This is a genomic window from Paraburkholderia caffeinilytica (genome assembly GCF_051027425.1).
In the GTDB taxonomy this organism is placed as follows: domain Bacteria; phylum Pseudomonadota; class Gammaproteobacteria; order Burkholderiales; family Burkholderiaceae; genus Paraburkholderia; species Paraburkholderia caffeinilytica_A.
Genome location: NZ_CP186553.1, coordinates 2,006,129 through 2,236,814, shown reverse-complemented (window position 1 = coordinate 2,236,814; position 230,686 = coordinate 2,006,129). Strand labels below are relative to the sequence as shown.

Sequence of the window (230,686 nt, the reverse complement as noted above, 5' to 3'; positions counted from 1 at the left end):
TGAGCGGCGCGCAGATCCTGCCGCCGTCGCGCAGCAGCCTGGTCGAACATTTCTTTGAAGCTTCGCCGACGTGGGCGCATGTCAATGCGTTGACCGGCGCCTGTCTGCATCGCGCGATCGAAGGGTGGAGCGAACCGCGCCGCCTGCGCGTGCTCGAACTCGATTCGCCCTTGAGCGACGTGCTTCAACCGCTCGCGATTCACGTGCCGGTATCGCGTTGCGACTACACGATTGCAGGCACGCATGAGCAGTTGAGCGGCTTCGACGCGAGCGAGCATCCGTCCATCCGTATCGCGAACATCGAGTTCGGCGATGCGCCGCGTCTGTCTGGAATCGACGCCGGCGAGCGTTACGACATCGTCGTGGCAAGCCACGTGCTGGCCGCACAGACCGAACCGCGCGCGCTGCTCGCGGCGCTGCGCGGCTGGCTTGCGCCGGGCGCGCTGGTGGTGATCGCGGAGCCGCGCAATAGCCGCTTCGCCGATATCGTGTTCGATCTCGACGCGGACGCCGCGCACGCCAACGCGCGCCGCGCGGCATGGCTGTCGCCGGTGGCGTTGACGAAACACCTCGAAGAAGCCGGCTTCGAACAGATCGCACGGCATACGGAACAGGGCCTGGATCTCGAAGGCGCACCGACGCTGATCGTCGCGCGCGAGCCGCGTATGGGCGTGTCGGCCGGCAACGTGAGCGAAGCGCAGACGCCGTCAGCGCATTGGTCCTTGCTGGTCGCAACGGAAACCGCGGTCGATGCGACTTTGGCCGCTGCCTTGCAGGCCGCCGGCCATACGACGTCGAGCAGCACGCTTACGGCATTGCGTCATGACATGAGCAAGCTGCAAGCGCCGGCAGGGCGTCCACATCACGTCGTATTCATCGCGCCGGATCACGCGCTCTCCGCCGATGCGGACGGCGCGGAAGTCATGCGCGTGCAGCAGCAAACCACGCTCGCGTTGGCGCAACTGGTGCGGGACCTCGCCGCTGTTGCCGGCGTGATGCAGCCGCAATTGTGGATCGTGACGCGCGGCGGTGCGCCGGTCGCCACCCCATTCGCCGATGCCGCGACGCTGCGCCCTGAGCAAGCGGCGATGTGGGGGCTTGGCCGTGTGCTGGCCAATGAACATCCGGAATTGGCGTGCCGTTTGATCGACCTGTCTCCGGCGTGCCGCGATGCAGGCGCCGAGTTGGCGCGTGAACTGCTTTCGTCCGACGGTGAAGAAGAAGTGCTGCTCACGTCGCACGGCCGCTACGTGCCGCGCATGTTGCCGGCGGCGAGTGCCGCATTGCGCAGCGGATCCGCCGCGGTACGTCCGCAAAACGAAGCCGCGGTGCTCGGTTTCGCCTCGCCAGGTTCGTTGCGCAATCTCGAGTGGTTCGCGCTCGCGCAACACGAACTCGCCGCCGATGAAGTCGAAATCGAGCCGGTCGCGACCGGGCTCAATTTCCGCGACGTGATGTACGCGATGGGTTTGCTGTCCGACGAGGCTGTCGAAAACGGTTTTGCCGGCGCGACGATCGGCATGGAACTGTCGGGGCGCGTCGTGCGCGTTGGCCGTAACGTGCGGCGTTTCGCGCCGGGCGACGCGGTACTCGGTTTCGCGCCGGCGTCCTTCTCGAGCCATGTACGTACGAAGGCCGAGGCCATCGCGCGCAAGCCCGAGCGTCTCACGTTCGAAGAAGCGGCCACGGTGCCGACCACGTTCTTCACGGCGTACTACGCGCTGTGCGAGTTGGCGCGGCTGCGCCGCGGCGAACGCGTGCTGGTGCATGGCGCGGCGGGCGGCGTGGGGATCGCGGCGATCCAGCTCGCGCGCCACCTGGGCGCGGAAGTTTTCGCGACCGCCGGCAGCCGCGAGAAGCGTGAATTCGTGCGCCTGCTCGGCGCCGACCACGTGTTCGATTCGCGAAGCCTTGCATTTGCGGATGAAATCCGCGAGCGCACGCAAGGTGCGGGCGTCGATATCGTGCTCAATTCGCTGGCCGGTGAGGCGATGGTGCGCAGCATTGACACGCTGCGTCCGTTCGGCCGCTTCCTCGAACTCGGCAAGCGCGACTTCTACGAGAACAGCCGTATTGGCCTGCGGCCGTTCCGCAACAACATCAGCTATTTCGGCATCGATGCCGACCAGTTGATGAGCGCCTTGCCGGACCTGACCGCGCGTCTGTTCGAAGAGGTCATGCAACTGTTTGCGGATGGCGTGCTGCATCCGTTGCCGTATCGCGCGTTCCCGGCCGAACGCGTCGAGGAAGCATTCCGGCACATGCAGCAGGCGCGTCAGATCGGCAAGATTCTCGTGACCTATCCGGCCGGCACGCCGAGTCCGTCGCGTGCAACGGATGGCGCGGAAGCGCTGCAACTCGATCCGAAAGCGGCGTATCTGATCGTCGGCGGCACGGGTGGACTCGGCTTCGCCACCGCGCGCTGGATGAGATCGTGCGGCGCACGCCATCTCACGCTCGCGAGCCGTTCGGGCACGCTCGCACCGGAACTCGCCGCGGAAGCCGCGCGTTGGCGCGAAGAAAATGGCACACAGGTACACACGGCAGCCTGCGACGTCACCGACGCAACCGCGCTCGACACGCTGCTCGCCGACATCGCCACGCGCGGCGCGCCGCTCAAGGGCGTGCTGCATTCGGCGATGGTGATCGACGACGGCCTCGTGCGCAATCTCGACGACGCGCGTTTCGCCGCAGTGCTCGCGCCGAAGCTGGCGGGTGCCTGGAACCTGCATCGCGCCACGCGTGGCACGAAACTCGACTTCTTCGTGGTCTATTCATCGGCGACGACTTTCCTCGGCAATCCGGGACAGTCGAGCTATGTGGCGGCCAATACCTTCCTCGAAGCGCTGGTTGCGCAACGCCGCGCGGCCGGTTTGCCGGGTACCTACATGGCGTGGGGCCCGTTGGACGACGTCGGCTTCCTCGCACGTAACGCGGAGACCCGCGAAGCGCTGCAGGCACGCATCGGCGGCCTGTCGATCACGTCGGCCGAAGCGCTCGCGGCGCTGGAACGCGCGATCGTCGAGATGAACGTGGGTGAAGCCGTGGTGCGGCTCGACTGGCAAGCGCTTTCGCTAGGCATGCCGGCCGCGCGCGCCCGTCGCTACACGGACATGCATGCGCGCGGCAGTCACGAGCCGGCACGTCAGGGCGGCGCGCAGATGCGTGACCAGATTCTCGGACTGCCCTTCGCGGATGCGTTGCAACTGGTCGCGGAAACCTTGCAGGCCCAGATCGCGCGCATTCTGCACATGTCGCCGGAAAAAATCGAAACCGGCCGCTCGATTCTCGACATGGGCATGGATTCGCTGATGGGCATGGAACTCGGCATGGCTGTCGAAGAGAGCTTCCAGGTCAAGCTGTCGATCATGACGATGGCCGAAGGCGCAACGGTGCATTCGCTGGCGCAGCGGATCGTCGAATCGATCCAGACGCAGAACGAGACGGCGGAACCGAACGGCGCCGCGGCTCAGGTGGCGACGTTCGTCGCGCAACATGCGATCGATGTCGACACGCATGCGCTGGCCGACGTTGCCGATGCGTTGTCGGGGCAACCCGGCACGGCAACGCCGCTCCCGGCACAAGCCGCGACGGAGCTCGTCTGATGAACGTGCCCGCAGGTTGGAGCCGCAGCGAAGGAACGCTCGCGCGACCGCTGGCGTTAAGCGGTCACGGCCTGCATACCGGGCGGCGCGTGAACGTGCGAATTCTCCCCGGCGACACCGATAGTCCGCGCGGCATCGTGTTCCGGCGGATGCAGGGCGCCGGCGTGCTGGCCGAGTTCGCGGTGAGCCCGGCGTTGCGGCGCGGCCAGCCGCTTTGCACGATGCTCGAAAGCACCGATGGCATCCGTGTGCGTACCGTCGAGCATCTGCTGGCGTCGCTGCTGACCTGCGAAATCGATCGCGCGACCGTCGAACTGGATGCCGAAGAAGTACCGATTCTGGACGGCAGCGCACAGCCGTGGATCGACGCGATCCGAGTCTGCGGACGCACCGAATTGCCACATGCCAAGCGCTTTATTCGTGTGCTGCGTGTGCTGAAAATTGCCGACGGCGAGGGCACACGTGACGAACGCAGTATCTCGATCGAGCCGTCGGCCGCCTATGAAATGGCCGTGCGCAACGATCTGAAAGGCTTCGGCGCATTGCGCTGGGACGGCGCGGTCACGCCGACGAGTTTTGCCGAAGAAATCGCACCGTCGCGTTCATATGGACGGGTCAAATGGGCGATCCCCGCGATTCTCGCTGGCTACGTGCGCGGCATGCCGATTCTGCGGGGCGCGCGCCTGTCGTGCACCGCTGCGATCGTCGGCAATCGTGTGCTGGGCGGCATGCGTGTGCCCGATGAATTTGTGCGACACCGCGTGCTGGATCTGGTCGGCGACATGGCGATGGCCGGCGCGCCCTTGCTCGGCCGCGTCACCGCATTGCGGCCAAGCCATGAAATGAATTACCGGCTGGTTGCCCAACTGCTCGCCACGCGCGACGCGTGGGAATGGGCTGAATTTCCGGCTTGATATCGACATCAGGCCAGCACCTCACAGGGTTATCTGAACAGCATGGGATTGGGTGATCACATCCGCCAGCAACTCGCCGCGAAGGCGTTGATGCGGCAACTGGAACGCGTCTCCGAAGAGGCGCAGACGCCGGGCGCGCCGTTGCCCAGCGGCGGCACGCGCGCAGCGCAGGACGCCTCGCGCGCCGCGCTGTGCAGCTTCGAGACCATGCCGGGTTATCAGCAGGTCGAAATCATGCGGCAGATGGGCGAGAAGCTGCAGGTCCAGTCGCCGTTTTTCCGCGTGCACGAAGGTATTGCGGGCGCGACCACGCAGATCGGCGGCGCGGAGTATCTGAACTACGCGAATTACAACTATCTCGGTCTTGCCGGCGATCCACTCGTTTCCGCGCGCGCGAAAGCGGCGATCGATCTCTACGGCACGTCGGCATCGGCAAGCCGGATGGTGGCGGGCGAACGGCCCGTGCAGCGCGAACTCGAAGCGGCACTCGCCGAGGTGTACGAGGTGGACGATTGCGTCGTGTTCGTGAGCGGCCATGCCACCAACGTGACGGTGATCGGTTCGCTGTTCGGTCCCGGCGATCTGATCGTGCACGACTCGCTCGCGCACAACAGCATCGTGCAAGGCGCGCAATTGAGCGGCGCGAAACGGCTGGGTTTTCCGCACAACGACTGGCAGGCGCTCGACGCGTTGCTCACGCGCGTGCGGCACGATTACCGGCGTGTGCTGATCGTGATCGAAGGCCTGTACAGCATGGACGGGGATATTCCCGATCTGGCGCAGTTCGTCGACATCAAGCGCCGGCATGCCGCGTTTCTGATGGTCGATGAAGCGCACTCGCTCGGTGTGCTCGGTGAACGGGGCAAGGGCGTTCGCGAGCATTGCGGCGTGGCGAGCGGCGATGTCGATATCTGGATGGGCACGCTCAGCAAAACATTGGCGGGATGCGGCGGGTTTATTGCCGGCTCGCAGGCGCTGATCGATATCCTGCGACACCTCGCGCCGGGCTTTCTGTATAGCGTAGGCCTTGCTCCGGCATTGGCGGCAGCGTCGCTGGCCGCGCTGGAAAGGCTGATTGCCGAACCGGAGCGAGTGGCGCTGCTGCGCGCGCGTGGCAAACAGTTTCTCGACGAAGCGCGGGCCGCCGGTCTCGACACCGGCAAAAGCGCGGGCTATGCGGTCGTGCCGATCATTACCGGCAGCACCCTGAAGGCGGCGCAATGGGCCAACGCGATGTTCACGGAAGGCATCAACGTACAGCCGATTTTCTATCCCGCTGTGGAAGAAAAGGCGGCACGTTTGCGGTTTTTTATCTGTTCGACGCATGAGCCGGAACAGATCAGTCGAACCATTGCGGCGCTCAAGCGCCTGCCTCGTTAGAGAGGAATACCCGTCATGTACGCCGTTCAATCAGAGCGCGCTCGCGCGTTGCAGCAAGGCCGGGAATCGGGTGAGTTGCAACTGCGTCCCGCGCGAGCGGAAGACGCCGAAGCGTGCGCGCCGTTGATCTTCGCTTCGGGTGTGCGTGAGTTCGGGTTCTTTCTTGGCGAATCTGACACGCGGTGTATCGAGTTTCTGGAATTCGCCTTCACGTCGAAACACGGCCGTTTCTCCTATCGGCGGCACCACGTCGCCGTGACGGGCAACGGCAAGGTGGTGGCGGTGCTGGCCATGCATGACGGCCGGAACATCTGGTTTGACGATCCGCATGTCGCGCTGATGCTGCTGATGTTTTTCGGCGTGCGCCGCACGGTTGCCATGCTGTTGCGCGGGTTGGTGCTGGAGAGTGAATTGCCTGCACCCAAGTCGTCGCAGACACTGATCGCACATTGCGCGACCGCTGAACAGATGCGGAGTACCGGTGTGTTCAGCACGCTATTTACCAGCGTGCTGCGCGCGGGGCTGATGCATGACGAACCGGATCGGCAGGTCGTACTGGACGTACTTGTCAGCAACCGGCGCGCATACGAGTTGTATCAACGCCTCGGCTTTGTCGAACTGCCACGCCGCGCGCCAGTTTCGCGCCGTTTACCGCATGAACTGGAATCGGTGCGAATGCAGCTTATGCGCCGGACTTGAATGAGAGCAGAGGGAATCGGCTCGCGCAAATTCAAACAATACCTAGAGAGGAAAAAGACCATGCATATTCATCCAGTAATTCTTTGCGGTGGGAGCGGTACCCGGCTGTGGCCGATGTCGCGCGGCGGATATCCGAAGCAATATCTCAAGCTGACGGGCGAAAACACTCTGGTTCAGCAAACCGCGCTGCGCCTGAACGGTATCGCCGACATTGCATCGCCGATCGTCGTGACGAACAATGAACAGCGCTTTCTGGTTGCCGAGCAGTTGCGCCAGGTCGATGTCGTGTCGTCGGCGATCGTGCTCGAGCCCGCCAGCCGCAACACGGCGCCGGCTATCGCGGTCGCGGCCTTGCTCGCATTGCGCGAAAGCCCGGACTCGTTGCTGCTCGTTCTGCCGTCCGATCACGTGATCACCGGCGAAGCGGCTTTCGTCAAAGCGGCCGAAGCAGCGGCCCAGATCGCCAAAGACGGCTACCTGGTGACGTTCGGTATCACGCCGACCGAACCGCATACCGGTTACGGCTACATTCGTTCGGGTACGAGTCTTGTGGAAGGCGAACCGACCTTCGCGGTCGATTCGTTCGTCGAGAAGCCGGATGCGGCGACCGCGCAGCGTTTCCTTGACGATGGCAGCTACTACTGGAATAGCGGCATGTTCATGCTGAAGGCGTCCACCTACATGGAAGAGCTGCGCCGCTACGAACCTGAAATCGCGAAGCAGGCGGAGCTTTCGCTGGAGGGGGCGCAGCGCGACAACGATTTCGTGCGCCTTGAAGCAGAAACGTTCTCGGCCTCTCCCAACATCTCGGTCGATCATGCCGTGATGGAGAAAACGAAGCGCGCCGCCGTGGTCGCGGTTGCGGATCTCGGCTGGAACGACATCGGGTCGTGGACTGCGCTGGCTGACATTGCGGAGCGCGATGCGCAGGGCAATGCGCTGCTCGGCGACGTGCTGACCGATGCCGTGACCAATTCGTACATCCGCGCCGAGCACCGGCTGGTTGCCGCGATCGGGCTGGATAACGTGGTTATCGTCGAGACGGCTGATGCGGTGCTCGTGGCGCATCGTGACCAGGCGCAAGACGTCAAAAAGATCGTTGCGCAGTTGAATGCGATGGGACGTCACGAGTCGGTCACGCACCGCCGCGTGGTGCGGCCGTGGGGCTCGTATGAAGGCATCGACAGCGGCGACCGGTTCCAGGTCAAGCGCATCGTCGTCAGCCCCGGCGCGCAACTGAGCTTGCAGATGCATCATCATCGCGCGGAGCATTGGATTGTCGTGAAGGGTACCGCGCTCGTTACCAATGGCGATAACGAGATCATCCTGACGGAAAATCAATCGACGTATATTCCGCTTGGCGTGACGCATCGGTTGCTGAATCCGGGCAAGATTCCGCTCGAGTTGATTGAAGTGCAGTCGGGTGCCTATCTTGGCGAGGACGATATCGTGCGCTTTGAAGATACGTATGGGCGTGTGGCGAAGGCTTAAGCGTAATCGCTGACTACACGTAGTGCACACGGCAACGAGATCGTTGCCGTGTGCCGATCGGCTTTTGCTCAGACGGTGCCTTAAAGCGGCACCACCACCGGCTCAGGGTGCGAAGGCGACTTCCCGTATGGGAAATGGACCGGCTCACAGCCCCAATGAATCGGCGGACACTCCCAGCCGCGCCGAATGACAATGGGCGGCATCAATTCGCCGGGGCAAGCCGGCGGTGCTTCCCGGGTGAGGCAGGCGGTGCCGCCGTGGACGGCTTGCGAAGCCGCGCGATCGAGTTCGTCGACGCGAGGCAGATCTTTGAGGACGAGTGCTTTCATGGTGGATCTCCGGCAAAGTTGGATTGACAGTGAGCTTGGGTATCGCCGCGCTCACTGGGTCCCGTTGCACACACCATGCCATCCGCCGCAAAGCGGCATGCCGCCCCTATGCGCTGATCTGGCGGCCGCAAGGTGGTTGAGATCGACCGACTTGCCGGCGCCAGAATGTCGGTGCGCTGCCAACAGTTACGCTCGTTGCGAGCATTCCCTTGGCCGACTGGAATTCCAGGCACAATAGGCAAACCCGCGCCGCTCGCGCGCGATTCGCCGATTCCGGTTAGCAAAAAGACCAACCGCCTCGCGATGGGATATCGCGTACCGATCGATCCTGCATTCGAATAACGGCGTGCCCTCAGCCCTGCACGCCACGCCATCCGGCGAGCAACGCGGGCAATTCGGCCATGTCCCGGAACACATGAACCGCACCCGCGCCGTGCAATGCGGTGGCGCTGCTGTGGCTCAGTTCTTTCGGGCAATAGCCGAACACGGTAGCGCCGGCGGCCACCCCCGCCGTCACGCCCGTGACGGTATCGTCCACGACGGCGCATCGTTGCGGTTCGATGCCGACCCCCGCGGCCGCGGCGAGGTAGACATCGGGATACGGCTTGTTGCGCGGCATTTCGTGGCCGCTGAAGATGCGTCCGTCGAAGCAGTCGAGGATCCCGGCCTTCACCAGTTGTAACTCGACTTTGATGCGATCGGCACCCGACGCGACCGCAATACGCCCGTTAAGCGTCGCGTAAAGCGCGCGCACGGCTGACGCCGCGCCGTCAATCGCCACCAGCTCGCGATCGAGCGCCTCGTTACGGCGCGCGCGAAACTGCATGAGCCAATCCGCCGTAATCGCGAAGCCGGTGCGTGCTTCGATGAGCGCGGCTTCATCCCTGACGGCCTTGCCGACAAAAATGAGCATGGCTTCTTCAACGGTCAATTGCCAGCCCAGCTCACCGAGCATTTCGGTCAGCACGCGATTGGTGATGGGTTCGGAGTCGACGAGCACGCCGTCGCAGTCGAAAAGTACGGCGTCGAAAGGGAAATCGGACATCAGGCAGGGTACGGATAGAGGTCGCGGAACCGGCAAGGATACCTCACCGGCTCGCGCGACGCTGCGCAAAGGCTATGCACCCACCCCCTGCGGGCGCTCAGGACCCTGAAACCTTATACCCGTCACTCAGCGTTTTCATAAACGCAATGATGTCCTGGATATCCTGATCCGTCATGGCCGGCTGATCACCGAACTTGCGGTCGAACGGCGCATCGGCGACGTCGACATTGGCATGATACTGAGCCGGTAGATCGTTGTACTTCTGTACCTTGCCGGACGCATCGCGCGGATAGATTTTCTCAGGCGCCGTATTGCGCAGGTTGTAGAAGTCCATGACCTGCTTGAGGTCGTGGTACACGCCGTTGTGGAAGAACACCTTACGCTCGGCAACATTGCGCAAGGTCGGCGTCAGGAACATGCCGCAGTACTGCGTTTCCTTCTTCATGTCGTCGCGGAACGGGCCGCACACGCCCATATCGAAGAACTTCGGATCCTTGTTGGCCGGAATGGCCGGATTACGCGGCACGCCAAGCGCCTCGTATTGCGTATCGGTAAAGACCGGCGGCAAGCCATCCTTGCTAGGCTGACTCAAATGGCAACCCGCGCAGTTGGCCTTGTCCTTGTCGTTGAACAACTGCAAACCGTGCAACTCGGCATGCGTCAAACGCGCTTTACCTTCGAGCCAGTAATCGTACTTGCTGGTAAAGGCATGAAACGACTGATCCTCGGTCTGATACCGTCCCACCGCGAACATGGCCTCCGAGATCAACAGGCTCGGATTGTTGAGAATGCCCGGCCCGAAGATCTGTTTGAACTGGTCGACATACTTCGTTTGCAGCAGCTTGTGCGCGACATCGGCTTCCGTCGCATTGGCCATCTCCACCGGATTCGTCAGCGGACCGATCGCCTGGATTTGCAGCGTATCGGCGCGGCCGTCCCAGAACAGTCCGCCTTGCGGCACCATCGCCGGAGCGGCGGGCGCGGCAAGTGCCGTTTTCTGCGCGCGTTGCACGCCGGCTGCCTGTGAAGCCAGTTGCGTCAAATCGACAGGCACATCGGTATCGCCCTGATCCGGCCCGATGCTGAACGGCGCCTGGCGGTACAGATACGCCAGCGACGGCGGCGGCCGATAGCCGGCCTGATTCATGTGCGGTCCGCCGAGTTGAACCGGAAACGCGTTATCCGGCGCGTACGAATGCTGTGCCGAATGGCACGAGGCACACGACTGCGTGCCCGAGGCCGATAACGTCTGGTCGAAGAAAATCTGTTTGCCGAGCAGCGCAACCGCGCTCAGCGGGGCGTCTTGCGGACGCATCAAATGAACCGGATTAGGATTCGCGCCGGTGATTTCTTCGACGATCGCGCCGACTGCGGGCGGCATCCGTTCCGGGTAGACGAGCGCGTACGCGCAGGCCACTAGGAGTGCGAGCACGATGCCGGCAGCGCTCCACGCGAGCAGCCTGAGCCACGAGCGGCGGGTAATGACGGGACCCGGTTCACCGCCGGCGGGCAGATGCGAGGGCAGGGCAGCGTCTGAAGAATGATTCATGGCGATGGTGACTAGTAATTCGATCAGGTGCGATCAAAAAGCAAATCGAGCCAGCACGTTTGCACTGGCTCGACGCCTGACTACAGCTTGATGTGTGTCCTGTTCTTCCCCGCGCCGCGCTTCGTCACGCCATGCACGAACAGCGTTCGTGCATGGCGTGACGTGAAGCGTACCGAAGGGCAGCCCGCACACGTGCGGGGATCAGCTGGCCGGCGGCGCCGACAGCTTCGTACCCAGGTTTTCATCCAGATACAGCGCCGGGTTGTTGCCCGAGCCCGTGAAGTTGAACATGTTCATGATGCTGCCTGCGTTTGCATCGAATGAGCCATTGCCAAGGCGTTGACCGCCAAGCCAGTTGTCCTCGATGAACTTGACCACGGACGCCTGGGTGATCGGCGTATCGTCGACGAAGTTGACCTTCGCCCACGGCGACACCACGATAAACGGCGTACGCGTACCCGGGCCGCAACGGCCGTTCACTGCGCCGCCATTCACGCCCTGCGGTTGCACCGCGCCCGTTGCCGTACACGCGCCCGTACCGCTCAGGTTGTCGCTGCCGGCGATCGTCGCGCCGCCGGCGGACTGCGCCGTGGTCGAATCGAACGACGAGCTCGTCGGCGCCTTGTAGCGGTGATCGTACCAACCGTCCGAATCGTCATAGGCGATGATCACGGCGGTGTTCTTCCAGTCAGGCTGTTGCTGCAGGAAGTTGATCACCTTCGTGACGAAGGCCTGCTCGTCGATCGGGTCCGAATTGCCCGGGTGGCCGTCGCCGATTGCCGGCGCCTTCAGGAAGTTCACCGACGGATAGTTGCCCGCCTTCACCGCGGCGAAGAAGTCGTCGGTGTCGTACTGGTGGTGAACCGGCGTTGCGGTGTTGTCGAGCGGATCGGTCGCGCCGATCACAGCCGTCGACGTCGGACGTGTGTGCTTCAGGTTGGCCGTCGTCGCGTAGTACTGGAACCATGCGTGATGCTGCACGTAGTCAGCCTTGGTCGCGTTCAGGACTTGCGAGAACGTCGAGCGTGCGCAACCGGTTGTGCCGTTGGTATTGGTCGTCGTCAGGTTGAAGCCGCCCATGAAGCCGCCCCACGTCAGACCCTTCGCGTTGAGCAGGTCGCCGATGTTCTTGTTGTTCGACGACATTGCGCCCGTCACCGTGCTGCCCGCCGCGATCGTGCAGACGTCGCCGGTCGGGTCCAGGTCGCCGATCATCGTGAAGCCGCCGGTCGAATCCGGAATCGCGTTGGCCGAGGTTCCGCCCGTCACCACGACGCCGTTGTTCTGGCCCGAGACCACTTCGATTGCACCCGGCGTCGACGGACCGTACGTGTCCGTGTACGCGTTCTGGTTCAGCGCGAAGTTCTGCGCGTAGTTCCACATTGCCGTGACCGTGTTGCCGTCGAAGTAACCGAGCACCTGGCCCTTCGTGGCGAACGCGCCGGTGCTGCCGGCAATCGTCGAACCTGCCGCCGTGAACAGCGGGAACGAGTCCATCGCGCCGTTGTTATACGCAAGCTGTTCCGCGGCATAGGCGTGGTTCTGGCTCGACGTATTGGCCTGCGAACGATCGAGACGGAACGGCAGCAGATCGGCTGCCGGCAGGCCGAGGCCCGCGATCGTCACGCTGCCGACCGTGCGGCCTGCCGTATTCGGCGAGGTCGCGAGCGCGTTCGGGTTCGCGGTGATCAGGTTGTTGGTGCTGAGGTTGTTGACCGTCGGCGTGCCTGCGGCTGCCGTGAATTGCGGCTCGCCAACCGGATTGCTCGCTTGCGGGTAGGTCGCGAAGTAGTGGTCGAACGAGACGTTCTCGCCGAAGATCACCACCACGTGTTTGATCGGTGTGGCCGTCGTGACGGCGTCCTGCGCCGACACCGTGGCTACCGGTGTCGATGCAGCCGCCGGCGTCGATGCCGTCGAGTTCACGCTATTGTTTCCGCAAGCTGCGAGCGCAAGCATCGCAGCAAATGGGATGGGTAAGAGGGTTCTACGGAACATGTGACTGGCTCCAGATTCGACTTCGCCGTTCAGCGTTTCCAGTAATGCACGTGTGGAGGTTCGCTGGGGATATTGTTAGAAATACAGCTAGTGGTCTTACCGCAAGAAACTGGGCGCATTGAAACATCCGCTGATTAAGATTTGAGGGCGCGAACATTACGCTGCCTATCGGTCACCATTCAGTTGAATAACACTTTCTGTCGTTAGCCTTTCGTTTGCCGGCGATGCGAAGGCCGTTTTGTTGGCTAATTATTTGCATGCGGTAACACGTTTTTCCCATGCCGCTCACAGCGACGGATTTGTCCGGCTGCTGCGTTCAAGAAGAAACGGAGCTGCTCACGGATTCAACTCTTATGAAAGAAAGCAACCTGATGTGGAGCCGCGAGCCTTGAGCGAACGCGATCCCGATGCGGAACTGCTGGCGGGGGTTGCCAGGCAAGACCCGGCTGCCGTCCGCTCGCTCGTCGCGCGCAAGTTGCCGCGTCTGCTCGCGCTCGCCACGCGCATGCTGGGCGATCGCATGGAAGCCGAAGACGTGGCGCAGGAGGTCTTCGTGCGGATCTGGAAACAGGCTTCACGCTGGCGGGAAGGCGAGGCGAAGGTCGATACGTGGGTGCATCGCGTGGCGCTCAATCTTTGCTATGACCGCTTGCGCGGCCGCCGCGAATTCCCTGACGACAATCTGCCCGACGAAATCGACCCCGCCGCATTACCCGACGCCACGCTCGAAGCGCGCGCCCAGAACGAGCGTGTTCGCGAGGCGCTCGCCGCCTTACCGGCACGACAGCGCGAGGCGCTGGTGCTCAATTACTACCAGGAGATGTCGAACATCGACGCCGCCGCCCTGATGGGCATCACGGTCGATGCACTGGAAAGTCTGCTGGCACGTGCGCGCCGCAATCTGCGCGCCCAACTGGCCGGCAGCGGCCTTAGCAAGGACAAGTCATGACGCCTGAAAGATTTCATCAAATCGTCGAAGCCTACGGTGCCGATCCGCGCCGCTGGCCGCAACAGGAACGCGCAGCCGCAAAGACCTGGGCCGCAGTGCATCGTGTCGAGGCCGATGCGGTGCTGGCGGCCGCGGCCGGTATCGACGCGTTGCTGGCGGCCGATAAGGTCGATCCGCCGGGCGCGGCGTTGCAGCAGCGCATTATCGCCAGCGCGCCGGTACGGCAACCGGCCGCGCCGCGCCGGCGCTTGTGGTGGTCGGGCGCGGCGGTGGCCGGTGTGGGATTGCTCGGTGGCGTTGCCGGAGCGCTTGCCATGTCGTTCTTCGTGTTGACGGAGACGGCTCCGCAAGTGCACGAGTCCTCTTATTTAACTTCGAGTTTCGGTGGGTCGTCCGCCGATTGGAGCGGCGAATGAACGGCCGGTCATGGAAAATCGTGCTGGTGGCTTCGCTGGTGCTCAACGTGTTTCTGCTGGGTGCGATTGCCGGCGGTGCTTATCAATGGTTCGCGGCACATGGCGCGATGACGCCCGTGCTGGCGCGGCAGCACACGGAACTGCGCTTTGCCGCCGAAACGCTGTCGGCCGAGCGTCAAAAGGCCTTTATCGACGGTTTGAAGAATGCGCGCCGTGAGGGCAAGGAGTTTGCCCGCGAGGGGCGTGAAGGACGTCACGACGTATTGCGTCTGCTTGCCGCGCCGCAGTTCGATCGCGCGGCGCTGGACGCCGCGCTGGCCCGCACGCGTCAAGCCGATAGCAGCCTGCGTGCGCAAGTGGAGGGCAGTGTGGCGGATTTTGCGGCTACGCTGTCGCCCGAGGAGCGCGTCGAATTCGCCGACAGCCTGAAGCTGCGCGGTCAATGGCGTGAACCGCAACCGGCCGCCAATGCGAAAAAACCGCCGCAACCGGCCGCGTCTTTGCCGACCGCGAGTGAGGCTTCGGGTGGAGCCTCAGGTACAACGTCGGGTACAACTTCAGGTGCCGCTTCGGGGGGATAAAAATTTCTGAGCGGGCGCGACGGATTTCATCGTGGCGCTCGTTTAAAGAAATATCCAACGCCGAAGAGGACGGTATGGCTACCTCACCGAACATGAATGCCGCGGCGATTGCACTGAATCGTTTCGGCCTTGGTGCCCGTGCCGACGACACGCCGCCCGCCGACCCGAAGGGCTGGCTGCTCGCGCAGTTCGAGCAGTATCAGCCGCGGCCCGCCGCATGGGCGAACCAGCCTGATTCTGTGGCGCTGTCCACGGAACTGGTGCAGCAGCGCATGCAGCTGAATCAGCTCAACCGGCAGGATCAGCAGAATCAGCGGAACGCCGGCGAAAGCGCAGGCGCCAATCAGGCGAGTGTGCAGGCCAACGGGCAAATCACCGCACAAGCCAACGCACAAGCCAACGGGCAAGCCACAACAGAAACCACCGCCCAGCTTGCTAAGCAAGCCGAACGAAAAGCACTGCGCGGTGAAGTGCTCGACATGTACCGTTCCTCGGTGAACGCACGGGTCGCAAGCGCACTGACCACGCAGACGCCTTTCATCGAGCGGCTGGTTCATTTCTGGGCGAACCATTTCGCGGTGTCTACGGAAAAGCCCGGCGTGGCGGCACTGGCCGGTTCATTCGAAGCGGAAGCAATCCGCCCGCACGTGCTGGGCCGTTTTGAAGACATGCTGGTCGCGGTGGAGCGGCATCCGGCCATGCAGTTGTTTCTCGATCAGACGCGCTCGGTCGGACCCGACAGCATGGCGGCCATGCGCGCCGCGCAGCGCAATCCGAACGTCAAGCGTGGTCTGAATGAAAATCTGGCGCGCGAAATCATGGAGCTGCATACGCTCGGCGTACGCAGCGGCTATAACCAGGACGACGTCACCGAATTCGCCCGCGCATTGACCGGCTGGAGTCTGGCCGGCAATCCTGCCAATCCTGCGAATCTTGTTAACCCTGGCAATCCGAACAATCCAGGCAATCTGCTTCGGCAGGGTGTGCCGCCGAACGCCGCGCCAGGCACTTTCGTGTTTCGCACCGCACTGCATGAGCCGGGCTCGCGAACCATCATGGGGCGCCGCTATGACCAGCCAGGAGAAGAGCAGGCGCTGGCGATTCTGCACGACCTCGCGAGCGCGCCCGCAACGGCACAGCACATCGGCGGCAAACTCGCCCGTCACTTCGTCGCGGACAATCCGCCGCCGGACGTGAGCGAGCGGCTCGCGAACGCGTTCGCGCGCAGCGGCGGCGATCTGCCGACCGTCTACCGGACCTTGCTCGATATGCCGCAAGCGTGGTCGCCAGTCGCCGTGAAGTTCAAGACGCCGTGGGAATGGACTATTTCTTCGATGCGCGGGCTCGGCTGGCAGGACGTAGACAACCTGCAAACCGCGCCCATTCTGACGCAGCTCGGTCAGCCGGTGTGGCGCCCGGGCTCGCCTGCCGGCTACGACGACATTGCCGCGAGCTGGGCGGCGCCCGATGCGCTCGTGCGCCGGGTCGAAGTGGCGCAGCGCTTCGCCTCGCGCGTCGGCGACCGGCTCGATGCGCGCTCGCTCGGCCAGACCTTGCTGGCCGGCTCGCTCAGTGCGCCGACGGCCACGGCTGTGTCACGTGCCGAAAGCGCGTCCACGGCGATTGCGCTGCTGCTGGTCTCGCCGGATTTTCAACGGAGATAAACGCCATGTTTTCACGCCGCAAATTTCTGAGCGTCGCCGCTGCGGGTGCGGGCGCGATTCTCGTGTCGCCGCAGATCGCTTTTGCCAGCGTCGCAACCGACCGCCGTTTCGTGTTCGTGATCCAGCGCGGCGCGGCCGACGGCCTGAACATCGTCGTGCCGTACGCCGAACCCGCCTACGCGACACTGCGCGGCGCGCTCGCGATCGACCCATCCAAAGCGACCCGGCTCGACGGAACCTTTGCGCTGCATCCTTCGCTCACACAGATCGCGGCGATGTATGCGGACCGTCAGGCGCTATTCGTCCATGCGGTGGCGTCGCCGTATCGCGACCGCTCGCACTTCGACGGGCAGAACGTGCTGGAGACCGGCGGCACGTCGCCGTATCAGATGAAGGACGGCTGGTTGAACCGGCTCGCCGCATCGATGCCCACCACGCGCGAGAACGCGATCGCCTTCGCGCCGACCGTGCCGATGGCGCTGCGCGGCAAGGCGGCGGTGACGTCGTACGCGCCCTCGGGGTTGCCGCAGGCGCCTGACGATCTGCTCGAGCGGGTCGCGCAACTGTACGACCAGGATGCGCAATTGCGGCCGCTGTGGGAGTCGGCCATGACCGCACGCGGGCTCGCGGGCGACGCCGGTGCGCGTCAGGACCCGGCAAGCCTCGGCAAGCTCGCCGCGGGCTTTATGTCACGCGACGACGGTCCGCGTATTGCGATGATCGAAACCGGCGGCTGGGACACGCATACCGCGCAGAACGCGCGCCTCGCCAATCAGTTGAAAGCGCTCGACACGATGCTCGCGGCGTTGCGTGACGGCATGGGGCCGTTGTGGAGCAAGACCACGGTGGTGGTGGCCACCGAGTTCGGCAGAACCGCCGCCGCCAACGGCACGGGAGGCACCGACCACGGCACCGGTTCGGTGGCGATGGTGCTGGGTGGATCGGTGGCGGGCGGGCGTGTGCTCGCCGATTGGCCCGGCCTGAAACCGGGCGACCTTTACGAAGCGCGCGACCTCAAACCGACCCTGTCGCTGGATGCCTTGATCGCCGGTGTCGCGAGCGAAAGTCTCGGACTCGATCCGCAGCGCACGGCTGGCTCGCTATTTGGCCAGACCGCGGGCATGCGGCCGATCACCGGGCTCGTACGTGCGTAACTTGATAATCACCAGGGAGAGCAAATGAAAATCAGATCGACTATTCACGCCGTATCGCTTGCAGGTCTTTGTACCGCGTTGTTGTCAGCCTGCGTTGTCGAACCGGCGCGGCCACCGCAGCCCGCGCCGCTCGTCGAGGTGGTGCCGGCCGCGCCGGCGCCGGGCTATCACTGGGTGAAAGGCCACTATCGCTGGGAAGGCAATCACTGGGCGTGGGTGCCGGGACACTGGGCAGGCTGATCGTGGCGCCGTACGTGCTATCGGCTGGTTACGAATTGAGTATGTAATACGTCAATGTCGGCATCGGCTGCGAGCAATCGCGTCCGGGTGAGCGTTTCAAATACCGGGACGATATCAAGGCGATGGGCAGCGCCGCAGATTGGCGCTTGCGGCGCTGCCCATCGCAACCTGTTGTCGTTCGTCAATCGCGCGATGCGATTAACCTCCACCGCCTTGCGTGCCGAGCGTCAGCTTGTTGTTCACCGACTTTACGCCGGCAACACCTTTCGCCACTTCCTCCGCTTGCGGAATCTGCGCACCATCAGGCACCGATCCAGTCAAGGTCACCGCGCCGCCGCGGGCCCGGACGAACACGTTCGACACATCAAAACCCTGTGCTTTCGCCAAAGCCTTGCGTACGGTCAGACCCAGCTTGCGGTCCGAGCTCTTCATCGCCTTCGTATTCGTAGCCGGCGCCGCCATGGTGCCCGACGCCATGGCGTCGCTCGATTGGGCATAAGCACTGGACGCAGTCGCTACACACAATGCGATACCGAGTGCCTTCAATAGATTGACTGTTTTCACGTTTTCTCCATTCCTCGAAAAGTTGATTTCGCATCGTTGCATGCAAAAAACACGCGCCTGCCAGCACTTTTCCGCTCGCATGGAGTTCCCTGTCTTGTAGAAGAGTGACGTTGCGAAGCTCCCAGCGCGCTTAAACAATACTCCAGCAAACGAACCAGCGTTGAAAAAACTGACCTGGTCGCCCGGTGCACGATTCGCCTATCATGACGGCTTCGATCATCAAAGGCGCACCGCAGATGTCCGACGGCGTACAGCAACAACTCCACGAACCACGCGCGAATGCCGCTGCATCGTCGATCGATTATGGCCTGTGGGCACTGACCTTCAGCTACGTGCTCAGTCAGTTTTTCCGTAGTTATATCGCCGTGATCTCCACCCAGTTGATCGGCGATTTTCATTTCTCGCCGCAAATGTTTGGCTGGTTCGCGGGCTCGTTTTTTCTCGTGTTCGCCATCGCGCAACTGCCGGTCGGCCTCATGTTCGATCGCTACGGCGTGCGCGGGCCGACCGCGCTTTTGATGGGCATCGGCGGCGCGTGCGCCGGCATTCTCTCGATGACGACCAGCGCAACCGTGGCGCTCGTCGCGCAAGCCGGCATTGGACTCGGTTGCGCGCCCATCTTCATGGGGCTGCTCAATTACGTGCTGCATTCCGGCCACGGCACGCGCAACGTGCGCGCCGTCACGACGGCGAGTGCGATCGGCATGGCGGGCGCACTGCTGGCCGCGTTTCCACTGAGCCGGGCAACGGCCAGCTTCGGTTGGCGTCCGGTCATGGTCACGGCTGCGCTCGCCATGCTATGCGCGACGCTTGGCGTCGTATGCTTCGTGCGCCGGCGCGATGCCGCCGCGCATGAACAAAGTCTCGCTGCATTGCAACACACGGCAAACACAGTAAAACGGCGCACCGGTCTCTGGACCTTGATGCCGGCTTGTCTTGCGCTCTCGGTTGGCAGCACGTTCCGAACGTCGTGGGGTGGGCCGTATCTCGCTGACGTATACGGCTTCGATGTGATCGCGCGCGGCAATGCCATGACCGTCACCAGCGTAATCGCGATCGCCGCGTCCTTCTGCATTCCTGTGGCCGTGAGGTTCTGCGCGCCCAAGCTGATTTCGCTGCTGTGGCTGATCGCCGGCGTACTGGCGGCACTGGTGCTCGCGGTCAGCCCGGACGGCAACTGGCTGGTCAGCGTCGCGTTGATCTGCGTGCTGTTCTCGGTCGGCTCGATCCATCCGCTTGTGATGTCGCAAGCGCGCGCCATCATTGCGCCACGGCGGCTCGGGCTCGGTTTGGGCCTGCTCAACAGCCTCGTTTTTCTCGGTATTGCGCTGACCAGCAGTTGTTTCGGCTGGATCGCGGGGGCGGCAAAACAGGCGCATCTATCGAATGCCGGGATCTACTCGGCGCTCTTCGCCGTGACCGTCGTGCCGCTTGCGGCCGGCGCCGTGGTTTATTTTTTTAGCCCGGTGGTCGCCGCGTCGAGAGAAAAAATCTGAGCCGTTGCTTGAGTGGTGTTGCGTAAGCCCGTGTCGAACTTCAGGGCGAATATGTCGTCACCCGGTGTCCGCACCGATTTCGTGCACGTCGTTACTCCGGACTATAATTCCGCAGCCCGGCCCACCCTCGATCCGAGGCTAGGGTGTGTCCTTCAGATGGTGCCGTTTCGCGGGAGCGCGTTTCATTTTGAGTAAAACCCATCACAACCCGATCGATAATCCGGTCGACATCCCGAACGCCGGCGAAGCGCTAAAACCCGCTGCGTCCGCGAAAACCAATCTGGTCCTCGCGAGCCGGACCGCGCACGAGGCACACAAAGACGACCGGCATTTCGTCACGGCGCTCGCGCGTGGGCTCGAGGTGCTGGCGTGTTTTCGCTCGGGCGACAAATCGTTGAGCAATCAGGAACTCGCACTGCGTTGCAAGTTGCCGAAATCGACGGTATCGCGCCTGACGCATACGCTCACACTGCTCGGCTATCTGATTCATTTGAAAGAGAGCGGTAAATACCGGCTTGGCACGGCTTCGCTCGCGCTAGGCAGCGCGATGCTGGCGCGGCTCGATGTGCGCAAGATTGCCCGGCCCGTGATGCAGGAACTGGCCGACGTATCCGGTGCAACCGTGTCGCTGGGAACGCGCGACCGGCTCTCGATGATCTATGTGGAGAATTGCCGGAGCTCGGTTGCGCTCACGCTGACGCTGGAAGTGGGTTCGCGTATTCCTGTCGCCACGTCGGCGATTGGCCGCGCGTGGCTCGCGGCGATTCCTGAGCATGACCGCCTTAGCTTCATGGAGCAGGTACGTGAACTTGATCACGTCGCGTGGCCGAAAACCCGGCGCGGCATTGAGAAGGCGCTTGAAGATTACAGCACGCTCGGCGTCACGACTTCATTCGGCGACTGGCAGAAAGACGTGAATGGTATCGCGCGTGCTTTTCAACCGGGCGGTGAACTGCCGATCATGGCGATCAATGTGGGCGGCCCTTCTTTCAAGCTCTCGAAGGAATTCCTGCTCGAAGAAGTGCGGCCCCGGTTGATCGACGTGGTGACGCAACTGGAAAGCGCGTTGTCGCATTGAGCGGTGTTGAGCGGCATCCGGCTACACGGATGCCGCGTTCGGCTGAATCGCAGCACGGCACGGCACTCAGAACCACTGAGGCGCCATGCTGAGCGTCGTATCGTCGAGACCGCGCAGCGTGGCAAGCATGAGCGAAACGCGCGGCAATTCCCAACGGAAGAACCACTGGCACGCATGCAGCTTGCCGCGATAGAAGTCACTATCGGCTGCGCTTTTCGCATCGGGTAACGCAGCGCTTGCGACGATCGCCTGCCGTAGCCATGTCCACGCAATCACGATATGGCCGAATGCTTCGAGAAAGGCATTCGCGTTGGCGAGCCCGCGTTCGCTTTCGCGCGCCAGCGTGGGCAATAACGATTCGACCGTGCCGGTCAACTCGCTCCATGCCTTGCTGAGTGAATCGGCATGCGCTTGCAGCGCCGGGTGAACTCGCGCCGATTCAACACTGCGCTGTATTTCGCGCTCCAGTTGCTTGAGCGCAGCGCCTTGTTTCATGACTACTTTGCGACCCAGCAGATCGATTGCCTGGATGCCGTGCGTGCCTTCGTGAATCATGTTCAGGCGATTGTCGCGGTAGAACTGCTCGACCGGATATTCGCGGGTGTAGCCGTAACCGCCGTGAATCTGGATCGCCAGACTATTCGCTTCGAGGCACCACTGCGACGGCCACGATTTCACCACCGGTGTCAGCAGATCGAGCAACAAGCCCGCTTCGGCGCGCGCCGTATCGCTCTCGCCGGTGTTCTGTTCGTCGACGAGGCGCGCCGCATACAGACACAGCGCGTAGGCGCCTTCCACGTAGGCCTTTTGTGCGAGCAGCATGCGGCGCACGTCGGCATGTTCGATCAACGGCAATTGCGGATCGAGCGGGTTCTTGTTATCCGGACGGCGTCCTTGCGGCCGCTCGCGTGCGTAATCGAGCGACGCCAGATAGCCGCGATAGCCGAGCATGACCGCACCGAGGCCTACGCCGATGCGTGCCTCGTTCATCATGTGGAACATGTAAGCGAGGCCGTTATGCGGTTCTCCCACCAGTTCGCCGATACATTCGCCGCGCTCGCCAAACGACAGCATTGTCGAGGTCGTGCCGCGCCAACCCATCTTGTGAATCAGCCCTGCGAGCGCGACGTCGTTGCGGTCGCCGAGGCTGCCGTCGTCATTCACGTGAAACTTCGGCACCGTGAAGAGCGAGATGCCTTTGACGCCTGGCGGCCCGCCTGGAATACGCGCCAGCACCAGGTGGACGATGTTCTCGCTCAGCTCGTGATCGCCGCCCGAAATGAAAATCTTGTTGCCGCGGATCGAATAGGTGCCGTCTTCGTTGGGCGTGGCACTGGTGACGAGATCCGAGAGGCTCGAACCCGCTTGCGGTTCGGTCAGCGCCATGGTGCCGAACGCGCGCCCCTCGAATAACGCCTGCAGATACTTGCGTTTCTGTGCGGCACTGCCGAAACGTTCGATCACGTTGGCATTCGCCGTGGTCAGCATCACGTAAGACGAGGTGGCGATGTTGGCGCTCTTGAAGAGCGACAGGCACGCAAAGGAAATCACCGAGGGCAACTGCATGCCGCCCCATTCGTAGTCTTTGCCCGCCGCAAGGAAACCGGCCGAGCGGAACGCGTCGAGCGCTTCCTTGATCTCCGCGGGCATCGTGACGCGTTGACCGTCGAATTGCGGTTCGTGTTCGTCCGAGAGGCGGTTGTGCGGCGCGAATTTTTCCGCTGCGACCGCATGAGCCGTTTCGAGCGCCGCGTTGAAAGTCTCGCGGCTATGGTCGGCGTGGCGCGCGCGCTGCGTGAGCGTCTCGGCCTCGAGCACTTCAAACAGCTGGAATTCCAGATCACGCGAGTTGATGATCAGCGCATCTTGCATGGGAGAAGCCCCGTCTAAAGGTGAGCCGCTATGCAGAACAGCTACGCAACAAGCACAAAAACGCATGAGTTCGCACTCGTGCGGCCCGATTGAGAAGCGCGGCATTCGGGTAAGTCCCGATGAGCCGTCCACCGGCGATGCGTGTCAGTTTAAATCAAAAGTGAATGAGCGTGCTTTTATTTACACGCCGAATTTCGGCACGTATGATGGTCACAGAATCTGGAACATAAGTCTGCATTGCAGAACAACCTGGAGGAGCGTCGTAATGTCTGTGAAAGACCTGTTTCAACTGGACGGCAAGGTTGCACTGATCACAGGAGGTTCTCGCGGACTCGGCCTGCAAATGGCCGAGGCGCTGGGCGAAATGGGCTGCCGCGTGGCGATCACGGCGCGCAAGGCCGACGAACTCGCCGAGGCGAAATCGCATCTGCAAAGCCGGGGTATCGAGGTGCAGACGGTAGTCAACGATCTGCAGCGCTTCGAAGGTATTCCGGGTTTGGTGGATGAAGTGCTCGGCCTGCATGGCAGCATCGACATTCTCGTGAACAACGCCGGCGCGACATGGGGCGCACCCGCCGAAGACTATCCCGACGAAGCGTGGCACAAGGTGATGAACCTGAACGTCAACGCGCCGTTTTTCGTCGCGCGCGAAGTCGGCAAGCGCAGCATGATTCCGCGCCGTGCGGGCAAGATCATCAATATCGCTTCGGTAGCGGGCCTGAAGGGTTCGCCGCCCGGCATGAACACGATTGCGTACAACACGTCCAAGGCCGCAGCAATCAACTTTACGCGGGCGCTCGCGGCGGAGTGGGGCAAGTACAACATCAACGTCAACGTGATTTGCCCGGGCTTTTTCCCGTCGAAGATGTCGGCGGGTTTGCTCGACAAACTCGAAGACACCGTCATCTCACGCACGCCTTTGCAGCGTCTGGGCGGTGACGAGGATCTCAAAGGCCCAATCGTGTTCCTTGCGAGTGAGGCGTCGCGTCATATCACCGGGCAGTATTTCGCGGTGGATGGTGGCTCGATCATCGTCTGATTGATTTACCGACTGGTTTCGAGGCGCGGCGCGAGAGGCCAGCGGCGCTGCGCTTACGTATAGAACGGCTTTGCATGCGATCAGAGTAACGAGCTTTGCATGGGATCGGAGTAACGCGCTAAAGCGCGAACTCCGATCGACAGCTAAAGCGCGAACGCTCATCGACATGTTATGCATGGGACTGGAGACACTGCATGGATTTTCAGCACTCGGATAAGGTCAAGAGTTTGCAGCAGCGCCTGAACGCTTTCATGGACGAGTACGTCTATCCAGCCGAGGCGATCTTCGAAGCGCAGATGGACGCGGCGCGCGAAGCCGGTAACCGGTGGCAGCCCGCACCGGTGATCGAGGAACTGAAAGAGAAAGCGAAGGCCGTAGGCCTGTGGAACCTCTTCCTGCCCGAGTCGAAATACGGTGCGGGGCTCACCAACCTGGAATACGCACCGCTGTGCGAAATCATGGGGCGCTCGCATATCGGCGCGGAGCCGTTCAATTGCTCGGCGCCGGACACGGGCAACATGGAAACGCTGGTGCGTTACGCCACGCCCGAGCAGCAACAACAATGGCTGCTGCCGTTGCTCGACGGCACGATCCGTTCGGCATTCGCGATGACCGAGCCGGAAGTGGCGTCGTCGGATGCCACCAATATTGAAGCGCGCATTGAACGCGACGGCGACGAATACATTCTGAACGGCCGCAAATGGTGGACTTCCGGCGCGAACGATCCGCGCTGCAAGGTGCTGATCTTCATGGGCAAGTCCAATCCGGATCATACGAACCGGCATCAGCAGCAGTCGATGATTCTGGTGCCCAAGGACACGCCTGGCGTCAAAGTGCTGCGTCATCTGCCCGTATTCGGCTATGACGATGCGCCACACGGTCACGCCGAAATCTCATTTGAAAACGTGCGTGTGCCGGCCAGCAACATGCTGCTCGGCGAGGGCCGCGGCTTCGAGATCGCGCAAGGGCGGCTCGGACCGGGCCGCATCCATCATTGCATGCGCCTGATCGGGCGCGCCGAGCGCGCACTCGAAGCGATGTGCCGCCGCTCGCTGGAGCGCGTGGCGTTTGGCCGGCCGATTGCCGATCAGGGTGTCACGCGTGAGCGGATAGCGAATGCCCGCATCATGATCGACCAGACGCGTTTTCTGGTCCTGAACGCGGCGCACAAGATGGATACGGTCGGCAATAAAGACGCGCGCCAGGAAATCGCCATGATCAAGGTGGCGGCGCCGAGCATGGCATGCCAGGTGATCGACTGGGCAATGCAGGTGCATGGCGGCGGCGCGGTCAGCGACGACTTCGGCCTCGCGCGCGCGTATGCGAGTTCGCGCACGCTGCGTTTCGCCGATGGCCCCGATGAAGTGCATCGCAATGCCATCGCGAAGATGGAGCTTGGGCGTCACCTCGGGCGTTTATAAAGCCCTGAGTCCGTCGACTCCCTTGACTCATTAGCCAGCCGTATCCGCCACGCGGCGGATGTGAACGAAGCGCGCACCTCAAGTGTGAAACGCGCACAGACAGTAAAGCAGGAGACGCTGATGAACGAACGCCATCACCCGCATTGGCCGCCGCAAGTGCCTCTGCATCTAACGCTGCCCGAAACCAACATTTTCTATAACGCCGAGGTGTCGGCGGCGCGCTTTCCCAACAAGCCGTTCATCGTCTTCTACGACACACCGGTCACGTTCGGAGAGTTCAAGGACGAAGCCGAGCGCATCGCGGGATTCCTTCAGCAGGAGTGCCACGTCAAGGCGGGCGACCGCGTGCTGCTTTACATGCAGAACAGCCCGCAATGGATCATCGCTTACTACGGGATCTTGCGCGCGAACGCCGTGGTGGTGCCGATCAATCCGATGAACATGAGCGCCGAGCTGGTTCATTACGTCGAAGACAGCGGCGCGACCACGATCATCGCACCGCAATGCCTGTTCGCGAACGTCGAGCCGCTGATCGGCAGCGGGCCTGGTCGGGGCATCGAGCATGCAATCGTCGCGACGTATAGCGATTACGTGACGCGGCCATCGCCGATTCCCGTGCCGGAATTCGTGGCGGCGCCGCGCAAGACCTTCGATATCCCCGGCGTCACGTCCTGGCGCGAGGTAATCGAGCGGTGTATCGCGCCGGGTCCGCTCACCACCGGTCCGGACGACCTGTGCGTGATGCCGTACACGTCCGGCACCACCGGCAAGCCGAAGGGGTGCATGCATACGCACCGCAGCGTGATGAGCACGCTGCTCGGCGGTTGCGTGTGGTTCTCGGCGCCGTCGGACGGTGTGTATCTATCGATTTTGCCGTTCTTTCACGTGACGGGCATGCAAGGCGGCATGAACAGCGCGGTCTTCTCGGGCGCCACGATCGTCGTGTTGCCGCGCTGGGATCGGGAAGCGGCGGCGCAATGCATGCAGAAATATCGCGTGACCGCGTGGCAGTCGATCACGGCGATGATGGTCGACTTTCTCTCGAATCCGAAGCTCGGCGAATACGATCTTTCGAGTCTGACGGGGGCGCGCGGCGGTGGCGCGGCGATGCCGGATGCCATTGCCAGAAAGCTCAAATCGCTGACGGGGCTCGATTATGTCGAAGGCTACGGCATGTCCGAGACGATTGCCGGTACGCACATCAATCCGCCGCATCGGCCGAAACCGCAATGCCTGGGTATTCCGGTGTTCGATGTTGACTCGCGCGTGATCGATCCGGTCACGTTGCAGGAACTCCCGCAAGGCGAAACGGGCGAGATCGTCGTGAACGCGCCGCAAGTGATGCAAGGCTACTGGCGCAATCCGAAGGGCACCGAAGAAGCGTTTATCCAACTCGACGGCAAGCGTTTTCTGCGTACCGGCGACCTCGGCCATATCGACGAGGACGGGTATTTCTTCATGACCGACCGCCTCAAACGCATGATCAATGCGTCGGGCTACAAAGTCTGGCCCGCGGAAGTCGAGGCGCTCATGTACCGGAATCCGGCGATTCAGGAGGTGTGCGTGATCGGCGTGAAGGACGCGAAGCGCGGCGAAACCGTGAAGGCGCTGGTGGTGCCCGCGGCTGCGCACGCCGGCACGATCACCGAGCAGGACATCATCGACTGGTCGCATGAGCAGATGGCGGCTTACAAGGCGCCGCGTATCGTCGAGTTCGTGACGTCGCTGCCGAAGTCGGGCAGCGGCAAGATTCTGTGGCGCAAATTGCAGGAAGAGGATGCGGCGCGCACGGCGGCGGCCGATGAGAGCAACGGTACCCGGGGAGGCTGACAACAATGGGCTGGCTCGAAGCGTTACTGGACGAACCGTTCGTCTGCATCACCGACACGCTCCGCCGTTTCGCCAAAGAACGTGGCGAACACGCGGCGTTGATCTGTGACGGCGAGGTTGTGACTTACGCCGCGCTGGACGCGCGAGTCGATCGCTTTGCCGCCGCATCGCAGCGCGACGGCATCAAGCCTTGCGATGCGATTGCGTTGTGCGCGGCAGCCTCGGTGGAATACGCGGTGGCGTTTCTCGGCGGCCTGCGGGCAGGGGCGGCGGTTGCGCCACTCGCGCCGTCGTCGAGTGCGGCGAGTCTTGTCAGCATGATCGGCAACTCGGGCGCGCGGCTGTTGTTTCTCGATGCAGACGTCAAGCGTTTGCTCGAACCGGTGGCCGCGGAGATTAGCGCAACCCCCGTGGCGTTAGACGCGCACGCAGGCAGCACCACGCTCGAAGCGTGGCTCGCACCGAATGGCGCTGTGCCTGAAGCGGTCACGATCGATCCGGCGTGGCCTTTCAACATCATCTATTCGTCTGGCACCACGGGCACGCCGAAAGGCATCGTGCAATCGCACGGCATGCGTTGGGCCTACGCGGTGCGCAGTATTCTGCGCGGCTACGGCCCCGACGCCACGACGCTGATTTCCACGCCCTTGTATTCGAACACAACGCTCGTGAGTTTCATGCCGACGCTGACCTTCGGCGGCACCATCGTGTTGATGCCGAAGTTCGACGCCACACGGTATCTCGAGCTTGCGCAACAGTATCGTGTCACGCATACGATGCTGGTGCCGGTCCAGTATCAGCGTCTGATGGCGCACCCGGACTTCGACCGTTACGACCTGACCAGTTTCCAGGCCAAGTTCTGCACGAGCGCACCGTTCGCCGCGAGCGTGAAGGCCGACGTGGTGCGCCGCTGGCCGGGCAAGCTCACCGAGTACTACGGCATGACCGAAGGCGGCGGCTCGTGCCAGTTGGAAGCCGACCAATTCCCCACCAAGCTGCATACGGTCGGCCAACCGATGGAAGGTCACGATATCCGTTTGATCGACGAACTCGGCAACGAGGTGGCACCAGGCGAGGTGGGCGAAATAGTCGGCCATTCTCCCGCGATGATGACCGGCTACTACCGCCAGCCAGATAAGACGGCCGAGGCGGAGTGGTACGACCCGAGCGGCAAGCGCTTCATCCGCACGGGCGATATGGGCCGCTTCGATGCCGACGGGTTTTTGACGCTGCTCGATCGCAAGAAGGACATGATTATTTCGGGCGGCTTCAACGTCTATCCGAGCGATCTCGAGGCTGAACTGTGCTTGCATCCGGACGTCGCGGATGTGGCCGTGGTGGGCGCGCAATCTGAGCAGTGGGGCGAGACGCCGGTTGCGTTCGTGGTGCGCCGACCGCTTGCCCAGATCGACGCCGACACGCTACTCGCCTGGGTCAACGCGCGGCTCGGCAAGATGCAGCGACTTTCCGCGCTGACCTTCATGGAGGCGTTGCCGCGCAGCCCGATCGGCAAGGTATTGAAACGCGAATTGCGCGAGCAGTTTTATCCCGCTAAGCGTTGACTCGGTGTAAAGACGCTTCAGCACGCTTGAATACACTAACTTGCAATGGGACAAGGCATGGACAAATTTGAAGGCAAGGTTGCGGTAATCACCGGCGCCGGCTCCGGATTCGGCCGTGAATTTGCACGGCTCGGCACGAAGCTCGGCATGCGTCTCGTACTCGCCGACGTCCAACAGGACGCACTCGACGAAACCTTCGCCGAGGTCAGCGCAGCCGGTGCGCAGGCTATCGCGCGCCGCGTCGATGTTGCGAAAGGCGAGGAAATCGACGCGCTCGCTCGCGTCACGCTCGATACCTACGGCAGCGTGAATCTGGTCTTCAACAACGCAGGTGTAGGCGGCAGCGGCGGCCTCATATGGGAGAACACCGAACGCGACTGGCAATGGCTGCTCGGCGTCAACCTGTGGGGCGTGATTCATGGCGTGCGGGTTTTCACGCCGCTCATGCTCGAGGCCGCCAAACGCGATCCGGGTTATCGCGGCTACATCGTCAATACGGCTTCGATGGCGGGCATGCTCAATCCGCCGATGATGGGGCCGTACAACGTATCGAAACACGCGGTGGTGTCGCTGACCGAGTCGCTGTATCAGGATCTTTCGCTGGTCACGCAACAGGTGGCGTGCTCCGTGCTGTGCCCGTATTTCGTGCCGACGGGTATCGCGAAGGCGCACCGCAACCGTCCGTCCGAGCTGGATAACGATACGCCGCCGACCTTGTCGCAACGTGTATCGCGTGCAATGAGCGAGAAGGCCGTGAGTTCGGGGAAGGTGAGCGCTGAACAGGTCGCGGGGATGGTGTTCGATGCGATTCGCGACGAGCAGTTCTATATCTTTTCACATCCGCATGCGCTGGCCGCCGTGAAAACGCGTGCCGAGGATATCGTGACGCCGCGCAATCCGACCGATCCGTTTGCGGAGCGGCCTGAGGTGCGTACGCAGATTATCGAGGCGTTGAAGGGGTAGTGGCGAGCCGACAGGGAGAACGGCACGGTTAGCACGAACTCCCGCCATAAACGGCCGGGTTATAAAAAACGGCAGCATCATGCGCAAGTCGGCAATTTTGCGCAGCGCAGCGCCGCTGTCGTACTTCAACTGCCTCCGGTAAACGCCCGAGGTTCCATAAACGTGTGCCGGAAATACTCGCGCACCGCATGCATCGCCGGACTCAATTCGGCATTTCTGCGCCAGGCGAGACCCACGCTCATCGGCGGCACCGGGTCGCGCAGCAGCATGGTCTCGATGCGCCTGCCTTCCAGCGACCACGGGCGATACACCATATCCGACAGGATCGCCACGCCGCTTCCATTTGCCACCATGCTGCGCACCGCTTCAACGGACGACGTGCGGAGCTTCACGTTCGGCCGGTACGGCGTCTCGTTCCAGTAGCGCAGGGCTGTAAATGCCGCTTCGTCGACGGTCAACATCACGAACGGTTCGGCGGCAACATCGGCGAGCGTGACGTTCTCACGCTTTAACAGGGGATGTTGCGCGCACAACCACAGCCGCCGAACCGAATGAATGACCGGCTCGAGTACCAGTTCCGGATTCGCAACGTTCGACGTGAGCAGCACCGCCATGTCATATCGGTCCGCGATCAGGCCTTCTTCGATGGACTCCCGGTTCAACTCGTGCAGTTGAATGGTGAGCCGCGGATAGAGCGTGTTCAGGCGCAGCAGATGATGCGGCAGAAAATAGCCGAGCACGGTGTAGCTTGCGGCAAGCGTCAGCGTGCCCGTGAGTGTGCTTTCGAGGTTCGGAATACGCATGGCCTCATCCACCGACGACAGGATCGTGTACGCCTGATTGAGGAAGCGCCGCCCGGTGTTGGTCAACGTCATGCCGGAGGCGGTACGCATAAATAGCTGGGTACCGAGGCTGTCTTCCAGCTCCTTGATGGCATTGGTCACGGCCGACTGCGAAATCGTCAGTTGAATTGCCGCCTGTGAAATCTGACCGAGTTCAGCGGTGGCGACAAAGTATTTCAGCTGCCGGAGCGTCAAAGCCATGAGGTTCACCTGAAAAAATGATATTGCTCTGCGCAATATCTTACCCTCCACAGGCCATCAGAAACGGCTCGGGCTCCGTCAGCTTTAACTGGTGGGCTTCACGCCCGATTTTCTTCATCTGCGTTCGCGCGGAAGCCATCGAAAAAACAGATAACGTGCCATATAAAAATAGAACTATTTTGGCGACCGGCGAGCGGATAACGTTCTTCTGAGCCGGTCTGGCGAGCATCTTTCAAGCCGACCGGGCTGCTTAACCCAGGAGAGATTGAGGATGAAAAAGCACAGCGTCGACTTGAATTCCGACATGGGGGAAGGTTTTGGCTCATGGAAGATCGGTGACGGCGTCGACGAGGAAATCATGCCCCTCATCAGCTCGGCCAACATCGCGACGGGGTTTCATGCGGGAGACCCGAACATCATGGCGCGCACGGTGCAACTCGCGAAACAGGCCGGTGTCGGGATTGGCGCACACCCTGGATTCCGCGACCTGGTGGGCTTCGGACGCCGCAATATTGCCGAGACGCCCCAGGCGCTCGTCAACGACATCGTGTTCCAGCTTGGTGCGCTGCGCGAATTCGCCCGCCTTTACAACGTCAGCGTTCAGCACGTGAAGCCTCACGGAGCGCTCTACATGCTCGCCGCACGCGATGAAGATCTGTCGCGCCTGCTGATCGCAACGCTTCAGACGCTGGACCCGACACTGCTGCTGTATTGCATGGAAGCGTCGGTGACCTACCGGATCGCGCGCGAGCTAGGTCAGCCGGTGATCCGCGAGTTCTACGCCGACCGCGACTACGATCGCAGCGGCTCGATCGTCTTTACCCGGCGCGTCGGACGGCTCGATCCGGCGCAGGTGGCGGCGAAGGTGGTGCGCGCATGCGTGGAAGGACGGGTTGCCACAGTCGACGGTGAAGACATCGATATCGATTTCGACTCGGTCTGCATTCATAGCGACACGCCGGGCGCACTTAAGCTCGTCGAGGCCACGCGTGCCGCACTGGTCAATCACGATATTCGTGTGGCAGCCCCGTTATATCCGATCGCAGGCTAATTCCCGTTACCCCAAAAGACATGAGGAGCATCCCGATGGCACTACACGATATTGTCAGCCCGCTGCCCGGCACTTTCTATCGGCGCGCATCGCCAGACGCCGCGCCCTACGTCGAAGCAGGCGGATCCGTCGAAAGCGGTGCAGTGGTTGGGCTCGTCGAGGTGATGAAGCAGTTCAGCGATGTCGAAACGGACGTGGCAGGCCGCGTCACCGAAATTCTTGTCGACGACGGCGAGCCGGTCGACGCAGGACAGGTCTTGATGCGGATCGAAGGGTGAAACCGATGAACATGTCGAACAAGGACGCTGCCTCGCAGACGTTCTATCAGCCGAAGCGAATCCGCACGGTACTGGTCGCCAATCGCGGCGAAATTGCCGTGCGCGTGATCCGCGCGGCACACGAACTGGGTATGCGGGCAGTCGCGGTGGTCAGCGACGCCGATCGCGACAGCCTTGCCGCGCGGATGGCCGACGAGGCCATTCACATCGGCTCCGCGCATGCGGCGAAAAGCTACCTGAACCCCGCGGCCATTCTCGCGGCGGCACGGCAGTGTGGGGCGGATGCGATTCATCCGGGATACGGCTTCCTTTCCGAAAACGCGGAATTCGCCGCGCAGGTCGAGAGCGCCGGGATAATCTTTGTCGGCCCTTCGTCGAGTGTCATTGCGACCATGGGCGACAAGGCAAAAGCGCGGGAAACCGCGCAGCGCGCCGACGTATCGACGGTTCCGGGCAGCAACGGCGTTGTTCTGTCGCTCGACGAAGCACGCGGCATTGCAGCGAGAATTGGCTACCCTGTGATGATCAAGGCAGCAGCCGGCGGCGGTGGCCGCGGGATCCGGGTGGCGCATGATGCCGCGCAACTCGACGCCGAGTTACCTCTTGCGCAACGCGAGGCCCAGGCGGCGTTCGGCAACGGTGGCGTATATCTCGAACGATTCATTGCGCGCGCCCGGCATATCGAAGTGCAAGTGCTCGGCGACGGCAGCGACGTTGTCCATCTGTTCGAGCGCGAGTGCTCGTTGCAACGGCGTCGCCAGAAAATTATGGAGGAGGCGCCGTCACCCTCGCTCACACCGGCGCTGCGCGAGGCGCTGTGTGCATCCGCAACGCGGCTTGCGAGGCAGGTGGGCTATCGCAGCGCCGGAACGCTGGAATACCTGTTCGATGACACACGCGACGAGTTCTACTTCATTGAAATGAATACACGCATTCAGGTCGAGCATCCGGTGACCGAGGCTATCACCGGAATCGATCTGGTGCGCGAGACACTGCGTATCGCCGACGGCGAACCGTTACGTTTCAGGCAGAGTGACATCGTAATGCGCGGCGCCGCGCTGGAGTGCCGGATCAACGCGGAAGACCCCGAGCAGGATTTTCGTCCGAACCCTGGCCGCATCGACGAACTGGTCTGGCCGACGGGCCCAGGCGTGCGCATCGATTCGATGCTCTATCAGGGTTACACCGTCCCGCCGTTCTACGACTCCTTGCTCGCCAAGCTGATTGTCCTCGACGAAAGCCGGCCTGCAGCGCTCGCCCGGCTCAAGCGGGCGTTGAGCGAGCTGCACATTGCGGGTATCAGGACTACCGCAACGCTGCACCGCGCGTTGCTTGAAGACGACGACATTCGCGCCGGGCGCTACCACACCAACTATCTGGAAGCATGGGTAACAGACTGGCGCGCCAGACAGGTAGCGCTCGCAGCCGGAAATGAGGAGGCGGCATGACGATCCGATATACATTCGGCGGCGACGAGTTCATCTTCGTGGAGATCAGCGAAGACATGTCGCTCGAAGCGTTCTTCACGGGTACCGCGATCACACGCGAACTGCAACGCCGCAAGGTGAACGGCGTGACCGAAATCTGCCCGGCCAACGCGTCTTTTCAGGTTCGATACGATCCCGACGTGATCGAGCCGGACGCGCTTCTCGCGCTGCTCAAGCAGATTGAAGCGGAGGTCGCCGGCGCGACGGAGCTGGACCTCGCGACACGCATCGTCGAGATACCCGTGCTTTATAACGATCCCTGGACGCACGAGACCCTGATGCGTTTCCGCGAGCGCCATCAGGACCCGGCTTCAACCGACCTGGAATACGCAGCACGGGTCAACGGAAAGAAGGACGTCGATGAATTCATCGACGCGCACGCCGGTTCTCCGTGGTTTGTCTCCATGGTGGGCTTCGTTGCCGGCTTGCCCTTTATGTTCCAGATGGTCGAGCGCGCCCGTCAGTTGCAGGTGCCGAAATATCTGCGGCCTCGCACCGACACCCCAAAACTGACGGTGGGTCACGGCGGTTGCTTCGGCTGCATTTATTCGGTGCGTGGCGCCGGGGGCTATCAGATGTTTGGCGTGACGCCCGCACCGATTTTCGATCCTGCCCAGCGCCTGGATTATCTGCGCGACTTCATGGTGTTCTTCCGCCCCGGCGACATCGTCAAGTTCAAGCCGGTCGATCGGGAGACGTATGACAAAGCCGTGGCCGCCGTCGACGCGGGGACTTTTTCATTGCGTGTGCGCGAGGTGAATTTCTCGCTCGGCGCTTTCTTGCGCGACCCCGAAGCCTATAACCGCTCGTTGATCGAGGTGCTCAATGCCGACTAACTTGCTCCACGCTATCGAGGTCGTTAAACCCGGACTGGCGACATCGGTGCAGGATACCGGCCGGCAAGGGTACTACCATGTCGGTATCCCGCCTTCCGGCGCACTGGATCAGTACGCATTGCGCGCGGCCAATCTTCTGGTTGGCAACCTCGAAAGTGCGGCCGCACTCGAGTGCACGCTGCTCGGCCCGCAACTTCTGTTTCATGTGGACACGCTGATTGCGGTGACGGGCGCTGAAATGCAGCCCAAAATCGACGGTGTGTCGCAGGCATGCAATGTCGCTCTGCGAATCAAGGCAGGCAGTACGCTCACGTTCGACTATGTGAAAGGCGGCGCGCGAGCCTGCCTTGCGGTGGCAGGCGGCATTGACGTACCGATGGTGCTCGGAAGCCGCTCTACTTATACGCTCGGAGCGTTCGGCGGACATGAAGGGCGGCGTCTGCAGAAGGGCGACCGGCTCGGAATCGGGCATGCCCGAGGGCCCGCCCGTGAGGGCAGGGAATTGCCCGAGAACCTGCGTACGCCGCTTGCTCGCGAAGTCGAATTGCGTGTGCTGCCGGGTCTCTACCATCACCGCCTGACGGACGAGTCGGCCCGCACGTTTTTCGACGATACGTGGACCGTTGCCCCTGAAGCGGACCGCATCGGTTATCGCTACAAGCAGGGCCGGCCACTCAAGTTTCGCGAGCGCGAACAGCCGTTCGGCGCGGGCTCCGATCCCTCAAACATCGTCGACGCCTGCTATCCGATCGGCTCGATCCAGGTCCCGGCCGGGCTCGAGCCGATCATCCTGCATCGCGATGCTGTCTCTGGCGGCGGCTACGCCACGATCGGCACGGTCATCAGCGCCGACATGGACCTGATCGGGCAAATGCAGCCGAACCATCAGGCGCACTTCGTGCCCGTCACCATGACCCAGGCGCTCGCGGGCCGCCGCGACGCACAACTGCGGCTCGCACGGCTGCGCGACGTACTGCTGCTCTAGCGAACCCGCAGCGCATGCGCGGACCGGCCGAATCAAATGCCGGCCGCGTGCCTCCCGATTGCATTTTCGCGAATCCGTTCGTGCGGCGCCATGCGCCGCGCGCGGGCGCGTGCATTCATTTTCCGCCGTACCGGTTGTCTTTCTTATACACGCCTCCATGGTGCCGCACATCCGGTTGCCATGACGGCGTCACTCTCAAACTTGCAGATGTATTGAGGAGCACGATCATGGCCAATCTGGCACAGGAATCCGCTGAGGGCGATCTCGATCTATCGACTGTTGCCATACCGGAGAACGCCCGCATGCCGGCGTTTTCGCTCACGATGGCGTGGTGGGCGGTTTGCAGCGCGGTGTTCTACATTGTGGTCGGCGCAACGCTTGCCCTCAACTACGGTGCGCGCAACGCGTTGATCGGCATGGCGCTTTCGGTGGTGTCGTACGGTCTTGTCAACGCCGTGATCAGCCGCTACGCGGTTCGCACCGGATTGTCCGTTGCGCTGTTTTCACGGGTCTTGTTCGGCAGCGCGGGCGCCGCGCTCGCCACGCTGATCTTCTTCGCGACTGCGATCTATTACGCGGTATTTGAAGGATCCGTGATCGCCGTCGCGGCGCACAACCTGTTTCCCGCGCTCGACTACCGATGGGCCGCGCTGATCGTGGTTTGCTACAGCGTGCCGCTCGTGTTCGGCAGTGTGCAGCACTGGCTCGACAAGTTCAACGGCGTGCTGCTGCCGTTCTATCTGCTGGGACTGGTCGCGGCCGTCGTGCTGGCGACTCATGAATATGGCTACAACGCGGCGTGGCTCGACTTCGGCCCGAAAGGCAACGTGCCGGCCAATGGCTGGTGGAGTTGTTTTGTCTATTACATGGGCGTCTGGGTGCTGATGATGTTCACTTTCGACTACGCCCGCTTCGGCCGCAAGCAGGACGCCGAATATCATGGCCGCTTCAACTTCGGCATGCCTTTTTATCTGGTCACATTTCTGCTGAATGGCGCGGTCGGCATCTATCTGGTCAGTACGATTTCCGATCTCGGCACGCTCTCGGAGGTGTCCGTCGTGCTGGCGCTGCTCAAGCTGATGGGGATCTGGGGCCTCATGTTCGTGTGGGTCACGCAGTCGCGTATCAACACGGCGAATTACTATCTCGCCGCCATTAACATGCAGGCGTTCTTTCAGAAAGCGATCGGCCTGCGCGCGCCGAAGTTCGTGTGGGCGCTGGTTGTCGGCGCGGTTGTTTATGCTCTGATGATGGCCGACGTATTTTCGAAAATCCTGCAGGCGCTGGCGTATCAGGGGATCTTCGTGGTCGCGTGGGTCGGCGTGGCGCTCGCACACATTCTTTCAGCACGCTACGGCGAACTGATCGGCAACGAAATCGAATGCCGCGATTCGCACGTGCCTGCATTCAATCCGGGCGGACTGACCGCATGGTTTGCAGGCACGTTTGCGGGCCTTGTGTTGATGAATGTGCCGGGACCGGTGCAGTCGTTCTCCGCACCGGCGAGCTTTGTCGTTTCCTGGCTTGTCTATCGTGGCATGCTTGCTTCGGCTAAGCGAACATGGTTCGTGCGTGGCTAACCATCACTTCGCCGCTGTCAACGAACTCAGCGCGGCCGACTTCAACTGGCCGCCCTGAACCACCGCCGCAATCGGATTGCCGATCACGAAGCCACCGTGATCGTCGACGCCGGTCACACTTTGCGGATTCGCCTGCGGCGGTAGCGCTTTCACAGCCTTATCGAACTGATTGCGGATCGCCGTGGCGTCGCTGACGCTACCGGCCAGCTTCATCGCGAGTGCCGTTGCGTAGACCGCGGTGTAGTTCAGCGATACCTCCTGGCTCGGGTCCCGCCCGCCATGGGTCTTGCGGAAGCGTTCCACAAACATTTTGGCGTTCGGCGTGTCGTCGTTGGCCAACGGCAATACGCCGATTGCACCGTTCAGCGCCGCATAACCGCCGGTGACCTTGGCCACTTCGTCGAGCTTGGCCTGATCCATCACGATAAAGCCGCCCTTGAAGCCGAGCTCGCGCGCCTGCTGCGCAATCAGGCCGGTCGGCTCGGACGGGCCGCCGATAAACATCACATCGGGCTTGGCCGCCAGTACGCGGCTCACACCGCTGTAGAAATCGGTGGCACGGTTATACGACATGGCATTGTCCGCGACGATTGTGCCGCCTGCTGCTTCCCACGCGGGTTTGAATGCCGCAACCCAGACCTTGCCGTAGTCGGTATCCGTGGCGGCGAGCGCAACCTTCTTGCCGTACGTCGCCATTTCGTACTTGATGAAGGAATTCAGATACGACGTGAACGCGGGCGGAATACGCACGGTGAGTTTGTTGCCGCGCTCGCTGATCTGCGGCACGCTGGTGTACGAGAGCAGCAGCAATTTCTGTTGCTCGTTGCTGGTCTGCACCGCAAAGCCGCCGCCCGAATGCGGCACGAGCACCACGGCGGCCTGTTGTTCCTGCGCGAGACGGCGTGCGTTGATCGCGGTTTCGGCGGGGTTGTACTTGTCGTCGAGCGGCACGATTTCGAATTTGATCTTCTTGCCGGCTACTTCTATGCCGGCCTGATTGACGTCGGCGGCGGCCATCTGCATGCCTTCGAGCACTTCCTGACCGTACTTCGCCGCGCCGCCGCTCAACGGACCCGAGTAGCCGATATGCACCACCTGCTGCGCCATCGCGGCGCCCGAGCCCAGGAGCGCGGTCGTAGCGACTGCCGCATACAGGCCGGCCCGTCCGCACAAGCGTTTGATCGTCATACGTGTCTCCTTTGATTTATAAAATGTGCCCGTACTCAAGGTCTCGTTGCACGGGCCGTGCATCAAACGCGTTCAGCCGCCGACGTAAGCGCGCCGGATCGCTTCGTTGTTCATCAGGCTCGCGTGATCGCCCTCGAGCACGATGCGGCCGTTTTCGATGACATAGGCACGGTGCGCGATCTTCAATGCCGCGAACGCGTTCTGTTCGGCGAGCAGTACGGTCGTGCCCGCGCGATTGATCTGCTGGATCACCTCGAACACCTGCTTGACGACCAGCGGTGCAAGACCGAGCGACGGTTCGTCGAGCAGCAGCACCTTGGGCCGAGCCATCATCGCGCGGCCGATTGCCACCATCTGCTGTTGCCCGCCGGATAGCGAGCCGGCCGGATGGTCCTTGCGTTCCGCGAGAAGCGGGAAGAGCGAGAACACCTGGTCGAGATTGCGCTGATTGCCGGCTTTGTCGCCGCGATGCACGTAGGCGCCGAGCGTGAGGTTCTTCAGCACCGACATGCCCGGAAACAGCTTGCGGCCTTCGGGGCACTGAATCACGCCGCTGCGCACGATCTGCGCCGGCGTCATGCCAAGCAGCTCGCGTGTGCCAAGCCGCAGGCTGCCGCTTGCGGCGCGGCGCAAACCGCTCGTGGCGAGAAAGATCGAACTCTTGCCTGCGCCGTTGGCGCCGAGCAGCACCACCAGTTCGCCGTCGTCCGCGTGGAGATTGATGCCGTCCAGTGCGCGAAAACTGCCGTAATCGAGCGCGACGTTTTCAAACTTCAGCATGCTCGCTCCCAAGATAGGCGTCGATCACGGCCGGGTTCGCGCGAATCTCGGCGGGTGTGCCTTCAGCAATTTTCTTGCCGTAGTTCAGCACCATGATGCGATCGGCGAGCTTCATGATCATGTTCATCTTGTGTTCGACAAGGCACACGGTTATGCCGTGCCTGACCAGCTTGCGGATCAGTTCGGCGAGGCCCTCGGTCTCTTCGGGATTCACGCCGCCCGCGGGTTCGTCGAGCAACATCAGGCTCGGTTCGGTGGCAAGCGCGAGCGCCACGGCCGCGCGTTTGCGCTCTTCCTGCGAGATGTCGCCGGCCATCCGTTCCGCCATCGCCGACAAGCCGACGAAGTCCAACGCCTCGCGCGCCTTCTCGCGGCAGATGCGTTCTTCCTGCCTGAGCCGCGCTGAATGCGTCAGCACGTCCCAGAGCCCCGAGCGCGTGCGCAGCCGGTGGCCGACGATCAGGTTGTCGAGCACGCTGGCCCGGTCGAACAGCGCGGTGGATTGAAACGTGCGCGCGACACCGAGGCGCGCCATCTGATCGGCGCCCAGCTTCGTCACGTCCTGGCCTTTGAAGACGATGCGCCCCGAGCTCGGCGGATGAGTGCCGCTGATCAGATTGAAGAAGGTGGTTTTGCCCGCGCCGTTCGGCCCGATGATCGCGTTGATCTTGCCGGCTTCGATATGCGTGCTGACGTCGTCCACCGCGATGAGGCCGCCGAAGCGTTTGCTGAGCGAGTCGATTTCAAGCATGACGGTCTCCGCGCGTGGGCTGCGATTGACGCGCGACGATGCCGTTTTTCGGCAGGGTAAGTTTCGCGCGCCGGCTCTTTCTCGCCATATACAAACCGACGATACCGTTCGGCAGAAAGATGACCAGCAGAATCAGGATCGGACCGAACACGACGAAACGGTACTCCTGCAGAAATTGCAGATACTGTGTGAGCCATGGAATAGCGAGCGCGCCGAGCAAGGGGCCGGCGAGGGTGCCGATGCCGCCCACCAGCATGTACATCGTCATGTCGAAGGTATGCTCGACGGCGGCCAGGTCCGGTGCGAGAAAGCGCACGGAGCCCGCATAAAGACCGCCCGCGAGCCCTGCATAGACGACCGACAGGACAAAGGCCAGCACCTTGTTGCGCATCAGGTTGATGCCGAGCGACTGCGCGAGGCCGTCGCTATTGCGGATCGCCATGAAGGTCCGGCCGAGCAGCGAGTTGACGATGCGATGCATCAGCCACACGCCGAGCACCAGAAACGCGAACACCAGGTAATAGAGTGGCCGCGGATTTTCAAACGAGACGATGCCGAAACCCGAAGGCGCCGGAATGCCGACAATGTCCGTGACGCCGTGCGTCAGGCTGTCCCATTTCTCGATCACGAGAAACATGATGTAGCCGACGCATAGCGTGAAAATCGAAAAGTAGTGGCCACGCAGACGCAGCGACACGAGGCCGACCAGCGCGCCCAGTATCGCGACGACAACACCCGAGGCAATAAACGCGAACCAGAACGGCACCTGATGATCGACCGTGAGAATGCCCACCGTGTACGCGCCCACGGCCATGAAACTGCTGTGCGCGAGGTTGAACTGTCCCGTATAGCCGGTGATCAGATTCAGCCCGACGGTGGCCAACGCGAAGATGTAGGCGGTGGACATCACGGTGAGCATGTAGTCGTTGCCGGCCAGAAACGGAAACACGAGACCGAGCACGAACAGCAGCGTCCACCCCAGCTTGCCCTCGAATAATTTCATGACTGATCTCACGATGCACGCAGTTCCCGGGTGAACAGCCCTTGAGGACGAACCGACAGAATCACCACCAGCAGCACGAAGGCGATGATGTCCTTGTAATCGGTCGAGATATAGAAGGCGCCGAAGCTCTCCGCCATGCCGATGATCAGCCCGCCCACGATCGCGCCCGGCACGCTGCCCATGCCGCCGAGAATGATGATCACGAAGGCCTTCAGGATCACCAGTTGCCCCATGGCCGGATAGACGAGGTTGATCGGCGCGTACAGCGTGGCCGCCACGGCGGCGAGCAGGCCCGAGATGCCGAAGGTCAGCATCGTCACCTTGTTGGCGTCGATGCCCATTAGCGAGGCGCCTTCGCGGTCCTGCGCCATCGCGATGATGCTAGAGCCGACCACCGTGTATTTAAGGAAGAGTTGCAACAGCACCACCAGCGTGAACGCGGCGCCGATGATCAGCAGGCGCTGCAACGGTGCGGTCACGCCACCCAGTTCGATGATGCCGGCGTAGGGCGTGGCCATGCGATGAAAGTCCGCCCCCCAGATCGCTTGCGCGCCGGCTTCGAGAAACAGTAGAAGGCCGATCGCGGCGATCATCGGATGCAATTCGGAGGATTTGCGCAGCGGATGAAACACCAGCCGCTCCGCGAGAATCGCGAGCACCGCGACCGCGACGCCGGAGCCGATCATGGCGAGCCAGTAGTTCAAGCCGAGCCGGCTCATCAGGTAGAACGAGACGAACGCGCCGACCATGTAGAACGCGCCGTGAGCGAAATTCGGCACCGCCAGAATGCCGTAGACCAGCGTGAGTCCGAGTGCGACGAGGCTGTAGATGCCGCCCAGCGTCAAGCCGTTGAGAAACTGCTGCAAAAACATATCCACGCTTTCACACCCTCCAACGGGGGCGCGCTATGCAATTGTCACCCGTGCTTCCGGGGACGCTTCGCCGCACGCCTGACTACGGACGGGACAACGGCCGCTGCCTGAATCCGGCGACTGTTATCGACGGTTTGAAACGCGCACGCATCGGCGGCAAACTACAAACAGCGATGTGCGGTGGCGCGAGAGAAATTTGGCACGGGCGTTCACTTTTCGTCAACAGGTTTTTCCATTTGCATGTTCTGCATTGCAGATTATTAGGGAAGTCACTTAGATCGCTCGCGCGCCAGGCACGCACGTTTGATACCTGATGTGCCAATCACGGAAGAGCCGCACTGTTGCTTGCATTCAGCATAGATCGAAAACTTGTCGATCACGTACGCAAGCCATGTCGGTGAAAATGGAAAGTCGGCTTGACTTCGCTTTGTACGCCCCAGTATTCTGCAATGCAGAAATTAATCCGCTGCTCACGCGCTCGATACATCCCGGCGCGCGTGCTTCGCCACGCGGCCGTCAATACGACGTTCCCCGCTTTCTCAAGGTGCCCCGCCCATGAACTCCGCACTCGAAATTCCTAGCGTTCGTCAGATGGTGTCGCCTGAGGAGTGGCAGGCGCGCGTCGACCTTGCCGCCGCGTACCGGCTGGTGGCTTTGTTCGGTTGGGACGATCTGGTGTTCACACATATTTCGGCACGTGTGCCGGGGCACGAGCACCAGTTTCTGATCAACCCATACGGCCTGTTCTTCGAAGAAATCACCGCGTCGAGTCTGGTCAAAGTGGACCATGAGGGCCACCCCGTCATGCCGACACCGTTCGACGTGAATCCTGCCGGCTTCGTGATTCATAGCGCCGTGCATGAAGCGCGGCCCAGCGTGAATTGCGTGTTGCATACGCATACGGCCTATGGCGTCGCCGTCGCGGCTCAACAGGAGGGCTTGCTGCCGTTGTCGCAGCAATCGGGCTTCGTGTTGACGAACCTCGCCTATCACGACTATGAAGGCGTCGCGCTGCGCGACGCGGAAAAGGCGAGGCTGGTCAGCGATCTCGGTAACGCCAATTACATGATGCTGCGCAATCATGGCTTGCTGACCTGCGGACGTACCGTCGCCGAAGCGTTTCAGGCCATGTATCTGTTCGAAACGTCATGTCGTATCCAGATTCTCGCGCAAGCAGGCGGCAAGCTGATCGACGTGCCGCAGTCGATCATCGAGACGATGGGCGAACAGGCGCGTCAGGTCAGCAAAGGCAAGGGCGCCGATCTGGTGTGGCCAGGCCTGCTGCGTCGGTTGACGCGGCGTAATCCCGGCTACGATCAGTAGCGCCGCTATTTCACATGATCCGGCGCACCGCTCGCGCGGCACGCCGGCATCTCGCGTTCCGCACCCGCTAGAACATGTGCCGGATGCCGACGTTCACGCCGGCCGAGGTACCGGTGACTTCGTTCAGCGCGTTGTTGACGGACAGGCCGGTGTGCATGGAACCGTGGTTCGTGACGAAACCGCCTTGCCCATACACGACGGTGGCCTTCGACAGCGAATACTCAACCCCGGCAGACGCGAGTATCGAATTGTTCGACGAGTTGTTTCCATCGCGCGTAACCCACACGCCCGCGTCGACGTTCAGCGCCGGTGTGATGCGATAACTGGCGCCGCCTGAATAGACGCGATCGTTGAACGAACCTGCCACCTTGTACTGTACGTACGAGGCCTTCAGGGTCAGGCTGTTGAACACGTAGCTGGCGCCGATTGCGCGGCCGTCGAACTCGACTACGCTCGGAATCGCGATCGAGGCAGCGCTGCCGCCGGCGTTGCCGCTATAGAGCGCGGCGTCGACCGTCAGCGAACCGAGGTGATAGCGCAGGCTCGCCGAGTATTGACGGCCTGCCTGAAAATTTCCGGCTGTGCCGCCCAGGGCCATCATCGCGCTGGCTTGCAGGCCGGCGATTTCCGGCGACGTGTACGAAATGCCGTTCGGGTTGAACAGGCCGGTCACGTAGACGTTATTGAGGTAGGTGATGAGGCCGCTGCCGAAGTACGACATCTCGCGCGGATCGAAGTCGTATACCGCGAGGAAGAAGGGCGAGAATTGCAAACCGGCCTTGACCGTACCGTAGCGGCTGTCGATGCCGACCCACGCCTGCCGCCCGAATTGATTGCCGTTCGAATTGCTGAGCGCGCCATTGGCAACGCTGATACCGCTTTCGAGTTCGAAGATCGCACGCATGCTGCCGCCGAGATCTTCAGCGCCACGCATGCCGAAGCGCGAACCGGAGAGACCGCTGTCGGTGAACGAGTATTGATGGCCCGCGTTCTGGCCGGTCGTCGAGTTAAGTGTTTTGCTGGTGTAAAGAAGGGAGGCGTCGACGATACCGTACAGCGTGACGCTGCTTTGCGCATGCGCGTACTGGGCGGCGCCCAATGCACACATACCCGCTAATCCGAGAATGGCTCCTACCCGATTGCGATGACTTGCCGGCATGCTTCGTGTCTCCTTGTTTATTGAAATCAATCGAACTGGCGAAGTAATGCGGGTGCTGCAAGATTCTGGCGATCCGTTGCGCGATACGATTTCAATGGGCGATAACGTGCCTTCGCAATCTGATAAGGGATGCGAAATAGTGACTTCGTTGGTGTGCGCCTTGGGTCCGGTTGCCTGCTGGGTTGTCTCCTGATCGCTGGGCGGCTGGGCGCTGCTATGGGCTCATTGATCGCGTGCTTGCGCACAGGATGCAGGCGCAATTTGGCACGACCGTTCGTTCTGTGTCAACGGGGGAAATCGCTCGTTTGGACTGCAATGCAGGCCAAAATAGGGAAAACACCTGGCGTTAACAGCGTGCTTGATTTGTGCCGTAAGGCTTTGTAATTCAAGGGGGTTAGCGGAGTTATCCGGTTTGAATTGGCGAACGGGTGTTTGATGATGGCGTTCTGCATTGCAGAACTTCGGGGTGCCGTCTCAACGTGCCCCAAGCGTTTCTATCAACATGTCGACGAATGCTTTGACCCGCGCCGTCATTTGCAACTGTTGCGGGTACACCGCGTAAATATCGGCACCCGGCGTGCGGTATTCCGGCAGTACGTGAATCAGGCGGCCGTCGGCGAGGTACTCCGCGATATCCCATTCCGCCCGCATCAGAATGCCGTGGCCGTCGAGTGCCCACTTCACTGCGATCTCGCCGTCGTTAGTCGTGAGGTTGCCGCGCACGCGTACCGTTTCGGTCTTTTCGGTTGCGCCGCGTCCGCTGGTCAGACGCCATAGTCCGTAGCCATCGCCACCCTGACGAATGCCGATGCAATTGTGTTGCGATAGTTCTGCCGGACTGCGCGGTGCGCGCCGTTTGGCGAAGTATGCAGGCGAGGCGCAAAGCAGCCGCCGATTGGACGCGACTCGCCGCGCGATCACACGCGCATCCGGCGGTTCGCCGAAGCGCACGCAGACGTCGAAGGCGTCGTCGCTGATGGGCGGCGGGTCGACGGAGAGTTGCAACTGCACGTCCACCTCGGGAAAGCGCCGCACAAACCGGGAAATCAGCGGCGCCACGTGACTGCGGCCGAAACCCAGCGTCGCGTTCACGCGCAGCAGCCCTTTCGGCACCGCTTGCGAGCCGCCGAGCAACTGCGCCAGGTCGTCCATTTCGCTCAGGATGCGCCGTGCGCGTGTCAGATAAAGCTCGCCCTCCGGCGTGAGGCTCATGCGCCGCGTCGTGCGGTTGACGAGCGACACGCCCGCGCGCGATTCCATCTGCGACAGATGCTTGCTCACGGCCGCGGTGCTCAAACCGAGTTCGCGCGCGGCCGCCGTCAGGCTGCCACTGGCGGCGAGTGTGGAGAAGAAGGCGAGGTCGTCCGGTTGTATCGACGAGGTCATGTTGAGTGGGGTTGAGTGAGCCAATAAGCAACCCGGAGCAACCCGGCAAGTCGCTCATTATTAACTGTAGGTTAAAGATGCTTTGAGTCTAGCAGCGTTTTCACGAACGGTCCTCGTTCTAGGATGCAGCCATACGTTCAAACTCATGGAGACGCCAGTGAAGACCTATCAGATCGCAACCATTCCCGGCGACGGCATCGGCAAGGAAGTCGTGCCTGCCGGCCAACGGGTTCTCGAAGCCATCGCCGCGCGAAGCGACGCCTTCAGATTCGAGTTCGAGAATTTCGATTGGGGCGGCGATTTTTACCGTCAGCACGGTGTGATGATGCCGGCCGACGGCCTGGATGCCATCCGTCACAAGGATGCGATTCTGTTCGGCTCCGCGGGCGATCCGCACATTCCCGATCACGTGACGCTCTGGGGTTTGCGCCTGAAGATCTGTCAGGGCTTCGATCAGTACGCGAACGTGCGTCCCACCCGCATCCTTCCCGGCATCGACGCACCGTTAAAGCGCTGCGGGCCGAAGGACCTTGACTGGGTGATCGTTCGCGAGAACTCCGAGGGTGAGTACTCCGGCGTTGGCGGGCGCGCGCATCAGGGTCATCCGATCGAGGTGGCCACGGACGTTTCGATGATGACCCGCGCGGGCGTCGAGCGCATTCTCCGTTTCGCGTTCCGGCTCGCACAGTCGCGGCCGCGCAAGTTGCTGACGGTGATCACCAAGAGCAATGCGCAACGCCATGCCATGGTCATGTGGGACGAGATTGCGCTTGAAGTCTCGAAAGAGTTTCCCGACGTCGCATGGGACAAGGAGCTTGTCGACGCTGCAACCGCCCGCATGGTCAATCGTCCCGCAACGCTCGATACGATCGTCGCCACCAACCTTCATGCGGACATTCTCAGCGATCTGGCCGCGGCACTGGCCGGCAGCCTCGGCATTGCGCCGACTGCGAATCTCGATCCCGAGCGCCGCTATCCCTCGATGTTCGAGCCGATTCACGGCTCGGCGTTCGACATCATGGGCAAGGGTCTCGCCAATCCGGTCGGCACGTTCTGGTCCGTTGTGATGATGCTCGAGCATCTCGGCGAGAAAGCCGCCGCGCGCCAATTGATGAATGCGATCGAGCGCATTACGGTTGACCCGGCGTTGCACACGGGCGACCTCGGCGGCACAGCCACGACCGTCCAGGTGACCGATGCCGTTTGCGCGATCCTCGCAGCGGAACCGGTGGCGGAGTTCAAAGCGGCTTGACGCGTAATACGCCGCGGGCGATATACCGCGCGTAATACCCAGGCGACACAAGCGACACAAGCGACACAAGCGCCGCAAACGACACAAACGCCGCAACCGTGTACGTCACACAAAAACATAACGCCCGGACGAACACGTCACGGGCGATTTGAAGAATGGAGACTGGCATGGCCAATGAATTGCAAGCCCGGGTGGTTCGCAAGCTGACGTGGCGCATTTTGCCCTTCGTCATGCTGCTTTACTTTGTCAGCTTTCTCGATCGAGTGAACGTCGGCTTCGCCGCGCTGACGATGAACAAGGACCTCGGACTCTCGCCGACCATGTTCGGGCTGGGCGGCGGCATTTTCTTTCTCGGGTACTTTCTATTCGAAGTGCCTTCGAACCTGATTCTGAACAAGGTCGGGGCGCGCATCTGGATCGCACGCGTGATGGTGACGTGGGGACTGGTGTCGGCGGCTTCCGCGTTTGTCGTCGGACCGAACTCGTTCTATACGCTGCGTTTTCTGCTCGGTGTGGCCGAAGCCGGTTTCTTTCCCGGCATCATTCTTTATCTCAGCCAGTGGTTTCCCGCACGGCAGCGCGCGGTTGCGGCGGCTGCATTCATGGCGGCCGCACCGTTGTCGACGGCAATCGGCTCGCCCATTTCAGGTGCCATCATGCAGATGCCGGCGCTGTTCGGATTGAAAGACTGGCAATGGCTCTTCATCATCGAAGCGATTCCTGCCGTCGTGCTCGGGTTCGTGGTGTTGAAAGCGCTCACCGATTCGCCAGAAAAAGCGACATGGCTCGCCGCGGATGAAAAAGCGTGGCTCATCGCGACCTTGCGCGAAGAACGCGCGGGACGCGAATCGCAGGCAGGGCATGCGGCCGGTGCGCTCGCGGCACTGCGCGACCCGCGCGTATGGATCATGTCGATGATTTACTTCGGCACGTCGGCGGGTCTTTATACGCTCGGGTTGTGGGCGCCGCTGATCATTCGTCAATTCGGTTTTAGCGCGCTTGGCACCGGTGCGTTGAATGCGATTCCCAGCGTGCTGGCTGTGATCGGCATGGTGATGTGGGCTCGCCATTCGGACCGCACTGGCGAACGCACGTGGCACGTGGTGATTCCGTGCGTTGCGGCGGGTATCGGACTCGCATGGGCGGGTTCTGCGGACACGATCGTTGCGGTGGTGCTGGCCTTGATTCTCGTGAACGTGGGCATTAGCGCGGCCAAGGCGCCGTTGTGGGCCATGCCGAGTACTTTTCTCTCGGGCGCCGGCGCGGCGGCCGGTATTGCGATGATCAACTCGATCGGCAACCTTGGCGGCTTTGTCGGCCCGTTTGCGATTGGCTGGCTGAAGAGCGTGACGGGTGGCTATGCTGCCGGGCTTTATGTGGTGGCGGCGAGTCTCGCGGTATCGGCCATGCTCGCGTTGGCTGTCGGCCGGCGAGGATATCGGGCGGCGCCGGCGCCGCAATGATCTCGCCGGTTTCCCGGTCGGTTGTCTGATTGACGACGTGCCCCGCTCCCGTGCCGCTTCTTATCCACTGACCTGCTGCGAGTGATGGACAGCAAGGGGACGGCGCGAACGTGCGGGGCATCGTCGCGCGTATTCAATGGTTGTACGTTCGCGAGTTCTTGCCCGTGAAATGCATCGACGAGGATTGCGAAAAGCTTGTGGCAGGCGCGCCGTAACCCGAGCTGTCGCCGGATGTTGTGCGTGAAGGCTGCCGATACTGCGTACCCGGCTGATTGTTCTGCGTGTCGTGCATCGAGACGGCGGGTGCAGATGTTGTGTCGTTCATCGGCGGGTTCATCTGCTGGGCAAACGACAAGGCCGGGATGGCGAGGATCGAAGCAACGAGCATGATGTGTTTGAGTGCTTTCACTGTGGTTCTCCAAAAGAGTGATGGTGCCGCGCCGGTCATTTCGGCCGATGCGTGTCCACAGAGTAAGCAGCTTTGCTTAGCTTCTCCTTAGCTGATCACAAACAATTTTATTCTGTATTTCGAAGCGCGAAGAATACGAATCATTTGTGCGCTGAGGAGGTCATGCATAAGCATGTCTTAAGAGATCAAGAAGTTCCATGAGTACGGCCGCTTGCAAAAGCGGCTTTTTTTTTGCCTCGAAAACTTACCCACTTAAGCGTCCCTTAAGTGGTGAACAAGTAGTTTCCATCGAGTGGGCGAGAAGGAGAAGTCCAGCGATTCGTTCAACAAAATAAATTCTTTCAAGGTGTGCCTGCACTTCGCAACGTCATTCGATTGACATTTCCAGCCGTTAAAGTGAAACCGCCGGTTTATACGGTTTTGGTTTTTACTGTACAGGTGTGATAGAGGGATGTCGTTTCCTTGACGAAGAAAAGATATATTTAATCAGGACACCTTTAAAATGAAAAAGACTTCCATTGCTTTGATGATTTCGGCTGTATTGGTGCTTTCAGCGTGTGGCGGAGGCGTGAGTAATCCGAACGCGGCGGCGGCAGTGGCAGCGGCAACGCCGGTTCCCAACACGGCAACCGCCACCGGTTATTCGCTGGCTGTATTCGCAAAAGCACCTTCAACCACGCAAAGGCCGGATTCGATCGTGCAGATGGGTTCCAGCATATTCATCGGGTATCAGAACGCCGGGGAAGTGAAGGACGGCTCGGTGCCCGGCATCACCAACCAGGTCGTGCAGTACGATCTGAACGGAAACGCTCAGAAAACCTTTACGGTACCGGGCCACGTGGACGGCCTGATGGCGCGCAGCGACACGAACACGCTATGGGCAATGGCGAATGAAGACGGCAATCCCGAGTTGACTATCATCGACCTGGCCACGGGCGCTCAGAAGACCTATCAGGCTACGGTCAATCCCACCTTGCACGGCGGCGGCTACGACGACATGCAACTCATCAACGGTGTCGTGTACGTGAGTGCTTCGGCGCCCACGACTCCGGGCGTGGGCCCGACCGTCGTTGCGCTCACGCTGAATGCCAACGGTTCCACCTTCGACGTGACGCCGGTGCTGGCCGGCAACGCCCAGGCGATCGACGTGACGCCATCCATAGGCGGCGCAGCGAACCCGACGTTCAATCAGCCGGTGACGTTGACCCTGACCGATCCGGATTCCCTGGCCATCGACCCGTCGGGGAAGCTTGTGCTGGATAGCCAGGCGGACGGCAAACTCGTGTTCATCAGCAATCCTGGACCCGCCCAGAGCGTCAGTGTCCTGACGCTCACGCTGTACAGCGATAAGGATGGTCCGGTCTACCCAGTGGACGATACGCGTTTTGTCCCGGCGCCAGGCTCGACGGGAAAGACATTCATGCTGTTTACCGATGCTTACAACACGACGTATCGCGTCGATGCGCCGTTCAGGCAGGGCGACGCGTACAGCGCGGGCCAGGGGCAGGTGATGCAACTGGACGTGAAGTCGGGCCACCTCACGCCCGTCGTGGCGGGTATCGGCAGTGCCTCCGCGCTGCAGGATCCGCACGGTATGCTCTTCGTCGCTCAGTAAGGTAGCCCGCAAGGCTCGCCTCAGTGAGTTCAGTGAGTTTTCTGAGGCGGCCGGCGGCACAACGGGTCCGTTGCCGGTAGGCCCTTACCGCCGCCTCATGTCTCAATCCTCATCCCAGCCGTGACGCTCGTGCCATTCGCGCTCGTGCTCTTCATGCTCATGGTGGCGCCACTGCCGTTCGCGCCATTCCTGCCGCTCGTGCCACTCACGGGCACGCCAATCGTCGCCGTAGCCATATTCCACGACGGGCGCGGGCGCGTAGACGACCGGCGGAGGCGCGATATAGGCCGGTTGCGCGGGCACGAAAACCGGCCCGGGAATGCCAATGCCGATGCCTACGTCGACGTGGGCGGAAGCGATTGTGGAAACCATCAATATCGCGCCGCCGAGAATCGCTGATAATAGGTTCTTGCGCATTTTTTCGTGTCGCCTGGCGGTTGCAGGCGATGATAGTGAAGATGGTGCGCAGTGTAGGCAGAGCCGCGGTTCGCAGGTGCAAGAGGGATGCTAGATTGGTAACACGGAGTAACGCTGCGCAGCCTTAAGGTTGCCATAATGATTCACGTGCACCATAAACCGGCTAGACCTCCGGTTTCTCCCCGCTGCATCCAAACCAGCGATGCTGTTTTCGTCACGAACCGGCAATCAATAGCCCGGTCGTGCCATGTCAAATCTTGCCGGCTGATATCCACGTTTGATCGGGGAATGCAATGGGTTTTTCTGCTGAAGCTTGGGCGCTCGCGCGCCTGTGGTGCATGTACCCGGTGCTGGGCGGCATTGCGATCTGGTATTTTTCGCGGGCGGACCGTCTGCTGCAGGCTGTTCGCGCACGAAATTGAGCATCGACTCATTGATCGTCGGGTGCTCCGACGGGTGCGCAACGGCGCCCGTTGAGCGCAACTGCGCGCTTGCTGCGCTGCGGCAAGTGCGGCTTTCACTGCCCTGACATAGCTGTTTTCTCCGCCAAACCGCATTCACTTGCTCTGGCGCGACACGCCCGGTTGCCCCCCACATCGCCCCGAAAAGCCTTATCCAGCAAGGGTTTGCCGACCGTCTGGCGGCGTCCGCGCGACAACGGTGTCGCATTTCCACATGTGGTTGTCGCAAATAGTCGGCTAGGCGTACTTTTTTCTGGCAACTATGTATGCACAGCGCGGACGGACGTCCGCCACCGCAGCAACTGTCTTGCATGGGACCGCAGTAGGAGCTTTGCATGGGCCCGGAGTAAGCGCTAAAGCGCCAACTCCGGCCGACAGCTAAAGCGCTAACTGCAGTCGACAGCTTTGCATGGGACCGGAGTAAGTGCTGAAGCGCTAACTCCGGTCGACAGCTTTGCATGGGACTGCAGTAAGCGCTAAAGCGCTAACTGCAGTCGACAAAGGAGAGCATTCAATGAATTCCCCCAAGGTCGTGGTTGAAGGGCTGTGCAAAGTGTTCGGCACCAACCCGAAACAGGCGATCGGCATGCTGGCAGGCGGCGCCACGAAAGAGGAAGTGTTCGCGCGCACCGGTCAGATAGTCGGCGTCCATAACGTATCGTTCGAAGTCAAGGAAGGCGAGATCTTCGTGCTGATGGGCCTCTCGGGCTCCGGCAAGTCGACGCTGATTCGCCTGATCAATCGTCTCGTCGAGCCGACGGCCGGCAAAGTGCTGATCGACGGCCGCGACGTGGCCAGCGTGCCGCGCGCGGAATTGACGGCGCTGCGCCGCAAGGACATGAGCATGGTGTTCCAGTCCTTCGCGCTGATGCCGCAGCGCACGGTGCTGTCCAACGCGGCGTTCGGGCTGGAAGTGGCGGGCGTCGGCAAGAAGGAGCGCGAGAAGCGCGCCATGACCGTGCTCGAACAGGTCGGTCTCGCGCCGTTTGCGGAAAAGCTGCCGGCCCAACTGTCCGGCGGCATGCAGCAACGCGTGGGGCTGGCGCGGGCGCTGGCGGTCAACCCGTCGCTGATGATCATGGACGAAGCGTTCTCCGCGCTCGATCCGCTCAAACGCAAGGAAATGCAGAACGTGCTGCTCGATCTGCAACGCGAGCAGCAGCGCACCATCCTGTTCGTCTCGCACGATCTGGAAGAAGCGATGCGCATCGGCACCCGGATCGCGATCATGGAAGGCGGCAAGGTCGTCCAGGTCGGCACGCCGCAGCAGATCATCACCAATCCCGCCGACGACTACGTGCGCGCGTTCTTCGAAGGCATCGACACCAGCCGCTATCTGACGGCCGGCGACCTGATGCAGACGGACGCCGTGCCGCTCATGCAGCACTCGCCGCAGATCGATGCCTCGAGCGTGGCCGCGACGCTCAACGGCAGCGCCGAATACGCGTTCGTGCTCGACGGCGAGCGCAAGATCCGCGGCTTCGTGTGCCGCGACGCGATGGGCAGCGCATCGCCGCAGCTCAATCATATCGAATGCATCCGCCGCACCACGCCTCTGGACGACGTCGTCGAACGCGTGGTGGCGAGCCGCGCGCCGCTGCCGGTCGTCGAAGCGGACGGCTCCTATTGCGGTTCGGTCAACAAGACGAACGTGCTGAACGTTCTCACGCGCCATCGAGGTTCCCATGTCTGAAGTCATTCCACTTGGCGCCTGGGTCGATCACGGCGTTCACTACCTGCTCGACCACGACGCAAAAACCTTCGATTCCATCGGCAAGGTCATCGAGAGTTTTGCCGCGCTGATCGAACATGGCCTGCAAGCGGTGCCGATGTGGGCGCTGATGGCATTCTTCGTGGGTGTCGGTTTGTGGCGGGTGGGCTGGCGTTTCGCACTGTTCACCTTGCTGGCGATGCTGCTGATCTACGGCACCGGCTTCTGGGATCAGATGGTGATCACGCTCGGCCTCACGCTCTCGTCGACCTTGATCAGCCTGCTGCTCGGCGTGCCGCTCGGCATCTGGACCGCAAAGAGCCGCACCGTCGAAACGATCGTGCGCCCCGTGCTCGATCTGATGCAGACCATGCCGGCGTTCGTCTACCTGATTCCGGCGGCGATGCTGTTCGGTCTCGGCCGCGTGCCGGGGATCCTCTCCACGGTGATCTTCGCCATGCCGCCTGCTGTGCGCCTCACGTCGCTCGGCATCAAGCACGTGAATCGCGAAATCGTCGAAGCAGGGCAGGCGTTCGGTTGCACGCCCCTGCAGTTGCTCTACAAGGTGCAGTTTCCGAACGCGCTGCCGTCGATCATGACCGGCGTGAACCAGACCATCATGATGGCGCTTTCGATGGTGATCATCGCCTCGATGGTAGGCGCGGGCGGTCTCGGCAACGACGTGCTCGCAAGTATTCAGCGGCTCGATATCGGGCTCGGTTTCGAAAGTGGACTTTCAGTGGTGATGCTCGCGATCATTCTCGACCGCATCACGGAAAGCTTTGGCCGCACGCCGGGCACGGCGCGGGCACCCTTGCTGTCGGGTCTGCGCAGTGTCATGAAGGTGCGCAGGGCGCCGGCGGCGCAGCACGGCTGAGCCGCCTATGAAGCGCGACGCGATCTCTCCTGTCGAGGTTCAATCCGATTCGCCGCTGTCCAGACTCGCACACTTCGGCTTTCTGACGCTGCCGAATTTTTCGATGATCGCCTTCACGAGCGCGGTCGAAGTGCTGCGCATGGCAAATTACGTGGGCCGCGCGCAGCACTACACGTGGTCGGTGATTACGCCGGACGGCGAGCCGGCGCGAGCGAGCAACGGCATCACCGTGAAGCCGACCACGACGTTGGCCGAAGCGGGCATGCCGGATGTGCTGATCGTCTGCGCCGGCTGGCACGTGCGCGACTACGTGGACGATACGATCATTGCCTTGCTGCGGGAGGTCGCGTTGAAAGGTATTCCGCTTGGCGGCATTTGCACGGGACCGTATGCGTTGCTGGCGGCAAATCTGCTCGACGGGTATCGCTGTACCGTGCATTGGGAAGACATGTCGCCGTTGCACAAGAGTTATCCGCACGTGCGTTTTGCCGATGAACTGTTCGTGATCGACCGTGACCGGATGACTTGCACCGGCGGCACCGCGCCGCTCGATCTGATGCTGAACCTGGTCGGCATGCGCCTGGGGCACGCGGTCGCGGCGCAAGTGTCCGAGCAGTTCATCGTCGAACGGATTCGCGGCTCGACCGATTACCAGCATATTCCCGTCGACGCGCGGGTCGGTTTCTCGCGAGCGGAACTGATCGAAGTGGTGCGCCTGATGGAAGCGAATATCGAAGAACCGTTGTCGCTCGATGAACTCGCGCGGCTCGTGCATCTGTCGCAGCGTCATTTGCAGCGCATGTTCAAGATGTTTCTGAGCGTGTCGCCAACGCACTATTACCTGACGCTGCGTTTGCGCCGGGCGCGTGAACTGCTGCGCAATACGGATGCGTCGATCGCGCGGGTAACGGCTGTGTGCGGCTTTCATTCGCCGTGTCATTTCAGCAAGGCTTACCGCGCGCAGTTCGGTCATGCGCCGAGCGTCGAGCGGCGGCTTTCGGCGTAGAAGAATCGGCGCAGACGAGTCGGCGTTAAAGAGTTGATGTTAATGAAGTCCGCGTAAAAAACCGCACCTGAAAATCCTTTTAATAAAACCAGTCAAGCATCAATCACCCTAAGGGAACGCCATGAAACTTCTGTTGGCTGCGTCGTTGTGCGCGCTGTCGGTGTCGTCTGTCCTTGCTGCGGAACCGGCCACTTGCCGGGACGTCCGGTTTGCCGATGTCGGCTGGACCGATATCGCGGCGACTACCGGTCTTGCCTCGACGGTGCTCGAAGGGCTCGGCTACAAGCCGACCAAGACCATCGCCTCGGTGCCGATCACCTTCGCGGGTGTGAAGAGCAAGCAGATCGACGTATTCCTCGGCTACTGGTCGCCGACCATGGATCCGATGATCGATCCGTTCAAAAAGGCCGGCCAGCTTACCGTGCTGCCCACGCCGAATCTGACCGGCGCGAAATACACGCTGGCCGTGCCGGACTACGCGTATCAGGCGGGTATCAAAACCTTCACCGACATTGCGAAGAACTACGACAAGCTCGACGGCAAGATCTATGGCATCGAACCGGGTAACGACGGCAATGCGTTGATCAAGAAAATGATCGACAGCAACCAGTACGGCCTTGGCAAGTTCAAGCTGGTGGAGTCGAGCGAGGCGGGCATGCTGGTCGAAGTAAATCGCGCGGTTCGCGACAAGAAACCGATCGTGTTTCTCGGCTGGGAACCGCATCCGATGAACGTGCAGATGAAGATCGATTATCTGTCCGGTGGCGACGACGTGTTCGGCCCGAACTACGGTGAGGCGAAAGTGCTGACCGTTGTTCCGAGCGATTACTCGACGCGTTGCCCGAATGTCGCGAAGCTGGTGTCGAACCTGCAATTCACGACGGATATCGAGAATCACGTGATGCTGCCGATCATGAACAAGACGGATCCGAACAAGGCCGCGAAGGATTGGCTGAAGGCGAATCCTGGTGTGCTCGACAAGTGGCTGGCGGGCGTGAAGACGTTTGACGGCAAGGATGGGTTGCCGGCTGTGAAGGCTTATGTAGCGGGTAAGTGACGCTTGAGAGTTCGGGCTTTCGCGCCGCTGTGGCGGCGCGAAAGCGGGGCTGCAAGACCTGACCTATCAATTCAGCGCTGCAAAATCCGGACGGCAAACGCCGCGCTCAGATCGCCTGAGCCCGCCCCGGAAAAGTCTCGTCATATCCACCGCTATCTTCCGCTTCGGCTGCCGTACCGCGTTGCTCGCGGTACATCATCGGCGGCAGGCCGAACTGCTTGCGGAATTCGCGTCCCAGATGCGAGGCATCGGAAAAGCCGCAGCTCGACGCGATATCCGCCACTGTCTTATCCGAACTCGTCAGCAGCCAGGCGGCGGTGCGCAAACGCACCTGCTTCGCGTATGCCTGCGGTGCCTTACCGGTTTGCGCCTTGAAGAGCCGCTCGAGCTGACGTGGCGACAAATCGAGTTTGCGCGCCAGTTCATCGAGCGATAACGATCGCCCCACATGCTGCTCCATCAGCAAGATTGCGCGCTTCACCTTCGGATGCGCAGCGGGCGCCAGTCCCGGTGGATGCGGCTGCGGCGCATTACCCTTCTGCATATCGTCCACCAGCAGAATCCGCAGCGCCTTCTGCACCGTGGCCGTTTCAAAGTGGCGCAGCAGAATCGCGGCCGCCACGTCGATCGACGCTCGTCCACCCGAGCACGTAATGCGGCGACGGTCGATCACAAACAGGCGGTCCGCCACCAGCGCTTCCTCATTGACCGCCGGAAAGCGCTCGATGAAATCCCAGTAGTGAAACCAGCTCACGCAGATGCGGTGGCCGTCCAGCACGCCTGCGCGCATCAGCGAAAACACGCCGGTGCACATGCCGACGAGCGTTGCATCGGTGGCAGCCGCGCGGCGGATGAACGCCAGCGTCGCTTCGTTCGCGGCGGGGCCGGAATGCAGCAGGCCGCCTACCACGACGACGTAATCGAACGGCTCGGCGTTGTCGAACGTTTCCCACGGCGTGATCTGGATGCCGCAACTCGCGCGCACCGGAGCGAGGGTTTCCCCTATCACGCTCCACGAACAGCGCACGGGTTTGCTGAAGTCGCCTTCATCCGCGGACAGGCGCAGCAGGTCGACGAAACCCGAGAACGCCGTCAGCGTGAAATTCGGCAGCAGGATGATGCCGAAGCGGATGCGCTGCTTCGAGGGGCCGTCGATCGATTGAAGGGAAAGCGGTTCAGCGGAATTCATGCATGCAGCCAGCAAGGGAAAAGGTTGATTCAAGCATAGCACCGGGGATGGCGGCCGCTTCATCAGGCCAATGATCAATGAGCGGGCCATTCATTGGGGGCCGTTCAGCCGTGGCATCAGCATCGCCAGCCGCAACCCCCGCGCCTGTCGCAAATGCGTCAGAACTCATCGCAAATCCGCCGCCACGCTTGGCCGGCGGCCCCGCTTGACGCCACTATCCCACTGTCATGCCGTTTTTATTCTATCGGTTCAATTTGACGTGCGGTGCAATAGGGGCTAGTTCAAGCCAAACCCGGCACCATGCATCGCAACGTATAAGGCACGTCATGAACGTCAGCGTCTTCGATCTGTTCAAGATCGGCATCGGTCCTTCCAGCTCGCACACCGTCGGGCCGATGATCGCTGCGTGCCGCTTCGCCTCGCATATCGAAGACGCCAATCTGCTGGGCTTCGTGCGCCGCGTCAAGGTCGAACTGTTCGGTTCGCTCGGCGCGACCGGCAAGGGGCACGGCACGGACAAGGCGGTGCTGCTCGGTCTCGAAGGCAATCTGCCGGATCTGATCGATCCGGACGTGATCGAACCGCGTCTGCAATCGATCCGCGAAACGAAGCAACTGGTGCTGCTCGGCAAGCATCCGGTCAAATTCGACGAGCGCGAACACCTCGGCTTTTTTCGCAAGCTGATGCCGGGCGCACCGGGTTCCAGCGTTGTGCATCCGAACGGCATGCGTTTTCAGGCCTTCGACGAGAACGGCCAACTGCTGGTGGAGAAAGAGTATTACTCGATCGGCGGCGGCTTCGTGATCAATCGCGAAGGCGACCGCGTCAATGGTTTGCGCGCCGGCGCGGACGTGCCGTTTCCGTTTCGCACCGGCGACGATCTGATGCGCGTCTGCCGCGAAACGGGTTTGTCGATCGCAGAGGTCACGCTGCGCAACGAATGCGCGTCGCGCTCCGAACAGGACGTGCGCGAGGGCTTGCTGACGATCTGGCGCGTCATGTCCGCCTGCGTCGAACGTGGCTGCAAGGTACGCGGCGAGTTGCCTGGTCCGATGCACGTAAAGCGGCGCGCTGCCGATCTGAGCGCGCAATTGCGTTCGCGTTCGGAAGAGTCGCTGCGCGATCCGCTGTCGATGCTCGACTGGGTCAATCTCTACGCCATGGCCGTGAACGAAGAAAACGCCGCGGGCGGGCGCGTCGTCACGGCGCCGACCAACGGCGCGGCCGGCGTGATTCCGGCGGTGCTGCATTACTACGTGAAGTTCATGCATGCGTCGAACGACGAGGGCATCGTCACCTTCCTGCTGACGGCCGCGGCGATCGGCATCATCTACAAGGAAACCGCCTCGATCTCGGGCGCCGAAGTGGGCTGCCAGGGCGAGGTGGGGGTTGCGTGCTCGATGGCCGCCGCGGCGCTCGCCGCCGTGATGGGCGGCACGCCGACGCAAGTGGAAAACGCCGCCGAAATCGGCATGGAACACAACCTCGGCATGACCTGCGATCCGGTCGGCGGTCTCGTGCAGATTCCCTGCATCGAACGCAATGCGATGGGCGCGATCAAGGCGCTGAACGCCGCACGCATGGCGATGAAGGGCGACGGCCAGCACTACGTGTCGCTCGACAACGTGATCAAGACGATGCGCGAAACCGGCGCGGACATGAAGACCAAATACAAGGAGACGTCGCGCGGCGGCCTCGCCGTGAACGTCATCGAGTGTTGAACAAGTTAAGAATCAAAGAGTAACAACAGGATCCAAAGGACCAACAATGAGCCGCTATTCGATATTCAGCCTGTTGCGCAACGGGATGTCGTATCACGAGAACTGGGAGCGTCAGTGGAAGAGCCCGGAGCCCAAGCGTGAGTACGACGTCGTGATCGTCGGCGGCGGCGGGCATGGTCTCGCCACTGCCTATTACCTCGCGAAAGAGCATGGCGTGCGCAATATCGCCGTGCTGGAGAAGGGCTGGATCGGCGGCGGCAATACCGCGCGCAATACGACCATCGTGCGCTCGAATTATCTGTGGGACGAATCGGCCGCGCTCTATGAGAAAGCAATGAAGCTGTGGGAAGGTCTGTCGCAGGACCTCAACTACAACGTGATGTTCAGTCAGCGCGGCGTGATGAACCTCGCGCATACGTTGCAGGATGTGCGCGATACCGAGCGTCGTGTGAATGCAAATCGCCTGAACGGTGTGGATGCGGAATTTCTCACGCCGGAGCAGATCAAGGAAATCGAGCCGACCATCAATCTGAACAGCCGCTATCCGGTGCTCGGCGCTTCGATTCAACGCCGTGGCGGTGTGGCACGACACGATGCAGTGGCGTGGGGTTTCGCGCGCGGAGCGGATCAGCATGGCGTCGACATCGTGCAGAACTGCCAGGTCACGGGGATTCGCCGCGACGGCAGCCAGGTGATCGGCGTGGATACCACCAAGGGTTTCATCAAGGCGAAGAAGGTCGCGGTGGTCGCGGCGGGCAATACGTCCACGCTCGCGGACATGGCCGGCATCCGTTTGCCTTTGGAGAGCCATCCGTTGCAGGCATTGGTCTCCGAGCCGATCAAACCGGTCGTCAATACGGTGGTGATGTCGAACGCGGTGCACGCGTACATCAGCCAGTCCGACAAGGGCGATCTGGTGATCGGCGCGGGTGTCGATCAATACACGGGCTTCGGCCAACGCGGCAGTTTCCAGATTATCGAAGGCACGCTCGAAGCGATTGTCGAAATGTTCCCGGTGTTCTCGCGGGTGCGGATGAATCGCCAGTGGGGCGGCATCGTCGACGTGTCGCCGGATGCGTGCCCGATCATCAGCAAGACCGATGTGAAAGGGCTTTATTTCAACTGCGGTTGGGGCACGGGTGGCTTCAAGGCGACGCCGGGTTCGGGCTGGGCGTATGCGCACACGATCGCGAAGGACGAGCCGCATCCGCTGAACGCGCCGTTCTCGTTGGACCGTTTTTACACCGGCCATTTGATCGACGAGCACGGCGCTGCCGCTGTTGCCCACTAACGCTTTCCACGGAAAAACCAGATGCTGCTGATCGAATGCCCATGGTGCGGGCCACGCGCCGAAACCGAATTTTCTTGTGGCGGCGAAGCGGATATTGCACGTCCGCTCGACACCGACAAGCTCACCGACAAGGAATGGGGCGACTACCTGTTCATGCGCAAGAATCCGCGCGGCGTGCACCGTGAGCAATGGCTGCACACGCAAGGATGCCGCCGCTGGTTCAAGGCGCAGCGCGACACGGTGAGCTACGAGATCCAGGGCTACGAGACGTTCGAACGTCCGTTGCTCGCACTGGATAGCAACGAAGCTAACGCACAAGACAAGGCACACGAGGGTAAGGCACCATGAGCCAGAAAGACCGACTCCCCAGCGGCGGGCGCATCAACCGCGCAATCGTACTGAATTTCACGTTCAACGGCCGCAAGTTTCAGGGCTATCAGGGCGACACGCTCGCGTCAGCGCTGCTCGCGAACGGTGAGCACTTCGTGGCGCGCAGCTGGAAGTACCACCGGCCGCGCGGCATCGTGACGGCGGGTGTGGAAGAGCCGAATGCAGTCGTGCAACTCGAAACCGGCGCGTACACGGTGCCGAACGCGCGTGCGACCGAAGTGGAGTTGTACCAGGGGCTCGTCGCGACCAGTGTGAACGCGAAGCCGAGCATCGAGAAAGACCGCATGGCCGTCAACCAGAAGTTTGCGCGCTTCATCCCGGCGGGCTTCTACTACAAGACCTTCATGTGGCCACGCAAGTTCTGGCCGAAGTATGAAGAAGTAATCCGTGACGCGGCCGGCCTCGGCAAGGCGCCCGAGCAAACCGATGCGGACCGCTACGACAAGTGTTTTGCGCATTGCGACGTGCTGGTGGTCGGCGGTGGCCCGACGGGTCTGGCGGCGGCGCATGCGGCGGCATTGTCGGGCGCGCGCGTGACGCTGATCGACGATCAGCCGGAACTCGGCGGCTCGCTGTTGTCGTGCCGCGCAGAGATCGACGGCAAACCGGCGCTGCAATGGGTCCACAAGATCGAGGACGAACTGCGGCAGATGCCCGACGTGAAGATCTTGAGCCGCAGCACGGCTTTCGGTTACCAGGACCATAACCTTGTCACCGTCACGCAGCGGCTCACCGAGCATCTGCCGGTGTCGCAGAGAAAGGGCACACGCGAGCTGATGTGGAAGATTCGCGCGAAACGCGTGATTCTCGCAACCGGCGCGCATGAGCGGCCGATCGTGTTCGGCAACAACGATCTGCCGGGCGTGATGCTGGCTTCGGCGGTGTCGACGTACCTGCATCGCTATGCAGTGTTGCCCGGACGCAATGCCGTGGTGTTCACGAACAACGACGACGGTTATCAATGCGCGCTCGATCTGAAAGCCGCGGGCGCCCAGGTGACGGTTGTCGATCCGCGGGCGGGGGAATCGAAGGGTACGCTGCCCGCGCTCGCCCGGCGCTACGGCGTCAAGGTGATGAACGGTGTGGCCGTTACGGCCGCGCACGGCAAACTTCGCGTGTCGTCGGTCGACGTAGCGTCGTATTCGAAAGGACAGGTCGGTGCGAAGCAGAGCGAGTTGCCCTGCGATCTGCTCGCCATGTCCGGCGGCTGGAGCCCCGTGCTGCACCTGTTCGCGCAATCGGGCGGCAAGGCGCACTGGCATGACGACAAGGCCTGCTTCGTGCCGGGCAAGGCGATGCAGGCCGAGACGAGCATCGGCGCGTGTGCCGGCGACTTCACGCTGGGACAGGGCATCCGTTTCGCGGTCGACGCCGGGGTCGAGGCGGCGCGTGCGGCCGGCTACATCGTTACCCGGCCGACTCCGGTGCAGGTGACGGAGATTACCGAAACGAAGATGCAACCGCTGTGGCTCGTCGGTGGCCGCGAACTCGCCACGCGCGGGCCGAAGCAGTTCGTCGATTTCCAGAACGACGTCTCAGCGGCCGATATTTTCCTCGCGGCGCGCGAAGGCTTCGAATCCGTCGAACACGTAAAGCGTTATACGGCGATGGGCTTCGGCACCGATCAGGGCAAGCTCGGCAACATCAACGGCATGGCGATTCTCGCGCAGGCGCTCGGCAAGACGATTCCCGAAACAGGCACGACGACGTTCCGTCCGAACTACACGCCGGTGACGTTCGGCACGTTTGCCGGCCGTGAGCTGGGTGAGTTTCTCGATCCGGTGCGCAAGACGGCGGTGCACGAATGGCATGTGGAAAACGGCGCGGCATTCGAGGACGTCGGCAACTGGAAGCGCCCCTGGTATTTCGCGAAGCCGGGCGAGGATATGCACGCCGCTGTCGCGCGTGAGTCGCTGGCGGTGCGCACGCGCGTCGGCATTCTCGATGCTTCGACGCTCGGCAAGATCGACATTCAAGGCCCTGATTCGGCGAAGCTGCTGAACTGGGTCTATACGAATCCGTGGAGCAAGCTGGAAGTCGGCAAGTGCCGTTATGGCCTGATGCTCGACGAAAACGGCATGATTTTCGACGACGGCGTGACCGTGCGTCTCGCCGACCAGCACTACATGATGACGACCACCACGGGCGGCGCGGCACGCGTGCTCACGTGGCTCGAACGCTGGCTGCAAACCGAGTGGCCGGACATGCGCGTGCGGCTCGCTTCCGTGACGGATCACTGGGCCACGTTCGCCGTGGTCGGTCCGAACAGCCGCAAGGTCTTGCAGAAGGTGTGCCACGACATCGACTTTGCGAATGCGGCGTTCCCGTTCATGAGTTATCGCGAAGGCACCGTGGCAGGCGCGGCGTCGCGCGTCATGCGGATCAGCTTCTCGGGCGAGCTCGCCTATGAAGTGAACGTGCCCGCGAACGTAGGGCGCGCGGTGTGGGAAGCGCTAATGGCCGCGGGCGCGGAATACGACATCACGCCGTATGGCACGGAAACCATGCACGTGCTGCGTGCGGAGAAGGGCTACATCATCGTCGGTCAGGATACGGACGGCTCGATGACACCGTACGACCTCGGCATGGGCGGGCTGGTCGCGAAGTCGAAAGACTTTCTCGGCAAGCGTTCATTGACGCGAACGGACACCGCGAAAGCAGGGCGCAAGCAACTGGTCGGGCTGCTCGCGGACGATCCGTCGTTCGTGATTCCCGAAGGCTCGCAGATCGTCGCCGGACCGTTCCAGGGCGACACCGCGCCGATGCTCGGCCACGTCACGTCGAGCTATTACAGCCCGATTCTGAAGCGCTCGATTGCGATGGCGGTGGTGAAGGGCGGTCTCGACAAGATCGGCGAAACGGTCACGATTCCGCTCGCGAGCGGCAAGCAGATTGCAGCCAAGGTCACCAGTTCGGTGTTCTACGACAGCGAAGGAGCACGTCAACATGTGGAATGAAACGAGAGGTACGGTGTCGGCGGTGGATCGCGCTGTCAGCAAGCAAACGGGCGTGTGGCAGGAGTCGCCGCTGGTGGGGACGGATGCATTGCTGAAGAAGCATCAGGCGACGGCCTCGGCGGCGTTCCGCTTGAGCGAGCGGCCGTTTCTGGAGCTGGTAAACGTGCGCGGCGATACACGCGATGCCGCGTTCATGAAGGCCATGGAGAGTGTGATCGGCTGCCGTCCGCCGGAGAAAGCGAACACCGTCGCCCGAGGTAATGGCTACGACATGTTGTGGCTCGGGCCGGACGAATGGCTGGTGCGCTCCGCTACGGCGCACGACGCAACCCGCACCGCGCCGTTGCAGGCGAAGCTCGGCGCGGCATTTGCGGGCGTGTTCGCGTCGGCGGTGGATATCGGCAGCGGCTATACGGTGCTCGAAATCGACGGCACGCGTACGCGTGAAGTGCTGGCGCGCGGTTGCCCGCTCGATCTGCACCCCAAGCTGTTCGGCGAAGGGCAGTGCGCACAGAGCCACTACTTCAAGGCATCCATGACGTTGTTGCCCACGGGGGCGGACAGTTTCGATATCGTCGTGCGCCGCAGTTTTGCGGACTACTTCGTCAAGATGATGCTCGACGCGGCCGAGCCGCTGATGTCGTGACATGCGGCGAGCGGTGTCCTGCTGAGGCACCGCTCGCGGCTTTCCCGGCCGCCGACTGACATGACGTCGACCCGTCTAGCCACCGCGCGCCTCACCGAACGCGCGTGCCATCAAGGCGATGCCCATGCCGCGCTAGCGCTGCTCGATCAGAGCATTGTGTTGCGGCACCGGCGCATCGCGCTGATCCGCTATCTCCTCGCGCAGCAACTCGGCGCGCCGCTTCAACCGCGGCATCACGAATACGTTGAAAAAATAGCCGCCCGTTTGAGTGCGGATGCGCTCGCGCGTATTGCCGGCGCCGCGCGTGCGCGGTTGCGATCATAAGTTACTAGAAATAAGGCGCCGAAATAAGGCCCCCGAACGGCCGGAACGACGACTCCGTTCCATCCCCATGACGTATTTCTTCTATGTGGCGGATTTATGTCGGCGTCTACTGAATTGCACTGACCGGAACGTCCACGCGGCACCCGTCGCACACGCCACATCAACAAGGGAATGACATGTCTACCGCTTTTCAGACTCGCGCGAGCGCAGCCGCCAGACTCGAGCGACTGCCGTTCTCCGGATATCACCGGACCATTTTCATCATCATCGCGCTCGCGTTCTTTTTCGACTCGATCGATCTCGGCACGATGACCTTCGTGCTCGGCTCGATCAAGAGCGAATTTCATCTGTCGACCGCGACGGCGGGACTGGTCGCGAGCGCGAGCTTCTTCGGCATGGTGATCGGCGCGGCCGTTGCCGGATTGCTGGCCGATCGCTTCGGACGGCGCCCTGTGTTTCAGTGGAGCATGGTGTTGTGGGGGCTCGCATCGTATCTCTGTTCGACCGCGCAGAGTGTCGAGGCGCTGATTTTCTATCGCGTGCTGCTGGGCATCGGTATGGGCATGGAATTTCCGATTGCGCAGGCGCTGTTGTCCGAATTCGTGCCGGCAGCGTCACGCGGACGTTTGATCGCACTGATGGACGGCTTCTGGCCGCTCGGGTTCATCACGGCGGGCGTGGTGTCGTATTTCGTCTTGCCCGCGTTCGGGTGGCGCACGGAGTTCGCGTTGCTGGCGATTCCCTCCGTGTTCGTGCTGATCGTGCGTCGCGTCGTGCCGGAATCGCCGCGCTGGCTGGAACATCGCGGACGCCTCGCCGAAGCGGACACGATTCTCGCCGAAGTCGAAGTGAAGGTGATGAAGGCGGCCGGCCTGAGCCAGTTGCCGGCGCCGGTGATGCTGCAGGAACCGCCGGCCGCGAAAGGCGCGGGTGCGTTCCGCGAGATCTGGAGCATCGCGTATCGACGCCGCACGATCATGGTGTGGACGCTGTGGTTTTTCGCATTGCTCGGATTTTATGGGTTGACGTCGTGGCTCGGCGCGTTGATGCAGCAAGCGGGCTTTGCGGTGACGAAATCGGTGCTGTATACCGTGCTGATTTCGCTCGGCGGGATTCCGGGATTCGTCTGCGCAGCGTGGCTCATCGAACGTTGGGGACGCAAGCCGACCTGTATCGCGTCGCTGGCCGGCAGCGCGGTGATGGCCTATGTCTACGGACAAACCGCGCTGCACGCACAAACGCCGACGCTGTTGATCTGCGCCGGACTCGCCATGCAGTTCTTTATGTTTGCGATGTGGGCGGCGCTGTACACCTACACCCCTGAACTTTATGGCACGGGAGCACGGGCTACAGGGTCAGGCTTTGCCTCGGCGATTGGCCGCGTGGGTTCGTTGATCGGCCCGTACGTGGTGGGTGTCGTGCTGCCGGTGTTCGGCCAGGGTGGTGTGTTTTCGCTTGGCGCGATGTGTTTCGTGATCGCGGCCGCGGCGGTGTGGATCATGGGGATCGAGACGCGTGGGCTGGCGCTGGAGACTTTGGTGTCCGAGGCGGTTGAATCGGACGCGCATGGGGCGTTGAGTCCTGCGCGTGAATGAGTGCTTGCTGGGCACGAAGAAAAAGGCCGCGACTGGTTCGCGGCCTTAAGCGTCCTTCTACTGCTGCTGTGCCGGAAAAGACCCACGCTAGAGGATCGGCTGATCGAGCGGCATGCTCGGCGTGTCAGTTTTTTTTGCTGCGCTCAGATAGTGAATGAATTCATCTGTCGGAGCGCACGCTTACCATTCCGAGCGCAATTCCTTCTGACGTTCGAGGCTAGCGGATTCTTTGTCCGTCCGCACTCCGAAAACGTCGGCCTTGATTTCCCGCTTCCGCGAAGCCGCGCCATTCGCCACAAAGTAAGGCGTCTCTACCCGCGCCAGCGCTGCCCGCCCACGAATCCGATCCGCGATCTTCTCCGCAAGCATGATCGTCGGCGCGTTCAGATTGCCTGTTGTGATCAGCGGCATGATCGATGCGTCGACCACGCGCAGTGCTTCCATGCCGTGCACGCGCCCTTCGTTATCCACCACAGCCATATCGTCATAGCCCATCTTGCACGAGCACGATGGATGAAACGCGGTTTCCGCACGCATCCGCACGAAAGAGTCGAGTTGCTCGTCCGTGGTCAACTCCGCGCCCGGATTCAGCTCTCGGCCGCGATAGCGATCCAAAGCCGGCTGGCGCATGATCTCGCGCGTAATGCGGATGCCGTCACGGAATTCGCGCCAGTCGAGCGGATCGGCCATGTAGTTGAACAGGATGCTCGGATGCGCGCCCGGATCGCGCGACGTGAGCTTCACACGGCCACGGCTCGGCGAACGCATCGAACCGACATGCGCCTGAAAGCCGTGCATTTTGATGGCGTTAGACCCGTTGTAGTTAATCGCGACGGGCAGGAAGTGATACTGGATGTTGGGCCACAGATCATCGTCGCGGGTGCGGATGAAACCGCCCGCTTCGAACTGGTTGCTTGCACCAATGCCCGTGCCGTTAAGCATCCATTCAAGTCCGATGGCAGGTTGATTCCACCATTGCAACGCCGGATACAACGAGACCGGCTCCTTGCATTCGTACTGGATATACATCTCCAGATGGTCCTGCAGATTTTCGCCCACACCCGGCAGATCGTGCACGAGCGGCACGTCGAGTTCACGCAACCACGTCGAGCGGCCGACGCCTGAGCGTTGCAGCAATTGCGGCGAAGCAATCGCGCCACTGCACACCAGCACTTCACGGCGTGCATGCACAGTCACCGCGTTGCCATGATGCAGATACGCGACGCCAATCGCGCGCTTGCCCGAGAACAGCACGCGATCGGTCACGGCATGCGTGACGATGGTCAGATTCGGGCGGCTCTTCGCGCGATCCAGATAGCCGCGCGCGGTGCTGGCGCGCCGGCCGTTCGCCGTGACTGTGCGATCCATCGGACCGAAGCCTTCCTGCTGATAGCCGTTCAGGTCGTCGGTACGCGGGAAGCCTGCCTGGACGCCGGCCTCGACCATCGCGGCGAACAAGGGATTGTTGCCGGGCTTGCTCGTTGTCACATGCACCGGGCCGTCGCCGCCGTGATACGCGTTGGCGCCCACATCGCGCGTTTCAGCTTTGCGGAAGTAGGGCAGGCAATCCAGATAGGTCCAGTTTTCCAGCCCTTGACGCGTTGCCCAGCCGTCGTAATCGAGCGCATTGCCGCGGATGTAGCACATGCCGTTGATCAGCGACGACCCGCCGAGCCCCTTGCCACGTCCGCATTCCATGCGGCGGTTGTTCATATGCGGCTCGGGATCGGTTTCGTACGCCCAGTTATATCGCCGCCCCTGCAACGGATAGGCGAGTGCCGCCGGCATCTGCGTGCGGAAATCGAAACGGTAGTCGGGGCCGCCTGCTTCGAGAAGCAGCACGGTCACGTCCGCGTCTTCGGTCAGACGCGAGGCGAGCACGTTGCCCGCCGAACCGGCGCCGACGATGATGTAGTCGTATTCGTTCGAAGCCATCGCCGCTTCTCCTTAGAACACGGGTTGATACGGGCCGAGCTCGACCTGCACGGATTTGATGCGCGTGTAGTGTTCGAGCGTGGTGATGCCGTTTTCCCGGCCGACGCCCGATTGCTTGTAGCCGCCCACTGGCATTTCCGCGGGCGACTCGCCCCAGGTGTTGATCCAGCAGATACCCGCTTCGAGCCGATGAATCACACGATGCGCACGCGCCAGGTTCTCGGTCACGACACCCGCGGCGAGACCGTAGGCGGTGTGGTTGGCACGCGAGATCGCTTCGTCTTCGTCGTCGAACACGAGGATGCTCATTACGGGGCCGAAGATTTCTTCGCGCACGATACGCATATCGTCATGGCAAGCGGTGAAAACCGTTGGCTCGACATACTGGCCGTTGCCGAAGTGGCCTTCCGTTAGCCGCTTGCCACCGGCAACGAGCCGCGCGCCTTCCTGCACACCGCTTTCGATGTAGCCGAGCACTTTCTGCAATTGCGCGGCGCTGACCAGCGGACCGAAGTTGGTGTCGGCATCAGTCGGTGCACCGACGCGGATCCGCTTGACACGTTCCAGCACCAGCGCTTCGAACCGTTCCAGCACGCTACGCTGCACGAATACGCGGGTGCCGTTGGTGCAGACCTGACCGGAGCTGAAGAAGTTGGCGCTCATCGCGATGTCGGCGGCGCGTTCGAGGTTGGCATCGTCGAAGACGAGCAGGGGGGACTTGCCGCCCAGTTCCATCGTCACTTCTTTCAGTGACGAGGCGCCTGCGAGCGACATCACTTTCTTGCCCGTTTCCACGCCGCCCGTAAACGAAATCTTCTCGATGTCCGGATGGGCGGCAAGCATCGCTCCGACGCGTCCGTCGCCTTGTACGACGTTGAACACGCCAGCCGGTACACCGGCTTCGGTATAAATCTCAGCGAGTTTCAGCGCGGACAGTGGCGTGATTTCGCTCGGCTTGAAGATCATCGCATTGCCGGCCGCCAACGCGGGTGCCGATTTCCAGCACGCGATCTGGATCGGGTAATTCCACGCGCCGATACCTGCGCACACGCCTAGCGGTTCGCGCCGCGTATAAACAAACGACGAAGGCCGCAACGGAATCTGCTGCCCCTCGATAGCGGTGGCCAGCCCCGCGTAGTACTCGATCACGTCCGCGCCAGTGACGATATCGACAGCGCGGGTCTCCGCAATCGCCTTGCCGGTGTCGCGTGTTTCGAGCGCGGCGAGTTCGTTGTTGCGTTCCCGCAAGATATCGACCGCGCGGCGCAGAATGCGCGAGCGTTGCATTGCGGTGAGCGCGGCCCATTCGCGTTGACCGTCACGCGCGGATTGCACCGCGCGATCGACGTCGGCCGCCGAAGCCTGCTGAACCGTTGCGAGGGTTTCGCCGGTGGCGGGGTCGAGCGTATCGAAGGTCTCGCCACTGGTCGCGTCGACGTAGGCGCCACCTATATAAAGGCGTTGCGTTGCGAATACCGCCATGACTTGCTCCTTTTCTGTAAATGTCGCCGGTCTAGGTGCGTGCTTCCAGCACCAGATCGATGTATTCGTTCGCGACGCGCAGTGCGGCCTTGGTATCGAAGGGCTCACCGGACAAGGCGCCGCGCAGCCACAGTCCGTCGATCAGCGCCGCGAGACCGCCAGCCGCTCGGCGCGCCGCCGGACGCGGCAGCGCTTTCGAAAAATCCGCGCACAGATTCGAGTTCAGGCGGCGCGTGTTCACGTGCTGAAGCCGCCGGAATTGCGGCTTGTGCATGCTTTCGGACCAGAACGCGAGCCACGTTTTCATCACCGGGCCGCTGGTCTGCTCGGCGTCGAAATTCGCCGCGACGACTGCGCGGAGTTTCGAGCGCGGGTCCGCCTTCGCCGCCCGGCGCCTGCGTGACGTGGCTTGCCACAGATCGCGCAATACGTGGCGCATGGTGGCTTCCAGCAAACCGTCCTTGTCGCCGAAATAGTGACTGACGATGCCGGTGGAAATGCTCGCGCGCTGCGCCACCGTGGCGAGCGTGGCACCGGATAGACCGGCCTGGTCGATGGTCAGCAGCGTGGCGTCGATCAACTGTGCGCGGCGGATTTCGCGCATTCCAAGTTTGGGCATGGTGCCAGTGGCGGCAGGCGCAGGCAGGCCGCCCAAGTATTCGATGGGCTATGTTAGGTTTTTTATATTGAACGGTCAATCAATAAAAAACGGGTTGTATCGGCGCGGACAAGAGTTGCGCCTGGCGTGTCGGTTCCAGTCAAACCCGTGTCGTGTTCGGTACATGTCCTTTGTTTCAACGGGCGCTACGCTGGTTGAACGGCGCATCGGGCAACAACCATGCAGAGCCAGATGCGCCGCTCACGAGACATGGAGACAGACAAATGAGCAGCAATCGCGGCGTCGTGTATTTAGGGCAGGGCAAGGTGGAAGTGCAGTCGATCGACTATCCGAAGATGGTCGATCCGCGTGGCCGGTCGATCGGTCACGGCGTAATCCTGAAGGTGGTCAGCACGAATATTTGCGGTTCCGATCAGCATATGGTGCGCGGCCGCACGACCGCCGAAGTCGGCCTCGTGCTCGGCCACGAGATCACCGGCGAGGTGATCGAGATCGGCCGTGACGTTGAAACGCTCAAGATCGGCGACCTCGTGTCGGTGCCGTTCAACGTGGCCTGCGGACGCTGCCCGACCTGCAAGGCGCAGCACACCGGCGTGTGCCTGAACGTGAATCCGTCGCGCGCGGGCGGCGCTTATGGCTACGTCGACATGGGCGGCTGGATCGGCGGTCAGGCCGAGTACGTGCTGGTGCCGTACGCCGATTTCAATCTGCTGAAATTCCCCGACCGCGCTCAGGCGATGTCGAAAATCCGCGACCTCACGTGCTTGTCCGACATTCTGCCGACCGGTTATCACGGCGCGGTGATGGCGGGCGTGAAGCCCGGCGCTACCGTCTATATCGCCGGTGCGGGGCCGGTGGGAATGGCGGCCGCCGCTTCCGCGCGGCTGTTGGGCGCGGCCTGTACGATCGTCGGCGATATGAATGAGGCGCGTCTTGCGCATGCTCGCAAGATGGGTTTCCAGACCATCGACCTGTCGAAAGACGCCACGCTCGGCGAGCAGATCGAACAGATTCTAGGCAAGCCCGAAGTGGATTGCGCGGTGGACTGCGTCGGCTTCGAGGCGCACGGCCACGGCAGCAGCGGCTCGCATGAGGAAGCGCCGGCCACGGTGCTCAATTCGCTGATGGAGATCACCCGTGCCGCGGGCGCGATCGGCATTCCGGGCCTGTACGTGACGGACGATCCGGGCGCCACCGATGCCGCCGCCCGCAAAGGCAGCCTGAGCATACGCTTCGGTCTCGGCTGGGCCAAGTCGCACTCGTTCCATACCGGGCAAACGCCGGTGATGAAATACAACCACAATCTGATGCAGGCGATCCTGTGGGACCGGTTGCCGATTGCGGACATCGTGAACGTGACCGTCGTATCGCTCGACCAGGCGCCTGACGGCTACCGGCAGTTCGATGGCGGCGCGCCGAAGAAGTTTGTGATCGATCCGCACGGGCTGTTGAAAGCGGCTTGAGGCACAGCATGGCACGGGCGGGATGGTTTCTCGATCTCGCCCGAGACTGACCGCTGAGCGCTGAACGACATCACCAAAACATAACGCGTTGAATGGGAAACCGTTCAACGCGTTATGTTTTCAGGCAGTAACGTGTAGGCGAGGCGAGGCGAGCGGGTCGGATCAAGCGGCCATGACAGGCACAGCGGCCAGCGAGGGCGCCTGCTTGCGCCGTTCGCGCGTGGGCGCGGTGCCGAACGCATCGCGATAGCTCTTCGAAAAATGACAAGCCGACTGGAAGCCGCAAGCCATCGTGATATGCATGATCGACATGTCGGTCTGCAGCAGCAATTCGCGCGCGCGCCGCAAGCGCAGTGTCAGATAGTAGTGCGTCGGCGTCATGCCGAGATGTTCGCGGAACAGCCGCTGCAACTGCCGTTGCGACATGCCGGCGAGCCGCGCGAGTTCTTCGCGTGAAAGCGGCTCTTCGATATTGTTCTCCATCAGCGCGATCACTTCGAAGAGCGACTTGTTGGCCGAACCGAGCCGCGCCACCAGGGGCATTTTCTGTTGTGCGCTCGTATCGCGCACATGTTCGACGATGAACTGCTCCGCGATCTGCGTGACCCGCGCCGTGCCGACACGCGGCGCGATCAGGTTGAGCATCATGTCGAGCGGCGCGACGCCGCCTGTGCACGTGACGCGATCGCGATCGATCACGAACAGTTCTTTCAGAAAGCGCGTATCGGGAAACTCTTCCTTGAGCGCCGACATGTTCTCCCAATGAATCGCACACGCATAACCGGCCAGCAAGCCGGCACGCGCCAGCGCATAGGTGCCGGTGCACAGACTGCCGAGCACGCTGCCCGTGCGGGCGAAACGGCGCAGGGCGGACAGATGGGCGGGCGTGGTGGCGCGCTGTACATCGATACCGCCGACCACGAACACGATATCCGGCTGACCGACGCTTTCAACCGGGCTGGTGTCGACCGAGAGGCCGTTGCTCGCCGTCACCGGACCGCCTTCGGGGCTCACGATCGACCAGCGGTAAAGCGTTTGTCCTGTCAGGTAGTTCGCCATGCGGAGAACTTCGATCGCGTTGCTGAAGGCAATCATCGTGAAGTTCGGAACCGGCATGAATGCGAAATGCGACAGCGACGCCGTGCGATCGGTGGACATGGGAGGAATGATTCCTTCGAATCTGTAATGTCACGTCGCCGTGGGGAGCGGCAACTCCTGCAATTTTGAGGACTAGCGCAACTACCGTGCCATCAGGCTAAACCCTCGGTTGCGCATGAATAAAGCCGGGTAGCAAAAACAAATGGCACCAGAACGGCACCGCTGGCGTTCATGCGCGCACCCGAACTGCGCACAACGATCAGCTGCAGTGCAGCAAAAGCGCGAACGCGCGGACGACCGTTCGAAATCCGCTTTCGCCGACTTGTCGAAAAAGGACGCGGATGGCGGAAAAGGCAAAGAACACGTCTGAATTCGTAAATTGACGCGCGGGGCGAAAGTCAAGAATAGACGCAATGCAGACCGGTAGCGGCAGGGTTTCAAGGCTCGCTTTATAGGCCACTTTGAAGCCCCTTTGAAGCCCGCTTCACAGCAGCTTCCGGCCCTCCGCCAACCACCCCACGGACCTTCCATGTCGAACCCGAATCCTTTCTTCGAAGAATCGCTGGCCACGCGTGACGCGGCGGTGCGCGGCGCCATTTTGAAAGAGCTGGAGCGCCAGCAGTCGCAAGTCGAATTGATCGCGTCGGAAAACATCGTGTCGCGCGCGGTGCTCGACGCGCAGGGCTCGGTGCTGACCAACAAGTACGCGGAAGGGTATCCGGGCAAGCGCTATTACGGCGGGTGTGAATACGCCGACGTGATCGAAACGCTGGCGCTCGATCGCATCAAGCAGATCTTCAATGCGAAATTTGCCAACGTGCAGCCGCATTCCGGCGCGCAGGCGAACGGCGCCGTGATGCTGGCGCTGGTGAAACCGGGCGACACGGTACTCGGCATGTCGCTCGACGCAGGCGGCCACCTGACCCACGGCGCCAAGCCGGCGATGTCGGGTAAGTGGTTCAACGCGGTGCAATACGGCGTGAATCGCGACACGATGCTGATCGATTACGAGCAGATCGAGGAACTCGCGCAGCAACACAAACCAACACTGCTGATCGCCGGTTTCTCGGCGTATCCGCGTGCGCTGGATTTCGCACGGCTGCGCAAGATCGCCGACGGCGTGGGTGCGAAGCTGATGGTGGATATGGCGCACATTGCCGGGATTATCGCGGCGGGGCGTCATCAGAATCCGGTCGAGCATGCGCACGTTGTTACGTCGACCACGCACAAGACGTTGCGCGGTCCGCGCGGCGGCTTTGTACTGACCAACGACGAAGACATCGCCAAGAAGATCAACTCAGCCGTGTTCCCGGGCTTGCAGGGCGGCCCGCTGATGCATGTGATCGCCGGCAAGGCGGTGGCGTTCGGCGAGGCGCTGCAACCGGGCTTCAAGACCTACATCGACAACGTACTCGCCAACGCACAGGCGCTCGGCGAAGTGCTGAAAGCGGGTGGCGTGGATCTGGTGACGGGCGGCACGGACAACCATCTGCTGCTGGTCGATCTGCGCCCTAAGGGCCTCAAAGGCAATCAGGTCGAGCAGGCGCTGGAACGCGCGGGCATCACCTGCAATAAGAACGGCATTCCTTTCGACACCGAGAAGCCGACGGTCACCTCCGGCGTTCGCCTCGGCACGCCGGCGGGCACGACACGCGGCTTCGGCGTGAGCGAATTCCGCGAAGTCGGGCGGCTGATCGTCGAGGTGCTCGATGCGCTGCGTGATCACCCGGAAGGCCATGCCGCAACCGAACAACGCGTGCGCCGCGAGATTTTCGCGCTGTGCGAACGCTTTCCCATCTACTAAGCACGCCTGGAGCAAACGATGAGCACTCTGCACGACAACAGCATCATCATCGACGGTCTGAACATTTCGAAGTTCGAGCGCTCGGTGTTCGAAGACATGCGCAAGGGCGGCGTCACCGCGGTGAACTGCACGGTGTCCGTCTGGGAAAGCTTCCAGAAGACCGTCGACAACATCGCCGAGATGAAGCAACAGATCCGCGAATATGGCGAGATCCTCACGCTCGTGCGCACCACGGACGACATCTTCCGCGCGAAGAAAGAGAACAAGACCGGCATCATTTTCGGCTTCCAGAACGCGCATGCGTTCGAAGACAACCTCGGTTATATCGAGGCCTTCAAGGACCTCGGCGTGAACGTGGTCCAGCTTTGCTACAACACGCAGAATCTGGTCGGCACGGGCTGCTATGAGCGCGACGGCGGTCTGTCGGGCTATGGCCGTGAAGTGATTCAGGAGATGAACCGCGTCGGCATCATGGTCGATCTCTCGCATGTGGGCGGCAAGACCTCGTCCGAAGCGATTGCCGCGTCGAACAAGCCGGTGTGTTACTCGCATTGCTGTCCGTCGGGGTTGAAAGAGCACCCGCGCAACAAGAGCGACGAGCAACTGAAAGAGATTGCGGACGCAGGCGGTTTCGTCGGCGTGACGATGTTCGCGCCGTTCCTCAAGCGCGGTCCGGACGCAACCATCGAAGACTATATCGAAGCGATCGAATACGTGGTGAACCTGATCGGCGAAGACCAGGTCGGCATTGGCACGGACTTCACGCAAGGCTATAGCACGGAGTTCTTCGACTGGATCACGCACGACAAGGGCCGCTATCGCCAACTGACGAACTTCGGCAAGGTGGTGAATCCGGAGGGCATTCGCACGATCGGCGAGTTTCCGAACCTGACGGCCGCGATGGAACGCGCCGGTTGGAGCGAAACGCGCATCAAGAAGATCATGGGCGAAAACTGGGTACGTGTGTTCGGCGAAGTGTGGAAGGTCTGATTCCCCACTCACTGAAACCGAACCTGAATCTATAAAAACGGAGTCCCACATGCAACCCCAACTGCCTATCGACGTCGATCCGAATACCGGCGTCTGGACCACCGACGCGTTGCCGATGCTTTACGTGCCGCGTCACTTCTTCACGAACAATCACACCGCTGTTGAAGAAGCGCTCGGCATCGACACGTATGCCGAGATTCTCTACAAAGCCGGCTACAAGTCAGCGTATTTCTGGTGCGATAAGGAAGCGAAACAGCACGGTATTGCCGGCATGGCGGTGTTCGAGCATTACCTGAACCGCCTCTCGCAACGTGGTTGGGGGCTCTTCACGATCACGGAAGCCGATCCGTCCAGCTCGCGTGCCCGCATTGAATTGCATCACTCGTCGTTCGTGCTTGCGCAACCGGGGAAGGTTGGCAAGCTTTGCTACATGTTCGCCGGCTGGTTCGCGGGCGCGATGGACTGGGTCAACGACACGGCGCCGGACGGACAGCGCAAGGGTCCGCCGTCCCATTCGAAGGAAGCGCGCTGCGCGGCTGAAGGCCACGATCACTGCGTGTTCGAAGTCTCGCCGCTCGCGTCGTAAAAACGCACAAAGCCTATCCATTCCGAGGTCGATCGCGATGCGTTACCCGAACCTTTTCAAGCCTCTCACGCTGAACAAACTGACGTTGCGCAACCGCATTGTCAGCACCGCGCACGCGGAGGTGTATGCGGAACCGGGTGGTTTGCCCGGCGACCGTTATATCCGTTACTACGAAGAGAAGGCCAAGGGCGGCGTCGGCCTCGCCGTGTGCGGCGGCTCGAGCCCGGTATCGATCGACAGTCCGCAAGGCTGGTGGAAGTCGGTGAATCTCTCGACCGACAAGATCATCGATCCGCTCGCGCGACTCGCCGAAGCGATGCATCAGCACGGCGCGAAGATCATGATTCAGGCTACGCACATGGGCCGCCGTTCGGCGTTTCATGGCGAGCACTGGCCGCATCTGATGTCGCCTTCGGGCGTGCGTGAGCCGGTGCACCGCGGCAATGCGAAGATCATCGAAGTGGAAGAGATTCGGCGGATCATCTCGGACTTTGCGGCCGCCGCGAAGCGCGTGAAAGATGCCGGCATGGACGGCATCGAAATTTCAGCGGCGCACCAGCATCTGATCGATCAGTTCTGGAGCCCGCGCACCAATTTCCGCACCGACGAATGGGGCGGTTCGCTCGAAAACCGCCTGCGTTTCGGCACGGAAGTGCTGAAGGCCGTGCGCGAAGCGGTGGGCGCGGATTTCTGCGTCGGTCTGCGCATGTGCGGCGACGAATTCCATGAAGACGGGCTCGATCACGAACAGTTGAAAGAGATCGCTCAGGCAATGAGCGAGTCCGGCCTGATCGATTACCTCGGCGTGATCGGTTCCGGTGCGGATACGCACAACACGCTGGCGAACTGCATGCCGCCCATGGCGCTGCCGCCCGAGCCGTTCGTGCATCTCGCGGCCGGCATCAAGTCGGTGGTGAAACTGCCCGTTATGCACGCGCAAAGCATTCGCGATGCGGGCCAGGCAGAACGTCTGCTCGCGAGCGGCATGGTCGATCTGGTCGGCATGACGCGCGCGCAGATCGCCGATCCGCATATGGTCATCAAGATCCGCGACGGTCGCGAAGACGAGATCAAGCAATGCGTCGGCGCGAACTATTGCATCGACCGCCAGTACAACGGGCTCGACGTGCTGTGCGTGCAGAACGCCGCGACGTCGCGTGAAGAAACCATGCCGCACGTGATCGCGAAGACGCGTGGGCCGAAGCGCAAGGTGGTCGTGATCGGTGCAGGTCCGGCCGGACTGGAAGCGGCGCGCGTAGCGAAGTCGCGCGGTCATGACGTGGTGCTGTTCGAGAAGAACGATTACGTCGGCGGGCAGATCATGCTGGCCGCCAAAGCGCCGCAGCGCGAGCAGATGGCAGGCATCGTGCGCTGGTTCGATATGGAAACGAAACGCCTCGGCGTCGATCGGCGTCTCGGTGTCGCCGCCGACGAAAAAACCATCATGGCCGAGAAGCCGGACATTGTTGTGCTGGCCACGGGCGGTTCGTCGTTCACGTCGCAAGTGGCAGCGTGGGGTGTCGAAGAAGGGCTCGCGGTCAGTTCATGGGACGTGCTGTCGGGCAAGGTCGAACCAGGCAAGAACGTGCTGGTTTACGACGGCGTCAGCACGCATGCCGGTGCGGGTGTGGCCGATTTCATGTCGAGCCGCGGCTCGAACGTCGAGATCGTGACACCTGACGTGAAAGTGGCCGACGACGTAGGCGGCACCACGTTCCCGATCTTCTATCGCCGTCTCTATGCACAAGGCGTGGTCCATACGCCGAACTACTGGCTCGACAAGGTCTATGAGGAAGACGGCAAGAAGATCGCCGTGATCCGCAACGAGTACACCGAAGAGCAGGAAGAACGCGCGGTCGATCAGGTGGTGATCGAAAACGGCAGCACGCCGAACGACGAACTCTACTGGAAGCTCAAGCCTGAGTCGTTGAATCGTGGTCAGGTGGACGTGCACAAGCTGTTCGCTTCCGAGCCGCAACCGTCGTTGAGCGAAGAACTCGGTAACGGCCGCTTCCTGCTGTTCCGCGTCGGCGACTGCATTTCCATGCACAACATTCACGGCGCGATCTACGACGCGCTGCGCCTTTGCAAGGATTTCTGACGATGAGCCCCGTGTTTGTCATCACCGTCCTGCTGTGGTTGTCGGTGGCGGGTCTTGCGTTCGCGCTCGCCAAACGCGCTGCCTACTGGCGTGAAGGCCGCGCCACGGCGGCGGGTGCGTACGGCTGGGCCAATCTGCTGTCGATTCCAAAGCGCTATTTCGTCGACCTGCACCATGTGGTTGCACGCGACCCGTACATCGCGAAGACACACGTGGCGACTGCGGGCGGAGCGATCCTCGCGATGGCGCTGGTGTTCGTCAACTACGGCCTCGCCATCTACTCGCCGTGGCTCGACAAGCTGATCTTTCTCGCGGCACTGGTGATGCTGGTCGGCGCGGTGTTCGTCTGGCGCCGGCGGCATGGTGCGAAGGCGGTGCCCGCACGGCTCTCGCGCGGGCCCTGGGATCATCTGCCGCTGCTGCTTGGCTCGTTCGCGCTCGGTTTGGCGCTGTTCATCGCATTGCCGGCTGCTGCGATGTCGGGTGCGCTGGCGATCATCGTCGCGTTGCTGATCGCGGTGGGCGCGTTCACGATGACGTTCGGCGCGGCACGCGGCGGTCCGATGAAGCATGCACTCGCCGGTCTGTTGCACCTTGCGTTTCATCCGCGTCAGGAGCGGTTTGCCGGGCACAACGACAATGACGTCGTACCGCCGACCGCGCTGAAGGCGCCGCTGCTCGACGCGAAAGAATACGGTGTCGGCAAGCCGGTGGAGTTTCGCTGGAACCAGTTGCTGAGCTTCGACGCCTGCGTGCAATGCGGCAAGTGCGAGGCGGCGTGCCCCGCGTTTGCCGCCGGGCAGCCGCTCAATCCGAAGAAGCTGATTCAGGATCTGGTCACGGGCATGGTGGGTGGCACGGACGAGGCTTATGCCGGCAGCCCGACGCCGGGCATTCCGGTCGGCAAGCATAGCGGTGCGCCGGGCAAGCCGCTCGTGTCGAGCCTGATCGAAGCGGACACGCTGTGGTCGTGCACCACCTGCCGCGCCTGTGTGCAGGAATGCCCGATGCTGATCGAACACGTCGACGCGATCGTGGATATGCGCCGCAACCAGACGCTGGTTGAAGGCACGGTGCCGGGTAAAGGTCCGATCACGCTCGCCAATCTGCGTGAGACTGGCAGTTCGAACGGTTACGACATCGGTGCGCGTTACGACTGGGCAGTGGATTTGCAGGTTCAGGTTGCGCAACCGGGACGTCCGGTGGACGTACTGTTGATCGCCGGTGAAGGTGCGTTCGACATGCGCTATCAGCGTACGTTGCGCGCACTGATCAAGGTCCTGAATCGGGCCGGGATCGACTACGCGGTGCTCGGTGGCGTCGAAACCGATACCGGCGATACAGCACGGCGTCTCGGCGACGAAGCGACCTTCCAGCAACTCGCACAACGGCTGATCGGCACGCTGTCGCAGTACTCGTTCGGCAAGATCGTGACCGCCGATCCGCACGTGCTGCACAGCCTGCGCAACGAATATCGCGCGCTCGGCGGCTTTTACGAGGTCCAGCATCATACGGCGCTGATCGAAGAACTGGTGTCGAGCGGCAAGCTGTCGCCAAAGGCCGTCGCCGCATTTGCGGACCGCAAGATCACCTATCACGATCCGTGCTATCTGGGCCGCTATAACGGTGAAACGGAAGCGCCGCGCCGTTTGCTGAAATCCATCGGTATCAAGGTGGTCGAGATGGAACGCAATGGCATGCGTGGACGTTGCTGCGGCGGTGGCGGCGGTGCACCGTTGACCGATATTCCCGGGAAAAAACGCATTCCGGATATCCGTATCGACGACGCCCGCGCGATCAACGCGGAGATCGTCGCGGTGGGCTGCCCGAATTGCACGGCGATGCTTGAAGGCGTGGTCGGCCCGCGTCCGGAAGTACTGGACGTTGCCGAACTGGTTGCAGCGGCGCTGGAGTAACGCCATGAACAATCTCAAACGAATCGATCCGCGCCGGCCGTTCACCATCACGGCCGAAGGGCTCAAGCGCATCACGCTCGGTATGACGGGCGTGGCCGGCTCGATGGAACTTGCCGCGCATGGCTCGACGGCGTCGGCGCATCGCGAGCAAGTGAAACCGCGCCGCACGACCGCGACGCCGCAACGTGTACTACTGGTGGCCGCCCACGCGGACCGCGGCGCGCTGGACGATCACGCGCGCCAGACGCTGGCCGCCGCCGCGCTGATCGCGGACGCGACAACTGAAGTCGTACTGCTCGTATTTGGTGAGTTCAGCGGCGACGCCGCCGCACTCGGCGCCGACAAGCTGATCGAGTTGCCGATGTTCGACCGCCGCGTTTTCGCGCCGCTGGACGAATTGAACGCACTGGCCGCATGCATCGCAGCCTATGCACCGGCGCACGTTTTCCTGCCCGACAACGCTACCGGCGACGGTGACCTCGGCCGCCGTTATGCGGCAGCCGCGAATGCAAGCGTCGCGACGCACGTGGTCGAGATCGACGCGGCTCATGTCGCAGCTTATATTCAGACGAATACGGCGTTCGCCGCGCGAGCGCTGCCGGAGGTCGTTCTGCTGGCAGCGAACGCGGTCGATCCGAAATTGCCGTTTGTCGGCGCGGGTGAGCGGGTGGTGTGGCGCTTCGATGGCGAACCGGCTTCGTCCAAAGGCATCGTGCGCGATCTGGGCATCGAGGAAATCGACGCCGCCCAGCTCGCGCTCGAGGAAGCGGATTTCATCGTCTCGGCAGGCAATGGCGTGAGCGATGTGCCCGCGTTCGAGCGTCTTGCGGCGACGTTAGGCGCTGCGATCGGCGCAAGCCGTGTTGCTGTGGACGACGGCAAGTTCACCCGCGACAAGCAGATCGGCGCCACCGGCAAGACTGTCGAAGCGAGCGTCTATATCGCGTTCGGCATTTCCGGCGCGGTTCAGCATCTGCAGGGCATCAAGGATTGCCGGCACGTGATCGCCGTGAATCTCGACGCCAGCGCGCCGATTGCCAAGCGAGCGAACTTGACCGTCGTCGCCGACGCCGAGGAAACGATCGCGGCGCTGAACGAAGCCGCGGCGGCCGCGCGTTCGGCACGCGGTACCGGTGCTGCATTATTGAATTCGACGGCTGTTGTGGAAGGAGCGCTTGCATGAAAATCGCCGTACTGGTTTCCGTGGGGCGGCACCCGGTGAGCGGCACGGCGCGTTACAGCCGTAACGACGCCGCCGCGCTGACAATCGCGCTCTCGCTCGCCAAAAAGCATGGCGCGACGCTCGACGTGCTGCACGCGGGCGATCCGTCGAATCCGGCGCTCACGGAATATCTTGCGCTAGGCGCGCGCACTGTCGAAGTGCTCGAGGTGTCCGCGACGCCTGAATTGCAAGGCGACGCGATAGCGCCGCTCGCCGCGCGTCTGCGCGGTTACGACCTCGTATTGACCGGCACCCGCGCGGAAGGCGCCTTCGATAGCGGCATGCTGCCGTATCGCGTCGCCAGTGCGCTGGACATGCCGCTGGTCGGCGCCGCAGTCGATCTGACGCTGCGCGATGGCTGCGCGGAAGTCCGGCAATTTATGCCGAAGGGTTTGCGCCGCCGTGTCGAAGTGCAGTTGCCGGCTTTGATCGCCGTGCATCCCATGGCCAATGCGGCCCCGAGCTACGCCTATGCAAGGCTGCGCGAGGGCACGATCCGTCCGGTCGCGGCGCAATCACCTGGCAACCTCGACGATCTCGCCTGGACGACCCGTCCCGCGACCGCCAAACCGGTGCGTCTCGCCGCCGCCGAAAAGCGCTCCGGCCACGCCCGCATGCTCTCGGCGACGACGACCGAAAGCCGCGGCGGCAGCGTCGTAATTGAAGGGAGTTCCGTCGAAAAAGCACAAGTGATCCTCGCGTATTTGCGCGAGCATCAACTCGTGGATTACTGATTTCCGGTTCGGGCGAGCATGCGACCAGGAGGGCCTGGCGCAGCGCCAGACGTGACATGCAACGGAGCACACAATGAAAGTTTCGGCAGACGTTCGCGCAATGATCGAACGCCGCAAAAAGAATCACACGCTGGAAGCGCCGTTTTATACGGGCGACGAGATTTTCGCGCTCGATATGGAGGCGATTTTCCGCAAGCACTGGATTCAGGTCGCGGTGGAACCGGATGTACCTGAGCCGGGCGACTACATCACAGTGGAAATCGGTAACGATTCGATCCTGATCGTACGCGACGACGACATGCAGGTGCGGGCGTTCCATAACGTCTGCCGCCATCGTGGCGCGCGTTTGTGCAATACGGACAAGGGTTCGCTCGGCAATATCGTGTGCCCGTATCACAGTTGGACCTACAACCTGAACGGCGACCTGATGTTCGCCGAGCATATGGGCGAGCAGTTCGACCGCTGCAAGCACAGCCTGAAAGCGGTGCACCTCCAGAATCTCGCCGGTCTGATCTTTATCTGTCTCGCGGACGAACCGCCGGCCGACTTCGCCGTGTTGCGCGCCGCGATGGAGCCGTATCTGTTGCCGCACGATCTCGCCGGCTGCAAGGTCGCGGCATCGATCGACATCATCGAAGAGGGCAACTGGAAGCTCACGATGGAGAACAATCGCGAGTGCTATCACTGCGTCGCGAACCATCCCGAGTTGACGATTTCGCTCTATGAATACGGTTTTGGTTATCAACGCACGCCTGCCAATGAGGAAGGCATGGCGGCGTTCGAGGAGACCGTGGCGCGCCGCACCGCGCAATGGGAGGCGATGAAACTGCCGTCCGCGGAAATCGACCGTCTGGCCGATATGGTCACGGGTTTCCGCACGCAACGCCTGCCGCTCGATCGCGATGGCGAATCGCAGACCATGGATGCAAAGGTCGCCTCGAAGAAGCTGCTCGGCGGTTTCGAGCAGGCCGATCTCGGCGGTCTCTCGTTCTGGACTCAGCCGAATTCGTGGCATCACTTCATGAGCGACCATATCGTCAGCTTTTCGGTGATCCCGTTGTCGGCGGGAAAAACGCTGGTTCGCACAAAGTGGCTCGTTCACAAGGATGCACGCGAAGGCATCGATTACGACGTGAGCAATCTCACGGCCGTGTGGCGCGCGACCAATGATCAGGACCGTGCGCTTGTGGAGTATTCGCAACGCGGCGCGACCAGCAGCGCCTATGAGCCGGGCCCGTATTCGCCGTTCACGGAAGGTCTCGTCGAGAAGTTCTGCGAGTGGTACATCGGCCGTATTGCGGAGTACAGCAATGCGCCCCAAACCCATGATGCCGGCGATGCACCGGTTTCGCACGGCGAAAAAGTCGTGTCTTTCATGCGCTGAGCGCGATACCGCAACCAGGAGCGGGAGAAAATGATGATGCGCGATCAGGCGATGTTTCGGCTAAGCCCCGAGGCGGATCCAAACCTCGAGACTTCAAGCCGTGTCACGCAGCCGCGTTTCTGGGAGGCATTGCCGGCGCGCTGGAACAGCGATACCGACGAGACGCTGGTGTGCTGCCAGGTTCGTCAGGAAACGCATGACGTCAAGAGTTTTTTCTTTCGCGCGCCTTCCGGGCGGGCGTTCGTGTTCGAACCGGGGCAGTTCATCACGCTGGAGCTGGAGATCGACGGCGAGGCGGTAAATCGCTGCTATACGATATCTTCGCCGCCCACGCGTCCGCACACCATCTCCATCACCGTGAAGCGTGTGCCGGACGGCAAGGTGTCGAACTGGCTGCACGACAATCTGCACGCGGGTACGCAGGTTCGCGTGCTGGGGCCGGCCGGCGAGTTCACCTGTGCGCGGCATCCGGCGCGCAAGTTTCTGTTCCTGTCGGCAGGCTCGGGCGTTACGCCGCTGATGTCGATGAGCCGCGCACATCATGAGCTCGGCGAGGACAGCGATATCGTGTTCGTGCACAGCGCCCGCACGCCGGACGACATCATCTTCGCGCGCGAGCTCGATCTGATTGCATCGAATCAGAGTAATTTTCGCACCGCGTTTGTTTGTGAACGGCTTGGTGCGCGGACCAATTGGCCCGGCGTCACCGGCTTTCTGAGCTTGCCCCTGCTTAAGCTCATCGCGCCGGATTTTCTCGATCGCGAGATTTTCACCTGCGGTCCTGCGCCTTATATGCAGGCCGTCCGCAATCTGCTGGATGAGGGCGGCTTCGACCGTAGCCATTATCACGAGGAAAGCTTCTCGTTCGAGACGATCGGCGAGGTGGCCGCGCAATTGACGACCGCGCATGTCGCGGATGCGTTGCAAGCGCCGACAGCCACTGCCGAGAGCTTTGCCGAAGCGCGTGAACAGGCGGCCGGTTTCACGCCCGCGCAGGTGCCGTTCGAAACGGACACAACGTTCAAGGTGAGCTTCGCCAAAAGCAATCGGGAGATCGAATGCGGCAGCGGCCAGCATGTACTCGACGCGGCGAAAAAAGCCGGTGTGCGACTTCCTGCGTCGTGCACGCAAGGCATGTGCGGCACCTGCAAGGTGAAATTGGTGTCGGGTGAAGTCGCCATGAAACACGCCGGCGGCATTCGTCAGCGCGAAATCGATCAGGGCATGGTGCTGCTGTGTTGCAGCAAGCCGTTGAGTGACCTCGTGGTCGATAAGTAAGACAAGAGCGGGGGCGGGATTACGACCAGGACTCGCAGTCGAAGTCGCCTGCGGACAACTGGATGTCGGAAAACGACGCTACCCGGCAATTCTGGTTGGCGATTCTAAATGCTCAATGGGTAGTTTGGACGGCGAACGGGAGAACGGCGATGAGACTGGTCAAAAAGATACTGATATTGAGCGCGATGAGCGCGGCGCTGGCGGCGAGCAGCGTGGGTGTGTCGGCCGATACCAAGCCGACGATCAAGATTGGTTACGTGGAAGGCTGGGACGACAGCGTGGCAACGTCGAACGTTGCCGCACGTGTGATCGAAAAGCGCCTCGGCTATCAGGTGCAACTCGTGCCGGTCGCGGCCGGCGTGATGTGGCAAGGCGTGGCGCGTGGCGACCTCGACGCGACGCTGTCCGCATGGCTGCCGATTACGCATGGCGCGTACTGGAACAACTTCAAGGATAAAGTTGTCGACCTGGGTCCCAACTTCAACGATGCGAAGATCGGTCTGATCGTGCCGGATAACGCCGACGTGAAGAGCGTGGGCGATCTGGAAGCGAAGAAGACGGAATTCGGCTCGCGCATTGTCGGTATCGATGCCGGCGCGGGCGTGATGCAGAAAACCAGCGAAGCGATCAAGGCATACGGGCTCGATTATCAGCTGATGCCGAGTTCGGGCAGCGCGATGACGGCGGAACTGGCGCGTTCGGAAGCGGCAAGCAAGCCGATCATCGTAACGGGCTGGAAGCCGCACTGGATGTTCGCGAAGTACAAGCTCAAATTCCTCGACGATCCGAAGAAAGTGTTCGGCGAAGCGGAGCACGTGGATAGTGTCGTGAATCCTGAACTGGAGAAGAAGGCGCCGCCGGTGGTTGCGTTCCTCAAGAAGTTCCAATGGAAGCCGGGCGAGATCGACAGCGTGATGCTGGCGACGCAAAACGGCGAGAAGCCGACAGCGGCCGCCGATGCGTGGATCAGCGCGCATGGAGACCGTGTGGATAGCTGGGTGAAGTGACTTCGTGCTTCACCAGAATGAGCGTTGCCGCTTCTGATGAGCGGCAACTTCTACAAAAAACGCCGCTATTTCAGCGGCGTTTTTTTATTGCAGCACGACAGTCCTGTCGCCGTTGATGAATACACGTCGTTCGATAAACGCTTTCACGGCTCGCGCAAGCGTGATGCACTCGACGTCGCGCCCCGTCGCAAGCAGCCGCTCCGGGCTGTATGAGTGATCGACGCGCTCCACGACCTGCTCGATGATCGGACCTTCGTCGAGGTCGTCGGTGACGAAATGCGCGGTTGCGCCGATCAGTTTCACGCCGCGCGCGTGCGCCTGGTGATAAGGCTTTGCGCCTTTGAAGCCAGGCAGAAACGAATGATGAATATTGATCGCGCGGGCCGCGAGCGCACGGCTGGTCTCGCCCGACAGAATCTGCATGTAGCGCGCAAGAATCATCAACTCAGCGCCGGATGTTTCGAACAGGTCGAGCAAACGCGCTTCCTGTTGAGGTTTGGTATCGGCGCTGATCGGCAGATGATGGAACGGCAAGCCGTGCTGCTGCGCGAGCGGTTCGAAATCGCGATGGTTCGAACCGATGCCCACGATATCCATTTTCAACTCGCCCATGCGCCAGCGGAACAGCAGATCGGCGAGACAGTGTTCGAGTTTCGACACCATGATCAGCACCTTCGGCCGCATGCCGACGTCATGTATGGCCCATGTCATCTGGAAGCGTTCGGCGATCGATTCGAATTCGCGTTTCAGTGCCGCGATATGCAGGGTTTCGTTGGTGTCGACACCATGAAACACGCAACGCACGAAGAAACGCTCGCTGAGGTCGTCGTCGAAAACGGTCAGTTCGTCGATATAGCAATGGTGCCGGTCGAGAAAGCCGACGACGGCGGCGACCTGGCCCGCCGCGCTCGGACACGCGACAGTGAGAACCAGTTGATCGGGACGGGAATCGGCAGACATGCACTCTCCACTTGAGGCGATAGGGCAACGCCGCGGGACGCGGCATGCATCATCGCAGTAGAGCAAATCAGCGGTGCGCGGGGATAGAAGCTAAACGCCGTCGCAATGGAACGGGAACGTCAGGTGAGGTTGGGGCGGGGTGGCGCGCCCCAGGCACAAATCAATCTCAGGCGTGGGCAGGCGCCGCGTGCAACTCCAGACCGAGGGCGCGGATCACCTTGATGATCGTCGCGAAGCTGGGATTGCCATCTTCGGACAGCGCCTTATACAGACCCTCGCGAGAGATTCCGGTGTCGCGGGCGAGCTGCGCCATGCCACGCGCACGCGCGATTACACCCAACGCATGCGCGAGGAATGCAGGGTCGTCACCGCCTTCAAGCAGACAGGCCTCGAAGTATTCAGCCATATCCGTTTCGGTCTTCAGGTGTTCGGCCGAATTCCACTGCCGGGTTTTGATCTTCTCCATAGTTCACTCCGATTCAAGGTTCGCCAGCATCTTGTGTGCGGCTTTGATATCTGCGGGTTGAGTCGACTTGTCTCCACCACACAGCAGGATCACCAGAACTGCGCCGCGCTGTACGTAGTAGACGCGATAGCCGGGACCGTGATCGATCCGCAGTTCGGTAATCGGCGCGCCTGCGGAATTCGTGTCACCGGGGTTGCCCATCGCCAGACGGTCGATGCGGGCCTGAATGCGACGCTTGGCGATCCGGTCTTTCAAGCCATCGAACCAGGCGTCAAATGTCTCTGTGGTGCGGATATTCAACATTCAAAAAGTGTAATCCATGGATTACACTTTTGTCAACTGGGGTTCACGGCTCATCCGCACTTTTCTGAGGCGATTCCGTCATTCGACGTCGAGCCCACATTCTCCGAGCAACCATTGGCGGAATGCGCTGACCGCCGGAGTCGCCGCGCGCTGCGTGACGAGCAGATAGCCGCGCTCGGTGACCACGGGCGTATCGAACGGTTCGACGAGTTGCCCTGTGGCGAGCAATTCGTCGACCAGCGGCGCCCAGCCGAGCGCGACGCCCTGGCCCATGATCGCTGCGTGGGCCACGAGCGTAAAGCTGTTGAACGTGATGCCCCGATGCGCGGCGGGTGCATCGAGACCCTGCGCCGTGAACCAGTCGGCCCATGACAGCCAGCGGGCCGGCTGCGTTGGCTCGAGATGCAGCAGCGGCAAGCTCGTCAAATCGGACGGCGTACGCAACTGCGGATGCGCTACAAGAAACGCCGGACTGCACACCGGGGTGACGCGCTCGGGAAATAGTTTGAGCGCGCCTCGCGCGGTCCAGTCCGCATTCTCATCGCCGAACGCAATCACAATGTCCGCCTGATCGTGCGACGGTTCGAACACGTTTTGCGACGTGATGATCTTGACGTCGACGTCCGGCATGAGCGCCTTGAATTGCGACAGGCGCGGCATCAGCCAATAGGTTGCGAAACCGAAGTCGGTGGAGAGCGTGAGGGTTTGCGGCGTGCGCCGCGCGCGGATCTCGGCGGTGGCGAGGCGGATGGTGTCGAGGGCGTGGCGCACCGCTTCGAAGAGACGTACGCCGTCTTCCGTTAGCGTGACGCCGCGATGCCCGCGCTCGAACAGCGGTGCGCCGAGCGCTTCTTCGAGTTGCACCACGCGCTGGCTGACAGCCGGTTGCGTCGAACCCAGTTCGCGTGCAGCCGCGGTGAAGCTCGCGAGACGCGCGGCGGATTCGAACATCGCCAACGCCTGCATTGGCGGTAACCGATCCTGCCTCGACATAAGGCCCCCTTATAGGCGTATAACGATTTGCCGTCTTCACAGCCGCGAATTGACCGGCAATAGTGGTGTCATGCGGACCCGGCGCGCCGGCTGCTCCGCTTGCAACGACCCCCGCACCCCTATTTGCGATTCTATTCGAGGCTCGCTCCAATGCATGACACGAAACAGAATATCCTTATTCTGATGGCCGACCAGATGACACCGTTTGCGCTTGCCGCATACGGGCATCGTTTAACGAAAACGCCCAATCTCGATCGCCTTGCGAAGCAGGGGGTGGTATTCGACTCGGCGTATTGCGCCAGCCCGCTATGTGCACCGTCGCGGTTTTCGTTTTTGTCGGGCAAATTGCCGTCGGCGATTGGCGCTTATGACAATGCAGCAGAATTTCCGTCGCAAACACTGACGTTCGCACACTATCTTCGCGCTGAAGGGTATCGCACGATCCTGTCCGGCAAAATGCATTTCTGCGGCGCCGACCAACTGCATGGTTTCGAAGAACGGCTCACCACCGATATCTATCCCGCCGATTTTGGCTGGACGCCGAACTGGGACGATTTCGAAACGCGGCCCACGTGGTACCACAACATGAGCTCGGTGATCGACGCAGGCCCCTGCGTGCGCACGAACCAGCTCGACTTCGACGATGAAGTGACGTTTACCACTCGCCAGAAGCTCTTCGATATCGCGCGTGAGCGGCATGCCGGCAAAGACGCCAGGCCGTTCTGTATGATCGCCTCGTTGACGCATCCGCACGACCCGTACGCGATTCCGCAAAAGTACTGGGACATGTATGCGAACGAAGACATCGAGATGCCCGCGCATCGCGACTCATTCGATGAAGCCGATCCGCATTCGAAGCGCTTGCGGCATGTGTGCGAAACCGACCGCACGCCGCCCACCGACCAGCAGATCCGCAACGCACGGCGCGCTTATTACGGCGCGATCTCTTACGTCGACGACCAGTTCGGTGCGATCCTCGATGCGCTCGAACAGTCCGGGCTCGCAAAAGACACCGTTATCGTGGTGACGTCCGATCATGGCGAGATGCTTGGCGAGCGCGGGCTTTGGTACAAGATGACTTTCTTTGAAGGCGGTTGCCGCGTGCCGCTGATCGTGCATGCACCGCAGCAGTTCGACGCGCACCGTGTGCATGAGTCGGTCTCGCATCTCGATCTGCTGCCCACGCTGGTGGAAATGGCGCGCGGCGAACAGCCGGCTGTCTGGCCGGATTCACTCGACGGTCAAAGTCTTGTGCCGCATCTGAAAGGCACTCACGGCGGTCACGACGAAGCGATCGGCGAATATCTCGCGGAAGGCGCTATAGCGCCGATTGTGATGCTGCGACGCGGACGCTTCAAGTTCATTCACGCGCCAGCCGATCCTGACCAGCTCTATGACGTGGCAGCGGATCCGCTGGAACGCGAGAACCTCGCAGCGCGTGCTGAATACGCATCGCAGGTCGCATCGTTTCGTGAAGAGATCGCACGGCGCTGGGACCTCACCGCACTGCACAACGAAGTGCTGAAAAGCCAGCGTCGCCGTCACTTCCATTTCGAGGCCACGACACAAGGCGCGGTCGCGTCATGGGACTGGCAACCGCATGTCGATGCGAGCCAGCGCTACATGCGCAATCACATCGATCTCGACACGCTCGAAGCGATGGCACGTTTTCCCGCTGTGACGCGTTGAGATCTCCGCTTACGATTCATCCCACCTACAGGAAGCCGACATGATGAAAAAGCTCTTCAAACAGGCTGTATCCGGCGTCGCGTTGCTGTGCGCGGCGACCACCTTTGCCGCGGCTGCCGAACCGCAGTCCTGTACGCAGGTCAACATGGCGGGGCCGGGCTGGACCGACATCGACGCCACCAATGCAATGACGGGCGTGCTGCTGAAGGCGCTTGGCTACCATCAGAATGTCTCGAACCTGTCGGTGCCGATTACCTATCAAGGCCTGAAGAAAGGGCAGATCGACGTGTTTCTCGGCAACTGGATGCCGGCGCAAGCACCGGTCGTCAAGCCGTTCGAGGATGAAAAATCGATCGAGGTCGTGCATCCGAATCTGAGCAACGCGAAGTTCACGCTTGCGGTGCCTGACTATGTGGCGGCCGCGGGCGTGCATTCATTCACCGACCTCGCGAAAAATGCCGACAAGTTCGACAGCAAGATCTATGGCATCGAGCCAGGGGCGCCGGCCAATCAGAACATCAAAAAGATGGTCGACGACAAGGCCTTCGGGCTCGGCAGCTGGAAGCTGGTCGAATCGAGTGAAACCGGCATGCTCACGCAGGTCGAGCGCGCGGTGCGTGAGAAGAAATGGATCGTGTTCCTGGCGTGGGAACCGCACCTGATGAACACGAAGTTCAAGCTGACCTACCTCGACGGCGGCGACAAATACTTCGGGCCGAACTACGGCGGCGCCACGGTCAATACCGTTGCGCGCAGCGGCTACGCCGAGCAATGTCCGAATGTCGGCCGCCTGTTCAGGCAACTCACGTTTAATGTCGATCTGGAAAACGGCGTGATCACTGAAGTACTGGAAAAGAAAACCGGCGTCGATGCGGCTGCCACCGAAGCACTCAAGCGCCACCCCGAATTGTTGAAGTCATGGCTCGATGGCGTGAACACCGCCAGCGGCGGCAACGGCTTGCAAGCGGTTCAAACCGCACTCGGCGTGAAATAAGCCCCGCAATCCTGGCTTCGAGGTCGCTACTCGACAGATTCATGTCGCATCCGGTCGAATCCTCATAAATCTGGACCCTTATTCTTGTTCCGTCGATGCAGGCATGCCAGATGATCGTATGCAGTGCCGATAGCTTCAATCAGCTTAGTCAGCATTAGTCGGCTTGGTCTGCGCGAGTGAGCTTCAATTCGTTTCAATCAGTCTCAGCCGGTTTCGAACTGCCCGTCATGCGAGAAGCGCCGCGCGTTGGAAGAGCGCGCGCGGCAGGGATCGCTTTATCCAACGAAATACGCAGGCAAAGAGCAGGGGAGAATTAGATGAAGAAGAAAAATGCCGTTAGTCTTTCGGGACTCGCCCTCGCGGCAAGCGCAGTATGCGTGCCGACGGCGGCCCATGCACAAAGCAGCGTCACCCTGTACGGGATTCTGGACGCAGGCATCACCTATGTGAACAATGCCGGCGGTGCACATCAGTTCAAATTCGACGACGGCATTTCGTACGGCAACCGGATCGGCTTCAAAGGCGTGGAAGATCTCGGCGGCGGTATGCAAGCGGTGTTTGTACTCGAATCGGGTTTTCACCTGGGTAACGGGCAATTGGGATTCGGCGGTGCTGAATTCGGACGCCAGGCTTATGTAGGGATCAAGAACTCGTGGGGGACTTTCTCGTTCGGTAATCAACTCGATATGACTGAAGAGTTCGTTTTTCTGTACAACATCTCCGCGTGGGCGAGCGGCTACGCAATTCACCAGGGCGACTTCGACCGGATGAACGGCGACCGTCTGCCGAACTCGGTGAAGTTCCTGTCGAACGATTTTTCCGGCTTTACTTTTGGCGGCATGTACTCGTTCGGCAATACTGCCGGCGACTTCCATGAGAAGAGCGCTTGGAGCGTGGGTGCGCATTACGACCACGGTCCGTTCAACATGGGCGTGGCGTATACGCAGTTGAACAATCCGTTCGGCATCTATGCGTTCGACCCGTACGCGATGCTCGGCACGCGCACCTTCCTCGGCCAGCCGACCGTTTCTGTCGATGCAACCACCGGCGCCGTGACCGATCTGTATAGCTCGTCGGCATTCCCGGTGGACAAGCAAGGTGCGTTTGCGATCGGCGCCGCCTATACGATCGGCAACCTGATGCTCACAGGCGATTTCACCTACACGACGATCAAGGGCTTTGGTGAGACCTCGCACATGCAGGTTTATGAAGCGGGCGCCTCGTATAACTTCACGCCCGCGTTGTCGCTCTACGGTGGTTATCAGCACACGAACTTCGAAGGCAATCACTGGAATCAGGGCTCGCTCGGCTTGCACTACCTGTTGTCCAAGCGTACCGATGTCTATATTTCCGGCGACTATCTGCGTGCGTCGGATGGCGTGAATGCGGTGATCGGCTACAGCTTCACGCCGTCGTCGTCGAATACGCAGTCCGATGTGCGGATCGGCATGCGGCATTCGTTCTAGTCTCCAGTCTATTGACGCGGGCGGCGCTCCGGGTACGGGAGCCGCTCGCGTTCATCACGCCGTTCAATATCCTCCTGTAAGTTTGGCAAGACATTCCATTCGCTCCGCCACTCGCTTACATCAAGTTCCTCAAGTCTCAAATCCTTACAGAAAATTCCCCGGCGTCTGAAAACAATACGCTAGGTATATCCCTACATTAAATTCAGGAAATCCGTACAACGGGTTTACTGAAGCAGTCAAAGCGCATAGCCGTATACCGAAGTATTCACCCGGGATATCGGCACTCTCGCTTTGAGTTTTGCCGAGTCAAACCCGGGTGCCACTTTTGAGCGGGCGCGAGATGGGTAATTTTTTTCAGACAATCAGGTTCAAGATCATTCTCGCGTTTGGTCTGTGCGTGATCTTCATGGCTGCGATCGGCCTGTTTGGAATACTGGGGCTCTCCAGAGTCAATGCAAATGTGACTAACGGGTACACCGGCAACACCGTCCCGATTGCCGATCTGTCGGAGCTACGCGAGGCCGTTTCAGATATTCGCCTTCAGTTGCGGCGAATCCAGGTGTATCGCGATCAGGAAAAAACAAAGCTGTCGATTGATAGAATTCACCGTGACGAGGCGCGCATCAGTCAGGTATGGAACCACTATTATCCGAGCGGCGTTTCCGATGCAAAGGAGCTCGAGATTGCGGAAAGGATCAAGACCAATTTGCAGTTAATGCTGGGCACGAGTGACCAGGCGGTGGCTGCGTTCACTGCCGGCAACTACGACGCGGCGACGCCCCTGGTCGATGCGACAGCCACACACGGCGATGTTTTGGCAGCGGCGTTATATGAAGACGCGACGCTGAATCTGGCTCAGGCTCAGGAATTTGTCATCGACAGCGGTGCGACGTTCAGGACGACCCTTTGGATCGCGATTGCGCTTCTTGTCGCCGGTATTGTGGTTGCTATCGGCATCTCGCTTTATCTGCTGCGTGCGATCTCGCGTCCGCTCAACAAGGCTGTTGAGATAGCGAACCATATCGCGGACGGCGAGCTTGAGAATCAGGTCGTAGTGGATTCGCAAGGTGAGTTCGGTCAGCTTCTCGAAGCACTCAGAACCATGGACGGCAAGCTTACCGATACGGTCCGCGGAATCAAAACGTCAACCGAGTCCGTTACTGTCGCGTCGCGCGAAATCGCAAGCGGCAACCTGGATCTGTCTGCGCGCACCGAGGAACAGGCGGCGTCGCTTGAAGAAACCGCTGCCAGCATGACGCAGTTGACCGAGACGGTGAAGCAGAACGCCGACAATGCCCGGCAGGCGAATGCGCTGGCGACCAGCGCGACGGATATGGCCGACACCGGTAACGACTCGGTTCAGGCCATGGTCGGAACCATCGAGCAGATCAGCGGCAGTTCAAGCAAGATTTCCGAAATCACCGGCGTCATTGAAGGCATTGCTTTTCAGACCAACATCCTTGCGCTGAACGCAGCGGTCGAAGCCGCACGCGCCGGCGAACAGGGGCGAGGCTTCGCTGTGGTTGCCAGCGAGGTGCGAAGCCTGGCTCAGCGCTCTGCCGCCGCGGCCAAGGAAATCAAGGAACTGATCAGCTCGTCCGTGACGATGATTCAGGGTGGCGCGAAGCAGGCAACAGAAGTCAGCGCCACCATGGGGCGGGTCAAGCAGGCCATCAAACAGGTCTCGGATATCGTCGGTGAAATTGCTGCTGCGTCTGAAGAGCAGAGCCGTGGCATTGAGCAGGTGAATCAGGCCGTCGGTCAGATGGACGCAGTGACCCAGCAGAATGCGGCATTGGTTGAACAGGCCGCAGCGGCGGCGCAGTCGCTCGAGGAACAGGCGACAAGGCTGAAAGACGCCGTTTCTGTGTTCAGGGTCGCGCATACCGTTGGGGCGCTCACCGCTGCGTCGGGAAAGTTAACGCCGGCGCTCGAACTGCATTAGCACAACAATACGACCTGTCCCCGTTCGCGATTGCCCCTGCTCCGATAGCGCTCAGTGAGCTCACGTCGAGGGGGCCGCCTCCGTTTGTGAATGCGTCCCCTCGCGTTCGAGCCATGAGCGGAACAGCGCGACCACGTCATCTGCGGACCTTCCATCCGGAACGTAAGTGCAATAGCTCCGGGACGGTAGACGAGGGCCGGCGAACGGCGCGACAAGCCGGCCGGCGGCAAGGTCGTCTGATACAAGCGCAGTCGGTCCCATCGCGATGCCTATGCCGTCGATGGCAGCCTGCAACGTCAGATAGAAGTGATCGAAGGTGAGGGTGGCAGCCGGCCGGAGTGCAGAAATCTGTGCGCTCCCCAGCCAGTCCGGCCAGAGTCGCGGCAGACTCGATGTGTGCAGCAACGTATGCTGATGAAGATCGTCTGGCATCCTAAGCGGCAGTTTCTGCAACAGTGCCGGGCTGCAGACCGGGAGTCTCTCTTCGGACAGAAAAGGCCGCATCGAATAGCCATAGAACGTGTCCGGACCGCCCCGGATGATGACGTCATAGATATCTTTCAGACTCTCCACCGGCTCGTTCGACGTCTCCACCTTGACGTCCACGTCGGGATGCTCGACACGAAATTTCGCCAGTCTCGGCACCAGCCAGCGCAACGTGAACGTTGCGGGCGCGTTCACGGACAGTGTCCGGGAGAGCGTTGCAGGGACGCCATATCGGGCGGTTGCCTGCGAGAGCTGCTCGAACACGGGGCCGATTTCCTCCAGGTAGGCCTTCGCCGCGGCAGTGAGCACCACGCGGCGGTTGTGCCGTTCAAATAGCGGAGCGCCCAGCCACTCCTCGAGCAGCCGCACGTGCTGGCTCACCGCACCGTGAGTCACGTGCAATTCCGTGGCGGCTTCCTTGAAACTGCCTAGCCGGCCTGCGGCCTCGAAGGCACGTAATGCATTGAGTGGAGGCAGTACCCGTTTCATTCGAAATAGTTTATCTAACGCGAAATGGCAATTTATCTGGTTTGTTAGCGCGCCACAAGATAGATATCCTTCTTGCTGCACTCTTTCTCCAGGACCCGCATGCTCAGCTATACCGGCGGTTTCGTCCTCCTCGCCGCGCTGCTCCACGCGAGCTGGAACGCGATGCTGCACGGCAACGGCGACCGCTTGCTGTCCATGACGTGGATGAGCATCGCCATCGCGGCGGTCTCCACGGTCGTGATTCTGTTCGCACCGTTACCGGCCGGCGCGGCCTGGCCGTACATCGTCGCATCGGGGCTCGTGCATATCGTCTACAACGTGACGCTCGTGCGGTCGTACCGCCGCAACGATCTGGCGCAGGCCTATCCGATCGCGCGCGGTTCGTCGCCGCTGCTCGTCACACTCGGCGCGGCGCTCTTCGCGCGTGAGGCGATTGGCCCGTTGCACGTGCTCGGGATCGCGATGATATCGGGGGGCATCATCGCGATCGCGCTGGAGAGGGGCCACTTGTCGCGTGCGGGTTTGCTGGCTGCGCTGACGACCGGCGTAACCATTGCCATCTATACCGTGATCGACGGCATCGGCGTGCGTTTATCCGGTGGCGAGGCGCTCGCCTATACCGCGTGGATGTTCCTGTTCTATTGGCTGATGCCGGTGTTGTTCGTTGCAACGCGTGGGCTCGCGGCGCTGTGGATGCCGGTAAAGGCGGCGCCAATGGCAATCGGCTCATCGCTCGTCGGCGGCCTCGTGTCGATCGCGGCGTACGGCATCGTGATATGGGCGCTGCAGTCGGGCGCGATGGGTGCGGTATCGGCGTTGCGCGAAACCAGCGTGGTGTTCGCGGTGCTGATCGGGCGTGGATTTCTGCGAGAAACGGTTAGTGGAAAACGCTGGCTCGCGTGCGTGATCGTCGCGGGTGGGGCGGTTTGTTTGGGGCTTTGACGTTGCCCGACAGGATGGATTCGTTATGAATTTTCTCAAGGAATATATATATGCCAAGGACTCCAGACAGTGTCCCGCAGGCGCCACTCATTCTGATAACCGGTGGCGGCCGCGGCGTAGGCGCGGCGACTGCGCGGCTCGCTGCTGCACAAGGTTACGATGTGGCGATCAGCTTCGTCTCCAACGAGTCAGCCGCCCTCGCGGTGGCGGCCGATGTAGAAGCTGTTGGGCGCCGCGCTCTGCCCGTGCGCGCAGATAGCGCGGATCCAGAGCAGGTCGCCCGGCTATTCGCCGCGATCGACCACGAGTTCGGCCGGATCGATGTACTGGTGAACAACGCCGCGGTACTTGCGCCGCAGTCCCGGTTAGAGGATCTCGAATTCGAGCGGATGCGGCGTATCTTCGCGGTCAACTCGATCGGCCCTATCCTCTGTGCGCAGCAAGCGGTGAAGCGCATGTCGTATCGTCACAATGGACGGGGCGGCTCCGTGATCAACATCTCATCGGCGTCGGCCCGGCTCGGCAGTCCAAACGAATATGTCGACTACGCTGCATCGAAGGGCGCTCTTGAGACATTCACTACCGGCTTCGCCAAGGAGGTCGCACGGGATGGGATACGCGTCAACTGCATTCGCCCTGGACACATCTACACGGACATGCATGCTAGCGGTGGAGAGCCAGGGCGGGTGGACCGCGTCAAAGACTCGATCCCCATGGGAAGAGGTGGTCAACCAGAAGAGGTTGCGCGGGCGATCCTATGGCTGGCAAGCGCCGAGGCTTCCTTCATCACCGGCACGTTCCTCGATGTCACTGGCGGGAAGTGAGTAGCAGGGTGTGGCGCGGGGCCTTTGCCTCGGCGACGCGCCACCCCAAGTGCCGGCTTTCCGCGTACGCGACGGTATGCCGGGCGCTCCGCCATCACTGCCTGGTAGCCGGCATCCGCCGCTCCTTGCCTGCCGCCTTTCCCCAATACCCTCAACCACAAGATATCTGCGCCGTTTACATCACGACGAAGGGAGGTTTGGTCATTTGATTGGATATTTGACGGTTTACGTTATATTATTTACTCAATTCCATGAGGTACCGTCATGTCCGACTCCCTGACCGATGAAGCACGCCTCGCCGGCGAAATCGACCGGCTGAAGGCCGAATTCCCCAAAACCCGCGAGCTGTATCGCGAGGTCTGCGCGCTGCTGTTCTTCCGCTTCGGCATTACGCCGACCGCGAACCGGCTGTATCAGTTGGTGAAGCGCGGCAGTATGAGTACGCCGACTCAGGTGCTCGGCGAGTTCTGGGTTGAGTTGCGCGAGAAGAGCAGGGTGCGGATCGAACATCCCGATTTGCCGGCAGAGTTGCAGGCGGCAGCCGGGGAGTTGATCGCGGCGCTGTGGACGAAGTCCGCGGCATCGGCGCAAGCGGCGCTCGAGACGCTGCGCAATGACGCCGAGGCGGAAAAGTTGAGCGCGCGCCACGAAGTAACGTCATTACAGGGGGAACTCGCGCGGACCGAAACGGCGCTTGAGCAGCGCACCGGCGCGTTGCTGGCGGCACAGGTGCGAATTCAGGAACTCGAACAGGCGCAGGCTGCAGCGGAGGCGACGCGTCAGTCGCTCGAGACTGAACTCGCGCGTCAGCAGGACGAGATCGGCGCGCGTGACCGGGCACTGGTGCAGGCGAGGACGGATTTTTCGAGTGAGCTCGACAAACTGCGGAGTAGCGCCGAGCTTGCGGAAGAGCGTTTGCGCGCGGCCGAGAAGCGGGCGTTACTTGAGATCGAGCACGAGCGGGTTGCGAGTACGCGATCCAAAAATGAACTTGAGGCAGCCGCGCGTCGGGCGGAGCAACGTGAAAATCGACACCGGGAGGAAATCCAGGCGTTGCAGGTCCAGCTTGGCGACGCGCGTCATCAAGCCGGTGTCATGGAGGGAAGTCTGGTGGCGCTTCGCGATTCGAACGCCGGATACGTCGCGGAACTCAGCGTATTAAGGTCGCAGTTGGCAACCGCCAGGACGCATCAGGCGAGCACAAAAAAGCGCGCGCAATCTTCGGTTGAGGCTAGTCAGCCTCGCCACGTCACAGCCAAGGCCGGGACGAAGAAGCGAGCAGCATCCTGAGGCTGTAACGTCGGTCTGTGGGCTGGTCGATTTCTGCGTGAGCCTTTTATTCGAGGTGATCGGGATCGCGGGGTTTGCCGAAGATCCTGCTGCAAAACCAGATGAACAGACGCATGGCAAAACCTGAAAAAGACCCCGCGAAGCGGGTTAAACACATGTTACGGCGCGAGGATCGCTCCGAACCGTCGAGAGAGAAACGTCCGCCTTGCGCGGACGTTTTCTATGGTGCTGTCGAATGTTCCGGGCAGCTTGGCGGGCCGCACTTTATCAGCAACGATTCCAGAATCGGGGGTAATGCGTGGGATGGTAAGGATTGGACGCGTAGTCAGGCGGGAGAGCGGGTATCCAAGGATTTTGTTTAATTTGACATAAGATAAATTATCAACAATTTTAACAGAGCACGCTGCTATAATCGCAGCGACTTCAACCGGGTTCCAGCTTGCCGGTTTCCCCAAGATAATTTCTGTCCCGGGCGCGATCATCGGCGCTCACTGATCAAACGCATGACCAAAGATCCGGATACTCCCGTGTGGGCGAGCGCGCGCGGCAGCGCGCGGTGGTCAGCGTCAATCGCGAACTGGTCACACTGTATTGGCAGATTGGCCGCGACATTCTTGACAGGCAGCAGAAACAAGGCTGGGGTGCGGGCGTTGTCGACCGGCTCGCGCGCGATCTCAAGGCGGCATTCCCCGACATGCGCGGCTTCTCGCCACGCAACCTCAAGTACATGCGTGCGCTCGCGCAAGCCTTCCCGCAGCCGGAATTTGTGCAACAACCTGTTGCACAATTACCGTGGTCGCACGTAGTGACGCTGCTCGACAAGCTGGACGACACTGCCCAGCGGCTCTGGTATGCGGAAAAATCGCTTGAACACGGCTGGTCGCGCAGTGTGCTGACCATGCAGATTGAAACGACCGCCCATGCGCGTGTGGGCAAGGCCGTGACGAATTTTGCCGAGCGTCTGCCGCCAGCGCAATCCGATCTCGCGCGCGACGCGCTCAAGGATCCCTATATCTTCGACTTCCTCGCCCTGACTGAGAGCGCACAGGAGCGTGACATCGAGCATGCGCTCACCCAGCACATCACGCGTTTCCTGCTCGAACTGGGTGCCGGGTTCGCCTTCGTAGGGCGTCAGTACCGGCTGGAGGTAGGCGGTGACGAGTTTTTCATCGATCTACTTTTCTACCACCTGAAGCTGCGCTGCTATGTCGTTGTCGAACTGAAAACGACGCCGTTCAAACCCGAGTACGCAGGCCAGTTGAACTTCTACCTTTCGGCGATCGACGCGCAGGTCAAGGCGCAGGAAGACCAGCCGACCATCGGTCTGCTGCTGTGCAAGGAAAAGAACAGGCTCGTGGCGGAATATGCGTTGCGCGGCGTAGCCAAGCCGATGGGTGTGGCCGAGTACCAGCTCATGCGCGAGGTACCGGAGTCACTGGAGACGGACTTGCCCACCATCGACCAGATTGAGGCGGAACTACGTCCCGATCTTCCGGACGCAGCCACGTAGTATCTGTTGGTTAGCGCCCCGCCCTCTGAATTTGCGCCGCGAGATTGCCTGCGATGAACTCGAGGCGTGGGACTCGCGGTGGTGGCCGAAGGTGTCGAGACGCGCGAGCTGGCCGACTGGCTCGCCGCCATCGGCTGCGACATGGGGCAAGGCTCTCTATGGTCCAGCGCGGTTCCTCCGCACACGCTCCTCGAGATGAAAACGCACGCGCGCGAGTCTGCGCCGACGGTCGTGCAACTGCACAACCGTCGGGTCAATGAACGAGTGATGCTGGAAGTTCAGTCCAACCCGGCTACCGGATCGACACGGCCCCGAAGTTCACGCGGCCAAACGGGCTGACGCGATAGCCATCGACATTCGGACGCGTGATCGCGGCCACCAGTGGATGCACCAGCGGAATCCAGAGCGCCTGATCATGCGCGATCTTCACGGCGCGGTCGTAATCCTGCGCGCGAATCGACGCGGTGCTGGTCGCCTTCCCGCTTGCGATCGATGCATCCAGCGACGCATCGCAGTAACGCTGGAAGTTGGTGCCGCCCTTCACCGCGTCGCACGAAAATAGCGGCGACAGAAAGTTGTCGGGGTCGCCGTTGTCGCCGGCCCAGCCCATAAACAGCAGATCGTATTGCCCCTGCTTGATTTCATGAAGCAGCTCGCCCCACTCCAGGGTCTTGATCCGCGCGTCGATCCCTATCCTGGTGAGGTCGGCCTGAAGCAGTTCCGCACCCACCTTCGGATTGGGATTGAGCGTGCTGCCGGTCGAGCGGGTCCAGATCGTCAGGCTCAGTCCGTTCGCCATGCCGGCCTGAGCCAGCAGCTTTTTCGCGAGCGCGGGATCGTACGTATAGCCGGTCTTCGCCTCCGTGCCGCTGGGATACGGATCCGTCGCGGGGATTGCGCTGGTGCCGAACAACGTCTTCACGTACGTATCGCGATCGAAGGCCAGGTTGATCGCGCGGCGCACGGTCGGGCTATCGAGACCATGACGTTGCGTATTGAGCGCGACGAACGCCGTCATGAAACCGGGCACGTCGAGCACCTTCAATGACGGATCCTTGCGCGCCGATGCAAGGTCGTCCGGTTTCGGTGCGAGCGCGATATCGCATTCGCCGGCCTTGACCCGTTGCGCGCGCACAGTCGGATCGGGCGTAATCGCGTAGATCAGTCCGTCGACCTTGGGTTTCGGTCCCCAGTAGTCCGGGTTCACCGTGTAGCGGATCGTTGCGTCCGGGCGATAGCTCTTCAGAACGAACGGGCCCGTCGATACCGGTTTGGCATTCAGGTCCGCGATCGCGTTGGTCTTCAGCAGTTGCGCAAGATATTCGCTTGAATATATCGAGGCGAAACTCATCGTCAGGATCGGCAGCAAGGTGGCGTCCGGATGATTGAGAACGATGCGAACCGTCAGCGGATCGACCTTGTCGACCGATTTGATCAGCTTCGTGAGCTGCATCGACTGCACGTTCGGCATCACCACCGTCGGCAACGCCTTGCGCCATGCGTTGTCCGGATTGAGCATCCGGTCGAACGTGGCAATCACGTCGTCGGCATCGAACGTCCGGGTCGGCTTGAAGTAATCAGTCGTCTGGAAATGGACGTTGGGACGCAGATGGAACGTGTAGACGTCGCCGGACCGGTTGACGTCCCAGCTCTGCGCGAGCGCCGGCTGCACCGTGCCGGTGGCATCGTCATAGGTGACGAGTCCGTTGAAGATGACGTCGGCGGACGCATTCGTGATGGTCAGCGTGCTATAACGCACCGGGTCGAATCCTTCCGGACTGGCTTCGGTGCAGACGACCAAAGGCTTCGCAAATGCACTCGCGAGCGGTAAAAGCATGAGCCACGCTATAGCGGAAAATCGCAATTTCATTGGATGTTTCTCGTTTGACTTGATCCCGCCGCGACGCGCGTGCGGCGGACGAGGTCCGGCACAGGTTCAATCGGGATATCAGAAGTTGTGGGCGATACCGACGCGCACGTTGGCCTGCGTCTGTGTGCTCGACGGGGTGAATGCATAGCCGATCACCGCATTCACGCCGCTCGATGCGCGGAGGTAACCCGCTGACGTGTAGATCCGTGTGCTCTTCGAGAGACTCTCGTAGAGACCGATCGACAGTTCGTTCCAGTGATGATGCTCGAAGGTCGTGTACTGGTAGCCCGAGCGGAGCGCCAGCGCAGGCGAAAGCTGATACGCGCCGCCCGTTTCGTATACGTGCATGAAAGACGATACGGTTCCATCGGCCGACGTGATTTTGGTCAGCGTCGTGTTGACCTTGATCGTGAGTTTGTCGAAGCTGTAGCTCGCACCGATTCCACCGGTGTCGAGGTGGCTCACCGTCAACCCGGTGCTTGAATAGAGCGAGGTGAGCTGGCCGGTCGAACTGCTGACTGCGGCGGTCCTGGTGCCGAGAAACGACGAGAGGCCCAGCGCGTCGTATGGATCGATCGTCGTGCTGTTCAACTGCGAGTATGCCGCTGCCGCGCTGAACGCGCCCGCCGAGTAAAGCACGCCTGCGCTCCATGCAGAGCCGGTGTGGAAACTGCCGGCCGTATTGCTGAACGAATACATTGCGCCCGCGCTCAGGCCGTTGAAACTCTTGCTCGCGAATTTGACTGAGTTGATCATCGTGTCGCCGCTCATGCGATCGAGGTCACCTAGGTGAATCGCGTAGCCGTCGCCGTCCTGGCTGATGTTGTAGCGCGACGTATAGTCGTTGATGAAGTCGTATTGCCTGCCGAGCGTCAGCGTGCCGAGCCAGTTGCTCAAGCCCACCAGGGCGGTTTTGCCGAACATGTAGCCGCTGCTGGGCTTCGAGCTGCCATCGGTCACACGAAAGCCGGAGCGAAGGTCGAATACGGCCTGTGTGCCACCACCGAGGTCTTCCGTGCCGCGCAACCCCCAGTAATTGCTATACACAACACCGCTGTCCATTTTGTATTGGTGCTGGCCGCCGGTGTCCGTTATATAGCTCACTCCGTTGTCCATCCGACCATAGAGCGTCACGCTGTTGTCCGCTCGCGCCGCCGATGTTGCCAGCATCGCAGTCGTTCCCAAAACCCCAAACCCGAGAATGAATCTTGATTTCATGTGCCGTATTTTTAGTGTGAATTCCATAGAAGCCGGACCGGAACCCATGTGATGCGGCAAGGCGCTGCACATCGAGTCCCGAGCGGCATTCCCGCTCGTCGGGGAACGGAATCACTGTATCGCGCGGCAAGTAGAAGAAAAAACTAAAACCCTTCGTTTGGTTCGATCAATTTGAAATAACGTTCTATTTTGGTTGGTGATTAGGAAAGGTAGCATTCGTTTTATGTCTCGAATGCGCTAGTTAATTCTTACCACCGATTACATAACTTTACCCATGTGCCAACTCCTTGCTCTCAGCTGTGCTGAGCCGACCGATGTGACCTTTTCATTCACGGGATTTGCAGCGCGAGGCGGTCTGACCGATCACCATGTGGATGGATGGGGAATCGCGTTTTATGAGGAACGGGCATGCCGTTTATTCATCGACGACAAGCCTGCCTGCCGTTCGCCCATGGCCGAATTCGTGAAGCGTTATCCGATCAAATCGCGCAATGTCATTGCGCACATCCGGAAGGCTACCCAAGGCGGCGCGAGTGCCGAGAATTGCCATCCGTTCATGCGCGAACATAACGGGCAGCAATGGGTATTCGCACATAACGGCGATTTGCGGGAGCGGAACTGGTGGGTGCCGGGTCCTTATGCCCCGGTGGGAACAACCGACAGTGAAATGGCCTTCTGCACGATCATGAATGTGATCCATGAGCACGGTGTCGATCGGGAGACCACGCCGGACGCGTTGTTCGACGTCGTCGAGGCCATGACTCGCAACCTGAATCGCTATGGAATTTTCAACTTCCTGCTGTCGAACGGACAGTCGCAGTTTGCCTACTGCTCCACGAGACTGGCCTATGTGACGCGCCGCTGGCCGTTCTCAAGCGCGAGACTCGTCGACGCCGATATGTCGGTCGACTTCTCCGCTTATGCGACCTCGAAAGACTGCACGGCCGTGATCGCGACGACACCGCTCACCGATGAAGCATGGATCACGTGTCAGCCGGGCGATCTGCTCATGTTTCGGGACGGCCTTCTGGTCAGACGCGCATACGTCCCAGTACCGGACGAGGTGCTTGCTGCCGCGCGGTATGCACCGTCCGAGGCATCGGGCGCACCGGTCTACTAACCCCCCGCCCCCGAATACGCAGCCTTCAGCGCGGCGACATCGAACTTCGTCATCTTCATCATCGCCGCGGCAACACGCCCGGCCTTTACTGGATCCGGGTCGGCCATCATCGCGATGAGATCGTTTGGAACGATCTGCCACGAGACGCCGAAGCGGTCTTTCAACCAGCCGCATTCCTCGGTCGAGCCGCCGCCCTTGAGAAACGCATCCCAATAGCGGTCAAGTTCTGCCTGATCGCTACAGTTGACCATCAGGGAGATCGCGTGATTGAACGGGTCGAGTCGCCCGGCGCTCATGGCGATGAAGGGCTGCCCAAAGAGAACAAACTCGACGACTTTGGTGGAGCCGGCGCTCGGCACCGCCGTGACCCGAACGACGCGCGAGTCCGGGAAGATGCCCGTATAGAAAGCGGCGGCCTCCTCGGCTTCGTTCGAGTACCAGAGGAATGGCGTGATCTTTTGAATCGTCATGGCAAATCTCCTGTCAGTTCTGGCTGAATGCGGCAGCAAGCCACATGCATGCCGACATTGAGACGACGAAGAAAGACTATCAAAATCGACACGCCGGGAAGAAAAATTAGTGTGCCCTCGCCCTCAATTACGTCCGGCTGAGCGTTCGATACAACTCGTTGGCGCGATTCAGATGCGCGCGCATCGCTTCGGCCGCGCCGTCGCCATCATGTTTCGCGATCGCGTCGACGATTCGCTGATGCTCCGACAACGTCAATTCTTCGGCGCCCGGCGCGCGCACCAGCGGGCGGTAGTATTCGCCCGCCCAGCGAAACAGCGATTCGACAATCGACGGGAAAATAGGATTGCCGCTGATCAGCGCGATCTCGCGATGAAACGCCATATCCCGCTCGATAAACTCCTCGAGATTGACCATCGAAGCGCGGTGCCGGGCAACACTGAGTTGCAATCGGGCGACGTCTTCCTCTGTAGCGCGCTCCGCCGCCATGCGCGCGGTGCCCGTCTCGAGAAAGACTCGCGCCTCTTTCAGGTGAATCAGCATGTCCGGATGGCTGCGCAGCAGATGCATCGCGCCGCCGGCGATCTGCGCGATCAGCCGGTCCGCGGTCGGCACGACCACCCTCGCGCGCTCGCCGTGGACGATCTCGACGATGCCCGAGCGCTCCAGCGTTTGCAGCGCCTCGCGGATCGCCGGCCTGCCGACACCGTATATTTCCATCAACTCCCGTTCCGACGGAAGCTGGGCGCCGGGCGCAATTTCACCCGAGCGAATGCGCTCCATGAGTCGATCGACAACTTCCTGATACAGCTTCCGGCGCTGAATGATCTCAGCCATGACATATCCGCGTAGAACCAAGTGGTGTAATGACCTTACCACGGACTACCCAGCAGATGGAAGCGTACCAGGCCGGCGGTGTCCGTGACACGGCCGGACCGATGGCCGCGGCGCAACCGCCAGCTGTTTCGACATGCATCCATGCCGCATCCGCACGTCATGCCGCGGACACGCGCCCTTCCCTCACTGCGCCGAAGAACGATGCTTCGCCCAGTTGACCGCCTTTCAGCACGATTTGCAGACCGTCGCGCCGCGGTTCGGCCGACCACGCGCGACACAGCGGAGCGCCAGGCGCAAGCCCGGCCACGACGCTCAACGCGTCGATACCGAGCGTGCTCGCCACTTCGCCCGAACTGTCGCCGCCCGCAACCACTATGCGCGCCAGATCGACGCGATCGAGCAACCGCCGCATCACCTCGGCCAAGGCGCGCCCGACCTTGCGCGCCGCGTCGTGGCGCGTCAGCCCCGCTGACGAGGCGATAGCATCGAAGCCGGTGACCGCCGGGTCGTCGGGTCCTTCGGCGCTATACACGATCGCGCTTATCCCGCGAGTCAACGCCTGCTCGGCCGCCGTCACGACGCGCTCGATCTCCGCGTCGCCATCGCGCGGGTCGAGCGCCCTGCGCAAATCCAGGCGTTCCGCGTGAAAACCATGCGCGCGTGCCCAGCCAATCTGCGCGGCCGTCACGGGCGAACAACTGCCGCTGACTGCTGCAATCGTCTGAACGGGTTCGGCGACCGGTAGCGACGGCGTCGGCGGTATCAGGCCGCACGCTCGCCAGTACGCCGCAAGCGCGTATTGCAGACCCGACGACGACGCCGTAAAAATCCCCTCGCCGCGATGCGCCCAGATCAGACGGCCCGCTGCCGCGAGCGTCTCTTCATCGAGCACGTCGATCAGCGCGACCGGCGTGTCGGCCGCGCTCAGCGCGCGAACCCGAGTGTCGACGTCGCCGTTGCGAAGCTGGATCATATCGATCAGTTCGATGCGGCGCGCGGTCTGCCGCGCGAGATGCACGCGAAGATCGGACTCGCTCATCGGCGTGACCGGATGCCGCGACATCGTCGGGTGCCGGTCGAGCCGGTAGCCGACACCGTCCACCGCGGCGAACAGATTGCCGAACATCTGATAACGCTTCAGGCGTGGCGCGCCGACCACCATCGGCGACCAGCTTCCGGGCATCTGCTTCACGCCGATGTCGATCGCGCGGCCGATCGATCCGACCTCGGGCGACGAATCAAATGTCGAGCAAACCTTGTATTGCAGGATCGACGCGCCGAGCGCGCCAAGACTCGCGAAAGCCGCCGGCAGTTCGTCGTCCATCCAGGCGTTGGAACGCCCACGTGACGAGCCGGCCATGCCCACGCATCGAACCTCGGGAAAACGCGCCAGCAACTCGCGTGTGGGCTTTTGCAGACAGAGCACGGTCGGCACGCCAGCGGCCGACATGGCTTCCATCGCGTCGGTCGATCCCGTGAAATCGTCGCCGTAATAGGCGAGCAGCAGCCCATCGGGCCACGCCGTCTCGCCTTCGCGCGTCCCGTTCATTTCCAGAACTCCAGCGCGGCGTTCAGTGCGGGATGCCGTGCCGCATGCTGTTTCAGCGGCACGCCTTCGATGGCCGCGACCCATGCCTCGCGCAACGCCTCGACGCCCGCCGCCACGCCGCCGGGATGCCCGAAAATGCCGCCGCCGGCTGTATGAATCAGATCGGCACAGCCGATCGCGGCATACGTGTCCGCGGCCTGGAGGCCGGTCTGTCCCGAACTGAAGACGGGCATCGCCGGCATCGGCGCGCCGGGCATTACCGGCGCGAGTACCGCGCGCGCGGCGGCGATCACGCTGTCGTCGGGTTCGCTGAACTTGTTGCGCAGGCCGTTCACATGCAAATGGTCGGCGCCGGCAAGACGCCAGATCATTTGCCACGGCGCGTAGTCCCAGCCGAGCTCAGGACAGCGCGACAGATACCCCCAGCCGGCGCGATGCGCGTGAATCGGCAATTGCGAATGGCGGCGCAGCTCATGCATGCCGACGAGGCCGACGGAGTTCAGCACCGCCATCACGCACGTTCCGCCCTCGGCCAGCACGAGATCGTGGCGACGGCGCATCTGATCGAGGTCGCCGGTCAGATTGAACGCGACCATCGCCTTCTTGCCGGTGCGATCCGCCTCCTGGTTGACCACGCGCATGACCGCCCGCACGCGCTCGTCGAACGGACAATGCGGGCCGTCCGCCTGCAACTCGTCGTCCTTGATGAAGTCGATGCCGCCCGCAACCAGTTCGCGCACCTGTTGCGCGGTTTCTTCGGCCGACAACCCGACGCTCGGTTTGATGATCGTGCCGATCAACGGGCCGTGGCTCACGCCGCTCAGCCGCCGCGTGCCTTCGATACCGAACGCCGGCCCCGGATAGGCCGCCGCGAACGACGGCGGCAATTGGAGCCCCGTCAGACGAAGCCCCGACACCTGGCGCAATTCGAACAGATTGCCGGCAATCGTGGACATCAGATTCGGTAACGACGGACCGATGTTCTCGATCGGCCACGACAGTTCGAGCGTGCAGCGCGTGTACCTGTCCGACACGATTCCGCCAGCCAGGCTCGGCGCGCCGGCTGTCTCCAGCACGGTGAGGCGCTCGACGCGCGCGCCCGAACGGGCCTTCAGTTCCGGCGTCTCGTTAGGCAGTGCGACGAAGGTGCCGCTCGACTGCTCGCCGGCGATCACGTCGGCGGCGCGTTGAGGATCATCGCCCGTTTCGAGCCAGTAAGTGGCGTGGATACGTTCGCTCACGATATAAGTCCCTGTTCAGAAATCTGCATGAAAGCGTGACGCTGCGGCCTGTCAGGTAATCCGGCGAATGCTCTCGGCGATCTCCGCGTGATCGAACACGTTCTTCCAGTCGTCGCGCATCAGCCGCGGCTTGCCGAATTCGATCGCCTTATTGCAGGCATCGGAGAACGCGCCGGGAATTTCGTTGAAGATCACCGCGCTCAGGATGTTCATGTGGCCAAGCAGAAAGTCGCGCGCGGCTTCTTTCGGCACGCCTCGTTTCACGGTCTCGTCCATCGCTTCGCGCATCACGTACAGCAGCGTCGCGCAGATCGTTTCCGACAGGCCGGGTTCGAGCAGCGCCATCTGGTCGACACTCAATCGATACGAGCGAAGAATCGGCGCGTAGATCACCTTCGCCACGTCTTCACCGAGATCGAACGCGGCTTCCGGACCTTGCATCAGCGCGCTGGTGATCGACTGTTTTGCATAGGCGCCGCCGAAGAAATCGCGACGTGCCTTGGGATCGGCGTCGTCGTTGAAAATCAGCGGATGGCACGGATGCGCAACGAAGTACGTCAGGTCGTCGCGCTTGGGCAGATGGCCGGCGAACGGCGCGGCGGCGTCGAGCGTCATCACCATCGTGCCGGCCGGCAGCTTCGGTGCAATCTCGTGACTGAGCTTGCCGATCAGCGTGTCAGGCACGGCGAGAATCACCACCTGAGCGCCGTCGAGCGCCGCATCGGTCGATACGCACTCGACGTTCAATTCGTCCTTGAGGCGCTTCTGCCCTGCTTCGCTCACTTCGACGTGGGCGACGCGGTAGTCCGACTTCAGCAGGTTGCTGGTGAGGCGAAAGCCCATCTTTCCGCCCGCGCCGAACAGTGCGATTTTTTCTTTCATGGTGCGACCTCCTTACATGGATTCATTGAAATGCGTGACGACTAGCTCGAATGCGATTGCGGTCCGAGCGCGACGGGTGCAACGCCGTCGCCGGGTTTCGGCAACCGCGCGCTGCTGCAGAACGCGAAAGCGAGTCCCGCGCTCACCAGCATCAGTGCACCGACGACAAACATGGGCGCGTGATAGGAGCCCGTGGCGTCCTTGACGGCGCCCGTGAGATACGGCGCGACGAAACCGGCGAGATTGCCGATGGTGTTGATCAGCGCGATGCCCGCGGCGGCAGCGGCGCCGGACAGAAAACGCGCGGGCAGTGCCCAGAAGTTCGGCAGCGCGGAAAAGATCGCGCAAGCGGTCACGGTGATCACCGCGACGGTGGCCGCGGGCGATTGCATGTACAGCGCGACCGGGATGCTCGCCGCGCCGATCAGCGCCGGCACGCCGATGTGCCAGGCGCGCACGCTGTGTTTCGTCGCGTTGCGGCTCCAGAGGAACAGCGCGAGCGCGGCGGGCAGATACGGAATCGCCGTGATCAAACCTTTCTGGAACACGTTGAAGTGCGTGCCGAACTGGCCTTCGAAGCCGCCGATGATCGTCGGCAGGAAAAATGCCAGCGCGTAGAGACCGTAGATCAGGCCGAAGTACATCAGCGCGAACATCCAGACGCGGCCGCTTTTGAGCGCGGCAAACGCATGCATCGAGTGCGATGCGGACGCGTTGGCGCGGCTGCGCTCCTCCGCTTCGAGTTCGGCGGTGAGCCAGGTTTTCTCGGCGGGTGTCAGCCAGCGCGCCTGCGACGGACGGTCAGCCAGATAGAACCACGCCACGACGCCGATCACGATGGCCGGCACCGCGACGCCGAAGAACATCACCCGCCAGCCCGCGAGTCCAAACAGGCCGTGCGCTTCGATCAGCAAGGCGGCGACGGGCGCGCCGATCACAATCGTCAGCGGCTGCGCCAGGTAGAAGAGCGCGAGGATATGGCTGCGATATCGCGAAGGCACCCACATGCTGAGGAACAGGATCGCGCCCGGGAAAAAGCCCGCCTCGGTCACGCCGAGCAGGAACCGCAACGTGTACAGGCCGGGAACGCTGCTGACCCACGTGAACAGCAGCGCGACGATCCCCCACGACACCATGATCCGCGCCAGCCAGCGACGGGCGCCGAACTTGTGCAAGGCGAGATTGCTCGGGATCTCCAGCACGATGTAGCCGATGAAAAACACGCCGGCTGCGAGCCCGAACTGCGCGGCGCTCAGGCCGAGATCCTTCGTCATGCCGTTCGGACCGGCGAACGAGATCGCTGTACGGTCCAGAAAATTGATGAAGAACATCAACGCCACGAACGGCACCAGCCGCATCGACACCTTGCGTATGGCCGATCGTTCGATGGGATCCACAGGTACGGTTTGCATCTCACACCCTCCAATCAGACCATGTCTCTGTCAGTATCTCTCAGTACACATCACTCATGTGATAAACTGGTGTGATGAGTAGACCATGATGCTCAAAGTTTAGACACTGGGGTATTCACCAAGCACGATTCACTGGCAAAAGCGGCTATCGACCGTCGCGCCACCCTGCGTTGCCGCGTGGGTGCCGACGGCCGCTCACGACGATCGTCGAGTTTCGTATGACGAGAAGTCGCGCCCGAAAGGCGTCGGCCCGGAAGCGATCTGGACGCAGGCAAATGGATTGAGCACGAAACTGTCGCGTCCGGGGCTTATGCGATCCGCCGGCACGTGCCCTGCACGCGCCTTCCCGGCCGACGATTCGTCGAGCGTCGCAAGGCTCATGTCGCCAGGAATGTTTCCGCGGCCGGGATTCAGCCGAACCGTGCGTTTTTCAGGCGTCAGGTTGGCGACGATCAGGCGCAGGCGTCCTTCGGTGTCGCTCGCCGCGAAACACGCAACGTCCCGAGGATTTTCAGCGCGGCATGGCAGCCGGTTCAGACCGGCCATCCGCGCCAGTGCCGCTGCGATATGAAACGCCGGATAGCGCGACGGATCCGCCGCGCCGTCGCCCGATCCACCGACCAGGCCGCGCGGTCCTGTCAGCGCGCCGAGGGTCAGGCATTCGAGCGAGGCGCCTTGCAGCGCCATCGCATAACCCGCAAGCCAGGCCGCGCCAAACAGACTGCACTGACGTGGATCGTCGCCGGCCATCGCCACACGCTCGCCTCGCGGATTGGGCATGACACGCGAACCATACGGGTTCTGCCGCATGCCGATCGATACGGGGCCGATTGCATACGGCCGCGCGCCGATCAACGCGCGGCACGAGCGCGTGATATGCGGGATGGCCTCCAGCGTTTCCAGCACGCTGCGATCGTCGGCCGCGTGAACGATGGGACAGGTTGCGTGCGTGACCCAGTCGACCCTCTCCAGTGGCGGCCGCTTCCGATTGAGTTCGGTGAAGTAGCTCAGCATCCCGCCGCCCAGACGCAAATCGGGAAACACCCGTCGAGCCGCGCGATAAACCTCGTCGGGCGGCGGGCATGGCGGACTGATGCTCCCCGGCGGGTTCGACTGCCGGTGCACGGACGGACTCACGACGATGCCGGTCAACGCGAGCTCCGCCGCTCGAATGTGTGCCGCGATCTCCTGCAATTCCTGTTCGGGCGCGGCGACGCCCGGCAGCGCGCATTCGAGCACCGCCGCGATTCCGGCGCGGCGCTGCAATTGTGCGAAACGGTCGAGTTCCGCCTGACCATGACCCGCGACCGGATCGAAGTGCAGCGTCAGTTGCTGCGGCGCGAGTTCGGCCAGCAACGGCAGATTCGCAAGTGCCGCGGCGATTTCATCGGGTGCAATCGCGACGCCGAGAGCGGGCATGGCTTCGTCCATGCCGTGCAGGTCGAGCAGGACTTCACATTCTCGATCCGACACGGCCGGTAACGCGGGCGATGGCTCCCGCACGGCTTCGATCTCAAGACGCACCGACTGCTCGTGTGCCGAGCCCGCTTCCATCGTGTAGGGCCACGGCAGTTCAAGCGGCCGCGAATACGTCTTGAACGACGCGTCCGACCAGTTGCGCTGGTCCTCCATTTCGAACACGTCACCCGTGAAGACGCAGCGCACATTCAGGCCCGACGCATGCGAGTGCCCGATCGTCCGGATGTCCTTGAACGGTTGCCACGGATCGATCAACGCGGGAAACGATGACTCGTCGACCGTGCCGTCGCTATGCTCGACGTGCGCCGCCGCGCCCGCCACGCCGTCGATCGGATGCAGAACCACGAAGCCGCAGCGCGCGGCAAGAAAATCCGTTTGCGCTGTCGCGCGTGCGCGGAATTCGAGGGCGCCGTCAGCATCGCAATCGATCGCAACGGCGTAGTCCAGCACATGGCCGTCGGGATTCGTGCATTCGGCGGAGTAGGAGACGTGCAGGCCGTGAGCATGCGGCGCAATTTCGATGCCGCGTATCACCGGCCGGCAGGTGCCCCAATCCCGGTCGCGTACAAGGTAAGCAATCGCCCGGATGACTTCGATGCCCCGATAACGGATATCGCGCAATGCGCCGTCGACGAACAGCGCGGACCAGGGGCCGGCCGTCAGCGTCTGCCCTTGCGTTTCGATCTGCGAGGTGCCGTAATACACGTGCGAAAGTGAGGTCTCACGGCTATTCATCGTGACACCGCGTTCAGCGAGCTGATCGTGTCCGTCGCCACCTCTTCATCGAGCGACTTCAGCGTCACCGTTCGACCTTCGCGCGCGGAAAGATAAGTGGCTTCGACCAGGGCGAGCGTCTTCAGATTGTCGTGGCCGCTCGTCGCCGGTTCGCATCCAGTGCGAAGACATTCGATCCAGTGCCGCTGAATGTTCAGAACGCTGCCCTGAATGGCCTCCCAGGGCGCGGACGCCCATGCCGATGGCGGCGGCGCCACGGTTTCCGTGCGCGTGCCGTCACGGTTGTGTATTTCCAGCCGATAATCCGCCGACAGTCGCAGCGTGCCGTCCGTGCCATCCACTTCGATCAACGTCTGCGGAAACAGCTCCTGCGCGCGCCGCGACGCATAGCTGCAATCCACCACGCTCGTCGCACCGGACTCATGGCTCAGCAGGATCGTCGCGACGTCTTCACCGGCGATTGCAGCGTTCACCCTTGAGGTGGTCGCACTGAGACGCTCGACGTCGCCGAACAGGAACCGTGCGATATCGAGGATATGAATGCCAAGATCCTCGACGATAAAGCGCTCGTTTTTCGCGAGATACGGCTGTCCGCTGAACACGTCGAACGCTGAACGAAACGACACCCTGCCCCAGAACGGCGCGCCGATCAGACCGTCCTGAAGCGCGCGGCCCACCGCCAGAACGGCAGGCTGCCAGCGAAAGTTCTCATGGACCATGAGCGGCACGCCCGCTCGATCGCACGCAGCGACCATCGCGCGTGCATCGGCCAGCGTCAGCGCGAACGGTTTCTGGCAGATCGTCGCAACGCCTGCATGCGCGGCCATCTCGACGAGCGGGCGGTGGCTCGGCGCCGTCGTGGCGATGTCGACGAAATCCAGCACCTCGGCGTTCAACATCGCCGCTGCGTCCGTGTACAGGCGTTCGATGCCGAACGCCTGACCGGTCGCCCGCAAGCGCTCGCTATCCGCATCGCACAGCGCGACGATTTCGGCGGCATCGAGGTCCTGCCAGGCATGCAGATGGTTCCGCGAGAAGAATCCGCATCCGATCAAACCGCCCCTGAAACGCTTCGCGCCTGCGTTCGTTGCGTTCATCGCTCACGCTCCCGTCGTCGCGGCCTGCTTCTGCAAGGCGAAGCGCTGCTGTACGCGCCGCTGGATCTGGTCGACGACCACTGCCGCCACGATCACCACGCCCTTGATGACCGTTTGCCAGAACGAACTGACGCCCATCATCACGAGTCCGTCGGACAGAATGCCGATCACGAATGCGCCGATGATCGTGCCGCCGATCTTGCCCCGGCCTCCCGACATCGACGTTCCGCCCAGCACGGCCGCAGCGATCGCATTGAGTTCGAACGTCTCGCCGCTCAGCGGATGCGACGCAACCAGTTCGGACGAGATGATCAGTCCGACGATCGCCGCGCAAAAGCCCGAGAACATATAGACGAACATTTTCACGCGATTGACCCGCACGCCCGAGAGTTGCGCCGCGCGCTCGTTGCTGCCGATCGCATAGATCTGCCGCCCAAGCGGTGTGCGTGCCGCAAGATAGGCCGCGAATACGCCGACCACGACCAGCAGCCAGACTGTCAAAGGAATGCCGAGAACGGACGCGCTGCCGAGGATCGGAAAACCCGTCGTGCCGTAATCCGGATTGCCGGTCAGGTTAGGAAACGTTTCACCGCCCGAGGACAGCAGCGCCGCGCCACGCGCGATATACAGCGTACCGAGCGTGGCGATGAACGGCGCAACGTTGAGGCGGGTGATCAGCAGACCGTTCAGCGCGCCAACCGCGACACCCGACAGCAACGCAACGCCGATCACCTCGGGCACGCTGAGGTAAAGGGTGTAGCTGCTGCCGATCGGAATGCCGTTCAGAATCAAACCGCCTGCCACCATCCCCGAAAGACCGACAATCGAGCCGACCGACAGATCGATGCCGCCGGCCACGATGACGAACGTCATGCCGATCGCGAGAAACGCGTTGAGCGCAACGTGGCGCGACATGATCAGCATGTTCTCGATGCTGAGAAAGTTATGCGCCGCGAACGAAAAGAAAATAACCACCGCGAAGAGCGCGATGAACGTCCGCAGCTTGAGTAAAACCAGAAGCGGTGCCTCTCCGAAATTTGTACCGGGTGAAGCGGTTTTTATGGCAATGGTCATGAATGCGTCTCCATTAATACGGTCAGGCCGGCGTGCGTCGCGCGATACATGCATGTATCGACATGCATCGCGGGACGTCAGGCGGCGGCGAGTTGTCCGGCTCCATGCGTGTCCACCCGGTGTCCAATCGCCGATGCCGCGACAAGCGCATCCTGCGTCGCCTCGGCTGCATCGAATTCGGCCGTAATACGGCCGTTCGACATCACGAGAATGCGATCGGACAGCGCCATCACTTCTTCGAGATCGGACGTGACGAACAGGATGCCGAGCCCTTTGACGGCGAGGTCCCGCATCACCTTGAAGATGTCCGCCTTCGCACCCACGTCGATGCCGCGGCTTGGCTCGTCCATCAGCAAAACCTTAGGCGCCGTCATCAAGGCACGGGCGATGATCACCTTTTGCTGGTTACCGCCGGAGAGCGAGCTGACAGGCAGATACGAGTCGGCCACCTTGATCGCCAGATCCCGGATGAAACGCGTAATGGCGCTTTGCTCACGCTGGCGCTGGATGTGAAAACCGCGCGCGAAATCGGCGAGGCTCGACAGCGTCATATTGCTGCCGATGGATAGAATCGGCAGCAATGCATCGGCTTTGCGGTCTTCGGGGATCAACGCAAGACCGCCGGCTACGCGCTGTGCAATCGCCTTGCCGTTCAGCGTTTTTCCGTCCAGCACGACGTCGCCTGTCGCATGCGGATGGCAGCCGAGAATGCATTCGAACAGCTCGGAACGCCCTGCTCCCATCAGCCCGTAGATGCCGACAATCTCGCCCGCGTGCAGCGACAATGACACGTGGTCCACCAGCAAACCCGCTCCCTTGCGCGGCAGCGACACGTCACGCACGGTCAGTACTTCGCCGCCTCGTTCGTGTCCGATCGGGCGGGAAAAATCTTTCGTCTCACGTCCCACCATCTGTCGCACGATCCACGGCACGTCCACCTGGTCCATCGGTTGATGGCCGGTGATACGGCCGTCGCGCAGCACCGTGATGTAGTCGCCGATACGAATCAGTTCTTCGAGCCGATGCGAGATATAGACGATGGCAACACCTTGCGACTTCAGATCCGCGATCACCTGAAACAGCACCTCGACCTCCGCCGCGCTTAGCGCGGATGTCGGTTCGTCGAGGATCAGGATGCGTGCGTCGTGAGCCAGCGCCTTGGCGATTTCGACCAACTGTTGCTGTCCAATGCGCAGTTCCTCGACCAGCGTATCCGGGCTGACATCGAGTTCGAGCCGCTTCAGCAACTCGCGCACTTTGCGCCGCTGCGCGCCGGCGTCGATATCGATGCGGCCACGTGTGATTTCGTGCGCAATGAAGACGTTTTCGGCAATCGACAGATTCGGGAACAGATTCAGCTCCTGAAACACGATGCCGATGCCGTGCCGCAACGCCTCCGAACTGCTCGTCAGTTCAATGGGCCGGCCATCGAGCAGCAAGCGCCCCGTGCTGGGTTGCTCCGCCCCGGCGATGATTTTCATCATCGTGGATTTTCCCGCGCCGTTCTCGCCTACCAGCACGTTGACAGCGCCGCGCCGCACGCTGAAGTTCACGTCTTTCAACGCGACGGTGCCCGGGTACACCTTCGTCACGCCTTCCACCTGAAGGATGACGTCGTTCATGACGTCCCCGGCGGCGCCGTTTTTCGCAAGACTTTCGCTCATGGCTTGCCCCCGAGCGCGACCGCTAGCGGAACGACTTCCGGCTGGTCGCTGGAGCTGTCATAGGAGAACGCGCCGGTCACCGTAATCGTCTGCCCGTTGAGCTTGTTGCGCGGCAATGTTTCCATCACATGGGCCACGGCATAGGCATTGAGCGCGGTGCCGAATCTGGCGTACTCGATCTGATTGCGGAAATCCGCGAACGAGACGAAGTCGAGCGAATCGCGCAAGGTCGTGCCCAGCACCGTCGGCCCGATGTCGACGATAACGTCGGCCTTACCATCGCCGGTGGTATCGACGCCGACCGTACCCTGACTCGAATCGGTGTCGACCGACACGATCGTGCCATGCACTTTGGCCGGGAAATTCCACGGCGCGCCGTCGTCCTTGCCGCGATAGCCGTATTTCTTGCCGGCCGCGTCGGGGTCGATCTTGATCGCGTCCATCAGCACCTTGATATCGGTTGCGCGCTTCTCGACATCGGGTACCACTTTCGTGCTCCACATCGAAGCGACCATCGCGTTCGGATCGTAGCCCGCCGATGCATACGCATCGCGTGGCCCTTTGGCCGCCTGGGGGTCGTTCTTGACGAGTTTGCAACCGGACAGCGCGCAGCTCGCGACCAGCAGGACGGCCGCGCATACAGAAGCTCTCATGAATGTCCTCGCTTTACGCCGGATGAGAACCTGGAGGCATTCCGCCTCCAGGGGCCTGTCTTTAGCGCAGCGCAAACATATCGAGCTTGCCGGCGTTCGCCTTGGTAATCAGCGAGCAGTTGATCAACTGCTTTTCAGGCTTGCCGGTCGAACCGGTCTTCATATATTTGTCGGCCTGGTCTACGGCTTCGGTTGCGGCCAGCGCGGCCGGTTGCATGACCGTGGCCCGGATGTCGTTGCGCATGATTGCATCGCGGACGTCGTTGCTGCCGTCGAAGCCGACCACGATCACGTCGTTGCGTTTCGCGGCCTTCAGTGCCGCCGATACCCCCATGGCCATCGTATCGTTGCCCGCGATCACACCTTTGATATCGGGGTGGCTCTGCAGAATGGTCTCCATCACGCTGAACGCTTCAGTCTGACTCCAGTTGGCCGATTGCCGCTCGACCATCTTCATGTTCGGGAACTGATCGATCACGTCGTGATACCCCTTTGAACGGATACCCGCATTGATGTCCGCTTCACGCCCAACGAGTTCGACGTAGTTACCCTTCTCGCCGAGCGCCTTGACGAATGCGCGGCCGCCAAGCTGCGCGCCCTGATAGTTGTTCGACACGATTTGCGAAACGGCGATACCCGTCGCATTGATTTCACGGTCGATCAGGAACGACGGAATACCCGCCGCCTTCGCCTTGCGCACCGCGGCGATCGATGCCTCGGAGCCCGCGTTGTCGAGAATGATGGCCTTGGCGCCGCGTGCGATGGCGGTGTCGACCAGATTCGATTGCTTGTTCGCGTCGTCGTCATGTACGAGGACGATCGTGTCGTAGCCCAGCGCCTTGGCGCGCGCATTCGCCGTATCCGCTTCGGCCTTGAAGAACGGATTGTCGTGCGAGGGCGTAATGATGGCGATCAGGTTGGCTGCCTCAGCAGCCCCCGCCGCGGTGAAAAGGGTGATCGTGGCTGCCGCCAGCGCGAGCCAGTGTTTTGAGGCCTTCATCGTTTGTCTCCTGTGTAAACGTCTGTGCACTGCAAAACCAGTGGCGCGGGACGAGGCGCGTTTCTTGTTCTAGTCGCGCTCGTCACTTATAGCGTCATGATGTCATCATACCAGTTGATTTTCGCTGTGGAAGGACGATTTGGTCAGGGTTTTCTCTAGACGGCAGTCGCACGAGGTACTTGCGGGCGAGCTATTCACAATGCATTCCCACCTTACATTTTGACATGTTATGATGCGAATCATTCTCATTTACAGAAGCGTCGCATCCATCGATCTGACGCGCACGGCAGGCCATGGCGGCAAACGAATCGGCCCTGCATCACGAGATGCAGGTGCTCTACAGCAATCATCACGGCTGGCTTCACGCATGGCTGCGTAAGAAGCTCGGCTGCGCGCATCGTGCCGCCGATCTCGCGCACGATACGTTCGTGCGTCTGCTCGCCCGCGATGAGCCGCTTGGCCTGCAAGAGCCGCGTGCGTTCCTGACCACGGTCGCGCAACGCGTGATCGCCAACTACTGGCGCCGCGAGCAGATCGAGCGTGCTTACGTGGAAGCCCTGGCGCTCGTGCCTGAAAGTTTCGCGCCCTCGCCTGAAGAACGCGCGCTGCTGCTGGAAGCGCTGTGTGAAATCGACAGTCTGCTGGAGCGGCTGCCGGTCGCCGTCAAGCGTGCCTTTCTGCTGGCCCAGCTCGACGGCTTGAGCCACGCCGAGATTGCCGCACAACTGAAGCTTTCCATCTCGACCGTGAAACGCCACCTCGTTCGCGCCGGCGCGCAGTGTTTCTTCGCGCTGAACGCAGCCTGACGGATGGCCGGATGAACGCGAGCGCGAGACCCGATATTCCGCAACACATCGCCCTGCGCGCCGTGGAGTGGTGGATGGAACTGCAATCCGGCGAAAACACGCGCGCGCAGCAACTCGCGCTGACGCGCTGGCGTGCCGAGCATCCCGATCACGAACGCGCCTGGCAACACATCTGCACTGTCAGCAGCCGCTTCAGGGGCCTCGCCGAAGCAAGCCCGGGAAACGCTGGCGCAAGTGGCGCGTCGGTCGCACGCGCTGCGCTGACGCGTACCGGCACGGCAAGGCGCCGCGCGAGCGTCAAGGTGCTCGCAAGCCTGCTGTTCGCCGGCGGCGCGACATGGATTGCCGGCGAACACGTGCCGTGGCGCGCATGGAGCGCCGATACGCGCACCGCGCTCGGCGAGCGCCGCACCGTGACGCTCGCCGACGGCACCCGCATGACGCTGAACACCGACAGCGCGGTGGATATCCGCTTCAGTGGCACCGAGCGGCGCGTGCGCCTGATCAAAGGCGAAATCATGATCGCCACCGGTCACGGTCATGGTGACGGCGAGCGGCGGCCGTTCATTGTCGAGACCGCGCAAGGCAGTTTGCAGCCGCTCGGCACACGTTTCGCCGTCAGACAGCAAAGCGCGCTGTGCCGTCTCGATGTGTTCGAGGGCGCCGTGCGGATCAGCCCGTTCGATGCGCCCGGCCTCGCACCGGTTATCCGTGCCGGTCAACGCGCCCGATTTACGCGCGACGACGTCAGCGCGATCGAGCCCATCACCGAGAACGACGCCGCATGGACGGACGGTCTGATCGTCGCGAGCAGCATGCGGCTCGGCGATTTTGTGAGCGAGCTCGACCGCTATCGCGCGGGGCATCTGAGTTGCGATCCCTCAGTGGCGGGCTTGCGGCTTTCGGGTACCTACCCGCTCGCGGATACCGATCGCGTGCTGGGCACCATCGTGAAGACCTTGCCCGTCGAGGTCGTATTTATCACGCGCTACTGGGGCACTGTGCGTGCGGCTCGTTCCTGAACGCAGTGCGCGCCAGCGGCGCTGAATTTTTTTCGTTTGTTGTGAGCTGTTTTCGAATCTCGCGTGACAAGGGAGATGAGAGCAACACATCGTCTACCTTCCAGCGAGCTTTGAACATGGGACAGTATCGAAAGACCAGTGCCGTTACCGGTACCGGTAAAAGCGGCAGCCGCGGTCGCGGCACTCGTGGCGCGTTGCGCGCGCGGCAGCCGGCACACTTCGCGCGGCATCTCGCAGCGGCTGCGCTGATCTCGGCGGGACTGCCATGCAACGTGGCGCTGGCAGCCGATGCGCCGTCCGCCGCGGCGGCGTCGGCGCGCAAGAGCTACGACATTCCGGCCGGCCCGCTCGAAGCGGCGCTCAATCGCTTCGGGCGCGAGAGCGGGCTGCTGCTGTCGTTCCCCGCGGCACTGACGGCTGGGCGTACGAGCGAAGGCCTGCATGGTGACTACGACGTGCAGCAAGGCTTCGATCGAATCCTGCGCGGAACGGGGCTCGTCGCGGTGCAACAGTCCAACGGTAGTTACACGCTCGTGCAACATGCCGAATCTGCAGCGGACGGCAGCAGCACGGAGGGCGCCACCCTCCCCGCCGTGACCGTCAGCTCGACCATGGTGAAAGCCGGCAGTTACCGGCCGCCCGTCGATGCAGTGGTGACGCGTTCGGATACGCCGGTGCTGGACACGGCCCAGGCCGTCAACATCGTGCCGGCCCAGGTATTGCACGACCAGCGTCCGCGCAATCTGGACGACGCGCTCGCGAACGTGAGCGGCATCGTGCAAGGCAATACGCTGGCCGGTACGCAGGACACCTTGCTCAAGCGAGGTTTTGGCGGCAATCGCGACGGCTCGATCATGCACAACGGCATGCCGCTCGTGCAGGGACGCGCGCTGAACGCGGCCGCCGACAGCGTCGAAGTGCTCAAAGGTCCGACTTCGTTGTTATACGGGATCATGGACCCGGGCGGCGTGGTCAACGTGGTGAGCAAGCAGCCCTTGCTGCAACCCTATCACGCGATCTCCGTGCTCGGCTCGACCTATGGACACGGCCGCAATGGAGCCGGCGCGACGCTCGACACGACCGGCCCGATCGGTGATTCCGGCCTCGCCTACCGGCTGGTTGTCGATCAGACCGACGAGCAATATTGGCGCAACTTCGGCGAACATCGCGAGACGCTCGTGGCGCCCTCGCTCGCGTGGTACGGACGCGATACCCAGGTCGTGGTGTCGTACGAATATCGCAAGTTTCTCTATCCGTTTGACCGCGGCACGGCGCTCGACCCGAAGACCAACAAACCGCTCGCCATTTCGAGCCGCGAACGTCTCGACGAACCGTCCAACGAAATGGACGGCGAATCGAACCTCGCGCAGATCAGCGTCGACCATCAGATCAACGCCAACTGGAAGGCGCATTTCGGCTACAGCTATAACCGCGAGACCTACGACGCGGGCCAGTTGCGCGTGCAAGGCATTAACAGCACCACCGGCGCCGTGTCGCGCAGCAACGATGCCACGCACGGTGCGCTCAGTACGGACAGCTACGCGATCGCCTATGTGGACGGCCATTTCGACATTGCCGGTTTGCGCAACGATCTGCAGGTCGGTGTCGACGACGAATACCGCCGCATCTATCGCAAGGACCTGCTGCGCCAGGCCACGAAATATTCGTTTAACTATTTCAATCCGGTCTACGGTCTGGAAAGTCCGTCGACCACCGTATCGGCAAGCGACAGCGACCAGACCGACACGCTACACGACCGCTCGCTGTTCTTCCAGGACAGTTTGCATCTCACCGACAAGTGGATTCTGATCGGCGGCGCGCGGTTCCTGAGCTACAACCAGATTGCGGGAAAGGGCCGGCCGTTCGTCGTCAACACGGACATCAACGGCACGAAATGGCTGCCGCGCGCGGGCGTGGTTTACAAATGGACCGACACCGTGTCGCTGTACGGCAGCTATACGCAGTCGCTCAAACCGACCTCCACGATCGCACCGCTCGCCTCCGGCGTGGTGATCGACTCATCGGTACAGCCTGAGGAAGCGACCTCCTGGGAACTCGGCGCCAAGGTAGCGATGCCGGCCGGCCTGACCGGCACGCTGGCGATCTTCAATATCGACAAGAAGAACGTGCTGGTGCAGCAGTACAACGACACCACCAAGCAGACCGACTGGCGCACGGCCGGCAAGGCGCGTTCGCGCGGCGTCGAGCTCGACGTAGCCGGTCAGATCGGCCAGCACTGGAGCGTGATAGCGAGCTACGCGTACATCGACGCGAAGACCACTGAGGATCCGCTCTATGCCGGCAAGCGCCTGTGGAACGCGCCGCAGAACACGGCATCGCTCGCGGCGGTGTACGACTTCGGCACGATCTTCGGCGGCGACCAACTGCGCGTTGGCGCCGGCGCGCATTACGTCGGCGTACGCCCGGGCGATTCGGCCAACAGCTTCACGCTGCCCGCCTACACCGTCGCCGACGCCTTCGCCACGTACGACACCAAACTCGGCAACCGGCACCTGTCGTTCCAGCTCAACGTGAAGAACCTGTTCAACAAGACCTACTACCCGTCGAGCGTGAACAAATACTTCGTATCGGTCGGCGACGCGCGTCAGGTTTCCTTGCTGTCGACACTCGAGTTCTAAGTCATACCGAATCACACGAATCACACGAATCACACGAGATACACGAGATACACGAGATACACGAGATACACGAGATACACGAGATACACGAGATACACGCCCTCAACTGATCAACACGGGACGGAAATCGTCATGAAGCGTCAAAATCAAGGCTCAGAAAACGAAAAGAGTTCAGCACCCGCACCGAAGCGCCGCACATTCCTGACCGCGGCAGCGGGCCTCGGCGCGCTGCTGGCTGTCACGACACCGGCTGCGCGCGCCGCATCGACCGCGCCACGCGCCGGCAAAAAAGTCGTCATGGTTGTGCAACTGAGCGGACCGAACCTGGCTGTCGACCAGAAGATCGCGGCCCATCTGGACGCACGCGGTTACAGCGTGCGGATGCTGGATCAGGCACAACCACCCGAGGCGATTGGCGACGCCGATCTCGTGATCATTTCATCGACGGTCTCATCCAAACAGGTGGCAGCCGGCTGGCGCTATTTGCCCAAACCGTTGCTGACATGGGAAAACGATTTACTTGACGACTTCGCGATGACGGGCAAGCGCCACGACGTCGATTTTGGCGAAGCGGAGAAAGAGCGTTACCTCTGGCTGGTCAACGCCCCCCACCCGATCGCGGCTGGCTTACCCGCAGGCGTAACAAACGTATATGGAAAGCAGGCAGCGATGAGCTGGGGCAAACCAGGGCTTGGCGCAACGACGATTGCGACCTTGTACGGCCAACCGGAAAAGGCGGCGATTTTCGCATACGAGAAAGGCGCCACGATGGATTACGAATCGCTGGCACCGGCCCGACGCGTGATGTTCTTCCTGAACAACGACACATTCGGGAACCTCTCCCCGGCGGGAAACAGCTTATTCGACGCCGCCGTAGACTGGACGGCAGGAGCAAGCTGAGAAAAAATCAGACGGAGACACGGAGACACGGAGACACGGAGACACGGAGACACGACAACGCGGCAATACGACAACGCACCCACCGCGACAAGCAGAGCGCTGACAAGAAAACACAACAACAGGCTGCGCGTTGCGCAAACCCGTGCATGAAATACCCTTCGGCGCGCGCAGCGCCGCCGGAGGTATGACTGCTTGGTCACAAACGCGGAGTGTGCGAGAACACAGATTCCAGATGCACCACTACCGCGACTGTGCGGGGGACCCGCTTAAGAGTTAGCGGTGTGAGCCGCTTTCTTTTGCCTACTTTTCTTTGCGGCATGCAAAGAAAAGTAGGTGCCTGCCCCGCACAGGGGCGAACACCAATATACCGACAAGAATTCAAGGAAAGGCCAAAAAAACAGACCAAGAACAAATCAAGAAAAGGCCAAAAATCCAGACCAAGAAAAGACCAAAACCCAAGCAAACCCCAACGCCGTAGGCAAACCACACCACCAGCATCAATCAGAAGAAGACGGAGACGAGGACGAGGACGAGGACGAAGCCGCAGCCGTCTTCGCGGCCCCCTCCCCCCCATGCTGAATCGCATAAATCTCCCGATTCCGCGCAATCTCTCTCGCCGAAGGCGGATAGTCACTATTCGAAGTCGGCACAACCCCTTGAGCCTGGGCTTGCTGCAACTGCGCGATGACATCGGCGCGCGTCAACCCTGACGGATTAGATTGAGCAAAGGCATTAGCGCCAAACGGCAGACTAAGCGCAGCAACAGCAATAGCGGTAAGCAGTTTCATGATGTTTCTCCGATGAGGATGATGACGACGATGACGAGTAAGAAACGAGTGGCCTGAACCACGCTTTCTATTCTTGTCATTTCACCTGTCGGAGCACTGACCTGAAGATTACCGTTTTGTTATCTCCGCACCGCGCCGCACTTGAACCCAAACCCAACCCCAACCCCCAGATAACAGAACGGTAATGTAGCGGACCACAGCCCGTAAGGGCCAACCCTCCACACTCCTGACTCACGAAGAAGCCCGCGCCCCGCGCCACCCGGCGCATCAAAAACCGCCCGCTTCCCTCTGCCTCTCTTCAGGAAACCGTCATGTGGATCGTCAAGCTCGCGCTGCGCCGCCCATATACATTCGTGGTTCTCGCGGTGTTGATCTTTATCGTTGGCCCGCTCGCGATACTGCGCACGCCCACCGATATCTTTCCGAACATCGACATCCCGGTGGTCAGCATCGTCTGGACGTATAACGGCTTTTCCGCCCAGGACATGGCCAATCGCATCACCTCGAACTACGAGCGCGCGCTGACCTCCGACGTCGACGATATCGAGCACATCGAGTCGCAATCGCTGAACGGCGTCTCCGTAGTGAAGATCTTTTTCCACCCGGGCGCGGACATCAATCGCGCGATTGCCGAGGCGGCTTCCAATTCCGCATCGATCCTGCGCGTGCTGCCGCCTGGTACGCTGCCGCCGAACATCATCACGTATAACGCGTCGACGGTGCCGATCCTGCAACTCGGCCTTTCCAGCGACACGCTGTCCGAACAGCAGCTCTACGACCTCGGCAACAGCCAGATCCGCACGCAACTGGCGACGGTGCAAGGCGCCTCGGTGCCGCTGCCGTTCGGCGGCAAGGTTCGCCAGATCATGGTCGATATCGATCCGCGCGCACTCCAGGCCAAAGGTCTTTCCCCGCTCGACGTGGTCAACGCCGTCAACGCGCAGAACCTGATTCTGCCGGGCGGCACCGCCAAGATCGGCACGAAGGAATACAACGTGCAGATGAACGGCAGCACCGGCACGGTGGCCGCGCTGAACAACCTGCCGATCAAGACGGTAGCCGGCGGCGTGGTGTATGTGCGCGACGTGGCCCATGTGCGCGACGGTTACGCGCCGCAAACCAACATCGTGCGCAGCGACGGCAAACGCGCCGCGCTCCTCACCATCGAAAAATCCGGCAGCACGTCCACCTTGACCATCATCCAGCAGGTCAAGGCGATGCTGCCGCATATCGCAGCCGGTTTGCCGAGCGCGCTGCATATCACCGCGCTGTCGGATCAATCGGTGTTCGTGAAGTCGGCGGTAGTGGGCGTGGCGCGCGAGGCCGTGATCGCCGCTGCCCTGACTGCGCTGATGATCCTGCTGTTTCTCGGCAGCTGGCGCGCCACGCTGATCATTGCGGTGTCGATTCCGCTCGCGGTGCTGACGTCACTGATCGCGCTGTCCGCGCTCGGCCAGACCATCAACATCATGACGCTCGGCGGCCTCGCGCTCGCCGTGGGGATTCTCGTCGACGATGCCACCGTCGCGATCGAAAACATCACACACCATCTGGAAAACGGCGAGCCGCTGCACGACGCGATTCTGAACGGCTCGGGCGAAATCGCGGTGCCGACTTTTGTTTCGACCCTGTCGATCTGCATCGTGTTCGTGCCGATGTTCCTGCTTTCCGGCGTGGCGCGCTATCTGTTCGTGCCGCTCGCCGAAGCCGTGGTATTCGCGATGATCGCGTCGTACTTCTTCTCGCGTACGCTGGTGCCGACGCTCGCGATGTACCTGATGCGCGCGCGCAGCAACACACCGGTCACGGGCAATGGCCCGATTGCACGGCTGATCCGCTTCCAGGCTGCCTTTGAACATCGCTTCGAACGCTTGCGCGAAGGCTATCGCGGCGTGCTTGCCCGAGCAATTGCGAGTCCACGCCGTTTCATCGTCATTTTCCTCGCGCTGTGTATCGGCTCGCTCGCGCTGGTGCCATTCTCCGGCCGCGACTTCTTCCCTGCTGTCGATACCGGCGAAATTCGCCTGCATCTGCGTGCGCCGACCGGCACCCGTATCGAAGATACCGCACGCATCACCGATGAAGTCGAAGCCAAAGTGCGCAGCGTGATCCCGAAGCAGGAACTCGCGGCGATGCTCGACAACATCGGCGTGCCGGTGAGCGGCATCAACTTGACCTACGATTCGTCCGACCCGATCGGCCCCGAAGACGCCGACGTGATGATCACGCTCGCAGCCGGACACAAGCCCACTGCCGCCTATGTGGCGACGCTGCGCACCACGCTCGCGAAAGATTTCCCCGGCGTCACGTTTGCCTTCCTGCCCGCCGATATCGTCAGCCAGATTCTCAACTTCGGCCTGCCGGCGCCGATCGATATCCAGATCGTGGGCAACAAGCTCGCCGCCAATCGCGTGGTGGCGAACCGCTTGCTCGCTCAACTGCGCGGTGTGCGCGGCCTCGTCGATGCGCGCATCCAGCAACCGGGCGACGAACCCGCGATCAACGTGAACGTCGACCGTACGCGGGCAATTCAGGCGGGTCTGTTGCAACGCGACGTGTCGCAGAACCTGCTGATCGCGCTGTCGGGCAGCTCGCAGACTACGCCGAATTTCTGGCTCGATCCGAGCAACGGCGTCAGCTATCCGTTGATGGCGATGATGCCGCAATACGACATCAATTCATTGCAGGCGCTGGCGAATATCCCAGTCGCGCAGAGCGGCAGCGCGGGAGCCGGCGCAACGAACGCGTCCACTGCTGGCAACGGCAACGGCCCCGCTCCACAGAACCTGCTTGGCGCGATGAGCACGCTGACGCGCGCCACCCAGCAAGCCGTCGTCTCGCATTACAACGTGCAGCCGGTGCTCGATATTTTCGCGTCGGCGCAAGGGCGCGACCTCGGGGGCGTGGCGGCCGACGTGAACCGGCTCGTCGATCAGATCCGGCCGCAATTGCCGCCGGGCGCGTCGATCGTGGTGCGCGGCCAGGTGCAGGCGATGCACGACTCGTTCAGCGGTCTCGCAAGCGGCCTCGTGTTCGCGATCGGCCTCGTCTATCTGCTGATGGTCGTCAATTTTCAATCGTGGCTCGATCCGTTCATCATCATCAGCGGCCTGCCGGGCTCGCTCGCGGGCATCGCGTGGATGCTGTTCAGCACGGGCACGACCCTGAGCGTGTCGGCACTGACCGGCACCATTCTGTGTATTGGCATTGCCACGGCCAACAGCATTCTTGTGATCAACACCGCGCGTGAATTCCACCACGGCGGCAAGCCGCCGCTGCAGGCCGCGCTCGAAGCAGGTTTCAGCCGCTTCCGTCCCGTGCTGATGACCGCGCTCGCCATGCTGATCGGCATGCTGCCGATGGCGCTCGGCCTCGGCGACGGCGGCGAACAGAACGCGCCGCTTGGCCGCGCCGTGATCGGTGGCCTCGCGCTCGGCACGGTGTCGACCTTGCTGTTCGTTCCGGTCGTCTACGGGATGGTGCATGCGTGGCTCGACAAACGCCGCGCGGCTCGCACCGCCGCACAGGAATCCCGCGTTCCCGCCCGCACACTTTGACTCCGACGAGAACTAGCTCATGAACAATCCATCACTTCCGCCGGACCTCGGCGATAGATCTGAACCGGCTGTCGAGGCCGATCAAGCCACCGAGGCTGCCAAGGTCGACGAAGCGGTCAACGCCTCCGACACTGCGCATTCAACTGAGACTGTGCATGCCGCTCCATCCGCTCAGCCCGCGGGCGACAAGGCAGACCATCCGCACGCCGCTACAGCAACCACCCGCTCCGCCGACACTGCCGGAATCGCACGCTCGGCCGACACGAGTGCAAGCCAGAAACCACGCCGCCCCGTGTGGCCGTTCGCCTTGGCCGGCCTCGCAGCAGCCTTACTGATCGTCGGCATCGTGCCGCGTCTGCACGCCAGCGCCGCGCTGACGCAACAGACGCAAGCGCAAAGCATGCTCAGCGTTTCAGTAGTCACGCCACGCCCCGCGCCGGCCGTCAACGAGTTGCTGCTGCCTGGCGCGGTGACGCCGTTCGCCGAAGCATCGATCTATGCGCGCACAAGCGGCTACCTGGCGCACTGGAACACCGATATCGGTGCCAAGGTGAAAAGCGGCCAGACACTCGCCACGATCGACGCCCCCGATCTGGACGCCCAACTGCGCCAGGCCCGCGCCGACGAAGCTACCGCGCAAGCCAACTTCGACTTCGCGAAGACCACCGCGCAGCGCTGGCAGGAGATGCTGAAAACCCAATCGGTCGCGCAACAGGATGCGGATACGAAGGTCAGCGACATGGAAGCGCGCCGCGCGATGCTGGCGTCGGCGCAGGCCAACGTCGCGCATCTGGCCGAGCTGGTGTCGTACGAGAAAATCACCGCGCCGTTCGACGGCACGATCACCGTGCGCAACGTCGATGTCGGGTCACTGGTAACGGCGGGCGGTACGCCCGGCACGCCGGGTATGTCGGGCGAACTGTTTCATATCCAGCAGACCGGCGTGCTGCGCGTGTTCGTCGACGTGCCGCAGAACGACGCGCCCTACGTCACGCCCAATACCGGCGTGTATCTGAGCGCGCAGCAATATCCCGGGCGGCAGATCGCAGCCAGGGTGGCGCGCACAACCGGCTCGATCGATCCGACGAGCCGCACGTTGCGCGTGGAGATCGACGTCGATAACAAGGACGGTGCGTTGATGCCCGGCGCCTATGTGCAGGTGCATCTGCAGTTGCAGTCGACCACCCCCGCGCTCGATCTGCCGGTCAGCGCCCTGCTTTTCCGGCCGGATGGCGTGACGGTCGCCGTGGTCGACGGCAACGGCCGTGCGGTGCTCAAGACGGTGCACATCGGCCGCGATTTCGGCACGCATGTGGAGATCACCACGGGCCTCGCGGCCACCGACCGCGTGATCGACAACCCCGGCGATTCGCTAAGCACCGGTCAGGCCGTGCAGATCGCGCCGGCCGCACACGGCTGAGCGCCTGTCATCGAAAGGAATTGCCGATGTTCACACTGCCTCCTTCGCGCTCCTTGCTGCGCCGTTCCATTGCCGCCACGCTGATCGGCGCGCTGCTGAGCGCCTGCTCGACATTGCCGCCGTACCAGCGCCCCACCGCAGATATCCCCGCGCAATACGCAGGCGCGTCGCCCGGCTGGGCTCAAGCCGCCCCCGCCGACACCGTGCCGCGCGGCCCATGGTGGACGATCTTCAACGATCCGGTGCTGAATCAACTCGAAGCGCGCGTCGACGTCTCGAACCAGACCGTGCGCAAGGCGGTTGCTCAAGTGCAGCAAGCGCGTTCGATGGTGGATTATCAGCGTGCCGGTTTCTTCCCGACCATCACCGCAGGTGCTGCGCAGCAGCGCTTCCGGACCTCGCAGAACGTCGAAGGGAAATCGCTCGCGGGCAAAACCGTGCCGGATTATTCAGCGGGCGTGTCCGCGAGTTGGGAGCCGGATCTGTTCGGCCGCGTAAGCGATAGCGTGACCGGTGCGAAGGCCGATGCTGAGGCGAGCGAAGCGGACCTCGAAGCCGTGCGTCTTTCCATGAGCGCCGACCTCGCCGTCGACTATTTCTCCCTGCGCTCGCTCGACACGCAAAAGAAGCTGCTCGACGACAGCGTGACCGCCTACGCCGCCGCCTTGAAACTCCTGCAGCAGCAACTGAAAGACGGCGCTATCGATGCCTCCGCGGTCGCTCAGGCCACCACCCAACTCGAAGCGACGCGCACGCAAGATACCGACATCGATGTCACGCGCGCGCAGATGCAGCACGCGATTGCGACGCTGGTCGGCGAGCCGGCTTCGACCTTCACGCTGCCGCCGGATGGCTCCGCTGCGACGCCGCCGGCGATTCCCGTCGGCGTGCCGTCGCAACTGCTCGAACGGCGTCCCGACATCGCGGCCGCCGAGCGGCGCGTGGCGTCGGCGAATGCGCAGATCGGCGAGGCGCATGCAGCGTTTTTCCCGGACCTGGTGCTGTCTGCGAGCGCGGGGCTGGAAAGCACCTTCTTCGCGCCGTGGCTCAGTGCGCCGAGTCTGTTCTGGTCGCTCGGTCCGCAGCTTGTCGGCACGTTGTTCGACGGCGGCAAGCGTACGGCCAGCCTGCATGGCGCGACGGCGCAGTACGACGGCGCGGTGGCGGATTACAGGCAATCGGTGCTGGTGGCCTTCCAGCAGGTCGAGGACAACCTGTCCGCCCTGCATTCGCTCGCCGACGAAGCCGCCAGCCAGCAGCGCGCAACCACGGCCGCGGATCTGTCGTTGCGACTCACCACAAACCGCTTCAACGCGGGCGCAGTGAGTTATCTCGACGTGGTGACGGCGCAGACGATTGCGTTGACGAACCAGCGCACGGCAGATCAGATTGCCGCGCGGCAGTTGGAGTCGAGTGTGTTGCTGTTGAAGGCGCTGGGCGGGACGTGGGAGGGTCAAGGCGACCGCGCCGCGCAGTCGGCCACTCAATCAACCGCTCAGTCAACCGTTCAATCGGCCACTCAGTCAACCGCTCTTTCAACCGCTAAACCCGCCGGAACGTAAGGACGAAGCGCGTACTCCGCGCGTCGCTCTCGGCATGCACCGTGCCGCCATGCAATTCCATGATCGTGCGGACGATGGCCAGCCCAAGCCCCGTCGAACCGGTGGACCCTTGCGACGAGCCGGATGAAGGCAAGGAACTGCGCGACGGATCGATTCGATAGAAACGGTCGAAGATCCGTTCGAGATGCTCGGCGGCGATCGGCTGCCCCTGGTTCGACACGGTGACGCGCACCTCGCCGGCCGATGCGCGGGCATCCAGCGCGATCTCGCCGCCGCGCGGCGTATAGCGGATTGCATTGGCGAGCAGATTGCTGACGGCACGGCGAAACAGTTCAAGATCCGCCGTCAGGGTCGCAGCACCCGTCACCTGCACCTTGACGTTTGCGTCGTCGGCGATTCCTTCGAAGTATTCGGCAATCCGCGTCAATTCCTGCACGGCATCGAACTCGCGCATGTGTTTGACGAACTGCGGATGTTCGGCGCGCGCGAGAAACAGCACGTTTTCGATCATGCGCGACAGGCGATCGCACTCTTCGAGATTCGACGCGAGCAGCGACTCGTACTCGTCAATGGAACGCGGCCGGGCGAGCGCGACTTCGGCGGCGCCGCGCATGTTGCCAAGCGGCGTGCGCATATCGTGCGCGAGGTCGGCGGTGAAACGCGAGAGCCGCTGAAAGCCGTGATCGACGCGTTCAAGCATGGCATTCAGCGATGCCACCAGGGCTTCGAGTTCGCCCGGCACACGCGCCACGGTGATGCGCGTATTCAGACGGTTGACCGTGACGCGCCCCGCACTCGCCGCGATATCGCGCAACGGCCGCATAGCCGCGCGAATCAGCAGATAGCTCAGCAGCATCGCGAGGATCACGCCGGCCGCAACGGCGATTTCGAGCTTGTCGCGATAGCGGTCGAGCAGTCGCCAGCGGTCGTTCATGTTGCGCGCGATCAGCAGGGTCGCCGTGTCGCCGTCACGCAGCCGCGCGTCCGCGAGAATGCCGCGAATCGGCACGCCATTGCGGCCGGTCCAGGCGCCGATATCCGCGTCGGTAATGCGCGCCGCAGCGGGAATGCGTGTGAGCGGCGGCAACGCGGCGATCGTCTCGACGCCGCCGGCTTCGGCGGTTTCGCCGGCATCGCTGGGATCGCTGGGATCGCTTGCCGCATCGAGTGCCGCGGAAGCAGCAGGCGCATGTGATGCGGTAGACGCCGTGCCACCTGCCGTGCCGGCTGGCGCCGGGAATGTCTCTCCGGCGTTGTGTTCGATCGCCATGCGTCCATCCGGACTGAACACCTCCATCGACATCGCTTCATTGCCGAACACGGTGCTGGCCAACCGTTCGCTATGTTCGCGGATGCCTTTCGAGGTATCGAGTTCCTCCGCGAGCCGCCGTGCGTGGCGTGCGGCGAGCACGATGTCGAGATCGTCCTGCGCCTTGATCTGCTTCTCCAGCGCAAGGTACAGAAAACTCCCGACGAGCACGAAAACCGCGAGCGTGGTGACGCCGAATGCAAGCGCGAGCGTCGCGGCGAGCGAACGGCCGCGCATCAGGCGGCGTCCTTCAATTCGAGCACATAGCCGACGCCGCGCACCGTATGAATCAGCTTGACGGGAAAGTTATCGTCGATCTTGGTGCGCAGCCGGCGGATCGCGACTTCGACGACATTGGTGTCGCTGTCGAAATTCATATCCCACACATAGGATGCGATCTGCGTGCGGCTCAGCACTTCGCCCTGACGGCGCGCCAGCAATTGCAGCAGCGAAAACTCGCGCGGCGTGAGATCGATACGCGTGCCACCGCGTTTCACGCGCCGCCGGTTGACGTCCATTTCCAGATCGCCCACCTTGATCAGCTCGCTTTCGCGCGGCGGGCCACGGCGCGCCAGCGTACGCACCCGGGCCAGCAATTCGACGAAGGCGAAGGGCTTGACCAGGTAATCGTCCGCGCCGAGTTCAAGGCCGCGCACGCGGTCGTCGACGTCGTCGCGAGCCGTGAGGAACAGCACCGGCGTGGTCCGCGTGCTGCGCAAGGTCTTGACGATGGTCCAGCCGTCCATGCCGGGCAGCATTACGTCGAGCACGATCACGTCATATTCTTCTTCCTGCGCGAGGATCAGTCCTTGTGGACCGTCGTTCGCGACGTCGACCGCGTAGCCGGATTCTTCGAGGCCTTTCTTCAGATAAGCCGCTGTTTTGAGCTCGTCCTCGATCACCAGGATTCGCATGGGGAGTGCTCCGCTGTGCTTGATTCTCAAATCATACCGGCAAGCGGGGCGTGTGATGATTACGATCCGGTAATGTCGGCGGCGAACAGTGGCCATCCTGGCCCGCTCGCAGAAAGGCCACGTTTAAGCCGCCGCCGTACCGTTGAACATCGACATCCTCTCCAGCATCCAGCGCAGCAACTCATCTGCGGCGGTGGCCAGCGGCCGGCCGGCTCGCACCAGTATCCGGGCCTTCGCTGAGGCAAACAGCGGATGCTCGATCGGCAACGCAACGAGTTCGCCCGCCGCGATTTCGTGCATCGCCGCGAAGCTGCCGATCAGCGTCGCCCCGTTGCCCTTCTTGACGAAGCATTTCAACACCGTAAGCGAATTGGTGGTGAGCGTCGCGCGGATCTGCACGTTTTCGGCGAAGGCGAGCATCTGCACGGCCTGCCCGAGACCGAACGCCGGCGGCATCAGCGCGAGCGGACACTGGAGCATCTCGTCGACGCTGACCGGCCCGCCGCGCACCGCCAGTGGATGCCCGGCGTGCACGAGCAGCACCACGGGCTGCGGCGAGGTTGCCCGGTACTCGATATGCGAGTCGCTCGGCGGGTTATACGCGAGCCCGATATGAGCATGACCTTCGACGACTTCGCTCACCACGTCGTTGACCGGCAGCGTGTCGACCGTGATGTCGAGCTTCGGATAGCGGGCGCAGAAGTCGGTCAGCACCTCGTCCATCAGGCCGTCGATATAGCCCTCACTGATCGCCAGCCTGACATGCCCCTGCTGCAGCCCATGGAGCGCCTGTAAGCGCTGTTCGAACTGCTCCTGCTGCGCCTGGCAGCCGCGCCAGAATTCGATCAGATGCTGCGCCGCCTCGGTGGGCGAAACGCCGCGCGCCTGGCGCTCGAACAGCGGCGCGCCGATCTCCTCCTCCAGCAGCCTGATTTGCCGTGTGATCACCGAAGCCGCCGTGTTCAGCCGGTCTGCCGCGCCGCGAATCGAGCCGTGCGCGAGTACTTCATGGAAATAGCGCAAGCGGCGCTGGTTGATTTCCCGCATCGTCTGGTTCCTTTGCTTTTGCCTTTGACGGCGCGCATTGCTCATTCGCGATGTCGTTGAACGTTGCCTAATGAGCAACATTACTTCACTTTAGTTGCTCTTGCTATCCAGTTATTGGTTGCCGACTATCGCCCCGGTACCCCATCAAGAGAAATCGCAACACAGCCGTCACGTAGTCGTTTCCTATCCGCCGTTCGCAACCGTTCCCCTGGAGGCTGTCCGTGTCCGCTATTCCATCGAATCCGAGTGCCGACGAGGCAACGGCGCTTTACAGCCGGCTCAACTGGCGTTTGTTGCCGTTCCTGCTCATCTGCTATCTGTTTGCATGCCTCGACCGGCTCAACATCGGCTTCGCGAAACTGCAGATGCAAAGCGATCTGGGTTTTTCCGATGCGGTCTATGGCGTCGGCGCGGGCATCTTCTTTCTCGGCTACGTGCTGTTCGAAGTGCCGAGCAATCTGCTGCTGCCGAAAGTGGGTGCACGCAAGACGATCAGCCGCATTCTGGTGCTGTGGGGCCTCACGTCCGCGTCGATGCTATTCGTCCACAACGTGCCGATGTTTTACGGCCTGCGCTTTCTGCTCGGCGTATTCGAAGCCGGCTTCGCGCCCGGGATGATCTTTTACCTGACCTACTGGTACGGCGAAGCGCGCATGGCGCGCGCGATCGCGACCGTGATGATCGCCGGGCCGCTCAGCGGCGTGGTGGGCGGCCCGCTGTCGACGTGGGTTATGACGGCCTTTGCGGGCGCCTACGGACTCGCCGGCTGGCAATGGATGTTTCTGGTCGAAGGACTGCCGTGCATCGTGCTCGGTGTGGTCGCGTGGTTCTTTCTGGTCGATCGCCCCGCCGACGCGAAGTGGCTCTCCGCCGACGACAAGCGCGTGCTCGACAGTGGGCTGGGCGCACCGCCCGCGGCGCATCACTCGTTTGGCCAGATTGCCCGCGATCCACGCGTGTACCTGATGGCGATCGCGTATTTCTGCGTGATCTGCGGCATCTATACGGTCAACTTCTGGCTGCCGACCATTCTCAAGGCCGACGGCGTGACCGACACGATGCAGATCGGCCTTTATTCGACGATTCCCTACATGGCCGCGGTGATCGGCATGTATCTCGGAGGACGCAGTTCGGATCGCCACGGCGAACGGCGTTGGCACAGCGCGGCGCCGGCGCTCATCGGTGCGGCGGCGCTGGCCGTCGCGACGCTTGCGAACGGACATCTCGTGTTGTCGCTGCTTTTCATGACGGTCGCCACGGCGATGATGTGGGTCTCCTACACCGTCTTCTGGGCCATTCCGTCCGCTTATCTGAAAGGCGATTCGGCTGCCGGCGGCATTGCGCTGATCAACACCATCGGCCTGTTGGGCGGCTTTCTGAGCCCTACGATCATCGGTTGGGCCAAGACGGCGACGGGCAGCCTGCAAGCCGGCCTGTACGTGATGGTCGGGCTGCTTGCGCTTGGGGCAATTCTGCTGCTCGTGAACCGCCTGCCTGCACCGGGCGCCGTGCAGGCTCGCCGGGTCTGACATGCCGGTTCGCGTGACTCAACGAGCTGACTCAATGAGCTGACTCAGCGACCAAACTGAGTCACCGATCTGCGTGACCAGCCTGAATGAACCGACTCAACGGACATGCCGGCGCGCCCGTGTGCGCCGGCTTCTTCAACGGAGAACATTAACTTGGCATTCAAGATCCTGATTGCTGGCTTCCAGCACGAGACCAATACCTTTGCGCCGTCGCCCGCGACCTACGACAGCTTCGTGCGCGGTGAGGGCCACCCGGCCATGACGCACGGCGACGCCGTGCTCGCGCTGCGCGACGTCAATCTGCCGATCGGCGGCTTTATCCGTGCGAGCGAGCAGCACGGACATACGTTGATGCCGGTGATCTGGACCGCCGCCAGCCCATCCGCGCAAGTCACCGAAGACGCCTACGAGCGGATTGCCGGCGAGATCGTCGCGGCAGCCGGCGCAGGCGGTTTCGATGCCATCTATCTCGACCTGCACGGCGCGATGGTCGCGCAGCATGTGGACGACGGCGAAGGCGAACTGCTCGCGCGGTTGCGGGCGAAAGTCGGTGCGTCCGTGCCGATCGTCGCCTCGCTCGACCTTCATGCGAACGTGACCGAGCGCATGCTCGCAAGCGCGGATGCGTTGGTCGCCTACCGTACCTATCCGCACGTTGACATGGCGGCGACAGGGGCACGGGCCGAGCGCCTGCTCGCGCGTTTGCTGGACAAGCACAAGCCGCTCGTGCGCGCCGCGCGCCGCTTGCCGTTTCTGATCCCGATCAACGGCATGTGCACGCTGCTCGAACCGGCTCGCTCGCTGTACGGGACACTCGGCGCGCTGGAAAAAGATCAGGTCGTCTCGCTGTCGTTCGCGCCAGGCTTTCCGGCTGCCGATTTTCCCGAGTGCGGCCCGGTTATCTGGGGCTACGGCGACAACGCGACTGCGGCGCGCACAGCCGTCGACGCACTCTACGACACCATGTTGCGCGACGAGTCCTTATGGGCCGTGCCGTTTCTATCCCCCGAAGCTGCCGTCGTCGAGGCGATACGCCTGAGCGCCACGGCGCAGAAACCCGTGGTGATTGCGGACACGCAGGACAATCCCGGCGCGGGTGCAGATTCGAACACGACCGGCATGCTGCGCGCGTTGCTGGCCGGAGGCGCACAAGATGCCGCACTCGGCCTGATCTGGGATCCGGAAGCGGCCGCGCAAGCACACGCGGCGGGTGTGGGCGCCACGCTCGCGTTGGCGCTCGGCGGCCGCTCGAACGTACCGGGCGACACGCCGTTTGCGGGACGCTTCGAGGTCGTGGCGCTGTCCGATGGCCGTTGCCGCTACGACGGGCCGATGATGCACGGCATGCAGGTGAATCTCGGACCCGTCGCCTGCCTGAAAATCGGCGGCGTGCGGATTGCGGTGAGTTCGACCAAGGCGCAGATGCTCGACCGCAATCTGTATCGGGTCGCGGGCATCGAACCGGAGCAGATGAAAATACTCGTGAACAAGAGCTCGGTGCATTTTCGGGCCGACTTCGAACCGATTGCGCACGCCGTGCTGGTCGCCAAGGCGCCGGGTCCGATGACCGCGGATCCGGGCGACTTGCCATGGACGCGGCTCACGCCCGGCATCCGCACGCGACCGATGGGCGCGCCGTTCGCCGGCTAGGTCCAGCTACACAGGCCGAGTGCGCCGGCCACCTTCACTCGACGTTATCCGCCACGTCCACCATCCGGATCATATGGGGTTTGACGGCATCGTCTTCCTCATCGACGGCGGCCGTGGGCGGATGAATCAGCGCTTCGAGCCGCGCCTTGGTAGCAAGAAATTCCGCCGACGTGACTTGCGAATAATCGCGCGGACGCGGCACCGGCACCTCGATCAATTCCTGCACCTCGCCGGGATTGGCTTTCAGCACCAGAATGCGGTCGGCGAGAAAAATCGCTTCGTCGAGATCGTGCGTGATGAACAGCACGGTGACGTCGATGTTGCGCCAGATATCGAGCAAATGCGTTTGCATCTTCGCGCGCGTCTGCGCATCGAGCGCGCCGAACGGCTCGTCCATCAACAGAATACGCGGCCGGTTCGCGAGCGCGCGCGCGATCGCCACGCGCTGCTTCATGCCGCCGGACAATTGATGAGGATACGCATTGGCGAACTTCGTCAGGCCGACCAGATCGAGCCACTGCAGCGCCTCGCGTTCGGCGTGCAGGCTGCTGTGGCCGTTCATCTTCAAGCCGAACATGACGTTTTTCTTGACCGTCAGCCATGGAAACAGCGTGTAGCCCTGAAACACCATGCCGCGATCGGCGCCGGGCCCCTCCACCGGCTTGCCGTCGAGCAGCACGCTGCCGCTCGTCTGCCGCTCGAGGCCCGCGAGAATGCGGATCAAGGTGGACTTGCCGCAGCCCGACGGTCCGATGACGCAGACGAACTCGCGCCGGTGCGTCTTGAAGCTGATGCCGTTCAGCGCGGTGCACTCTCCGTGCGCGCCTTGAAAACGCTTGCCGAGATCGCGAACTTCCAGGATCACTTCGCGCGACTTCAGACGGTCGAAACGCTCGCGCACCGCCTCGGACTGGATAAGGTACGACGGAATCGGTTGCGGATTTAACATGATGGAATCCTTTGAATGCGGTGCGGTGGGCTGCCATGAGCCGTGGTATGAACCAGGCCGCTACGCTTTGAGCGTACGGTCCCACGGAAACAGCTTGCGGCCGAGCCAGGCCAGCACGAGGTCGGTGCCCAGCCCGATGATCCCGATCATCATGATCGCCGCGTAGACGTTGTCGAAATGCTCATAGCGAGCCTGCTGCGTGATGTACCACGTGATGCCGGAGCTGGTGCCGACCAGTTCCGCCACGATCAGATAGGTCCACGCCCAGCCGAGCAGAATGCGCTGATCGCGGTACAGGTCCGGCAGGATGCCGGGAATCACCACATGGCTGAGCAGCTTGAGCTTCTTCGTGCCGAGTGTCATCGCGGCTTCGAAGAGGCCGTACTCCAGCTTGCGCGTGGTGTTCGCCACGATCAGCACCTGCTGGAACAGCGTGCCGATCACGATAATGGCGATCTTGGGGCCGTCGTAAATGCCGAGGATCGCCACCATCAGCGCGCCGAACGCGGGCGCCGGCAAGTAGCGGAAGAACTCGAAAAACGGCTCCTGCAGCCGCGCAATCGCACTATACGTACCGCACACAATGCCGATCGGCACGCCGATCAATGACGACAGCACAAAGCCCCAGAAGATCACCTGAATGCTATGCCACAGGCTTTGATGCAACCATACGCCGTCGCGCGATGCGGGCGGTGTCGTGAACGCGGTGTAGAACGCGCGCAGGACTTCGTGCGGCGCGGGCAGGTACACCGGATTGACCGGCTCGCCCGTCGGCAAGGGGGTGTGGTTCGCCCGCGCGTGGCTCAGTTCGTCGGCGAAAACGGCCTTGTCGAGCCGCATGCCCGGCTGGAAATAATCGACGCTGCCTGGGCTGTCGATCAGCACCTGCGGATGCCAGACAAACGGCACATAGCTGACGATGCACCACACGAGCAGCGGCAGCAGGAACGAGCCGGCGCCCAGCAGCCACTTGCCGCGCACCGAGAGTTCGCGGCGCACCGCGAACCAGTCGCTTCGGTTAATGACCGTCATGGGATTCTCCGAGGCAAAGTTCGGTTGTGTCACGGTCGCCGCCTGTGTTCTCCGCAGCGTTTGTGGACCTTGCACCCGCCGACGCCAGGCTCTGCTCGCATGCCGCTTCGCCGAGCCACGCGCGCGCCAGATCGAGCAGCATCAGATCCTCGTGCGCGCGACCGACGAAGGTCACGCCGAACGGCAAGCCAGCATGCACACCGCTCGCGCAGATACCCGCCGGTACGGCAAGCGCCGACAGGTCGAGCAGATTGACGAAGTTCGTGTAGTAGCCGAAGCGCGAGTTGACGCGAATCGGGTCCGCCTCCAGTTGATCGACCGTGGCGGTCGTGGCCGAGGTGGGCGTGACGATCGCATCGATCTGCTGCCACACCTGACCGGCCTGCATGCGCAGGACGGCAAGGCGATCGAAGGCGGCGAACACATCCGCCGCGCTCCAACGCGCGGCGCCGCCAATGATCTCGCGGATCACCGGATGCAACGCGTCCGGCTGCGTTTCGACGAACTCGCGGAGCGCGGCGAGCCGCTCCGCAACCCACGGTCCCTCGTATAACAGCCGTGCGGTGACCAGGAACGGCTCGAAGTCGATCTCGATCAGTTCGGCGCCGGCTTCACGCAAGCGTGTCAGGGCGGCGTCGAAGGCCAGCGCGTACGAGGTGTCGCCGAAAAATTCGAGCTGCTGCGCGCGCGGCACGCCGAAGCGCACGCCGTGCAGCGATGGTTGTGAAGCAGACGCTGTCATCGGATCAAGTGCATGCGACGGCGACTGCAGCAACGCGTGCGGTTGCGCCTGCACCGGCGGCTCAAACACCCGCGCGTACGGGTCCGCTTCCGCGACGCCGCGCGCCACCTCGAACACGCGCTGTGCATCGTTCGCCGAGCGCGCGAAGATCGACACACAATCGAGCGACTTGCAGGCCGGCACCACGCCGAGCGTACTCAGCACGCCCTTGGTCGGCTTGAGTCCGATCAGGCCATGAAACGCAGCCGGCACGCGACCCGAGCCGGCCGTGTCGGTGCCCAGCGCAAATGCCGCGAGGCCGAGCGCAACCGACACCGCCGAACCGGAGCTGGAGCCCCCGGACGCATAACGCGGATCGAGCGCATTGCGGCAGGCGCCATGCGGCGAACGCTGTCCGGACAAGCCGGTGGCGAACTGGTCGAGATTGGTCTTGCCGACAGGAATCGCACCGGCTGCAATCAGACGTTGCACGACCGCCGCGCTTTGGCTCGGCGTGTAGGCATAGGCCGGACACGCGGCCGTCGTCGGAATACCGGCCAGATCGATGTTGTCCTTGATCGCGAACGGAATGCCGTAGAGCGGCAGCGCGTCGATCTCGCGGCCCGCGAGTGCATCGACGTAGCGCATCATCTCGTCGCGGCTCAACGGACGAATCCACGCGTGATGGGGATCGTCTCCCGAGGTATGCGCAGCAATCGCTTCGACCACCTGCGCCGGCGTGAGGCTGCCATCGCGGTAGCGCGCCTGCAGCGCTGCAATCGACATCGATTCGAACAGATCGTCGTGTTGTTTCATTTGCACGTAGCCTCCTCTGTGGCGCCGGCGGCAACGCCTGCACCCGACACCCGCAGCACCATCAACCGCTGACCCGCGACAACGGCCGCGCCGGCCGCACAATCGATCGTTTCGATCACGCCGTCTTCCGCGACGGCGACGGACACTTCCATCTTCATCGATTCCACGATCGCCACCACCTGCCCTTCGCTGACGCGCTCGCCTTCGCTAACGAGCAGTTTCCAGACGCTGCCCGACACATCGGCGACGATGCTCTGCTGGCCGGCCGCCAGCGCGTCGTCCGCCCCGTTGCCGGCAGCCGGACCCGCGTCGCTGCCCGGTTCGCCGACGTACTCCGCGTGGCCGGCTGCAGCCCAGCGTTCTCGCTCCTCGTCGAAAGCCGCCTGCTGCGCGTTCTTGAATCGGGCAATCGATTCGGCTTCGTCCTGCAGGAAGCGGTTGTAGGCGCCGAGGTCGAACACCGACTCCTCGATTTTCAGACTCGCGCGGCCCGCGACGAAGTCGGCGCGCAACTCGGCGAGCTCGGTTTCGCTCACTTCGTAGAAACGGATCTCGTCGAAAAACCGCAGCAGCCACGGTTTGCCGGCTTCGAATTCACGCGTGGTGCGATAGCGGTTCCACATCTGCACGGTGCGGCCGACAAACTGATAGCCGCCCGGCCCTTCCATGCCGTACACGCACAGATAAGCGCCGCCGATCCCCACCGCGTTTTCCGGCGTCCACGTGCGCGCCGGGTTGTATTTGGTGGTGACGAGCCGGTGGCGCGGATCGAGCGGCGTCGCCACCGGCGCGCCGAGATAGACGTCGCCGAGACCCATCACCAGATAGCGGGCATCGAACACGATGCGCTTCACCTCGTCGATGCTATCGAGGCCGTTGATCCGGCGAATGAACTCGATATTGCTCGGACACCAAGGCGCATCGGGCCGCACCGATTGCATATAGCGTTCGATTGCGATCCGCGTCGACGGGTCGTCCCATGACAGCGGCAGATGCACGATACGGTTCGGCACGCGCATGGCGTCGACGGCGGGCAATTCGCGCTCGGCGTGTTGAAGATGCGCCAGCAAGATATCGAGCGGCAGCGTGCGCGGGTCGAAGTGCACCTGCAGCGAACGGATGCCCGGTGTGAGATCGACAATGCCGGGCAGCCGGTGGGCGTCGAGCCAGTTCATCAACGCATGCACGCGAAAGCGCAGGTTCAGGTCGAGCATGAGCGGACCATATTCGACCAGCACGTTCTGATCGCCCGAACGGCGGTAGACCACGCCTGTGCCCTCGCCTGCCGATGAATCGCTGTAGAGAACGCAATCGTGAGCATCGAGATTCGCGCTCGCCGAGGAGCTGGCAGATGCCTTCAGCGACGGTTGTGCGCTTACAGGCTCGAAGCGAACCGTATCCCCCGGCCGCAATTGCCCCAGCTTCCACAACTCGTCGCTCACCACGGTCACCGGACAGACGAAACCGCCGAGGCTCGGACCGTCCGGACCGAGAATGACCGGCATGTCGCCGGTGAAATCGACCGCGCCGACCGCATACGCATTGTCGTGAATATTCGACGGATGCAGCCCCGCCTCGCCGCCGTCCGTGCGCGCCCATTGCGGCTTCGGGCCGATCAGCCGGACGCCGGTGCGGCTGGAGTTGTAGTGGACCGCCCAGCGCGTGCCGTACAGCATGGCGATGTCGTCGGGCGTGAAAAAATCCGGCGCGCCGTGCGGGCCGTCGAGCACGCCAAGGCTCCAGTCGTGTGTCAGCACCGGCACGCGCGCGGGATCGAGTTGCGCGCCGGCTTCGCCGCGGCCGGCTTCCGCGGCGAGATGCAGCACGTCCCCCTTGCGCAGGGCGCGCCCGGCGTGGCCGCCGAACTGACCTAGCGTGAAGGTCGCCTTGCTGCCGAGATAGTCCGGCACCTGCAGGCCGCCCTTGAGCGCGAGGCACGCGCGCATGCCGGCGCCGGTCACGCCGCCGAGCTTGAGCACGGAACCTGCCGCCGCGCGCGTGACCTGCCAGAGCGCGACCGGCTGGCCGTCGAGCGTAGCGGCCAGCGGCGCGCCGCCCAGCACGAACAGCGTCGCGGTGTTGAAGCGCAGCGTCGCGCCGACCATCGCGCATTCGAGCCCGGCCGCGTCGGCCGGATTGCCGAGGAGCTCGTTGGCGAGCCGGAACGACAGATCGTCCATCGGGCCGGACGGCGGTACGCCGATGTCCCAGTAACCGACTCGCCCAGGCGTCTGCTGCACGGTGGTCTGCACGCCGCCGTCGAGCACGTCGATGGTGTGCGGCGCGAATACGAAGCGCGTGAGGAAGGCGGTCGTTTGCTCACCCCGCGCGAAAGTCGCCGAACCGGCGATGGCGCGCAGATAGTCGAGGTTCGTCTCGATGCCGTACAACTGGGTTTGCGCCAGCGCGGCACGCAAGCTGGCGAGCGCGGCATCGCGGGTTGCGCCTTTGACGATGATCTTCGCGAGTAGCGGGTCGTAGAACGCGCTGACTTCGGTGCCGGCATCGACCCAGGTGTCCACGCGTGCGTCGGCGGCGAAAGCCACGTGCGTCAGCACGCCCGCGCTCGGCTGAAACTGCTTGTGCGGATCTTCCGCGTACAGGCGGACCTGGATGCTCGCGCCGGTGGATGTGGGAATCAGCGTGTCGAGCGGTGCAAGCTCGCCCTCTGCCTGACGAATCATCCATTCGACCAGATCGACGCCCGTCACCTCCTCCGTGACGCAATGCTCCACCTGCAACCGCGTGTTCACTTCGAGGAAATAGAAGCGGCGCGTGTCGGCGTCGAATACGAATTCGACGGTGCCGGCGGATGCGTAATTCACGGCCTGAGCGAGGCGCACGGCGCTCGCGTGCAGTGCCGTGCGTTCCGCTTGCGACAGACCCGGCGCGGGTGTCTCCTCGATCACTTTCTGATTACGCCGCTGCACCGAGCAGTCGCGTTCGCCGAGCGCAATCACGCCGCCGCGGCCGTCGCCGAAAATCTGCACTTCGATGTGGCGCGCGTTCTCGACGAACTTCTCGATGTAGACGCCCGCGTTCGCGAAGTTGGCCTCGCCGAGCCGCGCGACCGATGCGAACACGCTTTCCAGTTGCGCCGCGTCGCGGCACAGCGACATGCCGATGCCGCCACCGCCCGCGGTGCTTTTCAGCATCACCGGATAACCGATCGATTCGGCCTCGCTTAAAGCAGCCGACACATCCGGCAGCAGGCCCGTACCCGGCAGCAAGGCGACGTCGTTGGCTTGCGCGATTTCACGGGCCGTGTGTTTCAGGCCGAACTCGCGCATCTGCTCGGGGCGCGGCCCTATGAAGCGGATGCCCGCGTCTTCGCAGGCCTGCGCGAAAGCGGCATTTTCCGAGAGAAAACCGTAACCGGGATGCACGGCTTTCGCACCGGTCGCGCGCGCCGCCTCGAGAATCGCCGCGCTATTCAGATAGCTGCCGGCTGCCACCGCCGGGCCGATACAGATCGCTTCGTCGGCCAGCATCACATGCATGGCGTGGCGATCGGCTTCCGAATAGACCGCAACCGAAGCAATGCCGAGGCGTTTGAGTGTGCGTATCACGCGGCAGGCAATTTCACCGCGATTGGCAATCAGGACTTTATCGAATCTCATTGGGCATCCCAGATGGTCAGCCGTACGGGCGTCGGGTTGTAGCCGTTGCATGGATTGTTCAACTGGGGGCAGTTCGAGATCAGCACCGTGACGTCCATTTCGGCACGCATTTCGACGTATTTGCCCGGTGCCGAGATGCCGTCTTCGAAGGTCAGTTTGCCGAGCGGCGTGACCGGCACGTTCATGAAGAAGTTGATATTGCTGACGATGTCGCGTTTGCCCAGTTGCGTGCCCACGCCGCACGTGCAGTGCGTAATCGCATGCAGGAAGCTGTCGCGGCAGCTATGCATGTAGCGTTTATCGAGCGCGTAGCGGACCGTGTTGCTTTCGGCCGCACAAGCGCCGCCGAGCGTATCGTGGCGTCCGCACGTATCCGCCACGATGGTCAGCATCGGTTTACCGAGGTTCGACATCAGCGTGCTGCCGGCGGACAGATAGAGATTGCGTTGCGCGCGGATCGTGTCCTGCGCGCTATAGCGTTCGAGCGGATCGGCGCTGTTATAGAACAGCGTATCGACGGCCTGATTGCCTTCCAGGTCGAGAATGCGGAACAGTTGTCCGCGCTTCACTTCATGCAGCCACGGCTCGCCGGACGGCAGCGTGAGGTCGTAGACCGCATGACGGAGATCGAGTGTGCTTTCGACGATAGGCATCGCGGGTCTCCCTAAACGAACAGACGATCGGTGTTGACGAAGCCACGCTCGTTCTCAGGACAGGCTGAGCGGCAGGGATCGTCGGCCGGTACCGAGGCATCGGCGGCATACGCGCGATACGCCATCAGCCTGACCGGCTTCGGTTGATATTCGGATGAAGGGTTCAGTGGATGCGGTGCGCTGGAAAACGCGGCGAGCGTATCCATTTCGAAGCGCAGATCGAACGCCGCGCCGGCTTTCGAATGACCGGTCACGAAGTCGAGCGAACCGTCCTCGCCGATATCGAGTTTGCTGAAAAAGTTGATGTTGGCAACCAGATCGCGTGCGCCCAGGCCGTGCTTGGCCAGTTCGAGCAGCAGGCTGTCGCGGCCGTTGCGGATCATCGCATTGCGATGTTGTTGATAGCGGGCCACGCCGTACCGGCTCGCGAACAGATCGGCATCGCCAAGACCGCCGAGCGGATCGTGCCAGCCGAGTGTGTCGGCGGTGATCGAGGCCATCACGCGGCCCATATCCGAGTAGAGCACGTGGTCGCGCGTCAGATGCGCGGTGTGCTGCGCCTTCAGCGTATCGGCCATGTTGTAGCGTTCGAGCGGTTCGTCGTGGCGATAGAACACGGCGGCCAGATTGGCGCCGCCTTCGAAATCGACGACGCGCAGCGCCATGCCACGGCGCAGCACGCCGGACCAGTGAGTGCCGGCGGGAATCACCGTTTCCCACAACACGTGCGGGATCGGTGTGAGATCGACTGGGGATTGCGTCGACATGGAGGCTCCAGGTATCGGTTGGGAAAAAGCATGAGAGGGCGATTGACCGACATCGCGACCTCCCGGGCTTTTATCCCTCCGTGGAGCCTCGCCGGCGCCTTGAAAGAAGGTGAACGGCAAGACCGGATTGCTCTCGGACCAGACATCGTGCGTGCTTTAAAGCGCTTTTAAAAAGCCTTTAAAGCGGTACGACCGGAACCCTAGCGATCCTGAAGATGATGCAAATTACTTCGCACCTCTCGCTGCATGGCTAAGCGAGTTGCGTGCCAGCGTGATGGCAACGAGGCCGTCAGCGCAAGACGGCAAGGGATTGCATGCGGTCAGCGGCGCGCCGCGATGGCCGGCGCCTGATCCGATTGATGGCGAATGCAGCACGCCCGCGGGCGAATCGGCACCAACTGGATGCGCGGCGCACCATGATTGGGCCGTGTGTTCACGCGTTGTACGCGCCATAGGGGCGCTGCACGATGGCACGATGCGTGCGAGTTGTAGCGTCATACTCATCACGTTCATTATCCCGCCATGCTCACGCTTGCCACGCTTCGCCGCACGCTCCATACCCTGATGTCGGCGCGTTTCATCGAATTGCAAAAGCAACGGCGCCGCTCGTAAAAGGCACGGCGAACGCGCGCCTTCACTGAACCTCGCCCTGCTCGGCACTCGCATAACGCGCCTGTTGTCCAAAACTCGCCAATCCTTTCGACCCATCCGGCAACACCAGTTCACCGCGCTCGATACGCTGCTTCAGATAGGTAAAGCTCTGCGCCGTCTGGGCGAACAGATGATCGCCGGCCGATACCGGCGGGTATTTCGCCAGCGCCTCGGGTGTCGCGAATTGCGGCAGCGGCGCGACCACCGTGCGGTAGTCGCAGGCGAAGAAAAGCGGAAACGAATAGCGCTCTTCCCTCACCTTGCGCACGCGATGTGACGTGGCGACGTAGGTGCCGCCTGTCCACACTTCCAACATGTCGCCGATGTTCACGACGAACGCGTTGTCGACCGGCGGCGCGTCGATCCACTCACCGTTGCCGTTCATCACTTCGAGGCCTGGGGCGGTTGGCAGCAGGATCGTGAAGCACTCGTAGTCGGTATGCGCGCCGATGCCCGGTCGGTCTTCCGCGGATGGGTCGAGCGGATAGTGAATCAGGCGCAACTGGCTCGGCGGCTTCTGCAAATAGCGCTCGAAATGCGTCTCCGGCAAGCCTAGCGCGAGCGAGAAGCCTCGGAACAACGCGCGGCCGAGCGTAAACGCCGCATCGTAATAGCCCCCGACCGCTTCACGAAAACCCGGCTGTTCGGGCCATCTATTCGGTCCGAGCATCGGCGTGCCGGCTTTGACGTCGGGGTCGTCGAGCGGCAGGTCCCGGCCCGTATCGAATGCTTCTTTCCTGTCGCGCTTGCCGCTCGCGAAGACCTCTTCGCCTTCGGGCACATAGCCCCGATGTGCGGTCGATTTGCCGATGTAGTAGCGCATCTTCCAGTCGTCGGGACTGGCGAAGAACCGCTTTGCCTGTTCGATTAGCGCAGCTTGCTGTGCGCGCGAAATCTGATGGCCGGTGACGTAGAAAAAGCCTGCGTCACGCGCTGCGCGGTCGAGTTCGCGGGCAGTTGCAAGACGCTGGTCCGGGTCGTCGCTAAAGAGACCGCCGACGTCGACGATGGGCAGGCGGTCGAAACTCGTATGGGTTTGGCTCATGAGATTGACCTATACGTGCTGCGGATCAATGGGCGATTGGGCCGGCGAACGCATGTGCGTTTGCATGTGCATTTGCGGATCGATTGGCTGCCCGTCACTCCCTTCACGTCCGGCAAGAAACGCCGCGAAATGACGCCGCTCTTCACGCCCCATCCACGTGTTGATGTCCCACAGATCCGCTACGGGCGCATTCGTGAAAGGCAGCGTATGCAGATAGCCATCGGGGCCGAACTCCGGTGTCATTGTCGTGGTCGTGTAGCCCTTTTCGATTTGCGCGCTCCACAGCGCCTCCCAGATCCGTTGATGAGAAGCGAGGCAGTCCGCGTACTCGGGCGCAGCCGGATGCGGAACCTGTGGACCTTGCGGATAGCCTACGCGTCCGTGCAGATGATGCGCATGGGGCGCCAATTCGAGGATCGTGTCCCATTCGCTGTCGAGCAGACGTTCGCACACCGCTACCCAATGGCTGAAGTCGCATGTCAGTTTGAGCGATGGCACCGCACGCGCGACATCGCGGGTCATCCACGGGTTGTAAAACGAGCGGCCGCGATGCGTTTCGAAGCTGCAGATCACCGCGTGCCTGTCGGCGACCTCCACCGCACGGGCGAAGAAATCCACCTGTGTGGCCGCCGGCCACGCATCGCAGCCCGCCATCACGTTGAAGAAACGTGGCTTGAGCGGCTTACCCCACACGATCTTTTCCTCGAGGTCGCGCAGATGATCCGCCGGCGTTGCAGACCGTTGCGGAACATAGCTGCCCGCCGTGGTGATCTCGGCGATGAAGGCAAGGCGTTCGTCGGCAATGGCCTGCGCAAAAGCGTCACGCTCGGCCCCACCCACCGGAACCGGCGCTTCGATTCCGTCAAAGCCGGCGGCGCGCACCTGTGGCGCGGCATCATGCGGACCGCCGTCGAATCCCCAGAACGTCTTGAACAGCTCGAATTTCATCGCCCCTCCAAATTACATGCAAAATTGCATGTAATAGTACACGTGAAATTCTCTCGCCAATAAGATATCCTGGGGACGCGACGCATAATTCCGGCGCGCCCGATTTCTGGCTCAATTAGCACTTAAACTGTGCACCCCTCCTCCTCGTGGTGAATCGATGAAGAAAAAACTTGCGCGTCACAAGGGGCAATCCGTTGCACGCGCCATTCTCGACATGGACTGGCAGTGGTCCGCGCATTTCGGCGACCTGGGGCTGAACGACCTTAATTACAGCGATCTGTTTTGCCGGATGTGGGTGGATGCGGAACGCAACTTCGCCAAGACGGCGCTCTACGATTTCATGCCTGGCGTGAGCCGCCGCACAGCGGTTCGCTACGTGCAGGCGTTGATCGACGCAGGCTGGCTGCTGGAGACGAGTTCCGAAGAAGACCGCCGCATCAAACAGATCAGCCTCGCGGCATCGATCGAAGAGCGCCTCGAACAGTTTCTCGCTTACGTGCATCAACGTTTTGCCGCACTGGATTAACGTTTTGGAGTCATGTTTGCGTTGAAGCATTGGCATAACAGCATCTGGCGATCTCACTCAATCCGGCTGGCATATTTCTAGCTAGATTAAGCGCCGAGAGGTGCGGCAGCGTCGCATCTTAGGGATGCTAGGGTTCCGATTCGCAAGAATGTCTGGTCCGAGAGCAGCCCGGTGCACCGGTTCGTTCGATACGGGTTCAACACGGATATCAACTCGAAAGCGAACGGCGGTTGCACTACACGGCGGGACAAAAGCCCGGGAGATTGGCGATAGCGATGCCTATCGTGCCTCTCCGTGGCCGGCGTTTGTCTCCCGCAGTTTTCGCGCAGTGTCCGCACCATTCGGATTCTCGCGGGAACCGGTCATGTTGTTTTATCGCGCAGTCGCCGCGCGATCCAACTCAACAATCGCAATTGACCGGTCTCCTGGAGAAAACGATGAAACGCTTCGAATCCACCCGTACGCCCCTCACCCCATTGAACCGCATTGCCTCGTCGTGCCGTGTGCGCCGCATGCGTGGCGCGCTGGCCGGCGTTGCCGCCGCGCTTGCTATCGGTTTCGCCGGTTTCGGCGCCACCCCCGCACAGGCGGCCGCGCCCCTCGCGATCGGCTACAGCGACTGGCCCGGCTTCGTCGCCTTTCAGATTGCCATCGACAAAGGCTGGTTCAAGGAGGCCGGCGTGGATGTCAATTTCCAGTGGTTCGACTACTCGGCCTCACTCGACGCATTCTCCGCGGGCAAGCTTGACGCAGTCGGCGCAACCAACGGCGATGCGTTGGTCACCGGCGCAAGCGGCGCCAAAAACGTCATGATTCTGCTGACCGACTACTCGAGCGGCAACGACATGATCGTGGCCAAGCCGCCGATTCGCACAGTGGATGGACTCAAGGGCAAAAAGGTCGGTGTGGAGATGGGTCTGGTCGATCACCTGCTGCTGGACACGGCGCTCGAAAAGCACGCGCTCAAGGAATCGGACATCACGCTCGTCAATGCGAAGACGAATGAGTTGCCGCAGGTGCTGGCGTCATCCAACGACGTTGCCGCGGTCGGCGCATGGCAGCCGAACGCGGGCGAGGCGCTCAAGCGTGTGCCGGGCTCACGTCCGATCTTCACCTCGGCCGACGCGCCGGGCCTGATCTACGACGCGATCACGGTCAATCCGGTCAGCCTGCAGTCGCGCAAAGCCGATTGGGCCAAGGTGATCAAGGTCTGGTATCGCTGCGTGGCCTACATCAACGATCCGAAGACGCAACCCGATGCCGTGAAGATCATGTCCGCGCGCGTCGGTCTGACGCCCGCCCAGTACCTGCCGTTGCTGAAAGGCACCCATTTGCTCGACGCAGCGGCGGCCAGAAAGGCCTTCGTCAAGGGTGACGGGCTGGACTCGGTGTACGGTTCGAGCCTGAACGCGGACAAGTTCAACGTGCGCAACGCGGTCTACAAACAGGCTCAGAACGTGAATGCCTACCTTGACCCGGCGTTGACCAATGCGCCGTAAGGACCACGCCGTGAGCCGGCTGCGCGGCCTTCTGGCGCGGCAACTGCGGTGCTCCAACCGGACACGGTAATATGAGCGGCAGCATGCGCTGCCGCTTAACTCACACGATTCGTTGTGGCGCGGGCGCACTGCCACAAGGAGGCAATCGTGTATCACAACCGGTCTTGCTATCGCGCCCTGCTCGCGCTGGCGCCTTTGCTGGTGTTCGCGCTGCTGGCCCAGCCGCGGCTCGCATCCGCCAGCGAGGACGGCGCCAACGGCAGCGCGGAAGCCGCAGGCCAGCGTGCCCGCTTTGCCCAGGAGTTCTGTGGCGACTCCGCGCAGGACGTGACGGCGTACAAGGAAAAGCTCAGAAAGGTGCTCACCGAAGCCAGCCAGTTCGACACCCGCTGGCAGGCGGGCTGGCAGCGCGGGGACAGCGATGCGATCCAGATGCGGTCGCTGCAACTCAGTTCCCCGGAGGAATTCGCGGTGCGGGTCAAAGGCAACTGCGAACGCATCAAGTGGCAAGCCGACAATCTGCTTCGGGTACGCCCGCCCAAATAGCCGTCCTCCCGAAACTGTTATTCTTCCCTCTCTCCCGACCGTCAACTGGTCGCCTGCCGCCTCCGGGCGGCATTTCCAATGCGGCGCGCTCACGCGTCCGGCATCAGCGAGACAGGAATTTGCATGTTCGGTTTTCTGCGTGGCTATTTTTCCAACGACCTGGCAATCGACCTCGGCACGTCGAACACGCTCATCTACATGCGTGGCAAGGGCATCGTGCTGGACGAACCTTCGGTGGTCTCGATCCGTCAGGAAGGCGGCCCCAACGGCAAGAAAATCATTCTGGCCGTCGGCAAGGAAGCAAAACAGATGCTCGGCAAGGTGCCGGGCAATATCGAGGCGATCCGCCCGATGAAGGACGGCGTGATCGCCGACTTCAACATCACCCAGCAGATGATCAAGCGTTTCATCCAGATGGCGCACGAGTCGCGGATGTTCGCGCCGTCGCCGCGCATCATCATCTGCGTGCCGTGCGGGTCGACTCAGGTCGAACGGCGCGCAATCAAGGAAGCCGCGCATAGCGCGGGCGCCTCCCAGGTCTATCTGATCGAGGAGCCGATGGCGGCGGCCACCGGTTCGGGCTTGCCCGTCTCCGAGGCGACTGGCTCGATGGTGGTCGACATCGGCGGCGGCACCACGGAGGTGGGGGTGATCTCGCTCGGCGGCGTCGTTTATAAAGGCTCGGTGCGCGTGGGCGGCGACAAGTTCGACGATGCGATCGTCAACTATATCCGCCGCAACTACGGCATGCTGATCGGCGAGCAAACCGCCGAGGCGATCAAGAAAGAAATCGGCTCCGCGTTCCCGGGCTCCGAAGTCAAGGAGATGGAAGTCAAAGGCCGCAATATGTCGGAGGGGATTCCGCGCAGCTTCACGGTGTCCAGCAACGAGGTTCTCGAAGCCCTCACCGATCCGCTGAATCAGATCGTCTCGGCGGTGAAGATCGCGCTGGAACAGACGCCGCCGGAACTCGGCGCTGACATTGCCGAGCGCGGCATCATGCTGGCGGGCGGCGGCGCCTTGCTGCGCGATCTGGACCGTCTGCTCGCCGAAGAAACCGGCCTGCCGGTGTTCGTCGCCGAGGCGCCGCTGACCTGCGTGGTGCGCGGCTCGGGCATGGCGCTAGAGCGGATGGATAAGTTCGGCGGAGCTTTTTCGTACGAATGACGGCGGCGTGGCAACCGCTTCGCCACGCCTTGCGTCACACGTCACTCGTTTCGCTGCACTGTCAGTTCGTCGGCAGCTTCAGGTCTCTCAGGTTCTTCACGATACAAACGGCAACTTGCTATCGCGTGCAGCGGCCAACATGGACAACGTGATCTTGCGCACTTCCAGCTTGCTCTGCGTGATATGCGCGCGCAACAGGATGGTCGCTTCAGTCAGCCGGTTGCGTTCGATCAGATTCAGCATGGTCGAATGTTCGTCGTAGGTGGCGTTCGTGCGGTGCGGTTTCAGAAAGTCCAGCCGCCGCACAATGCGGATGCGCTCGGTCACTTCGTTGTGCACGCGCAGCATCTCCGCATTGCCGGTCGCCGCGACCAGTTGACGGTGGAAGTTCTCGTCCATGCCGAACATCTTCGCGGGATCGCTCTCGCGCAATTCCGGTTCGACGCACCAGATCGCCTTCAATGCCTCGACGGCCGCGTGCGCGACGTCGCCGCCTGTCCCTAGCCGCTCCACGGCGGCCACTTCCAGCACGATGCGCAGATCGTAGAGCTGATCGAGCTGGTCGAAGTCGATCGGCGAAACTTTCCAGCCGCGCCGGAAGCCGACTTCCAGATAGCCCTCGCGTTGCAGACGAAACAGGCCGTCGCGCATCGGTGTGCGCGACACGCCGTAGTGCTGCGCGATGCCGTTCTCCGAAAAACGGTCGCCGGGAAACAGGCGGAAGCTGAAGATATCGTTCTTCAGTTGCTGGTACACCTGCTCGGCAAGCGGATTGGCCGCGGCCGGCCCGGCAGGCATGCCGGGTGCTCCGAGTGTTCCTGGTGTTCCAGGCTCGGCGGGTGTTTCGATCAGATTCGTCGGATCGTCGTTCATTGAGGCCACATTCCCTTTTTCTTATTATCGTCGGTTCATGGCATGGCGATAAGGCTGACGTGCGCCGCAACGATTTTCCAGCCGTCGGCGGGACCGAGCCTGGCCCACGTCTGCATCTGACGGCCGATCAACGGCGTTGCATCGCTGGTGAATTCGGTGCTGACGGTAGCGAAGTCGGTGCCGAACGTTGTGATCACGGTTCGATGCAGCGTACGCGACCTGGGCACCGGCTCACAGGTCTCGCGCCACGCGCGGATCGCTTCGCCGCCATGCTGGATTTCGGCGATGCCGTAGCGAACCGTTTCCGGCGTGTGCCAGAAAAGCGCGTTCATCGCCGCGACGTCGTTGTCGACCAGCGCCCGCTCGTACTCGACAAACGCCGCCTGAACCTGGGCTACCACGTCGGGTTGATTTACTTCCATGCGGGGAACACCTCGTCGTCGAGTTTCGTCAATGAAGAAAACGGCGCGGTCCAGCCGACAATGCCGCCTTGCGATCGCACCATGTCGAGGGTGGCCTGTTTGAAGGCGGGGAAATAGCTGGCGGTGGCGTCTTCGATCAGCAGACTGTCGTAGCCGCGGTCGTTGGCTTCGCGCATCGAGGTTTGCACGCAGACCTCAGTGGTCACGCCCGCGAACACGAGATGCGTAATGCCGCGCATCGCGAGCTCTTCGCCGAGCCGGGTGGCGTAGAACGCGCCCTTGCCGGGTTTGTCGATCACGAGTTCACCGGCAAGCGGCGCGAGCGGCTCGACGATCGCATTGCCGGGCTCGCCGCGAATCAGGATGCGCCCCATCGGCCCGGCATCGCCGATGCGGGCATTCGGCGCACCTCTCAGGCGCTTCGCCGCCGGGCAGTCGGACAGATCCGCCGCATGTGACTCCCGTGTGTGCACGACGAGCCATTGATGTCTGCGCGCGAACGCCAGCAACGCCGCTACAGTCGGCACGATCCCGGCCAGCAGCGCGACGTCGTTACCTAGCGATTCGCCGAAGCCGCCCGGCTCGATGAAATCGCGTTGCATGTCGATCACGATCAGCGCGGTTTGTGTAGGCTTAAAGGTGAACGGACCGGGTTGGGCGTCGATAGTCAGCGAGGTTGACTGGATCATTCGATGGCTTCCTTCAATTTTTCGGCGGCTGCGGCGTGATGCGCCGGGGTCTCGCTGTGCCCCGCCATATGCTGACCCAGCACGGTCCGATCCGCGCGTGCCGCCGGTGTCTCGAACACCAGTGCGCCCTCCGCGATCACCGTGATGCGGTCCGCCAGTTCGAGCAATTCGTCGAGGTCCTCGCTGACCAGCAGCACCGCCGCGCCTGCATCGCGCGCGGCCATCAAACGGGCATGGATATCCGCGACCGAGGCAAAATCCAGACCGAACACGGGATTCGCGACGATCAGCACATCCACGGGCTGCCCAAGTTCGCGCGCCAGCACGGCGCGCTGCACGTTGCCGCCCGACAGCGTGCCGATCGTCCGTTCGGGCAGCGGTGGGCGCACATTGAACTCGTCGATCAGTTGCGCGGCACGCTCACGCATTGCACGCCGGTCGAGCCACCATCCGCCGCGCCGCAACGGCTCCCGATCGAAGTCGCGCAGCGCGAGGTTCTGCGCCACGCTCATCGACGCGACGCAGGCGTTCTTCAACGGCTCCTCGGGAATCGCGAACACGCGCCGCTGGGTCATCTCTTCGCGGGTTGCATGATAGGGCCTGCCCGCCACCTGCATATCGCCCGCTTTGACACGGCGTTGACCGACCAGCGCTTCCACCAGCTCCTTCTGTCCATTGCCGGAAACACCGGCCAGTCCGAGGATTTCGCCCGCGCGCACGGACAGCGTGGCGTGCCTGACTGCTGTGTGGCCGCGATCGTCTTCGACAGAAACGTCGTGCAGTGCGAGACGCACTGGCGCGCTGTCGTCGACGGGTTTGCGCGGCATGCGTTCCATGGTCACCGCCGCCATCACCGGCGCTTCGTCTTGCAAGGGGATTGGCTTCGAGGCGCCCTCCAACGGAACTTCCTTCGGGGCAGGCGTGGCGGCCGTACCCATCATCCATGCGGCGAGTTCGTCGCGGCTGGTGTCGGCAACCGCACTCGTGCCGACTTGCCTGCCCTTGCGCAACACGGTGACGTCGTCGGCATAGGCCATCACTTCGCGGAACTTGTGCGTGATCATCAGCACGGTCAACTCACCGCGCGAGGTCAGCTTGCGCATCAGGCCGAGCACTTCGTCCGCTTCCTGCGGCGTCAGCACCGAGGTGGGTTCGTCGAGAATCAGAAAGCGCTGCTGCAAATAAAGCTGCTTCAGGATTTCGAGTTTCTGCTTTTCACCGGCGGCGAGCATGGCCACCGGCGCGTCGAGCGGCAAACGAAACGGCATGCGCTGCATGAACGCGGCAAGCGCGGCGCGCTCGCTCTTCCAGTCGATTTTCCACGCCATCTGGCCGCGTGCGAGCAGCAGGTTTTCTTCGACCGACAGGCCGGACGCCAGCGTGAAATGCTGATACACCATGCCGATGCCGAGCGTCTGTGCATCGCGTGGCGAGGCGATCCGGACCTCATGGGCATCGGCGACGATCTGTCCGTCGTCGAGCACGCCGTAGCCGACCAGCCCCTTCACGAGCGTGCTCTTGCCCGCGCCGTTCTCGCCGAGCAGCGCGTGAATGGTGCCGGCAGTGACCTTGATCGAGACGCTATCCAACGCGCGAAACGCGCCGAACGACTTGCTCGCGTTCAGCACTTCCACACCCAATGCCCTCGGCGCCGTGGTCATGGTTTATCTGCCGGAAGTGGCCAGCGCCGCAGCCGGCGCCGCCGTGGTGGCGAGTAGCGTGGCCCGCAGTGCGTGCGAATCCGACACCGTGCCGAACACGCCGCCTTGCATGGTGATCATGTGCAACGCGGCGTCGTGATTGCCCTTGTCGGTCGCGCCGCAGCAATCGGCCAGCACCGTGCATTCGAAGCCGCGGTCGTTGGCTTCGCGCATTGTCGTGTGGACGCAGACGTCGGTGGTGATGCCGGTCAACACCAGATTGACGATGCCGCGCGTGCGCAGGATCAGTTCGAGATCCGTCGCGCAGAAGGAGCCCTTGCCGGGTTTGTCGATAATGATCTCGCCAGGCAGCGGTTTCAGTTCATCGATGATTTCCCAACCTGGTTCGCCGCGTACGAGAATCTTGCCGCAGGGGCCGTCGTCGCCGATTCCTACGCCGTTGGTCCCCGCACGGCGGCTGCGCCAACGCTTGTTCGCCGGGAGGTCGGAGAGGTCCGGCCGATGCCCTTCGCGCGTGTGAATGATCGTGAAGCCCAGCTCGCGCATCGGCTTCAGCACGCTGTTGATCGGCTCGATCGGCGCGCGCGTCAGCGACAGGTCGTAGCCCATTTTGTCGACATAGCCGCCATGGCCGCAGAAATCGGTCTGCATGTCGATGATCACGAGCGCCGTGTTGTCCGGGCGCAGGTTGCCGTCGTAGGGCCACGGATAGGGTTTCGCTTCGATGAATCGGTTCATGATGGTGAGATCCTTGTGGGGTCCTTGTTCTGTCCTTGATGGCTCGCAGGGCACACGGCAGGTCGAGGCCGGCTGGTCGGGTTCGGGCTCGAACCAGGCGGCTTGCGCTCTGCGCGTCAGCGGTTCAGATTCGGCGGCCCAGATTCAGCGGGTCAAACTCAACTCTCCCGGCGCGCCGGCCAGCGTGCGATCCGGACGGCAATTGACGATCATGATCGCGAGCGTCAGCACATACGGCGCGGCGTTGTAGAGGTAATAGCCGCTCGTCACGCCGATCGCCTGCAGCGCCGGCCCGAGCGCGCCCGCCGCGCCGAACAGCAACGCAGCCCATAAACAGCGCAACGGCTGCCAGCGCGCGAAAATCACCAGTGCGACCGCCATCAACCCTTGTCCGCTGGAGAGCCCTTCGTTCCAGCTCCCCGGATAAACCAGCGACAGATACGCACCGCCGATGCCCGCGAACACACCACCCACCGCCGTCGCGGCGATGCGCACACGCGTGAGCGGATAGCCCATCGCGCGCGCCGTTTCAGCGTGATCGCCGACGAGCCGCAGCACCATGCCCCAGCGCGTATTGCGCAAACCCCATTGCAGAACGAAGGCCAGCGCTACGCCGATCACGAACAGCAGATTGATATGCAGCGCGTTATGCAATTGCGGCGACGAGGTCCACGTGCCGAGGTCGATGAACGGCAGCATCGGCGCCTGCGGTTCGATAAACGGCTTGCCGAGATAGAACGCGAGCCCGGTACCGAGCAGCATCAGCGCGATGCCGAACGCAATGTCCGACACGCGCGGCAACGAGCACACGAGGCCGTGCAGACAGCCGAGCAGCAAACCCACGAAGCCGGCCGCGAGCACGCCGGCCCACGGCGAGCCGCTCAGGAAAGCGCCGGCATAGCCGCTCATCGCGCCGGACACGAGGATGCCTTCGAGGCCGAGATCCACGCGGCCGCCTTTCTCGGTCAGACATTCGCCGAGACTGACGAACAGATACGGCGTGCTGACCCGGATCGCACCGGCGAACAGCGACAGCAACAAGATCACGATGGGCGAGTGCATATCAGGCATGGGTCTGCTCCAGTCGCACGGGAAGATCGGCAAGCGCCGCGGCCTGCAATTTGACGCGCCATGCGGCGATGCGCCCGCCGAGCGCTTCCCACGCCAGCAAATTGGCGAACAGCAGACCTTGCAGAACGAGCGTGGTGGCGTCGGGCAGATCGAGCCGCCGTTGCAGTAACGAGCCGCTCGCTTCGATGCCGCCGATCATCAGCGCGCACGCGATGATCGCGAGCGGATTCTGACGCGCGGCGAAGGCGACCAGGATGCCCGCATAGCCATAGCCCGCCAGCAAAGATGCATTCGCGCTGCCCTGCACGGCCGCCACTTCGAACATGCCGCCCAGTCCCGCGGCGGCGCCACCCAATACGCACGCGGCAAGCGCAAGCAGATTGACCGGCAGGCCGACCAGACGCGCCGCGCGATGGCTGCCGCCCACCACGCGCATCGCGAAACCCTTGGTGCTGAACTTCACGAACACCCACGCCGCGATGCACGTGACGACGCCCCAGAACAGTCCCCAGTGCGTGTCGAGTCCGGGGATCGAACCGATCATCATCGCGTCGGGCACGGGATAGGTAGACGGCTTGTTCAGGCTGGCGGGATCGCGCAGCGGCCCTTCCACCAGATGCTTGAAAAGCGCGATCGCGATATACGACATCAGCAGGCTGCTGATCGTCTCGTTGACCCCGCGCCATTGCCGCAACGCGCCGACCGCGCCGATCCAGATGCCGCCGGCCAGCATGCCGGCCACCGCCATCAACGGCGTGGCGACGAGCCAGGGCGTGCCGTTCGGCAGCATCTGCGGGACGATCGCCGCGCACATGCCGCCCAGCGCGAGCGCGCCCTCGCCGCCGATCACGATCAACCCGACCTGGGCGGGCAGCGCGACGCAGAGCGCCGTCAGCATCAGCGGCGACGCGCGCAGCAAGGTGCTCTGCCATGCGAACGACGAGCCGAATGCGCCCTCGAAAATCAGCCCGATCGCATCGAACGCCGGCTGTCCCTGCACCAGCAGGAACAGCGAGAACAGCAGCAACGTGCCGAGCACCGCCGACGCGGTCGGCAGCGCGGGCAAGAGCGACAGCATCACTCTCGCGGTGGGGGCATTGGGACGCATCACGGCTCCTTCGCTCATAGAAACGCAAGCAGACACGCAGCCGTCGTCAGATCTGACCGACGACGCCCGCCACCAGGTAGTTCATGCTTTCGAGCGTGTAGTCGGTCTGCACATGGCTCGCACCCGAGGCGATCGCCGTGCCGCCCTTGTTGTCCTTCATCGGGCCTTTGAAGATCACGAAATTGCCCGCCACCATGCTGCTTCTGATCGAGTCGGCGTTCTGCTTCGCCTGCGCGGTGACTTTCGCGCCGTACGGCGACATCTTCACGAAGCCCTCTTTCAACCCGCCGCGCAGCACATTGGGTTGCGCCGTGCCGGCCTGGGCGCCGCTCACCAGTTGCTTATAAGGCGTCGCCCAATCCCATTCCGCGCCGGTCAGATAGCCCTTCGGCGCGAGCGCCGCCTGGCTCGCGTGGTAACCGCAACTCATCGCGCCGCGCTTTTCCGCTGTTTCGACGACCACCTTCGGACCGTCGACGTGACAGGTCAGCACGTCGCAGCCCTGGTCGATCAGACTGTTGGTGGCTTCCGCTTCCTTGACGGGCATCGACCAGTCGCCGGTGAAAATCACCTGTGTGGTGATCGACGGATCGACGGACTGCGCGCCGAGCGTGAACGAATTGATGTTGCGCAGCACTTGCGGAATCGGTTTGGCGGCGACGAAGCCGAGCTTTTTGCTCTTCGTCATATGGCCCGCGATCACGCCGTTCAGGTACTGGCATTCGTCGATATAGCCGAAGTAGCTGGTGATGTTCGACGGGTTGCCCTGCTTCCACAATCCGCCGCAATGGGCGAAACGCACCTTCGGATATTTGGCCGCCATCTTCAGGACATGCGGATCGAAGTAACCGAACGAGGTCGCGAAAATCAGCGTCGCGCCGTCCTGTTCGATCATCGCTTCCATGGTCTTCTGCACGGCGATGGTTTCAGGCACGTTCTCCTCTTCCACCACCTTCACGTCGGGCATCTTCTTGATGACGGCAGCGGCCGTTGCCTGAGCCTGGTTGTAGCCGTAGTCGCTGCGCGCGCCGACGTAGATCACGCCGACCGTTGTCTTCGGCGCGGCAAACACCGACTGGATCGGCAGGATATTGCCGAGCGTCAACAGGCTGGCGCTCTTGATGAAATTGCGGCGGCTGGTCATGGTGTCCAATTCCTGGTTGGGGTTAGTGAGCGTTGGCCTTCAGTTGACATTCAGGCTGTCGAGATAGGCGATCCAGCCGCCAAACGAGGTGATGTCGGTTGCGCCGCTGTCTGCGTCGACCGCCGACGGCTCGCAGATGAAACCTTTCACGGTGAGGCCGTTGTCGAGTTGCAGCGTGCCGATGCCGAGCGGCGCGGGCACGTCGGCGACGAATTTGCCGAAGGTGCGCAGCGGGACTTCCCAGACTTCGACGGCGATGCGCTGGCCGGTTGATCCGGCCGTGCGTACGAGGCCAGGTTTGGGCGGCTGCGTGTTGGCGAGTGCGTAAAGCGTGTAGCCGGGCACGGTATGGGTTGCTTCGATAAACCGCGCGCCGGCTTCCTGCAATTGCCAGTTCAACGGCTGTCCGCGCAGATGCGCGCCGACCACGGCAAGCGCGACGGTCGGCTCGTGAAACGGAAGCGGTTCGAGCGGGTTCGTCGCGGCGGCTTTGGTTTCGACTTTGGTTTCGACTTTGGCTTCGGTTTGGGTTTCTGTTTCGGGCACGGCAGATGTTCCGCTGCGGGTCTCAACTGCACTCGCGAACAGCGCCTGAATGCGCTGGCCCAATTCGGCGAGACGGCGGTCCGCACCGCTCGGCGCGATCAGCGTGACGCCGGCCGGCAGACCGTCATCGCGGCGCCGACACGGCACAGCCAGCGCGCACAGATCGAGCAGATTGACGAAGTTCGTATAGCAGCCAAGCTGGCTGTTCAACTCGACGGGATTAGCCTGCACGTCTGCGATCAACGGATGCGTCGGCGTGGTCGGAACGATCAGGATGTCGATCGTCTCGAAGAGCTGTTCGGCGTGGCGCTTCAGGTCGGCTAGTGCGTACTGGCCGTTGAACGCGTCGGCGGCACTGTAGCGGTCCGCTTTGCCGATCACCCCGGCGACGACCGGATCGATCGCTTCGTGATGCGTCTCGAAGAAGCTGCCGAGCGCGGCGCGCCGTTCGGCCACCCAGGGGCCGTCGTAGAGCAGCGCAGAGGTCGCGCTGAGCGGCTTGAAGTCGATCGGCAAGGGGCTGAGGTGCAGATGTGTCGAGAGCGCATCGAGCGACGTGGAGAACGCCTGGCTTGCCGCTGCGTCGCCGTGGAACTCGAGGTGGTCCGGCACGCCGATCCGTGGCGCGCCGCGCAGCAGACCGAGACTCGGCACCTTGCGTGAAAAGCCGTCGAGGGAATCGAAGCAGGCGATTTCGCCGAGCACGCGCCATGCATCGTCGACGTCGTGCGCGAACACCGAGATCGTGTCGAGGCTACGGCACGCCGGCACGACACCGCGTTTGCTGACCAGTCCCAGCGACGGCTTCAAGCCGACGAGTCCGTTGAAGCCCGCCGGCACGCGCCCCGATCCGGCCGTGTCGGTGCCGAGCGAAAAAGCCACGCAACCCGCGGCAACGGCAACCGCTGAACCGGAACTCGAACCTCCGGATACACGCTGCGCAAACTCAGCGTTACGCACCGCGCCATACGGCGAACGCGTGCCGACAAGGCCGGTTGCGAACTGATCGAGATTGGTCTTGCCGATCAGGATTGCACCGGCGTCGATGAGACGCTGCACGGCGAACGCGGACGTGTCCGGCGTGTAGCTGAAGGGCTCGCACGCGGCAGTGGTCGGCAGGCCGGCGACGTCGATGTTGTCCTTGACCGCGAATGGCACGCCGAACAACGGCATCCGCTCGAACACGGCGGCGCCCTGCTCTTCGTAAAGCGCTTCGAGCGCGCTGGCGCGTGCCTGCACGTCCGCGGCGGGCACACGCAAGATCCAGACTTCCGGCCGGTCGATTTCGTCGATACGCGCAAACGTCGACGCCACAGTTTGCCGTGGCGTCAGACGTTTGTCGGCATAGGCCTGAAGCAGACCTCGGACCGTCAGTGGTGAAGAAATAGGCACCTGTTTTTCCTTGAGTTCAATCTTGAATACAAGTTTGAACTCAAATTAGCAGGAGCTATGCCAAGTGTGTTTCGGATTTGCCGGAACGGTCGGTCATCCTTGTCAGGATTGGGTTTGCGGTGATTCGCAGGGTGCCCGGCCAGTGGTTTTCGCGGCAGGTTGCTCAACGCCTGATGGTGCGGCGCTCCCCAACTCGGGGCTTGCACGCCCCGCATTCGCGCCCGCTCTCCACCCTTCGAGCTCACCCCGCCAGGCAGAAAAAATGCTGAAGGCAACCTGCCGCAAATCGCGCTCCCTTTCAGCGACAAAATCAATCTCCCACTCTCACTGTCGATCATCGGCGCGCGCGGCAGCGATCGCGCGTTGCTTGCCCTCGTACGCGATCTATACTCGCGGCACACCTCAGCGAATCTTCGGTAGCGGAGCATCGATGCACAATCTGAAACTCGCCAGCAGCACCGGCGGCATGGTCACCAGCCCGCACGCAATAGCCAGCGCCGCGGGCCTCGACGTATTGCGCGCGGGCGGCAACGCGATCGAAGCCGCGATCGCCATCGGTGCGGCGCTGTGCGTGACGTATCCGCATTTCACGGGACTCGGCGGCGACGCGTTCTGGGTCATCGGCGATCGGCAAGGGATGTTGCGCACGGTATCGGGCATCGGCCAGGCCGCGGCGCGACTGCCGGCGTTCAGCGGCGCGATTCCCCTGCGCGGCGCAGCGTCTGCGATTACCACGGCCGCCACCGTCGATACGTGGAATCAGGCTTATACAATCAGCCGGACATCGTGGGGTGGCCGGCAATCGTGGGCATCGCTATTCGATCGTGCGCTCGACTATGCAGCGGATGGATTTCCGGTCACCCCTTCGCAGCACTTCTGGCAATCTCTGCGCGCGAATGAATTGCGCTCATTGCCCGGCTTTGCCGCGACTTTCGCGCCGCAGGGCCGTATTCCCGCTATCGCCGAACGCTTTGTGCAGCCCGCGCTGGCGAAGAGCATCGAGCGGATTGCCCGCTTCGGCGCGCACGAATTTTATCAAGGCGAGCTGGCGGAGCGAATCGCACGCGGTTTGCGCGAGGCCGGCTCACCGCTGACGTCGAGCGACCTGGCGCGAACGCAAGCGCGCGATGAAATGCCATTGCGGGTCGCTTATCGTGGCGGCGAACTGGTCAGCATGCGACCGCCGACTCAAGGCGTGACGACGCTGCAGATCATGGGCATCCTCGAGCGTTTCGATATCGCGCGGATTGCCGAAGGCAGCGCCGATTACTACCATTTGCTGGTGGAGGCCGTGAAATGCGCGTTCGTGGATCGCGACCGCTTCGTGTCCGATCCTGAGTTCAATGCCGTGCCGGTCGACGACATGCTGTCGCCTGTTACGCTCGATGCGCATGCGCGCTCGATCGATCTGCGTGAAGCGCGTGCCTGGCCTCATGTATTCCGCCCGGGCGACACGGTGTTTATCGGCGCAACGGATAGCGAAGGCCGCAGCGCCAGCGTTCTGCAAACGGTTTACTTCGATTGGGGAAGCGGCGTGGTGGCGGGCGATACGGGCATTCTGTGGCACAACCGCGGCGCGTCGTTCAGCACGAATCCCCTGCATCACAACGCGGTGCAACCCGGTAAGCGGCCGTTCCATACGCTCAACCCCGGTATGTATCTGAAGGATGGCCGGCCCCACCTGCTGTTCGGCACGCAAGGCGCCGACGGTCAGCCGCAAACGCTGGCCGCGATACTCACACGCCTGATCGACTACGGGATGGACCCGCTCACTGCCCTCGCCCGTCCGCGTTTTCTGCTGGGCAAGACCTTCTCCGACACGCGCGACGCCTTGAAGCTCGAAGAAGACGCCGGCGCCGACGTGTTCACGGCGCTTGCCGCGCGTGGGCATGAAGTGAGCGCCATCCCGGCGCAGAGTCCTTTAGCGGGGCATCCTGGCGTGATCCGCATCGAAGCGAATGGCTTGGCTTCAGGCGCTCATGATCCGCGCAGTGATGGTCGTGCGCTCGGGGTTTAACGCTGGCTCGCGATCGGCTCGTAGCGTTGTTATCCGACGGTCGCTCCGAAGTCGATTGCCACGCCCACGCGGGCCTAAGTTTGAGTGGCGTAGCTGGTGATGCCGAGCAACTGGCCGAGGCTTTTCTCGCCGCGCATCCGCGACGTTTCGATCCGCTCCTGGATATCGCGAAGATGGGCTTCCATGTGGGCCATCGCGCCCGCTGCGTCGCGTGCCTCGATGCAATCGACGATCAACGCATGCTCCGCGTGTTCGCATGGCGCATGCCCCGGCGGCTCGTACACGCCGACAATTAGCGAGCAGCGCGAAACCAGTTCCTTCAGATAATTTTGCAGAATCGAGTTGCCTGCGAGCGCGGCGATGCGCATATGAAAACTGCTGGCGAGCGTGGCCCACGAAGGCTGGTCGAAGCGATGCATCGCCTCGTGTTCGCTCGCCAACTGCTGGCGCAGGGCTTTGATGTCCTTCGCACTCGCACGCTGCACGGCCAGCTCGACCAGCATGCGTTCGACTGAGCGCCGCGCTTCGAAGATCTCGCGGGTTTCTTCCGGCGTCGGCTCTGCAATCACCGCCCCCTTGTTCGGTCGCAGCACGACGATGCCGTCGTAAGCGAGCTTCTCCAGCACGCGCCGCGCGGCCGCGCGGCCCACGCCGAACAGTTGACACAATTCGGGTTCCGGCAGCTTCGTGCCGGGCGTCAAACGATGATTCAACACGCCGTCGAAGATCGCCTGATAGATGCGCGCGTCGGCATCCGCTTCTTCCTTCGGGGTTTTTCTGGCGGTGGCCGCGCCGGCTTTCGGGCTCATGCTCATGCGGCCTCTGGGCGCAGCAAGCCGTCCCGCTCCAATGTATCCATGTGACGCGCGATTGCACCAGGTGTTGTCACCCACACCTCGCTTTTCGCTCGCGCCGCCGCGATATGGTTGAGCGCGCGGCGCAAATGCCGCAGTCTGTACGGCTGCCCCACCAGATAAGGATGCAGCGCGATGCCCATCACGAGCGCCTGGGGTTGCGTGCCGCGATTGGCCTGTTCGAGCATCTCGTCGAACTGGTCGACGATCATGTCGGCGAACGCGCGGCCGTCCATATGGCGGCCCACCATCATCGGTAGATCGTTGAGTTCCTGCGGGTACGGAATCGACCATAGCGGGCCGCCTCGCGTGGCCATGCGTACCGGGCGATCGTCGTGACACCAGTTCAGCGTGTAGCGATACCCGGTCTCCGCCAGCAGATCGGGCGTCAGGTGCGATTCGGAGATCCATGGCGAGAGCCAGCCCGCCGGCGGCGTGCCGGATGTTTCGGCGATACGTTCGCGGCAATGCAGAAGCAGTTCGCGTTCGCCGTTTTCGTCGAGGTCGCTCTGCCGATGCGCATTGGTGTGCCCGTGGCCGATCAGTTCGTCGCCACGCGCCACGCAGGCCGCGATCAATTCCGGGCAATGATCGTAGAGCGCGGTATTGATGAGCGTGCCCGCAGGCATGTCCAGTTGATCGAACAGTTCGATGCAGCGCCACGCACCCACGCGGTTACCGTATTCGCGCCAGCTATGGTTCAGCACATCCGGCTGCGGCGAAATCGGGCCGAGTGCGGCGCCGAGTCCCTCGCCGAACGCAAAGTGTTCGATGTTGAAGCCCAGGTAGACCGCGAGTCCGCTATCGCCGGGCCAGCGGAAGGCGTCGCTGTCCGTGATCGGGCGATACGAAAAGCGGCCATGGGTGGTGATCGATTGACGGGCGCGGTTCTCTGCTGCGGGCATGTTCCGTGTGTCGTTCATATAAAGAAACCGTGGATGACGCAAAGCGGCGCGTCGTGCCCCGCATGAACCGAGTTGGCCGGATCATGCCCCGGGACGGAACGAAGACGCACCGCGATCGCGCAGAAAATGCTCTTTGATCGCTGACGATCGACGCTACGGATCGTTTGCAATATGTGAGCCAACTCGTCGACGTTAAGTACACCGGCGCGTTTGCAATCGGCGAGCATCGCGATGTGCCGGATGGCACATGTCTTGCATTTGGATGATTTCGCATAGGCATCGCAAGTGACTTTGCGTGCGCCCGCTCTTTGCCGTTCACGAGGACACTTCCTTCATGATTCAGTCTGCTTCAACGGTGCTCGAAACCAAAGCCGCCGATATTGAACTGGTGCACGTGTCCAAGCAATACGGCGATTCGCTTGCCGTCGACGCCATCGATCTGCGCATTGCCGGCGGTCAGTATTGCTGCCTGCTCGGGCCGTCGGGATGCGGCAAGACCTCGACCTTGCGCATGATCGCCGGGCATGAATCCGTTACCGAAGGCGACATTCTGATCGCGGGCCGCAACGTCACGCGTGCGGAACCCGCGGCCCGCGGCACGGCCATGGTGTTTCAGAACTACGCGCTGTTCCCGCATCTGAGCGCGCTTGATAACGTCGCGTTCAGCCTGAAGATGCGCGGCATCGCGAAGGATGTGCGCCGCAAGCGCGCCGGCGAACTGCTGGAACTGGTCGCGATGTCCGCCTATGCCGAACGCAAACCCGCTCAGCTGTCAGGCGGCCAGCAGCAGCGCGTCGCGCTCGCGCGCGCGTTGCTGAATCAACCCGGCTGTCTATTGCTCGACGAACCGCTGTCCGCGCTCGACCCCTTTCTGCGCGTGCAGATGCGCGCCGAACTCAAGCGTTGGCAGAAAGAACTCGGCATTACGTTCGTGCACGTCACGCACTCGCAGGAAGAAGCGATGGCGCTGGCCGATCTGGTGGTCGTCATGAGCCACGGTCGGATCGAACAAAGCGGCACGCCACACGAAGTATTCAACCGTCCGCGCACCGAATTCGTCGCGCGTTTCCTCGGCGGTCACAACGTATTCAATGCGAACGGCCGCGCGTTTACCGTGCGGGCCGATCATCTGCGGGTGGTGCCGCACGGCGTCACGCCCGTCCAGACGGCAACCGGCGAGACCGGCCTGACCCGGATCGGCGGCGTGCCTTGCAAGGTGCGCGAGGCGGAATACCAGGGCACCCATTTGCGTATGACGCTCGATCCGCTCGACGGCTCGCCCGAACTGATCTCGCTGGTCAGCGACAGCGACTACGACTCGGCGCGCCTCGGCCCCGATGCGCGCGTGGTGGTCTGGTGGAACGAGCAGGACGCGCATCCGCTGGCGGCCTGACCGGCTGCGCGGCATGGCGCGACACGGCAGCGAAGAGAACGTCTGACCAGGAAAACCGAACGTCAACTGAGGAGAAAGCAATGAGTGAAGCGAACGAGAGCCCGGCAACGGCCGCATCCGACCTGACGGAAAAAGGCCTGTCGCGCCGCACGTTCATCAAGGGCGCCGTGGCGGCGGCCGGTATTGCCGGTTTTCCGTACGTGCATGCGCAGGAGAAGATCACGCTGCGCTATCTCGGCACGGCGGTGAATCAGAGTGCCGACATCGCGAAGAAATTCAAGGAAGATACCGGCATCGACATCCAGTACGTGCCGGTAACGACCGACGACGTGGCCAAGCGCATCATCACGCAGCCCAACTCGTTCGACATTGTCGACACCGAATACTTCGCGCTCAAGAAACTGATTCCGGCCGGCACGCTCGCGGGCATGGACGCGAAGCGCATCAAACTCGCCGACAAGATCACGCCGGTGCTGACCCGCGGCGAAGTGAACGGCAAGAAGATCGGCGACCAGGGCACCGCGCCGAAGAAAGTGATGTTCCTGACCGGCCCGCGCTCCACCGAATTCTCGGCAACGCCGACCGAATGGATGACGCTGATCCCGACTACGTACAACGCGGACACGCTCGGTATTCGCCCCGATCTCATCAAACGCCCGATCGACAGTTGGGCCGAACTGCTCAACCCGCAGTTCAAGGGCAAAGCGGCGCTATTGAACATTCCAGCGATCGGCATTATGGATTCGGCGATGGCGATCGAGGCAATGGGTCACATGAAATACGGCGACAAAGGCAACATGACCAAGGCCGAGATCGACCAGACCATCAAGATCCTGATCGAAGCCAAGCGCGGTGGCCAGTTCCGCGCGTTCTGGAAGGACTTCAACGAAAGCGTGAACCTGATGGCCTCGGGCGAAGTGGTGATCCAGTCGATGTGGTCGCCGGCCGTGACCAAAGTGCGCACTATGGGCATCGCCTGCAAATTCCAGCCGCTCAAGGAGGGCTATCGCTCGTGGGCCTCGGGTTTCGGCTTTCCGCGCTCGCTGCAGGGCAAGAAGCTCGACGCCGCGTACGAGTTCGTCAACTGGTTCCAGGACGGTTGGGCGGGTGCTTACCTGATGCGCCAGGGCTATTACTCGGGCGTGCTTGAGACCGCGAAAACGCACATGCAGCCGTACGAATGGGACTACTGGATCGAAGGCAAGGCGGCCACGCAGGACATCAAGGCGCCCGATGGCCAGTTGCTCGAAAAAGCCGGCACGGTGCGCGACGGCGGCTCCTACAACCAGCGAATGGGTGCGATTGCCTGCTGGAATGCGGTGATGGACGAGAACATCTACATGGTTCAGAAGTGGAACGAGTTCATCGCGGCTTGATCCTGATCTTGACTCTGACCGACGCAGTTGCATGAGAGGCTGCCGGTGTACGACACGCCGGCAGTTTCTCGATGACGCGCTCATTTCGCAGCGCCGTGTTTCTCCAGATAACCGCCCATGGCAACGATCGAGCTTTCCTCTCACGCACAGGACGAACCCGTCAAACACCGGCGCGCGCCGGCCTGGCTGCAGGCCACGCCGCTTTCGCTGACGTTCCTGCTGTTTTTCATCGTGCCGTTGGTTATCACGTTGATTGTCAGCTTCTGGGACTTCAACGAATACCAGATCATCCCGGCCTTCACGCTGAAAAACTACGCGGCGATTTTCAACGGCTGTTCGTCGATGACGGACGTCTGCGTAACCTTCAAGACGTATTGGTCGACGCTCAAGTTCTGCGCGATCGTGTGGGCCGTGACTTTGCTGCTGGGTTTTTCGATCGCCTACTTCCTCGCGTTCCACGTGCGCACGACGAGTATGCAGACGGTCCTGTTCCTTGTCTGCACGATTCCGTTCTGGACCTCGAACGTGATCCGCATGATCTCGTGGATGCCGCTGCTCGGCCGTAACGGCCTCGTCAATCAGGCGCTGCTGGGCGTGCATCTGATCGATCAGCCGCTCGAATGGCTGCTGTATTCGAACTTCTCGGTCGTGCTGGCGTTCGTGCATCTCTATACGTTCTTCATGATCGTGCCGATTTTCAACGCGATGATGCGTATCGACCGCTCGTTGCTCGAAGCCGCGCGCGATGCCGGCGCAAGCGGCTGGCAGGTGATTCGCGACGTGGTGTTGCCGCTGTCGAAGACCGGCATCGTCATCGGCTCGATCTTTGTCATCACGATCGTGATGGGCGATTTTCTGACCGTCGGCGTGATGGGCGGCCAGCAGATCGCATCGGTCGGCAAGATCATTCAGGTGCAGACCGGCTACCTGCAATTTCCCGCAGCGGCGGCCAACGCGATCATTCTGCTGGCGGTGGTGCTGATGATCGTGTGGGGTTTGACGCGGGTGGTCGACATCCGCAAGGAGCTGTAAAGATGCCGGGGACTCGCCTCAAACATCGGGAACATCGCCCGGCCAGCTTTTACTGGCTCGCGCTGCTGTTCGGCCTGTTCGTTCTGTTTTTATACGGACCGGTGATTACGATTTTTATTCTTTCGTTTCAGGGCCCCGAGGGCGGATTGACGTTTCCGATGCGCGGCGTGTCGCTGCACTGGTTTGCCGTGCTGCGAGACGGCGTGGGCGACGTCGACATCTGGGCGGCATTCGGCCGGTCCGTGCGGCTCGCGTTGGCGGTGACTGTTCTGACCGTTCTGTTCTCCGTGGCGGCCGGGTTGGCGTTTCGCCGACGGTTTCGCGGGGATACGGCGGTGTTTTATGTGTCGGTCGCCAGTCTGATCATGCCGTCCATTATCGTTTCGCTTGGGGTCGGGTTGACGTTCCGGCTGCTCGATAACGGAGTGAAGTATCTTGCTTCCGCGTGGGGGTATCAGTCTTTTGCCGATACTTATACGACGTCGATGGGTTTGTTCACCTCGGCGCTGGGCGCGCATCTGACGTGGACGTTGCCGTTTGGTTTGCTCGTGATGTTTGCGGTTTTCAATCGCTTTAATCCTGCTTATGAGGAGGCTTCGCGGGACCTGGGCGCCACGCCGTGGCAGAGTTTCCGGCATGTTGTTTTGCCGATTATCGGACCTTCGGTGGTTGGCGTCGCCATGTTCGGGTTCACGCTTTCATGGGATGAGATTGCTCGTACCTCGCAGGCGATCGGGGATCAGAATACGTTGCCGCTTGAGTTGCAAGGGTTGACTACTTCGGTGACTACGCCGGTGATTTATGCGTTGGGGACGATGACTACGGTTTTGTCGCTTGCTGTTGTGGGGGTTTGTTTGTTCGCGGTGCGGGGGTGGAGGCGGTGAGGGTTCTTTTTGCCTTTGGCGGTGGTCGTTTTTTGAATTGTTATTGGGTTGTTAGTGTTTGACACCTGTGGTGGAGCTGGGTTTTTTGGCCTTTCCTTGTTATGTTTGCCTGTGCGGCGCTTATTGTCTGGTCGCCTGCGGTGTTGGCCTTTTCTTGTCTGGTTGCCTGCGGCGTTGGCCTTTCCTTGAATTGATATTGGTTTATTAGCGTCGCCCCTGTGCGGGGCAGGCACCTACTTTTCTTTGCCTGCTGCAAAGAAAAGTAGGCAAAAGAAAGCAGCTCACCCCGCTAACTCCTAAGCGGGTCCCCCGCACAGCCACGGTAGTGGTGCATCTGGAATCTGTGCCCTCGCACATTCGACGTTCGTGACAAGGCCGTCATTCTTCCGGCGACGCTGCGCGCGCCGAAGCCCACCGCATGGAACCGATCGCTACGTTTTCGTACTCGCGCTTCGCTCAGTATCGTGGCTCGCCAATGGCATTGGCACACCTCAAGAACCCATCTCCACGTTCTCGCATGCGTGCTCCATTTGATGCTCCACCGAGGCAAAGCCGATGGTCCCCACCGCGCCTAAACGAAGCCGATAGTCCCCCAAGCAATTCCGTCGTCGCCAAGGCGCAGCCGATGGCCCCACCGCGCGCAAACGAAGCCACTGGTTTCCCATGCAATTCCTTCGTCGCCGAGGCAAAGCCGATGGTCCCCACCGCGCCCAAACGAAACCGCTGGTCTCCCAAGCAATTCCGTCGTCGCCGAGGCGCAGCCGATGGCCCCACCGCGCGCAAACGAAGCCACTGGTTTCCCATGCAATTCCTTCGTCGCCGAGGCAAAGCCGATGGTCCCCACCGCGCCCAAACGAAGCCGCTGGTCTCCCAAGCAATCCCGTCGGCGCCGAGGCGCAGCCGATCGCCCCACCGCGCGTAAACGAAACCGTTGGTTTCCCAAGCAATTCCGTCGTTGCCGAGGCGAAGCCGACGGCCCCATCGCGCGCAAACGAAGCCTCCAGGTTTCCCTGGCGGGCCCGTCCGCGACGCACGTAGTGCGGAGTGGGAGCGGATGAGTGCTTTGTCACTCACGCCGAATGTGCGAGAACACGGATTCCAGATGCACCACTACCGTGGCTGTGCGGGGGACCCGCTTATAAGCTGGCGGTTTGAGCTGCTTTCTTTTGCCTACTTTTCTTTGCAGCAGGCAAAGAAAAGTAGGTGCCTGCCCCGCACAGGGGCGACGCTAATAAACCAATAAGAAAACAAGGAAAGGCCAAAGAATCGAGCCCCACCACAGGTGGCGACCGCCAATAATCCAATAACAAAACAAGAAAGGCCAAAGAACCCAGCTCCACCACAAAGGCGAACGCCAATAAACCAATAACAATTCAAGAAAAGACCAAAACCCCCAACCCCACCACAGGTGGCGAACACCACCCCCTAAGACCAATTTCATCAATAGATATAAATAGAAATTGGAACGCACACCAACACTATCCTTCATCATCCAAAGTTTGATGCGAATTTGAACAACACGCTTCCCGTGGAGATTTCTGCACCATGTCGACACTCCCTCCCCGCTTCGGCATCTGGGCGCTGGTTCACGGCAGCCGCGCCGCGCTGCAGGACCCCGATGAGCCGTACGACGCGTCGTGGGCAAGAAACAAAGCCCTCGTGCTCGAAGCCGAGCGGCTCGGTTACGACTCCGTGCTGGTCGCGCAGCACACGATCAACCCGCACAACCCCGAGTTCGATCAGCTCGAAGCATGGACCGCGTCGGCCGCGCTAGCGGCACTGACCGAACGCATCGAGATCATCGCCGCGATCAAGCCGTATCTGTATCACCCGGTGGTGCTGGCAAAGATGGCGCAGCAGATCGAACACATCAGCGGTGGGCGTTTTGCGATCAATCTCGTCAACGCATGGAATCGGCCGGAGCTGGAGCGCGCCGGTATCGGCTTCGCGGAGCATGACGCGCGTTACGCCTATGGGCGCGAGTGGATTACGGTGGTCGATTCTTTGCTGCGTGGCGAACGCACACATTTTCGCGGCGAGCATTTCAATGTGGATGACTATTTATTGCGCCCCGATGACCCGTTTCGCAGCCGTCCGCGCATCTACGTCGGCGGGGAATCGGAACCGGCGCGGGGACTGGTCGCGGACAAAGGCGACGTGTGGTTCATCAACGGCCAGCCGCTGGACGAGGTCAAGGCATTGATCGCGGATGTCTCGGCCCGCAAGCGCCCCGCGGCGCACGAGCCGTTGCGCTTCGGTTTGTCGGCGTTCGTTATTGCTCGCGAAACGGATGAGGCCGCGGATCGGCACCTTGAGCATCTCTTTGCACTGGCTTCGAAAGATGCCCCGTTGCGTGAGCAACAGAAGCCGAACATCGACCCGAAGGCGGTGATGTTCCAGACCTTCGCGCGAACACCGCGGGTCGGCTCGAACGGTGGCACGGCAGCCGGACTGGTCGGCAGCTATGACACGGTCGCAGAGCGGATCGCCGGCTTCCATCGTGCAGGGATCGAATTGTTCATGCTGCAATTCCAGCCGTTCGAAACCGACATGCGCATTTTTGCCGAGGAAGTCATTCCGCGCGTACGCCGTCTGCTCGAATGATCGGAGAAGGTTCTGCAGCGTTCAGTTCGTGGCGCTCATGTGGCACAGTATCGTCAAGCGCATGCGCTACGCTTGCGAAACTGAACAGCCCCGACGAGCGATATGAAGAACCTGACTGCGTACGAGCCCCCGGTCGACGAAGACCAGCTTCTGCTGAAATGGATCCGGCGCGCGCGTGAATCCCAGATGAGCCACTACGACATGGCCGACCTTCTCTCGGCGCGAGACCGCGGCGTCGGCTGGCTGGTCACCGTATTGACCGCTTTTGTGGGCACGGCCGTGTTTGCGTCGCTGAGTTCGGCCACCGTCTCGCCGGCGCTCAGGATCGCCTTGGGCTTCGTGAGCGTTGCCGCTGCGGTCTCCGCCGCGCTGCAAACGTTCCTCCGATACGCGGAGCGTGCGGAAAAGCATCGTGCAGCGGGCGCGCGCTATGGCGCCGTGCGGCGCAGGCTCGAAGCGATCTTCGCAGGTGACGCGGATGCCCGCGACGGCCACTATCTCACCGCCATCCGCGACGAACTCGACCGGCTCGCTGAAGATTCGCCCAACGTGCCGCCACGCGTTTTTTATCGCACCCAGCGAACCCTGTCCAACGAACCGCGGCGAAGCCGCGATGCCTGAGCGAGCGGCCAGCCCATTGGCCGTTGAAAAATGCGGGGGCGTCGTAAATGTTCTGTGTCATTTGTAAAGAGCATTAACTGTCATTGAGGCAACGCGGCCGCATGTTGTATAAGCGGGGAAATGCTACGGCGTGCCATTTCCCCCATACTATTTCGCTTGCCGGACAGCTCTGTCACGGTTTCCTGCAATGCGGCGAAAGGTTCGCACAGCCCCTTCCTCAAGCCGCTTAAGCGTCATTTAAGTTCGCTGCCTGCACAATGCACGCTGGTGAGAATACCCCTGTTCCCGGACATGTTTTTCCGTCAGGCATTTGAAATACGGTATTCCCACCCGGTCCGCCAGTATTCACATTTTCCGGGTCTTTCCCTTTGCCCGACTATGGTATTGTCCGACCTGCGCTGTAAAGCGCATTGCCACACTCAATCGGGAAGCATAATCGCTCCCTAAAAAAAAGATTATGGAAGTCCAAAACGCCCGTCGCTGGGCACCAAGGGGAACACGCGTCTGGCTCGGCGCGGCCGCCGCATTGGCGATCGCCAGCGGAGTGCGCATGTTGCTCCATCCGCTTATCGGACCGATCATGCCGGGCACTGCGTTCTGTATCGCGGCGTCGCTGGTCGAATATTTTTGCGGGCTGGCCCCGGCGCTTACGGTCATGCTGCTCGGCCTGGGTATTGCGGACTATCTGTTCGTCCCGCCCTACGCAACCATCGCCGTATTCGATCGCGCCGACCTGGTCCTGCTGATCTCGTATCCGTTGGTGACGCTGTTCGTCATCATGCTGATCGAGCGTCTGCGCCGCGCGCAGTTTCGAGCGGAACTGATCGCATCGGTTGCGCAGTCGCGCTATGAAATGCTGCTGCGTCACGACAACGAACGCATGCTCGCACGCCGTGCCGTCGACGAAACGCATCGGCTGCTGCGCCATCTTTCGCATCACCACAGAACCTTCATTTTCATTCAGGCGCTCGAGCGCAACGCACTGCAACCCGCGGACGACCTCAAACCGCAAGGCGTGCTGCCGCGTCTGCCTAACGAAATCGCGCCCGGCCCGCGCTTTACCGATGTCGATCCTGAGGACATCCAGCGGCTCAGCAAAGCACTGTGGCCCGGCAGTCATCGCGTGCGCCTGAAAAGCGGCGACGGCGTCTCGAAGCTGACCGAATGCGTGTGCGAGCGGTTCACTACCCATGCCGGCGAGTTTCTCGTGCTGCGGATCGGGACCTGATCCATGAGCCAACCAACGAGTCTCCTCTTACCCGGCGACGACCATGCCGTGCTGATGCTGCACGGCCTGTCGAGCTCGCCGCTCGAATTACGCTTTCTCGCACGCTATCTGAACGCCGAGGGCTTCACGGCTTGCGCGCCGGTCCTGCCAGGCTATAGCGCAGGCTCGGAAGAAGCGGCGATGGAAGTATGGCTCGAGGCCGCCGTGCGCGAGTACGACGCGCTGGCCGCGCGCTTTGCACGTGTCTCGATCTGTGGGCTGTCGATCGGTGCGGCATTGGCGCTGGCGCTGGCGCATCGCCGTCCCGCGGCGCAGTCGCTCGTGTTGTTGTCGCTGACGCTCTCATACGACGGCTGGGCAATTCCCTGGTATCGCTTCCTGCTCAACTGGGCGTACTTCACGCCGATGCGCAAACGCTGGCGTTATCGCGAGGAAGCGCCGTTCGGACTGCGCAACGAAGCGCTCAGAGCGAAGATCGCCCGCGCGATGCAGCGCAGCGACTTCAGCGAAGTCGGGCCGTCCACGATCTCGTTGCCCGCCTTGCATCAGGCGAGCCGCCTCGCCGCGAGCGTGCGCACGCAGGTGCGCGACATCAAGACCGATTGCCTGATTGTCCATGCGATCGACGATGAAACGTCGAGCCCCCGCAATGCTCTTTTTGTCGCCGGGAATATCGGCGCGGCCTTTTTACGCACAATCTGGCTGGATGATTCGTACCACATGATTACGTCGGACAACGAGCGCGAAATCGTCGCGCGCGAAACCGCGCTATTTTTGCGCGAGAGCGAAGCTGCCCACAGCGGCGACGAGAGCGGCAAACAACAGGTCGTCTCGAAGGCTTTGGCGCGACGCCTCCGGCAACTCGCGGCGCTGGGCAAGGAGCGCGCATGACGATGCGTACGGCGCCCAGTTTCGGCAAACCGGCGAGCGTGTCGCTGCGTACCCCAGTCAGATTCGGCAGACCCGCACACCTGTCGCTGCTGCTCGCCGCTGCGCTGGGCCTTTGCACCGCGCGTGCCGCGTATGCGGACGACGCAAGTCCGAACGCGACGGCCGACACGAGCACGGACGCGGCCACCGACAGCAAATGGAAAATTGGCGTGGGCCCTGGCGTGGTCATCACGCCCAGCTACCCGGGATCGCGGCAGTTGAAGGTATTCCCCTTCCCTGCGCTGGACATTTCATACGACGACCGGATTTTCTCGCAGGGTCCTGACGTGCTTGGCGTCAATGTGCTGCGCGGTCCGGCCTATCACGTGGGCGCCGCTTTCAGTTTCGATTTCCAGACGCGCAAGGAGTCCGACGATTCACGCTTGCATGGGCTTGGCAACGTCGATGGCGGACCGAAACTGAAGCTCTTCGCCGACTACACGTGGTGGGCGTTTACCGGTTCGGTGGCGCTGTACCAGGATATCGCCGGGCACCATCAGGGGACGACGATCAGTACGGATTTCGTGGCGTCGGCGCCGGTTGGCGGCTGGTTGTTCTCGGTGGGCCCTGGGTTCACGTGGGCGAACGGGACGTATACGCGGACGTTCTTCGGCGTCTCGGAACAGCAGAGCGCGGCCTCGGGATTGCCCACGTATAACACCAGTGCCGGTGTGCGGGACATCCATATGAACGCCATGGTGACGTATGACTTTTCAAAGCACTGGAATGGCTCGGTTTCCGCTACTTTCGGACGACTGGAGCACGACGCGGCGAATAGCCCGATTGCCGAAAAAAGGTTCGAACTCAATACGCTCGCTTCGGTGAACTACAAGTTCTAGTTTTTGGCTTTTTGCGCGCTCATGGCGCTCACATCGCTCATGGCGCGCAAAAAGCCGGCAGCGTTTCAGTCTTCCGTGCCAGGCTCGTCGACTTCGATTCCCAACTCGGCGGCCATGCGCCGCACCACCGCCTGAAGCCGGCTCAGTTCATCGGCAAGCCGCTTCTGTTCAGCTTTTACCGCCTCGAACGCCGACAGCGGCACAACCTCGTCTTCTCCGCCTGCAGGTGCAAGCTCGCTTGCGCTGACTTCGCCGCATAGCAGATGCATCCAGCGATTCTCGCGCTCGCCAGGCGTCCGGGCCAGCTTCACGACTCGCGACGGGTTCCCGCCAGCCAGTTCATCGAGAAACGCCTCCACCGACGAAATATCGGCAAACCCATGCAAGCGCGCGCTGTTCAATCGCAACTCGGCCGCGGTCTGCGGGCCGCGCAGCAACAAGGTAGTCAGTAACGCAGCCGACTGACTCGGCAATCCCAACACGCGGTTCATGTTGTGCTCGAAGCGCGGCACACGGCTGCTGCTGCCCTCCATTACCAGGCTCAGGCGCTTCAATCCGTCGACGGCGGTCAGCACCTCCGCCTCGGTCGCGTTCATCACCGGCGCACGGCCGGTTTTCTGGTTGCAGCCCAGGGTCAGCGCGTTCAGGGACAGTGGATAGCTGTCCGGCACCGTGTGCTGCTTTTCGACGAGCACGCCGAGTACGCGCCCTTCAAGCAAGGTCAAAGCACGGAGAGAGGAACGGGAAACAGCGTCGGGCGTGGAGTTCATAGAGAGGATGTCGCGACATGCGCCGCCAGGTCTCGCGGATGGTGTGCCATACCGTTGCACAGCCGGGCGGCAGGTTTTAGTTTGTGGGCCCTATGATAAACGCCCCAGCCTCTTGCGGTGTATGAATCTCCGGCGACGCTCCGGGGCGAGCGATGCTGCCTGGCACGTCCAGTGTTGCAACAAGAAACCCTCCCCGGCGCCACTTAACCGCTCATCCGCTCGCACGTCCCGGCAGTCCGCTCGCTTTCGCGCCAATGCATTTTTGTTTCGTTGACGACTTTCCATATTCGAGATAATTTCCCGAATATGGAAAACACAATCACCGACGACAATGCCATCGACCGCCGCATCGCCCAGCGTCTGCGAGGGCTGCGCGCCGAGCGCAACTGGTCGCTCGACGATCTGGCGAAGCGCAGCAACGTCAGCCGCGCCACCCTGTCACGCCTCGAAAACGCTGCCGTGAGTCCCACGGCGAGCGTGCTGGGCAAACTTTGCGTCGCCTACGGCCTGCCGATGTCGCGCCTCATGCACATGGTCGAAGAAGACTTCGCGCCGCTGGTGCCGCGCGAAGCGCAGACGGTCTGGACCGACGCGAGCGTCGGCTTCCGGCGCCGCTCGGTGTCGCCGCCGGCGCAAGCGCTGAGCGGCGAGGCGCTGGAGTGCGAACTGGATGCCGGCGTGCGTATCAGTTACGACGCATCGCCGAGAGCCGGACTCGAACATCATCTGATCCTGCTCGAAGGGCAATTGCAGATCACAGTGGACGGCCGAAGCCACGATCTGCATCCCGGCGACTGTCTGCGCTATCAGTTGTTCGGCCCCAGCGCTTTCGTCACGCCCGCGCACAGCGCGGCGCGCTACATCCTCTTTATCGTCTGAATGCGAGCCAACATGAGCGCGATCACCATCACGACCTTTTCCGCCGACGACCTCGTCCGCCATCTGCCCGAATTCGGCGCGCTGCTGCGTGCCTGCGTCCATGATGGCGCGAGCGTCGGATTTGTATTGCCGTATAGCGTTGAGGAGAGTGAGGCGTTCTGGAGCAGCAAAGTGCTGCCGTCGCTGCGCGAGGGCGCGCTCGTGCTGTTCGTCGCGCATCATGGCGAGTCGATCGCCGGCACCGTGCAACTGGACTACGACATGATGCCGAACCAGCGTCATCGCGCGGAGGTGCGCAAGCTGCTGGTTCACCCCGCGTTTCGTCGCCAGGGTATCGCCCGAGCGCTGATGGTGGGACTGGAACATCGTGCGCACCAATTGCAGCGCAGCTTGCTGACGCTCGATACGCGCACAGGCGACAAGGCCGAGCCGCTCTATACCGCACTGGGTTATCAAACGGCCGGCACGATCCCGCAGTTTTGCCGCGACACGTTGGAGGAGCGGCTTGATTCGGCCACCATCATGTACAAGGCGCTCTGAGCCCAAGGTGAGCGATACGCCCTCAGAAAGCCCGCAATACGGACTCAGGCGACACCTCGAGCTGCGCTTTAGCGGCGCGAATCGAACGCGATCCGCACGGCCAGACCAGCAAGCACGGTGCCCATCAGCCACCGTTGCACTTGCAACCATACCGGCCGCCCGGCGAGAAACCCGGCGATCGAGCCCGCCGTGCTGGCAATCAGCGCGTTGATCGTGACGGCGATGACGATTTGCACGCAACCCAGCGCGATCGACTGCGTGAGCACGCTGCCGTGCGCCGGTGAAATGAATTGCGGCAGCAGCGACAGATACATCACCGCGATCTTCGGATTCGCGAGGTTGGTGACGAGACCCATGGTGAACAACTTGCGGCTGCTGTCGTGCGGCAGGTCGCGCACCTGGAACGGCGAGCGGCCGCCCGGCTTGACCGCTTGCCACGCCAGATACAGCAGATAAAGCGCGCCGCCGAAACGCAATGCGTCGTACGCGTACGGCACCGTCAACAGCAGCGCGGTGATGCCGAACGCCGCGCAAAACATGTAGAACACGTAGCCGAGCGCGACCCCGCCAAGCGACACCAGCCCGGCACGCCGCCCCTGGCAGAGCGATCGCGAGATCAGATAAATCATGTTCGGGCCGGGTGTGAGCACCATGCCGAGCGAGACCAGGGCAAAGGCGAGCAGCGTTGTGACAGCGGGCACGGCGGTCTCTCCTGTGTGTTGAAAATCGAAGTCAGGCAGTGCCGCTAAATATAGCCGATGTCGCCAATTCAAGCCTTAAACCCATACTTGAAAAATTCTAATAGACCGTTGAATGATGTTCATCGCGTCTGACTGCGTATCGCTTCACGGTTCACTCTCCAGCTCAGAAACCGGGCCGCGTAGCCACGCGTTCATGATGCGGCTGTTGAAATCGCCGTCACGTGAATGGGGTTTTTCAGCGTGATTTGCGCCGCTTTCCATCCGGCCAATGGCGCGCTGCATCGCAAGAAACACTTGCGGTGAAATTTATTGCCCGGTATCGTCATGCCGTTCTGCAACGCAGCGCGGGAGAGATCGTCAGAAGATTGTGACGACGCCGACGGAGCAACCGCCCCGGAAACTCTCAGGCAAAAGGACCGCGCAGCTGGAACATCTGGAGAGCGGCGCCATGCGCGCCCACCGAAGGGGATTCCCTGCATACGGCCTGCATTGCGCTCGTATGCTCACGGGAAGAAACTCTCAGGTACATGGACAGATGGGGCATCGACGCCGGTTTCGACACGAAATCGACACCGGTGATGCTCAACTACTCTGGACCATGTCATGTCACGAATCGCCATTATCGGCGCCGGCATTACCGGCGTCACGACTGCGCACGCCCTCGCGCAACGCGGCCACCACGTCACCGTGTTCGAACGTCATCGCTATGCGGCGATGGAGACCTCGTTCGCCAACGGCGGCCAGTTGTCCGCCAGCAATGCCGAAGTCTGGAACAGCGCGGCTACCGTGATGAAAGGCTTGCGTTGGATGCTCACGCGCGACGCCCCGTTGCTGCTCAATCCGATGCCCACGTGGCACAAGTATTCGTGGATGGGCGAATTTCTGCGGCAGATTCCGCACTATCGCGCGAACACCGTCGAAACGGTGCGGCTCGCGATTGCGGCGCGCGAACATCTGTTTTCGATTGCCGAACGCGAAGGGATCGACTTCGATCTGGAACGGCGCGGCATTTTGCACATCTATAAAACGCGCAAGGAATTCGATGCGGCCAGCAAGGTGAATGCGTTGCTGCGCGAAGGCGGCCTCGACCGCAATCCGGTGACCGCGAGCGAGTTGCACGCGATCGAGCCGACGATAAAGGGCGATTTTTTCGGTGGTTTTTTTACGCCTTCCGATTCGACCGGCGATATTCACAAGTTCACGCGCGGCCTCGCAGATGCCTGCGTGCGGCACGGCGTCGAATTTCACTACGACGCCGAGATCACGGCGATCGAACAGCCGGCAGAGGGACGCTTTTCGCTGACGGTCAATCTCGAGGGCGAGTCACAACGCTTTGCCTTCGAGCGGATCGTCGTGTGCGCCGGCGTGAAGAGCCGCGATTTTGCGGCGCTGCTGGGCGATCACGTGAACGTCTATCCGGTGAAGGGTTATTCGATCACCGTGTGCCTCGACGACGAGGTGAGTCAGCAGCGCGCGCCGTGGGTGAGTCTGCTCGACGATAGCGCGAAGATCGTGACGAGCCGGCTGGGCGTAGATCGGTTCCGGGTTGCCGGGACGGCGGAGATCAACGGCTTTAACCGCGATATCCGCTCGGACCGGATCGCTCCGCTGGTGGACTGGACCCGGCAGTATTTCCCCGAGGTGTCGACCGCGCGCGTAATTCCATGGGCGGGCTTGCGGCCGATGTTGCCGAGTATGCTGCCGAAGGTGGGGCGCGGCAAACGACGCGGCGTTTTTTATAACACCGGGCATGGGCATTTGGGGTGGACGTTGTCGGCGGCTACGGCGCAAGTTGTGGCCGAGGCCGTTCAATAAAGCCTGTTTAAAGCCTGTTTAAAGCCTGTTTAAAGCCTGTTTGCCAGCGCCACGCTCAAACGCGTGGCGCAACCCGAGCGCATTTTCACTCTTTCAGATCGACGGTTCTCGCGCCCAGGTCCACGCGCCGCCGCGCACCGGTCAGGCGCGATCCAGCAAGCTCTTTAGCAGATCCGCGCCCTTCTTTCCTTTGGCCGCGTCGATCCAGAGGCGGTCGATCATTTTGCGGTACATGGTCACCGCGTCCGGCGCGATCGTGATGGTCGCGATACCCGTTCGGATATTGGGCAACTCGCCGAGGCGGAACGGAGATGTTGCGACATACGTCTTATCCTGGACTCCAAAGATCTGGAAGGTCTCGCTCGGCATGTTGTCACTGACAATGCCGATATGAATGCCTTCGACGTCGCGCTCGAGCATCTCGACGATGCGCATGACTTCCCGGCGCGCGGCGAGCTTGCGTTCGAGCTGCACGCCCGGCGGCAGGCCGAGGTGGCCCACCAGCCCGTGATGCAGGAACTGTTCGATCTGACGCAGGCCGATCAGGCTCGTCACGTTGGGACGCGCCTGTTTGAATGCCGCCTTACGTTCGGCGAGGATGGCCGTGACGCGGCTCAGCATCTGCTGCCACGATGCGTCGTTCAACGATGACGGAATGCTTTCGTCGAGCATCTGCTTGAGCCAGCCGTCGTATTCGTCGGAGGTCAGCAGGAAGGAGAACGGGTCGAAATGGGCAACGATGCGCGCCGAACGGCTTTCCAGTTGACGCATCCGCTCGAAGTAACTGACCGCCGAGTCGTGATACTCCACTTCCACGCCGAGCAGATTGGCGAGCGATACGCCGAACAGCGCCGCGAGACGCTCTAGCGTGTCGACCTTGACGATCTCACCGCGTTCGAGCTTGTAGACCGCGGCGCGCGAGATGTTCAGCCGGTCCGCAACATCTTCGCTGCGCAGCTCGGCCGCCATCCGGTAGGCACGCAGACGTTCGCCGATGCTCTGATAATCGAAGCATGCCCCGCGCGGGCGTTTTTTCCGTGTACTGGACGATGTCACTCTAGAGGCCTCTGACGTTTGCGCAAGTGTACCGCGAGCCGTAGCCGATCACGTCCCTTCCCGCTTCCAGTTCATCGACAACGAATTGCTTTGTCTATTTTTTTGGATAGTGTATTTTAACTCGGACGGCATCGCGTAAGGATGCACGAGGTAGCTTTCGCACCATAATGACTGGCAGAACGTCCTCGATGAAGGGGATAGCGTATGCCTCGGCTGTTTAAATAAAAAGACAGGCGATCTCGGCACGACGTTCACCGGTGTGCCGGGACTCTACAGCCAGAGCACGGTTCAGTATGACGTCAGGATCGTCAAGCTTTACGCAACGTCCAAGACCGCTCGCCGATCGGCAATTTCCACGGCAACACCGCGCAGACGGGCGTAAGCGTACCGATCGGCGCCGGCATGCGTACTCGTTTCTGATGCAACTGCGCATTCGTATCCATCTTTCAATCAATGCTTGCATTCTCCGATTCGCACCGGTAGTCTAAATATTTAGACAAGAAGCGACAAAAATGGATCTTGCGATCGCCAACGCATGGCTCGCCCAGGACATAGTCGGTTTTTCGATATCCATCGCTTTGCGGAACGTTGCCGGGACCCGTCGTTGTCCGGCGGGCATGACGCGGCTGCACTGGTTCTGCCCGCGCACACAAGTCCAGACGTTCCGGGTGTAAACGCCCGCTATTACCTGAGAAAGAGGAGAACCATGCTTGACCACGCAACCAACGAATTGCTCACGCGCGTCGGACCCAATACACCGTGCGGCGGCTATTTGCCGATGAGTTGCGAGCCCGATCCGACCTTTCGGCAAAGCCGCGAATTCTCCGACATTTTCGACGACTCGCATCTCGAGTACGAAATCCCGCAATCTCACCCGCGATGAGCAGTTGAGCGAATCCGCTCCCGGTCATTTATCACGCGAGGCAAAACGTTTGAACACGAGAAACAGAATTGCGCCGACATTGCTGGCGGTGGGGCTGGCGGCGATCGTGCTGCTGGGTTGGCGAGGACTGTTGTCGGCGCAGGATACCCGGATCGTCGCCATTGTTTTTACGTGCATCGTGCTGTGGGCGACGTCGCTGGTCGGCGGTCTGCTGGTGTCGCTGCTGTTCTTTTTTCTGGCCGCGACGCTGACCTCGGTACCGACTCAGGAGATATTCTCCGGCTTCGCATCCAGCGCATTCTGGCTGGTGTTCAGCGGCTCCGCGATCGGCTTCGCGCTGAAGGAAAGCGGCTTGAGCGAACGCATCGGCATGGCGCTCGCGCGCCGCATCGGCGGCTCGTATCTGAAAGCTCTGCTCGCCTTCGCGGTGCTGAGCTTTCTGCTGTCGCTGGTGATGCCGTCCACGTTCGGCCGCGTCGCGATCCTGATTCCGATCGCCATGGGCTATTGCGACGTGGTGCGCCTCGGCGAATCCGCCAACGGACGGCGCGGTATTCTGCTGCTCGTGATCGTCGGCTCGTATGAACTGGCCTCGGCCGTGCTGCCGGCGAATCTGCCGAACGTGATCATGGCGGGGATTCTCGAACAGACGCACGGTATGCATCTGCGTTTCTCGGAGTACCTGCTGTACTTCTTTCCGGCCGGCGTGCTCGTGCGCGGCGCGATTCTCGTGTATGCATCGCACTGGCTGTTCGCGGACACGGTCGACGAAGTGGCGATACCAGCGGCAAAGGTACGCATGAGCACGCGCGAACTGCATGCCGTTGTGCTGCTCACGATCACGCTGCTGTTCTGGTTCACCGATTCGATCCACCACATTGCGCCGGGCTGGGTCGGACTCGGCTTCACGCTCGCATACTTCCTGACCTCGCCCGCGGAGCTGCTCACGCGCTTCACCGCGACGGTCAAGATGGATCTGTTGTGGTTTATCGCCGCGATCATCGGCTTGACCGCGCTCGTCAATCATCTCGGCGTGCGCATTCCGGACGGCCTCGCGCTGGCCTCGCTGCGCGATAGCCCCTTCGGCGCTTATCTGGTGTTGAGCGCGATGTCGATCGCGCTGTGCTTCGCGGTGACCTCGAACGCCGAACCCGCCCTGTTCGTGCCGGTCGTTTCGCGGGTGCTGGCGCAGAGCGTTCATCTGAAAGCGGGACTGTTATCGCAAGTGATGGGCTACGGCACCACTTTCCTGCCCTATCAGTCGCCGCCGATCGTCTTCGGCAATGAACTGGCGCGGCTCGACCGGCGCGCGGCCGTCAAGTATTGCCTCGTGACGGCGGCGCTCGGCCTGCTGCTGGTATTGCCGGTCAATGCCTTGTGGTGGCGGCTCATCGGGCTTCTGTAACCACGGTATCTGCAAACTCACTCGATACTCAATTCTCGGCGGCATGCCCGACCACCAGGATGCCTTTTAGAGCCCGGCGGATAAGGCGCGTAATGATTGTGTCATGTCATGCGTGTCGCGCTGCCAGGGTGAGCGTCTGGCGCTGGATATCTGGGCATGGCTCTCACAACAGGGGTGTTGACGCGCGGAATTGGACAGGCAGGCATTCGGCACGATCCGCACCTGCCTCGCCAGGCTGTGCAAACAGAACCGCTGAGGGTCGCCAGGCGGAAATCTGCTAGTGTTGGTCAATCGCGGCCCACTCTCGAGGGAATCGCTGTGACCAGACACCGCTCCGGTACGCGCAGCCACGCAAGCACGCATCTCACCGATGAACAGATCGCCGCGGAAGCGACGAAGCGCCTCGCCTGGGATGCTGCTGTGCCCCGAAACGCCGTGCAAGTCAAAGTCTCGCGCGGACGCATCACCCTGCTCGGCATTTTTCCCTGCGACCAGCAACGAATCGCTGCACTCGAAGACGTCGCCCGTCTGTTCGGTGTCGCCGGCGTTTCCGATCGCACCAGGATCAAAGCAAAATAGCATCGGGCCGCCAGCTATTCATTCGCTGGTGTTCAGCTAAAACCGCTCTACTCCTGTTTCTTCCCCTCCCGTTGCAGCGGACGGTAGCGCGATTTGCCGGCGTTGGGGTCATTGCGCGCGTCATCCTGTTCGCGTTGCCCGGCGCGCCAAAGACTGCCGGTCTTGCGCTAGACTTTAAGCGAGCATTAAGTGAATGCGACTAAGCTCGCCATGCTAAATGCGCGACGGCGGACCGCATCTGGCGCGTCCTGTCCCGTTCGCCCATCATCTGAACGGCCATCATGTCGACATCCAGCCGCCTCAAAGCGCCTCTGATTCTCGTTCTTTCGCTCGTGCTGTTGTGCGCCGGCGTCGCCGTTCTGGTGGGCGTGTTCGGTTTGCTGGTAACGGTGCTCGGCAAGCTGTAGTCCTGTGGTCCGCTACTCGGCGGGCACCGGCGCAGCAAAATGTGTATCCTGATCGATCTTCCCCGTGCCGCCCTGGTGGCCAGGATTATTGCAAGGAGATTGCATTGACGGACCACGCTGAACCTCCCACGCCCGCCAAGCCGGAGATCGATCCGGCCCTGGTCGAACTGGCGCATGAAGTTTTCGATCTCGCACGACGCGGCGACGCGACCATGCTCGCCGCGGTAATCGAAAAAGGCGTGCCGCCGAATTTACGCAACGATAAGGGTGACAGTCTCGTCATGCTGGCGAGCTATCACGGTCACGTAGATGCGGTACGCACGCTGCTCGAGCACGGGGCCGACCCGGATCTGCGCAACGACAATGGACAGACACCCATTGCGGGCGCTGCTTTCAAAGGTTTCAATGCTGTCATCGAAACCTTGCTTGCACACGGTGCCGATGTCGAAGGCGCGTCGCCCGATGGCCGCACCGCGTTGATGATCGCGGCGATGTTCAACCGCACGGAAATCGTCGACCTGTTGATCAGGCACGGTGCGAATCCGCAAGCGCGAGACGCGAGCGGCGTTACTCCGCTGGATGCCGCCAACAGAATGGGCGCGACGGATACGCCCGCGCAATTGAAGAAGGCGAGTTCGTAGCTGGCCGCGACTGTGTAGCGTGCTGGCCGCAGCTACACAGTCACTCGGCTTCATCAATGTCGTTGCGAACGCTGTGCACCTCCGCCGCGTACTTCGAGAGAGACGACACGCACACGCAACGCTGCCAAACCGCGGAAGGCACAAAGCCTATTAGGCCCCGCCCACAGTGCCCCCGCTAAGCAAACCATCCAGATCGATCTCGGCCAGCTCGCCAATCCTCTCAACCGTCACATCCGCCGGCGGATTACTTGCAATCTCCTTGGGATCGAAAGCGTAATGCCCCTGGCGAGGAAAAACCGTCGTCAGTCTTTCGCCCCAACTCTTCTTCATGGCCGTCAGGATCCGCAACTTGTCGTCCACCATCACATAGTGACGGGCCGGATAACACTCCATCACCTGATCGAGCATGAGCTCCTTATGGATGTAAATCAGAACCCGCCCTTCGACCTCGTCCCATAGGCCCGAGCGTGCAATCTTCCTTGGCTGGAACACCACGTCTCCGTCGGACAAAATCACCGCCGGCCCTCGCTGCGACACGTGCCGGATCGCATCCAGTGCGCCCGGATAAAGCCGGTTCGCAAACGGATACTCGATCAGAAACGACGACATCAGCAACAAGCCCGTGTCGCGCGGATGCTCCTGCCGGTACCGCTGCAACGCGCCCAGGTAATCGGCATAGCCCAGCTCGGCCCGCAGGTCTTCAAAGATTTGCCAGTACCGTGTGCTGTTCTGTTCGCCGAACTGCCGCATCATGTGCGCGCGTAAATCCACCAGCACATGATCGTTGTCCAGCAACGTGTTATCGCAATCGAACAGAAACACAACCTCGTGAGGCGTGGTGTTAGCGGCTTGCATGACGGCCTCCGTGAGTTAGTTCTTGCGTCCGTCGGCGGGCGTGGCCGCTTTCTCGACGTGACCGCCGAAGTCGTGCCGCATGGCCGACAACACCCGGTTCGCAAAATCCGCGTCGCCCCGCGAGCTGAAACGCGCGAACAGCGCCGCGCTCAGCACCGGCGTCGGTACGCCTTCGTCGATCGCGGCCGCCACCGTCCAGCGCCCTTCGCCCGAATCCGAGACGCGCCCGGCGTAGCTTTGCAGATCGGCGTCGCTGACGAGCGATCCGGCGATCAGGTCCAGCAGCCACGAACCGATCACGCTGCCGCGTCGCCATACCTCGGTGACTTCGGCGAGATTCAACTCGTACTGATACAGCTCGGGACGGCGCAGCGGCGACGTTTCGGCATCGGCTTCGCGTGCATGCTTGCCGGCGTCGGCGTGGTGCAGAATGTTCAGGCCCTCGGCATACGCGGCCATCATTCCGTATTCGATGCCGTTGTGGACCATCTTCACAAAATGCCCCGCGCCCTGCGGACCGCAATGCAGGAAGCCTTGATCGGCCGTGCTGGCGCCGGCCGTGCGGCCCGGCGTGGCGGGCACGGAACCCACGCCCGGCGCGAGCGTCGAGAAAATCGGTTCGAGCCGCTTCACGACCTCGGCCTCGCCACCGATCATCAGACAGTAGCCGCGCTCGCGTCCCGCGACGCCGCCGCTCGTGCCGACGTCCACATAGTGCAACTGACGTTTGGCCAGATCGGCGCCGCGCCGAATGTCGTCGTGGTAATAGGAGTTGCCGCCGTCGATCACGATGTCGCCGGGTTCCAGCAGGGGCACCAGGTTCTCAAGCGTTTTGTCGACCACCGCCGCGGGCACCATCAGCCACACCGCGCGCGGTTTTTGCAGTTGCGCGACCAGGTCCTCGAGCGAGGTTGCGCCTGCTACGCCTTCCTGTTTCAGCTTGTCCACCGCGGCCGGCTGCACGTCGTAAGCGATGCATTGCTGACCGCCTTTCGTCAGGCGCCGCACCATGTCCGCGCCCATGCGTCCCAATCCAATCATGCCTAGCTGCATATCTCGCTCCGGAAAGTGTCTCGTTGCGCTGCCCGATCTGAGTCGACGTATTGCGGCCACGCCGCGTACTTAGCTGGCGGCGAGTGGCTTTCATGACTGTAGTTGTTAGTTGCCGGCGTTGTGTTCACGCGATCCGGTGGATATACGGTAGCAGCCCCGGATCGCCCGTGCAGTGAATCGTGCATTCCCCGCCTGCATCGAATGACGCATCGAATGACGCATCAACCGACAATACGCTTCTTTGCAGAGGTTTTGAATTGCAGGCCCTAGCGCCGCCGCGCCTGAAACTTCCCGTATTGCGTGCGCGCGAAACGCTGCACGGCGCGCCACATCAGCGGATAGCGATAACCCGGCACGGCGAACAACACCAGCGCGCACAGCGCCAGCAAACCGCAGAACAGGAACGTGCCGCGAAAGCTGAATGCCTCCACCAGCAAACCCGATAGCACGCCGGAGAGAATCGAGCCGACCCGCGCCGCATTGAAGAACAGCGCAGTCGCGCGGCCGGGCGACTGCGGCATCAGATCCTGCACGTAAGTCATGCCGAGGCACGAGGTCACCGCGACCACGAACGCGTTGAGTATCTGCATCGGAATCAGTACGTGGACGCTCCCCGCCAGCGACATCGCGACGAAATACACGGCGTGAACCGCGGCGCAGGCCGCCAGCCAGTTAGGCTTGTGCAGCGTCGACGACTTCGCGCCGAGCGCGAGCATCATCGGAATCTCCATCAAGGCGCCGAGGCCGAGCATGACCGACACGTCCAGATGCGTGCCGTTCAGGCCGTGCACGATGTAGAGCGGCAACACGATCATGGTGGCGTTCGCGGCCAGACCGAGCAAGGTGAGCGCGGCCACGGCACGGCGGATGTCGTTCGGTGAGGCGACCTCCGGCAGGTCCTCGTGCGCCTCTTCGCCGGGCGCGGTCAGCGGCGGCACGGTGATCGAAGCCGATGGTTCCGAGGCCGTGTCTTCCACCGTGTGATCGCCCAGATGACCTTGCGGCTCCCGCATCCGCCAGACGATGGTTGCGCAGGCCGCGAAACTGGCCGCCGCGAACAGGAAGAGCCCATAGAAGCCGGCGCCCGCGAGCACCAGCGCGCCCACCGACGGACCGAACACCCACGCCGCCGAGAGGATCGTCCGCAACGTGGCGCTGGCGAACGCGCGCTCCGCGGGATCGGGCACCGGCAGCGCCGCGCGGCTGAACGAGAACACCATCGAAATGGCCGAGCCGCCCGCGCCGATAAACACAATCCCGACCGCCAGCAACAGGCGGTAGTCACGCACCACGCATAAACAGAGATAGCCGAGCGCGGCGGCTACGAGTGCCGCCAGCAACAAGGGCCGATGCCGGCCGCTCGCATCGCTCCAACGGCCGGCGAAGGTGCTGGCGAGCACCCCGCTGGCGGCGATCAGCGTCATGAATATGCCGAGCTTGAGGGGCGTCATGCCGGCGCGCTCGACGCCGAACAGCGACAGATACGGAGCGGTGAACGACATCGCCACGCCGAGCATGAGGGTGGCGGCGGCCAAAGGCTTGAAGCCAGGGATGCGCAGCAGGTCGAAAAAACGGGAGGTTTTCAACACGGGGTGGCGGTGGGTCAGGGAAAGCGAGCCCGCGGCGCGATGTGCGCCGCGGACATCGTGGCCGGAACAACTGGGGCATTATCGGCCTGGCTTGCAGGCGCGTAAACCCGCAATCCTGCATCCCAAATTTGTGTTGCGGGGTGTTGCAGACGAACTGACGGCATGGACGGCGTTACTTGCTGTCCGTTGCGCGCATTTTCTGCGCTTGCGCTTTGTAATCGTAGGTCGGATAAAACTCGGTGCGATAGCCGCCCCACGCCGTCGTCTCGATGGCCCGGTTGACTTCACGCAGACGGCTGGCCGGCACTCGCAGCGTGACCACCTGGCCGATACCCATCATCACGTACCACGACACGACCTCGATGCCCGGCGGCGGAAAGGTCTTGAAGAATCCTTGCGCGCGCAACTGGTCGTTGATTTTCGGCAGCGGCTTCGACTCGTCATGGCGCAGGAAGATGGTAAGCAGGAAGGTGTCGTCAGGCGCGGCAGCCGACGCTGCGGCAGGCATGGCCGCTTGTGCGCCTGCCGCGACCGGCGTGCCAGGCGTGGGCGCGGCATCGGCTGCGGGATCTGCGCTATGGGCAAGCGGCGCGATGCAGAGCGACGCGACGAGTGCCGCGCCGAGCAGGCCACGACGCAGCATGGCAGCAGGCGCGGCGGGCAAGGCGGACGTGCTTATGGCGATTGCAATTGGCATCGAATGCCTCCATGACGGCGGGGGAAGACCCGGCGACGTGCTTCAGCGGACTTGCTTAGAGGGATGTTCACGCGCGGCCTGAGGATCAGCAATATCCGCTCCCGCCAGACTGCCCTCGCCCGCCGGCTGCACGACGACATATCCTTGCTTTTCGAGCGTCCAGCGGTGCCACTGGTTGCCATAGACACCACAGGCAACACCGAACAGCACGGACAGCACCAGTCCGATCGTGCCGATCGTTTCACCCCATAAGCCCGAGAAAAACAGCAGCGTATTGACCGCCAGCATGATGAAGGTGGCAAACCACATCCTCTTCGACATGGCCCAGACGAAGCCCAACAGCAATGCGCCCCAGCTAAAACCGGTGGCGACCGCGACCGTTTCGTCCTTACCGGGGTACCGAAGGTAGATCCTTTCTGCCATGTTCTTTCCTGAATACGATGACGCCGCTAGAGCGAATCATGACGTTTAACATGTCACGCTTGCAAGAACATGCGTTTGTGTGAAATTTACGCGACGACCCAAGCATCGGCAGCATCAATGCGACATGTCAAATTTTAGTTGCTTTGCTAATCATCTTGCGGTTCAATAGCGCCTATGTTCGATCATTGCCTTTACTTCAATTCATCCGCACTGGCGCGGCTTGCCGAGCGCGAATGGGGTGTCGTGTATGCCGAATTCGGGCTGACGCCCCCGCAAGGTTTCGTGCTGCGTGTCGTGCTGGCTACGCCCGGTTGCCTGAGCAGCCAGGTGGCGGATCTGCTGGGCATTGCCCGCCCCACTGCGACGCGGCTAATCGATAACCTGAGCGACAAGGGGCTGGTGGAGCGCCGCCAGGGCGAAACCGACGGCCGCGAATGGCGGGTGCATGCCACACGGGCCGGCAAGGCGCTTGAGCGGCCTATCAACGAAGCCAGCGCGCAAATTGCGAAAAACCTGCGCGCCAGGATCGGGCCGGAGTTGTTCGAAGCAGCCGTTGCCTCGATGCATGGCGTGCGAAAAGCGCTTGGATAAGGCACTTTTTTTTAATCCAATAGTTGTCTTGCTAATTATATAAAGAGAGGATCGAATGGACCATCTGGCGAGTCGGCGCAGCGCGGCAACCCGCAGCGGCACGAGACGATTTTCAGGCGGCGCGCGGGTCTCGGCAAACTGGATTTTCGGCGCTGCGATCGGCTTGTCGCTTTGTATCCTGCTGGGCATCGCGATTGCTTGCGCACCGGCTGCCGTGCGCAGCAACAACGAGCGCTGCCTGCAAGCGCTGGCGGATGAGCAGCACGTGAGTGTCGAAGATTTTTTCCAGAACCCCGCCAAACAGGATGTTTTGGCGCTGGCAGTCGAGCAATGCGCGCGATGACCGGTTTGCCCCACGTTCCGGGCGCGGGCCTGGGGTAAGACCATGAGTCAGTGGGCACACCCGAACGCGGGAACGTCCCCTGCCCCCGTCACTGACGATCTCCACCATAGCTGCTACTCTTTTGCTTAGTCCGTGCGCGGCCGGGCCCTCGTAAGGGAAAACCGCTGCCTGCGCAGGTAAAAAAAGCACCGGAGCACCCATGGCAAGCGCAAAACCCTATTCCTCCCACGCCCCCTCCCGAGCCGAGATCGACGCCCTGGCGGGCGCCACGGTCATCGAATTCGGCACGGACTGGTGCGGCTTCTGCCAAGGCGCGCAAGCGTCGATTACCCAGGCCTTCGAACCTCATGCCGACGTCCGGCATCTGAAGATCGAAGACGGTCCGGGCCGCCCGCTTGGCCGCTCCTTCAAGGTCAAACTCTGGCCCACCCTGGTGTTCATGCGCGACGGCGCGGAAGTCGCGCGCATCGTCCGCCCGACTGGCCCTGCAGCCATAGCCGAGGCCTTCGCTTCGCTCTGACTGGCGCGGCGCGCGAACACCTGCACGATTTCATCCGCAAACCGGATTAAATGGAGCACACCTCATGGACACCCGTAGCGAGCTGCAAGCCACCGTCAAGGCGATGGTCCAACCCGGCAAAGGCCTTCTCGCCGCCGACGAAAGCGGTCCGACCATCGCCAAACGCTTCAAGACGATCGGCCTCGAATCCAGCGAGGAAAACCGCCGCGCCTATCGCAACCTGCTGCTTACCACGCCGGGCCTCGGCGAGTTCGTGAGCGGCGTGATCCTTTACGAAGAAACACTCGGGCAGAAAGCGGACGACGGCACGCCTTTTCCGCAACTCGCCGCCAGAAACGGCGTGGTGCCCGGCATCAAGGTGGACCTCGGCAAGATTCCGCTTGCGCTCGCCCCGGGTGACGAAATCACCGAAGGTCTCGACGGCCTCGCCAAACGGTTCGTCGACTATAAGCGGCAAGGCGCGCGTTTCGCCAAATGGCGCGCGGTGTACAACATCACGGCGAGTTTGCCGAGCCGCCTCGCCATCGAAGCCAATGCCGACTCGCTGGCGCGCTATGCGGCGATCTCGCAGGAAGCGGGCATTGTGCCGATCGTCGAACCGGAAGTGCTGATGGACGGTAACCACACCATTGCACGCTCTGCGGAAGTGACCGAGGCCGTGTTGCACGAAGTGTTTAACGCGCTGCACCGGCATCACGTCGTGCTCGAACATATTCTGCTGAAGCCGAGCATGGTGCTGGCGGGCGCTGAACATGCGCAGCAGTCGTCGACTTCGGATATCGCGGCCCACACCGTGCGGATACTCAAACGCACGGTGCCGTCGGCGGTGCCGGGGATCGTGTTCCTGTCCGGCGGACAAACGCCGGAGGAAGCAACGGCCAACCTCGATGCCATGAATCGCCTTGGGCCGCTGCCGTGGAATCTGAGCTTCTCGTATGGCCGCGCGTTGCAGGAGCCGCCGCTGCAAGCGTGGCAGGGGCAAGCGGGCAACGTTAAAAGCGCGCAGGAGGCGTTGCTCAAACGCGCTCGCCTGAATAGCGCGGCGGCGCTCGGCAAGTACGACGCAGCGCAGGAAAAGGGCTAGCCTGTAGCACAGATCGGTTCGAGCACGCCGCCACTTTTCGGTAAGCGTGATCCCTGTCGAACAGGCTTCGAACGAAGTTGTCGCGCGGGAAGATCACCCGCGACTGAACGAGTCGTAATGGCGCCAGTGGTGGCGACGGCGCGCGCAATCCTGTCGAGTAACGCCGGCAGCGAAACCGGCTTGCCGAGATCGCCTTACGGTTCGCAAACCACCAGTGCGTGCAGTTCGTCGATATTGAAGGGTTTGGCGAGAATGGCGACGCCGAGCCGACGTGCCCGTTCGAGTTCGTCGGCGTAGCCGGTCATCAGCGCGATCTTCTGCGCGGGCCACGCGCTGCGCACCTTCTCCGCGAGGTCGATGCCGCTGAGCCTGCCCGGCATCTGGATGTCCGACAGCACGAGTTCGAACTTTGCCCCGCCGCTCAGCACGTCGAGCGCCTGGTCCGCGGTCGGTTCGTGCCGCACTTTGCAGCCAAACGTTTCCAGCACGGCGGCTACGCCTGCCGCCACGTCTTCATTGTCTTCCACCAGCAGCACGACACCCCTTACAGCCAGCACCGGTTGTTGCGCAATTTCCGCGTCGGGCACCACGGCCCGCTGCCGCTCGCGGTAGCGCGGCAAATAAAGCCTGACCGTCGTGCCGCTGCCCGGCACGCTGTCGATTCTGGCGGTGCCGCCCGCCTGTTCGCACATGGCGAGGACCTGGGCGAGGCCGAGGCCGCTGCCCGAACCGCGCAGCTTGGTGGTGAACAGCGGCTCGAACGCGCGACGGGCAACGGCTTCGGACATGCCTTCGCCGTCGTCGGAACAGGCTATCAGCACGTATTCGCCGTCGGGCAGCAAGGTGTCGCTGCCCACCAGACGGTTGTTCTGGCAACGGATCACGAAGCGGCCGCCGCGCGGCATCGCATCGCGCGCGTTGACCGCCAGATTCATGATCGCGAATTCAAGGTCGATCGGATCGGCCAGCACCTGCCAGACGTTGTCGACCATGTTCAAAGCCATTTCGACGGTGTCGCCGAGCGCCGCGTCGATCAGCGGCGCGGCGCCCGGCAGCCAGGTGGCGAGGTCGACCGGTTCCTGCTTGAGCGGCTGCTTTTTCGCCACGCTCAGAAGCTGCCGTGTCAGCGATTCCGCCGTGGCGGTGGCGCGCTCGACGGCCTGCACTTCCTTTTCAAGGTTGTTATAGCGCTTCAGGCGCGCCAGTTCAGTGTTGGCCGACACCACCATCAGCAGGTTGTTGAAGTCGTGGGCAACGTTGGCGACGAGATTGCCGAGCGCGCCCATGCGCTGCAATTGCCGGCTCGACGCTTCCGCGGAAAGACGCATGGCCACTTCACCCTGCCAGCGTTCCCAGGCGCGGCGTTCGTCGGCGAGCTGGCGCAATGAGAAGAACACCAGCAGCCAGATCGCCACGCAAGGCACGGCCGTGATCGCCGCGATCATCATGAAGTGCTGGCGCCACGCCGCGCCGATCGCGGCTGTTTCGTACGCGCTCATCACATAGAGCGGATAGTCGCCGACACGGCGAAACGCCAGCAACCGCTCGACGCCGTCGACCGTGGAAGTCAAACGGATGTGGCCAAATAGCTGCTTGTCGCGCAAGGCCGCGGTGAACGCGCTCTCCTGGGTGGGTTTGGCGCCCGCTGACCAGGCCGGGTAACGCACCAGCAAATTGCCGTCCTGACGGTACAGTCCCAACGACACCGACGTATCGCCATTCGTCAGATCATGATAGAAACGCGAAAAGTACTCGGTGCGCAGCGCCACGGACACCACGCCGAGGAATTGTCCGTTCTCGCCCGAGCGGCCGGTGGCGGTGTTGAATACATTGGTCTGCGACAGCGGCCCGAACATGGGCAGCGAAAAATACGGCTGCGGCCGCATCGCTTTGGCGGCGTTGAAGTCTTCACGCTGGCCGGTCGACATGGCCGGTGCCGGATAAGCGCGGCTCGACACCAGCAGATCGCCGTTCACGCCAAGCACGTAAATCGACGCGACCTGCGGAAAGTCGCCGCCGATTAGCCGCAAACGGTCATGTAATCCGCTTTCCTGCGCGCGAATCTGTGCGTCGCCGTCGTTGCCGAGCAGGTCGACGATGCGCGAGGATACCTGCTGATTGAGGTCCAGCACCTTGACGGCCTGTTCCTCGATCACGCGCGCGAGCCGGTCGATCATGTCGTTCGAATCGGCAACCCGGCGCTGGTAATCGAAATATCCATAACCCGCGAGGCAGGCCAGCGGAAACACAATCGAAACAGCGAGCACGATCAGAAGCACGCGCCGCGTCGCCGCGAAATTGCGCGATGGCATGGGGAAATCGACGGCGACACGCTCCGCACGTTGCACGGTCACGATCTCCATGAAAGATAAAACCAGGTCGGGGTGGCGGTGCACGACATGCCCCGCATTGTTCGAGTGCTATTTCCTTTTCCGGAATTTACCGCACTTCCGCCGTTCGCCATAGGGTGTGCCGCTGCATATAGCCGGATACACGGGTTGCCGATATCCCGTCACGTTCCCGCAGGGCGTTCGCTTTCATCCGTGGTGAGCTGTTCTTCCAGACGATCGAACACGCGTTGTGTCGCGCGGCTCGGCGCATCGAGTGCGAACAGCAGCAACGAACGGCCGGTGACCTGATACGCGTCGCCGGCACAGAATTGCGGCAACTCGGCGCGCACCGGCATGTTCGTATCCAGCAGACAGGTCCACTGATCGCCCTCAGGAATGTCCGGCAGCGTGAAATTGACCACGTCGTGATGTGCATTCAGCACCAGCAGCAAAGTCGCATCGGATGCGGGGCGCCGGATGCCGCTCGCCTGGGCGCGTCCGTCGATCACAAGGCCGAAGCAGCGCATCGACGGATCGTCCCACTGCTCCTGCGAGAGATCGGTACCGTCTGGCGAAAGCCAGCGGGCGTCGGTTACGTCGAGTGCCTCGTTGTATTCGCCGCTGAGAAAGCGTCCACGGCGCAGTACCGGCAGACGATGGCGCAGCGTGGTCAGATTCTTGACGAACTCGATCAGCGCGCGCCCGTCGTCGTCGATGCCTTCCCAATCGACCCAGCTGATCTCGTTGTCCTGGCAATACGCGTTGTTATTGCCCTTCTGCGTGCGGCCGAATTCGTCGCCCGCGAGCATCATCGGCGTGCCTTGCGAAAGCAGCAAGGTAGCCAGCAGATTGCGCTTCTGGCGTTCGCGTTGCTGGCGGATTTCCGGATCGTCGGTCGGACCTTCGACACCCATGTTCCATGATTTGTTGTCCGAATGACCGTCGTTGTTGTCTTCGCCGTTGGCCTCGTTGTGCTTGTCGTTGTACGAGACCAGATCGTTGAGCGTGAAGCCGTCGTGCGCGGCGATGAAGTTGACGCTCGCCCATGGACGCCGCCCGCGATGATTGAACTTGTCGCCCGACCCGGTAACGCGCGTCCCGAGATCGGCCACCTTGCCTTCGTCGCCCTTCCAGTATTCGCGCACGGTATCGCGGAAGCGGTCGTTCCACTCCGCCCAGCCGGGCGGAAAACCGCCCACCTGATAACCGCCGGGGCCACAGTCCCACGGCTCCGCAACCAGCCGCACGCTCGAGAGCACCGGGTCCTGCCGGCAACTGTCGAGAAACCCGCCACCTTCGTCGAACCCGTGCGTTTCACGGCCGAGAATCGTGGCGAGGTCGAAACGGAAGCCGTCTACTTTCATCTCCGTCACCCAGTAGCGCAGGCTGTCCGTGACCATCTGCAAGACGCGCGGATGAGACAGATTGAGCGTGTTGCCGGTGCCGGTATCGTTGATGTAATAGCGAGGCTCGTCCGGCATCAGCCGGTAGTACGACGCGTTGTCGATGCCTTTGAAGGAAATCGTCGGACCGCGTTCGTTGCCTTCGGCCGTGTGGTTGTAGACCACGTCGAGAATGACTTCGAGATTGGCATTATGAAAACGGTCCACCATTTCCTTGAATTCGCCGACCGGATCGGTCGACGATGCGAAGAAGCGCGGATCGGCCGCGAAGAAACCGATCGTGTTGTAGCCCCAGTAGTTGGTGAGACCTTTGTCGAGCAGATGGCTGTCGTTGACGAAAGTCTGAATCGGCATCAACTCGACCGAGGTGACACCGAGGCTCCTGATGTAATCGAGCACAACCTGCTGGCCGAGTCCGGCGAAGGTGCCACGCAAATGCGCCGGCACGCCGGGATGACGTTTGGTAAAACCGCGCACATGGGTTTCGTAGAAGATCACGCGATCCCAGGGCAGCGCATTGCGTTCCGGATGACTCCACGAAAAATTCGCGTCGACCACCTTGCACTTCGGCACGAAAGGCGCGCTGTCGCGCTCGTCGAACGACAGGTCGCCCTCTTCCGAATCGAGCGTATAGCCGAAGATTTCGGGCACCCATTTGAGCTCGCCGATATGGGCTTTGGCGTAGGGATCGAGCAGGAGCTTGTTCGGATTGAAACGATGCCCTTTTTCCGGCTCATAGGGACCGTGGACCCGAAAACCGTACACCGCGCCCGGTTTGAGATTCGGCACGAACACGTGCCAGACCTCGTCGGTGTATTCCGGCAGTTCGATGCGATCGATTTCCGTCTCGCCGGTTTCATCGAACAGGCAGAGTTCGACTTTGGTGGCGTGTACTGAGAACAGCGCGAAGTTGACGCCGCTTCCGTTCCACGTCGCGCCTAGCGGGAAAGGTGTGCCTTCCGCGATGCGCGTCGAGTAACTGGCCTGGGATGACATAGGAATTCCTGTGGAAGCTGAGGGCATTGGCACACGTGTTTGAAAGGATCAAGCAGGGTCAAACTTGTTTGAGCAGCAAATTCTGGACCCGTGTGTTGCGCGTGGCACAAAGCATCCCGCATTCCAGCCGTTACATCGTTTTTACAGGCGGTCCGACGGCATGCAGCGCGGCGGCCGACTCGAGCAAGCGTAACAGGCGCTCCGGCGTCAAGGGTTTCGCACAATGCGCATCGAACCCCGCGGCCCTGGCGCGCGCACGGTCTTCGCGCGAAGCAAAGGCGGTACAGGCCACCAGCAGCATGTCCGCAGTCAACGGGTTGGCCCGCAGGCGGCGAGCCAGTTCAAGACCATCCAGGCCGGGCATCTTGATGTCGAGCACAATGGCGAACGGCTGCCACTCGCAGGCCACGCCGCAAACGGCGAATGGATCTTCCAGCGCGCGGCACTCGAAACCGTCGGCGTTCAGCAGCATCTGCAAGGCTTCGGCCGCTTCCAGGTAATCGTCGACCACGAGCACGCGACGATGCGACGCCATCGCATACCGGACAGGCCGCCAGATGACGACGTCGTCGTTCTCGTCCATTCTGTCGTTGAACGTCACCCTATTCTCCCTCATTACCTCATCACCATAGCTCAGCGGACGATCTGCCGCTTCCTGATTTATGCTGTCTTGACTCCTCGCGACAGTTCGTCGCAAAGAATGGGATATTGCGTTGAAGGAAGCATGAAACGCACTTCCGTCGCGCATGCCGCGCTTGCTGCGTGCATTGCGCATAACTTCATGTCGACCTCGACATCATCACCCGCTATATATGGGCGAATATAGTCGCGGCAAGTTGGGGAAAACACGCAAACGTCCCGTGGATGCCAACGCGCGTTTTTTCAACAATACGGCATCGCGTGAAGGCATGCTGCTTGCGGGTTATCCCGAGTCCCGCGGGTTGCGATCAGTGGGTACATGAGACCGTTGCATCCCTCTGACGGAACTCCTTCGGGTCAAGACCACCGATGCGAACGCGGTATGCAAACGCTACAAATGGCCACTCCATTGCATCGCACGGCCCAGGCCCGACGGCGAGACTGCGGTAACATTCCCCAAAGATGCCGGACCTTGCGTATTCATCGCCTATCCCGGCCGGCCACAGGACCCGACGATGAGCATCAGCACGCGCAACAACGTAAGCATGTCCGGTAGCGGCACGCTGCACCTCATTGAGAACGGCGGGCATGGTCCGCGTTTGAATTCGTCCGCTGCGAGCGTCACGGCCACATACGCTTTTCTCGAGCCGGTGAGTCAATAAAACGATGCAAAGCACGCACCGTCCGTTGCCGTCCTCCGATGCCTTGTTCGAACATGCCGCCTGCGGCCTGCTCGTGACGGCCCCCGACGGCCAGATCCTGCGCGTGAACGCCACCTTCTGCGGCTGGCTCGGCTACAGCGCGCCAGAGCTCGCGGAGACGAAGCACATTCAGGATCTGCTGACCGCCGGCGGTAAAACGTTCTATGACACGCATTGGGTACCGCTGCTGCAGATGCAGGATTCGGTCGCCGAGATCAAGCTGAACATGGTGCATCGGGACGGCCGCATGGTGCCGATGCTGCTCAACGCCGTGCGCCGCCATCACGGCGAAAGCAGTTACCTCGAAGTCGCGGTGCTGATCGTCGCGGATCGTCACAAGTACGAGCAGGAGTTGCTGCTGGCGCGCCGCAACGCGGAGGCGTCGGTCGCCGCGCACCAGCTCGCACAGAAAGAATTGCAGGAAAGCCGCGACGTGTTGAGCCTCGCCATGCGCGGGGCACGCATGGGTGCGTGGTCGCACGAACCCAGGTCGGGCAAATTCTGGTGGAGCCGCGAACTGGAAGCGCTGGCGGGTTACGCCGAGGGACGTTTCGCGAAAATGCCCGGTGGTTTTTTCGACCTGATTCATCCGGGCGATCTGATTGCGCTCAACGAGGCAGTCGATCAGGCCGTGGCAAGCAGTGACGACTACGTCGCCGAATTCCGCTTCCTGCATGCAAGCGGCGACTGGTGCTGGATGGAAGGCCGCGGCCGCGCCACCTACGACGCCCACGGCGAGCCGTTGACGATCTACGGCCTCGGCATCGACATCACCGAACGCAAGGACGCGCAGACTGTGCTGCTGCGCCAGGCGGCAATTTTCGAGCACCTGAGCGACGCCATCGTCATCACCGACTTGCGCGGCAACATCACCGATTTCAACGCCGGCGGCGAGCGCATGCTGGGTTACCGTTTGCGCGAAATTCTCGGCAAGCCGATCGCCATGTTCCATCCACCGGAAGACGCGTTGCGCGTGCGTCGCGAAGTGCTGGCCGCCCTCGCCGCCGACGGCACATGGCGCAGCGAACTGACTTTCGTGCGGCGCGACGGCACACGCGGGGTCTGTGAAACGGTGGTCAAACCGCTGGCGAACGCACGCGGCGACACCTATGGCGCGGTCTGCGTGAGCCGCGACATCACCGGGCGCAGACGCGCCGAACAGCAATTGCAGCGGCTGAATCTGGAACTCTCGAAAGCCGATCGCCGCAAGGACGAATTTCTCGCCACGCTCGCGCATGAGTTGCGCAATCCGCTCGCGCCCATGCGCAACGTGCTCGAAATTCTGCGTTTGAAGGAATTCGCCGACGCGCAACTGAGCTGGTCTCGCGACGTATTCGACCGGCAATTGCAACACATGACGCATCTGGTCGACGACCTGCTGGAAGTGTCGCGCATCACGCAGGGCAAGCTCGAATTGCGCAAGCAGCGGCTCGAACTCGCACGCGCGATGCAGTCCGCCATGGAAGCGGCGCAACCCACCGTGCAGGCCTCGGCGCATCATCTGAGCGTGACGTTGCCGCGCGAGCCGCTCTACCTCGACGCCGATCCCACGCGGCTGTCGCAGATGATCCTGAACCTGCTGAACAACGCCGCCAAATACACACCGCCCGGCGGCAATATTTCTCTCGCCGCGGAGCGCGAAGGCGATGAGGCGGTGATCGTCGTGCACGATTCGGGGATCGGCATTCCGCGCGAGCATCTGGACAGCGTGTTCGAAATGTTCTCGCAACTCGCGCCGGCATTGGAGCGCTCGCAAGGCGGCCTCGGCATCGGTCTTGCACTGGTGCGCGGGCTCGCCGAACTTCACGGCGGCACGGTCGCCGCGTTCAGCAACGGGCCGGGCAGCGGCAGCGAATTCGTGATCCGCCTGCCGCTATCGAAAACACCCGCGGTGCCGTCGAATAGTGCGCCTTCTGAGGTGCTGAACACGGCGGGCTTGCGTGTCGTAATCGTCGACGACAATGCGGATGCCGCCGATAGCCTCGCGATGGTGCTCGAACTCGAAGGCCACGAAGTGCGCACGGCCGGCGACGGCATCGCCGGGCTGGAACTGATCGGCGAATTCGCGCCGCAGGCGGTGATTCTCGACATCGGTTTGCCGCGCCTGAATGGCTACGAAGTGGCGCGCCGCATTCGCCACGACCATCACGACGCCGACATTCTGCTGATTGCCGTCACCGGCTGGGGTCAACAGCAGGACAAGCAGACCGCTGAAGCCGCCGGCTTCGATCATCACTTCACCAAACCGGTCGACCCGCGCGAACTGCAACGCGTGTTGAGTCGCCAACGGGATTAAATGCTCAGGGCTACCATGCTCACCGATAAGACTACGGCCTTCACCGCCGTCCTGCACGACACGTTTTCGCCACGGACGGAGACTGCACTTCATGCTCGATGAAGCCACGGTAATCAATGCACTCGCCGCGCGCGACATCGTTCCCGATGCAACTCAACGCGACGCAATTGCGGCGCGCATGAATTGCTGAACGCTAAAAAGCACGAAGCCCAATAAAAAAGCCGGCGAACTTCACGTTGCCGGCTTCTTCACACCTGATGGCGTCCTGACCGCGAATACGCCTTACTTCTGGCTGCGCTTCGCGTTCACCCGCGCAATCTGCTGCTTCGCCGCGTCATACACGTGCTCGGGTGTGAAGCCGAACTTCTTCTTCAGATCCGCGAGCGGTGCGGACGCGCCGAACGTATGCATCACCACCTGCGCGCCGAGCCGTCCGACATAGCGATCCCAACCGAGCGTCGCCGCCTGTTCGACCGCGACGCGCGCATCCACATCGGGTGGCAACACCGAATCCTGATACGCCTCGTCCTGGCGCTCGAAGAGATCCCACGACGGCATTGACACCACGCGCGCCGCGATGCCTTCGCTCTTGAGCTTTTCGTAGACGTCGACACACAGCGACAATTCGCTGCCCGTTGTGAGCAGGATCACTTCGGGCGTTTTCCCATCGGGGGCATCGGCGAGCACATACGCGCCCTTCTGCACACCCTTGGCCGATGCATAGCGCGTGCGATCCAGGGTCGGCAACGCCTGGCGCGACACGATGATGCACGACGGCCGCCGCGGATCCGACATCGCCACCCGCCAGACCTCGGCAACTTCGTTCGCATCGCCCGGGCGCAGCACGGTCAGCCCTGGCACGCCCCGCAGCGAGGCCAGTTGCTCGATCGGCTGATGGGTCGGACCATCTTCGCCGACGCCAATGGAATCGTGCGTGAACACATAGATGGCCGGGACTTCCATGATCGCCGAGAGCCGGATCGGCGGCTTCATGTAGTCGCTGAAAATCAGGAAGGTTGAACCGAACGGCCGCAAATTCGACAACGCGAGGCCGTTGACCGCTGCGCCCATGCCGTGCTCGCGAATCCCGAAGTGCAGGTTGCAGCCGCCATAGTTGTCGTGTTCGAAGCTGCCCGCGCCTTCGAATTTCAGATTGGTCTTGGTGGAGGGCGAAAGATCGGCCGCACCGCCGATCATCCAGGGCACGCGCGCGGCAATGGCGTTGAGCACCTTACCCGACGATTCGCGCGAGGCGATGCCTTTCGGGTCGGCATCGAACGTGGGGATGCCGCTGTCCCAACCCTCGGGCAATTCATGCGCTTCGATCTGGGCGAATTCACGCGACAGTTCCGGGTATTTCCTGTGGTACGCGTCGTACCTGCTCTGCCATTCCTCGCGCGCCGCCTTGCCGCGCGCGCCGATACCCTGCGCGAAGCGTTCATGCACGCCGTCCGGCACATAGAAGAATTTGTCTTCGGGCCAGCCATAGGCTTTCTTGGCAAGCGCCACTTCTTCGACGCCGAGCGGTTCGCCATGCGCGGCGGACGTATCCTGCTTATGCGGCGCGCCCCAACCGATAATGCTGTGAACCACGATCAGCGTCGGCCGGTCCGTGATGCTTTTCGCTTCGACAAACGCGGCTTCCAGCGCCGCGGCGTCATTCGCGTCGTTCACATGCAGCGTGTGCCAGTTGTAACCGCGAAAGCGCGTCTCGACGTCGTCGCTATACGCGAGGTCGGTGTGGCCTTCGATCGTCACGCGGTTGCTGTCGTAGATCCAGATCAGGTTCGACAACTGCAGATGGCCGGCGAGCGACGCCGCTTCGTGCGAGATGCCCTCCATCATGTCGCCATCGCCGCACAGCGCATAGACGCGGTAATCGAACAGCGGCGCATCGGGTTGGTTGAAGCGGCTTTCGTACCAGCGTGCGGCCATCGCCATGCCGACGCTATTGCCCAGCCCCTGGCCGAGCGGCCCGGTGGTGGTTTCCACACCGGTGGTCATGCGGTATTCGGGGTGGCCCGGCGTCCTGCTGCCGAGCTGGCGGAAATGTTCGATATCGTCGAGCGAAACGGCGGGCGAACCGGTCGGCTTGCCGTCGTCATCCACGGCTTTGACGTTCGCCAGATGCAGCAGCGAGTACAGCAGCATCGAGGCATGCCCCACCGAGAGCACGAAGCGGTCGCGATTCGGCCACAGCGGCTCGTCCGGATCATAGCGAAGGTGGTTCTGCCACAGATGATAGGCGACCGGCGCCAGAGCCATCGGCGTGCCGGGGTGACCGGAATTGGCCTTTTGCACAGCGTCCATCGATAGCGTGCGAATCGTGTTGATGCACAACTGATCGAGGGCGGGATCGTTTTGCATGAGGACACTCCTTGTTCGGCGGTTGGAGACATCGCCAGGAAGCACGGTATCGGCGTGGCCGGCGATCGGTGTTCGTAGGGAGGCGCGTGCAACGACGCATGAGGAACCGCAGCCAGACTCGACGATGATGCACCGATGCGCGGAAATCTGCACGGCGCGTTACATCCGCGCGCCGTGTTGACCTGATGATTGGAGCGTGTTCTTTCAGGCGGCTTGCAATTTTGCGTGAGCACACTGCGAAGCCGCCCTCCCTGCGCTTGCGAAAATCCGCTTAACGCAGCTTCGCCACGTCCTTATCGCTCACCCGCGTTGCGGCCGGATTCCCGAACTGCGTGGTCACATAGTTGGTGAGCGCGGCAATCTGCGCATCGTTCAACTGCGCGGCGAATGCCGGCATGCCGACATCGTTGCCTGCGGTCTTGCGGTACAGCCCATGCAAGATCACCTGCACGAGGTTGCCCGGATTGGACGCACCCACTGTCGAGTTATGCAGCAGCGGTGGATAGTACCCGTCAGGCGTGCCCTTGCCTTGCGCCTGGTGGCAGGTCGCACAGTTGCCGAGGTACAGGCGCGCCGGATCGAGCGTAGCGTCGCTCAAGGCAACACCCCGCAAACGCGTGACGTCGGTCGACGGCTTGCCCCATGCGTTGCGTGGCTGCGAACTGCCGTCGTTCACCGCCGGCACCGTGCGCACGTAGGTGGCGATCGCATCGATATCCGCATCGGTCATCTTCGAGAAGCTGTGCTCGACGGCTTCGCCCATCGGACCGGCCGCTTGCGCGACGCCCGGCACGCTGCCGGTTTGCAGATACTGCACGAGCTGCGCGTGGCTCCAGCCGCCAATGCCGCTATTGGCCGACGACGTGATGTTGTAGCCCTCCCAGCCCGCCAGCACCGAGCCGCCGAGGAAGCCGCCGCCGGTTTCGTCGAGCGCCTTCTCCTGCATCGCAAAGCCGCGCGGTGTATGGCAGGTGCTGCAATGCGCGAGACCTTGCACGAGGTACGCGCCGCGATTCCATGCGACGCTCTGGCCCGGCTTGGCCTCATACGCGCCGTTCTTCAGGAACACCCAGTTCCATACGGTCAGCGGCCAGCGCATGTTGAGCGGCCACGGAATGTCGCTCTCGCGCGTGGCCTGATTCACGGGCGCCACGCCGTAGCGGAAGTAGGCATACAGCGCCTTCACGTCGTCGTCGCTCACCTTCGCGTAGGACACGTACGGCATGGCCGGATACAGATTGTGGCCGTCCTTGGAGACACCCTTGCGCACCGCGCGATCGAAGTCTTCGAGCGTCCAGTTGCCGATACCCGTTTGCGGGTCCGGTGTGATGTTGCTCGAATAGATCGTTCCGAGCATCGGCACTTTCAGCGGCAGGCCGCCGGCAAACGGCTTGCCCTTGGCGGTGCTATGGCAGGCCATGCAATCGCCCGCCGTTGCGAGGTATTCGCCGCGTTTGATCAACGCGGTGTCGGTGCCGCTCACCGAACCGGCGGCATCGTCGGCCTGCGCCAGTGCGGGGACCGCCAACGCACCGGCCAGCAGCCAGAAAAAGGTCTTTTTCAGCACGTTCACACTTCCTTCTTCAACTGGTCGGCCATGCGAAGTGCAAGCGCGGCAATGGTCAGCGTCACGTTGACGGTGCCCACTGTCGGCATCGTCGCGCTACTCGAGATAAACAGGTTCGGGTGATCGAAGGTCCGGCAATACTTGTCGACCACCGAATCGCGCGGATCGCTGCCCATGATGGTCGCGCCCGTGATGTGGTTGTTCGGCGCAAACTCGTCCTGATACTCGATCTCCGTGCCGCCCAGCACTTTCGCTGCGTTCGTGTAGATCTCTTTCGTATGGACCGCACTGCGTTTCACGTAATCGTCGATCGCATAGGTGATCTCCGGGCGCGGAATGCCGATCGCGTCGACTTCCGTCTTGCTCGGCACGATACGGTTTTGCGGCTGCGGCAGGATCTCGTGGAAGCAGTCGAATTCGACAAAGCGCGCTGAACGGTCGCGAATCTGCGCGTCCAGGTCGGCTGGTTTGATCAGCTTGCCCTGCTTGAAAATTTTCGCCGTTTCCTGATCGATGCGCGAGAGGTTCGACAAGTGAATCTTCTTGCCCGCTTCATTTGCACGGAACGCGCCGTCGCGAAAGCCGATCAGCGAGGTCATTTCCTGCGGACCGCGGCCCGGCCAGAGTTTTTCGTCCGCGTAGAACGTGATGCCCGTGCCCGGGTGGTCCATCAGGTTCCGCCCCACCATGTCGGAGCTATTGCCCACGCCATTCGGGAAATCGTGGCTGGTGGACATCAGCATGATCTTCGGCGTTTCGATCCCGTTCGCGGCGAGCACGAAATACTTGCCTTCCACGCGATGCTCATTGCCCTGCGGATCTTTATATAAAGCCGCGGCGATGCGCTTGTTCGCACCGACTTCGAGCTTGTAGACGACCGCGTTGTCGATCAGCTTCGCGCCGGCCTGCTCGGCTTTTTCAACGTGAACGATGCCGTTGTACATCGCGCCAATCGGGCAGATCGGCATGCAGTTGTTGTTGCCGCAGCAGGTCGGGCGGCCGTCGTACGGACGGCTGTTCCGCGCGACCGGTTCGGTCACGACGTGATAGCGCGCGTCGAACGCGTTGAGCTTGCCCTTGATGGTCTGCTCGTTATACGACAGCGGCAGCGGCGCCATCGGGTACGGCTGGCTGCGCGGCGAACCGAGTTCTTCGTCTGTCGGGCCCCATACACCGAGTTCTTCTTCGGCGCGCTGGTAATACGGCTCCAGCTCTTCATACGCCATCGGCCAGTCGCGGCCCACGCCATAGGTGGTCTTCATGCGGAAGTCGTTCGGCAGGAAGCGCCATGCGGACGCGGCCCAGTGCCACGTCGTCCCGCCCACCGCGCGGATGTACTGCGAGTTGAATTTGTGCTCGCCCTTCAGGATCAGATAGTTGTTCGGCGGCCCGTATTCCGGATGCGGCGCCCATGCGCTCGACGGATACGGCGCCGAGTTATCGGACTTGTCGAACTGATTGCGAAAACGTTCGACGATCTCCCAGCGCGGCATGCGCGGCCCCGCTTCGAGCAGGATCACGGACTTGCCCGCGAGGGCCATTTGATGCGCGACGATCGCGCCCGCGACGCCCGACCCGACGACGACGATATCGGCTTGTAGTGTTTCGGCCATTGCTTAAGCTTGCCTTTCGACGGGTTTGGCGGCCCAGAAACCGGGTTTGTTGGGGCAGTACGAACGGATGATCAGCGTGTCGGACACGACGCCGTACATCAGCGCCTGTTCATACGTGATCACCTGGTTGTCCACCGTGCCGAGATACCAGGCTTCCATGATCTTCAGCGCGAGCGCCTGTTGCGCGGCATCGGCGGAACCGCCTGCGAGCGCGCCGGCCAGCTTCGGCAACTGCTGCGCGAGGTCGGGCGTGGACTTCTGCAGCGCGGCCAGAAGGCGCGTGCCGACATCGCGATCGAGACCGGACTTCGCGGTCAACGATTGCGACAGCGTCATGAAGGCGTCGATCGGCGCGGCGGCCGCGTCGTCGGCCAATGCCTTGAGCGCGAGCGAGCCGGTCAGACCGGCGGCCGTCAACGCGAGCGCGCCTTGCAGCCAGCGGCGGCGCGTCATGGTGGACGGCTCATCGATCGCGGCGTATGTGCCGGACGAAGTCCCCTTGAGGGACTCGTCGTGAGAGTCTTGTGGAGTCAATTGTTGTTTTTCCCTTGTGAGGCGTTTTATACGTATCGAGGGTATCGCGGGTACTGCGCGTACTGCGGGTACTGCGGGTACTGCGGAGCCAGGGACGACGCCAGCCGTGTTGCGCGTTGCGATGCTTCCGTGCTGCCTGCCGTCTTGCCCAGGATCGTGCCGAACGTACTGAAGGCAGCGCTAAAGCTGCGTTAGAACTGATGCATCATCCCGACATACGCGCCGGTTTGCGATTCGCCGGCGAGCGGACTCGTGTTATTGGCGGCATCGCGTGGCGACGCTTCAAGCGAGAAATTCGCGTTGCTGCTGTTGCTTACATACGCCACGGTGCCGTACAGGAAGGTGCGCTTCGACAGGTTATAGGTCGTGCCGAGCGCATACATCATGGCATGCCCGGACGGATCATGCGAGGCATCGCCGGCGCCGTCGCCGACCCGGATGTAGTATCCGCCCCCTGTCACGGCCCAACGCGGCTGGATGTTGTAGGTGGCGCCGAGCCAATAGTGATCGGCGCTGTCGGCGACACCCGCCGGCGAATCCGGCGCCGAGTAATGCGTATAGGCACCCTGAATCTTCACCGCATCGAAATGCACGTTGGCGCCGACGAAATATTCACGCGAGGCCTGGAAGATATTGCTGAAGCGGCCGTTGCTGTCGCGCAGTTCGTCGTAGATGCCGCGCACGTCGAAAAGCGGCGAGTGATACGTCAGCATGATGCCGTCGGAGCGGCCGAACTCACCTGTCGCGCCGCTGTTGAACGCGCCTGGCTGATTGCCGAACGAGTATTGCCCCTGCACGTCGAAGCCCCACAACACCGGGCTGTGATATTCGACGTTGTTGCTGGTCTGCTGCCAGTTGCGCCCGCGCACGAGCGACGCCGACGAAAATGCCTGTTGCACGAACGGGTCGAATTCCCACACACCGTCGCTGTCGATGAACAGATTGCGCCCGGCTTGCAACGTGCCCCACTGGTCGCTCTTCAAGCCGACGAATGCACGCCGCGACCACAACCGTCCGCCGCTGGTCGTGCCGTTCATGATCTGCAGACCGGTTTCCAGGTTGAAGATCGCATTCAGTCCGCCACCCAGATCTTCATTGCCTTTGAGACCCAGCATACTGGTGCCCCAATCGCCGCCTTCAGCACTCCAGCGGCTCGAACTGCCGCCCGCGCCATTGCTGATGTGATTCAGATATTCCACGCCGCCGTCGAGACGGCCATATAGCTCCACGCTGGTTTGACCATATGCCAGCGGACTTGCGACCGCGAGAGCAGTCATTAATTTTGTATGTAGTCGCATTGCCAATAGGATGTTGTAAAACTACATGCTTCGCGCACGCACTATAGGGGAACGACGCTTCATAGCCTATCCGTTTGACGCAATAAACTTTTGCTGTCAGCGCGCTCGACATTGGAAATCCGCAATCGAATCGGCACACCCCAATCGGCACACCCCAAAAGAAATCCCAGTCGGGCAGATCGAAAGGTACTCACGATAAGATAGTCGCTCATTCGGCCGCCGCCAAATCGAAACGCATTATTTGTTAATTGACCATTCATTATTTGCCACTTGCCATGAACGCGCCTGAACTCACGGAAGACGAAAACCTCGGCCTTTACCAACGCGTGACTGAAACCGGCGCGGAATGGTGGCGTGTCAGCGTGGCGGACCGGCCGGAGAACTACCGGCTCGAGCATGGCATCGATGAAGGCAACGGCGCCGGGTCGGTCGATATCGATCTGGTGGTCGACGCCGAAAACCTGCGCGCGAAACTGAAGAAGTGGCGCCGCGAAGGTTTTGCGATCGATACACCCGGTGCCGCCGACGAAGCGGGCGCGGCAGAACGGGTGGCCTTCATGCCGGAGTTGCAGCGCGTCGCGGCACGGGTCTCGGCGGCGCGCCACCTGCCGGTGGAAGGCACGGGCGAAACAGTACGCATCGGCCATGTCGACGTGCCGTGCGGCGTGGCCAATCCGCTCGTGCCGCGCGTCAATCCGGCCTATCTGTTTTCCGAGCGCTTTAACGACATTGTCGAAGATATCGTGGAGAACCGGCGCGTGATGCTGATCGGGCACACGGGCGCCGGCAAGACCAGCCTGATCGAACAGGTCGCCGCGCGCTCGCATCACGGCGTATTGCGCTCGAACATGAATGGGCAAACCACCGTCGGCGATTTTGTCGGCTTCTGGACGGTCAAGGGCGGCGAAACGATCTGGGTGGATGGCGTGCTGCCCACGGCGATGCGCGAAGGCTTGTGGCTGATTGTCGATGAAATCGATTTCGCCGAACCGTCTATTCTCGCCGCCCTCACCGCCGTGCTCGAACCGCACGGCCGCCTCGTGCTAAAAGAGAAAGGCAATGAGATCGTCGCGCCGCATCCGGCGTTCCGGTTGTTCGCCACGGCCAACGCCGTTGGTGCGATGAGCCAGTTCCGCCATCTGTATCAGGGCGCGAATCTGATGAACGAAGCGTTTCTCGATCGCTGGCGCGTCTACATGCTGGACTATCTGACGCCGGCCGAAGAAGCCGACGTACTGATGCGCACGCTCGCCCCGCATATGACGCGTGCGCTCGCGACCACGCTCGCCGCGATTGCCGCCGACTGCCGCGCGGCGTTCGCCCGCGAGGACCTGTCGAGCGCATTCTCCACGCGGCGCCTGCTCGACTGGGCCGAACTGATGCTGCGCACCGGCGACCCTGAACGCGCCGCCGGTCCGGCGATTTACGCCAAGGTCAGTCCCGAAGATGCCGCGCTGATTCGCGGCATCGTGCGCCATCACATCGCACCGGCCGCCTGACGCGGCCCGTGAATACATCGAGTACATCGAGCACAACCCGCACCATGGGCACCATGCACGCAACGCGCGACACGCAAGGCTTCGCGTTCGAATCGACGCTCGGCAAAGTGGCGCGCGTGCTGACCGGGCAATACGGCGTGACAGTCGCGTTCAGTCCGGATGGTCCGCGTGTCGAGCCGGGCCGCATCGTCATTCCCGACTATGAGTCGAGCGGCGGTGTCGAACGTGACGTACTGATCGGCTATCTGGATCTGCTGGTGGCGCGCGCCAAGCATTCATCGCTCGCGCAGATGAGCGCGCTGCCTGCCGGCGTTGCGACGAATCTCGCGCAGGTTATCGAAGACCGCCGCGTCTGTGCGCAACTGCTCGACGAGTATCCGGGCGCGCGCTGGTTTGTCGGCAAGCTGCGCGCGCATGCCGCCGAACAGGCTCGACAGCGGTGGGCGAAGCTGCATTGGCGCGACCGGCTGGTCTGGCTGGTGGAGCGCGCGCTGTGGGACGAACCGCCGACACGCACCGAAGCGATTCATTCACTGCTGGCCGCCCTGCATGCCTCGCAGGATCTGCTTGACGAGGCGCGCAGAAGCCGCTCGACCACGCAAAGCATCGCGGTAGCGCAGGCATTGGTGGCACGCGTGCGCGCTTTGTCGGCGGGCGACGTCAACAGCATGGTGTTCACCGCCGATCCGGTTGAAGACATCGATACCGAACGCGCCGCTTCGTCATCGGCGCCGCTCGACGATGACGATACAACCCTGCCCGACCAGGACAATGCCACCTCGCCGCCGTCCGACAAAAGTGGCGGCGCGCAGGCGGACAATGCCGTGGGCATGGGGCAATCGCTGGCGGATGCGCAGCAGCCGTCGGCACGTTCCGAGGGCGAAGCAGGCGCGGTGTCGGAGGCCAACCGCGCGCGGCTATCGATTCCGCTCGCGACCGAATTCGACGAAATCACCGACGTCACGGGTCAAGGCGACAGCGCGACCTGGCGCGAGCTGCGCGCGCAGGCACGGGCAGATACCGCACCGCTCAAGGAAAAGCTCGAACGCGCGTTGAGCGCCGACGAACGCATCCGGTGGCGCCGCGAACAGGAGCGCGGAGAGATCGACCGCACCGCGCTGGCGAAACTCGCCACCTCGCCCGGCTACCGCACGCCGTTTCGCACGCAACGGGCGGCCAAAGGACGCGACGTCGCCGTGACCTTGCTGATCGATCGCAGCGGTTCGATGGCCGGGCGCAAGATCGAACTCGCGCGTCTATGCGCGACGGCGTTGTGCGATGCGCTGACCCAGTTATCGTTCGACTGCGAAGTGCTCGGCTATTGCTCGCTCGAATCCGCACCGATGAAGCAACTGTATGAACGGCAACTGGCGGGCGGCGCGGATTTGCGGCGCTACAACCGCTTTGTCGAACGGCTCGATCTGAAGGTCTACAAACGCTTTGGCGCCACGGATCTGAGCGGTATCGCGAAGATCGATTGCGGACACGAGAATCCGGACGGCGAAGCGCTGGCCTGGGCGGCGACACGCCTCGCCGATCATCAGGCCGAACGGCGCATCCTGATCGTGTTCTCAGACGGCTATCCGTCAACCGGCGACGGCGATCCTCACGTGTTGCGCCACGATCTGCGCGAACGCGTCGCGGCGATCCAGAAACGCGGCATCGAACTGGTGGGAATCGGCGTGCTGACCGACGCAGTCGAAGACTTCTATCCGCACAACGTGGTGGTGAGCCGCCTGGCCGAATTGCCCTCGACGGTGTTCTCGGTGTTGAGCTCGATGCTGCTGACGCGCTAGCGCATCAAAATGCATTCAACGGAATCTTCAGATAGCGCACACCGTTTGCTTCCGGTTCAGGCGGCATGCCCGCGCGGATATTGAGCTGGATCGCCGGCAGTATGAGCGTCGGCATGCCGAGCGTGCGGTCACGCGCGGTGCGCATCGCAACGAAAGCTTCCTGCGTCACCCCGTCATTCAGATGAATATTGCTGTGGCGCTGTTCAGCCACGGTGGTCTGCCAGTTCGGTCCGCGTGACGGCGGCGGGTAGTCGTGACACACGCACAGCCGTGTTTCCGGCGGCAACGTGAGCAGTTTGTGAACCGAGGCATATAAGGTGTTGGCATCGCCGCCCGGAAAATCGCAGCGCGCCGAACCGACGTCCGGCATGAAGAGCGTATCGCCGATAAACACGGTGTCGCCAATCTGATACGCCATATCCGCCGGTGTATGACCGGGCACGTGCAGCGCCTCGCCGCTCAGTTCGCCGATGCTGAAACGCTCGCCGGACGCGAACAGATGATCGAACTGGCGGCCGTCGGTATGCATGTCGTCGCCGAGATTGAAAATGCGCTTGAACGCGGCCTGGACGATGCAGATACTTTCGCCAATCGCAATCTTGCCGCCCAACGCCGCTTGCAGATAAGGCGCCGCCGATACGTGATCGGCATGAGCATGCGTCTCCAGCAACCATTCGACGCGCAGCTCATGTTGTCTGACGAAAGCGACCACACGTTCGACCGAACGAGTCGACGTGTGGCCGGATTTTGAGTCGTAGTCGAGCACCGGATCGATCACGGCGCACGCCGAACCTTCGGACGCATACACCACATAGGTGAACGTGCCGGTCACCGGATCGTAAAAGGCTTCTATCTGAGGGCTCATGGCGCGCTACACCAATTTGGGCTGGAACGAATACTGTTCGATCCCGCCGCCCCGCGCGACCACGACCGTGCTCTCCGGAATTTCCTCCCACCAGCCCGGCAAATCCGCGAGCGGCTCCGACAACACCAGAAACGCGTCCTCGCCAACGGCCGTGATGCGCGGGTCGTCCGGATACAGCTCGTGCAGATGCCGGAACGAGGTGCTGTGGAACAGCGAGCGCGATTGCCCTTCGCTCGAATAGCGAACCGCGACGATCTGCTCGCCGTCGGTTGCGCAGACCGTCATGTTCAGCGGCTCTTCGATATCGTGTTTGCGCCCGACGTCTTCCACAAAACCCACCATTCGCTCGATCGCGGTAACGGGCGCCAGTTCGAGACCGAAGGTCAGCGCCAGGAAAAAAAGCACCTCGGAATCCGTCGAACCTTCAATCGACGGAAACAACTCTGGATCGATCGCCAGCATCAGATCGCGGCGTACCGCCGAAAAGTTGCGCACCAGCCCGTTGTGCATGAAGAGCCAGCGGCCATAGCGGAACGGATGACAGTTGGTTTCCTGTGACGGCGTGCCGGTGGCCGCGCGGATGTGCGCGACGAACAGCGGCGCGCGGATGGCCCGCGCGGCCTCGCGTAGATTGCGGTCGCTCCAGGCCGGCTGGATGCAGCGATAGCGAAACGGAATGTCGGTCGGGTGGCCGTACCAGCCGATGCCGAATCCGTCGCCGTTCGTGGTGGTCTGGCCAAGCGTGGAATGCAGGCTCTGGTCGATCAGGGAGTGTTTGGCGTTGAACAGCACCGTTTCGAGTTGAAGCGGGTTACCGGTATAGGCGAGCCAGCGGCACATGAGTTTTTCTCCTGTCGCGACAACATGTCTGACGAACCTCGCCCGGCCTCGAATAGGCCCGCGTGCCGCCGTTCGCTATTTGACCACGGGTTGCATCTGTGCGATCGGTATCAGGAACTCTGAAAACCCGGTCAGGATAATTTGCACGCCGATGCACAGCAGCAGAAACGAGGAAACGCGCATCGCGACCTTGGTGCCGTCCACGCCGAGATACCTGGCGAATACCACCGCCCGGCTGTAGATCAGATACACGGTGGCCGCCACCAGAAGCGAGATCACCACCGAGGCGATGCTCGACAGCACGAACGCCGAGAGCTTATGCGTGCGGTTCGCGGTCAGGGCGATCGCGGTGGCGATCGAACCCGGCCCGGTGGTCAGCGGAATCGTGAGCGGGAAGAACGCCTTCGACATGGCGTTATCCGAATCCACCCGTTTGACGGACGGCTGCTCGGCCGGTTGCGTGTCGGGTGCATTGAGCATTTGCCAGCCGCCAACGGCAACCGCGAGCCCGCCGCCGATGCGCAAGGCCTCCATGGAGATGCCGAAGAAATGAAGAATCGGGGTGCCGACAAAGAAAGCGACGAGCATCACGCACATGACGTTGAAGGCGATTTTCTTGGCGAGCGCGGTGCGGTCTTCCGTGGTGAGCGATGCCGTCCGGTCGAGAAAGACGAACGCCATGCCGATTGGGTTGATGATGCTGATCAGCCCGGTAAAGCCGAAGAGGATATCCGAGATCAGGCTTTCGACCATATGCGATCCGTTTCGGGCAGCGGCGCGGGCGGGCTGATTATTCGGCTGACTGCCCACCGTTGCGCCGCGCCAGGTTGAAGTGCCGGACGCCTTCGGGCGTTCCAGAGCGATGCTCGCGTTGCGTGGGTCAGATGATATCGCGGCGCGGCACGCAAATCGGTAAAAAAGGGTGGCCATGCACGCGGTGCGCGGCGCTGCACCGCAGCAGACGAGCGTCGAAAGATGCGTCCACAACTTTCTAAAAGCCTACACTTTTTTGACTTACTTTACGTAGTCAAAGCATCAGGCATACAGTCCTCCCCGAAGCTGCACTTTCAACGAGACGTACTTACCGGTTCGAGGAGTTGCTCCCATGTTGCTTCGTGTACTCGCTGCGCTGCCGTTCGTCGGCATTCTGCTGGGCGTCCCGTTTGTGAATAGTGTCGAGCCGCTGGTGCTCGGCATGCCGTTCGTGCTGGCCTGGATCGTCATGTGGGTGGTGCTGAGTTCGATCATCATGGCGATCGTTTACCGTCTGGACTCGAGCAACCGGCAGCTTGCCGCGGAAGGCGAGGAGGTCCGATCATGAGCGCACTCGTCATCATTGCGGCCATTACGCTGTTTGCGCTCTACCTGGGCGTGCGCGCGCGGCGCGGCCACGACATGAGTCTCGAACAATGGACGGTGGGGGGCCGCAGCTTCGGCACCGCATTCGTGTTCCTGCTCATGGCAGGCGAGATCTACACGACCTTCACCTTCCTCGGCGGCAGCGGCTTTGCTTATGGCAAAGGCGCGCCGGTCTACTACATTCTTGCCTACGGCACGCTTGCGTACATCCTCTCGTACTGGATGCTGCCGCCCATCTGGCGTTACGCGAAAAATCACCACCTCGTCTCGCAGCCGCACTTCTTTGCGCGCAAGTACGAAAGCCCGGCGCTCGGCACACTCGTCGCGCTGGTCGGCGTGGCCGCGCTGATTCCCTATCTCGTGCTGCAACTCAAGGGGCTCGGCATCATCGTGGCAACGGCCTCGTATGGCGCGATTTCTTCGACAGCCGCCATCTGGATCGGCGCCGCGGTGGTGACGGCTTACGTGATCGTCTCCGGCGTGCGCGGCTCGGCGTGGAATTCGGTCGTGAAAGATCTGCTGATTCTGGCAATCGTGCTGTTCCTCGGCATCTATTTGCCCTTGCACTACTACGGCGGCCTCGGCGCGATGTTCCATGCAATCGATGCCGCGCGTCCGGGTTTCCTGACCTTCCCGGCCAAGGGTTCGAGCGTGACCTGGTTCCAGTCGACCGTGCTCCTGACTGCGCTGGGCTTCTTCATGTGGCCGCATACCTTCGGTTCGATTTACACCGCGAAGGACGAGCGTATTTTCCGGCGCAACGCGATCGTGCTGCCGCTGTATCAGCTCATTCTGCTGTTCGTGTTCTTCGTGGGATTTGCCGCGACGCTGAAGGTGCCGGGCCTGAAAGGTGCCGACATCGACCTGTCGCTGTTCCGCCTCTCGTCGCAGACTTTCGACCCATGGTTCGTCGGCGTGATCGGCGCGGCGGGGATCCTGACGGCGCTGGTGCCGGGATCGATGATCTTGACGTCGGCATCCACATTGCTCGCCAACGACGTGTATCGCGGCATGGTGAACCGCAATGCGCCGGATGCAACCGTGACCAAGCTCGCACGCTTCCTTGTGCCCGTGGTGGCACTGGTAGCCGTGGGTTTTACGCTGCACGGCGGCGAGACGATCGTGGCGTTGCTGCTGATGGGCTATAGCTTCGTGACCCAGCTGTTTCCGGCGGTGATCTGCAGTTTGCTGCGGCGTAACCGGGCGACCAAGTACGGCGCGTTTTGCGGGATTCTGGCGGGCGTCGCGGTGGTGACGTTGACGACCACCATGCATCTGAGTGTTGCGCAGTTGATGCCGTTTTTGCCTGACGCGCTGAAGGACGTCAATATCGGCTTCCTTGCGTTGGCCGTGAACATCATTGTTTTTGTTGCGGTAAGCGCTGTGACGCAACCGCGGCCGGTCGAGCAGACGCACGCGCCGGTGCATTAAGGCTTTCTTCGTATCGTCCTGTATCGCGGTTGAAGGGGCTGACCGCCTTGAGCGCCAGCCCTTTTTGCTGCTTTCACGCTATGCTCTGCGGCACGCCTATCATCTGTGGAGTTGCCGATGCAGTCGCCCGTTCTCCGAGTCGCTCGTCCAACCAACGACCTGCGCAAACTCGCCGATTTCTATACCCGGGGATTAGGCTTCGAGGTTCTCGCCCGCTTCGAAAATCACGAGGGTTTCGATGGTATCGTGCTTGGGCGGCACGGATGCCCCTGGCACATCGAGTTCACACACCAGCACGGCGTCACGGTGGAGCGCGCACCGACCACCGAGCATCTTCTGGTGCTTTATCTGCCCGAACATCATGAGTGGCTTGCCGCGGTCGAGCGGATCGAGGCACTTGGCGTCCTACCCTGCGAATCGGAAAATCCGTATTGGGATCGCCTGGGGAAAACTTTCGAGGATCCCGACGGCTATCGGATCGTTTTGCAGAACGCTGCCTGGGGTTGAAGAGATTCCCGGCGATGCCGACCGGTCGTGCAAGCCGCCTGAAAACCGCCAACCAGTCAGTTCGCTCGCGTGCCGACGATCACAATGCCGCGTGAAAGTCCGCTCACGCTATCGGCCGCCAGGGCGCCTGCATAAAGCTGCGTGACCGGCACCCATACCGCTGGATACTTGTAGCGCGCGACGTCGAGAAGCAACGCGCTATCGCTTGCGGCGTCGTATGCGGCAAGTGGCGACCAGTGGCCGCCCCCTGCTTCGCCTATATCTACCCGCCTGAAGTTCAATAACGCAAAACGGCCGCTGTGACCCGTCGTGTCGCGAATCAGATCGCGAAACTGGGCGAGCGTCAGATCGGCGGCGTGGAATTTCCTCACGTCGATCGGAAACGCGCTTAGGGCCGCGCTGAGCTGGTCGAGCGTCATGCCCTCCTTCGATACCTGTGCGGCGTTGGCCACCTGTGGATCGACGCCGCGGAAGAAATCCTGTTGCGAGAAGTATGGGAAATCCGGATACTGCGTCGACTCGGGGCGCTGGATGCCTAACGCATTGAGCGCCATCACCGAGGTCGCGACCGAACAGTAGGCCTCGTTGCGCTGCGTTTCGAAGTACTGCGAGAGCGGCCAGTACGACTGCTTGTGAGTGGTGGCCATCAAGCGCTTTTGCCCTGCTGGTTGTGTCAACGCAATGAGGTTCGGAGGAACGGGCAGCGGTCCGTCGGCTGGGCGTGACGCGGCCGATGCAGGAGCTTGATACGGCGAATCCTGATGCGAGGTTTGATCCGCGGCTTGATTGGCAACCGGTGGCGGCAACGGCGCGCAGGCCACCAATGTTGCCGTCAGCACACCAACGATCCACTCGGGCCGGTTTACGCGCTCCATGGCATGCATTAATGAGTATCTGGACATTAACCCTTCCGTTTGGGATAGATTCGGAACGACCTCGACCGTGCCGATGCATGTCATCCCATATCGGCAAGCTTCGATTTTTTAACATGAAATAAGTCGGCGCGTGCGTGTGCGGCCAGAGGTCAGACGCCGGCGCGAACTGACGCGCGGTTCATTCGACCTGTCGCACGTCACCGCCGAAGTCAACCCAACGGAACTGATGGCCTGAACATGGCAATTGAATCACCCTGCATCGACATCTGCAAAATCGACGGCAAAACGGGCTTCTGCATTGGATGCCTGCGAACCCGGGACGAGATTCGCGAATGGAAAAACATGACCGACCACCGGCGCCATCAGGTCATCAATGACGCTTCGCGCCGCAAGGCGAAGGTAAAACCAGAGGCGCCGGCAACGCAAGAAACGCAAACCTCGTAAAAATGCGAGTTAGTTCGCATGGTCGGCGAACGCATAACTGTTCTTGCCGCTGCGCTTGACCCGGTACATCGCTTCGTCGGCTGCGGCCACGAGGCGATGGTAATCCTCGACGTGCTCCGGAAAACTGGCAATGCCGATGCTGGCGCGAACCCGTCCGACCCCCATCGCCCGGTCCGTTTGAACCACGCAGGCAATAAGCCGCCGGGCGATTTCGCCGAGCTCGGCATTCGTCGAAAATTCTCGAATCAGAACAGCGAATTCGTCGCCGCCAATCCTGGCGACGACATCGACTTTACGCACCGACTCACGAAAGCGTTTCGAAACCGCGATCAGAAATTCATCGCCGACGCGGTGGCCGAGCGAGTCGTTGACCTGTTTGAACCCGTCCAGATCGATATACAGCACGGCAATTTTGCAAGACTCGGCGACTGCGGACGATTTCGCCGCCGCCTCTTCGAGCGCGGCAAACAACTTGCGCCGATTCGGCAAGCCGGTCATCGCGTCGTGCAGCGCCGCGTACTCGAATTCGTGCGACTGGCCCGCCAGTTGACGATTCCGTTTGGCATACATTCCCAGCGCGGTGATCAGCATGCAGAACAGCAGCGCCGCCGATGCGATGAGCGTGCGCGCGACATAAGCAATCCGCACGCGCACGTCGGCACTGTCAGTGTCGCGTTGCGCTCGCCAGTACGTCGACATGGCATTGAGCAAGGCATCCGTGCCACGCATATCGGCGTCGGGTGCGAGCGAAGATGGGGATATCGGCGGCGGCGCCGACGGACTCGCATTCACCAGCGCCGCGAGCGATGTGAGGCGATGCGTGAGCTCGGTTCGAGCCTGCTGATACCCGGCGGCTCTGGCCGGCGTGGCGTTGGGCAGTTGCTGCCAGATGCCGGCCACACTCCGGGCGCTTTCCGCCCGCTCGACCGCTTCGAGAACCAGTCCCGCATATTCCTGCTTCAATTGATCGGACAAAATCGTCCTGATCTGCAGCACGAGATACAAAAGGCCAATCAGCAGACAAACCAGCGCGGCAGCGGCGATCGCGGCCGGACCCTGCCTGAAGCGGATTGCGAAGGCACGCCCCCGAGCGGCGCGCTGGATGCGAAGCCGCTCAGGGATGCGAATAGGTGGTTTGCTGGCTTCCGGTGCCATGCTGGCGATAGCTTACGCGACGAAAGAACGAACTCACCCGGGCGAACAGACTGTCCTTGTGTCGGGAATTCGCCGTCGAAGAAGACCGGCGATCCTGCTGGGCGAGACGCGCGTCTTTGCCGGAGCGGCCGGACGCCACCTGCTGGGACGGGCGCGGCGCGCGCTGAACCGAAGCGACAGAAGGCGCGGGTGCGGCGGCGGGTGTCGCGCCGGCTATGCTGGTTTGACTGGCCGCAGGCGCCGGGAGTCGCGTAACCGGACCGGACCACGAGGCCTGCTTACTTCCTTCTTCTCCGTCATCTCTGTCCGATGCCGCCGCCGCTGCCTGCATTTGTGCGTTGACCGGCCCGCCTGGCACAGCTTGCGTTCCCGTTGTCACCGGCGGCGTAGCGACCGGGGCTTGCATGCCGGACGCTGTCCGCCCCGCTGCCGCCGTCGGCGCTGATTGCGGCGCTGCCGCGAAAATTGCCGCCCCTGGCGGCGTTATCGATTTCGCCGACGCCGGGCTTACCGCCGCTGACGCAGCGGTCCCGAGCGCCTGCCGCGCGCCCGCCATGGCGTCGGCATACGCCTGCTGATCGTGGTTGAACCAGATGCCGTACGCCACGGTGCCCACCACGCCAAAAGCCAGCGCGCTTGCTGTCGCAACGCATAGAGCCAGACGTCCGAATCGCACAGGCGGTGCTGCAGCCGACGGCTCGGCCTCCGCGTCGAAGCCGGTATCCAGATTCTCTTCAGAAGATTTTGGCAAATCAGTATCGTTGAACATGGCAATACTCTCCGGAATCCTTACGTCTGACATGTCGGCAGACTGTGTTCGCACGATTTGGCGGTCGTCGATCTGGAGTTGTTGGAAGAATTTGCCCCGCTACGCCCGGTAGCGGCAATATGCTGATGCTGCGCTTTAAACGCCGGTTTTGCGAGTCCGCCGTGCGTCGATAAAACAGGTAAAAGATTCAACGCCGCTTATATCCACGGGTAGTGCAGCGAGCCGTTTCAGCCCGCTCCTGCGCCGGGCGGGAGGCCGGCGATTCGATCGCCGCGTTGCGGCTCTCTGCCATGCAATAAACACGCCAATATGAAACGCTGATTTGGGGCCATCGCTTAAACAGTACGCATGCCCAGTGGGGCGCATAGCGCCCCACACTGAAGCCGGCGCCTATTGCACGGTGATGGTTTCTTTCATATTCGGGTGGATGCCGCAAAACACCTTGTACACGCCCGGTTTGTCGAACTTGAACTGGAACGTATCGTTCTGATCGAGCGCGGCCGAACGGAACATGCCCGCGTCGTTCACCACCGTATGCGGCTCGCCGTCGAGATTTTTCCAGGTCACCGTGGAGCCGGCTTTAACGGTAAGCGCCATCGGCGTGAACATGAAGTTCTTGATGACCACGGCGTTCGGTGTCTGCGTCTGCGCCCGCGCAACGGAAAGTCCCGCAGAAGCCGCGATGAGCGCCGCACTCCCGAACAGCAGGAAGAACACGCGGCGAATAGTATTAGTTTGCATAACTGATCTCCTGCGAGAAATAATTTCTGAAATCAAGCGAGTGTCGTATCGGAAAGCGTCGCCTTGAGCGGATGACGCGCGATTTTTATGCTGGTCACGCCGAGCATCTTCGGAAGCTGATCGCTCGCGACCGTAAGCGGGCCCGGGCCAGGACCATTGCCGGCAGTCGGCTGCGGATAGGCTGTCGAGCGCGCGGTGTGGAACGTGATATTGCCTTCGACCTTCGACACGATCTGGTGAATATGGCCGTTCAGCACGGTGACCGAGCCGAAGCGCTTCAAATAACTCATGGCCTGCCCGGCATCGCCCGTGCCCCACCCCCACGGCTCGTAGATGGTCCACATCGGCATGTGGGCAAAGACGACGATCGGCGTGCTGGAAGAGCGGCCTTTCAGGTCGTTTTCGAGCCACGCGAGTTGATCGTCGCCGAGACCGCCCAGGCCGTTGGGCTTGAAATGCATCACGTTGACGAGCGCGACGAAGTGCACGCCGTTATGGTCGAAGCTGTAATAGCCTTTGTTGTCCGAGGCCTTGCCGAAGCGGCTGAAGTATTCGGTTCCGGGGCCGTCGGTCACGTCGTGCTCGCCCGGCACGGTGTGGAGTTCCGTGATATTCAGACCCGACATCAACTGCGCCGCCAGATCGAACTCCGCCGGCTTGGAGAGATGCGTGATGTCGCCCGTGTGGATGGTCAGCGCGGGCTTGACCGGCATGGCATTGACGTAGTCGATCGTCTGTTTGAGCGTACCCGCGACGTCCGGATTGGCTTCCTTATTGAAGCCGATATGCGAGTCGCTGATCTGCAGGAAAAGCGGCACCCCCATGGACGTCGCGGATGATTTCGCGTCGGCCGCCAGCGCCAGTTCCACCGGCGTAAGAATGCCGCCGGCAAGAACGAAGACCGTGCCTACGCCGCCGAAAGCGAGGCATTTCAGTGCGCCACGGCGTGAGGGGCTGAATGCGGGGCCAAATTCAGGATCGGATGAATGGTTTGACGACATGTTGACCTCACGATAAGGATTCGCGGGCAAACCGCGGGATTATCCGGCGGGCCTCACGACTCGGTTCATCAGGAAGACTGCGGTGCCGCCGGTTTTATTCCCGGAACAGAAAAATTAGCGTGCGAGTGAGCGAGTCCAGTCGCGTGGACCTGTATGTCCGGTGCCTGAACAGACGGGAATAGCCGCGCCGCTGCAACGGTCATGCAGGGTGAGAGAACCTGAAAGGAGTAGTCAACATGGACATCATCGACATGGCTCGTGCCTCTGGCATGGCGGTCATCCTCGACGGCAGGATTGGCCGCGAGGAATACCAGAGCGTGTGTGGCTCGCTATCCGCGTTACAGCGATTTGCGGAAGCGGTGCGCCAGGGTACCGTGCAACAGGGTGGATATCAGAAACGCGCCGCCACGCCCGCTCGCAGAGCATGAGGCGCGTGAAGAGTGCGAAGCGCGTGAGGCGGCCGGCGCGCGGCATGCTCGACACGGCTCGACTGCGGGCCGCCGGGCCGCTTTCCAAAGCATACAAATTGAAAGGGGAATAACGTGCGACCGGAATTGCAACACGTTCTGCGCCGCCTGCAACTCGGATCGGGTGTGGTGCTGCTTATTTATCTATTTTTGCACCTGGTCAATCACGCGCTCGGCATCTGGTCGCTCGATCTTGCCGGGCGTGGACTCACGCTGGCGCTGTGGATCTGGCATAGCGTGCCCGGCACGATCCTGCTGTACGGCGCGGCCCTGCTCCATTTCGCGCTGGCTGTGCGCACGATTTACGGACGTCGCCACTGGGCGCTCCCGCCTGCTGAATGGATCCGGCTGTGGGCCGGGCTCAGCCTGCCATTGCTGCTGATCCGGCATGCCGTGGCAACGCGCCTCGCGGCGTCGTTGTATGGTTTCGAGCCGAACTACGAGCGGATCGTGATATCGCTGATCACGAGCGGCACGCAGGGTTTGCAACTTGCGTTGCTCGCGCCAGGCTGGATTCATGGCTGCCTCGGCGTGTGGTTTCGATTGCGTCACTATCCGTCGATGCAACGCGCGAAACCCGTCATGCTGGCCCTGCTGGTTGGCTTGCCATTGCTATCCGCCGTGGGTTTTCTGCGGATGAAGCAAGCCGTCGTGGCAATGCATGCGGTTCTCCCCGCACCTGATTCGAAACTGCTGATGCACCAGCTTTCACTCGATACGTGGCGCCACAGCCTCGTCTCGCTTTACCTTGCCGTGATCGTCAGCGCGCTTCTGGCAGGTCTGTTGCGGAACTGGCTGGAGCGCCGGCCGCGTTCGGCATGATCCAGCAGATGCGTCGATCTCATCGTTCCAGTTGGGAGCTGGCCGGATGATCGGAGGTAAAAGCGGTAGCGACGGGCGCACCCGAACCATACAGGCATGCCGCGCCTGCCGCGCCGGTAAGGCGTACAGTATGAAAGGGAGGCCGACATGTTATCGATTGAATCCACGCTATCCAATCTGCCGGCCGACCTGCCACGCGCCCCGCTCACCGCTTTCGTGTTTTCCGCCGGCGGCAGCCTGGGTGCGATCGAGGTCGGCATGCTGCGGGAACTGGTCAATCGGGGCGAGCGTCCTGATTTCGTCGTCGGCGCCTCCGCGGGGGCGATCAATGCCGCCTATTTCGCGGGAAATCCGACTCGTGACGGCGTAGCCATGCTCGAGGCGTTGTGGTGCCGGGTACGCCGGCAGGACATCATGCCGTTCTCTATGCTCGGGCTGCTCGACATGGTGCTAGGGCGCCGTACGCATCTCGTGGAGGCAACGGGGCTGCGTATGCTGCTCGAAAAGAACCTTTCATATGAGCGCGTGGAGCAAGCGGCGTTGCCCCTGCACATTGTCGCGACCGATCTGCTTCTGGGTAGCGAGGTCGTCCTGTCGTCCGGTTCGGTGGTCGATGCCGTGTTGGCTAGCGCTGCGATTCCCGGGGTGTTTCCGTCCGTACGGATCGACGGCAGGGAGCTGGTCGATGGCGGCGTCGCCGATACCACGCCGATATCGGTGGCCGTCACGCTTGGCGCGACCCGGATTATCGTTCTGCCCGCGGTTTTCGCCTGCCCGCTCGAAGCACCGCCCACCAGCGCGATCGCTCAGGCCACGCACGCGCTCACGCTCGTGATCGCACGCCAGCTCGTTCACGATCTGGCGTTCTACGCCACCCGCGCCGAGCTCTTCGTGGCGCCCCAGGTGTGTCCGCTCAACATTTCACCTTACGACTACACGCAATGCGCCAGCCTGATCGCCCTTGCCGCGGAAACAACACGCGCCTGGCTCGATGACGGCGGTCTCGGACACGCTTTTGTCGCCAGCGAATTGCGCGAGTACGCGCATACGGCACAATGAAGGCCGTCGCCCCTTTTTTTTACGGATCCCTGTCATAACGTCGGATCTGTATCGACTAACAACAACGCTAACATTTTTGAACAGGAAATCAGGGTGGACGACATCGACTTCGGATGTACCTCATGCGGCAAATGCTGCCACGACTTGCGCCTCGCGCTGACGATCACCGAGGCAATCGCGTGGCTGGAGCGCGGCGGGCACATGGAACTCATCTGCGAGGCCATACCCTGGCCCGTGGAGCCCGAGCCCGGCAATGCGCAAGCTGAGTACAAACGGGCGCGCTCTTCACCGGCAATGAGCGGAAGCCTGCCGGTCCGCATCTCGATCGTTCTTGCCGCGGCATTCGGTGGCGCATGTCCCAACCTGCACGCCGACATGCGCTGCGGCATCTATGAACAAAGGCCACTGGTGTGCCGGATCTATCCCGCCGAAATCAATCCGTTCGTCGAATTGGCGCCTGAAAACAAGGGATGCCCGTCAGAGGCGTGGCAAGGTGAGCCACTGCAAAGGCAGGGCATTCTGGTCGATGCGACAACTGTCGAACTGGTCGGGCAGTCGCGTCGCGCGAATCAACTCGAGGCGCCGCTGCGCATGCAGGTGTGCCTCGAGTTGGGACTGAACGATGCCGCGCTCGCGAACGAAGGCTTTGTCATGTACTCGCCGGATAGCGCAGCGCTGCTGACCGCGCTGCGCCAGATTCAAGCCTCCTCCAGGCCGCAGGAATCCGCTTCACAGTGGACCTTCGTTTCGAATCGCGCCGGAACGCTTGAAACGCTCCTGTCGGTCGGCGCAACCGGCCATCTTGCTGAGGCTGCCGCTACTGGCAATTCCCGGTATCACGGTTTTTTCCCGCCGTCCTAGACGTAAAGCCAGCAGCGGCTGCTCGCGGACAATCAGACGCCGCTGCCGCCTACCGTCTTGATGCTCTTCCACTGACCTTGCTGGACCTGGAACAGCGTGTACGGCGGCTTGATCAGATCGCCATACGGATCGAAGGTGATATTGCCGGTCACGCCCGTGACCTTCACTTTCGCCAGACTATCCACGATCTTCGCGCGATCGAGCGAGTCGGCGCCGTGAATCGCCTTGATCATGGCGAGCGCGGCGTCGTACGCAAACGGCGCGTACAGTTCGACATCCTGATTGAAGCGTGCCTTGTAGCGCTTGCCGAATTCCTGCGCGGCAGGCAGCTTATCGAGCGCCGGACCGGGTTCGAGATCCTGCGTACCGTCACCCGCCGTACCGGCGATCTGCAGGAAAGCATTGCTCTTCAGCGCGCCCGCGCCGAACAGTTGCGCCTGCATACCCAGCGAGCGCATCTGCTTGACCAGCATCGCACCCTGTTCGTCCAGGCCGCCGAAGAAAATCAGATCGACATTCTTGCTCTTGAGCGTCGTCAGGATCGCGCGAAAATCCACCGCCTTGTCGTTCGTGAACTCGCGGTCGACGATATTGCCGTTCGCTTCCTTTGCGCCTTTTTCGAACGCATCCGCGAGCCCTTGCCCGAATGCCGTGCGGTCGTCGATGATGCCGATGCGCTTCGCCTTCATCTGCTCCACCACGAAATGCCCCGCCACGACACCGCCAATGCCGTCATGCCCCATGGTGCGGAACACGTTTTTGAAGCCTTGTTTCGTGAGTTGCGGATTGGTCGAACCCGGCGTGATCATCGCAACGTTCGCCTGGTGATAGACCGTCGAGGCCGGAATGCTGCACCCCGAGTTGTAATGCCCGATCACGCCGACTACACCGTCGTCGACCAGTTTCTGCGCGACCTGAATCGCCACGCGCGGGTCCGCCTGATCGTCCTGCACATCGAGCACGAATTTGACCGGCTTTCCGCCAATCACGGGATGTTTCGCGTTCTCTTCGTCGAGCGCGAGTTGCGCACCGTACTGCAGGTCTTTGCCGACCCGAGCAACCGGTCCGGTTAACGGTCCGACGAAACCGATCTTGACGACGTCCGGATCGGCCGCCCACGAAGACGGGATATACGTGAAGAGTGCGCATACCGTGGCACTCAACAGCCAATAACGACGATTCATGATGTGCTCCTTGCGTGGTGTAACGTCGCGCGATTGTAGGTTGGCCGATCCGATGCGCGACGCCTCGAAACCGTCCTGCAGTGCTTATCGTGAAGCGAAAAAACCTGTACGGCCAGGGGCCCGGCAAAAGTCAAAAGCGCGTTGCAGCGTAGGGCGCAAGATCGAGCGGCGGCGCACGCTGCGCGATGAGATCGGCGACGATACGTCCGCTCACCCCGGCTAGCGTCAACCCGAGATGCTGGTGCCCGAAGGCGTAGATCACCCGGCTGCTTGCGCGCGATCGTCCCAGTACCGGCACGCCGTCCGGCAACGTCGGACGGAACCCGAGCCAACTGCTATCCGGCGTATCGAGCGCGGGTAAGGCGCGTTTCGACGAAAACGTCAGCAGATCGATCAGCGAACGGTTGCGCGCATCGCTGAACCCCGCCAGTTCGACCGTGCCCGCCACACGCAGGCCGTCGCTCATCGGCGTCATGTAGAAGCCGCGCTCGGCCCAGCCCACCGGTCGAGAAACCAGTTGCTGCGCGCCAGGAAAACGGACGTGATAGCCGCGCTCCGTGTCGAGCGGGACCGGATCGCCGCATTGTTTGGCGAATCGGGCGGAGCGCGCGCCGGTGGCGATCACGATGTGACTGAAGCGGCGCGCAGTATCCGCCACGGTCAAAGTCGCGCCTTCCGCGCAAGGCTGCACGGCATCGACGGCCGAACGCTCCAGCTTCAATCCTTGTGCGGTGAGCCGCTGATAGAGCGTCTGCAAAAAACCGTGCGGATCGGAGAAATGCCAACTGTTGCTGAACAGCACACCACGCTCGAAGATCGGCGCGAGCGACGGTTCGAGTGCGCGGATGTCGCTGCCGCCCAGCACGTTGAAGGCGACGCCCAACTGCCTGCGCAGAGCGAGCGCGGCGCTCGCGGCGTCGAACGAAGCGGCATTCGAATAGAGATAGAGACATTCGCGCGACCGGACGAAGCTCGCCAGTTCCGCATCGGCAAGCAGAGGCGCATAACCGTCGTGCGCGCAATCGAGTAACGCGGCGAGTGCGCCGGCGCTCGCTTCGTAGCGCCGTGGCAACGAGCTCAGCATGAAACGCGCGAGCCATGGTGCGAGATGCGGCAGATAACCCCAGCGCAATCTGAACGGACTGTCGTTCGATAGCAGAAAGCGCGGCAAATCGCGGAACACAGACGGGTTGTTGACGGGGATGCACGCATAGTGCGCAAAGGTCCCCGCGTTGCCGAACGACGCGCCCTGCCCCACGCCGGCCGGATCGAACAGCGTGACTCGATGGCCGTCGCGTATGAGCGCCGCAGCGCTCGCTAGGCCGATGAATCCCGCGCCGATGATGGCAATCTCCGACATTACTTGCGCCCTTCCATTGAAAAAACGCCGCGGCACCCACGCCACCAGACAAACTCTGGCAATCAGAATCACACAATATTTTTTTGTGTGCAATTAAAACTCACATTGTGTGGCCCTGGCATTTTCCCTGGATGGTGTGTGGCGCGCTCCTTGCAAACGCTGCAGCGCCCGAGGAAAAGCTCGCCGGCCGGTCTGTTTAGGCGTTGCAGTGGCGCTTGTCTGGTATAGAATCGGCAAAATTCCGCACAATCGCGGACAAAGCCGATTTTGTATGGAGACATCTGTTCTTATGGCTTCTGGCAAAGACACAGCGCGTGGGGCCAACGGGGCGCCGACGCAGACGAAGCGTTCCACGTATGTCGAGGTGTCCAGCTCGATCGAGAACGAGATCCGCAGCGGCATCTATCCGCCGGGCAGCCGCCTGCCGCCGCAGCGGCAACTGGCCACCGAGCTGGGCATCAATGTGTCGACGGTGTCCCGCGCGTACAAGGAATTGCAGTTGCGCGGGCTGGTGATCGGCAGCAAGCGTCGCGGGTCGCTCGTCACGGGCGGAGCGATGCCGAGCGTCGAACCGGCACAGGCAACCAGCAACGCGGCGATCGACTTGACCGTCAACCGGCCGGCTACGGGCGAATTCCTGAATTGCCTCGCGCGCACGCTGGCGGAATTGCCGCGCGATCCGCGCTACCCGCAATTGCAGGAGTACCAGCCGCCGCAAGGTCCCGCCTGGGCGCGCGCCGCCGGCGCCCGCTGGATGGCCGCGCCGGGCTTCACGCCGGCACCCGACCACGTGGTGGTGACGAGCGGTGCGCAGCACGGCTTGTATGCGGTGCTGAACAGCCTGATCGGCACGGACGGCGTGATCCTTGCCGATCAGCTCACCTACTACGGCCTGAAAGCGCTGGCCCCCGTGTTCCAGTTCGAAATCGTCGGCATTCCGAGCGACCGCGACGGCCTCCTGACCGACGAGGTGGAGCGTGCCTGCCGGCGTATGCCGGTGAAAGCGATCTTCACGGTGCCGAATCTGCAGAACCCCACTGTGACGACGATGAGTCTCGAGCGCCGCATGGCGCTTGTCGACATTGCGCGCCGGCATGGCGTGGCCATCATCGAAGACGACGTTTATGGGCCGCTGGTTTCGCAGCGGCTGCCGACCATCGCGAGCCTCTGTCCGGAACTGACGTTCCACCTCGCGGCCACCTCGAAGATCCTCGCGCCCGGATTGCGGCTCGGCTACCTGCTGAGTCCGCCGGACAGTTCAGCGTTATGTGCGGAGGCGGTGCGCACCACCGCATGGATGCCCGCGCCGATGTCGATGCTGATCGCGTCGATCTGGATCGAAGACGGCACCGCGCGTCACATCATGGACGCGCAGCTTGCCGAAATTCGCGCGCGACAAGACCTGGCTCGCGAGTTGTTGCCGCAGGAATTGCTGCAGACCGATCCGGCGTGCATGTTCGTGTGGCTCAAGCTGCCGCCGCCGTGGCGTGCCGACGACTTTGCGGCCAATGCGAAGGCGCGCGGCGTGGTGGTGATGCCGTCCTCGGCGTTTGCCGTGGACAGGTCGGAGATCGAGCACGGGGTACGCATCAACCTCGCGTGCGCGACGAGCCGAGATCAACTCGTGAGCGCGTTACGACTGCTGACGGGCACGCTGAAAGATCGCCCCCGGGCGCTGTTCGGGACGATCTGATATCGAAGCTAACTCTTCGCGCTACGCACCGCGTAAGCCGACCGCGTAGCGAGACGTTCCATACTCAGAAACCGGGCGATGCGTTTCACCGCACGACGCATGCGGCCACGCAGATGCGCCACGCGCATACGTCGCCAGAAACGATCCGGCGCAAATTCGGCAAACCGCGCCTCCTTTTCGAGCAAGGTCTTGCCGCCGGGTAAATGAACGAAAGAGCAGCAGCGGAACCAGCGCATGTCCCGATAGTTATTGCCGGGCCAATGGCGGCCCACCGCCTGATATGCGCCCACCTCGATCAGCCCCTGCCCTTCGTCGACCAGCAGATTGAGCGCTGCGGAAACGAACGCTTCGTCGCCGTGATGCTTCACGCGCCCGCTTTCGCGGATATAGCGCGCGTAACTGGCGCGGGCGCGCGGCACCAGCCGGCGCAATGCGGCGGGCGTCGCCAGCAGAAACTCGCCGCCGTACCAGCGCGGATTTCTGAGCCGCCTGCCCGCCACGATTTCCAGATCCGCAACGACACGATCGCTGCCGTACGGCGGGAATACCTGATCCGAAATATCGAATGCGCCAATCCCGGCTGCGGCGCAGCGCTCGATCAGATTGCGATCGAGCGGAAGCAGCGCGACCATGTCGGCGTCGAGCAGCAACAGCATCGTGTCGGCGGGGAGCGAATCGGCCACCTGGTCCATCAGATCCAGCTTGAAATGCGCGGCGTAGAACGGCGTGTTCTTCGGCAACTCGATCGTCGCATTC

At 62.1% G+C, this 230,686-nt stretch carries 199 protein-coding genes and 3 riboswitches (2 of these 202 cut by a window edge); of the genes, 109 read left to right on the top strand and 90 right to left on the bottom strand.

The window, feature by feature from the left end:
- The 5 genes in view from ACOSV0_RS30410 to ACOSV0_RS30390 are tightly spaced (at most 60 nt apart) and all read left to right on the top strand, a layout consistent with a single transcriptional unit that may run on beyond the window.
- A protein-coding gene (locus tag ACOSV0_RS30410) for an SDR family NAD(P)-dependent oxidoreductase (RefSeq protein ID WP_434110944.1) crosses the window boundary here: on the top strand, positions 1-3,605 show its 3' end. It extends 4,042 nt beyond the left edge of the window; 3,605 of the gene's 7,647 nt are visible here — the last part of the coding sequence; its start codon lies off the left edge, out of view; its stop codon occupies positions 3,603-3,605.
- Complete coding sequence (locus tag ACOSV0_RS30405) at positions 3,605-4,519, top strand: UDP-3-O-acyl N-acetylglycosamine deacetylase (RefSeq protein ID WP_434110942.1); 915 nt, start codon at positions 3,605-3,607, stop codon at positions 4,517-4,519. Before ACOSV0_RS30410 ends, ACOSV0_RS30405 begins: the two co-directional genes overlap by 1 nt.
- A 42-nt stretch (positions 4,520-4,561) precedes the next feature.
- Positions 4,562-5,899 carry an aminotransferase class I/II-fold pyridoxal phosphate-dependent enzyme gene (locus ACOSV0_RS30400; RefSeq protein WP_434110940.1) on the top strand — a complete coding sequence of 446 codons (1,338 nt, stop codon included), beginning with the start codon at positions 4,562-4,564 and terminating at the stop codon, positions 5,897-5,899.
- Positions 5,900-5,914: 15 nt separating this feature from the next.
- Entirely contained in the window at positions 5,915-6,598 is a 684-nt protein-coding gene (locus ACOSV0_RS30395) for an N-acetyltransferase (protein WP_434110938.1), read from the top strand.
- A gap of 60 nt (positions 6,599-6,658) precedes the next feature.
- Positions 6,659-8,089, top strand: a complete 1,431-nt coding sequence (locus ACOSV0_RS30390) for a mannose-1-phosphate guanylyltransferase/mannose-6-phosphate isomerase (protein WP_434110937.1) — start codon at positions 6,659-6,661, stop codon at positions 8,087-8,089.
- An 80-nt stretch (positions 8,090-8,169) separates the two neighbouring features.
- Here ACOSV0_RS30390 and ACOSV0_RS30385 read toward each other — a convergent pair whose 3' ends face one another.
- The 4 genes from ACOSV0_RS30385 to ACOSV0_RS30370 all read right to left on the bottom strand — a co-directional run bounded on the left by ACOSV0_RS30385 (position 8,170) and on the right by ACOSV0_RS30370 (position 13,010).
- Entirely contained in the window at positions 8,170-8,418 is a 249-nt protein-coding gene (locus ACOSV0_RS30385) for a hypothetical protein (protein WP_434110936.1), read from the bottom strand.
- 352 nt (positions 8,419-8,770) lie between these two features.
- Positions 8,771-9,463, bottom strand: coding sequence for an HAD family hydrolase (locus ACOSV0_RS30380; protein WP_434110935.1), 693 nt, complete (start codon positions 9,461-9,463; stop codon positions 8,771-8,773).
- A 97-nt stretch (positions 9,464-9,560) separates the two neighbouring features.
- Positions 9,561-11,012: a cytochrome-c peroxidase gene (locus tag ACOSV0_RS30375; protein ID WP_434110934.1), complete on the bottom strand. Its 1,452-nt coding sequence runs from the start codon at positions 11,010-11,012 to the stop codon at positions 9,561-9,563.
- Positions 11,013-11,213: 201 nt separating this feature from the next.
- Positions 11,214-13,010 (bottom strand): alkaline phosphatase family protein, encoded by a 1,797-nt coding sequence (locus ACOSV0_RS30370; RefSeq protein ID WP_434110933.1) that lies wholly within the window; start codon positions 13,008-13,010, stop codon positions 11,214-11,216.
- A gap of 388 nt (positions 13,011-13,398) precedes the next feature.
- Here ACOSV0_RS30370 and ACOSV0_RS30365 point away from each other — a divergent pair, with 388 nt between their 5' ends.
- The 6 genes from ACOSV0_RS30365 (at position 13,399) to ACOSV0_RS30340 (ending at position 18,014) form a co-directional block, all read left to right on the top strand.
- A complete protein-coding gene (locus ACOSV0_RS30365) occupies positions 13,399-13,959 on the top strand; it encodes an RNA polymerase sigma factor (protein WP_434110932.1) in 561 nt (186 codons plus the stop codon).
- Entirely contained in the window at positions 13,956-14,375 is a 420-nt protein-coding gene (locus ACOSV0_RS30360) for a hypothetical protein (RefSeq protein ID WP_434110930.1), read from the top strand. The genes ACOSV0_RS30365 and ACOSV0_RS30360 overlap by 4 nt, the downstream gene beginning before the upstream one ends.
- A complete protein-coding gene (locus ACOSV0_RS30355; protein ID WP_434110929.1) occupies positions 14,372-14,956 on the top strand; it encodes a periplasmic heavy metal sensor in 585 nt (194 codons plus the stop codon). The genes ACOSV0_RS30360 and ACOSV0_RS30355 overlap by 4 nt, the downstream gene beginning before the upstream one ends.
- 74 nt (positions 14,957-15,030) lie before the next feature.
- Positions 15,031-16,620 (top strand): DUF1800 domain-containing protein, encoded by a 1,590-nt coding sequence (locus tag ACOSV0_RS30350; protein WP_434110927.1) that lies wholly within the window; start codon positions 15,031-15,033, stop codon positions 16,618-16,620.
- 5 nt (positions 16,621-16,625) lie between these two features.
- Positions 16,626-17,774 carry a DUF1501 domain-containing protein gene (locus ACOSV0_RS30345; RefSeq protein WP_434110926.1) on the top strand — a complete coding sequence of 383 codons (1,149 nt, stop codon included), beginning with the start codon at positions 16,626-16,628 and terminating at the stop codon, positions 17,772-17,774.
- A 24-nt stretch (positions 17,775-17,798) separates the two neighbouring features.
- Positions 17,799-18,014 (top strand): YXWGXW repeat-containing protein, encoded by a 216-nt coding sequence (locus tag ACOSV0_RS30340; protein ID WP_434110924.1) that lies wholly within the window; start codon positions 17,799-17,801, stop codon positions 18,012-18,014.
- A gap of 198 nt (positions 18,015-18,212) precedes the next feature.
- On the opposite strand, the gene ACOSV0_RS30335 is transcribed toward ACOSV0_RS30340, so the two are convergent.
- Positions 18,213-18,578 carry a BON domain-containing protein gene (locus tag ACOSV0_RS30335; RefSeq protein WP_434110923.1) on the bottom strand — a complete coding sequence of 122 codons (366 nt, stop codon included), beginning with the start codon at positions 18,576-18,578 and terminating at the stop codon, positions 18,213-18,215.
- A 203-nt stretch (positions 18,579-18,781) separates the two neighbouring features.
- Here ACOSV0_RS30335 and ACOSV0_RS30330 point away from each other — a divergent pair, with 203 nt between their 5' ends.
- Together ACOSV0_RS30330 and ACOSV0_RS30325 are read left to right on the top strand one after the other, a co-directional pair.
- Positions 18,782-20,074: an MFS transporter gene (locus ACOSV0_RS30330; RefSeq protein ID WP_434110922.1), complete on the top strand. Its 1,293-nt coding sequence runs from the start codon at positions 18,782-18,784 to the stop codon at positions 20,072-20,074.
- A gap of 280 nt (positions 20,075-20,354) precedes the next feature.
- Positions 20,355-21,152: an IclR family transcriptional regulator gene (locus ACOSV0_RS30325; protein WP_434115891.1), complete on the top strand. Its 798-nt coding sequence runs from the start codon at positions 20,355-20,357 to the stop codon at positions 21,150-21,152.
- Positions 21,153-21,218: 66 nt separating this feature from the next.
- Here ACOSV0_RS30325 and ACOSV0_RS30320 read toward each other — a convergent pair whose 3' ends face one another.
- Positions 21,219-23,024 carry an acyl-CoA dehydrogenase gene (locus ACOSV0_RS30320; RefSeq protein WP_434110920.1) on the bottom strand — a complete coding sequence of 602 codons (1,806 nt, stop codon included), beginning with the start codon at positions 23,022-23,024 and terminating at the stop codon, positions 21,219-21,221.
- A gap of 265 nt (positions 23,025-23,289) precedes the next feature.
- Between ACOSV0_RS30320 and ACOSV0_RS30315 the strand changes: the two genes are divergently transcribed.
- From ACOSV0_RS30315 to ACOSV0_RS30295, 5 genes are all read left to right on the top strand, one after another.
- A complete protein-coding gene (locus ACOSV0_RS30315) occupies positions 23,290-24,063 on the top strand; it encodes an SDR family oxidoreductase (protein ID WP_434110919.1) in 774 nt (257 codons plus the stop codon).
- A 194-nt stretch (positions 24,064-24,257) separates the two neighbouring features.
- Positions 24,258-25,484 carry an acyl-CoA dehydrogenase family protein gene (locus tag ACOSV0_RS30310; RefSeq protein WP_434110917.1) on the top strand — a complete coding sequence of 409 codons (1,227 nt, stop codon included), beginning with the start codon at positions 24,258-24,260 and terminating at the stop codon, positions 25,482-25,484.
- A 120-nt stretch (positions 25,485-25,604) separates the two neighbouring features.
- Positions 25,605-27,314, top strand: coding sequence for a long-chain fatty acid--CoA ligase (locus tag ACOSV0_RS30305; RefSeq protein ID WP_434110915.1), 1,710 nt, complete (start codon positions 25,605-25,607; stop codon positions 27,312-27,314).
- Positions 27,315-27,319: 5 nt separating this feature from the next.
- Positions 27,320-28,876 (top strand): class I adenylate-forming enzyme family protein, encoded by a 1,557-nt coding sequence (locus tag ACOSV0_RS30300; protein ID WP_434110913.1) that lies wholly within the window; start codon positions 27,320-27,322, stop codon positions 28,874-28,876.
- Between the two features lie 57 nt (positions 28,877-28,933).
- The gene (locus ACOSV0_RS30295) at positions 28,934-29,839 is read left to right on the top strand and encodes an SDR family oxidoreductase (RefSeq protein WP_434110911.1); all 906 of its coding nucleotides are present in this window, start codon (positions 28,934-28,936) and stop codon (positions 29,837-29,839) included.
- Positions 29,840-29,964: 125 nt separating this feature from the next.
- On the opposite strand, the gene ACOSV0_RS30290 is transcribed toward ACOSV0_RS30295, so the two are convergent.
- Positions 29,965-30,882 carry a LysR family transcriptional regulator gene (locus ACOSV0_RS30290; protein ID WP_434110909.1) on the bottom strand — a complete coding sequence of 306 codons (918 nt, stop codon included), beginning with the start codon at positions 30,880-30,882 and terminating at the stop codon, positions 29,965-29,967.
- 271 nt (positions 30,883-31,153) lie between these two features.
- Between ACOSV0_RS30290 and ACOSV0_RS30285 the strand changes: the two genes are divergently transcribed.
- The 6 genes from ACOSV0_RS30285 to ACOSV0_RS30260 all read left to right on the top strand — a co-directional run bounded on the left by ACOSV0_RS30285 (position 31,154) and on the right by ACOSV0_RS30260 (position 37,099).
- Positions 31,154-31,933 carry a 5-oxoprolinase subunit PxpA gene (locus tag ACOSV0_RS30285; protein WP_434110907.1) on the top strand — a complete coding sequence of 260 codons (780 nt, stop codon included), beginning with the start codon at positions 31,154-31,156 and terminating at the stop codon, positions 31,931-31,933.
- A gap of 35 nt (positions 31,934-31,968) precedes the next feature.
- Entirely contained in the window at positions 31,969-32,211 is a 243-nt protein-coding gene (locus ACOSV0_RS30280; RefSeq protein ID WP_434110905.1) for an acetyl-CoA carboxylase, read from the top strand.
- 11 nt (positions 32,212-32,222) lie between these two features.
- Positions 32,223-33,659, top strand: coding sequence for an acetyl-CoA carboxylase biotin carboxylase subunit (locus tag ACOSV0_RS30275; protein WP_434115890.1), 1,437 nt, complete (start codon positions 32,223-32,225; stop codon positions 33,657-33,659).
- Positions 33,656-34,534, top strand: a complete 879-nt coding sequence (locus tag ACOSV0_RS30270; RefSeq protein WP_434110903.1) for a 5-oxoprolinase subunit B family protein — start codon at positions 33,656-33,658, stop codon at positions 34,532-34,534. The genes ACOSV0_RS30275 and ACOSV0_RS30270 overlap by 4 nt, the downstream gene beginning before the upstream one ends.
- The gene (locus tag ACOSV0_RS30265) at positions 34,524-35,519 is read left to right on the top strand and encodes a biotin-dependent carboxyltransferase family protein (protein WP_434110901.1); all 996 of its coding nucleotides are present in this window, start codon (positions 34,524-34,526) and stop codon (positions 35,517-35,519) included. The genes ACOSV0_RS30270 and ACOSV0_RS30265 overlap by 11 nt, the downstream gene beginning before the upstream one ends.
- Before the next feature lie 227 nt (positions 35,520-35,746).
- Positions 35,747-37,099, top strand: a complete 1,353-nt coding sequence (locus tag ACOSV0_RS30260; protein ID WP_434110900.1) for a purine-cytosine permease family protein — start codon at positions 35,747-35,749, stop codon at positions 37,097-37,099.
- Between the two features lie 3 nt (positions 37,100-37,102).
- Here ACOSV0_RS30260 and ACOSV0_RS30255 read toward each other — a convergent pair whose 3' ends face one another.
- The 5 genes from ACOSV0_RS30255 to ACOSV0_RS30235 form a co-directional block, all read right to left on the bottom strand.
- Positions 37,103-38,287, bottom strand: a complete 1,185-nt coding sequence (locus ACOSV0_RS30255; protein ID WP_434110899.1) for an ABC transporter substrate-binding protein — start codon at positions 38,285-38,287, stop codon at positions 37,103-37,105.
- A 72-nt stretch (positions 38,288-38,359) separates the two neighbouring features.
- Positions 38,360-39,067 carry an ABC transporter ATP-binding protein gene (locus tag ACOSV0_RS30250; RefSeq protein ID WP_169488803.1) on the bottom strand — a complete coding sequence of 236 codons (708 nt, stop codon included), beginning with the start codon at positions 39,065-39,067 and terminating at the stop codon, positions 38,360-38,362.
- Positions 39,054-39,818: an ABC transporter ATP-binding protein gene (locus ACOSV0_RS30245; protein WP_434110897.1), complete on the bottom strand. Its 765-nt coding sequence runs from the start codon at positions 39,816-39,818 to the stop codon at positions 39,054-39,056. The genes ACOSV0_RS30250 and ACOSV0_RS30245 overlap by 14 nt, the downstream gene beginning before the upstream one ends.
- On the bottom strand, positions 39,811-40,821 hold the full coding sequence (locus ACOSV0_RS30240; protein WP_434110896.1) for a branched-chain amino acid ABC transporter permease: 1,011 nt from the start codon (positions 40,819-40,821) through the stop codon (positions 39,811-39,813). The genes ACOSV0_RS30245 and ACOSV0_RS30240 overlap by 8 nt, the downstream gene beginning before the upstream one ends.
- An 8-nt stretch (positions 40,822-40,829) precedes the next feature.
- A complete protein-coding gene (locus ACOSV0_RS30235; RefSeq protein ID WP_434115888.1) occupies positions 40,830-41,693 on the bottom strand; it encodes a branched-chain amino acid ABC transporter permease in 864 nt (287 codons plus the stop codon).
- A gap of 555 nt (positions 41,694-42,248) precedes the next feature.
- On the opposite strand from ACOSV0_RS30235, the gene ACOSV0_RS30230 reads away from it, so the two are divergent.
- Positions 42,249-43,016, top strand: a complete 768-nt coding sequence (locus ACOSV0_RS30230; RefSeq protein WP_434110895.1) for a class II aldolase/adducin family protein — start codon at positions 42,249-42,251, stop codon at positions 43,014-43,016.
- 67 nt (positions 43,017-43,083) lie between these two features.
- Here ACOSV0_RS30230 and ACOSV0_RS30225 read toward each other — a convergent pair whose 3' ends face one another.
- Both ACOSV0_RS30225 and ACOSV0_RS30220 read right to left on the bottom strand, forming a co-directional pair.
- Entirely contained in the window at positions 43,084-44,175 is a 1,092-nt protein-coding gene (locus ACOSV0_RS30225; protein WP_434110893.1) for a porin, read from the bottom strand.
- A gap of 474 nt (positions 44,176-44,649) precedes the next feature.
- Positions 44,650-45,561, bottom strand: a complete 912-nt coding sequence (locus tag ACOSV0_RS30220; protein ID WP_434110891.1) for a LysR family transcriptional regulator — start codon at positions 45,559-45,561, stop codon at positions 44,650-44,652.
- Positions 45,562-45,718: 157 nt separating this feature from the next.
- Between ACOSV0_RS30220 and ACOSV0_RS30215 the strand changes: the two genes are divergently transcribed.
- Both ACOSV0_RS30215 and ACOSV0_RS30210 read left to right on the top strand, forming a co-directional pair.
- Positions 45,719-46,813: a tartrate dehydrogenase gene (locus ACOSV0_RS30215; RefSeq protein ID WP_434110889.1), complete on the top strand. Its 1,095-nt coding sequence runs from the start codon at positions 45,719-45,721 to the stop codon at positions 46,811-46,813.
- A gap of 167 nt (positions 46,814-46,980) precedes the next feature.
- The gene (locus ACOSV0_RS30210; protein ID WP_434110887.1) at positions 46,981-48,276 is read left to right on the top strand and encodes an MFS transporter; all 1,296 of its coding nucleotides are present in this window, start codon (positions 46,981-46,983) and stop codon (positions 48,274-48,276) included.
- Between the two features lie 133 nt (positions 48,277-48,409).
- On the opposite strand, the gene ACOSV0_RS30205 is transcribed toward ACOSV0_RS30210, so the two are convergent.
- The gene (locus tag ACOSV0_RS30205) at positions 48,410-48,685 is read right to left on the bottom strand and encodes a hypothetical protein (RefSeq protein ID WP_434110886.1); all 276 of its coding nucleotides are present in this window, start codon (positions 48,683-48,685) and stop codon (positions 48,410-48,412) included.
- 502 nt (positions 48,686-49,187) lie between these two features.
- Between ACOSV0_RS30205 and ACOSV0_RS30200 the strand changes: the two genes are divergently transcribed.
- Positions 49,188-50,300, top strand: a complete 1,113-nt coding sequence (locus ACOSV0_RS30200; protein WP_434110885.1) for a hypothetical protein — start codon at positions 49,188-49,190, stop codon at positions 50,298-50,300.
- A gap of 102 nt (positions 50,301-50,402) precedes the next feature.
- On the opposite strand, the gene ACOSV0_RS30195 is transcribed toward ACOSV0_RS30200, so the two are convergent.
- Positions 50,403-50,717 carry a hypothetical protein gene (locus tag ACOSV0_RS30195; protein ID WP_434110883.1) on the bottom strand — a complete coding sequence of 105 codons (315 nt, stop codon included), beginning with the start codon at positions 50,715-50,717 and terminating at the stop codon, positions 50,403-50,405.
- Between the two features lie 975 nt (positions 50,718-51,692).
- Here ACOSV0_RS30195 and ACOSV0_RS30190 point away from each other — a divergent pair.
- From ACOSV0_RS30190 to ACOSV0_RS30175, 4 genes are all read left to right on the top strand, one after another.
- Positions 51,693-52,871 carry a quaternary amine ABC transporter ATP-binding protein gene (locus ACOSV0_RS30190; RefSeq protein WP_434110881.1) on the top strand — a complete coding sequence of 393 codons (1,179 nt, stop codon included), beginning with the start codon at positions 51,693-51,695 and terminating at the stop codon, positions 52,869-52,871.
- Positions 52,864-53,766 carry a choline ABC transporter permease subunit gene (gene choW, locus ACOSV0_RS30185; RefSeq protein ID WP_434110879.1) on the top strand — a complete coding sequence of 301 codons (903 nt, stop codon included), beginning with the start codon at positions 52,864-52,866 and terminating at the stop codon, positions 53,764-53,766. Before ACOSV0_RS30190 ends, choW begins: the two co-directional genes overlap by 8 nt.
- A gap of 7 nt (positions 53,767-53,773) precedes the next feature.
- Positions 53,774-54,772 carry a GlxA family transcriptional regulator gene (locus ACOSV0_RS30180; protein ID WP_434110877.1) on the top strand — a complete coding sequence of 333 codons (999 nt, stop codon included), beginning with the start codon at positions 53,774-53,776 and terminating at the stop codon, positions 54,770-54,772.
- A gap of 121 nt (positions 54,773-54,893) precedes the next feature.
- Positions 54,894-55,829, top strand: a complete 936-nt coding sequence (locus tag ACOSV0_RS30175) for a choline ABC transporter substrate-binding protein (RefSeq protein WP_434110875.1) — start codon at positions 54,894-54,896, stop codon at positions 55,827-55,829.
- Positions 55,830-55,935: 106 nt separating this feature from the next.
- Here the strand turns inward: ACOSV0_RS30175 and ACOSV0_RS30170 are convergent, their stop codons facing one another.
- Entirely contained in the window at positions 55,936-57,018 is a 1,083-nt protein-coding gene (locus tag ACOSV0_RS30170) for a GlxA family transcriptional regulator (RefSeq protein ID WP_434110873.1), read from the bottom strand.
- Positions 57,019-57,344: 326 nt separating this feature from the next.
- Here ACOSV0_RS30170 and ACOSV0_RS30165 point away from each other — a divergent pair, with 326 nt between their 5' ends.
- The 7 genes from ACOSV0_RS30165 (at position 57,345) to ACOSV0_RS30135 (ending at position 65,942) form a co-directional block, all read left to right on the top strand.
- Positions 57,345-58,739, top strand: coding sequence for an L-serine ammonia-lyase (locus ACOSV0_RS30165; RefSeq protein ID WP_434110871.1), 1,395 nt, complete (start codon positions 57,345-57,347; stop codon positions 58,737-58,739).
- Positions 58,740-58,785: 46 nt separating this feature from the next.
- Entirely contained in the window at positions 58,786-60,030 is a 1,245-nt protein-coding gene (locus ACOSV0_RS30160; protein ID WP_434110869.1) for a sarcosine oxidase subunit beta family protein, read from the top strand.
- A 21-nt stretch (positions 60,031-60,051) separates the two neighbouring features.
- Positions 60,052-60,378, top strand: a complete 327-nt coding sequence (locus ACOSV0_RS30155; protein ID WP_434110867.1) for a sarcosine oxidase subunit delta — start codon at positions 60,052-60,054, stop codon at positions 60,376-60,378.
- Positions 60,375-63,377: a sarcosine oxidase subunit alpha family protein gene (locus ACOSV0_RS30150; protein WP_434110865.1), complete on the top strand. Its 3,003-nt coding sequence runs from the start codon at positions 60,375-60,377 to the stop codon at positions 63,375-63,377. Before ACOSV0_RS30155 ends, ACOSV0_RS30150 begins: the two co-directional genes overlap by 4 nt.
- Complete coding sequence (locus tag ACOSV0_RS30145; RefSeq protein WP_434110863.1) at positions 63,367-64,023, top strand: sarcosine oxidase subunit gamma; 657 nt, start codon at positions 63,367-63,369, stop codon at positions 64,021-64,023. Before ACOSV0_RS30150 ends, ACOSV0_RS30145 begins: the two co-directional genes overlap by 11 nt.
- Positions 64,024-64,083: 60 nt before the next feature.
- Positions 64,084-64,347, top strand: coding sequence for a hypothetical protein (locus tag ACOSV0_RS30140; protein WP_434110861.1), 264 nt, complete (start codon positions 64,084-64,086; stop codon positions 64,345-64,347).
- A 176-nt stretch (positions 64,348-64,523) separates the two neighbouring features.
- Positions 64,524-65,942 (top strand): MFS transporter, encoded by a 1,419-nt coding sequence (locus ACOSV0_RS30135; RefSeq protein WP_434110859.1) that lies wholly within the window; start codon positions 64,524-64,526, stop codon positions 65,940-65,942.
- Positions 65,943-66,122: 180 nt separating this feature from the next.
- On the opposite strand, the gene betA is transcribed toward ACOSV0_RS30135, so the two are convergent.
- The 3 genes from betA to betI are packed head-to-tail and all read right to left on the bottom strand — an operon-like array spanning position 66,123 to position 69,978.
- The gene (betA, locus tag ACOSV0_RS30130) at positions 66,123-67,877 is read right to left on the bottom strand and encodes a choline dehydrogenase (protein WP_434110857.1); all 1,755 of its coding nucleotides are present in this window, start codon (positions 67,875-67,877) and stop codon (positions 66,123-66,125) included.
- A gap of 12 nt (positions 67,878-67,889) precedes the next feature.
- Entirely contained in the window at positions 67,890-69,359 is a 1,470-nt protein-coding gene (gene betB / locus ACOSV0_RS30125) for a betaine-aldehyde dehydrogenase (protein ID WP_434110855.1), read from the bottom strand.
- A gap of 31 nt (positions 69,360-69,390) precedes the next feature.
- Complete coding sequence (gene betI, locus ACOSV0_RS30120; protein WP_434110853.1) at positions 69,391-69,978, bottom strand: transcriptional regulator BetI; 588 nt, start codon at positions 69,976-69,978, stop codon at positions 69,391-69,393.
- A gap of 263 nt (positions 69,979-70,241) precedes the next feature.
- Between betI and fdhA the strand changes: the two genes are divergently transcribed.
- Positions 70,242-71,441: a formaldehyde dehydrogenase, glutathione-independent gene (gene fdhA / locus ACOSV0_RS30115; protein WP_434110851.1), complete on the top strand. Its 1,200-nt coding sequence runs from the start codon at positions 70,242-70,244 to the stop codon at positions 71,439-71,441.
- 162 nt (positions 71,442-71,603) lie between these two features.
- Here the strand turns inward: fdhA and ACOSV0_RS30110 are convergent, their stop codons facing one another.
- The gene (locus ACOSV0_RS30110; protein WP_434110849.1) at positions 71,604-72,599 is read right to left on the bottom strand and encodes a GlxA family transcriptional regulator; all 996 of its coding nucleotides are present in this window, start codon (positions 72,597-72,599) and stop codon (positions 71,604-71,606) included.
- A gap of 469 nt (positions 72,600-73,068) precedes the next feature.
- Here ACOSV0_RS30110 and ACOSV0_RS30105 point away from each other — a divergent pair, with 469 nt between their 5' ends.
- The 10 genes from ACOSV0_RS30105 to ACOSV0_RS30060 all read left to right on the top strand — a co-directional run bounded on the left by ACOSV0_RS30105 (position 73,069) and on the right by ACOSV0_RS30060 (position 85,561).
- A complete protein-coding gene (locus ACOSV0_RS30105; protein WP_434110847.1) occupies positions 73,069-74,343 on the top strand; it encodes a serine hydroxymethyltransferase in 1,275 nt (424 codons plus the stop codon).
- An 18-nt stretch (positions 74,344-74,361) separates the two neighbouring features.
- Positions 74,362-75,333: a dipeptidase gene (locus tag ACOSV0_RS30100; RefSeq protein ID WP_434110845.1), complete on the top strand. Its 972-nt coding sequence runs from the start codon at positions 74,362-74,364 to the stop codon at positions 75,331-75,333.
- A 49-nt stretch (positions 75,334-75,382) separates the two neighbouring features.
- Positions 75,383-75,919, top strand: a complete 537-nt coding sequence (locus ACOSV0_RS30095) for a DUF5943 domain-containing protein (RefSeq protein WP_434110843.1) — start codon at positions 75,383-75,385, stop codon at positions 75,917-75,919.
- A 37-nt stretch (positions 75,920-75,956) separates the two neighbouring features.
- The gene (locus ACOSV0_RS30090) at positions 75,957-78,020 is read left to right on the top strand and encodes an FAD-dependent oxidoreductase (protein ID WP_434110841.1); all 2,064 of its coding nucleotides are present in this window, start codon (positions 75,957-75,959) and stop codon (positions 78,018-78,020) included.
- Positions 78,021-78,022: 2 nt separating this feature from the next.
- Positions 78,023-79,936, top strand: coding sequence for a (Fe-S)-binding protein (locus tag ACOSV0_RS30085; protein WP_434110839.1), 1,914 nt, complete (start codon positions 78,023-78,025; stop codon positions 79,934-79,936).
- Positions 79,937-79,940: 4 nt separating this feature from the next.
- Complete coding sequence (locus tag ACOSV0_RS30080) at positions 79,941-81,119, top strand: electron transfer flavoprotein subunit alpha/FixB family protein (protein WP_434110837.1); 1,179 nt, start codon at positions 79,941-79,943, stop codon at positions 81,117-81,119.
- Positions 81,116-81,892, top strand: coding sequence for an electron transfer flavoprotein subunit beta/FixA family protein (locus tag ACOSV0_RS30075; protein WP_434110836.1), 777 nt, complete (start codon positions 81,116-81,118; stop codon positions 81,890-81,892). Before ACOSV0_RS30080 ends, ACOSV0_RS30075 begins: the two co-directional genes overlap by 4 nt.
- A gap of 73 nt (positions 81,893-81,965) precedes the next feature.
- A complete protein-coding gene (locus ACOSV0_RS30070) occupies positions 81,966-83,276 on the top strand; it encodes an aromatic ring-hydroxylating oxygenase subunit alpha (protein WP_434110834.1) in 1,311 nt (436 codons plus the stop codon).
- A gap of 33 nt (positions 83,277-83,309) precedes the next feature.
- Complete coding sequence (locus tag ACOSV0_RS30065; RefSeq protein ID WP_434115886.1) at positions 83,310-84,554, top strand: 2Fe-2S iron-sulfur cluster-binding protein; 1,245 nt, start codon at positions 83,310-83,312, stop codon at positions 84,552-84,554.
- A 149-nt stretch (positions 84,555-84,703) separates the two neighbouring features.
- The gene (locus ACOSV0_RS30060) at positions 84,704-85,561 is read left to right on the top strand and encodes a glycine betaine ABC transporter substrate-binding protein (RefSeq protein WP_434110832.1); all 858 of its coding nucleotides are present in this window, start codon (positions 84,704-84,706) and stop codon (positions 85,559-85,561) included.
- An 84-nt stretch (positions 85,562-85,645) separates the two neighbouring features.
- Here the strand turns inward: ACOSV0_RS30060 and purU are convergent, their stop codons facing one another.
- From purU to ACOSV0_RS30040, 4 genes are all read right to left on the bottom strand, one after another.
- On the bottom strand, positions 85,646-86,521 hold the full coding sequence (gene purU / locus ACOSV0_RS30055; protein WP_434110830.1) for a formyltetrahydrofolate deformylase: 876 nt from the start codon (positions 86,519-86,521) through the stop codon (positions 85,646-85,648).
- A gap of 166 nt (positions 86,522-86,687) precedes the next feature.
- Positions 86,688-86,987: an addiction module antidote protein gene (locus tag ACOSV0_RS30050; protein WP_054038720.1), complete on the bottom strand. Its 300-nt coding sequence runs from the start codon at positions 86,985-86,987 to the stop codon at positions 86,688-86,690.
- 3 nt (positions 86,988-86,990) lie between these two features.
- The gene (locus ACOSV0_RS30045; RefSeq protein ID WP_434110827.1) at positions 86,991-87,290 is read right to left on the bottom strand and encodes a type II toxin-antitoxin system RelE/ParE family toxin; all 300 of its coding nucleotides are present in this window, start codon (positions 87,288-87,290) and stop codon (positions 86,991-86,993) included.
- A 78-nt stretch (positions 87,291-87,368) separates the two neighbouring features.
- Entirely contained in the window at positions 87,369-88,283 is a 915-nt protein-coding gene (locus ACOSV0_RS30040; protein WP_434110825.1) for a choline sulfate utilization transcriptional regulator, read from the bottom strand.
- Positions 88,284-88,433: 150 nt separating this feature from the next.
- On the opposite strand from ACOSV0_RS30040, the gene betC reads away from it, so the two are divergent.
- The 4 genes from betC (at position 88,434) to ACOSV0_RS30020 (ending at position 94,377) form a co-directional block, all read left to right on the top strand.
- Positions 88,434-89,972, top strand: a complete 1,539-nt coding sequence (gene betC, locus ACOSV0_RS30035; RefSeq protein ID WP_434110824.1) for a choline-sulfatase — start codon at positions 88,434-88,436, stop codon at positions 89,970-89,972.
- A gap of 40 nt (positions 89,973-90,012) precedes the next feature.
- A complete protein-coding gene (locus ACOSV0_RS30030) occupies positions 90,013-90,966 on the top strand; it encodes a choline ABC transporter substrate-binding protein (protein WP_434110823.1) in 954 nt (317 codons plus the stop codon).
- Between the two features lie 317 nt (positions 90,967-91,283).
- Positions 91,284-92,432: a porin gene (locus ACOSV0_RS30025; protein ID WP_434110821.1), complete on the top strand. Its 1,149-nt coding sequence runs from the start codon at positions 91,284-91,286 to the stop codon at positions 92,430-92,432.
- A gap of 340 nt (positions 92,433-92,772) precedes the next feature.
- Positions 92,773-94,377, top strand: coding sequence for a methyl-accepting chemotaxis protein (locus ACOSV0_RS30020; RefSeq protein ID WP_434110819.1), 1,605 nt, complete (start codon positions 92,773-92,775; stop codon positions 94,375-94,377).
- 60 nt (positions 94,378-94,437) lie between these two features.
- Here the strand turns inward: ACOSV0_RS30020 and gcvA are convergent, their stop codons facing one another.
- A complete protein-coding gene (gene gcvA, locus ACOSV0_RS30015) occupies positions 94,438-95,352 on the bottom strand; it encodes a transcriptional regulator GcvA (RefSeq protein WP_434110817.1) in 915 nt (304 codons plus the stop codon).
- A 99-nt stretch (positions 95,353-95,451) separates the two neighbouring features.
- On the opposite strand from gcvA, the gene ACOSV0_RS30010 reads away from it, so the two are divergent.
- The 6 genes from ACOSV0_RS30010 (at position 95,452) to ACOSV0_RS29985 (ending at position 100,257) form a co-directional block, all read left to right on the top strand.
- Positions 95,452-96,294: an EamA family transporter gene (locus ACOSV0_RS30010; RefSeq protein WP_434110815.1), complete on the top strand. Its 843-nt coding sequence runs from the start codon at positions 95,452-95,454 to the stop codon at positions 96,292-96,294.
- Between the two features lie 50 nt (positions 96,295-96,344).
- A complete protein-coding gene (locus ACOSV0_RS30005) occupies positions 96,345-97,118 on the top strand; it encodes an SDR family oxidoreductase (RefSeq protein ID WP_434110813.1) in 774 nt (257 codons plus the stop codon).
- A 264-nt stretch (positions 97,119-97,382) separates the two neighbouring features.
- Entirely contained in the window at positions 97,383-98,408 is a 1,026-nt protein-coding gene (locus tag ACOSV0_RS30000) for a DNA-binding protein (RefSeq protein ID WP_434110811.1), read from the top strand.
- Between the two features lie 74 nt (positions 98,409-98,482).
- Positions 98,483-98,770 carry a hypothetical protein gene (locus ACOSV0_RS29995; protein WP_434110809.1) on the top strand — a complete coding sequence of 96 codons (288 nt, stop codon included), beginning with the start codon at positions 98,483-98,485 and terminating at the stop codon, positions 98,768-98,770.
- A gap of 167 nt (positions 98,771-98,937) precedes the next feature.
- Positions 98,938-99,918 carry a PDDEXK nuclease domain-containing protein gene (locus tag ACOSV0_RS29990; RefSeq protein WP_434110807.1) on the top strand — a complete coding sequence of 327 codons (981 nt, stop codon included), beginning with the start codon at positions 98,938-98,940 and terminating at the stop codon, positions 99,916-99,918.
- Between the two features lie 66 nt (positions 99,919-99,984).
- Positions 99,985-100,257 carry an EAL domain-containing protein gene (locus tag ACOSV0_RS29985; protein WP_434110806.1) on the top strand — a complete coding sequence of 91 codons (273 nt, stop codon included), beginning with the start codon at positions 99,985-99,987 and terminating at the stop codon, positions 100,255-100,257.
- Here the strand turns inward: ACOSV0_RS29985 and ACOSV0_RS29980 are convergent.
- Together ACOSV0_RS29980 and ACOSV0_RS29975 are read right to left on the bottom strand one after the other, a co-directional pair.
- The gene (locus ACOSV0_RS29980; RefSeq protein ID WP_434110803.1) at positions 100,211-101,788 is read right to left on the bottom strand and encodes an ABC transporter substrate-binding protein; all 1,578 of its coding nucleotides are present in this window, start codon (positions 101,786-101,788) and stop codon (positions 100,211-100,213) included. The two genes, ACOSV0_RS29985 and ACOSV0_RS29980, sit on opposite strands and share 47 nt — an antisense overlap.
- A gap of 78 nt (positions 101,789-101,866) precedes the next feature.
- Entirely contained in the window at positions 101,867-103,006 is a 1,140-nt protein-coding gene (locus ACOSV0_RS29975; protein WP_434110801.1) for a porin, read from the bottom strand.
- A 316-nt stretch (positions 103,007-103,322) separates the two neighbouring features.
- Between ACOSV0_RS29975 and ACOSV0_RS29970 the strand changes: the two genes are divergently transcribed.
- On the top strand, positions 103,323-104,126 hold the full coding sequence (locus ACOSV0_RS29970) for a class II glutamine amidotransferase (RefSeq protein WP_434110800.1): 804 nt from the start codon (positions 103,323-103,325) through the stop codon (positions 104,124-104,126).
- On the opposite strand, the gene ACOSV0_RS29965 is transcribed toward ACOSV0_RS29970, so the two are convergent.
- The 12 genes from ACOSV0_RS29965 to ACOSV0_RS29910 all read right to left on the bottom strand — a co-directional run bounded on the left by ACOSV0_RS29965 (position 104,123) and on the right by ACOSV0_RS29910 (position 118,217).
- Positions 104,123-104,596 (bottom strand): VOC family protein, encoded by a 474-nt coding sequence (locus tag ACOSV0_RS29965; RefSeq protein WP_434110798.1) that lies wholly within the window; start codon positions 104,594-104,596, stop codon positions 104,123-104,125. The genes ACOSV0_RS29970 and ACOSV0_RS29965 overlap by 4 nt on opposite strands.
- Positions 104,597-104,723: 127 nt before the next feature.
- Positions 104,724-105,431, bottom strand: coding sequence for a transcriptional regulator NanR (locus ACOSV0_RS29960; RefSeq protein WP_434110796.1), 708 nt, complete (start codon positions 105,429-105,431; stop codon positions 104,724-104,726).
- A 157-nt stretch (positions 105,432-105,588) separates the two neighbouring features.
- A complete protein-coding gene (oiaK, locus tag ACOSV0_RS29955) occupies positions 105,589-106,980 on the bottom strand; it encodes a 3-oxo-isoapionate kinase OiaK (RefSeq protein ID WP_434110794.1) in 1,392 nt (463 codons plus the stop codon).
- On the bottom strand, positions 106,977-108,221 hold the full coding sequence (locus ACOSV0_RS29950) for a ribulose-bisphosphate carboxylase large subunit family protein (RefSeq protein WP_434110793.1): 1,245 nt from the start codon (positions 108,219-108,221) through the stop codon (positions 106,977-106,979). Before ACOSV0_RS29950 ends, oiaK begins: the two co-directional genes overlap by 4 nt.
- A gap of 51 nt (positions 108,222-108,272) precedes the next feature.
- Positions 108,273-109,103, bottom strand: a complete 831-nt coding sequence (locus ACOSV0_RS29945; protein WP_434110791.1) for a phosphogluconate dehydrogenase C-terminal domain-containing protein — start codon at positions 109,101-109,103, stop codon at positions 108,273-108,275.
- 41 nt (positions 109,104-109,144) lie between these two features.
- Entirely contained in the window at positions 109,145-110,515 is a 1,371-nt protein-coding gene (locus ACOSV0_RS29940) for an MFS transporter (RefSeq protein ID WP_434110789.1), read from the bottom strand.
- A gap of 195 nt (positions 110,516-110,710) precedes the next feature.
- Positions 110,711-112,729, bottom strand: a complete 2,019-nt coding sequence (apnL, locus tag ACOSV0_RS29935) for a D-apionate lactonase (protein ID WP_434110787.1) — start codon at positions 112,727-112,729, stop codon at positions 110,711-110,713.
- On the bottom strand, positions 112,726-113,826 hold the full coding sequence (locus ACOSV0_RS29930; protein ID WP_434110786.1) for a Gfo/Idh/MocA family protein: 1,101 nt from the start codon (positions 113,824-113,826) through the stop codon (positions 112,726-112,728). Before ACOSV0_RS29930 ends, apnL begins: the two co-directional genes overlap by 4 nt.
- Before the next feature lie 3 nt (positions 113,827-113,829).
- On the bottom strand, positions 113,830-114,900 hold the full coding sequence (locus ACOSV0_RS29925; protein ID WP_434110784.1) for an ABC transporter permease: 1,071 nt from the start codon (positions 114,898-114,900) through the stop codon (positions 113,830-113,832).
- Between the two features lie 77 nt (positions 114,901-114,977).
- Positions 114,978-116,522, bottom strand: coding sequence for a sugar ABC transporter ATP-binding protein (locus tag ACOSV0_RS29920; RefSeq protein ID WP_434110782.1), 1,545 nt, complete (start codon positions 116,520-116,522; stop codon positions 114,978-114,980).
- A 38-nt stretch (positions 116,523-116,560) separates the two neighbouring features.
- A complete protein-coding gene (locus tag ACOSV0_RS29915; RefSeq protein ID WP_434110781.1) occupies positions 116,561-117,217 on the bottom strand; it encodes a DUF2291 family protein in 657 nt (218 codons plus the stop codon).
- Positions 117,218-117,278: 61 nt separating this feature from the next.
- Positions 117,279-118,217, bottom strand: a complete 939-nt coding sequence (locus ACOSV0_RS29910) for a D-ribose ABC transporter substrate-binding protein (RefSeq protein WP_434110779.1) — start codon at positions 118,215-118,217, stop codon at positions 117,279-117,281.
- A 293-nt stretch (positions 118,218-118,510) separates the two neighbouring features.
- Here ACOSV0_RS29910 and ACOSV0_RS29905 point away from each other — a divergent pair, with 293 nt between their 5' ends.
- The 4 genes from ACOSV0_RS29905 to ACOSV0_RS29890 all read left to right on the top strand — a co-directional run bounded on the left by ACOSV0_RS29905 (position 118,511) and on the right by ACOSV0_RS29890 (position 123,584).
- Positions 118,511-119,023 (top strand): sigma-70 family RNA polymerase sigma factor, encoded by a 513-nt coding sequence (locus ACOSV0_RS29905; RefSeq protein ID WP_434110777.1) that lies wholly within the window; start codon positions 118,511-118,513, stop codon positions 119,021-119,023.
- Positions 119,024-119,034: 11 nt separating this feature from the next.
- Positions 119,035-120,045 (top strand): FecR domain-containing protein, encoded by a 1,011-nt coding sequence (locus ACOSV0_RS29900; RefSeq protein ID WP_434110775.1) that lies wholly within the window; start codon positions 119,035-119,037, stop codon positions 120,043-120,045.
- Between the two features lie 116 nt (positions 120,046-120,161).
- Positions 120,162-122,684: a TonB-dependent siderophore receptor gene (locus tag ACOSV0_RS29895; protein ID WP_434110774.1), complete on the top strand. Its 2,523-nt coding sequence runs from the start codon at positions 120,162-120,164 to the stop codon at positions 122,682-122,684.
- 132 nt (positions 122,685-122,816) lie between these two features.
- A complete protein-coding gene (locus ACOSV0_RS29890) occupies positions 122,817-123,584 on the top strand; it encodes a hypothetical protein (protein WP_434110773.1) in 768 nt (255 codons plus the stop codon).
- A gap of 497 nt (positions 123,585-124,081) precedes the next feature.
- On the opposite strand, the gene ACOSV0_RS29885 is transcribed toward ACOSV0_RS29890, so the two are convergent.
- A complete protein-coding gene (locus ACOSV0_RS29885) occupies positions 124,082-124,372 on the bottom strand; it encodes a DUF4148 domain-containing protein (RefSeq protein WP_434110771.1) in 291 nt (96 codons plus the stop codon).
- Between the two features lie 311 nt (positions 124,373-124,683).
- Here ACOSV0_RS29885 and ACOSV0_RS29880 point away from each other — a divergent pair, with 311 nt between their 5' ends.
- From ACOSV0_RS29880 to ACOSV0_RS29870, 3 genes are read left to right on the top strand one after another with little or no spacing between them, the layout of a single operon-like run.
- Positions 124,684-127,929 carry an efflux RND transporter permease subunit gene (locus tag ACOSV0_RS29880; protein ID WP_434110770.1) on the top strand — a complete coding sequence of 1,082 codons (3,246 nt, stop codon included), beginning with the start codon at positions 124,684-124,686 and terminating at the stop codon, positions 127,927-127,929.
- A 19-nt stretch (positions 127,930-127,948) separates the two neighbouring features.
- The gene (locus ACOSV0_RS29875; RefSeq protein ID WP_434110768.1) at positions 127,949-129,349 is read left to right on the top strand and encodes an efflux RND transporter periplasmic adaptor subunit; all 1,401 of its coding nucleotides are present in this window, start codon (positions 127,949-127,951) and stop codon (positions 129,347-129,349) included.
- A gap of 26 nt (positions 129,350-129,375) precedes the next feature.
- Positions 129,376-130,911 carry an efflux transporter outer membrane subunit gene (locus tag ACOSV0_RS29870; protein ID WP_434110767.1) on the top strand — a complete coding sequence of 512 codons (1,536 nt, stop codon included), beginning with the start codon at positions 129,376-129,378 and terminating at the stop codon, positions 130,909-130,911.
- Here ACOSV0_RS29870 and ACOSV0_RS29865 read toward each other — a convergent pair.
- The 3 genes from ACOSV0_RS29865 to ACOSV0_RS29855 form a co-directional block, all read right to left on the bottom strand.
- Positions 130,892-132,457, bottom strand: coding sequence for a heavy metal sensor histidine kinase (locus tag ACOSV0_RS29865; protein WP_434110766.1), 1,566 nt, complete (start codon positions 132,455-132,457; stop codon positions 130,892-130,894). The genes ACOSV0_RS29870 and ACOSV0_RS29865 overlap by 20 nt on opposite strands.
- Entirely contained in the window at positions 132,457-133,134 is a 678-nt protein-coding gene (locus ACOSV0_RS29860) for a heavy metal response regulator transcription factor (RefSeq protein WP_121325038.1), read from the bottom strand. Before ACOSV0_RS29860 ends, ACOSV0_RS29865 begins: the two co-directional genes overlap by 1 nt.
- 123 nt (positions 133,135-133,257) lie before the next feature.
- Positions 133,258-134,181: a LysR family transcriptional regulator gene (locus ACOSV0_RS29855; protein ID WP_434110763.1), complete on the bottom strand. Its 924-nt coding sequence runs from the start codon at positions 134,179-134,181 to the stop codon at positions 133,258-133,260.
- Between the two features lie 221 nt (positions 134,182-134,402).
- Between ACOSV0_RS29855 and ACOSV0_RS29850 the strand changes: the two genes are divergently transcribed.
- Positions 134,403-135,710: an MFS transporter gene (locus ACOSV0_RS29850; RefSeq protein ID WP_434110762.1), complete on the top strand. Its 1,308-nt coding sequence runs from the start codon at positions 134,403-134,405 to the stop codon at positions 135,708-135,710.
- Positions 135,711-135,863: 153 nt separating this feature from the next.
- A complete protein-coding gene (locus ACOSV0_RS29845) occupies positions 135,864-137,360 on the top strand; it encodes a M81 family metallopeptidase (RefSeq protein ID WP_434110760.1) in 1,497 nt (498 codons plus the stop codon).
- A gap of 34 nt (positions 137,361-137,394) precedes the next feature.
- Here the strand turns inward: ACOSV0_RS29845 and ACOSV0_RS29840 are convergent, their stop codons facing one another.
- From ACOSV0_RS29840 to ACOSV0_RS29805, 8 genes are all read right to left on the bottom strand, one after another.
- Positions 137,395-138,309: an ABC transporter ATP-binding protein gene (locus ACOSV0_RS29840; protein WP_434110759.1), complete on the bottom strand. Its 915-nt coding sequence runs from the start codon at positions 138,307-138,309 to the stop codon at positions 137,395-137,397.
- Positions 138,310-138,369: 60 nt separating this feature from the next.
- On the bottom strand, positions 138,370-139,341 hold the full coding sequence (locus ACOSV0_RS29835; RefSeq protein WP_434110758.1) for an ABC transporter permease: 972 nt from the start codon (positions 139,339-139,341) through the stop codon (positions 138,370-138,372).
- A complete protein-coding gene (gene atzF, locus ACOSV0_RS29830; RefSeq protein ID WP_434110756.1) occupies positions 139,328-140,878 on the bottom strand; it encodes an allophanate hydrolase in 1,551 nt (516 codons plus the stop codon). Before atzF (ACOSV0_RS29830) ends, ACOSV0_RS29835 begins: the two co-directional genes overlap by 14 nt.
- Complete coding sequence (uca, locus tag ACOSV0_RS29825) at positions 140,875-144,498, bottom strand: urea carboxylase (RefSeq protein WP_434110754.1); 3,624 nt, start codon at positions 144,496-144,498, stop codon at positions 140,875-140,877. Before uca ends, atzF (ACOSV0_RS29830) begins: the two co-directional genes overlap by 4 nt.
- The gene (locus ACOSV0_RS29820) at positions 144,495-145,151 is read right to left on the bottom strand and encodes an urea amidolyase associated protein UAAP2 (RefSeq protein ID WP_434110752.1); all 657 of its coding nucleotides are present in this window, start codon (positions 145,149-145,151) and stop codon (positions 144,495-144,497) included. Before ACOSV0_RS29820 ends, uca begins: the two co-directional genes overlap by 4 nt.
- Positions 145,152-145,162: 11 nt before the next feature.
- Positions 145,163-145,918 carry an urea amidolyase associated protein UAAP1 gene (locus ACOSV0_RS29815; protein ID WP_434110750.1) on the bottom strand — a complete coding sequence of 252 codons (756 nt, stop codon included), beginning with the start codon at positions 145,916-145,918 and terminating at the stop codon, positions 145,163-145,165.
- Positions 145,919-145,975: 57 nt separating this feature from the next.
- A riboswitch (guanidine-I (ykkC/yxkD leader) is annotated at positions 145,976-146,133 on the bottom strand.
- A 419-nt stretch (positions 146,134-146,552) separates the two neighbouring features.
- A complete protein-coding gene (locus ACOSV0_RS29810; protein ID WP_434110747.1) occupies positions 146,553-147,614 on the bottom strand; it encodes an isopenicillin N synthase family dioxygenase in 1,062 nt (353 codons plus the stop codon).
- 9 nt (positions 147,615-147,623) lie between these two features.
- On the bottom strand, positions 147,624-148,562 hold the full coding sequence (locus ACOSV0_RS29805; protein WP_434110744.1) for a sugar phosphate isomerase/epimerase family protein: 939 nt from the start codon (positions 148,560-148,562) through the stop codon (positions 147,624-147,626).
- A gap of 157 nt (positions 148,563-148,719) precedes the next feature.
- Here ACOSV0_RS29805 and ACOSV0_RS29800 point away from each other — a divergent pair, with 157 nt between their 5' ends.
- The 4 genes from ACOSV0_RS29800 to ACOSV0_RS29785 all read left to right on the top strand — a co-directional run bounded on the left by ACOSV0_RS29800 (position 148,720) and on the right by ACOSV0_RS29785 (position 152,300).
- Positions 148,720-149,088, top strand: coding sequence for a MarR family transcriptional regulator (locus ACOSV0_RS29800; RefSeq protein WP_434110742.1), 369 nt, complete (start codon positions 148,720-148,722; stop codon positions 149,086-149,088).
- A gap of 116 nt (positions 149,089-149,204) precedes the next feature.
- A riboswitch (guanidine-I (ykkC/yxkD leader) is annotated at positions 149,205-149,352 on the top strand.
- A 212-nt stretch (positions 149,353-149,564) separates the two neighbouring features.
- Positions 149,565-150,587 (top strand): ABC transporter substrate-binding protein, encoded by a 1,023-nt coding sequence (locus ACOSV0_RS29795; RefSeq protein WP_434115885.1) that lies wholly within the window; start codon positions 149,565-149,567, stop codon positions 150,585-150,587.
- A gap of 147 nt (positions 150,588-150,734) precedes the next feature.
- On the top strand, positions 150,735-151,133 hold the full coding sequence (locus tag ACOSV0_RS29790) for a hypothetical protein (protein WP_434110739.1): 399 nt from the start codon (positions 150,735-150,737) through the stop codon (positions 151,131-151,133).
- Between the two features lie 123 nt (positions 151,134-151,256).
- A complete protein-coding gene (locus ACOSV0_RS29785; protein WP_434110736.1) occupies positions 151,257-152,300 on the top strand; it encodes a rod shape-determining protein in 1,044 nt (347 codons plus the stop codon).
- Between the two features lie 96 nt (positions 152,301-152,396).
- Here the strand turns inward: ACOSV0_RS29785 and ACOSV0_RS29780 are convergent, their stop codons facing one another.
- From ACOSV0_RS29780 to atzF (ACOSV0_RS29740), 9 genes are all read right to left on the bottom strand, one after another.
- Positions 152,397-153,173, bottom strand: coding sequence for a GntR family transcriptional regulator (locus tag ACOSV0_RS29780; protein WP_434110734.1), 777 nt, complete (start codon positions 153,171-153,173; stop codon positions 152,397-152,399).
- Between the two features lie 35 nt (positions 153,174-153,208).
- Complete coding sequence (gene hpxZ / locus ACOSV0_RS29775; RefSeq protein WP_434110733.1) at positions 153,209-153,595, bottom strand: oxalurate catabolism protein HpxZ; 387 nt, start codon at positions 153,593-153,595, stop codon at positions 153,209-153,211.
- Complete coding sequence (locus ACOSV0_RS29770; RefSeq protein ID WP_434110731.1) at positions 153,586-154,284, bottom strand: cysteine hydrolase family protein; 699 nt, start codon at positions 154,282-154,284, stop codon at positions 153,586-153,588. The genes hpxZ and ACOSV0_RS29770 overlap by 10 nt, the downstream gene beginning before the upstream one ends.
- Entirely contained in the window at positions 154,281-155,945 is a 1,665-nt protein-coding gene (locus ACOSV0_RS29765) for an ABC transporter ATP-binding protein (RefSeq protein WP_434110728.1), read from the bottom strand. Before ACOSV0_RS29765 ends, ACOSV0_RS29770 begins: the two co-directional genes overlap by 4 nt.
- A 3-nt stretch (positions 155,946-155,948) precedes the next feature.
- Positions 155,949-156,683 (bottom strand): biuret amidohydrolase, encoded by a 735-nt coding sequence (gene biuH / locus ACOSV0_RS29760; RefSeq protein WP_434110726.1) that lies wholly within the window; start codon positions 156,681-156,683, stop codon positions 155,949-155,951.
- A gap of 144 nt (positions 156,684-156,827) precedes the next feature.
- Positions 156,828-157,754 carry an ABC transporter permease gene (locus ACOSV0_RS29755; protein WP_434110724.1) on the bottom strand — a complete coding sequence of 309 codons (927 nt, stop codon included), beginning with the start codon at positions 157,752-157,754 and terminating at the stop codon, positions 156,828-156,830.
- Positions 157,747-158,862: an ABC transporter permease gene (locus ACOSV0_RS29750; protein WP_434110722.1), complete on the bottom strand. Its 1,116-nt coding sequence runs from the start codon at positions 158,860-158,862 to the stop codon at positions 157,747-157,749. The genes ACOSV0_RS29755 and ACOSV0_RS29750 overlap by 8 nt, the downstream gene beginning before the upstream one ends.
- A 46-nt stretch (positions 158,863-158,908) precedes the next feature.
- The gene (locus tag ACOSV0_RS29745) at positions 158,909-160,006 is read right to left on the bottom strand and encodes a BMP family ABC transporter substrate-binding protein (RefSeq protein ID WP_434110720.1); all 1,098 of its coding nucleotides are present in this window, start codon (positions 160,004-160,006) and stop codon (positions 158,909-158,911) included.
- 39 nt (positions 160,007-160,045) lie between these two features.
- On the bottom strand, positions 160,046-161,944 hold the full coding sequence (gene atzF / locus ACOSV0_RS29740) for an allophanate hydrolase (RefSeq protein WP_434110718.1): 1,899 nt from the start codon (positions 161,942-161,944) through the stop codon (positions 160,046-160,048).
- Positions 161,945-162,374: 430 nt separating this feature from the next.
- Here atzF (ACOSV0_RS29740) and ACOSV0_RS29735 point away from each other — a divergent pair, with 430 nt between their 5' ends.
- On the top strand, positions 162,375-163,961 hold the full coding sequence (locus tag ACOSV0_RS29735) for a gamma-glutamyltransferase family protein (RefSeq protein ID WP_434110716.1): 1,587 nt from the start codon (positions 162,375-162,377) through the stop codon (positions 163,959-163,961).
- 74 nt (positions 163,962-164,035) lie between these two features.
- On the opposite strand, the gene ACOSV0_RS29730 is transcribed toward ACOSV0_RS29735, so the two are convergent.
- Together ACOSV0_RS29730 and ACOSV0_RS29725 are read right to left on the bottom strand one after the other, a co-directional pair.
- A complete protein-coding gene (locus ACOSV0_RS29730) occupies positions 164,036-164,770 on the bottom strand; it encodes a GntR family transcriptional regulator (protein WP_434110714.1) in 735 nt (244 codons plus the stop codon).
- 2 nt (positions 164,771-164,772) lie between these two features.
- Positions 164,773-165,738, bottom strand: coding sequence for a polysaccharide deacetylase family protein (locus tag ACOSV0_RS29725; protein WP_434110712.1), 966 nt, complete (start codon positions 165,736-165,738; stop codon positions 164,773-164,775).
- Between the two features lie 316 nt (positions 165,739-166,054).
- Between ACOSV0_RS29725 and ACOSV0_RS29720 the strand changes: the two genes are divergently transcribed.
- The 9 genes from ACOSV0_RS29720 (at position 166,055) to ACOSV0_RS29680 (ending at position 176,627) form a co-directional block, all read left to right on the top strand.
- Positions 166,055-167,113 (top strand): ABC transporter ATP-binding protein, encoded by a 1,059-nt coding sequence (locus ACOSV0_RS29720; protein WP_434110710.1) that lies wholly within the window; start codon positions 166,055-166,057, stop codon positions 167,111-167,113.
- Positions 167,114-167,193: 80 nt separating this feature from the next.
- On the top strand, positions 167,194-168,489 hold the full coding sequence (locus tag ACOSV0_RS29715; RefSeq protein WP_434110708.1) for an ABC transporter substrate-binding protein: 1,296 nt from the start codon (positions 167,194-167,196) through the stop codon (positions 168,487-168,489).
- 117 nt (positions 168,490-168,606) lie between these two features.
- The gene (locus ACOSV0_RS29710) at positions 168,607-169,521 is read left to right on the top strand and encodes an ABC transporter permease (protein ID WP_434110705.1); all 915 of its coding nucleotides are present in this window, start codon (positions 168,607-168,609) and stop codon (positions 169,519-169,521) included.
- A 2-nt stretch (positions 169,522-169,523) separates the two neighbouring features.
- Complete coding sequence (locus ACOSV0_RS29705; protein ID WP_434110702.1) at positions 169,524-170,405, top strand: ABC transporter permease; 882 nt, start codon at positions 169,524-169,526, stop codon at positions 170,403-170,405.
- Between the two features lie 1,545 nt (positions 170,406-171,950).
- A complete protein-coding gene (locus tag ACOSV0_RS29700; RefSeq protein ID WP_434110701.1) occupies positions 171,951-173,009 on the top strand; it encodes an LLM class flavin-dependent oxidoreductase in 1,059 nt (352 codons plus the stop codon).
- A gap of 102 nt (positions 173,010-173,111) precedes the next feature.
- On the top strand, positions 173,112-173,630 hold the full coding sequence (locus ACOSV0_RS29695; protein WP_434110699.1) for an SLATT domain-containing protein: 519 nt from the start codon (positions 173,112-173,114) through the stop codon (positions 173,628-173,630).
- Positions 173,631-174,087: 457 nt separating this feature from the next.
- On the top strand, positions 174,088-174,858 hold the full coding sequence (locus ACOSV0_RS29690) for a DUF4118 domain-containing protein (RefSeq protein WP_434110697.1): 771 nt from the start codon (positions 174,088-174,090) through the stop codon (positions 174,856-174,858).
- Positions 174,859-174,861: 3 nt separating this feature from the next.
- Complete coding sequence (locus tag ACOSV0_RS29685) at positions 174,862-175,749, top strand: alpha/beta hydrolase (protein WP_434110695.1); 888 nt, start codon at positions 174,862-174,864, stop codon at positions 175,747-175,749.
- A complete protein-coding gene (locus ACOSV0_RS29680) occupies positions 175,746-176,627 on the top strand; it encodes a MipA/OmpV family protein (RefSeq protein WP_434110693.1) in 882 nt (293 codons plus the stop codon). Before ACOSV0_RS29685 ends, ACOSV0_RS29680 begins: the two co-directional genes overlap by 4 nt.
- A gap of 65 nt (positions 176,628-176,692) precedes the next feature.
- Here the strand turns inward: ACOSV0_RS29680 and ACOSV0_RS29675 are convergent, their stop codons facing one another.
- Positions 176,693-177,397: a YceH family protein gene (locus ACOSV0_RS29675; protein WP_434110691.1), complete on the bottom strand. Its 705-nt coding sequence runs from the start codon at positions 177,395-177,397 to the stop codon at positions 176,693-176,695.
- Between the two features lie 306 nt (positions 177,398-177,703).
- Here ACOSV0_RS29675 and ACOSV0_RS29670 point away from each other — a divergent pair, with 306 nt between their 5' ends.
- Positions 177,704-178,276: a helix-turn-helix domain-containing protein gene (locus tag ACOSV0_RS29670; RefSeq protein ID WP_434110689.1), complete on the top strand. Its 573-nt coding sequence runs from the start codon at positions 177,704-177,706 to the stop codon at positions 178,274-178,276.
- Between the two features lie 12 nt (positions 178,277-178,288).
- A complete protein-coding gene (locus ACOSV0_RS29665; protein ID WP_434110687.1) occupies positions 178,289-178,816 on the top strand; it encodes a GNAT family N-acetyltransferase in 528 nt (175 codons plus the stop codon).
- Between the two features lie 68 nt (positions 178,817-178,884).
- On the opposite strand, the gene ACOSV0_RS29660 is transcribed toward ACOSV0_RS29665, so the two are convergent.
- Positions 178,885-179,517 carry a LysE family translocator gene (locus ACOSV0_RS29660; protein WP_434110685.1) on the bottom strand — a complete coding sequence of 211 codons (633 nt, stop codon included), beginning with the start codon at positions 179,515-179,517 and terminating at the stop codon, positions 178,885-178,887.
- 335 nt (positions 179,518-179,852) lie between these two features.
- A riboswitch (glycine riboswitch) is annotated at positions 179,853-179,946 on the top strand.
- 174 nt (positions 179,947-180,120) lie between these two features.
- Between ACOSV0_RS29660 and ACOSV0_RS29655 the strand changes: the two genes are divergently transcribed.
- On the top strand, positions 180,121-181,332 hold the full coding sequence (locus ACOSV0_RS29655; RefSeq protein WP_434110684.1) for a D-amino acid dehydrogenase: 1,212 nt from the start codon (positions 180,121-180,123) through the stop codon (positions 181,330-181,332).
- A gap of 141 nt (positions 181,333-181,473) precedes the next feature.
- Here the strand turns inward: ACOSV0_RS29655 and ACOSV0_RS29650 are convergent, their stop codons facing one another.
- The gene (locus ACOSV0_RS29650) at positions 181,474-182,388 is read right to left on the bottom strand and encodes a helix-turn-helix domain-containing protein (protein WP_434110683.1); all 915 of its coding nucleotides are present in this window, start codon (positions 182,386-182,388) and stop codon (positions 181,474-181,476) included.
- A gap of 706 nt (positions 182,389-183,094) precedes the next feature.
- Here ACOSV0_RS29650 and ACOSV0_RS29645 point away from each other — a divergent pair.
- From ACOSV0_RS29645 to ACOSV0_RS29625, 5 genes are all read left to right on the top strand, one after another.
- On the top strand, positions 183,095-183,271 hold the full coding sequence (locus ACOSV0_RS29645; RefSeq protein WP_434110682.1) for a hypothetical protein: 177 nt from the start codon (positions 183,095-183,097) through the stop codon (positions 183,269-183,271).
- Positions 183,272-183,320: 49 nt separating this feature from the next.
- Entirely contained in the window at positions 183,321-184,676 is a 1,356-nt protein-coding gene (locus ACOSV0_RS29640; RefSeq protein ID WP_434110681.1) for an SLC13 family permease, read from the top strand.
- Between the two features lie 318 nt (positions 184,677-184,994).
- Positions 184,995-185,255, top strand: a complete 261-nt coding sequence (locus tag ACOSV0_RS29635; protein ID WP_434110679.1) for a BON domain-containing protein — start codon at positions 184,995-184,997, stop codon at positions 185,253-185,255.
- Positions 185,256-185,536: 281 nt separating this feature from the next.
- A complete protein-coding gene (locus tag ACOSV0_RS29630; protein WP_434110677.1) occupies positions 185,537-185,662 on the top strand; it encodes a hypothetical protein in 126 nt (41 codons plus the stop codon).
- A gap of 104 nt (positions 185,663-185,766) precedes the next feature.
- Entirely contained in the window at positions 185,767-186,303 is a 537-nt protein-coding gene (locus ACOSV0_RS29625) for an ankyrin repeat domain-containing protein (RefSeq protein ID WP_434110675.1), read from the top strand.
- A 150-nt stretch (positions 186,304-186,453) separates the two neighbouring features.
- Here the strand turns inward: ACOSV0_RS29625 and ACOSV0_RS29620 are convergent, their stop codons facing one another.
- From ACOSV0_RS29620 to ACOSV0_RS29600, 5 genes are all read right to left on the bottom strand, one after another.
- Positions 186,454-187,158 (bottom strand): HAD family hydrolase, encoded by a 705-nt coding sequence (locus tag ACOSV0_RS29620; RefSeq protein WP_434110673.1) that lies wholly within the window; start codon positions 187,156-187,158, stop codon positions 186,454-186,456.
- Positions 187,159-187,173: 15 nt separating this feature from the next.
- The gene (gene gnd, locus ACOSV0_RS29615; RefSeq protein WP_434110670.1) at positions 187,174-188,211 is read right to left on the bottom strand and encodes a phosphogluconate dehydrogenase (NAD(+)-dependent, decarboxylating); all 1,038 of its coding nucleotides are present in this window, start codon (positions 188,209-188,211) and stop codon (positions 187,174-187,176) included.
- A gap of 266 nt (positions 188,212-188,477) precedes the next feature.
- Positions 188,478-189,800: a sugar efflux transporter gene (locus tag ACOSV0_RS29610; protein ID WP_434110668.1), complete on the bottom strand. Its 1,323-nt coding sequence runs from the start codon at positions 189,798-189,800 to the stop codon at positions 188,478-188,480.
- 172 nt (positions 189,801-189,972) lie between these two features.
- A complete protein-coding gene (locus ACOSV0_RS29605) occupies positions 189,973-190,443 on the bottom strand; it encodes a hypothetical protein (protein ID WP_434115883.1) in 471 nt (156 codons plus the stop codon).
- A 96-nt stretch (positions 190,444-190,539) separates the two neighbouring features.
- Positions 190,540-190,920, bottom strand: coding sequence for a DUF2628 domain-containing protein (locus tag ACOSV0_RS29600; protein ID WP_434110667.1), 381 nt, complete (start codon positions 190,918-190,920; stop codon positions 190,540-190,542).
- Positions 190,921-191,094: 174 nt separating this feature from the next.
- Between ACOSV0_RS29600 and ACOSV0_RS29595 the strand changes: the two genes are divergently transcribed.
- From ACOSV0_RS29595 to ACOSV0_RS29580, 4 genes are all read left to right on the top strand, one after another.
- Positions 191,095-191,511, top strand: a complete 417-nt coding sequence (locus ACOSV0_RS29595; RefSeq protein ID WP_434110666.1) for a MarR family winged helix-turn-helix transcriptional regulator — start codon at positions 191,095-191,097, stop codon at positions 191,509-191,511.
- 55 nt (positions 191,512-191,566) lie between these two features.
- Entirely contained in the window at positions 191,567-191,854 is a 288-nt protein-coding gene (locus ACOSV0_RS29590; protein ID WP_434110664.1) for a hypothetical protein, read from the top strand.
- Between the two features lie 199 nt (positions 191,855-192,053).
- Positions 192,054-192,374, top strand: coding sequence for a thioredoxin family protein (locus ACOSV0_RS29585; protein WP_434110662.1), 321 nt, complete (start codon positions 192,054-192,056; stop codon positions 192,372-192,374).
- Between the two features lie 64 nt (positions 192,375-192,438).
- Positions 192,439-193,458, top strand: a complete 1,020-nt coding sequence (locus tag ACOSV0_RS29580) for a class I fructose-bisphosphate aldolase (protein WP_434110661.1) — start codon at positions 192,439-192,441, stop codon at positions 193,456-193,458.
- Positions 193,459-193,652: 194 nt separating this feature from the next.
- Here the strand turns inward: ACOSV0_RS29580 and ACOSV0_RS29575 are convergent, their stop codons facing one another.
- The 3 genes from ACOSV0_RS29575 to ACOSV0_RS29565 form a co-directional block, all read right to left on the bottom strand.
- The gene (locus ACOSV0_RS29575) at positions 193,653-195,821 is read right to left on the bottom strand and encodes an ATP-binding protein (RefSeq protein WP_434110659.1); all 2,169 of its coding nucleotides are present in this window, start codon (positions 195,819-195,821) and stop codon (positions 193,653-193,655) included.
- Between the two features lie 149 nt (positions 195,822-195,970).
- Positions 195,971-198,187 carry a glycogen debranching protein GlgX gene (gene glgX, locus ACOSV0_RS29570; protein WP_434110657.1) on the bottom strand — a complete coding sequence of 739 codons (2,217 nt, stop codon included), beginning with the start codon at positions 198,185-198,187 and terminating at the stop codon, positions 195,971-195,973.
- Between the two features lie 130 nt (positions 198,188-198,317).
- Positions 198,318-198,803, bottom strand: coding sequence for a response regulator (locus tag ACOSV0_RS29565; RefSeq protein WP_434115882.1), 486 nt, complete (start codon positions 198,801-198,803; stop codon positions 198,318-198,320).
- 538 nt (positions 198,804-199,341) lie between these two features.
- Here ACOSV0_RS29565 and ACOSV0_RS29560 point away from each other — a divergent pair.
- Together ACOSV0_RS29560 and ACOSV0_RS29555 are read left to right on the top strand one after the other, a co-directional pair.
- Complete coding sequence (locus tag ACOSV0_RS29560) at positions 199,342-199,488, top strand: hypothetical protein (protein ID WP_434110655.1); 147 nt, start codon at positions 199,342-199,344, stop codon at positions 199,486-199,488.
- A 4-nt stretch (positions 199,489-199,492) separates the two neighbouring features.
- Positions 199,493-201,823 (top strand): PAS domain S-box protein, encoded by a 2,331-nt coding sequence (locus tag ACOSV0_RS29555; RefSeq protein ID WP_434110653.1) that lies wholly within the window; start codon positions 199,493-199,495, stop codon positions 201,821-201,823.
- A gap of 282 nt (positions 201,824-202,105) precedes the next feature.
- Here ACOSV0_RS29555 and tkt read toward each other — a convergent pair whose 3' ends face one another.
- From tkt to ACOSV0_RS29530, 5 genes are all read right to left on the bottom strand, one after another.
- Positions 202,106-204,190 carry a transketolase gene (gene tkt / locus ACOSV0_RS29550; RefSeq protein WP_434110651.1) on the bottom strand — a complete coding sequence of 695 codons (2,085 nt, stop codon included), beginning with the start codon at positions 204,188-204,190 and terminating at the stop codon, positions 202,106-202,108.
- A gap of 271 nt (positions 204,191-204,461) precedes the next feature.
- The gene (locus tag ACOSV0_RS29545; RefSeq protein WP_434110649.1) at positions 204,462-205,757 is read right to left on the bottom strand and encodes a c-type cytochrome; all 1,296 of its coding nucleotides are present in this window, start codon (positions 205,755-205,757) and stop codon (positions 204,462-204,464) included.
- 2 nt (positions 205,758-205,759) lie between these two features.
- Positions 205,760-207,370, bottom strand: coding sequence for a GMC family oxidoreductase (locus ACOSV0_RS29540; RefSeq protein ID WP_434110648.1), 1,611 nt, complete (start codon positions 207,368-207,370; stop codon positions 205,760-205,762).
- Positions 207,371-207,373: 3 nt separating this feature from the next.
- Positions 207,374-207,823: a sugar dehydrogenase complex small subunit gene (locus ACOSV0_RS29535; RefSeq protein WP_434115881.1), complete on the bottom strand. Its 450-nt coding sequence runs from the start codon at positions 207,821-207,823 to the stop codon at positions 207,374-207,376.
- Between the two features lie 272 nt (positions 207,824-208,095).
- A complete protein-coding gene (locus tag ACOSV0_RS29530) occupies positions 208,096-209,181 on the bottom strand; it encodes a porin (RefSeq protein ID WP_434110646.1) in 1,086 nt (361 codons plus the stop codon).
- A gap of 296 nt (positions 209,182-209,477) precedes the next feature.
- Between ACOSV0_RS29530 and ACOSV0_RS29525 the strand changes: the two genes are divergently transcribed.
- Together ACOSV0_RS29525 and ACOSV0_RS29520 are read left to right on the top strand one after the other, a co-directional pair.
- Positions 209,478-210,701, top strand: coding sequence for an AAA family ATPase (locus tag ACOSV0_RS29525; protein ID WP_434110644.1), 1,224 nt, complete (start codon positions 209,478-209,480; stop codon positions 210,699-210,701).
- Between the two features lie 53 nt (positions 210,702-210,754).
- Complete coding sequence (locus ACOSV0_RS29520) at positions 210,755-212,497, top strand: cobaltochelatase CobT-related protein (RefSeq protein WP_434115879.1); 1,743 nt, start codon at positions 210,755-210,757, stop codon at positions 212,495-212,497.
- A 4-nt stretch (positions 212,498-212,501) separates the two neighbouring features.
- Here ACOSV0_RS29520 and ACOSV0_RS29515 read toward each other — a convergent pair whose 3' ends face one another.
- The 3 genes from ACOSV0_RS29515 to ACOSV0_RS29505 form a co-directional block, all read right to left on the bottom strand.
- Positions 212,502-213,362 (bottom strand): MBL fold metallo-hydrolase, encoded by an 861-nt coding sequence (locus ACOSV0_RS29515; protein WP_434110642.1) that lies wholly within the window; start codon positions 213,360-213,362, stop codon positions 212,502-212,504.
- 6 nt (positions 213,363-213,368) lie between these two features.
- Positions 213,369-214,202: a class II glutamine amidotransferase gene (locus tag ACOSV0_RS29510; RefSeq protein ID WP_434110640.1), complete on the bottom strand. Its 834-nt coding sequence runs from the start codon at positions 214,200-214,202 to the stop codon at positions 213,369-213,371.
- A gap of 75 nt (positions 214,203-214,277) precedes the next feature.
- The gene (locus ACOSV0_RS29505; protein WP_434110639.1) at positions 214,278-214,955 is read right to left on the bottom strand and encodes a MarC family protein; all 678 of its coding nucleotides are present in this window, start codon (positions 214,953-214,955) and stop codon (positions 214,278-214,280) included.
- A gap of 352 nt (positions 214,956-215,307) precedes the next feature.
- On the opposite strand from ACOSV0_RS29505, the gene ACOSV0_RS29500 reads away from it, so the two are divergent.
- The 3 genes from ACOSV0_RS29500 to ACOSV0_RS29490 all read left to right on the top strand — a co-directional run bounded on the left by ACOSV0_RS29500 (position 215,308) and on the right by ACOSV0_RS29490 (position 217,499).
- The gene (locus ACOSV0_RS29500) at positions 215,308-215,523 is read left to right on the top strand and encodes a DUF3311 domain-containing protein (RefSeq protein ID WP_434110638.1); all 216 of its coding nucleotides are present in this window, start codon (positions 215,308-215,310) and stop codon (positions 215,521-215,523) included.
- Positions 215,520-216,992, top strand: a complete 1,473-nt coding sequence (locus ACOSV0_RS29495; RefSeq protein ID WP_434110636.1) for a sodium:solute symporter family protein — start codon at positions 215,520-215,522, stop codon at positions 216,990-216,992. The genes ACOSV0_RS29500 and ACOSV0_RS29495 overlap by 4 nt, the downstream gene beginning before the upstream one ends.
- 117 nt (positions 216,993-217,109) lie before the next feature.
- The gene (locus ACOSV0_RS29490; protein ID WP_434110635.1) at positions 217,110-217,499 is read left to right on the top strand and encodes a VOC family protein; all 390 of its coding nucleotides are present in this window, start codon (positions 217,110-217,112) and stop codon (positions 217,497-217,499) included.
- Positions 217,500-217,555: 56 nt separating this feature from the next.
- Here the strand turns inward: ACOSV0_RS29490 and ACOSV0_RS29485 are convergent, their stop codons facing one another.
- Positions 217,556-218,146, bottom strand: a complete 591-nt coding sequence (locus ACOSV0_RS29485; protein ID WP_434110633.1) for a phytochelatin synthase family protein — start codon at positions 218,144-218,146, stop codon at positions 217,556-217,558.
- 465 nt (positions 218,147-218,611) lie between these two features.
- Here ACOSV0_RS29485 and ACOSV0_RS29480 point away from each other — a divergent pair, with 465 nt between their 5' ends.
- A complete protein-coding gene (locus ACOSV0_RS29480; RefSeq protein WP_434110631.1) occupies positions 218,612-218,818 on the top strand; it encodes a DUF1289 domain-containing protein in 207 nt (68 codons plus the stop codon).
- A 9-nt stretch (positions 218,819-218,827) separates the two neighbouring features.
- Here ACOSV0_RS29480 and ACOSV0_RS29475 read toward each other — a convergent pair whose 3' ends face one another.
- The 4 genes from ACOSV0_RS29475 to ACOSV0_RS29460 all read right to left on the bottom strand — a co-directional run bounded on the left by ACOSV0_RS29475 (position 218,828) and on the right by ACOSV0_RS29460 (position 222,484).
- On the bottom strand, positions 218,828-219,973 hold the full coding sequence (locus tag ACOSV0_RS29475; protein ID WP_434110628.1) for a diguanylate cyclase: 1,146 nt from the start codon (positions 219,971-219,973) through the stop codon (positions 218,828-218,830).
- Positions 219,933-220,742, bottom strand: coding sequence for a hypothetical protein (locus tag ACOSV0_RS29470; protein ID WP_434110626.1), 810 nt, complete (start codon positions 220,740-220,742; stop codon positions 219,933-219,935). The genes ACOSV0_RS29475 and ACOSV0_RS29470 overlap by 41 nt, the downstream gene beginning before the upstream one ends.
- A 390-nt stretch (positions 220,743-221,132) precedes the next feature.
- Positions 221,133-221,483: a cupredoxin domain-containing protein gene (locus tag ACOSV0_RS29465; protein WP_434110625.1), complete on the bottom strand. Its 351-nt coding sequence runs from the start codon at positions 221,481-221,483 to the stop codon at positions 221,133-221,135.
- A gap of 32 nt (positions 221,484-221,515) precedes the next feature.
- Positions 221,516-222,484: a metallophosphoesterase family protein gene (locus tag ACOSV0_RS29460; protein ID WP_434110623.1), complete on the bottom strand. Its 969-nt coding sequence runs from the start codon at positions 222,482-222,484 to the stop codon at positions 221,516-221,518.
- A 236-nt stretch (positions 222,485-222,720) separates the two neighbouring features.
- On the opposite strand from ACOSV0_RS29460, the gene ACOSV0_RS29455 reads away from it, so the two are divergent.
- The 4 genes from ACOSV0_RS29455 (at position 222,721) to ACOSV0_RS29440 (ending at position 225,693) form a co-directional block, all read left to right on the top strand.
- Entirely contained in the window at positions 222,721-222,912 is a 192-nt protein-coding gene (locus ACOSV0_RS29455; RefSeq protein WP_434110621.1) for a hypothetical protein, read from the top strand.
- Positions 222,913-223,038: 126 nt separating this feature from the next.
- Complete coding sequence (locus tag ACOSV0_RS29450) at positions 223,039-223,773, top strand: hypothetical protein (protein ID WP_434115877.1); 735 nt, start codon at positions 223,039-223,041, stop codon at positions 223,771-223,773.
- Between the two features lie 147 nt (positions 223,774-223,920).
- Positions 223,921-224,832, top strand: a complete 912-nt coding sequence (locus ACOSV0_RS29445) for a patatin-like phospholipase family protein (protein ID WP_434110620.1) — start codon at positions 223,921-223,923, stop codon at positions 224,830-224,832.
- Between the two features lie 93 nt (positions 224,833-224,925).
- Positions 224,926-225,693, top strand: a complete 768-nt coding sequence (locus ACOSV0_RS29440; protein ID WP_434110618.1) for a YkgJ family cysteine cluster protein — start codon at positions 224,926-224,928, stop codon at positions 225,691-225,693.
- A 32-nt stretch (positions 225,694-225,725) separates the two neighbouring features.
- On the opposite strand, the gene ACOSV0_RS29435 is transcribed toward ACOSV0_RS29440, so the two are convergent.
- Both ACOSV0_RS29435 and ACOSV0_RS29430 read right to left on the bottom strand, forming a co-directional pair.
- Positions 225,726-226,877 carry a branched-chain amino acid ABC transporter substrate-binding protein gene (locus tag ACOSV0_RS29435; RefSeq protein WP_434110616.1) on the bottom strand — a complete coding sequence of 384 codons (1,152 nt, stop codon included), beginning with the start codon at positions 226,875-226,877 and terminating at the stop codon, positions 225,726-225,728.
- A gap of 130 nt (positions 226,878-227,007) precedes the next feature.
- Positions 227,008-228,237, bottom strand: coding sequence for an NAD(P)/FAD-dependent oxidoreductase (locus ACOSV0_RS29430; protein WP_434110614.1), 1,230 nt, complete (start codon positions 228,235-228,237; stop codon positions 227,008-227,010).
- 289 nt (positions 228,238-228,526) lie between these two features.
- On the opposite strand from ACOSV0_RS29430, the gene ACOSV0_RS29425 reads away from it, so the two are divergent.
- Positions 228,527-229,930 carry a PLP-dependent aminotransferase family protein gene (locus ACOSV0_RS29425; RefSeq protein WP_434110612.1) on the top strand — a complete coding sequence of 468 codons (1,404 nt, stop codon included), beginning with the start codon at positions 228,527-228,529 and terminating at the stop codon, positions 229,928-229,930.
- 8 nt (positions 229,931-229,938) lie between these two features.
- Here ACOSV0_RS29425 and ACOSV0_RS29420 read toward each other — a convergent pair whose 3' ends face one another.
- Positions 229,939-230,686 carry the 3' portion of a hypothetical protein gene (locus ACOSV0_RS29420; RefSeq protein WP_434110611.1) on the bottom strand. The gene runs 227 nt beyond the window's last position, so only the last 748 of its 975 coding nucleotides appear in the window; its start codon lies beyond the right edge, outside the window — the gene reads right to left on this strand; it ends in the stop codon at positions 229,939-229,941.

Excerpts from the sequence above, each read along its gene's own strand:
- ACOSV0_RS30405 (WP_434110942.1), top strand. The coding sequence starts at position 3,605 with ATGAACGTGCCCGCAGGTTGGAGCCGCAGCGAAGGAACGCTCGCGCGA.
- ACOSV0_RS30400 (WP_434110940.1), top strand. The coding sequence starts at position 4,562 with ATGGGATTGGGTGATCACATCCGCCAGCAACTCGCCGCGAAGGCGTTG.
- ACOSV0_RS30395 (WP_434110938.1), top strand. The coding sequence starts at position 5,915 with ATGTACGCCGTTCAATCAGAGCGCGCTCGCGCGTTGCAGCAAGGCCGG.
- ACOSV0_RS30390 (WP_434110937.1), top strand. The coding sequence starts at position 6,659 with ATGCATATTCATCCAGTAATTCTTTGCGGTGGGAGCGGTACCCGGCTG.
- ACOSV0_RS30385 (WP_434110936.1), bottom strand. The coding sequence starts at position 8,418 with ATGAAAGCACTCGTCCTCAAAGATCTGCCTCGCGTCGACGAACTCGAT.
- ACOSV0_RS30380 (WP_434110935.1), bottom strand. The coding sequence starts at position 9,463 with ATGTCCGATTTCCCTTTCGACGCCGTACTTTTCGACTGCGACGGCGTG.
- ACOSV0_RS30375 (WP_434110934.1), bottom strand. The coding sequence starts at position 11,012 with ATGAATCATTCTTCAGACGCTGCCCTGCCCTCGCATCTGCCCGCCGGC.
- ACOSV0_RS30370 (WP_434110933.1), bottom strand. The coding sequence starts at position 13,010 with ATGTTCCGTAGAACCCTCTTACCCATCCCATTTGCTGCGATGCTTGCG.
- ACOSV0_RS30360 (WP_434110930.1), top strand. The coding sequence starts at position 13,956 with ATGACGCCTGAAAGATTTCATCAAATCGTCGAAGCCTACGGTGCCGAT.
- ACOSV0_RS30355 (WP_434110929.1), top strand. The coding sequence starts at position 14,372 with ATGAACGGCCGGTCATGGAAAATCGTGCTGGTGGCTTCGCTGGTGCTC.
- ACOSV0_RS30350 (WP_434110927.1), top strand. The coding sequence starts at position 15,031 with ATGGCTACCTCACCGAACATGAATGCCGCGGCGATTGCACTGAATCGT.
- ACOSV0_RS30345 (WP_434110926.1), top strand. The coding sequence starts at position 16,626 with ATGTTTTCACGCCGCAAATTTCTGAGCGTCGCCGCTGCGGGTGCGGGC.
- ACOSV0_RS30340 (WP_434110924.1), top strand. The coding sequence starts at position 17,799 with ATGAAAATCAGATCGACTATTCACGCCGTATCGCTTGCAGGTCTTTGT.
- ACOSV0_RS30330 (WP_434110922.1), top strand. The coding sequence starts at position 18,782 with ATGACGGCTTCGATCATCAAAGGCGCACCGCAGATGTCCGACGGCGTA.
- ACOSV0_RS30320 (WP_434110920.1), bottom strand. The coding sequence starts at position 23,024 with ATGCAAGATGCGCTGATCATCAACTCGCGTGATCTGGAATTCCAGCTG.
- ACOSV0_RS30315 (WP_434110919.1), top strand. The coding sequence starts at position 23,290 with ATGTCTGTGAAAGACCTGTTTCAACTGGACGGCAAGGTTGCACTGATC.
- ACOSV0_RS30310 (WP_434110917.1), top strand. The coding sequence starts at position 24,258 with ATGGATTTTCAGCACTCGGATAAGGTCAAGAGTTTGCAGCAGCGCCTG.
- ACOSV0_RS30305 (WP_434110915.1), top strand. The coding sequence starts at position 25,605 with ATGAACGAACGCCATCACCCGCATTGGCCGCCGCAAGTGCCTCTGCAT.
- ACOSV0_RS30300 (WP_434110913.1), top strand. The coding sequence starts at position 27,320 with ATGGGCTGGCTCGAAGCGTTACTGGACGAACCGTTCGTCTGCATCACC.
- ACOSV0_RS30295 (WP_434110911.1), top strand. The coding sequence starts at position 28,934 with ATGGACAAATTTGAAGGCAAGGTTGCGGTAATCACCGGCGCCGGCTCC.
- ACOSV0_RS30290 (WP_434110909.1), bottom strand. The coding sequence starts at position 30,882 with ATGGCTTTGACGCTCCGGCAGCTGAAATACTTTGTCGCCACCGCTGAA.
- ACOSV0_RS30285 (WP_434110907.1), top strand. The coding sequence starts at position 31,154 with ATGAAAAAGCACAGCGTCGACTTGAATTCCGACATGGGGGAAGGTTTT.
- ACOSV0_RS30280 (WP_434110905.1), top strand. The coding sequence starts at position 31,969 with ATGGCACTACACGATATTGTCAGCCCGCTGCCCGGCACTTTCTATCGG.
- ACOSV0_RS30275 (WP_434115890.1), top strand. The coding sequence starts at position 32,223 with ATGTCGAACAAGGACGCTGCCTCGCAGACGTTCTATCAGCCGAAGCGA.
- ACOSV0_RS30270 (WP_434110903.1), top strand. The coding sequence starts at position 33,656 with ATGACGATCCGATATACATTCGGCGGCGACGAGTTCATCTTCGTGGAG.
- ACOSV0_RS30265 (WP_434110901.1), top strand. The coding sequence starts at position 34,524 with ATGCCGACTAACTTGCTCCACGCTATCGAGGTCGTTAAACCCGGACTG.
- ACOSV0_RS30260 (WP_434110900.1), top strand. The coding sequence starts at position 35,747 with ATGGCCAATCTGGCACAGGAATCCGCTGAGGGCGATCTCGATCTATCG.
- ACOSV0_RS30255 (WP_434110899.1), bottom strand. The coding sequence starts at position 38,287 with ATGACGATCAAACGCTTGTGCGGACGGGCCGGCCTGTATGCGGCAGTC.
- ACOSV0_RS30250 (WP_169488803.1), bottom strand. The coding sequence starts at position 39,067 with ATGCTGAAGTTTGAAAACGTCGCGCTCGATTACGGCAGTTTTCGCGCA.
- ACOSV0_RS30245 (WP_434110897.1), bottom strand. The coding sequence starts at position 39,818 with ATGCTTGAAATCGACTCGCTCAGCAAACGCTTCGGCGGCCTCATCGCG.
- ACOSV0_RS30240 (WP_434110896.1), bottom strand. The coding sequence starts at position 40,821 with ATGAAATTATTCGAGGGCAAGCTGGGGTGGACGCTGCTGTTCGTGCTC.
- ACOSV0_RS30235 (WP_434115888.1), bottom strand. The coding sequence starts at position 41,693 with ATGTTTTTGCAGCAGTTTCTCAACGGCTTGACGCTGGGCGGCATCTAC.
- ACOSV0_RS30230 (WP_434110895.1), top strand. The coding sequence starts at position 42,249 with ATGAACTCCGCACTCGAAATTCCTAGCGTTCGTCAGATGGTGTCGCCT.
- ACOSV0_RS30225 (WP_434110893.1), bottom strand. The coding sequence starts at position 44,175 with ATGCCGGCAAGTCATCGCAATCGGGTAGGAGCCATTCTCGGATTAGCG.
- ACOSV0_RS30220 (WP_434110891.1), bottom strand. The coding sequence starts at position 45,561 with ATGACCTCGTCGATACAACCGGACGACCTCGCCTTCTTCTCCACACTC.
- ACOSV0_RS30210 (WP_434110887.1), top strand. The coding sequence starts at position 46,981 with ATGGCCAATGAATTGCAAGCCCGGGTGGTTCGCAAGCTGACGTGGCGC.
- ACOSV0_RS30200 (WP_434110885.1), top strand. The coding sequence starts at position 49,188 with ATGAAAAAGACTTCCATTGCTTTGATGATTTCGGCTGTATTGGTGCTT.
- ACOSV0_RS30195 (WP_434110883.1), bottom strand. The coding sequence starts at position 50,717 with ATGCGCAAGAACCTATTATCAGCGATTCTCGGCGGCGCGATATTGATG.
- ACOSV0_RS30190 (WP_434110881.1), top strand. The coding sequence starts at position 51,693 with ATGAATTCCCCCAAGGTCGTGGTTGAAGGGCTGTGCAAAGTGTTCGGC.
- choW (WP_434110879.1), top strand. The coding sequence starts at position 52,864 with ATGTCTGAAGTCATTCCACTTGGCGCCTGGGTCGATCACGGCGTTCAC.
- ACOSV0_RS30180 (WP_434110877.1), top strand. The coding sequence starts at position 53,774 with ATGAAGCGCGACGCGATCTCTCCTGTCGAGGTTCAATCCGATTCGCCG.
- ACOSV0_RS30175 (WP_434110875.1), top strand. The coding sequence starts at position 54,894 with ATGAAACTTCTGTTGGCTGCGTCGTTGTGCGCGCTGTCGGTGTCGTCT.
- ACOSV0_RS30170 (WP_434110873.1), bottom strand. The coding sequence starts at position 57,018 with ATGAATTCCGCTGAACCGCTTTCCCTTCAATCGATCGACGGCCCCTCG.
- ACOSV0_RS30165 (WP_434110871.1), top strand. The coding sequence starts at position 57,345 with ATGAACGTCAGCGTCTTCGATCTGTTCAAGATCGGCATCGGTCCTTCC.
- ACOSV0_RS30160 (WP_434110869.1), top strand. The coding sequence starts at position 58,786 with ATGAGCCGCTATTCGATATTCAGCCTGTTGCGCAACGGGATGTCGTAT.
- ACOSV0_RS30155 (WP_434110867.1), top strand. The coding sequence starts at position 60,052 with ATGCTGCTGATCGAATGCCCATGGTGCGGGCCACGCGCCGAAACCGAA.
- ACOSV0_RS30150 (WP_434110865.1), top strand. The coding sequence starts at position 60,375 with ATGAGCCAGAAAGACCGACTCCCCAGCGGCGGGCGCATCAACCGCGCA.
- ACOSV0_RS30145 (WP_434110863.1), top strand. The coding sequence starts at position 63,367 with ATGTGGAATGAAACGAGAGGTACGGTGTCGGCGGTGGATCGCGCTGTC.
- ACOSV0_RS30140 (WP_434110861.1), top strand. The coding sequence starts at position 64,084 with ATGACGTCGACCCGTCTAGCCACCGCGCGCCTCACCGAACGCGCGTGC.
- ACOSV0_RS30135 (WP_434110859.1), top strand. The coding sequence starts at position 64,524 with ATGTCTACCGCTTTTCAGACTCGCGCGAGCGCAGCCGCCAGACTCGAG.
- betA (WP_434110857.1), bottom strand. The coding sequence starts at position 67,877 with ATGGCTTCGAACGAATACGACTACATCATCGTCGGCGCCGGTTCGGCG.
- betB (WP_434110855.1), bottom strand. The coding sequence starts at position 69,359 with ATGGCGGTATTCGCAACGCAACGCCTTTATATAGGTGGCGCCTACGTC.
- betI (WP_434110853.1), bottom strand. The coding sequence starts at position 69,978 with ATGCCCAAACTTGGAATGCGCGAAATCCGCCGCGCACAGTTGATCGAC.
- fdhA (WP_434110851.1), top strand. The coding sequence starts at position 70,242 with ATGAGCAGCAATCGCGGCGTCGTGTATTTAGGGCAGGGCAAGGTGGAA.
- ACOSV0_RS30110 (WP_434110849.1), bottom strand. The coding sequence starts at position 72,599 with ATGTCCACCGATCGCACGGCGTCGCTGTCGCATTTCGCATTCATGCCG.
- ACOSV0_RS30105 (WP_434110847.1), top strand. The coding sequence starts at position 73,069 with ATGTCGAACCCGAATCCTTTCTTCGAAGAATCGCTGGCCACGCGTGAC.
- ACOSV0_RS30100 (WP_434110845.1), top strand. The coding sequence starts at position 74,362 with ATGAGCACTCTGCACGACAACAGCATCATCATCGACGGTCTGAACATT.
- ACOSV0_RS30095 (WP_434110843.1), top strand. The coding sequence starts at position 75,383 with ATGCAACCCCAACTGCCTATCGACGTCGATCCGAATACCGGCGTCTGG.
- ACOSV0_RS30090 (WP_434110841.1), top strand. The coding sequence starts at position 75,957 with ATGCGTTACCCGAACCTTTTCAAGCCTCTCACGCTGAACAAACTGACG.
- ACOSV0_RS30085 (WP_434110839.1), top strand. The coding sequence starts at position 78,023 with ATGAGCCCCGTGTTTGTCATCACCGTCCTGCTGTGGTTGTCGGTGGCG.
- ACOSV0_RS30080 (WP_434110837.1), top strand. The coding sequence starts at position 79,941 with ATGAACAATCTCAAACGAATCGATCCGCGCCGGCCGTTCACCATCACG.
- ACOSV0_RS30075 (WP_434110836.1), top strand. The coding sequence starts at position 81,116 with ATGAAAATCGCCGTACTGGTTTCCGTGGGGCGGCACCCGGTGAGCGGC.
- ACOSV0_RS30070 (WP_434110834.1), top strand. The coding sequence starts at position 81,966 with ATGAAAGTTTCGGCAGACGTTCGCGCAATGATCGAACGCCGCAAAAAG.
- ACOSV0_RS30065 (WP_434115886.1), top strand. The coding sequence starts at position 83,310 with ATGATGCGCGATCAGGCGATGTTTCGGCTAAGCCCCGAGGCGGATCCA.
- ACOSV0_RS30060 (WP_434110832.1), top strand. The coding sequence starts at position 84,704 with ATGAGACTGGTCAAAAAGATACTGATATTGAGCGCGATGAGCGCGGCG.
- purU (WP_434110830.1), bottom strand. The coding sequence starts at position 86,521 with ATGTCTGCCGATTCCCGTCCCGATCAACTGGTTCTCACTGTCGCGTGT.
- ACOSV0_RS30050 (WP_054038720.1), bottom strand. The coding sequence starts at position 86,987 with ATGGAGAAGATCAAAACCCGGCAGTGGAATTCGGCCGAACACCTGAAG.
- ACOSV0_RS30045 (WP_434110827.1), bottom strand. The coding sequence starts at position 87,290 with ATGTTGAATATCCGCACCACAGAGACATTTGACGCCTGGTTCGATGGC.
- ACOSV0_RS30040 (WP_434110825.1), bottom strand. The coding sequence starts at position 88,283 with ATGTCGAGGCAGGATCGGTTACCGCCAATGCAGGCGTTGGCGATGTTC.
- betC (WP_434110824.1), top strand. The coding sequence starts at position 88,434 with ATGCATGACACGAAACAGAATATCCTTATTCTGATGGCCGACCAGATG.
- ACOSV0_RS30030 (WP_434110823.1), top strand. The coding sequence starts at position 90,013 with ATGATGAAAAAGCTCTTCAAACAGGCTGTATCCGGCGTCGCGTTGCTG.
- ACOSV0_RS30025 (WP_434110821.1), top strand. The coding sequence starts at position 91,284 with ATGAAGAAGAAAAATGCCGTTAGTCTTTCGGGACTCGCCCTCGCGGCA.
- ACOSV0_RS30020 (WP_434110819.1), top strand. The coding sequence starts at position 92,773 with ATGGGTAATTTTTTTCAGACAATCAGGTTCAAGATCATTCTCGCGTTT.
- gcvA (WP_434110817.1), bottom strand. The coding sequence starts at position 95,352 with ATGAAACGGGTACTGCCTCCACTCAATGCATTACGTGCCTTCGAGGCC.
- ACOSV0_RS30010 (WP_434110815.1), top strand. The coding sequence starts at position 95,452 with ATGCTCAGCTATACCGGCGGTTTCGTCCTCCTCGCCGCGCTGCTCCAC.
- ACOSV0_RS30005 (WP_434110813.1), top strand. The coding sequence starts at position 96,345 with ATGCCAAGGACTCCAGACAGTGTCCCGCAGGCGCCACTCATTCTGATA.
- ACOSV0_RS30000 (WP_434110811.1), top strand. The coding sequence starts at position 97,383 with ATGTCCGACTCCCTGACCGATGAAGCACGCCTCGCCGGCGAAATCGAC.
- ACOSV0_RS29980 (WP_434110803.1), bottom strand. The coding sequence starts at position 101,788 with ATGAAATTGCGATTTTCCGCTATAGCGTGGCTCATGCTTTTACCGCTC.
- ACOSV0_RS29975 (WP_434110801.1), bottom strand. The coding sequence starts at position 103,006 with ATGAAATCAAGATTCATTCTCGGGTTTGGGGTTTTGGGAACGACTGCG.
- ACOSV0_RS29965 (WP_434110798.1), bottom strand. The coding sequence starts at position 104,596 with ATGACGATTCAAAAGATCACGCCATTCCTCTGGTACTCGAACGAAGCC.
- ACOSV0_RS29960 (WP_434110796.1), bottom strand. The coding sequence starts at position 105,431 with ATGGCTGAGATCATTCAGCGCCGGAAGCTGTATCAGGAAGTTGTCGAT.
- oiaK (WP_434110794.1), bottom strand. The coding sequence starts at position 106,980 with ATGAACGGGACGCGCGAAGGCGAGACGGCGTGGCCCGATGGGCTGCTG.
- ACOSV0_RS29945 (WP_434110791.1), bottom strand. The coding sequence starts at position 109,103 with ATGAAAGAAAAAATCGCACTGTTCGGCGCGGGCGGAAAGATGGGCTTT.
- ACOSV0_RS29940 (WP_434110789.1), bottom strand. The coding sequence starts at position 110,515 with ATGCAAACCGTACCTGTGGATCCCATCGAACGATCGGCCATACGCAAG.
- apnL (WP_434110787.1), bottom strand. The coding sequence starts at position 112,729 with ATGAATAGCCGTGAGACCTCACTTTCGCACGTGTATTACGGCACCTCG.
- ACOSV0_RS29930 (WP_434110786.1), bottom strand. The coding sequence starts at position 113,826 with ATGAACGCAACGAACGCAGGCGCGAAGCGTTTCAGGGGCGGTTTGATC.
- ACOSV0_RS29925 (WP_434110784.1), bottom strand. The coding sequence starts at position 114,900 with ATGACCATTGCCATAAAAACCGCTTCACCCGGTACAAATTTCGGAGAG.
- ACOSV0_RS29920 (WP_434110782.1), bottom strand. The coding sequence starts at position 116,522 with ATGAACGACGTCATCCTTCAGGTGGAAGGCGTGACGAAGGTGTACCCG.
- ACOSV0_RS29915 (WP_434110781.1), bottom strand. The coding sequence starts at position 117,217 with ATGAGAGCTTCTGTATGCGCGGCCGTCCTGCTGGTCGCGAGCTGCGCG.
- ACOSV0_RS29910 (WP_434110779.1), bottom strand. The coding sequence starts at position 118,217 with ATGAAGGCCTCAAAACACTGGCTCGCGCTGGCGGCAGCCACGATCACC.
- ACOSV0_RS29905 (WP_434110777.1), top strand. The coding sequence starts at position 118,511 with ATGGCGGCAAACGAATCGGCCCTGCATCACGAGATGCAGGTGCTCTAC.
- ACOSV0_RS29900 (WP_434110775.1), top strand. The coding sequence starts at position 119,035 with ATGAACGCGAGCGCGAGACCCGATATTCCGCAACACATCGCCCTGCGC.
- ACOSV0_RS29895 (WP_434110774.1), top strand. The coding sequence starts at position 120,162 with ATGGGACAGTATCGAAAGACCAGTGCCGTTACCGGTACCGGTAAAAGC.
- ACOSV0_RS29890 (WP_434110773.1), top strand. The coding sequence starts at position 122,817 with ATGAAGCGTCAAAATCAAGGCTCAGAAAACGAAAAGAGTTCAGCACCC.
- ACOSV0_RS29885 (WP_434110771.1), bottom strand. The coding sequence starts at position 124,372 with ATGAAACTGCTTACCGCTATTGCTGTTGCTGCGCTTAGTCTGCCGTTT.
- ACOSV0_RS29880 (WP_434110770.1), top strand. The coding sequence starts at position 124,684 with ATGTGGATCGTCAAGCTCGCGCTGCGCCGCCCATATACATTCGTGGTT.
- ACOSV0_RS29875 (WP_434110768.1), top strand. The coding sequence starts at position 127,949 with ATGAACAATCCATCACTTCCGCCGGACCTCGGCGATAGATCTGAACCG.
- ACOSV0_RS29870 (WP_434110767.1), top strand. The coding sequence starts at position 129,376 with ATGTTCACACTGCCTCCTTCGCGCTCCTTGCTGCGCCGTTCCATTGCC.
- ACOSV0_RS29865 (WP_434110766.1), bottom strand. The coding sequence starts at position 132,457 with ATGCGCGGCCGTTCGCTCGCCGCGACGCTCGCGCTTGCATTCGGCGTC.
- ACOSV0_RS29860 (WP_121325038.1), bottom strand. The coding sequence starts at position 133,134 with ATGCGAATCCTGGTGATCGAGGACGAGCTCAAAACAGCGGCTTATCTG.
- ACOSV0_RS29855 (WP_434110763.1), bottom strand. The coding sequence starts at position 134,181 with ATGCGGGAAATCAACCAGCGCCGCTTGCGCTATTTCCATGAAGTACTC.
- ACOSV0_RS29840 (WP_434110759.1), bottom strand. The coding sequence starts at position 138,309 with ATGTTAAATCCGCAACCGATTCCGTCGTACCTTATCCAGTCCGAGGCG.
- ACOSV0_RS29835 (WP_434110758.1), bottom strand. The coding sequence starts at position 139,341 with ATGACGGTCATTAACCGAAGCGACTGGTTCGCGGTGCGCCGCGAACTC.
- atzF (WP_434110756.1), bottom strand. The coding sequence starts at position 140,878 with ATGAAACAACACGACGATCTGTTCGAATCGATGTCGATTGCAGCGCTG.
- uca (WP_434110754.1), bottom strand. The coding sequence starts at position 144,498 with ATGAGATTCGATAAAGTCCTGATTGCCAATCGCGGTGAAATTGCCTGC.
- ACOSV0_RS29820 (WP_434110752.1), bottom strand. The coding sequence starts at position 145,151 with ATGCCTATCGTCGAAAGCACACTCGATCTCCGTCATGCGGTCTACGAC.
- ACOSV0_RS29815 (WP_434110750.1), bottom strand. The coding sequence starts at position 145,918 with ATGTCGACGCAATCCCCAGTCGATCTCACACCGATCCCGCACGTGTTG.
- ACOSV0_RS29810 (WP_434110747.1), bottom strand. The coding sequence starts at position 147,614 with ATGAGCCAAACCCATACGAGTTTCGACCGCCTGCCCATCGTCGACGTC.
- ACOSV0_RS29805 (WP_434110744.1), bottom strand. The coding sequence starts at position 148,562 with ATGAAATTCGAGCTGTTCAAGACGTTCTGGGGATTCGACGGCGGTCCG.
- ACOSV0_RS29800 (WP_434110742.1), top strand. The coding sequence starts at position 148,720 with ATGAAGAAAAAACTTGCGCGTCACAAGGGGCAATCCGTTGCACGCGCC.
- ACOSV0_RS29785 (WP_434110736.1), top strand. The coding sequence starts at position 151,257 with ATGTTCGGTTTTCTGCGTGGCTATTTTTCCAACGACCTGGCAATCGAC.
- ACOSV0_RS29780 (WP_434110734.1), bottom strand. The coding sequence starts at position 153,173 with ATGAACGACGATCCGACGAATCTGATCGAAACACCCGCCGAGCCTGGA.
- hpxZ (WP_434110733.1), bottom strand. The coding sequence starts at position 153,595 with ATGGAAGTAAATCAACCCGACGTGGTAGCCCAGGTTCAGGCGGCGTTT.
- ACOSV0_RS29770 (WP_434110731.1), bottom strand. The coding sequence starts at position 154,284 with ATGATCCAGTCAACCTCGCTGACTATCGACGCCCAACCCGGTCCGTTC.
- ACOSV0_RS29765 (WP_434110728.1), bottom strand. The coding sequence starts at position 155,945 with ATGACCACGGCGCCGAGGGCATTGGGTGTGGAAGTGCTGAACGCGAGC.
- biuH (WP_434110726.1), bottom strand. The coding sequence starts at position 156,683 with ATGAACCGATTCATCGAAGCGAAACCCTATCCGTGGCCCTACGACGGC.
- ACOSV0_RS29755 (WP_434110724.1), bottom strand. The coding sequence starts at position 157,754 with ATGCCTGATATGCACTCGCCCATCGTGATCTTGTTGCTGTCGCTGTTC.
- ACOSV0_RS29750 (WP_434110722.1), bottom strand. The coding sequence starts at position 158,862 with ATGCGTCCCAATGCCCCCACCGCGAGAGTGATGCTGTCGCTCTTGCCC.
- ACOSV0_RS29745 (WP_434110720.1), bottom strand. The coding sequence starts at position 160,006 with ATGACCAGCCGCCGCAATTTCATCAAGAGCGCCAGCCTGTTGACGCTC.
- ACOSV0_RS29735 (WP_434110716.1), top strand. The coding sequence starts at position 162,375 with ATGCACAATCTGAAACTCGCCAGCAGCACCGGCGGCATGGTCACCAGC.
- ACOSV0_RS29730 (WP_434110714.1), bottom strand. The coding sequence starts at position 164,770 with ATGAGCCCGAAAGCCGGCGCGGCCACCGCCAGAAAAACCCCGAAGGAA.
- ACOSV0_RS29725 (WP_434110712.1), bottom strand. The coding sequence starts at position 165,738 with ATGAACGACACACGGAACATGCCCGCAGCAGAGAACCGCGCCCGTCAA.
- ACOSV0_RS29720 (WP_434110710.1), top strand. The coding sequence starts at position 166,055 with ATGATTCAGTCTGCTTCAACGGTGCTCGAAACCAAAGCCGCCGATATT.
- ACOSV0_RS29715 (WP_434110708.1), top strand. The coding sequence starts at position 167,194 with ATGAGTGAAGCGAACGAGAGCCCGGCAACGGCCGCATCCGACCTGACG.
- ACOSV0_RS29710 (WP_434110705.1), top strand. The coding sequence starts at position 168,607 with ATGGCAACGATCGAGCTTTCCTCTCACGCACAGGACGAACCCGTCAAA.
- ACOSV0_RS29705 (WP_434110702.1), top strand. The coding sequence starts at position 169,524 with ATGCCGGGGACTCGCCTCAAACATCGGGAACATCGCCCGGCCAGCTTT.
- ACOSV0_RS29700 (WP_434110701.1), top strand. The coding sequence starts at position 171,951 with ATGTCGACACTCCCTCCCCGCTTCGGCATCTGGGCGCTGGTTCACGGC.
- ACOSV0_RS29695 (WP_434110699.1), top strand. The coding sequence starts at position 173,112 with ATGAAGAACCTGACTGCGTACGAGCCCCCGGTCGACGAAGACCAGCTT.
- ACOSV0_RS29690 (WP_434110697.1), top strand. The coding sequence starts at position 174,088 with ATGGAAGTCCAAAACGCCCGTCGCTGGGCACCAAGGGGAACACGCGTC.
- ACOSV0_RS29685 (WP_434110695.1), top strand. The coding sequence starts at position 174,862 with ATGAGCCAACCAACGAGTCTCCTCTTACCCGGCGACGACCATGCCGTG.
- ACOSV0_RS29680 (WP_434110693.1), top strand. The coding sequence starts at position 175,746 with ATGACGATGCGTACGGCGCCCAGTTTCGGCAAACCGGCGAGCGTGTCG.
- ACOSV0_RS29675 (WP_434110691.1), bottom strand. The coding sequence starts at position 177,397 with ATGAACTCCACGCCCGACGCTGTTTCCCGTTCCTCTCTCCGTGCTTTG.
- ACOSV0_RS29670 (WP_434110689.1), top strand. The coding sequence starts at position 177,704 with ATGGAAAACACAATCACCGACGACAATGCCATCGACCGCCGCATCGCC.
- ACOSV0_RS29665 (WP_434110687.1), top strand. The coding sequence starts at position 178,289 with ATGAGCGCGATCACCATCACGACCTTTTCCGCCGACGACCTCGTCCGC.
- ACOSV0_RS29655 (WP_434110684.1), top strand. The coding sequence starts at position 180,121 with ATGTCACGAATCGCCATTATCGGCGCCGGCATTACCGGCGTCACGACT.
- ACOSV0_RS29645 (WP_434110682.1), top strand. The coding sequence starts at position 183,095 with ATGCTTGACCACGCAACCAACGAATTGCTCACGCGCGTCGGACCCAAT.
- ACOSV0_RS29630 (WP_434110677.1), top strand. The coding sequence starts at position 185,537 with ATGTCGACATCCAGCCGCCTCAAAGCGCCTCTGATTCTCGTTCTTTCG.
- ACOSV0_RS29620 (WP_434110673.1), bottom strand. The coding sequence starts at position 187,158 with ATGCAAGCCGCTAACACCACGCCTCACGAGGTTGTGTTTCTGTTCGAT.
- gnd (WP_434110670.1), bottom strand. The coding sequence starts at position 188,211 with ATGCAGCTAGGCATGATTGGATTGGGACGCATGGGCGCGGACATGGTG.
- ACOSV0_RS29605 (WP_434115883.1), bottom strand. The coding sequence starts at position 190,443 with ATGCTGCGTCGTGGCCTGCTCGGCGCGGCACTCGTCGCGTCGCTCTGC.
- ACOSV0_RS29600 (WP_434110667.1), bottom strand. The coding sequence starts at position 190,920 with ATGGCAGAAAGGATCTACCTTCGGTACCCCGGTAAGGACGAAACGGTC.
- ACOSV0_RS29595 (WP_434110666.1), top strand. The coding sequence starts at position 191,095 with ATGTTCGATCATTGCCTTTACTTCAATTCATCCGCACTGGCGCGGCTT.
- ACOSV0_RS29590 (WP_434110664.1), top strand. The coding sequence starts at position 191,567 with ATGGACCATCTGGCGAGTCGGCGCAGCGCGGCAACCCGCAGCGGCACG.
- ACOSV0_RS29585 (WP_434110662.1), top strand. The coding sequence starts at position 192,054 with ATGGCAAGCGCAAAACCCTATTCCTCCCACGCCCCCTCCCGAGCCGAG.
- ACOSV0_RS29580 (WP_434110661.1), top strand. The coding sequence starts at position 192,439 with ATGGACACCCGTAGCGAGCTGCAAGCCACCGTCAAGGCGATGGTCCAA.
- ACOSV0_RS29575 (WP_434110659.1), bottom strand. The coding sequence starts at position 195,821 with ATGGAGATCGTGACCGTGCAACGTGCGGAGCGTGTCGCCGTCGATTTC.
- glgX (WP_434110657.1), bottom strand. The coding sequence starts at position 198,187 with ATGTCATCCCAGGCCAGTTACTCGACGCGCATCGCGGAAGGCACACCT.
- ACOSV0_RS29565 (WP_434115882.1), bottom strand. The coding sequence starts at position 198,803 with ATGAGGGAGAATAGGGTGACGTTCAACGACAGAATGGACGAGAACGAC.
- ACOSV0_RS29560 (WP_434110655.1), top strand. The coding sequence starts at position 199,342 with ATGAGCATCAGCACGCGCAACAACGTAAGCATGTCCGGTAGCGGCACG.
- ACOSV0_RS29555 (WP_434110653.1), top strand. The coding sequence starts at position 199,493 with ATGCAAAGCACGCACCGTCCGTTGCCGTCCTCCGATGCCTTGTTCGAA.
- tkt (WP_434110651.1), bottom strand. The coding sequence starts at position 204,190 with ATGCAAAACGATCCCGCCCTCGATCAGTTGTGCATCAACACGATTCGC.
- ACOSV0_RS29540 (WP_434110648.1), bottom strand. The coding sequence starts at position 207,370 with ATGGCCGAAACACTACAAGCCGATATCGTCGTCGTCGGGTCGGGCGTC.
- ACOSV0_RS29535 (WP_434115881.1), bottom strand. The coding sequence starts at position 207,823 with ATGACGCGCCGCCGCTGGCTGCAAGGCGCGCTCGCGTTGACGGCCGCC.
- ACOSV0_RS29530 (WP_434110646.1), bottom strand. The coding sequence starts at position 209,181 with ATGACTGCTCTCGCGGTCGCAAGTCCGCTGGCATATGGTCAAACCAGC.
- ACOSV0_RS29525 (WP_434110644.1), top strand. The coding sequence starts at position 209,478 with ATGAACGCGCCTGAACTCACGGAAGACGAAAACCTCGGCCTTTACCAA.
- ACOSV0_RS29520 (WP_434115879.1), top strand. The coding sequence starts at position 210,755 with ATGCACGCAACGCGCGACACGCAAGGCTTCGCGTTCGAATCGACGCTC.
- ACOSV0_RS29515 (WP_434110642.1), bottom strand. The coding sequence starts at position 213,362 with ATGAGCCCTCAGATAGAAGCCTTTTACGATCCGGTGACCGGCACGTTC.
- ACOSV0_RS29510 (WP_434110640.1), bottom strand. The coding sequence starts at position 214,202 with ATGTGCCGCTGGCTCGCCTATACCGGTAACCCGCTTCAACTCGAAACG.
- ACOSV0_RS29505 (WP_434110639.1), bottom strand. The coding sequence starts at position 214,955 with ATGGTCGAAAGCCTGATCTCGGATATCCTCTTCGGCTTTACCGGGCTG.
- ACOSV0_RS29500 (WP_434110638.1), top strand. The coding sequence starts at position 215,308 with ATGTTGCTTCGTGTACTCGCTGCGCTGCCGTTCGTCGGCATTCTGCTG.
- ACOSV0_RS29495 (WP_434110636.1), top strand. The coding sequence starts at position 215,520 with ATGAGCGCACTCGTCATCATTGCGGCCATTACGCTGTTTGCGCTCTAC.
- ACOSV0_RS29490 (WP_434110635.1), top strand. The coding sequence starts at position 217,110 with ATGCAGTCGCCCGTTCTCCGAGTCGCTCGTCCAACCAACGACCTGCGC.
- ACOSV0_RS29485 (WP_434110633.1), bottom strand. The coding sequence starts at position 218,146 with ATGGCCACCACTCACAAGCAGTCGTACTGGCCGCTCTCGCAGTACTTC.
- ACOSV0_RS29480 (WP_434110631.1), top strand. The coding sequence starts at position 218,612 with ATGGCAATTGAATCACCCTGCATCGACATCTGCAAAATCGACGGCAAA.
- ACOSV0_RS29475 (WP_434110628.1), bottom strand. The coding sequence starts at position 219,973 with ATGGCACCGGAAGCCAGCAAACCACCTATTCGCATCCCTGAGCGGCTT.
- ACOSV0_RS29470 (WP_434110626.1), bottom strand. The coding sequence starts at position 220,742 with ATGTTCAACGATACTGATTTGCCAAAATCTTCTGAAGAGAATCTGGAT.
- ACOSV0_RS29465 (WP_434110625.1), bottom strand. The coding sequence starts at position 221,483 with ATGCAAACTAATACTATTCGCCGCGTGTTCTTCCTGCTGTTCGGGAGT.
- ACOSV0_RS29460 (WP_434110623.1), bottom strand. The coding sequence starts at position 222,484 with ATGTCGTCAAACCATTCATCCGATCCTGAATTTGGCCCCGCATTCAGC.
- ACOSV0_RS29455 (WP_434110621.1), top strand. The coding sequence starts at position 222,721 with ATGGACATCATCGACATGGCTCGTGCCTCTGGCATGGCGGTCATCCTC.
- ACOSV0_RS29445 (WP_434110620.1), top strand. The coding sequence starts at position 223,921 with ATGTTATCGATTGAATCCACGCTATCCAATCTGCCGGCCGACCTGCCA.
- ACOSV0_RS29435 (WP_434110616.1), bottom strand. The coding sequence starts at position 226,877 with ATGAATCGTCGTTATTGGCTGTTGAGTGCCACGGTATGCGCACTCTTC.
- ACOSV0_RS29430 (WP_434110614.1), bottom strand. The coding sequence starts at position 228,237 with ATGTCGGAGATTGCCATCATCGGCGCGGGATTCATCGGCCTAGCGAGC.
- ACOSV0_RS29425 (WP_434110612.1), top strand. The coding sequence starts at position 228,527 with ATGGCTTCTGGCAAAGACACAGCGCGTGGGGCCAACGGGGCGCCGACG.